We start from the raw sequence: 230686 nt of genomic DNA on the forward strand, positions 1-230686 counted from the left end.
CCCAGTGGTATAACCAGCCGTTTGTGGCCAGATTTAAGTCACACTGCTTTTATCAGCCGACGGCGGAGACGTGTGAAAATGTATATAACACATTTTAGAGACAGGACACCGTTCAAATTGAACGGTGTTTTTCTTTGAAAAGATGCAATGCAAAATATTCCTGTGAGATAATCAAAGAAAAAAGAGCTGACGGAGATGACAGAATGGCAACAATTGACCTGCAAAAGAAAAGTGTAAAGATCGTACTGGAGAAAAAGCAGTTAACGAAGGTGACGGCTCGTGTTGGACTGGTTCTTGATATTACGGGATCGATGAGACCGCTCTACAAAAACGGGACGGTTCAAAATGTGGTGGAGCGGATTTTGGCAGTGGCTGATCAGTTTGATGATAACGGTTTGCTGGATGTATGGGTGTATGATAATGAATTTTCCCGATTAAAGCCAGTTTCAGAAAAGGATTTTTCGGGCTATGTCGATCGTGAAATTTTAAATAATGACCGCTTGCATAAATTCGGCAGAAATGATGAGCCGCCAGTCATGAAGGACGTGCTGCGCAAATATGTTACGGAGGAACCGAGCTCGTATCCTGCTTTCATTGTTTTTATCAATGACGGGGGCTGTAAAAAGTCAATCAAACCGATAATTGAAGCTTCTTCTGATAAACCGGTGTTCTGGCAGTTTGTCGGCATCGGAAACGGAAACTTTGATTTTCTCAATAAACTGGATACGTTAGAAGTTCGTGTCATTGATAACACGAACTTCCTGCATATCGAAGAGATTGACCGCATTTCTGATGATGAGCTTTATGATGCTCTGCTTGCTGAATTTCCATTTTGGCTGAAAGAAGCGAAGGAAAAAGGGATTGTAAGAGAACAAGAGCCTCCTGCTGAAAAGCCGAAAAAGAAGGGCTTTTTCAGCAGATTGTTTTCGAAATAACTGATAAAGAGCGCTGAGTCATTCTGCGAAATGGCTCGGTGTTTTTGTTTTTTTAAGATCATGTGAAGAAAAATAGGCCGAATGGGCGGCTTGCAAACGACAGGATATGCAGAAAACGCGTCATTCAGCCAGCTTTCGGCATGTTTTAGCGGCAGGCTTGTGAGGGAAGACCTGTTTTTGATGTTCAGCGCTTACAATCAGTTCACACTTCTTCACAGTCGTTTAACAATGATTTCCTATAATGGAGACGATCAATGAGGAGAGAGGGGATCTTGAATGGCATACGACAGTCGTTTTGATGAATGGGTACAGAAACTGAAAGAGGAAAGCTTTCAAAACAATACGTTTGACCGCCGTAAATTTATTCAAGGAGCGGGGAAGATTGCAGGACTTTCTCTTGGATTAACGATTGCCCAGTCGGTTGGGGCTTTTGAAGTAAATGCTGCGCCTAAATTCTCAAGCTATCCGTTTACATTAGGGGTAGCGTCAGGTGATCCGCTTTCTGACAGTGTCGTGCTCTGGACGCGCCTGGCACCAGATCCGCTGAACGGCGGAGGAATGCCGAAGCAAGCGGTGCCTGTCAAATGGGAGGTCGCAAAGGATGAGCATTTCCGCAAAATCGTAAGAAAAGGCACTGAAATGGCTAAACCGAGTCTTGCCCATTCCGTTCATGTGGAAGCGGACGGGCTTGAGCCAAACAAAGTGTACTATTATCGTTTCAAAACCGGCCATGAACTAAGCCCTGTCGGAAAAACAAAAACACTGCCTGCCCCTGGCGCCAATGTGCCGCAAATGACCTTTGCATTTGCTTCCTGCCAGCAATATGAGCACGGATATTATACGGCCTACAAGCATATGGCAAAGGAAAAGCTTGATCTTGTCTTCCATCTCGGTGATTACATATATGAATACGGCCCAAATGAATATGTATCAAAAACAGGCAATGTCCGCACGCACAACAGCGCGGAAATCATTACGCTGCAAGACTATCGGAACCGTCACGCTCAATACCGTTCTGACGCCAATCTTAAAGCTGCACATGCGGCATTCCCTTGGGTTGTAACTTGGGATGACCATGAAGTTGAAAACAACTATGCCAATAAAATACCTGAAAAAGGACAGTCGGTTGAAGCATTCGTGCTCCGCCGCGCGGCAGCATACCAGGCATACTATGAACATATGCCGCTCCGCATTTCCTCTTTGCCGAATGGCCCAGATATGCAGCTGTACCGGCACTTTACGTACGGAAACCTGGCGTCCTTCAATGTGCTTGATACCCGCCAGTACAGGGACGACCAAGCCAATAACGACGGCAATAAGCCGCCTTCTGATGAATCGCGCAATCCGAATCGGACCCTGCTTGGAAAAGAACAGGAGCAGTGGCTCTTCAACAATTTGGGCAGCTCGACTGCCCACTGGAATGTGCTGGCGCAGCAGATTTTCTTTGCCAAGTGGAATTTCGGGACAAGCGCAAGCCCGATCTACAGCATGGATTCGTGGGACGGCTATCCGGCTCAGCGCGAACGGGTTATCAATTTCATTAAAAGCAAAAATCTGAATAATGTTGTCGTACTGACAGGTGATGTACATGCAAGCTGGGCATCGAATTTGCATGTCGATTTCGAGAAGACAAGTTCAAAAATATTCGGAGCCGAATTTGTCGGAACCTCGATCACTTCCGGAGGGAACGGAGCGGATAAGCGGGCGGATACGGACCAAATTTTAAAAGAAAACCCGCACATCAAGTTCTTTAACGACTATCGCGGATATGTCCGCTGTACAGTGACGCCTCACCAGTGGAAAGCCGATTATCGGGTGATGCCGTTTGTGACCGAGCCGGGCGCAGCCATTTCCACGAGGGCTTCATTCGTTTACCAGAAAGACCAAACTGGGTTGAGAAAGGTATCATCCACCACAATCCAAGGCGGGGTGAAGCAATCCGATGAGGTCGAAGAGGATCGTTTCTTTGCGCACAACAAAGCCCACGAAAAACAAATGATTAAGAAGCGGGCAAAAATCACGAATTAAGGAGTGGAAATTATGTTTTCAAACATTGGAATACCGGGCTTGATTCTGATCTTCGTCATCGCCCTCATTATTTTTGGCCCTTCCAAGCTGCCGGAAATCGGGCGTGCCGCCGGACGGACACTGCTGGAATTTAAAAGCGCCACAAAATCACTTGTGTCTGGTGATGAAAAAGAAGAGAAATCAGCTGAGCTGACAGCGGTAAAGCAGGACAAAAACGCGGGCTGAATGCTGATGAGGCAGACACCGGGTCTGCCTCTTTTTTTATGAAAGGGAGGGCTTTTTTGAATGGATAAAAAAGAAACCCATCTGATCGGGCATTTAGAAGAGCTTCGCCGCCGGATTATCGTCACCCTTGCGGCATTTTTTCTATTTCTCATCACGGCTTTTTTGTTCGTACAGGACATTTATGACTGGCTGATCAGGGATTTGGATGGAAAGCTGGCTGTGCTTGGGCCGAGTGAAATCCTCTGGGTGTATATGATGCTTTCCGGCATTTGTGCCATTGCGGCTTCTATCCCTGTTGCCGCGTACCAGCTGTGGCGTTTCGTTGCACCGGCGCTGACGAAAACGGAGCGCAAGGTGACGCTCATGTACATACCAGGTTTATTTGCGTTGTTTTTGGCGGGCATCTCCTTCGGATACTTTGTCTTGTTTCCGATCGTGCTCAGCTTTTTGACTCATTTATCCTCCGGCCACTTTGAAACGATGTTTACGGCTGACCGCTACTTTCGGTTTATGGTGAATTTGAGCCTGCCGTTCGGCTTCTTGTTTGAGATGCCCTTGGTGGTGATGTTTTTAACAAGGCTGGGCATCTTAAATCCTTACAGACTGGCCAAAGCGAGAAAGCTGTCCTATTTTCTGCTGATTGTCGTATCTATATTGATTACACCGCCTGATTTTATTTCTGATTTTCTCGTGATGATCCCGCTTCTTGTCCTGTTTGAAGTGAGTGTCACCCTATCGGCGTTTGTCTACAAAAAGAGGCTGAGGGAAGAAACAGCGGCGGCCGCTTAGTGCAGCGTACCGCCCGGTGACTTCACATCCTCATCATATTGTGCGGCCGTAACAGCGGCGATTCTCAATGCCCGGACAATCGTGTCCAGGCTGAGGCTCGGCGCTGTTTTGTCGATTGTTTGCTGCGGAATGTAAGGAATATGAATAAAACCGCCGCGAATGTGCGGGGATGTCCGGCTAATGTGATCCATTAACCCGTAGAACAAATAGTTGCATACAAAGGTCCCCGCTGTGTAGGAAACCGCAGCTGGAATGCCGTGTTCCTTCATCTTAGCAGTCATTCGTTTCACGGGAAGCCTTGTCCAGTAAGCGGCGGGCCCATCTGGAGAAATCTCTTCATCAATCGGCTGATGTCCTTCGTTATCGGGGATTCGCGCATCTGCAAGGTTGATCGCCACCCGTTCCGGTGTAATCTGCATCCGTCCTCCTGCTTGGCCGACACAAATCACGATATCTGGCTGATGTGTTTGAATGGCTTGGCGCAGAGTGCCCAGAGCGGATCTAAAGACGGTTGGAATTTGTTCCGCTGTAATAATGGCTTCTTCCGTCTCGAAGCCATTAAGCCGTTTCGCCGCTTCCCATGATGGATTGACGGTTTCTTTGTCAAAAGGGTCAAAGCCAGTGATCAGCACTTTTTTTCTCATCTTCTCATCTCCTTTTTCTTTTATTCTATTGTTTATTTATGGGTTTTTCATCAAAATAATGTAAAGGAGTGAATCATAATGGAGCATTTACCGCAGCAGTATCGTCATTTATTCCCAACCTTGCAGACGCATACGATGCTTGCCAGCTGTTCTCAGAGCGCATTGGCAGAGCCTGTATCAAGGGCGATCCAGGATTATCATGATAGCCTGCTGTATAAAGGGACGAACTGGAAAGAAGCGATTGAAAAAACAGAGTTTGCGAGAAACGAGTTTGCAAAGCTGATCGGGGCTGAACCGGATGAAGTGGCGATTGTGCCGTCAGTTTCTGATGCACTGGTTTCTGTAGCATCGTCCTTAACTGCATTTGGAAAGAAGCACGTTGTATATACAGATATGGATTTTCCGGCGGTGCCTCATGTTTGGCAGGCACACTCCGATTATACCGTATCCGTCATTCCATCAATAGACGGCGTGCTGCCGCTTGAACAATATGAAACGCATATTTCGGATGAAACAGTACTGACGTGTGTTCCTCACGTTCATTATCGTGACGGCTATGTTCAGGATATAAAAGCGATTGCCGAGATTTCTCAGAGAAAGGGCTCTTTATTGTTTGTAGATGCTTATCAATCAGCCGGGCATATTCCCATTGATGTGAAGGAATGGGGCGTAGATATGCTGGCAGCAGGCACCCGGAAGTATTTGCTCGGCATACCGGGTGTGGCGTTTCTTTATGTGAGAAAGGAGCTGGCTGACGCACTGAAACCGAAAGCATCAGCTTGGTTCGGCAGAGAGAACGGATTTGATGGGGCTTATGCGAAAGGCGCGCGTCGTTTTCAAACGGGCACCCCAGCTTTTATCAGCGTATACGCAGCTGCAGCAGCTTTATCGCTGCTGAATCATATTGGGGTTTCTCATATCAGGGATCATGTGAAAACGATCTGTGCCGATGCAGTTCAATATGCCGCTGAAAAAGGCCTGCAGCTGGCGGCACAAGGTGGGGGTCAGCCGGGCATGGTTGCGATCCGGGATGAGCGGGCATCGGAAACGGTGGCGTTGCTGAAGAAGAAAAAAGTGATTTGCGCGCCGCGGGAAAATGTGATCCGTCTCGCTCCCCATTTTTATAATACGAAGGAGGAAATGCGGCGCGCGATTGATGAAATCGCGGCGAAAATGATCCACAAGTAAACATAAAAAAAGCCCCTGAACATTAGTCAGGGGCTTTTCATATTAATGATCTACCTTCACGCGCTTCATAAAGAAAGCGCCAATTAAACCGATAATGGCAACAATCATTGCAAACACAAATGCGTGCTGTACACCCGCTGTCAAAGCTTGCGGGATGACTGCCGGATCGGCAGGGTTTTTAACTGTACTCATATAATCATGCTGGCCTGCAGCCATAATGCTGACCGCAACCGCTGTTCCGATAGCGCCAGCCATTTGCTGCAGCGTGTTCATAATGGCGGTGCCGTCTGGATAAAATTCGCGCGGCAGTTGGTTTAAACCGTTTGTCTGTGCAGGCATCATGATCATAGAAATCCCGATCATCAAGCAGGTGTGCAGGATGATAATCAGCACAGCTGTTGAAGTGGTCGTGACATTTGAGAAGAACCATAGTACAACGGTGACAATCACAAATCCCGGAATGACAAGCCATTTCGGCCCGTATTTATCGAACAAGCGGCCTGTAACAGGGGACATAAATCCATTTAAAATACCGCCCGGCAAGAGAACAAGACCAGATGCAAATGCAGTCAGGACTAAGCCGCCTTGCAGATACATCGGCAGAAGCAGCATAGATGACAGAATGACCATCATACAAATGAACACCATGATCACACCCAAAATAAACATTGGGTATTTGAACGCACGGAGGTTCATCATCGGCTGCTTCATTGTCAGCTGGCGGATTGAAAATAGGATAAGGCCGACAACGCCGACAATCAGCGACACGATAACAGTCGGGCTGGACCATCCCCCGGAGCCTTCACCCGCGTTGCTGAATCCGAACACAATGCCGCCGAAGCCAATCGTCGACAGGATGATAGACAATACATCGATTTTCGGCTTTGTCGTTTCAGATACATTCTGCATATATGCGATACCGAAAACAAGCGCCAGCACAAGGAACGGAAGAGAGATCCAGAAAATCCAGTGCCAGTTGAGATGCTCCAGAACCAATCCTGAGAAAGTTGGGCCGATGGCGGGCGCGAACATAATGACAAGCCCGATCGTTCCCATTGCGGCACCCCGTTTATGAGGCGGGAAAATCACCAAGATTGTGTTAAACATTAGGGGCAGTAAAAGACCGGTTCCAAGTGCCTGAACGATCCTTGCCGCTAATAAAAACGAGAAGCTCGGCGCAAGCGCCGCAATGAATGTACCTAAAATTGAAAAGATAAGTGACACGGTAAAAAGCTGTCTTGTTGTGAACCACTGCAACAGCAGTCCTGAAACAGGAACAAGGATACCGAGTACAAGCAGGTAGCCCGTCGTTAACCATTGGACGGTTGCCGCTGTAATGTTCAATTCCTTCATAAGGTCGGTTAACGCAATATTCAGCGCTGTTTCACTGAACATGCCGATAAAACCGGCCAACAGCAAGGAAATCATAATCGGCATCACTTTGTATTGCTGAGATGCTTTAGCTGTTGTTTCCAAAATCATTTCCCCTCTCTATCAACTGCATGTAGTATGTCGTTTTTTTATCTCTTCAGCAGGTCAGGAATGCAGCTGGAGATATGAAGGAGCGGCGTACTGTTTTTTGCCGTCAAAGATAAAAGGATGCCGCCTTCAATCATCGCGTTAACCACAGTGCTGGCTTCTTTTGCACGGCTCTCGCTGCAGCCAGTCTGCCGCAGTTTTTCCTCATACACAGAGGCCCATTCTTTGTAGGCTTCATGACAGGCTTCGCGCAACGGTTCGCTTTTCAATGACGTCTCAGCCGCTAGCAAGCCCACAGGCAAGCCTTCAATGTCTTCTGTACATGAAAACTGGCAGGAGAGCTCCTTCAAAAAGGCTTGAATGCCTTCCGCTGGATCGGTGCAGGCTTCCATGCAGTCCGCGATTTTCTGACGGATATACTCCTTCATCTCATTCACGGCTTCGATCGCAAGCTGTTCTTTACCCCCGGGAAAGTGGTAGTAAAGAGAGCCTTTAGGCGCGCCGCTTTCCTTTATAATCTGGTTCAGCCCCGTGCCGTAATACCCTTGCAGCTGAAAAAGCCGGGTAGCTGCCGAAAGGATTTTCTCACGGGAATCTCCATAACTCATAACATTCCCACCTTACTGAATTGCAATCAAAAATATAGTGACTGGTCTATTATCTTGATTCAATCATCAATTGTCAAGAAAAATTCATTGTATGAAAAGACAAAAAAAGAAGGATATGACAACAAAAAATACTGAGAGAAAAGCTGACTGATCTTTTGACTGAATAGATAAAATGTACAATGATTAATCATCATATGGATGTAAGGAGAGAAATAGATGAAAAAACAACGAATGCTCGTACTTTTTACCGCACTATTGTTTGTTTTTACCGGATGTTCACATTCTCCTGAAACAAAAGAATCCCCGAAAGAAAAAACGCAGACACAAAAAGTCTCTTCGGCTTCTGCCTCTGAAAAAAAGGATCTGCCAAACATTAGAATTTTAGCGACAGGAGGCACGATAGCTGGTGCCGATCAATCGAAAACCTCAACAACTGAATATAAAGCAGGTGTTGTCGGCGTTGAATCACTGATCGAGGCAGTTCCAGAAATGAAGGACATTGCAAACGTCAGCGGCGAGCAGATTGTTAACGTCGGCAGCACAAATATTGATAATAAAATATTGCTGAAGCTGGCGAAACGCATCAACCACTTGCTCGCTTCAGATGATGTAGACGGAATCGTCGTGACTCATGGAACAGATACATTGGAGGAAACCGCTTATTTTTTGAATCTCACCGTGAAAAGTGATAAACCGGTTGTTATTGTCGGTTCGATGAGACCTTCCACAGCCATCAGCGCTGATGGGCCTTCTAACCTGTACAATGCAGTGAAAGTGGCAGGTGCCCCTGAGGCAAAAGGGAAAGGGACGCTTGTTGTTCTTAACGACCGGATTGCCTCAGCCCGATATGTCACCAAAACAAACACAACCACAACAGATACATTTAAATCAGATGAAATGGGCTTTGTCGGAACAATTGCCGATGATATCTATTTTAATAATGAGATTACCCGTAAGCATACGAAGGACACGGATTTCTCGGTTTCTAATCTTGATGAGCTGCCTCAGGTTGACATTATCTATGGATACCAAAATGACGGAAGCTACCTGTTTGACGCTGCTGTAAAAGCCGGAGCAAAGGGGATTGTATTTGCCGGTTCTGGGAACGGGTCTTTATCTGACGCAGCCGAAAAAGGGGCGGACAGCGCAGTCAAAAAAGGCGTCACAGTGGTGCGCTCTACCCGCACGGGAAATGGTGTCGTCACACCAAACCAAGACTATGCGGAAAAGGACTTGCTGGCATCGAACTCTTTAAACCCCCAAAAAGCACGGATGTTGCTGATGCTTGCGCTTACCAAAACAAATGATCCTCAAAAAATCCAAGCTTATTTCAATGAGTATTGAAGAAAAGAAGGCGAATAAGCCTTCTTTTTTTGGCTTTTTAGGACCAATAATGACCTATGAATCTTAAAATTTCTTTAAAAATAAGCCAAAATTACCCTTTACTTAATTAATTTGGTAACGTAATATATTTGGAGAATTTGTTACAAAAAAAGGAGGATATTATGAAATTTGTAAAAAGAAGGATCATTGCACTTGTAACAATTTTGATGCTGTCTGTTACATCGCTGTTTGCGTTGCAGCCGTCAGCAAAAGCCGCTGAACACAATCCAGTCGTTATGGTTCACGGTATTGGAGGGGCATCATTCAATTTTGCGGGAATTAAGAGCTATCTTGTATCTCAGGGCTGGTCGCGGGACAAGCTGTATGCAGTTGATTTTTGGGACAAGACAGGCACAAATTATAACAATGGACCGGTATTATCACGATTTGTGCAAAAGGTTTTAGATGAAACGGGTGCGAAAAAAGTGGATATTGTCGCTCACAGTATGGGGGGCGCGAACACACTTTACTACATAAAAAATCTGGACGGCGGAAATAAAGTTGCAAACGTCGTGACGCTTGGCGGCGCGAACCGTTTGACGACAGGCAAGGCGCTTCCGGGAACAGATCCAAATCAAAAGATTTTATACACATCCATTTACAGCAGTGCCGATATGATTGTCATGAATTATTTATCAAGATTAGACGGTGCTAGAAACGTTCAAATCCATGGCGTTGGACACATCGGCCTTCTGTACAGCAGCCAAGTCAACAGCCTGATTAAAGAAGGGCTGAACGGCGGGGGCCAGAATACAAACTAATGAGATAAATAACCTTGAAGAGTCCTATTCTTCAAGGTTATTCTGCTTTCAGCACAATGGTTTTCGCCGCCATATCATGAACGGTTTGTTTTTTCTTCGTAAATGCGGCTGTCAAATAGATCAGGCGGGAGAATACATGCACCCACGCTATGATGTAACGGACAATCGCCTGTAGGAAAGAAATTTTCTCGTGTGTTTCGTCCCTCACGATTTGTAGCCCGATGATTTTTTTGCCCAGTGTGCCCTTCCAATTTGTCAGCGGCATCAGCAAAGGGTACACAATAAGCATCAATATGGCGACAATAATGACACCGGAGGACCCATCGCCAAACGTAAATCCGGCTGCCAAAATCACTGCTGCGGCAATGATTACATCAAGTACAAGAGCGCAGGCGCGCAGCATGAAACCAGCTAGTTCCAATAGAAACACTCCTTAAAATGTTAAATAAATACCTAATGATTGTAAAAAAGAAGGGCCTAAAGTGGGAATAGGTGATAAGCCTTAAATCACAAAAGTTGGTGAAAATGTCATAGGTAAATTGGCATAATCAGCCAGCTTATCACATTACCAAATTCTTTTTTAGCCCGAAACCAAGCCCTCAGAAGTTATTTTTGTTAAAATAGAAAAGTTACAACAGAATTCGGAGGGTTTATTGTGGGAAAAGTGAAACGAAATGCCCCTTGCCCGTGTGGCAGCGGCAAGAAATATAAAAAATGCTGCGGAAGTAAAGTTGTCGACTTCCCGGCGGAACTAGCGGCAAAAGAAGCAAAACAAATTCAGGAAGACTTAGTGGAGTATGCCTTCACAGTACATAGAGAAAGCATTTCAGGCTTTATCAACCAGCATGATTTTCTTTCTGCTATGGACAGACAGACGAAAGACATCAGCGTATTTAACTTAGGAATCTGGGGAATCTTCTTCCACCCGCTTGCTGGTGAGAAGACAATCTTCGAAGAGTACCTTCAGAAAAAAGGTGATTCGATCACTCGTCCGAAAACGCGTGAGATCGTAGAATCATGGCAGAGCATGACGCCTGCTTTATTGCTGCTGAAGGACCTGAAGGAAGGCATCATTCACTTTGAAGATGTGATTACGGCAAAACAATTCGAAGTGGAAATGGACGCCAGCAATCAAGACCTTCCTCCAGTGGGAAGCCTGATTCTTGGATACCCAATCCACGAAGCGGAAAAAGCAGAATTCTTCATGCAGTTCACGATCTTCCCGGTGAAGAGAACAGAAGCGCTGATCAGCAAGGTGAAGAAATATGCGGATGCCGCTGTGAAGGAAGGCAAAACGCCGGAGGACTTCATGAAGCAGGAATTCAACAACGTTCTGTTCGCGTTGTTAGCTGAGAAAGATGAAGAGCAGCAAGCAGAGAAAGCGGAAGTAAGCACTGTTGAGTGGGCAAACGACTTGGAGAAAGAAACCGCTGCGGCTATTGAAGAAGGCATGAGCGGGGAAGAGTATCCGACTGAATTGATCCCAGCTGTTATTGATATCTGGAAAACATTCTGCGAGAAAAAATCACCTGTCATCAGAAAGCCGGAAGCTTTTGCTGCGGCAGTTGAATATTATGTAAACGCGATTTCTCTTAACGGCGCGTCTGTTTCCCAGGCTAAACTGGCGAAAAAATACGGCGTCAGTGCATCAACGATTTCCAGCCGTTACAAAGAAATTGAAAGCACGCTGCAAGATGAAGCAGATCGTTTTGCCCAAGCGTTATCCTCATAATGGAAAAAACCTTGAAAAGCCAGGCTTTTCAAGGTTTTTTTATTTCTGAAACGGAATTTTGATTTCTAACCGGAAGATGGGGTGGCGGTAGGTAAAATCCAGCCTGCCAAAAGCGCCCTTCACCAGTTTTTGAATGATATATGTGCCCATGCCTTCATGAGCGCCGTTTTTCGTTGAGCGGCCAAACGATTGATAAATTGTATCGAGCACTTTTGGGTCCATCCCGGGAGTGCTGTTTTCACAGGTCAGTACATAAAGTCCGCTGCGCAGTGAAGTCTCCAGTTTAATCTCTGCTTTTTCTCGGGTCTCCGCCGCGCTGTCGAGCGCGTTTTCTAATATGTTGCCGACCAAGCTGACCTGATCAGCAGGCGAAAACGGAAGGGAAGAAAGCGGTGTATGCATATGAAGCGAAACACTCACATTCGAGGCGCGGGCTTTTTCTAAAAAATCATAAAGCACCCCTGCAACGTACGCGTTCTCTCCTTTCAAAAAACGGTCATATTGACTGTATTGATCCGCCCATTTTTGAATATATGCTTGTGTATCTGCCTTGGGCTGAGCTGATTTGATTGCAGTGATATGTTTCATTGTGTCATGATTCCGGCTTCTGACATCAATCAGCATTTGATTGGCGTGCTGTTCAGCTTGAGTCAGCTTATCAATTTGATCAGAAAGCCTTGCCTGTAAAGCAGACTGTCCGATACGGAGCCCTTCACACCCTGCAAATATCGCGATTACACATAATGCCTGCATGATGTCTGTGCCGATCAGCACCACTCCCGCCGACATCACTTGAATCACGGCAATCCATGCACAAAGCCCTGAGGAACAGTGTTTCCACACCCGCTTCGTATTCCAAATGTACAATCCTGCAGCAGCTGCGCCTAAAACAGCGGTGAGCCAAGAGACGGCTGTGCTGTGTGAAAAAGCAGCAGCTCCCTGATAACATATGAAACTAAATAAAACCAGATAAAGACATTGAAAAAGGGTAATCACGTTCTGAACTCCTCAAAAGTAGTAGTTTTGAAAATAATCAAGCTGCTGCTTGGTGATCATCGCTTTTTTAGACGTTCCCTCAAAGGAAACTGTGAATGAATGCTTGGTATAAGCGGAAAAATGCTTTATGTAATGAATGTTGATAATAAAGGAACGATGCGAACGGAGAAAATCCTTTTCGGGCAGGTCGCCTTTAATATCATTTAATGTTTGATACGTTTGCACCTCTTCGGCGGTTGTCACAATCGTCGTCGAACGTCCCGTCCGTTCTGCGAAAATAATATCCTTCTTTTGCAGGACGTGCATTTCAGACTTTTGCTTTATCAATATACGCCCATTCAAACTCGTTTCCGTTTTCTTTTTCAAGTAACGGTCGAAGGAAGCGGCCAGACGGTCGGCATAGTACGGCTTCATAATATAATCATGGACATTTAGGTCAAAGGCGTGAACCGCATAACCGCCGTGGCCGGTAACAAAAATCACATCCACATCAAGTGAATGGGATTTGATCAAATCAGCAAGCTCGTAGCCAGACATATGGGGCATCTCGATATCGGCAAGCAGCAGATCAATGTCTCCGTTCTTTACCCGCCTGTAGGCTTCCTTCGCTGAATCGGTGGAAAAGACAATTTCGACGTCCTGCATTCTGGACACGATCGCTTCCAGCTTCTCTAAATCTACTCGATAATCATCTACAAGTCCGACTTTTACCATTATCATTCCCCTAGTTACATAGAATCATCTTTATTCTATCCCATTTCGCGACATAAAAAGAACTCTTCGCGACAACTTTATCCAACTAATCCAGCTTTTCGTATATAGTCATTACTAGAAATAAAGATAAGGGAGATTGTGACATGATTACACTGACCGATTGCAGCCGCAGGTTTCAGGATAAGAAAAAAGTAGTCAAAGCGGTGCGAGATGTAAGCTTAACAATTGAAAAAGGAGAAGTCGTCGGCATTCTCGGAGAAAACGGTGCTGGCAAAACGACGATGCTGAGAATGATTGCTTCCTTGCTTGAACCATCACAGGGTGTAATCACAGTAGACGGCTTTGACACGGTCAAGCAGCCGGCTGAAGTCAAAAAAAGAATCGGTGTCTTATTCGGAGGAGAAACCGGGCTTTACGACAGGATGACCGCTAAAGAAAATCTCCAATACTTCGGCAGGCTGTATGGGCTGAACCGCCACGAGATCAAAGCAAGAATAGAAGATTTATCGAAAAGGTTCGGCATGCGCGATTATATGAACCGGAGAGTGGGAGGGTTTTCGAAAGGCATGAGGCAGAAAGTCGCCATTGCCAGAGCGCTGATTCACGATCCGGACATCATTTTATTTGATGAGCCGACAACTGGGCTTGATATTACGTCAAGCAACATCTTCCGCGAATTTATACAGCAGCTGAAAAGAGAACAAAAAACGATTCTTTTCTCCAGCCACATTATGGAGGAAGTGCAGGCGCTCTGTGACAGTGTCATCATGATTCACAGCGGAGAGGTGATTTACCGAGGGGCGCTTGAATCACTATACGAGAGCGAGCGCAGTGAGGATTTGAATTACATCTTTATGTCTAAGCTTGTCAGGGGGATTTCTTAAATGCTGAGCCATATTTATAAAAAAGAAATGATCGACGCTTTGCGCGACAGAAAAACGATTTTACTTACAATCTTAGTGCCGATGATTATGATGCTTGGACTTGTCTTTTTTTATGAAAGCATGCTGTCCGACAAAGGGGAGCAGTACACGCTGGCTGTCGGCCATTCGCTTCCGCCCGCACTGGAAAGCAAGCTTAATGAGATTGACGAAATCAGCTTAAAAACATTTGCAAAGCCTGAAGAGGCAGTTGATGAAGGAAAAGCAGATGCCTATCTGAACGTCCCGAAAGAGTTCGACTCATATGTCAACAGCATGACACCTTTTAAGGTTGATGTTTACGGCAATTCAATCGATCAAGGGTCTTCAAATGCCATGCAGCTTGTGCAGTCTGCCTTAGATCAGTACAAAAATGAAATTGTGCAGCAACGTTTAACAAATAAGCGCATTGATCAATCGGTCATCCAGCCATTTACGATTCAGCAAAAGGAAGCGGATGAGGAGAAAGGGACTTCCGCTATTATGCTTTCCGCCATTCTGCCCATGCTGATTCTGACTTCCATTGTTTCCGGCGCAATGCCGATCGCTCTTGATATCATGGCCGGTGAAAAGGACCGAAAGTCAATCGAGGCGCTGCTATTAACGCCAGTCAGCAGAAACAAAGTGCTGGTCGGCAAGTGGCTTGCGGTTTCCACTTTTGGCGTGGCTTCAGGTGTATTGGCTTTGGTGTTTTTGATTTTGTCCACCGTGTTATTTACCGAAAATTTAAAAACGGCCTTCCAGCTGGGAGATCATATGTGGAGTGTAATCGGCGCTTCAGCGCTAATCATTGTGCTCTCTGCATTGCTGATCTCTGCGATGGAGCTTTTCATCAGCATCATGTCCAGCTCGGTAAAAGAAGCGCAAAGTTATATGTCTCTCGTCGTCTTTCTGCCTGTGTTCCCGATGTTTTTCATCTTCAGCAAGGCACCGAACCAATTTGACTTATCATACTTTCTCATCCCGTTTCTGAACCTGCATGCGTTATTTAAACAGCTTTTATTCGGGATGGTTGACCCGGCTGCCATTTTATCTACGTCAGGAACCATCGCCGTGCTCATCGCCATCTTCTTTTTACTAGCCAGAGCCTGCTTCCTGAAAGACAAATGGGTTCTTCCAAAATAAACTTGCGAAACGAGAAATACACTTTCTCCTTTTTGTATATCCTGAAAAAAGAAGGAAAATAGAAAAAGGATATCTAATACAAAAAGTGACCCTGCACTATTTTTCATCAAAATTGGTTTCAAAGGAGAAGGAACAATGGATCAAACACGTACACTCGGCAAAACGAAGCTGAAGGTGAAGCGGATCGGATTCGGCGCGAATGCGGTCGGCGGGCATAATCTATTTCCAAATCTAAATGATGAAACAGGGAAGGATTTAGTGCGCACGGCATTGGATGGCGGCGTCAATTTTATCGATACCGCCTTTATATATGGATTGGGGCGGTCTGAAGAATTAATCGGCGAAGTCGTACAGGAACGCGGCGTGCGGAATGAGCTCATCATCTCCACCAAGGGAGCTCATAAAGAAGTGGACGGCAGCATTGAATTAGACAATAGCCGGGAGTTTCTTCGCAGCGAGGTCGAGAAGAGCCTGAAGCTGCTGAAAACAGATTACATTGATTTGTATTATGTTCACTTTCCGGATGGAAAAACACCTCTCGCTGAAGTGGCGGGCACTTTGAAAGAGCTGAAGGATGAGGGGAAAATCAAAGCAATCGGCGCTTCGAACCTCGATTATCAGCAATTGCAGGATTTTAATGCTGATGGCTATTTGGAGGTCTTCCAGGCCGAATATTCTCTCATACAGCGTGATGCCGAGAAAGAGCTTCTTCCATACTGTGAAAAACAAGGCATCTCCTTTATTCCTTACTTTCCGCTTGCGTCCGGACTGCTGACAGGAAAATTCACGCGAGACACAGTCTTTGATGATTTCAGAAAGGATAAACCTCAATTTCAGGGTGAAACGTTTATCCACAATCTTAAAAAAGTAGATAAGCTGAAAGCAGTAGCGGAGGAAAAACAAGCGGATACGGCACATGTCGCCTTGGCGTGGCTGTTAACGAGACCGGCGATTGATGCCATTATTCCAGGAGCTAAACGACCGGAGCAATTACAGGATAACCTGAAAACCTTGAACATTGAACTGACCGAAGATGAAGTGAATTTCATCAGCGACATTTTCAAATAAAAAAGGAAATAGCCTCCGAGGCTATTTCCTTTTGGTGTTTTATTCTTTGATGAATGCTTCGACTAATTCTGCTGCTCTGTAATCATCCATATCAAGCTGCCATTGGTCGATGTCATTTTTCTTCATTTTTACTTCAACTGTTTTTTCAGATGAAGCAGGTCCAAGCTTTTTAAATTCCTCAGGGTAGACTTGAAGCGCGTATTTCACTGCCTCTTCATAGCTGGCACTAGAGTTTTTACTGTAGTAGTCTTTCACTTTGTCTTCGATACGGTCTGAAAGAGAAGATGCATCTACAGGTTTAACTGTGGCTTCAACAATTGCTTCGTCTTTAGAGATTGAAGTCGTTTTTGCCTGAATGGAAGAGTTTTTGCTTAATCCCTCTTTAATGCCGTTCACGATATTATCAAGCGCTTTGCTGTCCGCATATGTGCTGGAAAGGCCGGAAGCTGAGAGATAACCGTCTTTGGCTGATTCATTGAAATCATTTACAATTTCATTTTTGTTAGCGCCGGTGATTTTTTCGAAATCGGCGTTATCTTTGCCGAAAAGAAGGACATCAACATAAGCTGATAACGCTTTTGCAGAATCTTGGAGCTTATCTGCCGTCGCCAGGATTTTTTTGTCTTTTCCGTCAATTTTAAAAGTAACTGATTTTGGCTTTTTATCACCGTAAGATTCCGGCGTATAGTTGAGCTCGTATTGCTTGCCTTTATCTACAACGAAGAAAAGATTTCCTTCAACGGATTTGTCAGCGTTAATCGTGCTGCCTTGAAGCTTTTCGCTATAGTCTTCAGGGTCTGTGTCAGACATTTTGGTATCACCTTGATACAATGTGAAATCCATACTGTCTACATTCAGCGGGTCTTTTCCTGTGTTTTTCACCGCGACATTGACTTTTAACACAAGCTGGTCATCTGAAGTGGACTTATCATATTTAGACGGAAGTGTGTAAGAGACATCCTTGATTTTGACTTGAGCTATATCTGAGCTTTTTTCTGTTTCTGATTCTTTCTTCTCCGCGCTTGTTTTGCTGCCGGAACAAGCAGCTGTAAACATCATCAGCAGAAGAATTAGGAAAACAGCGTACGTTTTTTTCTGAAACATTCATTTTTCCTCCTCAAATGGTTTAGGAAAGGGGAGTCTTTTGTCTTTGAGAAATGGATCTTTTTGAATGGATTAGCATCATATAACCAAAAAAATCGGTTCTTTTCTCACGGTTTTCACCGGATTTTCTGGAAACTCCGCCCTCCTTTGTCATGAATGGACCTATAAAAAGTTACAACGGAATTAATTTTAAGATTATTAGCTTTTATATTGAATAGGTTCATCATCCTATTTTTGGTGAAAAATGTTCTGGTAAAACTGGTAAACTCAGAAAACTGTGTATTTTAGACTATTACTTTTTGATTAGTTGGAGGGAACTTAAGAAGGATGAAAGGGGCTGCCTTTGTGAAGAAAGAGGGACTGAAACAAAAAGCACTGGAAATCGGCCGGGTGCCGACACACTTAAAACTGGAAATTGAAGATTATGGCGGTGATGACAAAAGAGCCTATTTTTGTTGGAGAGATCCTCAGGATGAGAATATCGGCATTATCGTGGAACTTGGACCGGACGGGGAGCTGGAATCCCTTTCCTGTGATATTGAGCCTGAAATCGGAGAAAGGCTGTCTGAGGAGAAACTAGAGGATATCATGCGCCAATTTGTCGAGACTCATCATCCGGGGGCACTCTCTGCCTTTGTTCGTGAAGAAAATGACCGTGCATACGGCGATAAAGTGAGATTTTCATATGTTCAAATGGAGGCTGGGCTTCCTCTCCCCATGAGCGGATTTATGGCTGATGTTTCCTTATCAGGTGAGATCGTTTACTTCCGCTATTACGGCGAAGCGGGCAGCATCATCAAGCCAAAGAGGGTCGCGGATGTTGAAGAGGCACTTGCCTTTATCAAGAAGGACGTGGAGTTCGACCTTTTGTTTGAGGTTCTCCATCGTTCTGTTTACAAAAACGGAGATGATCAGCCGCATTTGGTGTATGAGCCTGAATGTAGGGCGATTACCGTACCTGCGGATTTGGTTCAAGAAGAACAAGGAGGAGTTGATGATGACGATAATTACAGGGAGCCTGAGAGCTTTCCTCTCCCTTTATTCGAGGGCATCCGCGAAAAGGCCGATCCTGACAGCATGATTGGTATTGAAAATGGGTTTGTCAAAGAGCGGGAAGCGGATTTGGGAGATGGGAGAATCGGAATCGTTTGGCGGAATCCGGATGACCCTGTGTATCAGCCGGCGGATAAAAGCATGGACAGCTGGTTTAAGGGACGGACTCATCAAGTGCTGAAAACCATCTATAACAAAGAAACCGGAAAACTCGAAGGCGTCATGTCATTTATGGAGGAAAAAGGGCCGCTGACAGTAACCTTGGCAGAGTGCGAAAAAATCGCGCTTCGCTTTCTGTTTGCTTTATTTCCGAATGCCGATCAATATTTTAGGATCAGATACGATGAAAAGGATGAAGAAGAAAACGCAGTCGCTGTTTTTACATTTGAAACGCATTGTCACGGAGTTCCGCTCCGTTTTGGGCAGATCAAAATTTGTGTCAGCCGCCAGACAAGGTATATCACCGTTTATATGGGACCAGATATTGACCCAAATGAGCTGGCAACCATTGATCCTGTGCCGGCCATTTCAGTTGAACAAGCCAAGGCTATCTTTTGGCAGCATTTTAAAGTTGAGCTTGGCTGGGAAAGAGAGTACGGAGATGATGAAGAACACAGCTACCGGCTCGTCTATAAGCCGGTGTATCCGCGTTTTATCGATGCACATACAGGAGAGCCTGTCTTCAGCTCATGGTAAAACAGCCAAAAGTCACGCAATTGCCTCAGGTATAGAAGAGAGTACGTGATGAAAGTAACAGAAAGAATCTCGAAAAACAATGACAATAATAGAAAAGGACCTTTCTTCACTTTAAAAGAAGAAAGGTCTTTTTATATAATAAACAGGATTCTCTTTGTCGTAGACTCTTTGAAAGGGATGACTTCATTGGTTAATACACAGCTGAAAAAGAAGGCGCAGGAGATCGGAAATGTACCGACGCATTATGAGCTTGAGATAGAAGATTATGGCCAAAAGCAAAAGAAGAACGGGCAGGCATATTTTATCTGGAAGAACCCTAAAGATCCGGAAAAGCACATTACAGTTGAACTTAGAAATGACGGCGCTTTGCTCACCTTTTCAACAACTGTCCGCTCCGAGACAGACAAACAACTTCCAGATGCCGAGCTGAAGCTGACGGCTCTTCAGTTTGCCGCTGCGAATCATCCCGGCACATTTATGAATTTTCATTCTCAAGGCAAGGAAGAACGGGGGCAGCACATCCGGTTTGTCTATACCAAAATGGAGCTGGGGCTTCCGATTCCCAATTCAGGCTTTTTAATTGATATGACACGCAGCGGTCAGATTGTCCACTTTCTATATTACGGGGAAGGGCATAAAGCCGAAGTTCCGACGGAATTTGTAGCAAAAGAGAAGGTTGTGTCCCATTACTTAAACACAATGTCTTTTGAGCTGATGTACGATGTCATTGATGGCGAACAGGAACCAAGTCTTGTTTATGAACCGATTCTCCCGGGATACAGCTATCCCGCAGATGTAGACGAAATTGTGCCCGACCAGCATATCGCAGATGAAAGAATAGAAAACACGGCGCCACTGCCGCCGCTTCAGAACAAGGAAGAAGTTGATATATTTGCCTTGCTGGGTTTTACCTCTGATATGCAGAAAGTCAGTGAAAGAGACTTTGGAGAACAAATTGGAAGCACATGGCGCAGGGGCGCTGCGCCGGAGCGTAAGGATTTAAGCATAGGAAGCTATTTTGAAACGAGAAATAAAAACACAATCAAAATGAAGACGGATAAAAGAACCGGAAAATTAAAAGCAGCGCTTTCTTTTATGGAGCGGCCGAACAACCGCCAATGCTCCACGGAAGAATGCCAAGAGATAGCGCTTCAATTTTTGTATGCCCTCTATCCGAGAGCGGCTGAGTTTTTCAGGGTGAATCCCGTCCGAATTGATGAAAGAGGGAGAGTCCGCAACCATTTTTCTGTCTGGTATAAAGGAGTGCCGCTGCGGTTCGGCGCTGCCCGCATCATTGTCAATCCGGAAACTGGGTTGATTGACGCTTTTATGGCGCCTGATATTGAACCTGAACAATTGGAAGCGATAAATCACAGGCCGGATGTTTCCGCTGAAGAAGCGAGAGAAGCGTTTTTAGCCGCTTTTGATGTGAAGCTGGAGTGGCAGCCTGACTTTACTGCAGGCAGTGACCAGCACTGCAAACTTGTCTATAAGCCGGTTTACCCTTCCTATATTGATGCGCACATAAGGAAAAAGAAAAGGCTGTGAGGGGTGTCTAGTTAGGAATCATCTCCAAGTGGGGAAAGTCCTTGAATCGTTTCCAATCCCCGCCCCATTCAAAACCGAGTGTCTTAGCGATCTCGACAACCTCCAGCCAATCTGACTTTTCGTTTTGATTGCCGTCATATTCCATATCCCATATGATGCTTCCATCCTTTTTTTGAAGGGCGAAATCAATCGCTAAACCATAGTTATGATACGATTCCCCTCCTCTTGCATAGGTGACAATATTCCCTTTTTTTGTACGTCCCTGTTTATATAATTCATCTTGTTCCTTAAAGGACCTGAATCCTTCAGTAATGACGACGGTAATGCCTTTATTCGCTGCAGCGGCTTTGAGTGCATCGGCATTCTGCTTCACAATCGGATGAAGATCCGAGGGGACAGGCATGTCCTGCAAGGCGTTTTGAGAATGCCATTCATGCCGAATATAACTAAAACAAAGATCTAGAAGAAATAGAATACATAAGATAACAAAGATTTTTGCGGGTAACTTCATATCGGTCTCACTTTCTCAAGATGTGCTGAATGTTAACGCTTTTAAGTGATTGACTCTCTCTAAAAGCGAACAGCTATGATAAAATATAACATAAATAGTAGCAGGAGGAAGGAGGCAGACCGATGAGAGCAAAGATTCCATCAGAAGAAGTAGCAGTAAAGCTGAATGAATGGTACAAGCTCATTCGCGCATTTGAAGCAGATCAAGCAGAAGCGTTAAAGCAGGAGATTGAATACGATTTAGAAGATATGGAAGAGAACCAGGACTTGCTTTTATATTTTTCTTTGATGGAATTCCGGCATCGAATCATGCTTGATAAGCTGATGCCGGTGAAAGACAGCGACACCAAGCCTCCGTTCTCTGATATGCTGAACGAAATTGAAAGCAATCAGCAAAAACTCACGGGCTTATTGGAATATTACTTTTATTATTTCAGAGGAATGTACGAATTCAAGCAGAAAAATTTCATATTAGCGATTGACCATTATAAACATGCCGAGGAGAAGCTCGAGTATGTCGAGGATGAGATCGAAAAAGCTGAGTTTCTTTTTAAAGTCGCAGAAGTGTATTATCACATCAAACAAACGTATTTTTCCATGAATTATGCGAGCCAGGCGCTTGATATCTATACGAAATATGAACTGTACGGTCGCCGCCGGGTTCAGTGTGAATTTATCATCGCCGGAAATTTGACTGATGTGTATCATCATGAAAAAGCACTGACCCACTTGTGCAGCGCTTTAGATCATGCCAGGCAGCTTGAAGAAGCATACATGATCGCCGCTGCCTATTATAATGTCGGACACTGTAAGTACAGTCTGGGTGATTACAAAGAAGCGGAGGGCTATTTCAAAACAGCCGCCGCCATTTTTGAGGAGCACAACTTTCAGCAAGCTGTTCAAGCTGTATTTTCACTGACCCATATCTACTGTAAAGAGGGAAAATACGACAAAGCAGTAGAGGCGTATGACCGCGGGATAAAGAGCGCGGCTGAATGGGAGGATGACATGTACTTGACGAAATTCCGCCTCATTCATGAGCTGTATCTTGGAAACGGTGACCTGAACGTGCTTACAGAATGCTTTGACCTGCTGGAATCCAGGCAGCTTCTTGCAGACGTCGAAGATCTGCTGCATGATACAGCGGAACGTTTCAATCAGCTGGAACATTACGAGTCCGCCGCTTTCTTTTACCGCAGGCTGATGAATATTAAAAAGAAGCTTGCCGAGCAGCGTTTTCAATAGGAAATGGCAGAGAACTACAGGTTCTCTGCTTTTTTTTGTGCTGTTTTCAACTCGGAAAAACAGGGTATTTTCCACTGCATAGTGAGAAATCAGAGGAGGATATCAAGTATGTACAAAGATTTAACCGGAAAAACAGCGATTGTGACAGGGTCTTCAAAAGGAATCGGGAAAGCCATTGCGGAACGGTTCGGACAGGAGAAAATGAATGTTGTTGTAAACTACCACAGCGACCCGTCTGGAGCCGATGAAACCCTGGAAATCATTAAGCAGAACGGAGGGAAAGCCGTCGCAGTTGAGGCGGACGTGTCAAAAGAAGAGGGGATTCAGGCGCTCTTGGACACAGCTTTAGAGCATTTCGGCACGCTCGATGTGATGGTAAACAACTCTGGTTTTAACGGCGTTGAGGCGATGCCGCATGAGATGAGTCTTGAAGATTGGCAGAGAGTGATTGATGTCAATGTTACCGGAACCTTTCTGGGAGCGAAAGCAGCACTTAACCACATGATGAAAAACAATATCAAGGGCAATGTGCTGAATATCTCAAGTGTTCATCAGCAGATTCCGCGCCCTGTCAACGTTCAGTATTCCACATCCAAAGGCGGCATCAAGATGATGACGGAAACGCTGGCGCTCAATTATGCGGATAAGGGAATCCGCGTCAATGCGATAGCGCCCGGCACCATTGCCACAGAATCAAATGTTGATACGAAAAAGGAAGAGAGCAGGCAAAAACAATTGAAAAAAATCCCGATGAAAGCCTTCGGAAAGCCTGAAGAAGTGGCGGCAGCAGCAGCTTGGCTCGTATCTGAGGAAGCAAGCTATGTGACCGGCGCAACACTTTTCGTCGACGGCGGAATGAAACTTTATCCATCTCAGCTTGAATAGAAGACAAAACAGGGGGATTGCGGGATGAAAACGGACTGGTGGAAGGATGCAGTGGTGTACCAAATTTACCCGAGAAGCTTTCAGGACAGCAATGGAGACGGAATTGGGGACTTGCGGGGGATTATTTCCCGTCTTGACTACATAAAGGAGCTCGGGGCAGATGTGATTTGGATTTGCCCGATCTATCCTTCTCCGAATGTTGATTACGGGTATGATGTGACAAACCATAAGGCGATTATGGATTCTTACGGAACAATGGACGATTTTCACGAGCTGCTGGACCAGGTGCATCAGCGGGGATTAAAGCTGGTGATGGACTTTGTGTTAAATCACACCTCGGTCGAGCATCCGTGGTTTAAAGAAGCGGAGCTGGACAAAAGCAGCAAATACCGCAGCTATTATTATTGGCGTCCCGGCACAAAGAACGGCCCGCCGACGGACTGGCTCTCAAACTATGGATGCCCGGTCTGGCAATACGAAGAGCACACCGGAGAATACTATCTCCATATGAATGCCGTCAAACAAGCTGATTTAAACTGGGAAAATCCCGAAGTTCGCCGGGCGGTGTATGACATGATGAAATTTTGGCTCGATAAAGGGGTCGACGGTTTGCGAATTGATCAGCTCCATCTCATTTCTAAGAAAGAATATCTTCCTTCGTATGAGGACTATATCAATCAGCAGGCAGAGCCGAAGCCCTTTCAGCCAAATGGCGAACGAATCCATGACTATTTAAAAGAAATGACAGATGAAGTGTTTTCCCAATATGATGTCATGTCTGTCGGAGAGGTCGGCAGTGTCACACCGGAAGAAGGCTTGAAATATACGGGAACAGATAAGCATGAGCTGAATATGATTTTTCACTTTCAGCATATGGAGCTTGATCAGCAGCCCGGAAAAGAACATTGGGATTTGAAGCCCCTTGAGCTTTCTGATTTAAAATCGGTTTTGACAAAATGGCAAAAGAAGCTTGAACATCAAGGCTGGAATACATTGTTTTGGTGCAACCACGACCAGCCCCGGATTGTGTCCAGATTCGGAGACGATGGGGAATACCGCAAAGCATCAGCGAAAATGCTGGCAGCCGTACTTTATTTTATGAAGGGCACGCCGTATATTTATCAGGGAGAAGAAATCGGGATGACAAACGCGCCGTTAACCCGGATTGAAGACTACAAAGATATCCAAACGATCAATATGTATCATAAACGGGTGTTTGAAAAAGGCTATGATCCAAATGATGTGATGAGATCGATCTTAGCCAAAAGCCGGGATCACGCCCGGACCCCGATGCAGTGGAACAGCGGCAAAAATGCCGGATTTACTGACGGCACGCCTTGGCTGAAGGTCAATCCGAACTTCACCGCAATCAATGTGGAGGAAGCGCAGGGAGATCCTGATTCTGTCTTAAACTATTACAAAAAGCTGATCAGCCTGAGAAAGCAGTACACTGACCTCATGAAAGGGAGCTTTGATCTTTTGCTTCCGGACGATCCGCAGTTGTTTGTATACATGAGAGAAGACAGTAAACAGCAGCTTTTGTCGGTCAATAATTTTTCAAAAGAGCAGGCTGTTTTTCAGTGGCCTAAGAACTGCGGCAAAGCTCAGGCCTCACTGCTTCTCAGCAATTATAACAACGATGATCTTGATGACGAAATGGTGTTCCGGCCTTATGAGAGCAGGGTCTATCTTCTGGACAAAACAAACTAATGATTGAAGTAGCCCGGCATTTTTAGCCGGGTTTTTTTAGTACATATATTCGCTCTGAAGGCGGGAAGAATAAATGAAAATGAAATTTATTCTTGCAAAACGTAATGACTTCGGTTTATTATGATATAGGATTACAAAATCGTTATCATTTTGATTTAAAGTTACTGAAAAAGAGGGGATATACGATATGTTTAAAAAATGGAGCGGTTTGTTTGTGATTGCAGCGTGCTTTTTATTGGTTGCAGCATGCGGCAACTCATCAACAAAAGGGTCGGCGGATTCAAAGGGTGATAAACTGCACGTTGTCACAACGTTCTACCCGATGTATGAATTCACAAAACAAATTGTAAAAGACAAAGGCGATGTGGATCTGTTAATCCCATCTTCCGTTGAACCGCATGATTGGGAACCGACGCCGAAAGACATTGCTAACATTCAGGATGCTGATTTGTTCGTTTATAATAGTGAATACATGGAGACATGGGTTCCGTCAGCTGAAAAAAGCATGGGCCAAGGCCATGCCGTTTTCGTTAATGCAAGCAAAGGTATTGATTTAATGGAAGGCTCTGAAGAAGAACACGAAGAGCATGATCATGGGGAGCATGAGCACAGTCATGCAATGGACCCTCACGTATGGCTCAGCCCTGTTCTGGCACAGAAGGAAGTTAAAAATATTACGGCGCAAATCGTGAAGCAGGACCCGGATAACAAAGAATACTATGAGAAAAATAGTAAAGAATATATTGCAAAACTGCAGGATCTTGATAAACTATATCGTACAACCGCAAAAAAAGCGGAGAAAAAAGAATTTATCACGCAGCATACAGCTTTTGGCTATCTGGCAAAAGAATACGGCTTGAAGCAGGTTCCGATTGCAGGGCTTTCACCTGACCAAGAACCGAGCGCAGCCAGCTTGGCAAAGCTGAAAACATATGCCAAAGAACATAATGTAAAAGTCATTTACTTTGAAGAAATTGCATCCTCAAAGGTCGCAGATACGCTCGCCAGTGAAATCGGCGCGAAGACAGAAGTGCTGAATACATTGGAAGGCTTGAGCAAAGAAGAACAGGATAAAGGTTTAGGGTATATCGACATTATGAAACAAAACCTCGATGCCCTGAAAGATTCACTATTGGTTAAATCATAAGATAGTGTGCGCCGGAGGGTGCACACTATTTCTTTGTGAGAAAGGAAGATTAACATGAATCTCGTCTCATTGAAAGATATCGTTTTCGGCTATTCCCATACGCCTGTTTTAGATAAAGTATCACTTGATATTGAAAGCGGTGAGTTCGTCGGCATCACTGGACCAAACGGCGCCTCTAAATCGACGCTCATAAAGGTAATGCTCGGCATGCTGAAACCGTGGGAAGGCACAGTGACGATCAGTAAAAGGAATACAGAAGGGAAACGCCTGACCATAGGGTACGTCCCGCAGCAAATTTCTTCATTTAATGCCGGCTTTCCGAGCACGGTGCTGGAGCTTGTTCAGTCAGGCCGCTATACAAAAGGGAAATGGTTTAAACGTTTAAATGAAGAAGATCATCTTGAAGTAGAAAAAGCACTGAAAATGGTGGAAATGTGGGAGCTCCGTCATCGTAAAATCGGTGATTTATCAGGCGGACAGAAACAGAAAATCTGTATCGCCAGAATGCTCGCCAGCAACCCGGATCTGCTGATGCTGGACGAACCGACGACAGCTGTTGATTACGACAGCAGAAAAGGATTTTACGAATTTATGCATCACCTTGTGAAAAATCACAACCGCACAGTTGTGATGGTTACTCACGAACAAAACGAAGTACAGCAATTTTTAGATAAAGTGATTCGATTAGAGAGAGGAGAAAAAGGCGGATGGAAATGTTTGACTTGGAATTCATGCGACGAGCTTTTCTAGCAGGCGGCATGATCGCCGTCATGGCTCCGATACTAGGAGTGTATCTCGTTCTCAGAAGACAGGCCTTAATGGCTGACACACTTTCACATATCTCATTGTCAGGTGTTGCCATCGGCTTTTTTCTCAGCACCAATATAACCGCAGCAAGCATAGTCGTCGTGACCATCGGCGCGATCGGAATTGAATACATGCGGCGGGCGTATCGGACTTATTCAGAAGTGTCCATTGCCATCTTAATGGCAGCTGGTTTGTCCTTCGCGATGTTTTTAATCAGCCTTTCCAAAGGCACAGCCAATATGAGCATCGATCAATACCTATTTGGATCGCTTGTGACAGTAAACCAGCAGCAGGTCTATATTATCAGTATTATCACACTGCTGATCCTGCTTTATTTTATTGTACTGAGAAGGCCGCTCTACCTGCTGACGTTTGATGAAGCTACAGCCAAAACATCGGGAATCAATACAAACGTTCTCTCGTTGTCATTCAGTATTGTCACAGGCCTTGCGATTTCAGTCATTATTCCGATCATCGGGGTCCTTCTTGTATCGGCCCTGCTCGTATTGCCGGCAGCCTTCGCCATCAGAATTGCAAAAGGCTTTAACATGGTTTTCATTACAGCCATACTCATTTCATTATTCAGCGTATTTACGGGACTGACATCATCCTATCAGCTCGGGACGCCGCCAGGTCCGTCTATTACCCTGCTATTGATCGTTTTGCTATTAATCGGATTTGCAGTTCAGGGAGTTTGGACGTTTATCAAAAAAGAAGCTCAGCGCAAAAAAAGAAGCCGATAACATGAAAAGCAGTTTTCCCTAGGGAAAACTGCTTTTTTTATAGAAACAATTCGGCAAGGCGCTCATAAGATTCTTTTTTCGCCTCAAAATCAAACACATTGCACAGAACCATGATTTCATTTGTTTCGTAGCAGCCTGTGAGGTCTAACAGCTGTTGTTTGACAGTGGTGGGAGAACCGATCACCATCCGCTTTCTGTTTTCTTCTATGAGTTTTTTATCGGACGCTGTATAGGGATGAGCTTTCGCTTCCTCGATGCTTGGCACGCGGCTGTCCAAGCCTTTTCCGACGCGAAGAAGCCACAGATCCTGGCTTAATGCGAGTTCTTCTGCCTCTTCATCTGTTTTTGCGCAAATGACAAAAATCGTAAACAGTGCGGATGGATTCGAAAAATGGGCTGAGGGCCGAAAGCTTTCCCGGTAGATGCGGAATGCATTTTCTCCTCGCTCGGGATTAATGAAATGCCCAAATACATATCCAATCCCCTGGTGCGCCGCGCGTCTTGCGCTGTTTTCACCAAGACCGAGCACCCATAGCTCGGGTGCCGTACCAATAAGGGGCGCCGCTTTGATTCCGGCATACGGATGGTCGGGAGGAAGGGAATCTGTTAGAAAATAAGAGACATCCTGCAGCTGTCTGTTAAATTCGGTTAAGCTTTTTTTCACCCCGTCCGTTAATGCAAGTCTGGTTTTTGTCGTGCCGCCGGGGGAGCGACCGACGCCGAGGTCAATCCGGTTTGGATACAGGGCCTCAAGCTGGCGAAAGGTTTCAGCCACTTTAAATGGGCTGTATTGGGGCAGAAGCACGCCGCCTGATCCGACACGAATGGTGTTTGTCTGTGCTGCGATGCGGGCGATCATGATTTCAGGCGCTGTGCTTGCCAGTCCTTTCGTGCTGTGATGCTCGGCAAACCAATAACGCTTATAGCCCCACTCTTCGCTTAATTGGGCAAGCTCAACCGAATGCTGGAGAGTTGTCACAGGGCTTTCTCCTTTAGAAACAGGTGCCTGATCAAGTATGCTTAAATGAATCAAAAGGCCGCTTCCTTTCTGTCTGTTTTTAGGTGGTGACACCAGAATAGGCAAAATGACTTGCCCGCGTCAAATGGTTTGTTTAAGAAGCGCACTTTATAGCATTTGCAAATCATATATCAAATATGGAAGTTTTTTTTCGAGGTTTTTCGTCAATTATTCTTAACTTTTACGAAACTTTGATATAATAACAAACGTATATATTAGTAATTTACGGCTTATTTTCCTTGTGAGCGTAAAAATAAATGTGACTATCTTCACATTTCGATGAGTAGGAGTGAATCGTGTGGCAATTTCTTTAGAAAAAGGTCAACGAATTGATTTAACAAAAGGAAAAGCCGGTCTGTCAAAATTGATGGTCGGTCTCGGCTGGGACCCAGTGTCCTCAGGCGGAGGATTCTTCAGCAAACTGCTTGGCGGAGGCGGTCCGAATATCGACTGTGACGCTTCAGTGCTGATGCTGGAAAACGGAAAATTCACCGATAAGAAAAACCTGATTTATTTCGGCAACCTGAAAAGCCGCTGCGGCGGTGTACAGCATACAGGCGACAACCTGACGGGTGACGGTGCAGGCGATGACGAGCAAATTATGATAGATTTAGATAAAGTGCCTGCAAACATTGATAAGCTTGTATTTGTAGTGAACATTTACGATTGTGTCAGAAGAAAACAAGATTTTGGCATGATTCAAAATGCGTTTATCCGCGTAGTTGATCAATCTAATCACGAGGAAATGCTCAAGTACAATTTGAGAGACAATTACGCCGGCAGAACAAGCCTGATTACAGCAGAAATCTACCGCAGCGGCAGTGAGTGGAAGTTTGCGGCGATCGGTGAAGGCACAAACGATACGAGATTAGAAGATATTATCAGCCGATACGTATAAAAGAAAAGGAGTGGATGAAACATGACAATTTCATTGGCAAAAGGACAAAAAGTAGATTTAACAAAAACAAATCCGGGTCTTTCAAAGGTTGTTGTCGGTTTAGGCTGGGATACGAACAAGTATGACGGCGGACACGACTTTGATCTTGACTCAAGTGTGTTTCTGTTAGACGCCGCAGGCAAATGCGCGTCACCAAACGACTTTATTTTCTACAACCAGCTTGAAGGCGGCAACGGTTCAGTCGTTCATTCAGGCGACAACCTGACTGGTGCTGGCGAAGGCGACGATGAGAATGTAAAAGTAAATCTCAGCGCTGTACCGGCAAACATTGATAAAATCTCATTTGTTATTACCATTCACGATGCAGAAGCGCGCAGCCAAAACTTTGGACAAGTATCAAACGCGTTTGTCCGCATCGTAAATGAAGAAACAAATGAAGAGCTCATCCGTTACGATCTTGCAGAAGATTTCTCTATTGAAACGGCAATCATTGCAGGGGAGCTTTACAGACATAACGGCGAGTGGAAATTCTCAGCAATCGGCTCAGGCTACCAAGGCGGCCTTGCCCGCATTGCAACAGACTACGGTTTGCAAGTCGGTTAAGACAAATACGAAGAGCAGAAAGGAGAGAGGCAGTATGGCCATTCAATTATCAAAAGGACAGCGCATTGATTTAACAAAAACAAATCCGGGACTGACTAAAGCGGTGATCGGCTTAGGCTGGGATACAAACAAGTACTCCGGCGGACACGATTTTGACCTGGATGCTTCGGCCTTTTTAGTTGATGCGCATGATAACTGCGTAAATGATCTCGATTTCGTCTTCTATAATAACCTTGAACATCCGAGCGGCGGTGTCATCCATACGGGTGACAACCGCACGGGTGAGGGCGACGGAGATGATGAGCAGATTATCGTTGATTTCTCAAAAATCCCTGCTCACATTGAGAAAATCGGCATCACAGTGACCATTCACGACGCTGAAGCACGCAGCCAAAACTTTGGACAAGTTTCCAATGCATTTGTCCGCGTTGTGGATGAAGAGACGCAGAATGAGCTTCTTCGCTTCGATTTGGGAGAAGACTTCTCCATTGAAACAGCTGTTGTCGTTTGTGAGCTTTACAGACACGGCGGCGAGTGGAAATTCAATGCAATCGGCAGCGGATTTTCCGGCGGGCTGGCTGCATTGTGCCGGAATTACGGTTTGCAAGTGTAAGCGAGTGACAAATAGAGAAGTCACCGTTTCAAATTAATAGGAGGAAAAAACTTGGACTTTTTACATCATATTTTGTCTACGTATGCTTCATTTTTCGATTGGAAAATGTGGGGGGAAGTTCTGACTGATCCTGTTTCCTGGGGTTTGATCGGTTCCCTTGTTGTTCTGGAAGGCCTTTTATCGGCCGATAACGCGCTTGTTCTTGCGGTCATGGTTAAACACCTGCCGGAAAAACAGCGGAAAAAAGCGTTAACGTATGGTTTGTTTGGAGCTTATATTTTCAGGTTTATTTTCATCGGGCTCGGTATGCTTCTCATTAAATTCTGGTGGATCAAGGTGCTTGGCGCGCTTTACCTGGCTTGGCTCGTCATTAAGCACTTCTGGATTGGCGAAAAAGAAGAGGAAGCGGACGGCATCAAGAAAAACTCTTGGATGGTCCGCACGTTCGGGATCTTCTGGGCGACTGTCATTTCAGTAGAATTAATGGATCTTGCCTTCTCTGTGGACAGCATCCTGGCCGCGTTTGCAGTATCTGAAAAAGTATGGGTGCTTCTGATTGGCGGTATGCTTGGTATTTTAATGATGCGTACAGTGGCAAAAGTATTCCTTGTGCTGATTGATAAAATTCCTGAGCTGGAAAACACAGCATTCGTCTTAATCGGCATTATCGCGCTGAAAATGGCGGGGAGCGCTTTCCATTACGAAATGCCGCACTCTGTATTCTTCATTATCATTATCGCTGCATTTGCGGTAACATTGATCATTCACTACATCAATAAACAAAAGCAGGTGCGCGAACAAACAGCCGCTTCAAAAGAAGAATAAAACAAAACAAGGAGGGAGGTTCAATGTCCTTCCTTTTTTGTTACCGAAATATCGTTCAATGACAAACCGGAAAGGAGGATATGATGAGACAAGAAGAACTAACCATTCATAAAGCACTTCCGGCTGATGGCGATTGGAAAAGCCTGCTGTTTCAGCCATTGCCGGAGCGGGATCACTATGAAACTGCACAAGGCCTTTCTTTTTCTCGTCTTGCCGGTCAGATATTGGGCACGCCTATTGATGAGACGGATTACTATAACGAGCTGTATGAGCTGTCTGTAAACGACCGCATAACGATTTTGAGTGAAACGCTTGATAAAACAATCGAACCGGAAACATTTCAAAAGCTTCAGCATATTCATTCCATCAATCAGAAAGAAAAAGGGCTGTCAGTCAGCCGCTTTGTTGCCTTTCTGGACGGGGAAAAGCTGATTGCGAAGCACTCAAATCCCCTGATGCACCGCCATTTAAGAAAAGCGCTGATGACGCTTTTACATACCTTTGCGGACAGTCATGAAAAGGGGCTGAATCATCCTGATTTTCGCAGAGTGCTGCTTGATGTCTCGAAGTTTTCCTTAAACCATCTGAACCCTTGGCTGGAAAAAACCGATATAGAGCGGGAGATGCCGAAGGTTGTTTGGTATGGAGATGCGACGAAAAGCCAGCTCTATTTCTTATATTATCTGATGCTGGTCGGCTGTGATGTACTGCTGTTCCATCCGGCGGGAACGGATCAGCTGGCGCTTGTCGACCCGAAGCAGGAGCTCGGTTTTACGGAAAAGCTCCCGGATGTTTCGGAGCTTCAGCCGTTTCCGAAAGAAAAACCAGACCGGAAATCAACAGTGGCTTACCGCTCAACAAAGGAAATTGAACATGTGCTGAATCACGAGGAATCCATGCTGTATAAGCCGTGGCAGTTCAGAGATCACACACCGGTGTCCGTTACGCTGAAAACGACCTATGATGAATTGTTTTTAATCACGAAAGAACGCGCCTTTATTCGGCCGAATTTCAAAGCTGATAAACATTCCATTGAGATTCCGAATGTATTCGCCAAAATTATGGGCGTGTCGAAAGACAATAAGGAATATTGGAACAGGCTTCATACTCTAGCGGATTATCAGGAAACAGAAATGGTCAGAAGCTTTCCATTTACAGAAGAAATAAAGTCGAACTATCAATTTCACTACAGCCACGCACTTGATCAAGAAGGGAACATTGATCCGGACAAGCTGATGGCAAGCAATGTGTGGCAGTACAAACAGCTGCCGGCGGGCGTTCAGACTGCCATTGCCAAAACGATTTCGAGAATGTGCAGGCACCCGCGGCTTAAGGCTTTGCATCAGGAACAAGTCAAGGATGTTCAAATCTATTTGTTTAAACAAACAACAAACCTGCCTGCTAATTTGCTGAAATTGATTCAAATGTTCGACTATGCGCAAACCGTTCCGAAACTTGTTTTATATCATACGGAAATGAGCGGCGGACTCACGCGTTCGGATGCTGCCGCCCTGCTGTTCTTGAATGAAATCGGAATCGATATCATCATTTATAATCCGCCCGGACACCAAGATATTGAGCAGTTTATTGAAGATGACCAGTATGATATCCACTGGCTGGATGACATGGTGTTTCAGCAGGACTACAAAGAGCCTTCGCTTGTGAAAAGGCTCTTCAGAACCATTACCCAAAAATAAGGAGAGAAGAAAAGCATGACAACAGAAAATCAAAATCCGCTTGTTCTCGATAAAAATGAAGAGATTTCCCAGCAAAAAGCTGACGATATCCGTCTTCAGCTCCGTCAGGAACCAGAAGTGAAGCGGCTTGCTCAACAAATTGATGTCAAAAACCAAATGGAGCTGCTTGAGTACGGCAAGGAGCCAGCCATTGAAATATCCAAGTTCTCTGACCGCATCTTAGGGATGATGAAAACAACAAGCGTGACAGACTCCGGCACAATGCTGACTCAGCTTGGGAAAATCATGGACCGCTTCGACAAAAATGATTTTGATGAGCCAAAGGGATTAATGGCGAAGATTTTCAAACGCGGCGGCAGCATGATTGAAAAAATCTTTAAAAAGTATCAGACACTTGGCGGAGAGATTGAAAAAATCCACGTTGAGATTTCAAAATACAAAGATGAGATGACGAAGACGAACTACACGCTCGATGAAATGTATGAAAACAATATCAAATACTATATGGAGCTTGAAAAATACGTCGTTGCCGGGCAGATGAAACTGGAAGAGATGCAGTCGATCCTTCCTTCATATGAGGAAAAAGCGGCAAGCGGGAACCAGCTGGCGCAAATGCAGCTCGATACGTTGCGCAACGGCATTCAGGCGCTTGAGGAACGGGTGTATGATCTGGACATGGCACGGATGGTGGCGCTTCAAACTGCACCTCAAATCCGTCTCCTGCAGCGAGGAAATGCAAAGCTGATCGGGAAAATCAACTCCGCGTTTATCATTACCATTCCGATTTTCAAAAACGGCATTATTCAGGCTGTTACGGTAAAGCGGCAAAAGCTTGTGGCTGATTCCATGAGCGAGCTTGACCGCCGGACAAACGAGATGCTGAAACGAAATGCTGAAAACATCTCGAGCCAAAGTGTTGAAATTGCGAGAATGGCCGGCAGACCGAGCATAGATATTGAAACGATTGAATCGTCTTGGAACACGATTGTCAGCGGCATGCAGGAAACAAAACAAATCGAAGAAGAAAACAAGCGCCTCCGCGAAGACGGCGCGAGACGAATTGCACAGCTTCAGGATAATATTAAAAAAGCAGCATTGCAGCAATAATAAAAACCCCGCTTGTGGAACATAAGCGGGGTTTTTCAATTACATCATTTAGTTAATGACAATGTGTAAAGACAGGTGTAAACTTAAACGGTAATCATTTTGCATATCAGAGGTGTTGGCAATGGGAAAACAACAGCCTATATCCCAGCGTAAACTGCTGGGCGTCGCCGGTTTGGGGTGGCTGTTTGATGCAATGGATGTCGGAATATTATCGTTTATTATCGCCGCGCTCCATGTAGAGTGGAATCTGTCGCCCGAGGAAATGAAATGGATCGGAAGCGTCAATTCCATCGGCATGGCTGCGGGTGCGTTTTTGTTTGGTTTGCTTGCTGATCGAATCGGCCGCAAAAAAGTGTTCATCATCACCCTTTTATGCTTTTCCATCGGAAGCGGCATTTCCGCTTTTGTGACGAGCTTATCGGCATTTCTAATCCTTCGTTTCGTGATTGGTATGGGACTTGGCGGCGAGCTTCCAGTCGCTTCAACACTCGTTTCGGAAGCGGTTGTGCCTGAAAAGCGGGGCAGAGTGATTGTGCTTTTGGAAAGCTTTTGGGCCGTGGGCTGGCTCGCAGCGGCCTTGATTTCTTACTTTGTGATACCAAGCTTCGGCTGGCAGGCTGCCCTTCTGTTAACTGCGCTGACTGCTTTTTATGCGCTGTACCTGCGGACGAGTCTGCCTGATTCGCCGAAATATGAATCGCTTTCTGCCAAAAAGAGGTCGGTGTGGGAGAATGTAAAAAGCGTCTGGGCAAGACAGTATATACGGCCGACGGTGATGCTGTCGATCGTTTGGTTCTGTGTGGTGTTTTCTTATTACGGCATGTTCCTATGGCTCCCGAGTGTCATGCTGCTGAAAGGCTTCAGCATGATTCAAAGCTTTGAATATGTCCTGCTGATGACGCTTGCTCAGCTACCGGGCTATTTCTCTGCCGCATGGCTGATTGAAAAAGCGGGCCGGAAGTGGATACTCGTCATTTACTTGATTGGCACAGCAGGAAGCGCCTATTTCTTCGGAACGGCGGATTCCTTAAGTCTTCTGCTTACGGCTGGAATGCTGTTATCGTTTTTCAATCTCGGTGCATGGGGCGTGCTGTATGCTTATACCCCGGAGCAATACCCGACTGCGATTCGAGCAACAGGTTCAGGAACGACAGCAGCGTTTGGAAGAATCGGCGGCATCTTCGGGCCTTTGCTCGTCGGAACCCTGGCAGCCCGTCATATTTCGTTTTCGGTCATCTTTTCAATCTTTTGCATTGCAATCTTACTCGCGGTTGCTTGTATTTTGATTATGGGGAAAGAAACGAAACAAACTGAGCTAGAATAGGAAAAGCACCTCTTGAAAGAGGTGCTTTCAGCGTGTCGACAAACCCTCGCATTCGTTGTCAGGACTGCGCTTCGGTGCTCAATGCGAAGTGGATCAACGGCTAAATTCTCAGGCGTCCTGCCTAAACGCCGTCGTCATCACATCCTGTGAATGTCCGCTCCTATGCTCGTCCTTCCTAGACTTCAAGGGTTTTCAATCACGCTGAAAAGATGACAAAATCCTAAAATGAAAACCATTTTAGGATTTTGTCAACAATCTGAGGCACCTCTTGAATGAGGTGCTTTTTTTTTTTTACATCTGCGCCCGGGCTGCGGATTGGCGTTTCCCGGTTTTACTGATTGCCTGGTAGAGCGTCATAGAAAGTATGAACAAAATGGCAGTAAATCCTGTGACAGCTCCGAAATGCTGTGTGCTTTGATATAAAAAACCTGCAATACTTGTACCGACAGTGGTCCCGGCATACATAGCGGCATTGGAAAGGGAAGCGATGGTTCCTCGCGCATTTGGTGCAATGGATTGAAAGACACCCATCATTAACGGAAAGATGATGCCAGCTGTAAAGAACGTGAGAAAAAAGCCGGCTTCTACTAAAAACAAGTTTGGAAAGAACGGAAGAGCGAAATAGAGAGCGCCCATTAGCAGCATCCCGCTGATCAGTGTTTTAAACATGCCCAGCTTTTCTGAAACCCGGCTGCCGATAAGGCTCCCGAGCATATTTCCCAGTCCGAGTACAAGCATAGCTGCGCCAATTTGTGACACGGTTAAATGATAATCCGCGGAAAGCCAAGTACCCAGAAAGCTGAACGATGCGAAGTTTCCGGTTTGAAACAGAAAATAGGCAAGCAGAATGACCGATGTTTTCGGCAATGAAAAAAGCTCCCGATAGGGGTTGACAATTGATGGGCGCGCCAATGGTTCAGAAGGCCGGATGCCAGGCATGACCGCCGCCAGGATCAATAGAAGAATAAGCGAGCACGCTGACAAAACGAAAAATGGCGTATGCCATGTAAAGGAAGCGAGAAACCCTCCAATAGGAAGTCCGAGCATTTGTGAAGCGGCCAAACCTGCTGTCGCAATCCCCATGCCTTTTATGATCTGAGAAGGCTGGACAATGACTGGGATGGACGCCCAAATTTGAGGCGTCACAAACGCAGCGCTAACGCCTGCGGCAAAACGGAACAGGCACATGGCGGCAAAAGAGGGAGCGATGCCGCATAAAAATGTGGATACGATAAAGCCTGCAAGTCCCCACAGCATGACTGTTTTCCTGTTCAGCCGGTCTGAGATTGGGCCTGCAATGAAAGCGAAGAGTGCATAACCGAGTGCATAAGCACTGACCATCCAGCCTGACAAATCAGTAGAGACATGAAACTGATCCTGTAAAAGGGGGAGAAGCGGCGAAAGCAAAAAGGTATCCGTGCCAATGACAAACATGACACTGAAGAAAAGCCAAATGCGATTCAAATTTTATCACTCCTATTGTTTTATAACTTTAAAACTATGAAACAGATATGTATAGAGAAAACCCTTTGTTAGAGGGTTTCCAAAAAGCCAGGCAGGTATGTTTGAAATGTGTCTTCACGCAGACTGACGTATTTTGTCCGCGAATCTTTCCGGGTTGCCGTCAATCCCGCTTCACGCAGCGTTTTAAAATGATAAGATGCCGTGGTTTTGACAATATTGCACTTTTCACCTACTTCACCGCAGCTGAGTTCTTTTCCGCTGACATAAAGCGTACGAATAATGGCAAGCCTTGATTCATCAGACAGTGCTTTAAAAATTTGCGCTCTGATTTGATCATCTGATTGTTTCATAGTCATGAAACTATAATACATAATTGATGTTGAAAAAGCAACTTATTTTTCCAGTAAAGGAGAGGGAAGTCATAAGAGGAAGAAGGAATTCAATTCCAATAAAAGCGTTTTCAACTAAAGATAGGCGAAAAATCACCCGTAAAATACAATCATATAGGAGGATTACAGAGCATTTAGAAGCATAAATAAGATCATGTGGTCACATGGATGTTTATAAAGAAATGGTACAGAATAAAAGAGAATATGCTGTTTGTGTGGGAAGTTACATAAATGTTACGGTAATAAAGATTGCTTAATATGGAGGGAAAATATGAGTGTAGATGAGAAACCAATTAAGATAAAAGTCGAGAAAGTCTCTAAGATTTTTGGGAAACAAACAAAGAAGGCAGTTCAAATGCTTGCCAACGGAAAGACAAAAAAAGAGATCCTGAAAGCAACCGGATCAACCGTTGGGGTTAATCAGGCAGATTTTGAAGTATATGATGGTGAGATATTTGTCATCATGGGTCTATCAGGGAGCGGTAAATCAACTTTAGTACGGATGTTAAACCGGCTTATTGAACCGACTGCCGGAAATATTTACATTGATGGTGACATGATAACAAATATGTCTAAAGACCAGCTCCGGGAAGTCCGCCGGAAGAAAATCAGCATGGTCTTCCAAAAGTTCGCTCTGTTCCCGCACAGAACGATACTTGAAAACACAGAATACGGACTGGAGCTTCAAGGTGTAGACAAACAAGAGCGGCAGCAAAAAGCGCTTGAGTCTCTTAAGCTCGTCGGGCTCGAAGGGTTTGAACATCAATATCCTGACCAGCTTTCCGGCGGGATGCAGCAGCGTGTCGGCCTGGCCCGCGCGTTGACAAATGATCCGGACATCCTTCTGATGGACGAAGCGTTCAGTGCGCTCGATCCATTGATTCGTAAAGATATGCAGGATGAACTTCTTGATCTTCACGATAATGTCGGAAAAACGATTATCTTTATTACGCATGACTTGGACGAAGCGTTGCGGATCGGCGACAGAATTGTCCTAATGAAGGACGGCAACATCGTTCAAATCGGCACGCCTGAAGAAATCCTGATGAATCCATCTAACGAATATGTTGAGAAATTCGTCGAAGATGTTGATTTGTCTAAAGTCCTCACAGCAGGCCACATTATGAAACGCGCTGAAACAGTGCGGATTGATAAAGGGCCTCGCGTAGCATTGACACTGATGAAAAACCTTGGAATTTCTTCAATTTATGCAGTGGATAAACAAAAGAAATTATTAGGTGTTATCTATGCGTCTGATGCGAAAAAAGCGGCTGAGTCTGATTTGTCACTTCAAGACATCTTGAATACAGAATTTACGACTGTACCAGAGAATACGTATCTGACTGAGATTTTTGACGTTGTGTCCGATGCGAATATTCCAATTGCGGTTGTGGATGAGAAGCAAAGAATGAAAGGAATTGTCGTAAGAGGCGCGCTGATTGGCGCACTTGCCGGCAATAACGAGTATATCAATGCTGAAGGCACTGGTGAACAAACACAAGATCCTTCTGTACAGGAGGTGAAGTAAGATGGATAGACTGCCTAGAATACCTTTAGCAGATATCATTGACCGTTTTGTTGACTGGATTACGATGACGTTTGGCGGATTCTTCGACGGAATCGCTAACGGTTTGGCTGCTTTTGTAAATGGAATTGTCAGCGGACTCGGATTTATTCCATCTATTTTGTTAACAATTATTTTCGCTGCACTTGCGTGGTGGATCAGTACAAGGGGAATTGCGTTATTTACATTGATTGGATTCCTTCTGATCGATTATTTAGGATATTGGGACCCAATGCTGCAAACATTGGCGCTTGTGTTGACATCTGTGATTATTTCGATTGTGGTCGGGGTACCGATCGGAATTTGGGCGTCTCAGAAGGAAACGGTTCGCCGTATTGTAACGCCAATTCTTGATTTAATGCAGACAATGCCTGCTTTCGTATATCTATTGCCGGCGATTTTCTTCTTTAACATCGGTGTTGTGCCGGGTGTTGTTGCATCTGTTATCTTCGCGATGCCGCCGACAATCCGCATGACTGTTCTCGGTATTAAACAAGTGCCGGCGGATCTGATTGAAGCGACTGAGGCATTCGGTTCTACAACAGCTCAGCGTTTGTTTAAAGTTCAGCTCCCGCTTGCGACAAAAACCATTTTGGCCGGGATCAACCAAAGCATCATGCTTGCGTTATCAATGGTTGTTATTGCCGCAATGGTCGGTGCACCGGGACTTGGTTCTGAAGTATACAGTGCCGTTACACAGCTGAAAACCGGGGTCGGAGTAGAGGCCGGTATCGCCATCGTTATCGTTGCCATTACCCTGGACCGTATTACTCAAAATATTAAAGTGAAGAAGAAAAGCAGGGGGAATGCCTGATGCTTAAAAAAATCATCGGCATCGGCGTTTCCGCCATGCTGGCGCTCTCACTTGCGGCTTGCGGTTCAGAAAACGATGAAAATGCATCCGCAGCAGAACAAGTGAATAAGACCATCATCGGGATTGACCCCGGTTCAGGGATTATGTCCCTGACTGACAAAGCGATGAAGGATTATGACCTGAATGACTGGACATTGATTTCAGCGTCAAGTGCTGCGATGACCGCTACGCTTAAAAAGTCATACGACCGTAAGAAACCGATTATCATTACAGGATGGACACCGCACTGGATGTTCTCCAGATATAAGCTGAAATATCTCGATGATCCGAAACAATCTTATGGCAGCGCAGAGGAAATCCATACGATCACACGCAAAGGCTTCAGCAAAGAGCAGCCGAATGCCGCAAAGCTTCTGAGCCAGTTTAAATGGACGCAAGACGAAATGGGCGAAATCATGATCAAGGTGGAAGAAGGCGAGAAACCAGCCAAAGTTGCTGCTGAGTACGTCAATAAACACAAGGATCAGATTGCCGAATGGACAAAAGGCGTTCAAAAGGTGAAGGGAGACAAAATCAACCTTGCCTATGTGGCGTGGGACAGTGAGATTGCAAGTACAAACGTCATAGGCAAAGTCTTAGAAGACTTGGGCTATGAGGTAACACTTACTCAGGTAGAGGCTGGGCCGATGTGGACTGCAATTGCGACGGGAAGTGCGGATGCATCCCTTTCCGCATGGCTGCCGAATACCCATAAAGCATACGCCGCTAAATATAAAGGCAAATATGACGATATTGGCACCAGTATGACTGGTGTGAAGATGGGGCTTGTTGTTCCTCAATATATGAAAAATGTCAACTCAATTGAAGATTTGAAGAAGTAATCAAAAAAGCAGCCTGTGTCAGGCTGCTTTTTTTGCGTTAAGAAGCGTTAGCGGCAGCAAGTGATTCCGCCTTCTGAAATGTTTTGAGCACGGCGTTCGCCAAAATATGAATGCCGGTAAATATCGCATTTCGGTCAAAGGTCATGTGCGGATGATGGAGCCCCGGCTGGAGCCCGCAGCCTAGTCCGAGCATCGTTGTTTTCAGATTCGGCACCTTCACGGCGTAAAAATGGAAATCCTCTCCGCCGGTAGTGACAAGCGGGTCATCAAGCCGCTCAGCCCCGATGATATCTGTAATGGCTTCTGCCATGATCGCTTCAGCTTCTTTGTTTTGTGTTGCCGCAGGAAGGCTGTGTTCTTTTTGCAGATCGATTTTTGCGCCGAATGCAGCGGCGGCCGCTTCACAGGCTCTTTCTGTCTCGGCGATTAACGCCTCCATGGCTTCATTGGTCTGTGCGCGCAAATCAAGGCTGAACGATGCTTTTCCTGGAATGATGTTAGAGCTTTCACCGCCGGCTTGAAGTTTTGTCATTTTGACGGTATGCGGGATTTGCGGGTCAATATGAATGAGTCCGAGCTTATGTACAAGAAATGCCGCAATTTCAATGCTGTTTTTCCCGAGGTGCGGACGGGCGCCATGAGCCTCTTCCCCGATGATCGTTCCCTCAATGTGCTGGCTTGATCCGTGCAGAATAGACGGAGCGCAGCGGCCGTTTTGTGTTTCCTGGATCGGACGGACGTGAACGCCATACAAATAGTCGATATCATCAAGCACGCCTTCTTCTATCATTTTCAAGGCGCCGCCGCCTTTTTCTTCTGCCGGCTGAAAGATAAAACGGATTGTGCCCTTCGGAAGCTCAGGTTGTTTTTTTAGCAGCATTAACGTGCCCAATGCCATTGTCATATGTGAATCGTGTCCGCAGGAATGGTTGGCGCGAAATGTGCCGTTAACCTCCTGCCACAGCGCGTCAATATCAGCGCGTACCGCTACAACAGGTGAGCCTGAGCCGATTTCGCCGACAACCCCGGTGCAGTCTGAAAACGTGCGCGTCCGGCACCCTAAATCCTCAAGCTTTTGTTTCAAAAATGAAGTTGTCTCATATTCCTTCCAGCTGACTTCAGGGTTCGCGTGCAGATGCTCGAAGATGTCCATAATGGTTTGTTTCATGTCTTCTGAAAGCTTTTGCATGGTAAGAAATACCTCCTTCTATCAGAATGAATTTTTACCTTCTTTACTTTATTTATATTGAAACAGGAAGATAGGCTGTATATAATATAGCACATATTGCTACTTTTCAGAATAATTAATATTTTCAAACAGAGGGGATGGATCGAAATATGAGTATGCCAGCAGCCGAAACACAGCCTAAGAAAAAACGAATGACATTTAAAATGCCTGACGCCTATGTCCTCTTATTTATGATTGCTTTCATTTGCGCAATCGCTTCATATATTGTGCCGGCAGGTGAATTTGACCGCGTGACAAAGGGGGATGTCACGACCGCTGTTCCGGGAAGCTATCATTCAATTGAACAGTCTCCGGTCAGCTTGATCAGCTTTTTTACTTCTCTACAGGATGGAATGGTTGGATCAGCACCCATCATCTTTCTGAATCTATTCACAGGCGGCACCATTGCTATTCTAGAAAAAACGGGTGCCATCAATGGCCTGATTTACAATGTCATCAGCAAATTCCGCACAAAGCAATTATTATTTATTTGTATTGTCGGCGCATTGTTCTCCATTCTCGGAACAACCGGGATTGTCGTGAATTCAGTTATCGGTTTTATCCCCATCGGCCTCATTGTGGCACGATCCTTAAAATGGGACGCAGTCGCGGGAGCCGCTGTTATATACATCGGCTGCTACGCTGGATTTAACTCCACCATATTATCACCGTCACCGCTCGGTTTATCACAATCAATCGCGGAGCTCCCTCTTTTTTCTGGAATCGGCCTGCGAGTTGTGATATACATATGCTTTTTGCTGTCTTCTATTATTTATATCTATTTGTATACGAGAAAATTAAAAAAATCAAAAGATGCCAGTGTGTTAGGAACAGATTGGTTCCCTGCGGCAGGAATGGGCGAAGCCGGTAAAGAAGAAGATCAGTCAGTGCCGTTTACCGTTCGCCATAAGCTGATTTTGGCTGTGGCGGGACTCTCACTTGTCGGATTTTTATACGGCGCTTTGAAGCTTGGCTGGTCAGATTCCCAAATGGCTGCGACATTTATTTTTATTTCTGTCCTTGCCGGTTTAATAGGCGGGCTTGCGGCGAACGATATTGCCAAAACCTTCATTACGGGCTGCCAAAGTCTTGTATACGGGGCGCTGATTGTCGGGATGGCACGAAGCATTTCCGTTATCCTTGAAAATGGAAAGCTTCTCGATACTGTCGTCAATGCTTTGGCTTCACTTTTGGATGGATTCAGCCCGATTGCCGGGGCAATCGGCATGTATATCGCCAGTGCGCTGCTTCATTTTCTCATTTCTTCAGGTTCTGGCGAAGCCGTTGTATTTATTCCAATCCTGGCGCCGCTCGCTGATTTGATGGGAATCACGAGACAGGTTGCGGTGGAGGCAGTTATGCTTGGAGAAGGGGTCGTCAACTGTGTGAACCCGACATCCGGCGTTCTCATGGCGGTGCTTGCCGCCAGCGGTATTCCGTATGTCAAGTGGCTGCGGTTTATGGTGCCGCTTGCTCTGATTTGGTTCTTGATCGGGCTTGTCTTTATCGTGATCGGCGTCATGATCAATTGGGGACCGTTTTAACGATTGCTGCCCGCCGGCTTGTACGGCGGGCTTTTGAGTTATTCATTGCAGAAGCGCAGGCTGTTATTGTAACATGTAAGCCATAAGCCATTCGTAAAAGTGCGGGAGGAAGGTCATGAATAATCTGCGTAATAGACTTTCAGGCGTGAATGGGAAAAATAAGAGAGTAAAAGAAAAAGAACAAAAAATCTGGTCGGAGATTGGGATGATAGCGGGAGCATTTGCGCTGCTTGATGTGATCATCCGCGGCATTATGTTTGAATTTCCGTTTAAAGAATGGGCTGCAAGCCTTGTGTTTTTGTTCATCATTATCTTATATTACTGCATCAGGGCTGCGGCATCCGGAATGCTCATGCCGAGAATAGACACCAAAGAAGAACTGCAAAAACGGGTGAAGCAGCAGCGAATAGAATCAATTGCGGTCGCCTTTGCGGTAGTGGTGCTTACGATGTACGACAGGGGGATTCCCCATACATTCTTCGCTTGGCTGAAAATGATTCTTCTTTTTATCGTCTGCGGCGGCGTTCTGTTTCTGCTTCGGTATGTGATTGTGAAGCTGGCTTACAGAAGAGCGGTAAAAGAAGAAATAAAAAAGAAATCATCTTGAAAAATAGATGGTTTCTTTTTTTGTTTGGAAAGCGAGGGAAGCGTTCACAGTTTCGGGCAGCTTTTTTTATAGGAACATTGATTTGTATTCACTCTGCCAAGTTGTTTTGATAGAGTGATTGTGATAATTTTAAATGTAAGCGTTAACAAAATTCTCCAGTCTTCACATCGGTTTGAAAGGAGGAAGCGGAAGAATGAAGTAAGAGGGATTTTTGACTCCGAAGTAAGTCTTCAAAAAATCAAATAAGGAGTGTCAAGAATGTTTGCAAAACGATTCAAAACCTCTTTACTGCCGTTATTCGCTGGATTTTTATTGCTGTTTCATTTGGTTCTGGCAGGACCGGCGGCTGCGAGTGCTGAAACGGCGAACAAATCGAATGAGCTTACAGCACCGTCGATCAAAAGCGGAACCATTCTTCATGCATGGAATTGGTCGTTCAATACGTTAAAACACAATATGAAGGATATTCATGATGCAGGATATACAGCCATTCAGACATCTCCGATTAACCAAGTAAAGGAAGGGAACCAAGGAAATAAAAGCATGTCGAACTGGTACTGGCTCTATCAGCCGACATCGTACCAAATTGGCAACCGTTACTTAGGTACTGAACAAGAATTTAAAGAAATGTGTGCAGCCGCTGAAGAATATGGCATAAAGGTCATTGTTGACGCGGTCATCAATCATACCACCAGTGACTATGCCGCGATTTCCAATGAAATTAAGAGTATTCCAAACTGGACACATGGAAACACACAAATTAAAAACTGGTCTGATCGATGGGATGTCACGCAGAATTCATTGCTCGGGCTGTATGACTGGAATACACAAAATACACAAGTACAGTCCTATTTGAAACGGTTCTTAGAAAGAGCGTTGAATGACGGGGCAGACGGTTTTCGCTTTGATGCCGCCAAACATATAGAGCTTCCGGATGATGGGAGTTACGGCAGCCAATTTTGGCCGAATATCACAAACACATCTGCAGAGTTTCAATACGGAGAAATCCTGCAGGATAGTGCTTCCAGAGATGCTTCATATGCGAATTATATGAATGTGACAGCGTCTAACTATGGGCATTCCATAAGGTCCGCTTTAAAGAATCGCAATCTGGGCGTGTCGAATATCTCCCACTATGCATCTGATGTGTCTGCGGACAAGCTAGTGACATGGGTGGAGTCGCATGATACGTATGCCAATGATGATGAAGAGTCGACATGGATGAGCGATGATGATATCCGTTTAGGCTGGGCGGTGATAGCTTCTCGTTCAGGCAGTACGCCTCTTTTCTTTTCCAGACCTGAGGGAGGCGGAAATGGTGTGAGGTTCCCGGGGAAAAGCCAAATAGGCGATCGCGGGAGTGCTTTATTTGAAGATCAGGCTATCACTGCGGTCAATAGATTTCACAATGTGATGGCTGGACAGCCTGAGGAACTCTCGAACCCGAATGGAAACAACCAGATATTTATGAATCAGCGCGGCTCACATGGCGTTGTGCTGGCAAATGCAGGTTCATCCTCTGTCTCTATCAATACGGCAACAAAATTGCCTGATGGCAGGTATGACAATAAAGCTGGAGCGGGTTCATTTCAAGTGAACGATGGTAAACTGACAGGCACGATCAATGCCAGGTCTGTAGCTGTGCTTTATCCTGATGATATTGCAAAAGCGCCTCATGTTTTCCTTGAGAATTACAAAACAGGTGTAACACATTCTTTCAATGATCAACTGACGATTACCTTGCGTGCAGATGCGAATACAACAAAAGCCGTTTATCAAATCAATAATGGACCAGAGACGGCGTTTAAGGATGGAGATCAATTCACAATCGGAAAAGGAGATCCATTTGGCAAAACATACACCATCATGTTAAAAGGAACGAACAGTGATGGTGTAACGAGGACCGAGAAATACAGTTTTGTTAAAAGAGATCCAGCGTCGGCCAAAACCATCGGCTATCAAAATCCGAATCATTGGAGCCAGGTAAATGCTTATATCTATAAACATGATGGGAGCCGAGTAATTGAATTGACCGGATCTTGGCCTGGAAAACCAATGACTAAAAATGCAGACGGAATTTACACGCTGACGCTGCCTGCGGACACGGATACAACCAACGCAAAAGTGATTTTTAATAATGGCAGCGCCCAAGTGCCCGGTCAGAATCAGCCTGGCTTTGATTACGTGCTAAATGGTTTATATAATGACTCGGGCTTAAGCGGTTCTCTTCCCCATTGAGGGCAAGGCTAGACGGGACTTACCGAAAGAAACCATCAATGATGGTTTCTTTTTTGTTCATAAATCAGACAAAACTTTTCTCTTGCAAAAGTTTGTGAAGTGTTGCACAATATAAATGTGAAATACTTCACAAACAAAAAGACATCAAAGAGAAACATACCCTGGAAGGATGATTAATGATGAACAAACATGTAAATAAAGTAGCTTTAATCGGAGCGGGTTTTGTTGGAAGCAGTTATGCATTTGCGTTAATTAACCAAGGGATCACAGATGAGCTTGTGGTCATTGATGTAAATAAAGAAAAAGCAATGGGCGATGTGATGGATTTAAACCACGGAAAGGCATTTGCGCCACAACCGGTCAAAACATCTTACGGAACATATGAAGACTGCAAGGATGCTGATATTGTCTGCATTTGCGCCGGAGCAAACCAAAAACCTGGTGAGACACGCCTTGAATTAGTAGAAAAGAACTTGAAGATTTTCAAAGGCATCGTCAGTGAGGTCATGGCGAGCGGATTTGACGGCATTTTCTTAATTGCGACAAATCCGGTTGATATCCTGACTTACGCAACATGGAAATTCAGCGGTCTGCCAAAAGAGCGGGTGATCGGAAGCGGCACAACACTAGATTCTGCGAGATTCCGTTTCATGCTGAGCGAATACTTTGGCGCAGCGCCTCAAAACGTGCACGCGCATATTATCGGAGAGCACGGCGACACAGAGCTTCCTGTTTGGAGCCACGCGAATGTCGGCGGTGTGCCGGTCAGTGAACTCGTTGAGAAAAACGATGCGTACAAACAAGAGGAGCTGGACCAAATTGTAGATGATGTGAAAAACGCAGCTTACCATATCATTGAGAAAAAAGGCGCGACTTATTATGGGGTTGCGATGAGTCTTGCTCGCATTACAAAAGCCATTCTTCATAATGAAAACAGCATATTAACTGTCAGCACATATTTGGACGGGCAATACGGTGCAGATGACGTGTACATCGGTGTGCCGGCTGTCGTGAACCGCGGAGGGATCGCAGGTATCACTGAGCTGAACTTAAATGAGAAAGAAAAAGAACAGTTCCTTCACAGCGCCGGCGTCCTTAAAAACATTTTAAAACCTCATTTTGCAGAACAAAAAGTCAACTAACCGCAACTTTAGAGTAAAGGGCTGATTGTCAATGTGGGAGCAGTTGTATGATCCGTTTGGAAACGAGTATGTGAGCGCACTTGTGGCGCTCACTCCGATTCTCTTTTTTCTTTTGGCTTTAACTGTTTTGAAAATGAAAGGCATTCTTGCGGCATTTCTTACCCTAGCCGTCAGTTTCTTCGTCTCCGTTTTGGCATTTCATATGCCGGTTGAAAAAGCGATTTCTTCTGTTTTGTTAGGAATCGGGAGCGGGCTGTGGCCTATTGGCTACATCGTCCTGATGGCGGTGTGGCTGTATAAAATCGCAGTGAAAACCGGGAAATTTACCATTATTCGGTCCAGCATTGCCGGCATTTCGCCTGACCAACGATTACAGCTATTATTAATTGGTTTTTGTTTTAACGCGTTTTTAGAAGGCGCGGCCGGTTTTGGTGTTCCGATTGCGATTAGTGCGGCGCTGCTCGTCGAACTTGGTTTTAAACCGTTAAAAGCGGCAGCGCTCTGCTTGATTGCAAACGCAGCCTCCGGAGCCTTTGGGGCGATCGGAATTCCTGTCATCACAGGGGCGCAGATTGGTGATTTGTCTGCTCTTGAGCTGTCACGGACATTAATGTGGACACTGCCGATGATCTCATTTTTAATACCATTCCTGCTTGTATTCTTATTAGACCGAATGAAAGGAATCAAACAGACATGGCCCGCTCTTCTGGTTGTGAGCGGTGGGTATACAGCGGTTCAGACACTGACAATGGCGGTGCTCGGGCCGGAATTAGCAAACATTTTGGCGGCCTTATTCAGCATGGGCGGGCTTGCCCTCTTCCTCCGCAAATGGCAGCCGAAAGAGATTTACCGCGAGGAAGGGGCCGGCGATGCTGGTGAGAAAAAGGCATACCGTGCCGCTGATATTGTGAAAGCGTGGTCTCCTTTCTACATTTTAACTGCGGCGATCACCATCTGGAGCCTTCCTGCCTTCAAAGCGCTTTTCCAAGAAGGCGGGCTGTTATATCAATCAACGCTCCTGTTCAAAATGCCTTTTCTGCATCAGCAAATTATGAAAATGCCGCCGATTGCGCCATCTGCCATGCCGTTAGATGCAGTCTTTAAAGTTGATCTGCTGTCAGCGACTGGTACAGCGATTTTAGCGGCGGTCATTGTGACAGGGCTGTTCAGCAATAAGTTCTCCTCTCGGGATGCCTTTGCTTCCCTGAAGGAGACAGGAAAAGAGCTGTGGGTGCCGATTATGACGATCTGCTTCGTGATGGGGTTTGCCAATCTGGCCAACTTCGCAGGGCTCAGCTCTTCAATTGGGCTAGCATTGGCGAAAACAGGAGACCTGTTCCCGTTTGTCAGTCCTGTTCTCGGCTGGATTGGCGTGTTCATCACCGGTTCTGTTGTCAGCAATAATGCTTTGTTCGGCCATTTGCAGGTTGTCACGGGAGCGCAGATCGGTGCGGGTTCAGACTTGCTGTTAGCCGCAAATACGGCGGGCGGTGTCATGGCAAAACTTGTTTCTCCTCAATCTATCGCCATCGCTGCCGCAGCGGTCGGCCAAACAGGCAAGGAATCTAAACTGTTTAAAAGGACAGTGGCGTACAGCCTGATTCTGTTATTGATCATTTGTATATGGACGTTTATTCTTGCAAGATTAGGAGTGTAATAGAAAAAAGCAGTACATGCCCAGCATGTACTGCTTTTTTATGTTAATTTGCTTTCTTTTTCATTTCGGCTGTTGTTTTCACTCTGGCTTTCCCCATAAATAAAATGGTAACCGCCGCGAGGACAATTGGAATCAAAGCGAGCAAAAACACATACGTAATACTTGATGACATCGCGTCAATAATGCGATTCAGGATCGCATCAGGAATCTGGGAACGTGTTCCCGCTTGGAATATCTCCTGCGGGTCGCCAATATTTTGCGCAGCACCTGATCCCGCTGAGCCTTTCATCCCGCTGAAGGCGTCGGTCAGCTTGTTCGTGAATACGTTTGTTTGCACCGTTCCGAAAATGGTGACGCCTAAGGTCATGCCAAATGATCGCAAAAATGAATTTGTAGAGTTTGCCGTTCCCCGAAAGCGAGGTTCAAGATCATTCATCGATGCCGCCGGCAGCAGGGAGAAGTTAAAGCCTACACCAAAGCCTGAAATCATCATGAAGACTGTCAGCCATACCCGTGCTGTGTCAGGCGTCATATTGGAAAGAAGCAGCATGCCGATAAAGAAAGCTATAACAGATATCAGCATCAAATTGCGGAAGCTTGCCTTCGTTTGGAAGATCCCGCCGATCATGCTTCCGATGACTGATCCAATCATCATCGGCGTCAGAATGAAGCCCGCGCTTGTCGCCGAGCTGCCGTAGACCGCCTGAACGAAAATCGGAATAAATACCGCTAAAATAATAAATGTTCCGCCATACAGGAAAGCGAGAATCTGTGCTGTGGCAAACAAGCGGTTCTTAAACATCCAGAAAGAAATAATCGGCTCTTCTGCTTTTCTCTCCACAATAAAAAAGGCAATGAAGAAAACGGCGAATACAATAAACAGCCCAATGATCTGAATGGAGTTCCAATCGTATGTTTTGCCGCCAAGCTCAAGGGCGAACATCAGGCATACAATGGATACGACTAAGGTAATCGCGCCGCCCCAGTCTATTTTCTGCTTTCTGTGCTCCAGAGATTCTTTGTAGTAGCGAATAATGAAAAACAATGACAATGCGCCGATCGGCACATTGATGTAAAACACCCAGTGCCAGCTGATCGAATCTGTAATGATCGCGCCTAAGAGCGGACCAAGAACACTGGATAATCCAAATACAGCACCGAACATGCCGGACATTTTTCCGCGTTTTTCCGGCGGAAACAAATCAAAGATAATGGTAAAGGCAATCGGCAGGAGCGCGCCGCCTCCGATCCCTTGAATGGCCCGGAAGATGATCAGCTGATTCATCGTCTGGGCAATCCCGCATAAAGCAGAACCGATTAAGAAAAAAATAAGTCCAAACAGGAAAAAACGTTTTCGGCCGTACATATCGGAAAGCTTGCCGTAAATCGGCATGCCAGCCATAACCGCCACCATATAGGATGCTGTCACCCAGGCAAATTTATCGAAGCTTCCAAGATCGGCTACGATATTGCCCATCGCGGTGGCAACAATCGTATTGTCCATTGCAGACATCAAGATGCCCAGCAGGAGACCGAGGACCACAAATTTGGTGGAAGCCTGTTTTGCTGTTGTTGTGTCCATTTGTTCTACCTCCTCTTACTTTTCTATGTAAGTTCTGATATCATGATAATAGTTTGATTGTTGAATATCTCGATTATCAAGATAAACTCGATTTTATAGGGAGGACTGTCAGTTGTCAACAAGAAATTCCAGAAGTGAGTTGGAAAAGACTGCTGTTCAGCTTTTTCGAAAACTGGGCACAAGAACGGTTCTGTTTCATCAGGCAGCCGCTCAAGCTCTCGGTCTGTTTCCCACCGATTTGAAATCAGCTGACATTTTAAATGAAGCAGGTCCGATGACGGCCGGAGAACTGGGGAAAAAAACCGGCCTCAGCACGGGGTCAGTCACGGCGCTTGTTGACCGGCTGGAAAAAGCGGGGTATGTGGCTCGTGAAAAGGACCCGAACGATCGCAGGAGAGTCGTAATCGTCCCTTTGACTGCTTCGAAAAAACATATAAAGGATTTGTTCCGTCCTCTGTCTGAGTCGACGATGGATTTGTGCCGCGAATATACGGAAGAGGAGCTGGAACTCATTTTCAGTTTTGTAGGCAAAGCCGCCGCTATTATGGAGGAAGAGCTTGAACGTCTGAAACAGTAAGTGAATTTGTGCATAGCTTGGCCCGTTCCCGAATAAATTGTACAAGTTACATAAGAGAAGGGAGTACGGGCCGGTGAACATTTTTTTGAGCTATATTGTGCTGGGACTGTCCTTGTCTGCGCCTGTGGGGCCAGTGAATGCGGCGCAAATAGACAAAGGAATTAAAAACGGTTTTTGGCATGCATGGATTTTCGGTTTAGGCGCCATGACAGCTGATGGGCTGTACATGCTTTTTATCTATTTCGGGCTGTCACAGTTTTTGACCGCTCCATTTGTGAAAACGTTTTTGTGGCTCTTCGGCTTTTTTGTCCTGACCTATACCGGAATTGAAACGCTGAAAAACGTCAGAGAACCGATGGATGTGCGAAGCTCGCGAGGGAAACCGTCATACAGGAAAACATTCGCATCTGGTTTTCTCATTTCATTGTCAAACCCATTGAGCATCCTTTTTTGGCTTGGAATTTACGGAAGCATTCTTGCGAAAACAGCAGAGGCCTACAATATGAATCAGCTTCTGATCTATAGCTCCGGCATCATGATCGGCATTTTAATCTGGGATTTCTGCATGGCTATCACAGCCAGTACGTTCAGAAACCTGCTTCATGAAAAGCTATTGAGAGGATTGACCGGAATCGCCGGTGTATCCCTCCTTGTGTTTGGCTTTTACTTTGGTTATCAGGGCATCCAACAGTTATTGGGCTGATTCATGAAGGACAGTCACCTGCCGCTTCCAGTTTTAATATAGTATCCAGATGATACTGGAGGTGGATCAATGGTGAATGGGATTTACACCAAAAGTTTTCTGGAACGTATTCAGGAAGAGCTTCCTGAATGGCAAAGAATCGCTTTTGAGCTGCTGGCAGAAACTCTGGGGGACGACGCGGATACGTTTCCGTGCATTCCCGGACGCCAGGCGTTTCTGACTGATCAGCTTCGGATTGCTTTTGCCGGAGATCCGCGGGAAAACTGTACAGCGGAGGAACTGGCTCCGTTGCTTGCGGAGTACGGCAAGATATCGCGGGACACGGGAAAATACGCATCCCTCGTTGTGTTGTTTGATACACCGGAAGATTTGGCGGAGCATTATTCGATTGAAGCGTATGAAGAGCTGTTTTGGCGCTTTTTAAATAGACTGAGTCATCAAGACGAAAAAGAATGGCCGGAAGACATTCCGGCCGATCCCGAGCATTATAAATGGGAGTTTTGTTTTGACGGCGAGCCGTATTTCATTCTGTGCGCTACACCGGGGCACGAGGCAAGAAGAAGCCGGAGCTTTCCTTTTTTTATGGTCACGTTTCAGCCAAGGTGGGTGTTTGATGACCTAAATGGATCAACTGCATTTGGCCGTAACATGAGCAGGCTGATCCGATCTCGTTTAGAGGCCTATGATCAGGCTCCGATTCACCCGCAATTAGGCTGGTACGGAGGAAAGGATAATCGTGAATGGAAGCAGTATTTCCTCCGTGATGACGAAAAACAGGTATCGAAGTGCCCGTTTTCTTATTTAAAGAACATGTTCAACAAAATGAAATAAATCAAGGACTGGCAGGGCGATCTTTATGACCCTGCTTTTTTTGATAGATCATGGTCACGATGGCGATGATCACGAGAAAACCTATGCTGACGAAAAAACCGGGCCGGCTTGATTTTTCAAACAATGTACCGGACACAGCCGCAGCAATCAGAACCATCGCTAAATAAATTTGCGTTTTTCCCATGCCCTCGGGATCAGTCAGCTTTTTGCTGGAGAACAGGATAAACAGCCAAGTGTATAAAAGCATAAGCCCCGCAGCTGTTGTCATATGCTCATAAATGTTTTTAGGCAGCACTAACGACAGAATAATGGAGAGAACAAGCCCCGCAAACGTCAGCCCAAGTGCCGGCCAGCATATTTTTTTGCCTTCCTTTAGAGTAAAGCATTTCGGCGCGTCGCCGTCATCAGCCATCGTACAAAGCAATGTCGTAACCGCAAATAGCGAAGCGACAAGGGTCGAGAACCCGGCGATAATGAAAATCCCGTTAAATATATCAAGGATGATCTCAAGGTTGTATCCTTTTAACGACGTAATGAACGGGCTGTCCTGTTCTGTAAACTTGTGTAACGGAACCAAAAGCAGAGCCAGCCCGATTGAAATGATATAAATAATCGCCAGCGTTGCCAGCATCAGTTTCCCTGATTTAGACGCTTCCTCAGGTTTTTTTAAGTGAACCGCCATCAGCCCCATGACCTCAATCCCGCCAAAAGCGTAAAACGCGTAGATTAAACCTGTCCACAGCCCCATGGCGCCGTATGGGAAAAACTCACTCGTCTTATTTGGAACATGTATGCCATGATTTCCGCCGGACAGGATACCGCATAAAGCCAGGATGGCAATGACAATAAACATAAAAATAGCAGCTGTTTTAATGACTGCCAGCACGTTTTCTGTTTTTTCAAAGACGGACAGGCCGGTGAAAATAATAAGGAGCCCCAGTACTGCATAGATTGAGGCAAACACCCATAGCGGCACTTGAGGAAACCAATGCTTCGTAAATAGCGAAATGGCTGTCAGCTGGCTTCCGGTAATCAGCATTTCTGATGTCCAGTACACCCAGCCGTTGCTGAAGCCTGCCCATTTGCCGAATGCTTTTCGGGCATACGCACAAAACGAGCCTTTTTCCGGCTGCTTCGCCGATAGCTTGGCGAGCTGTTCAAAGACAAAATACGTACCGATCCCTGCGATCAGAAATGAAAGGAGAACGGAAAAACCGCTTTTTACAATTGCGATGCTGGAACCGAGAAAGAAGCCTGTTCCAATCGTGCAGCCGACTCCGATCAGTGACAGCTGCCACCAAGCCAGATTCCCTTTTGGCTGGTCTTTTTTTGTTTGGCTCATTATTTATTCAACCCCTTTTATCTAAGGTTAGATTGTGATCTGTCCAAAGCTTATATACATCGGATTTTTGCCTCTTTTTACATGGAGAAGGAAGCGGACGCTCATACTAATGAAAAAAGGAGCAAACCAATGACACAGCAATATATTGTGGAGCCGAAAAAAGGGCTTGGGCTGAAGCTGAAAAAGGGTCAGATTTTAAAGGTGGTTGATGTAGAAGGGCAGCAGGTGGCTGATTTTGTCGCATACCATGCCAAGGATTTTTATGAACACCTTGATCAGGGAGCGACGATAGACGCCAATCACTCCATTCATGTGAAGGTCAACGACCATCTCTACTCCAACCTGTATAAGCCGATGTTAACCCTGATTGAAGATACGGTCGGCAAGCATGATCTGCTGTTGCCCGCCTGCCGTCCTGATATGAACAGGCTCTTATATGGGAAGCAAAAGGATGAGTTTCAGGATACGTGCTATGACAATATGAACCGTGCGCTTGAGCAGTTTGGCGTACCGAAGCCTCACATGCATTACCCATTTGCGATTTTTATGAATACTGTCCTTGATGAGAAAGGGAATCTGTCTGTGGAAACGCCGCTTTCGAATGCCGGAGATTATGTAAGGCTCAGGGCGGAGATGGATTTAATTGTCGCGTTTTCTTCCTGCCCGATTGAAAAAGGGAAATGCAATGGCGACAGTGTGACATCCATACGGGTTGAAGTCAGCTGATCTCTCTTGTTCACTGTGAATGAAGACCTGTGCTATATTTAATAGGGATACATAACAGTCATGATTCATTTTCATTGATTTAGGGAAATGATCAGTAATAAGGGAAAATGTACAGGAGGAATGATTGGGATGAGCATGCAGGAAAAGATTATGCGTGAGTTACATGTGAAGCCCTCAATTGATCCAAAGCAAGAAATTGAGGACCGAGTCAATTTTTTAAAACAATATGTAAAGAAAACCGGTGCTAAAGGCTTTGTATTGGGAATCAGCGGGGGCCAGGATTCAACACTTGCGGGAAGACTCGCTCAGCTTGCGGTGGAGAGCATTCGCGAGGAGGGCGGAGACGCTCAATTTATCGCGGTCCGTCTTCCGCATGGCACACAGCAGGATGAAGACGATGCCCAGCTTGCTTTGAAGTTTATTAAGCCGGATAAATCATGGAAGTTTGATATTAAATCGACAGTCAGCGCTTTTTCTGATCAGTATCAGCAGGAAACAGGCGATCAGCTGACGGACTTTAATAAAGGAAACGTAAAAGCAAGAACAAGAATGATCGCGCAATACGCGATCGGCGGCCAGGAAGGTCTTCTTGTGTTAGGAACAGACCATGCTGCTGAAGCAGTGACTGGTTTCTTTACGAAGTACGGTGACGGCGGAGCAGACCTCCTGCCGCTGACAGGCTTGACGAAGCGCCAGGGAAGAACCTTGCTGAAAGAGCTGGGTGCACCGGAACGCTTATACTTAAAAGAACCGACTGCCGATCTGCTCGACGAAAAACCGCAGCAGTCGGATGAAACAGAGCTTGGCATTTCCTACGACGAGATTGACGATTATCTCGAAGGAAAAGAAGTATCAGCGAAAGTATCAGAAGCGCTGGAAAAACGCTACAGCATGACTGAACATAAACGCCAGGTTCCGGCGTCTATGTTTGATGACTGGTGGAAATAAGTTGAAGAAAGCCCGCTCTCGGAGCGGGCTTTTGTCGTGTACAGAAGCTTTATTTGATGCGGATATGATTCAGCTTTACCATTAATCTGTCGGCGAACCTTCGGAGGCTGCCTCTTGTATCAGGATCTAATGGGAGTTCGGCTCTCGCGGCAATGTTCTCTGCCACATCCTGAATCGACAGGTTGTCTGTTTGAATGTGGTCCTCAAAAATGGGTGATGATAATCCTTCAACACAGCGGTCAATTTGTTTGGCGGCCCATGAGTTTTTTCCTTCTGCTCTGGTGCGCAGCCTTTTTAACAAGGTTTCCTTTGAAGCCATTAGTGTAAAGTGGTGAACGATCCTGCCTTCCTGTCTGAGCCTGCCGATGATCTCATTGAAGTATTCAGGGTGTACAATCGTCATAGGCACAATAAGGATGCCGCGGTATGTATCTGTCAGAGAAGCTAGCAAACTGTAATTGAACGCCCGCCATAAAGGATAGCTTTGAAAATCGTCCTTTGCGATCTCCTGCGGCACCATGGAGCGCAGCGCAAAACCCATTTTCTCGGGATCATACACGTAAGATGGGTTCAGCCTTCTGTGCAGTTCGAAGGCTGTTTGTGTTTTTCCCGAACCGAATGCCCCGTTTATCCAAATGATCATCGCCATTTCTCCCTTCCTATTTATCATACAGAAAAAGACCCTTCCATCGAAGAGTCAGCTGGAAAAACAATAAAGGCGGAAGGTTTTAACGCTTTTTTGCGTCGAAGTATTAAAATACCTGCAGAAATGTTGTACAATGAATGTCATTCAGGCAAAAATGGCTACAACAAAGCGCACTATAAGCTTGACCGGTAAAGCCGGTATCTATATAAATATTCGCTAAATAAGCATATAATGAATATATAATTTCATTCCTTAGGAGGATTTCGCCGAAGATGAACGCTAAACGAGCCATCCCAGTAAGAGAAAGAAATATCGTCCTGATCGGATTCATGGGTGTAGGAAAAACAACAATCGGCCAATTGGTCGCTAAAAAATTATATAGAGATTTTATTGATATTGACCAGCAGATCGAAAAGGATTTCAATATGTCAATTCCTGAGATATTTGAGAAAAAGGGAGAAGACTTTTTCCGGAAAACGGAGAAGGAATATATTTTAGACATCTGCCATCATAAACGATTCAAAATCGTATCTCTGGGCGGGGGATCTTTTAAACAAGAAGAAATCAGAAATTGCTGTCTGGAAAACTGTCTCGTGCTTCATCTGGACCTGTCATGGGAGAACTGGAAGCAGCGCGCGGATTTATTGATCGAAAGCCGCCCTGTACTGCATAACCGTTCAATGGATGAAATGGAACAGCTGTTTAACGAAAGAAAAGTCATTTATGACAAGCACAATTCAAAAGTGGCAACAGACAACCTTTCCCCGGAAGAGGTTGCCGATTACATTGTTGAGACATTAAAAATTGGCTGGGATCTTTATCAGCCGATGTAAAAAGCCGTGCGCAGCGCACGGCTTTTTTTATCGTTTTATCCCTTGTATCAAAATCGCTTTTAAACAAAAGGAGATGGGCTGTCCGTTTTGGTTCAATGTAATACAGAACGTGTCGCGTGCTTCGTCTGATGCGTGATTCAAGTGGGTAATGATTTGTTTTTCTCGGTCAGCGGGGGTTCCGCCTCGTTTGATCCAGCTATCGTATTGAATCGGCAAGTTCCACTTTTGGATGTCTTGATAGGCCAGTTGATTGGCGCTGAACATCGCCTGCCATTCTGATAATGAGCTTTCACGAACATGGGAAGGGTCTCGAAGCCGGTTCAAATGATTGACAAACTCATCAAGAACGGGATCTTCAGGCGCGTAATGATCAACTAAGAGAAAACGTCCGTCCTGTTTTAGTACGCGTGCAACCTCTCTGACAGCTTTGCGGACATCTGAAAAATGGTGGGCTGCGTATCGGCAGGTGATGATGTCAAATGAATCGTCGGGGAAGGGGAGTGACTCTGCCGTTCCTTGCTGAAAGCGTACGTTTTCAACTCCTTTTTCTTGCGCGAAGGAGGACGCAACCTCAACCATCTCTTTCGTTGCATCAACACCGATGCACTCCTGTACATAAGGAGAAAATGCCAGCGCCGTATGGCCGGCGCCCGCTCCTATATCCAGCACTCGATGCTCTGCCCGGCATTCCGCTGTTTTGATCATCAACCCCAAATCTTCCCCCTCGGCAAATACCTTTTCATCCCGATACATCTCGGCGTTTTTAGAAAACGGTGTTTCATTTGTCATTTGAACCAGCTCCTTCTTTTCGTAAATGATGATATGGATTATGTTAGCAATTTCTGTTATGATTCGTCCAAGATATAAAAATGATGAAAATGATAGGTTCAACCTATGGAGGCTGAAATGGATATTAAAGTGATGGAATATGCAGCGGAAATTGCCCGGCGCCAAAGCTTTACAAAGGCGGCGGAACATCTTCATATCGCACAGCCGTCTCTCAGCCAGCAAATCAAAAAGCTTGAGGCTGAGCTGGGGCTTACCCTTTTTCACAGATCCCATGGCTCTGTTACACTGACACCTCACGGCAGGCGTTTCATTGAAAAAGCCGAGGACATCATTCGTTCCAGAGATGATTTGCTTCGGGAAATGCAGGAGCGATCACAGGGAATCGGTCATAAATTATCCATCGGGATTCCTGCTGTAACAGGGAGATATCTCTTTCCCCCGCTGCTGAAGCAGTTTTTGGCGCGCTATCCTCATGTGGAAGTTCAGCTTGTTGAAAAAGATCCGGTTTCATTAGAGGAGATGACGGCAAAGGGAGAAGTTGACCTTTCTGTTTTATCCTTGCCGATCGAGGATGAACGGCTCTCCATTACACCCTTGCTCACGGAACCGGTTGTTCTCGCGGTGCCGAAGGAAAAACAAAGGTGGATGCCGCCGGAATTGGTCGCGCTGATTGAGAAAGCGCTGGAAGAAGATGAGGGACGCCAGCCGTGTGTGCCGATTGACATGGTAAGGAACGTGCCATTTATTCTGTTAAAAGAAGGCTTCGGCTTTCGCAGGACAGTTCTCGATCTCTGTGCGGAAAGCGGCTTTAAGCCGAATGCCGCCTTTAAGACAAGCCATATTGAAACCGCCCAATCTCTTGTGGCTAACGGATTAGGTGTGACAATGGCGCCGAATATGGTCAGAAGGGATAAAGATCCGGGTGTGATCTATTTATCGATTCAATCCGCGCCATCACGAACCCTCGTCTTCGTCTTTTTAAAGAACCGCTATGTCAGTCTGACCGCCCGGGCCTTTATGGAACTAAGCCGGGAAAGTCTTAAACAAACGTTTGATGAAGGCTGTCTGGGAAACAATGATGAAAATATTTAGAAAACAAAGCCGAAACGTGGTAGTATAGGAATACAAACTATATCTTATAAAACAAAGGGGAATAATCGGAAATGCAACTATTCGATCTGCCGCTCGACCAATTGCAAACATATAAGCCTGAAAAAACAGCACCGAAAGATTTTTCTGAGTTTTGGAAATTGTCTTTGGAGGAACTTGCAAAAGTCCAAGCAGAACCTGATTTACAGCCGGTTGACTATCCTGCTGACGGAGTAAAAGTGTACCGTCTCACATATAAAAGCTTCGGAAACGCCCGCATTACCGGATGGTACGCGGTGCCTGACAAGGAAGGCCCGCATCCGGCGATCGTGAAATATCATGGCTACAATGCAAGCTATGATGGTGAGATTCATGAAATGGTAAACTGGGCACTCCATGGCTACGCCGCATTCGGCATGCTTGTCCGCGGCCAGCAGAGCAGCGAGGATACGAGTATTTCACCGCACGGTCACGCTTTGGGCTGGATGACGAAAGGAATTCTTGATAAAGATACATACTATTACCGCGGTGTTTATTTGGACGCCGTCCGCGCGCTTGAGGTCATCAGCAGCTTTGACGAGGTTGATGAAACAAGGATCGGTGTGACAGGAGGAAGCCAAGGCGGAGGTTTAACCATTGCCGCAGCGGCGCTGTCAGACATTCCAAAAGCCGCGGTTGCTGATTATCCTTATTTAAGCAACTTCGAACGGGCCATTGATGTGGCGCTTGAACAGCCGTACCTTGAAATCAATTCCTTCTTCAGAAGAAATGGCAGCCCGGAAACAGAAGTGCAGGCGATGAAGACACTTGCATATTTCGATATTATGAATCTCGCTGACCGAGTGAAGGTGCCTGTCCTGATGTCAATCGGCCTGATTGACAAGGTCACGCCGCCGTCCACCGTGTTTGCCGCCTACAATCATTTGGAAACAGAGAAAGAGCTGAAGGTGTACCGCTACTTCGGACATGAGTATATCCCTGCTTTTCAAACGGAAAAACTTGCTTTTTTTAAGCAGCATCTTAAAGGCTGATAAATGTGAAAAGCCGCCGCATATCATCAGGCGGTTTTTTTCTGCAAACTGCCGGAATGAGAACAGACTGGAGACGAATAGATATGAAACAAAGAATCATTGATGAATTAAAACGGATCGAGCAGTCATACGGAGTCAAAATCGTGTATGCCGTCGAGTCAGGAAGCCGCGCATGGGGATTTCCCTCGCAGGATAGTGATTACGACGTCCGCTTTATTTATGTGCCGAAAAAGGAGTGGTATTTTTCAATTGAGCAGGAGCGTGATGTCATTGAGGAACCGATTCACGATTTGCTGGATATCAGCGGCTGGGAGCTGAGAAAAACGCTTCGGCTTTTCAAAAAATCAAACCCTCCGCTCCTCGAATGGCTGTCCTCAGACATTGTGTATTATGAAGCATTTACGACCGCAGAGCAGTTAAGAAAACTGCGCACGGAGGCATTTAAGCCTGAAGCAAGCGTGTATCACTATATCAATATGGCGAGAAGGAACGTCAAGGATTATCTACAAGGACAAGAGGTCAAAATTAAAAAGTACTTCTACGTTCTTCGGCCTATTTTGGCTTGCCAATGGATTGAAAAGCACGGAACCATTCCGCCAATGGACTTTACTGTTTTGATGAATGAACTTGTTGCTGAATCCGAGCTGAAGGCTGAAATGGAAACCTTGCTTGAACGGAAAAGAAGAGGGGAAGAGCTTGACCTCGAAGCAAGAATCGATGTTATTCACCAATTCGTTGAAACGGAAATCGAAAGAATCATGGAAGCGGCAAAAGAACTGAAGGCAGAGAAAAAAGATATGACATCTGAATTGAACCGTTTGCTTTTGAATACGGTTGAAGAAGTGTGGAAGGATGGAGGAAGCTGATGTTTTTTGTCGCTTCCTTTTCTCCTTTATTCGACAGAATCCCCCCCGACTTTCTAACTATCTGATTGTGGCAAACCCACAAAAATAATCAGAATCTTTGTATTTTGAGAATATTGTGAACGCTGGTTTTGTCCATTTACAATAAACTCATACAAATACTTCTTAGATTGCGGGGTGTTGAGGTTGGAAGTGATCACAAGAGATTTTTTCTTATTTTTATCCAAAAGCGGCTTTCTCAATAAAATGGCGAGGAACTGGGGAAGCCGGGTAGCAGCGGGTAAAATTATCGGCGGGAATGACTTTAACAGTTCAATCCCGACCATTCGACAGCTTAACAGCCAAGGCTTGTCAGTTACTGTCGATCATTTAGGCGAGTTTGTGAACAGCGCCGAGGTCGCACGGGAGCGTACGGAAGAGTGCATTCAAACCATTGCGACCATCGCGGATCAGGAGCTGAACTCACACGTTTCTTTAAAAATGACGTCTTTAGGTTTGGATATAGATATGGATTTGGTGTATGAAAATATGACAAAAATCCTTCAGACGGCCGAGAAACATAAAATCATGGTCACCATTGACATGGAGGACGAAGTCAGATGCCAGAAAACGCTTGATATTTTCAAAGATTTCAGAAAGAAATACGAGCATGTGAGCACAGTGCTGCAAGCCTATCTGTACCGGACGGAAAAAGACATTGACGATTTGAATTCTTTAAACCCGTTCCTTCGCCTTGTAAAAGGAGCTTATAAAGAATCAGAAAAAGTAGCTTTCCCAGAGAAAAGCGATGTCGATGAAAATTACAAAAAAATCATCCGAAAGCAGCTCTTAAACGGTCACTATACAGCGATTGCCACACATGACGACAAAATGATCGACTTTACAAAGCAGCTTGCCAAGGAACATGGCATTGCCAATGACAAGTTTGAATTTCAGATGCTGTACGGCATGCGGTCGCAAACCCAGCTCAGCCTCGTAAAAGAAGGTTATAACATGAGAGTCTACCTGCCATACGGCGAGGATTGGTACGGCTACTTTATGAGACGCCTTGCAGAACGTCCGTCAAACATTGCATTTGCTTTCAAAGGAATGACAAAGAAGTAAAAAAGGAGAGATTATCATGACAACACCTTACAAACACGAGCCATTCACAAATTTCCAAGATCAAAACAACGTGGAAGCGTTTAAAAAAGCGCTTGCGACAGTAAGCGAATATTTAGGAAAAGACTATCCGCTTGTCATTAACGGCGAGAGAGTGGAAACGGAAGCGAAAATCGTTTCAATCAACCCGGCTGATAAAGAAGAAGTCGTCGGCCGAGTGTCAAAAGCTTCTCAAGAGCACGCTGAGCAAGCGATTCAAGCGGCTGCAAAAGCATTTGAAGAGTGGAGATACACGTCTCCTGAAGAGAGAGCGGCTGTCCTGTTCCGCGCTGCTGCCAAAGTCCGCAGAAGAAAACATGAATTCTCAGCTTTGCTTGTGAAAGAAGCAGGAAAGCCTTGGAACGAGGCGGATGCCGATACGGCTGAAGCGATTGACTTCATGGAGTATTATGCACGACAAATGATCGAACTGGCAAAAGGCAAACCGGTCAACAGCCGTGAAGGCGAGAAAAACCAATATGTATACACGCCGACTGGAGTGACAGTCGTTATCCCGCCTTGGAACTTCTTGTTTGCGATCATGGCAGGCACAACAGTGGCGCCGATCGTTACTGGAAACACAGTGGTTCTGAAACCTGCGAGTGCTACACCTGTTATTGCAGCAAAATTTGTTGAGGTGCTTGAAGAGTCCGGATTGCCAAAAGGCGTAGTCAACTTTGTTCCGGGAAGCGGAGCGGAAGTAGGCGACTATCTTGTTGACCATCCGAAAACAAGCCTTATCACATTTACGGGATCAAGAGAAGTTGGTACGAGAATTTTCGAACGCGCGGCGAAGGTTCAGCCGGGCCAGCAGCATTTAAAGCGTGTCATCGCTGAAATGGGCGGTAAAGATACGGTTGTTGTTGATGAGGATGCGGACATTGAATTAGCGGCTCAATCGATCTTTACTTCAGCATTCGGCTTTGCGGGACAAAAATGCTCTGCAGGTTCACGTGCAGTAGTTCATGAAAAAGTGTATGATCAAGTATTAGAGCGTGTCATTGAAATTACGGAATCAAAAGTAACAGCTAAACCTGACAGTGCAGATGTTTATATGGGACCTGTCATTGACCAAGGTTCTTATGATAAAATTATGAGCTATATTGAGATCGGAAAACAGGAAGGGCGTTTAGTAAGCGGCGGTACTGGTGATGATTCGAAAGGATACTTCATCAAACCGACGATCTTCGCTGACCTTGATCCGAAAGCAAGACTCATGCAGGAAGAAATTTTCGGACCTGTCGTTGCATTTTGTAAAGTGTCAGACTTTGATGAAGCTTTAGAAGTGGCAAACAATACTGAATATGGTTTGACAGGCGCGGTTATCACAAACAACCGCAAGCACATCGAGCGTGCGAAACAGGAATTCCATGTCGGAAACCTATACTTCAACCGCAACTGTACAGGTGCTATCGTCGGCTACCATCCGTTTGGCGGCTTCAAAATGTCGGGAACGGATTCAAAAGCAGGCGGGCCGGATTACTTGGCTCTGCATATGCAAGCAAAAACAATCAGTGAAATGTTCTAAGCGGGACTAAATGGGCATCCTCCCTGCGGGGGTGTCCATTTCATCCATATACTATAAAAAAGAGGAGGAAGTGCCATAGAAAACACACAGCTGATTATTTCGATTTGTATTTATATGGCGGGAATGCTGCTAATCGGCTACTTTGCTTACAAGCGTACGTCGAATCTGACGGATTACATGCTGGGAGGACGCTCTTTGGGTCCGGCAGTAACTGCTCTCAGTGCCGGCGCTGCCGATATGAGCGGCTGGCTGCTAATGGGGCTTCCGGGCGCCATGTTTTCTACTGGTCTGAGCGGCGCTTGGATCGTCATCGGACTTTGCCTTGGAGCGTGGGCGAACTGGCTTTACGTCGCACCGCGGCTGAGAACCTATACTGAAAAAGCGGGGAATTCGATTACAATTCCCGGATTCCTGGAAAATCGCTTCGGAGATCAAACAAAGCTTCTCAGACTGTTTTCAGGAATTGTCATTTTAGTCTTTTTCACGTTTTATGTATCGTCCGGAATGGTGTCCGGCGGCGTCTTATTCAACAGCATCTTGGGGATGGATTATCACACCGGCCTGTGGATTGTGACGGGTGTTGTTGTGGCATATACCCTGTTTGGCGGCTTTTTGGCAGTCAGCTGGACAGATTTTGTTCAGGGGATCATTATGTTTGCCGCACTCATTCTTGTGCCGATCGTTACGTTTTTCCACACGGGAGGAGCAGGTGATACAGTTGCTGACATCCGCTCTGTAGATCCTGATATGTTTAATATTTTCAAAGGAACGAGCGTCCTTGGCATTATTTCTTTGTTTGCCTGGGGGCTGGGATACTTTGGCCAGCCGCATATTATTGTGCGTTTTATGGCGATAACGTCCGTAAAAGAGATCAAAAGAGCGCGCAGAATTGGGATGGGCTGGATGATTTTGTCTGCAGTAGGCGCAGTGCTGACCGGTTTGGGCGGAATCGCTTATTACCATCAGCGCGGCATGACACTGAAGGACCCAGAGACGATTTTTATTCAATTAGGGAATATCTTGTTCCATCCGATTATCACGGGTTTTCTGATTTCAGCGATTTTGGCCGCGATTATGAGTACAATTTCTTCCCAGCTGCTTGTGACATCAAGCTCTCTGGTAGAAGATTTGTATAAGTCGATGTTCAGACGCTCAGCTTCAGATAAAGAACTGGTGTTTTTAGGCCGACTGGCTGTTCTGGCTGTTTCAATTGTCGCGTTGGTTCTGGCTTGGGAGAAAAATAACACCATCCTTGGATTGGTCAGCTACGCGTGGGCGGGCTTCGGTGCATCATTCGGGCCGGTTGTACTGCTCAGTCTGTTTTGGAAACGAATGACTAAATGGGGGGCACTCGCCGGCATGATTGTGGGAGCAGCGACTGTAATCATTTGGGCGAATGCCGGTCTTTCGGACTTTCTGTATGAAATGATACCTGGTTTTGCTGCGAGTCTATTATCTGTCTTTTTTGTCAGCATATTGACGCAGGCTCCGTCACAAGCTGTCACAGACCAGTTCAACGACTACCAAGATACAATGTCACAATAAAGATCGAAAGGAGGAGGAAGGGGCTGTCCCTTTTTCCTCTTTTCTCCTTTTAAGCGGCCATTTTTTTCTTTTGGAAACAAACGTATTTTTTTCTATACAAAAAGACCCCGTATGGATATGATTAAAGTAAAAAAAGTATAGGAGAAAAAGGTATGGAAGAGCTTTTAGAGAGAGTTTTTTCATTTTCAGATGTTGATAAGCTGATTGATTTTATTAGCTATGAACTGCAAAAGCCAGTGATACTGGAAAGCGCGGATTTCTTTTTGTTAGCCTATAATTCTTACTATATTAACCATTTTGATTCTGCCAACCAGCAGACTATTTTTTCGAAAAAGTGTCCGGTCCAGATTTTTGAGAGGTTTCTGAAGGACGGAATTATTGAGAAATTGAAAACAGAGCCTGAGCCTTTTCGCGTCAATAAAATTGAAAGCATTGGGTTAAACCAGAGGGTGGTCGTGAGTGCAAAGCACAAAGGGGAAGTCATGGGCTACATCTGGATTCAGGAGCTGGACCAAAATCTGACGGATGAAGAGCTCGACTTTTTGTACGAGACCTCCTTCCATGTCGGGAAAATCATTTATAAAACGAATAAATTGAAACAGGAAAAGGAAGAAAAAGCAGAGGATCTCATCAAACGGGCGATCTATCAGCAATTTACCTCTGAGAAGGAACTCAGACGGGAAGCTGAAAGGATCAACACCGTGCTGCCTTCCATGTTTTCAGTTGTTATCCTGCACGCCGCAAATGGGGATGGGGAAGCGGTTGAGGATTTAAAGGAAAATATCAGGTCGTACCTGAATTTACGGGATAAGGTCAGTCATGTCTTAACGATCGAATCAAACATTGTCATCGTCGTAGCGAGTTTTTCCCAAAAAAGCTCCGTCTCCTCAGCAGCTTCTGAGTTTATTAACAAGCTGTTAACACATTTTCACTTTCAAAAAATACCTACCCCTATTTATATCGGTATCGGAAACGAATATAATCACCTATTAAAACTTGGCAAGAGCTACACAGAAGCACTTGAAGTCATCAAAGCCGCAGAAATCACCGGCAATCAGGAAAACATTCCATATGAATATGCCAAACTCGGCATTTACCGCTATTTAGAAAGCATCGAACAGAAAAATGAATTTTTAGAATACGAGAATAAAGATTTAGCTTTATTAAAAGCAAAAGACGAAGAAAGCAGCACTGAGCTGCTCAAAACCTTGGAAATCTATCTCCTCAACAACTGCAAAACAAAACCAGCGGCAGAACAGCTGTTTATTCACCAAAATACATTGAATTACCGCATCAAACAGATTACTGAGATGACGTCGATCGATTTAAGCGATTTCAGAACGCGGTGCCAGCTCTATCTCGATTTGATGCTGATGAAAAAGAAATAAAAAAGAAACCAGTACTTGTACTGGTTTCGTCTTCACTTAAAATCCTCTGTAAACATACGGATCATCAGGTTTTTTAATGGTATTCCAGTCAGTTACTTTGACGACAGGGAGAGTTGACTTGAATGGCTGGTAATATTCTGAGGCCAGAGTGCCCTTAATGTGAATCCATTCATCATCCTTGATGTCCATGTCCTTCGGAAATTCCACAAGCATCCCGTACACGCCGGAATCAGCGATACAGTGAATGATGCCAAACCTTAATACGAACAACTGATTTTTGTTAATTGCGTTTCCTTTGTAAGCAAATCCATGGAATTCTATCGTCCGTTCGAGAAATTCACCCGGATAATTATAGATGGTTTCCATTCCTTTTAGGAAATCGTCATCGGTCAGAGAAATCTCTTTTTTGCTGGAATACTTATTAAACAGCTGTTTCATTTGTTTGTCATAGCTGTCTTGCGCGTAATAAAGGCTGGCATCAGGCCGCAAATACTGTGTTTGGGAGTAGTGATCTCCGCTCTCCATCGCCTTAAATGAGAACCCTTTTGTTTTGACTATGGATGAGTCAAGCGTTGCAATCGGGAAGAAGATGCCTGACACCAAAGGAAAAAGAAAAACAACATAAATCAAATAACGCTGATAAAATGGCTTGTTTTGTTCATGGTCATGCTCGTGATCATGGCCGCACCCGCAATCATGGTCATGGTGATGCCCGCTTTTTTCAGGCGACTTGATAAATAGGCACGCTTGGACGGCGGTCAGAATAGCCAGCAGGAAGATCGCAATAAAGGACAGATAGGAATATTTCATATTGATATATTTTGTTAGATTTCCTGAGGCATGCAGATGATAAAAGAAAAACGTAAATCCCATCAGCACCAATAGACGAAACACCCAATCACCCCTTTACCAGTAGTGATCCCGCTAAAACAATCACGACAATGTATGTAATCAGCAGGAAAACAAATCGTTTTTTGAAGGCCGCAAGCATCATCAATAGATTCTTAATATCCACCATTGCGCCAAAGACGAGAAAGGCGATTAACGATCCTAATGAAAATGTGCTGCTGAAGGAAGACGCGATGAACGCATCAACTTCTGAACAAAGCGACAGGACAAACGCCAGTCCCATCATCACGAGGGAAGAGGATACATCATTCTGCCCGATCGCAAGCAGAGTGGATGTTTTGACATACGTCTGCATAGCGGCTGCGATAAAGGCGCCGATGATTAAATATTTCCCCACGGAGAAAAATTCATCAATGGCATGCCGCAAGGTCCCGCCCAGTTTTTGGAGCACGGTGCCGTGATGATGATGGTGGTGCCCGGGTTCATCAGGCTTTAAAAGCTGGTTATCCTTAAATTGATAGGATAAGATGACCCCGATGATCAGCGAAACGGCGAGAGCCAGTCCGCCTCTGTAAAAGACAACGCTCCATCTATTCCCGAACGCAATATAAGTAGAAAATAAAACGATAGGATTAATGATAGGCGCGGTCAGCATGAAAGCAACCCCCGCATGCAGAGGAACTCCCTTTAACAGAAGCCGCCTCGTAATCGGGATGATGCCGCATTCGCAGGCGGGAAATAAAACGCCGGCCAGCGCACCGAATAAAACGGCGAGAAAACGGTTTTTCGGCATGATTCTTGCAATCATTTCTTCAGAAACAAACATTTGAATGATTCCGGAAAGTATGACGCCAATCAGAATAAACGGAATGGCTTCTATTAAAATGCTGATAAAAATAGAATTCAGCTGAAGAAAAGATGATTGTGCTGTCACAATAAAACCTCCGCTCATGTTAAGCTGCCTTTCTTATGATACCAGAAAAAAAGGCACTGCTTGTTTGACGGAGGAGGGGAAAGGATCGTTTCACTTTGGTTAGGATTCCAAAAAGCTGAGTAGGATACTGTCTGTTTCTGCAGCTTCTTTTCCGAGCCAAATCAGGTGTCCCCATGAGTGAAGCAAACAGAGAGCAGCGCCACGAATGTGCTCTTTTGCATGATGTGCATGTGACAAGTCAACCAATCCATCATAAACACTTTGCATAATCAGCACGGGACATATGATGGCTTGCAGGTCTTTTAAAGAGACAGCGGCGGTTTGTGACAAGTCAATCAGAAATCCTTCACCCGAGCGTTGCCGGCTGTTCATTTTCCGAAATGCTTCCATGTCTTTTTCATCCATCAAGGACTTGATTCGCTGAAACGGAAGCGTGCTGAATTGGGGGCTCATAGCTCGAAACATCAAACGCGGGAAAGCGTTATTCAAAGAAGAAATCAGCTTCCATATCCACTTTTCCACCGGCGGGCGGAAGAGAATTCTCCCCAATTTATATTCAGTGTCTTTTGGGGTGAGCCACTCTTTGGTGACTGCGGATTGCAGGGTCAATGTATTTACTCTTTCCGGATAATGTGAGGCAAAGCATATGCCGCTCGGCCCTCCTGCTGAGATGGCGATCACATGGACACTGTTGATTTGTAAATGATCTAATAATTTCACATAGAAACGGCAGGCGTTGGCAAGACTTTTTCCAATTTCTTTTGACGTTCGTCCATAGCCGGGCCTTGAAGGCGTAATGATGGAATACCCTTGCTCAATCAACGCTGTGTATCCGAATTCCTCGTAACAATTTGAATGCCCGCCATGCATGACAAGGATCGGAGTTCCCTTGCCTGTCACAGAATATTCTAGTGTACTGCCATCAAAGGTGATCGTTTCGACTTGTCTTTTCATCTGTTACTCCCATTTGTCCTATTATAGAGTTTTCAGCAATTGATCACAAGGTGAAGAAATGAATAAACACAGGCCCTTGAAATATGATATACTTTGTATTGATATTCATTCTCAATTAAAACTTTGATATAGATGTGAACGGGAGGCAGGACGGATGGCTGAGAATCAAGAGGTATATGACGTTACGATAATAGGGGGCGGGCCGATTGGGCTGTTTACTGCTTTTTACTGCGGGATGCGGGAGCTGAAAACAAAGGTAATCGAATTTTTGCCGAAGCTCGGAGGGAAGGTGTCTTTATTCTTTCCTGAGAAAATCATTCGCGATATCGGCGGCATACCGGGGATTGCGGGAAAGCAGCTGATCGAGCAGCTGAAGGAGCAGGCGGCAACATTTGATCCTGATATCGTATTGAATCAGCGTGTGACCGGGTTTGAACGCCTGAATGACGGCACCATTGTACTGACGGGTTCTGAAGGGGAAAAGCACTATACAAGAACTGTGATTTTGGCTTGCGGCATGGGTACACTTGAGGTCAATGAGTTTGACAGCGAGGATGCGGCCCGATATGCGGGCAAAAATCTTCATTATGGAGTGGAGAAGCTCGATGCGTTTAAAGGGAAACGCGTGGTGATATCAGGCGGCGGAGATACTGCGGTCGATTGGGCTAATGAGCTTGAACCGATTGCGGCGTCTGTGACTGTCGTTCATCGGCGTGAGGAATTCGGCGGAATGGAAAGCAGCGTGACGAAAATGAAGCAATCATCGGTGCGGGTGCTTACGCCTTATCGGCTGGAGCATTTGAACGGAGATGAAGAGGGCATCAAAAGCGTGACCGTTTGTCATACTGAGTCTGGCCAGAGGAAAGACATAGAAATTGATGAGCTGATCATTAATCATGGCTTCAAAATTGATCTAGGGCCGATGATGGAGTGGGGGCTGGAGATTGAAGAAGGCAGGGTGAAAGCTGACAGACATATGCGGACGAATCTTCCGGGCGTGTTTGTAGCGGGTGACGCGGCTTTTTATGAAAGCAAGCTGAGATTGATTGCCGGCGGCTTTACCGAAGGCCCGACAGCGGTCAACAGTGCCAAGGCTTATCTGGACCCTAAGGCCGAGAATATGGCGATGTATTCCACCCATCATAAAAAATTGGTACATAAATAAAACAGCCCTTGGGGGAAAGGGCTGCCAGCCATCAGCTGTGAAGGAGCTTTTTCTGCGTCTGTTGATTCTGAATGAAAGCTAGCAATTCATCCTGTTCTTGTACAGCTGTGAATCCATAAGCTTCGGCAGCTGAGTCATCGCCTATACAGACGATAGGGGGCCGGCTTGCTGACAATTCCGGCGAAATGCCAATTTGTTCGCCACCATTGATCAATTGCTGAACGGACAGCTTGTTCGGGCAAATGACCATGTGCAGCGGGGATTCACTGATGGTACGCTGAATCATGTGGGTGAACCGGTCATCTATGACGTTTTCATGAGTGATATAAAACGAACAGGATTCATGCTTTTGCATGAATTCCACTGCATGGCGGCTCCCGACAACAAGACGTTTCTCTGAATCAGGTTGAATGGCGGTGACAAGAAAGCCCCGTTTCTCAAGCTCTGTCTTTGCTTGCTCAGATGCTGCACTCAGTTTGGCTGTCAGCTGGCGGATGTCGATTTTCTGAGAAGCCAGTGCTCTGAAAAATTCACAAACCGCTCGGCGCGATGTGAAAAAAACGTCTTCAAAGGTGCCAATCTTTCGAAGAATGTCTTCATTGACTGGCATGTTTTCGGTCCGCCATTTCGGCCACTCGATGACATCGGCGCCGGAATCGCGCAGCTTGTCTGCAAGCGGGTCTTCATCTTCGCCATGAGTCACAACCATCAAATGCCGTCCGATGAGCGGTTTGCTTTCAAACCAGCCGTGTGTTTGAAAGTTGACGATGTCTCCGATGACGATAATCGCAGGGTTTGTAATCTGGTGTTCCTGCACTTTTTGCTGAATGTTCTCAAGTGTTCCTTTCACACTCCGCTGGCGGCCCCACGTTCCCCATTGGATGACAATGACAGGGACAGAAGGCGATTTCCCGTATGAAATAAGCTGCTGGCAAATATAAGACAAGTTCTTGACACCCATGTAAAAAACAAGGGTTTGTACGCTTCGTGCAAGCCCTTCCCAGTCAAGGTTCGGCGTGCCTTTTAATGATTTATCATGCGCTGTAATCATGGCAAAAGACGATGCGAAATCCCGATGCGTGACGGGGATGCCCGCATATAGCGGCGCTGCAATTCCAGAGGTGATTCCCGGCACCATTTCATAGCGAATGCCGTGCTCATGAAGAGCATCTGCTTCCTCGCCGACTCTGCCGAATACGCTCGGATCTCCGCCCTTCAAGCGAACGACGGTTAACCCATTTAATGCTTTTTCAACCAGCAGGGCGTTAATTTCTTTTTGTTTCATAAAATGGCGGTTTGGCAGTTTTCCGCAATAAATAAACTGGCAGTCCGGTGATGCAAATTCGAGCAGCTTCGGGTTGGCGAGCCGGTCATATAAAATCACATCTGCTTCCTCGAGCGCCTGTTTTCCTTTGATGGTGAGCAGGCCTGGGTCGCCGGGTCCGGCTCCCACGAAATATACGATTCCGTTCTTCATGATCATGTCATCCTTCCGTCACTGTAAAAAATGAAGGACCACTAGAAAAGTGATCCGGTCTTTTGATCAATATACGAGATAAACATGTTCTCCTTCGATCAGCGTTTCATATGTTTTGACGCATCCGTGGTCAGGTTCTTGGACGATTCCGTCTTCTAAGGAAATTTTCCAGTCGTGCATCGGGCAGAAAACATATTGACCGCTGACGATGCCTTCTGCCAGGACGCCGCCTTTATGCGGACAGCGGTTTTCGATGGCGCGGATGCTTCCGTCTGAAAGCTTGAAAACCGCGAGCTCCTTATCTTCAATATACACTGTTTTGCCTAATTGTTCAGGCAATTCTTCAATTTTTCCGATACATACTTTTGTTACGTCTTTGTTTACCATGCCCATTCCTCCTCAATGATTGTTTTTGTCATTATGATGTGGTCACGACATTTTCAAATAATTCTTTCGAGGTTTGTTTATCCTCTAAAAAGTCTTTCCACGGATCCTTGTGGACAGAGAGTGTTTCATTCATTCGGTCGTTCAGCTCCTGCCGCTTTTCCGGATCGTTTAACACGGATTGGACATGGGATAAACCGACGCGCTCAAGCCATGCGGACGTACGCTCCAGATAGTTTGCGGTTTCCCTGTAATATTGCAGGTAAGCGCCCGCGTATTCTAAGACTTCTTCATTTGTTTTCACCTTCATCAGCAAATCGCCGGCACGCAAATGGGTTCCGCCGTTTCCGCCGACATAAAGCTCCCAGCCTCCGTCGATGCCAACAACGCCAAGGTCCTTAATGCCGGATTCCGCACAGTTTCGCGGGCAGGCAGACACGGCCATTTTGACTTTGTGAGGCGTGTTCAGCCCTTCGAATTTTTTCTCAAGCGCAATGCCCAGTGCCATGGAGTCTTGTGTGCCGAAGCGGCAGAATTGCTCGCCTACACATGTTTTCACTGTGCGGAGCGTTTTTCCGTATGCGTAGCCCGACGGCATATCAAGATCTTCCCATACCTTCGGAAGGTCTTCTTTTTTCACGCCGATAAGATCAATTCGCTGGCCGCCTGTCATTTTCACGAGCGGGATCTCATATTTGTCAACGACATCGGCGATCTTGCGCAAATCTGTGGAGTTGGTCACGCCGCCGTACATCCGAGGAACGACTGAGTATGTTCCGTCTTTTTGAATATTGGCGTGCATTCGTTCATTAACAAAGCGGGATGTCCGGTCATCCTCGTATTTGGTTGGATTGATCATGCCTAAGTAGTAGTTCAGAGCCGGCCGGCATTTGGAACAGCCTTCTGGCGTTTTCCAGCCGAGCACATTCATGACTTCTCTTGTATGTGACAGCCCTTTGGCTTTGATTTCTTCTACGACTTCATCTCTTGACAATGTGGTGCAGCCGCAAATGGCTTCTTTTTGCGCTGACGCATCAAAGTCTGATCCGAGCGTATGCTGGAGGATTTCTTCTACGAGTGGCTTACAGCCTCCGCATGAGCGGGATGCGCCGGTGCATGCTTTGATTTCGTCCGTTGACGAGCAGCCCTTTTCCTGTATGGCTTGAATAATCGCACCTTTTGACACGCCGTTACAGCCGCAGATGATTTCATCGTCGCTCATCGCTGCGGTTATGCTTGTGCCTGCTTCTTGGCTGAGAGGCTGTAAGATTGATATTTTAGAGGTTTCAGAGATATCGGCTTCTTTTTGAATCATAGAAAACAGGCGGTTGCCTTCGTTGCTGTCACCGAATAAAACAGCACCGACAATTTGATTGCCTCTCAGGACTATTTTTTTATAGATGCCGTCCTGCTCATCGAAGACTTTAATCGCTTTTTTCTCCTCTGATTCGTTAAAGTCACCGGCAGAGAAGACCTCGACGCCTGATACCTTTAACTGTGTGGAGAGAACGGAGCCCTCATACGGTTTTGTTTCGATGCCGCAAATATGCTTCGCCAGCACTTTTGCCTGTTCATAGAGCGGTGCCACAAGCCCGTAGGCGATTCCGCGGTGCTCGGCACATTCGCCGACCGCGTAAATGTGCGGGATTTCAGTCTGCATATAATCATTGACGATGATGCCGCGGTTAACCGGAATGCCGCTCTCGGCGCCGAGTGTTGTATTCGGACGGATGCCGACAGCCATGACGACTAAATCGGCTTCAATGCTTGTGCCATCTTTGAAGCGAAGGCCTTCGACACGGTCATCACCGACAATTTCTTCTGTTTGCTTTTCAAGTAAAAAGGTCATACCTTGTTTTTCTAACTCGTTTTGCAGCAGGCGTCCTGCCGTTGCATCAAGCTGGCGCTCCATCAGGAATGGGGCAAGGTGGATGACGGACACGTCCATGCCGAGATTCAGCAGTCCGCGAGCTGCTTCCAAACCAAGTAGTCCTCCGCCGATGACGGCAGCTTTTTTATATTGTTTTGACGCGGCGAGCATTGTGTCTGTATCTTTTATGTCCCGGAAAGCTGTGACGCCTTTTTTGTCTGCGCCCGGAATCGGAAGGATAAAAGGGACCGAGCCTGTCGCCAGGATCAATTCATCGTAAGGCTGGATTCTGTCTGCATCTGTGATGACTGTTTTGTTTTCCGTGTCCACTTTGATGACTGTTTCATTTGTATACAATTGAATGTTGTTTTCTTCGTACCAGTCCCAATCGTTTAACGTAATATCTTTAATATCTGTATCGCCTTGAAGCACTTTTGACAAAAGGATTCGGTTGTAATTGGGATGCGGTTCGGCACCGAAAATTGTGATCTGAAACTCGTCTTTAGCAACACTCAGTATCTCTTCAATGGCCCTTACCCCGGCCATTCCATTACCAACAAGAACTAGCTGTTTTTTTCCCATCAGATGATCCGCTCCTTATCAATGTTTTTTCCAGCGTAGCACAGCGAAAAGGAATATTTAAGATACATGTTATAAAATGTAACAAAATATACGAAAAGTTCTAAAAATTTTATGAAAAATTTAAATGGGTCTGATTCGGACGGTACATACCTTAAAACCGGGCATTTTACAGGCTGGATCTAAGGCTTCCCCGATTAAATCATTCACATTTTGAGCGTCTGCCCAATGGATGGGAACAAAAACAGTATCTTTTCTGATTTGTTCTGATAATTTGCTGCGGACGGTGATGCTTCCCCGCGGCGATTCTATTTTTACCAGCACACGGTCCTCGATATTGTAGGTTGCTGCTGTTTGCGGATGGATTTCGATAAACGATTCAAAATGTCTCGCGGTAAGGGCGGCGCTTTTTCTTGTTTGGACGCCTGTTAAGTAGTGAGACATGACTCTGCCTGTTGTTAAATAAAGCGGATAATCGGCTGTCGGCTTCTCTTTTGGAACAGGTGGCTCGTTTGGAATCACACTTAATGCCGCTTTTTGATCCGGATGAGCAAATGATTCTGTAAACAAGCGTCCAATTCCGGGATGATCAGGTTCCGGACACGGCCAATGAATGCCGCCTTCACGTCTGAGCCTGCCGTATGAGATGCCTGAATAATCGGCAATCCCGCCTCGGCTCGCTTCTCTCAATTCATTGAAAATATCCTCCGCTGACGTATAAGAAAAGTAGCGGCCCTTGCCGAGAGCGGATGCGAGATCACAAATGATCTGCCAATCATGCTTTGCTTCGCCGGGACATGGCCGGCTTGTTTCTCTTAATGTCACGCGTCCTTCTACATTTGTCATGGTGCCTTCATCTTCTAAGTAAGAGGAGGCGGGTAAAATCACATCTGCGTATTTCGCAGTCTCAGAAATAAACAAATCGATTGCAACAAAGAATGTCAGTTTACGTAAAGCCTTTTTCACAAGATTCGCATTTGGGCTGGAGACAGCGGGATTGGAGCACATGAGGAACAATCCTTTGATGTCGCCGTCATTGATTTTTTCCATCATTTCATAGGCTGAGACACCTTTTCGCGGCAGATCATCCTGATGGATTCCCCACACTTTCGCAACATGTGCCCGGTGTTGTTCGTTTTCAATAGATCGATAGCCCGGAAGCTGATCGGCTTTTTGGCCATGCTCTCTTGCACCTTGCCCGTTGCCTTGTCCGGTGATCGCCCCGTAACCTGAGTAAGGTTTGCCGATTTTTCCTGTGATCAGCACCATGTTTAAGAAGCCTTTCACAGCCGCTGTTCCATCGGTTTGCTGTTCAATCCCGCGGGCTGTAAACAGCATGCCGGACGTTTCCTTGGCAAACTTTACAGCCGCTTTTCTTATATCCACCAGGGGGACACTCGTCTGTTCGGCGATGTCATTCAGGTCCAACGAGTCAGTATGCTGCTTCAGCTCTTCGAATCCATTTGTTCGTGATTGAATGAAATCTTCGTTTATAAGCTGTTCGTCAATGATGATTTTGACGAGACCGTTGGCAAGGGCGGCGTCTGTGCCGGGTTTGATTTTCAGATGAAGATCGGCGATTTTCGTTGTCGCTGTTTCACGAGGATCAATGGCAATGAAGTAAGCTCCGTTTTCTTTCGCTTTTTCAAAATACGGCATAATCGTAGGCTGGCATTCCGCAATATTGGTGCCGGCCAGAATGATCACACGGGTGTGGGGAATGTCTGATAAGGGATTCGTTAAGCCTCTGTCCGCGCCGAATGTTTGGTTGGCTGCGGTTGCTGCGGCGGACATACAAAGCCTCCCGTTGTAGTCAATGTATTTTGTCTGTAAGCCCACCCGTGCGAATTTCCCTAACAAATACGCCTCTTCATTTGTAATCGAGGCGCTTCCGTATACCGCCATAGCGTCATGGCCGTGTTCTACTTGTATCATTGTCACTTGGTCTTTAATGTAATTCAGTGCTTCTTCCCAGGAAACAGGCATAAACTCGCCGTTTTTCTTCAGCAGCGGCCGGGTGATGCGGGAGGAGTTCAGGGCATGCTGGTGGGCGTTCATGCCCTTCATGCATAGCCGACCCTGTGTTGTAGGATTATCAATCCCGATCGCAGTGTACTTTTTGCGCGTGACGATGGTTTGTTCCACGAGCTGCATTTTGCACTGCATGCTGCAAAACGGGCATTGAGTGTCATATGTTTTTTCTGATTGGACGTCTTGCTGTTTATCACGGAAATATCTAAGCAGTCGTTCAGTCAAAATGCCTCATCCTTTCTTATATGCACCCGTCTCTACAGTCGGGTTTTGAATCAGTGACAGATCTGTTTGGAGGCTTTCCAGCAGCTGTGCCCTTAGGTCTTCTTCGAATAGCACTTCTCTGATATGAACGATCCCGAGACGGTCTATCCACTGATGAACACCTTCTAAGTAATGAGCCGTTTCCCGATAATACTGGATCAGTCCTTTGATCATGCCGGCAGTGCTGTCTTCGTTCTCAGTCACGCAAAACAAAGCTCCTGAACGGGCATGAGTTCCCCGGACGCCGCCGATGTGAATGTCCCAGCCAGCTTGTCTCCGAATTGCGCCGACATCTTGCAAGGCGGCATCGGTGCAGTCTGTTTCACATGATAAGCTGATAGAAATGGGAGCGGGTAAGGGAAGCATCTCAAGTTGTCTTTCGATTTGGGCTGCCAGCTGCTGAATTGATCGATTTTGCCCGCATGTACATGCTTTGATGGTTTGCAGCGTGTGTCGGTGTTCATTAGTGTAAACGGGCATTTTCAGGTCTTTTTTCATGTTCGGGAGATCCGCAGGCTTGATCCCGGAAAGCTTCAGCCTTTGGCCGTGAGTGATGGATACGTCGGGAATGCTGTATGCCTCAATGATGTTGGCGATGGTTCTTAGCTGCTCCGCGTTTGTCCGCCCGCCGTACATTTGCGGGATCAGGATGCATGTCTCTTCAGTGGCTGGCTCAGGCTGGACAAACCCAGGGTACAGCATTTCCAGATAGTATTGAATCGCAGGAACACAAGTACTGCATCCGTTTTTTGTTTTCCAGTCAAGCTGGTTCATCACTTCTGCCGGATTAGTGAATGGCCTGCGCTGAAGCTCAGCGATGATGTCGTCTTCTGTAAAATCAGTACAGCTGCAAAACGAAGGTGTGCCGGCGGGCTTCGTATATTCGCTGTTGGTCATGTGCCTCAAAAGGTCTTCAACGAGCGGTTTGCATCCTCCGCAGGACCCAGTGGCTTTGGTGCAGTGCTTGACTTCCTCAACAGTTGTTAAGCTATTCGTGTGCACCGCTTCTTCAATCGCGCCTTTCGTCACTGTGTTGCATTGGCAAATCGTTTCACTGGAAGGCATGGATTCAAATAAAGGGCCGCTTGTCTCCGGTTCGATGATCTGCTTTTTGACAATGGAGATGTCTCGTTGTTTAAGGAGGCTGTCGAGAAGCCGCTGCTTGTCACGGGTGTCTCCGAATAAAATAACGCCGGCCAGTTTTTCATCTACAAAAAGCGCTTTTTTATAAACGCCTGCTTGTTCGTCGTAGATTTTGATGCTCGTCGTGCGTTCATCCTCTTGGATCTTTCCTGCTGACCACACATCGATTCCAGCTATTTTTAACGCCGCTGATGGTGCTGAGCCTTGATATTCCTCACATGGAACGCCGCAAATATGACTGGCGAGCGCTTTTCCCTGCTCATAAAGCGGAGCCACCAATCCGTACACCGTTCCGTTATGCTCAGCGCATTCACCAACGGCGTAGATATTCGGTTCGCTTGTCTGCATGAAGTCATTCACGATGATCCCGCGGTTCACTTTGATTCCAGCGGATACAGCCAATTCAATATTCGGTTTGACGCCGGCCGCCATCACAATCAAGTCTGCTTTTAATGAAGAGCCATCTTTAAAATGGATTCGGTCTGCCTTCGTGGCGCCGGAAATGGAGACGGTGTCTTTCTCCAAAAGAAAGGTTAGGCCTTTTTGTTCCAGCTCTGTTTGCAGCAGCCGCGCCGCTGTTTGATCGAGCTGTTTTTGCATAATGCCGGCGGAGTGGTGAATGACGCTGACATCCATACCGAGATGCTGTAAACCGACTGCAGCTTCCAGTCCTAATAAGCCGGCTCCGATTACCGCAGCCTTTTGAAAGTGCTGGGCCATGTTCATCAGCGCTTGGCAGTCTTCTATTGTCCGAAATCCATAGACACCTTTTTTGTCTGCCCCGGGGATAGGGAGAATATGAGGGGAGGAGCCTGTTGCCACTATTAATTTGTCATACGACAGAGTGCGTTTCCGATCTGTGATGACCTGCTGCTGATCTGTATCAATCTGAATAACCGTTTCGCCTGTGTAAAGCGTGATCCCGTGCTTGTCGTACCAATCCTTGCTGTTCAGTGTAATATCATCGAGTGACGCTTCACCCTGCAATACAGAGGATAAGAGAATGCGATTGTAATTGGGATGCGGCTCGCTTCCGAAAATGACAATCTCAAACATGTGGTGATTCAGCTTTAATACTTCTTCAATACAGCGGATTCCGGCCATGCCGTTTCCCGCTAACACTAATCTTTGTTTCTTCATGTATCAGACCTCCTTTGGCGAAGCTCGTAAGTTTTCTCCTATTAAAAATTATGTCACAATGCATTGTTAACGCATTAAACGTGTCACAAAAACTTACACATGTCTTTTCCAGAAAATAATGGTCCTATATCCTTGATTCAGAAAATGTAAAATAATGAGGGTCTAGAAAGGGGAATCTTATGAAGCTGTCGGAACTGAAAACTAGCGGTCATCCACTCACTTTGCTCTGTTCCTTTTTATACTTTGATGTCAGTTTTATGATATGGGTTATGCTTGGGGCGCTGGGTGTTTATATTTCTCAGGATTTTGGCCTGTCTCCTTTTGAGAAAGGGCTTGTCGTAGCTGTGCCGATTTTATCTGGATCTGTGTTTCGTATCATTCTTGGTATTTTAACGGACAGAATCGGACCGAAAAAAACGGCAGTGATCGGGATGCTGGTGACGATGATTCCGCTGCTTTGGGGGACATTCGGCGGCCGTTCCCTGACTGAGCTGTATGCCATCGGGATTCTGCTTGGCGTGGCGGGGGCAAGCTTTGCTGTAGCGCTGCCTATGGCCAGCCGCTGGTATCCGCCTCATTTGCAGGGACTTGCGATGGGGATTGCCGGAGCGGGGAACAGCGGCACGTTGTTTGCAACCCTGTTTGGCCCTCGTCTGGCAGAGCAGTTCGGCTGGCACATTGTCATGGGAATTGCGCTAATTCCATTATTGATCGTCTTTATTCTTTTTGTATCCATGGCAAAGGATTCCCCTGCACAGCCGTCTCCCCAGCCGCTCAAAAGCTATCTGCATGTGTTTGGGCAAAAGGAAACATGGTTTTTCTGCCTGCTGTACAGCGTCACATTTGGCGGATTTGTCGGGCTCTCAAGCTTTTTATCTATTTTCTTTGTTGATCAATACCAGCTGTCAAAAATTCACGCAGGGGACTTCGTTACATTATGTGTGGCGGCGGGGAGCTTTTTCCGGCCTGTCGGGGGCTTGATTTCAGATCGTGTCGGCGGCACGAAAGTTCTTTCTGTATTGTTTGTCATCGTGGCACTGTGTATGGCCGGAGTCAGTAGCCTGCCATCTCTCTCAATGGTTATTGTTCTATTGTTTGTCGGAATGATGGGGCTCGGAATGGGAAACGGCGCAGTATTCCAGCTCGTGCCGCAGCGCTTCCGCAAAGAAATCGGCATGGTGACGGGAATCGTCGGTGCGGCCGGAGGAATCGGAGGGTTTTTCTTGCCGAACATCTTAGGATCTCTCAAACAGATGACAGGCACATATGCTATCGGTTTTATCACGTTTTCCTGTATCGCGCTGCTGGCGTTTGCACTTGTGCTTGCCGCAGGCTATTACTGGCGGAAAAGCTGGAGCGCGGAAAGCAGCCCGGCGGATGTTTAGGATTTTGACGGACACGCGTTTGTGCGTGTCTTTTTTATTTTCTCTTGATTTTCAACAGTGAACCGATCAAAATAAATAGTAATTATTACGATTTGTTAGTGAGAGGAGTTTTCTGAATGAATCAACATACGCTGCTCCCGAAAAAAACGGAGCGTCTTCAATACTTTGGATCGGTCAGTCCGATCAAAGGCGAGAAACCAGTGGAAAAAGAGAAAATGAAGGACCTGCAAAATATCAGGAAGGATTATTTTTTTGACATTCAGCATGTAGGTGTAGCTAATGTGTCCCATCCAGTCACAATCACTTCTGCCATGATGCCTGCCGAGCAAACAACGGCTGCGAACTTTACAATGACTTGTAATTTGCCGAGAAATCAGAAGGGGATTAACATGAGCCGGTTAACAGAGCTGCTGCAAGTCTATCATCAAAATGGCTGGATTCTCTCATTTTCCTCTCTTCAGCAATTTACGAAAGAGCTTGCAGAAAACATGGACACATCATCTGCCACAGTTGAAGTGAGGTTTCCGTGGTTTTTCGAACGGAAAAGCCCGAAGCTTGAGAAAGCGGGTTTGATGCATGCTGATATATTCATGTCTGTCACCTATCGCAAAGATCAGCCGTTTAAACAGCGTGCCGGCATCTCAGCAAAAGTAACGACTCTGTGCCCTTGCTCCAAGGAAATCAGCGAATACAGTGCCCATAATCAGAGGGGAACGGTCAGCATTTGGGCGGATATTCACCCGGCCGCATCGCTGCCAAGTGATGTTAAAGCTGATTTGCTTCACGCCGCAGAATCAAATGCTTCTGCGAGACTGCATCCGGTATTGAAGCGGCCTGATGAAAAAGCCGTGACAGAAACGGCCTATGAAAACCCGAGATTTGTTGAGGATCTCGCCCGGCTGATTGCTGCAGATTTGTTTGAGCTTGAATGGGTGTCAGCCTTTGAGATTGAATGCCGAAATGAAGAATCGATCCATCTTCACGATGCCTATGCGAAGCTGTGTTTTTCGAAGGAAGTGGATAAAATATGAAACTCTCATTATTCATTATTGCAGTTCTTATGCCAGTCATCCTGCTGTCAGCCTGCTCCGATCATGCAGAAGAACACGCAAGTATCAATACAAAGAAAACGGTCGAAAACATAACGGACGTTCGAAAAACAGCAAAAACAAGCATTGATTGGACAAAGCCTTCGGGCGGAGAATACCCGGATATTAAACAGAAGCATGTCTGGATTGATGTGAATGTGAAGGAGCAGAAGGCTTACATCAAGGAAGGAAGCAACACCATCTATACAATGATGATTTCTTCTGGTCTTGATCAAACAAAAGATGATGCTACGCCAAAGGGCACCTTTTATGTAGAGCCTGAACGGGGAGAATGGTTTTTCTCCGAAGGATACCAGGAAGGCGCAGAATACTGGGTATCATGGAAAAATCACGGTGAATTTTTATTTCATAGTGTGCCAATGACTAAGGATCAAAAAGTCATCAAAACGGAAGCAGAAAAACTAGGAACGAAAGCATCTCACGGATGTATCAGGCTGACCATTCCAGATGCGAAATGGGTATATGAAAATATCCCTGAACATACAAAAGTGGTGATCAGCTGAATTGAAAACCGTTGACAAAAAGGAAAAAAGACCATACAATTTAAATCGTAACAATTACGTTTTATGATAAATGGCTTATCATTGTCTGTGCATCTGTGAAAAGCGGAAAGGCATCGATTAAGGATCTTGCTGTCGGCAAAGGCAAGGATTTGCGATGGGGAAAAGGAATTAAACGCGGTTGGAGCCTTTACTGATTTAGAAATCGGGTGGCAGCGAGAAATAAGCGCGAATAGCTGCTCTACACCATTGTACATACGGCGAAGTATTCAATTTAAATCGTAATCATTCTATTTTAATGGAGGCACTATTATGAAAAAAATTCCGGTTACCGTACTGAGCGGTTATCTAGGTGCGGGAAAAACAACATTGCTGAACAGCATTCTGCAAAATCGCGAAGGCTTGAAAATAGCGGTTATCGTAAACGATATGAGCGAGGTGAACATTGACGCGGGCTTGGTCAAGCAGGAAGGGGGCCTTTCCAGAACAGATGAAAAGCTTGTGGAAATGTCAAACGGCTGCATTTGCTGCACGCTTCGCGAAGACTTATTAATTGAAGTTGAGAAGCTGGCAAAAGACGGACGGTTTGATTATATCGTCATCGAATCAACAGGAATCAGCGAACCGATCCCGGTGGCCCAGACTTTCTCTTATATCGATGAAGAGATGGGAATCGATCTTACAAAATTTTGTCAGCTGGATACGATGGTGACAGTGGTTGATGCCAACCGTTTTTGGCATGATTATCAGTCAGGTGAAAGCCTTCTGGACCGCAAAGAAGCATTGGGGGAAGAGGATGAAAGAGAAATCGCCGACCTCTTGATCGATCAAATTGAGTTTTGCGATGTACTGATCTTAAATAAATGTGATTTGGTCAGCGAGCAAGAGCTCGAACAGCTTGAAAAAGTTCTTCGTAAACTGCAGCCAAGAGCCAGGTTCATTCGTTCCGTCAAAGGAAATGTAAAACCGCAGGAGATTTTGCATACAGGGTTATTTAACTTCGAGGAAGCGAGCGGATCGGCCGGCTGGATTCAAGAACTGACGGCAGGCCATGCGGAACACACCCCGGAAACAGAAGAATACGGTATCTCTTCATTTGTATATAAGAGACGTTTGCCGTTTCATTCTACACGATTTTACCGTTGGTTGGATCAAATGCCAAAGAACGTGGTACGTGCCAAAGGAATCGTCTGGTGCGCATCTCATAACAACCTTGCTTTGCTGATGTCGCAAGCAGGTCCGTCGGTTACGATTGAGCCTGTATCTTATTGGGTGGCGGCGCTGCCGAAGCTTGAGCAGGAGCAAGTCAAACAGCAGGAGCCGGAAATCCTGGAGGAGTGGGACCCGGAGTTCGGCGACCGCCTAACGCAGCTAGTTTTTATCGGAACTGACCTGGATGAAGAAACGATCACGAAAGAGCTTGATCAATGCCTGTTGACTGAGTATGAATTTGATTCCGACTGGTCGCTGTTTGAGGACCCGTTTAAATGGAAGCTGAATCAATAGAAAAAAAGCCGTCCCCTGGGGAGCGGCTTTTTTTAATGAAACGTTTGTTTAAACATAATGAGCGTATTTTTTCTCAAGGATATTCTGAAAGACCGCGGCAATGGAGCAGATGGCCCAATAAATGAGAGCGGTCAGAATATACATGGTCATATAATCAAACTCTCTGCCCCCGATGATTTTCGCATGCTGGAGCAATTCCGGCACTGTAATCATCGCAGCGAGAGATGACGCCTTGATTAAGTCGAGCAACACATTGGCAAGCGGAGGCAGCGCAATACGTATCGATTGCGGCAAAATGATGCCCCTCATCGTCTGCCAATAGGAAAGACCCAGCGAGGATGCGGCTTCCCACTGTCCTTTTTCGACGGATGAAATGGCTGATCGGTTAATTTCCGCAATGTAGGCGGCGCTGTTAAGGCTAAAGCCGATTAAAGCAGCCGTGACCGCGGAAAATTGAATGCCGATATAAGGAAACCCGAAATAAAGGATAAACAAAATCACTAAAATCGGAACGCCCCGCATAAATGAGATATAGAGCTTCGCTGGCCATCTTAACAAAGCAAGCTTAGACATTCTGGCGAGTGATATGAACAGGCCGATCACAGTTCCCGCAAACATGCTTACAAAAGAGATGAGCAGTGTATACCCAATGCCTTTTATGACATAAGGGAACGATTCAATAGCCAGCTTCGTGTTGAAAATATATTCCCATTGAATGCTATTGATCATGGCGTCCGATTACAAATCAACGTCCTGAACGTCGGCATCAATTTTTTTTGATACATCTGCTTTATTGAAGAATTGTTTCGACAGTTTAGTCAAAGAGCCATCCTTGCTCATCTCTTTCAATGCTTCGTTCATCTTTTTCTGAAGTGCCGCATTGCTTTTTTTCATGACAAGGGCCTGTTTGTTCGGCATGTACTTGATGTCAGGATGAATTGTAATGTTGAGATCCGGGAATGCCGCGAGCGCAAGTGTCTGCAGGTAATAGTCGTTTAAAATGACGTCAGTGCGTCCGTTGGCAACATCTTTTAAATATTGCTCATTCGTCGCATTATCATAAATCACTTCTTTGGCGCCGTATTTTCTCGCGACATCCATGTAGACGGTCGTAGCCGCGCCAGCCGCTTTCTTCCCTTTTAAATCCTTAAGCGTTTTAATCCCTGATAAATCGTCTTTTCGGACAATTGCCGTACCGTATGAATATTTATATGGAGTAGAAAATGCGAACTTCTTCTCGCGGTCCTTCGTCACATCGATGTCATTTGCGGCTGCGTCAACCTGTCCGCTGTTCACCGCTGTCAGCATCCCGTCAATGCCCATCTCCTTGAACTCAACCTTCAATCCCAGGCGTTTTGCCGCTTCACGAACAACTTCAACCTCGTAGCCCGTCAGCTTATCGGAGCCAGAGTCGGTATCATGATAAGAAGTGGGATAAAGCGTACCTGATGTAGCGACTACGATTTTCCCTTTGTCCTTGATTTGCTCCCAGCCTGTATCCTTGGAATCGGCTTCATTTTTGCCGGAACAGGCTGCCAATATAAGAAAGAAAGCCATTGTGAAACTGAATATAACGGCTTTGGATTGCTTGAATGATTTCACCTATAGTTCCCCCAATCTGTTAATCAACTAAAAAGATAGCATTGAACATAAGGGGTTGCAATATGTTGATCACGTTTTCAAAAAGTTCGAATTGTGTATACAAAAGGCATAGTGGGTGTTTAATAGCGGCTATGAAGGGAATTGGTGATGAACAAAGGAGTTGTCCAAGGATGAATGCCCGACGTACCAAGGAAACGCATGTGAAAGTGAAGGATGCAGCAGACCCGTCACTCATCTATGCCAATACCGGAAGAAATGGTCAAGAGGCATGAATCCGATCTTCAGAATAAATTTAAGTCTTGCTGATGCCCCTAAGGCATATGATATATTCGATGAGAAAGAAAACGGAAACATTTAAACCATAATGGGGGAGTCAAATGAATATTTACAAACCAGCCGGATTTTGGATCAGACTTGGAGCTGCATTGTTAGACTACATTATAGTCTCCGTGCCGCTTTTGCTGATCTATTGGCTGATTACAGGAAAAGACCCAAACGACAGCATGTTCATCAGTTTGGTTGTTCTGCTGTATTCTATTTTGCTGCCAGTGTTTTGGCGCGGTTATCTTATCGGAAAAAGGATCTGCGGAATCAGAATCGTAAAAAAAGACGGATCACAGGTCAGCCTGTTAACAATGTTTTTACGGGTTATTGTAGCCGGCCTGGTTTACTGTATAACCTTCGGACTCGGCTTGATCGCCAGCCTGATTCTGATTGCCGTACGAGAAGACAAACGGACCCTGCATGATTTAATCGCGGGAACATATGTCACTTATGCGACACCAGGTGAAGAAGAACTTAATAATGACGAAGAGATTAGAAAGAGCGAATAATGGTTCGCTCTTTTTATTTTTATGCATAAAAAATACAAGGCAGAAAAACATATGAAAAATAGGATTGGAGGAATAAACTGGATGAAACGAATAACCATCAACATCATCACAATGTTCATTGCAGCGGCTGTCATTTCTCTGACCGGTACAGCTGAGGCCGCTGAAAAACAGCAGCAGCCTCCCGCAAATGTTACACTGACAGATCAGCAAAAGAAAGAGATTGAACAACTGGAAGCAGAGATTCTTAAAAAGCGCAAAGACGTGATCTCAAAGTATGTACAATACGGTATCCTGCCTAAAGAAAGAGGAGAACACATCAAAAATCACTTGGACAAACACTTTGAAATGATGAAACAAAACGGCTTTGTTCCAAAGCACCATCCTCATCCGCATAAATTTGAAAAAAGACATTAAGATTTTAAGCATCCAATGGGAATTGGGTGCTTTTGCGTTATTTACAGGTAGGCAATATTAGCTGAGCTGTTCCGCGACTAACATCGAGTTGATATGAAACGCGTTTCATAGCCTATGATAGGTTTATCAAATAATTCAGGAGTGATAAACACTATGATCCACCGGCATCCAGAATCTTTTCCGAAACATTTTTTGTGGGGCTCTGCTTCTGCAGCGTACCAGATTGAAGGCGCTTGGAATGAAGATGGCAAAGGCCCTTCTGTTTGGGATGTGTTTACGAAAATACCGGGCAAAACGTTTAAAGGAACCAATGGCGACATTGCGGTTGACCATTATCACCGATTTAAAGAAGATGTCGCTCTGATGGCTGAGATGGGGTTAAAAGCGTATCGATTTTCCGTCAGCTGGCCACGGATTTTTCCAAAAGGAAAAGGAGAGATCAATGAAGCAGGTCTAGCGTTTTACGATAGTCTGATTGATGAATTGCTTTGTCATAACATCGAGCCGGTTCTGACTTTATATCACTGGGATTTGCCTCAAGCGCTTATGGACGATTACGGCGGGTTTGAATCCAGAAACATCATAGAGGATTTTAATCACTACTGTATTACTCTTTATAAACGTTTTGGAGACAGGGTGAAATATTGGGTTACGTTAAACGAACAGAACTACAATTTTAATCACGGATTTATTACAGCCATGCATCCGCCTGGAGTGAAAGACAGAAAACGATTTTACGAAGCAAACCATATTGCGTTTCTGGCTAATGCAAAAGCCATCGAATCATTTAGAGAATATGTGCCTGAAGGCAAAATAGGTCCTAGCTTTGCTTATTCTCCGGCTTACCCTTTATCAAGCCATCCAGAGGATATACTGGCATTTGAAAACGCCGAAGAATTTACGAACAATTGGTGGCTTGACATGTATTGCTGGGGAACCTACCCGCAAATTCCATTCCGCTACTTGGAAAAACAGGGATGGGCGCCGACAATTGAAGCAGGAGATATGGACCTGCTCGCCAAAGGGAAGCCTGATTTTGTAGGTGTCAATTATTATCAGACGATCACCTATGAACGAAATCCGCTTGATGGTGTGTCAGAAGGGAAAATGAATACGACAGGCCAAAAGGGAACCAATCAGGAGACGGGGATACCCGGAGTGTTCAAAACGAAAAAAAATCCGCATCTGACAACGAGCAACTGGGATTGGACAATTGACCCAATTGGGCTGCGTATCGGTCTTCGCCGAATTACAAGCCGCTATCAGCTTCCAGTGTTTATAACAGAGAACGGTTTGGGTGAATTTGATAAAGTTGAGGACGGCACTGTACAGGATGATTATCGAATTGATTATTTGCGTTCGCATCTTGAGCAATGCAGACAAGCCATCAGTGACGGTGTCGATTTAATCGGCTATTGCAGCTGGTCGTTTACTGATCTGTTAAGCTGGCTGAACGGCTACCAAAAAAGATACGGATTTGTATATGTCAATCGTGATGAAGAAAGCACATCCGATTTAAAACGCTTGAAGAAAAAAAGCTTTTATTGGTATCAAGATGTCATCAAGACAAACGGAGAAAGTTTATAAAGAGTCCCTGAGAGTTATTCTCTCAGGGGTTTTTCATTACACAGAAACAGCATCAATAATATAAGTGTCGGCGTGCAAATCTGACATTTCAGCCGGCACAGTCCAGCATGTCAATTGATAGTCTCCTTTAGGCAGATCAAAGGACAGTCTTTTAGACATGATGCTTTCAATATGAATTCCGTTTTCTGTGACATGAAAAGGAACAGTCACTTTTTTTTCGTAGGAGCTTACTGTTTCTGAACTGTTCAGGCGCAAAAGAATAAAGGCCTTTGTATTTCGCTGTGCCTCAAAGGAAATGGCTCCGTCTGCCGCAGCATATCCTTTTTCAATCGCTTCGTCAGTCCAATCCATTACAGGAGGTGTAGAATCCTTTTGAAATACAGTAAATTGATGATATGAAATCGAAAGTTCTTGCGGCTTCCATGATTTGATCAATGTGCTGTTCCTCCTCTATGTACTGTTTACTGAATTGTGAATAAAACCTTTGTGCCGTCTGGGTAATCGGTAAGCTGATGCCCGACCCAAGAGCCTGCTCCGCGGTTGTCAGCGGGAGAAATGTATTCTACAGAAGCTCCCTCACCGCCTTCTTTGCACATGGCCATTGGCCATTCATCTCTGTCATACCCCTTTTTGGAAGGTACGTCCTTTAATGATTGCTCGCGGCGTTCCTCAGCTCCGTCTCTGTCAATAGTGCACACCTCTGAGTGTCCCTCATTTATCGCATCCTTAATATGCTTGGCAGTTTCGGGATACCGGTCAGATGGGAAGGCGATTGTTTCATCATATTCTTTCGTTTGAGACGTTTTTTGATCAGTTGAAAAAAAGTCTCCTTTTATCAGACCGACAGCTGCAGCTGCTATGATGACGATGACGAGAAGTATCGTTTTTATGATGTCCGTCGTGATGTTCACCTCCCGCTTTTAAAACTGACACAAGAGTAATCCAGAAAGCATTTGGTGTAAAGGTTTAAATTTTATGTTTTACGCTCAGTTTATTGCAGAAATCGTAATTTTAGCAGATCGAAATATTTGTTTTCAGCAAAATACGATTGCCAATTTACAATAATGATAGTAAGTCATCAGCCGTTTTCGGCTTGATTAATCATTTTAAATTGGCTTATGATACCGGTAAGCTCCTCAGCTAATTGAGAAAGTGTCTGCGGTAATCTCCTCCATTGCAGCAAATTGCTCCTCTGTTAATGCAGCCGCTTGCCGGGTATTTTTAGTAGATTCTTTAATGTCGGCCGTATTGGCTGCAAAGGAATCATTTATATGATGTGCACTGGCTGAAATGTTTGTTACAGATGCTGATAAATCACTAATCTCGGCGCTGATTTCACTTGTTGCAGCTGCAATTTCCTTAAATGCATCTCTGGTGCGCTGGATCATGGTGACTCCTTCTGCAGCTTCTGTTTTCACATACTCAACAGATCTTGCAGACCGGTTCATATCCTTTTGTATTTCTATGATCAGTTTTGAAATCTGCCCCGCAGACTGTTGAGACTCTTCCGCTAATTTCCGTACTTCATCAGCAACAACAGCAAAGCCTTTTCCTTGTTCACCGGCTCTGGCAGCTTCAATCGCTGCATTCAGCGCAAGCAGGTTTGTCTGATCGGCAATTTGGGTGATGACCGATAAAATTTGCTCAATTTGTTTAGAGCGGCCGTCTAACTGGTGTATGATTTCTCCGCTTTTCTGAATTGACTGGTGAATCGCATCCATTTGCGCCTGTACATTTGCAATTTCCTTTTGTCCAATGTCTGCTTTTGATTGAGCGAGCTGCCCTTTGTCAGCGATAGCGGCAGTATTTGCAGAAATATCCCGGATGTCTGCTGAAGCTTGTTTTAATGAGCTTTCACTATTTTCAATTCGGGTGATCTGATCTTGGGCTCCATTTGCAATCTGCTGTACAGCTTCTGTGATTTTTTCTGAAGCTTGATTTGTTTCCTCTGCTCCGGCTGAGAGCTGCTGAGAGGCTGACGCAAGCTGAAGGGCTGATTGTTGTACGGTTTGTATGGTATCGTTCAGCTTCATTCTCATCTTATTATAATAGACGCTTAGTTCTGATAGCTCGTCACCGGTTTTGTCTGACACCTCTATTGTCATATCTCCGTTTCCGGCACTTTCAAAGGCACTTTTTAAAGCGTTCAGCCGCTTGTTGATTTTTCTGGTGAAAACCAAGACAAGGATGACTGATACCATAATGACGATAACAAGAACGATAGCGAATTGAGTGAAAAGTGATTGTGTAAGTGATGCTAAAATACTTTGATTAGCTCCGGTATACAGCATGCCGATGATGTTCCCATTTTGATCTTTTAACGGCATGTATGCAGTCTGATAAGAAGAACCTGCTACATCTGCTTGTCCGTAAAAACGCTTTCCTTTCTTTAAAACAGCGGCAATAACTTCAGAAGAAGCCTGGGTGCCGACAGCTCTTTCGCCATTTTTCATGACATTGGTTGCAACACGAGTATCGCCTTGGAAAATGGTAATGGTATCACCTGTTTTTTCGCCAAGCAGATCAACAATATCTTCATTTCCATTGATTTGTGTTTGCCCTTTATAGAGCTTATTGTTTTTCACCTGCCAGTCGCCTGACATGACATCATCAATATAAGTGCTGCTTAAAGCGAGATCACCTTTCGCTTTTTCAGTTGCCATTTGTTTCATGCTTTCTGTAATTTCCTTAAGCATCACAGTGCCAACTGATGCCGAAAACAAAAGAATCACCACGAAAACGAGGCAAAGAATTTTAGTTCCTAGCTTCATCTTAAATCGTTTTATCAACATAATTCCTCCTTTTATGATTTATAGGTCATATTACTTATCGGGTTTTTGGGTTTAAAGTTTTATTTTTAAAAAAATAAAACCGGCCTGATCTTCAGGCCGGTTGTGTGATGCTATTCAAGGTTTGCGTGGTGAGTGAACATAGTTTCAGAATCGAGTCCTTTTTTCTCCATGAGTTTTAAAATCACTGCATCATAGAATAGCAGCAAAGTTTGTTCAAATAATGATCCCATTGGCTGAATGGTTTTATAGCTTCCGTTTGACGGGTCTTTAGGAGAACCAGGCATTCTGATGATGAGGTCCGCTTGTTTTCCGACGCTTGATTCCGGATTGATGGTTAAAGCGGCAACAATTCCGTGTAAGCTTTTTGCTTTTGCTGCGGTATGAATCAAGCTCTTTGTCTCGCCTGATCCTGAGCCGATAATAACTAGATCTCCTTCGGCGAGCGGCGGAGTGAGAATCTCACCTACTATATGGGCGTTGAAGCCCATGTGCATCAGTCTCATCGCGAAGGATTTTGCCATCAGGCCAGACCGACCCGCACCCGCGGTGAAAATTTGGTGGGATGACAGAATGTGATCGGCAAGCTGGTCAGCCTCTTCATTAGAAATATAAGCTGCTGAATTGTGTAACTCATTGAGAATTTCCGCTACGTATTCAGTCGTTTTCATAGAAGTTATCCTTGGACAATCAGCTGCTTCATTTTTGAAGCTGTTTCCGCCTTATCAGCTGCGCTTGTAATTCCGCCCCCAACAATGACAAGGTCAGGGTTTTGCTTGATCACTTCTGGCAGTGTATCAAGTTTGATGCCACCCGCGATTGCGGTTTTTGCGTTTTTTACGGTATTTTTGATTGTCGTTAATTCTTCGAAAGAGTTTTTGCCCTCTGCTTGAAGATCATAGCCAGTGTGGACGCAGATGTAGTCAACACCGAGTGCGTCAATTTCTTTCGCACGGGATTCGATATCCTTCACGTTAATCATGTCCACTAAGATTTTCTTCTTTTGTTTTTTGGCTTCTTCTACTGCGCCTTTAATCGTTGCATCGTCTGTAGCCCCTAAAACGGTGATGATGTCAGCGCCTGCTTCCGACGCTTTCATAATTTCGTAGCCTCCGGCATCCATGATTTTCAGGTCTGCAAGAACCTTCAATTGAGGAAATGCTTCTTTTATTTCTTTAACGGCTCTTAGGCCTTCATTGATGACGACCGGTGTTCCGATTTCAACTACGTCGATGTATTGTTCTACCTCTTTGACGAGCTCAATGGCTTCCGGGATGTTGACGAGGTCTAATGCAAGCTGTAATTCCATTGTTGATCCACTCCCTTTTTCGAATTATTTTTCATTCTATAGGTTCCTTCTTTTGATGAGAAGTAGGCACTTTGAAGTCAACAAGTTACTTGGAGGATACTGTGAGGAGAGACAATCAGATTTCTTTCGCTTGATTTTATGAGTGAGTATAATGAAAAAAGAGTCTGCAAAAAAGTAAGTGATGATACGTATCTAACATACAAAAAGGTTACTAAGGGGGGGATTCTATTGAGCCGGATGGACGACAAAAGGTTTAATTGTGAGAAGGAATTAACGCTTGCAGTGATTGGCGGTAAATGGAAAATGCTCATTTTATGGCATTTAGGAAAAGAAGGCACAAAACGGTTCAATGAATTAAAAACATTGATTCCTGATATTACGCAGAAGATCCTCGTGAATCAGCTGAGAGAGCTTGAGCAGGATATGATTGTTCACAGGGAAGTGTATCCAGTTGTCCCGCCGAAGGTTGAATATTCTCTGACCCCGCACGGAGAAAGCCTCATGCCTATTCTTGAAGCCATGTATGAGTGGGGGAAAGGTTATATGGAATTGATTGATATCGACAAAAATGTCATGAAAGAATCGTTGTAAGACGCTCTTCGCAAGGGTGTCTTTTTTTTGCCTTTTTTTCGGTTTTTGCGCGGTACACATAGTCATGTAAAGATTGTAAATTGCATTCAGCAATAAAAAAAGATTGAACGCAGCAGTTTGGTTTAAAAATTTTTATTTTTCTGTAAATAATGTTTAGTGGAAATGATTGCGGCATCCCGCAAAAATATCCCTGTAAATAAACTGGAATCTTTCGGCATCCCGCATGAAACTTTTCACCCATTTTTCGGTGATAAAAACATTTTTTTCATTTAAAGTAAACGGTAGAAAGATAAAAAATATTGAAAACAATGAATAAATAGCCAAAATTGGTTTCTTATTAGGGTGGGGTCTTGCGGTCTTTATCCGCTTATGTTAAACGCCGCAATGCTGACTGACGGCAGCCTGCTTTAATAGCGGCCATCTGTTTTTTGATTGGAAGCACTGCTTTTTAAGTGTAGTACTTTGGGCTATTTCGGCTGTTAGTTCATAAGAATTAAAAGCTGATATGGATAAGAAAGAGAAAATGCGTTGCACATGTTCACTGCTTATAAAGATTAGGGGAGGTATGACAATATGGAAATAACTTTTTATCCTTTAACGGATGCACAAAAACGAATTTGGTACACAGAAAAATTTTATCCTCACACGAGCATTTCAAATCTTGCGGGGATTGGTAAGCTGGTTTCAGCTGATGCGATTGATTATGTGCTTGTTGAGCAGGCGATTCAAGAGTTTATTCGCAGAAATGACGCCATGCGCCTTCGGTTGCGGCTAGATGAAAACGGGGAGCCTGTACAATATATTAGCGAGTATCGGCCTGTTGATATAAAACATACTGACACTACTGAAGATCCGAATGCGATAGAGTTTATTTCACAATGGAGCCGGGAGGAAACGAAAAAACCTTTGCCGTTGTACGATTGTGATTTATTCCGTTTTTCCTTGTTCACCATAAAGGAAAATGAAGTATGGTTTTACGCAAATGTTCATCACGTGATTTCTGATGGTATCTCCATGAATATTCTCGGGAATGCGATCATGCACATTTATTTAGAATTAGCCAGCGGCTCAGAGGCAAAAGAAGGAATCTCGCATTCATTTATCGATCATGTTTTATCTGAACAGGACTATGCTCAATCGAAGCGGTTTGAAAAGGACAAGGCGTTTTGGAACAAACAATTTGAATCGGTGCCTGAACTTGTTTCCTTGAAACGGAATGCATCCGCAGGGGGAAGTTTAGATGCTGAGAGGTTCTCTAAAGATGTGCCTGAAGCGCTACATCAGCAGATTCTGTCGTTTTGTGAGGCGAATAAAGTCAGTGTTCTTTCGGTATTTCAATCGTTGCTCGCCGCCTACTTGTACAGGGTCAGCGGCCAGAATGATGTTGTGACGGGAACCTTTATGGGCAACCGGACAAATGCGAAAGAGAAGCAGATGCTTGGCATGTTTGTTTCTACGGTTCCGCTTCGGACAAACATTGACGGCGGGCAGGCGTTTTTAGAATTTGTCAAAGACCGGATGAAGGATCTCATGAAGACACTCCGCCACCAAAAGTACCCGTATAATCTCCTGATCAACGATTTGCGTGAAACAAAGAGCTCTCTGACCAAGCTGTTTACTGTTTCTCTTGAATATCAAGTGATGCAGTGGCAGAAAGAAGAGGATCTTGCCTTTTTGACTGAGCCGATTTTCAGCGGCAGCGGATTAAATGATGTCTCAATTCATGTAAAGGATCGATGGGATACTGGGAAACTCACCATAGATTTTGATTACCGCACTGATTTATTTTCTCGTGAAGAAATCAACATGATTTGTGAGCGCATGATTACCATGCTGGAGAACGCGTTAACGCATCCAGAGCATACCATTGATGAATTAACGATGATTTCTGATGCGGAGAAAGAGAAGCTGCTTGCGAGGGCCGGCGGTAAATCTGTGAGCTACCGTAAGGACATGACGATCCCGGAACTGTTCCAAGAAAAGGCTGAGCAGCTTTCAGATCATCCAGCGGTTGTATTCGAAGATCGTACATTGTCCTATCGAACGTTACATGAACAATCCGCACGCATCGCCAATGTGCTGAAACAGAAAGGGGTTGGCCCGGACAGTCCTGTCGCGGTTTTGATTGAACGTTCTGAACGGATGATTACAGCTATCATGGGAATTTTAAAAGCCGGCGGAGCCTATGTGCCGATTGATCCGGGTTTTCCTGCAGAGCGGATTCAATATATTTTGGAGGACTGCGGGGCGGACTTCATCCTGACTGAATCGAAGGTTGCAGCGCCTGAAGCCGATGCTGAGCTGATTGACTTAGATCAGGCAATTGCGGAAGGTGCAGACGATATGACGGAGGCTGATGTAAACGCGCGGAATCTTGCCTACATTATTTACACATCGGGAACAACCGGACGTCCGAAAGGCGTTATGATCGAGCATCGCCAGGTTCATCATTTGGTTGAATCTCTGCAGCAGACGATTTACCAAAGCGGCAGCCAAACCCTGCGGATGGCATTGCTTGCGCCGTTCCACTTTGATGCGTCAGTGAAGCAGATCTTCGCGTCGCTTCTTTTGGGACAAACCCTTTATATCGTACCGAAGAAAACAGTGACGAACGGGACCGCCCTTACTGCATATTATCGGAGAAACAGCATTGAGGCGACGGATGGAACACCGGCTCATTTGCAAATGCTGGCAGCAGCGGGCGATTTTGAAGGCCTAAAACTGAAGCACATGCTGATCGGAGGAGAAGGCCTGTCATCTGTTGTTGCGGACAAGCTGCTGAAGCTGTTTAAAGAAGCCGGCACAGCGCCGCGTTTGACTAATGTGTACGGGCCGACTGAAACGTGCGTTGACGCGTCTGTTCATCCGGTTATCCCTGAGAATGCAGTTCAATCAGCGTATGTGCCGATCGGGAAAGCGCTGGGGAATAACCGCTTATATATTTTGGATCAAAAAGGCCGGCTGCAGCCTGAAGGCGTGGCGGGTGAGCTTTATATTGCGGGAGACGGTGTGGGCCGAGGCTATTTGCATTTGCCTGAATTAACGGAAGAGAAGTTTTTACAAGATCCATTCGTGCCGGGCGATCGCATGTACCGGACCGGGGACGTGGTGCGCTGGCTTCCAGATGGAACAATCGAATATTTAGGCAGAGAGGATGACCAGGTCAAAGTCCGCGGATACCGGATTGAGCTTGGGGAAATTGAAGCCGTGATTCAGCAGGCGCCAGACGTTGCAAAAGCCGTTGTTTTGGCACGCCCTGACGAACAGGGAAATCTTGAGGTTTGCGCATATGTTGTGCAGAAGCCTGGAAGCGAATTTGCGCCAGCCGGCTTGAGGGAGCATGCGGCCAGACAGCTTCCTGACTATATGGTGCCGGCTTACTTTACAGAAGTGACAGAAATTCCGCTTACGCCAAGCGGCAAAGTCGACCGCCGCAAGCTGTTTGCACTAGAGGTGAAGGCTGTCAGCGGCACTGCCTATACAGCGCCGCGAAATGAGACTGAAAAAGCAATCGCAGCCATTTGGCAGGACGTGCTGAACGTTGAGAAGGCGGGGATTTTTGACAATTTCTTTGAAACGGGCGGGCATTCATTGAAGGCCATGACCCTTTTAACAAAGATTCATAAGGAAACAGGCATCGAGATTCCGCTTCAATTTTTGTTTGAGCATCCGACGATTGCGGCTCTTGCAGAGGAAGCTGATCACAGAGAAAGCAAAGCTTTTGCGGTGATTGAACCTGCTGAAAAACAGGAGCATTACCCGCTTTCCCTGGCACAGCAGCGAACATATATCGTCAGCCAGTTCGAGGATGCGGGAGTCGGCTACAACATGCCGGCAGCAGCAATTCTGGAAGGGCCTTTAGATATTCAAAAACTGGAGCGCGCATTTCAGGGGTTAATCCGACGCCACGAGTCATTGAGAACATCATTTGTTCTTGAAAACAGCACGCCGAGACAGAACATTCACGATAGCGTTGATTTCAACATCGAAATGATTGAAAGAGGCGGCCGCTCAGATGAGGCAATTATGGCTTCATTCGTTCGGACATTTGATTTGGCGAAAGCTCCGCTGTTCAGAATCGGTTTGCTGGGGCTTGAAGAGAACCGTCATATGCTGCTGTTTGACATGCACCATTTGATTTCTGACGGTGTATCCATTGGCATTATGCTGGAGGAGTTAGCACGCATTTATAAAGGCGAACAGCTTCCTGAGCTTCGTCTCCAGTATAAGGACTACGCTGTATGGCAAAGCAGACAGGCTGCTGAAGGGTACAAGAAGGACCAGGCTTATTGGAAGGAAGTCTTTGCAGGCGAGCTCCCGGTGCTTCAGCTTCTGTCCGATTACCCAAGACCGCCTGTTCAAAGCTTTGAAGGGGATCGGGTGTCAATCAAGCTGGATGCGGGGGTAAAGGATCGCCTCAATCGTTTGGCTGAACAAAACGGCGCCACTTTATATATGGTGATGCTGTCCGCTTACTATACGCTTTTGTCAAAGTATACGGGGCAGGATGACATCATTGTCGGGACACCGTCAGCGGGCAGAAATCACTCCGATACAGAGGGCATTATCGGGATGTTTGTCAATACGCTTGCGATTCGCAGTGAGGTGAAGCAAGATGAGACGTTTACCCAATTGATCTCGCGTGTCCGCAAACGGGTGCTGAATGCCTTTTCTCATCAGGACTATCCGTTTGAGTGGCTTGTTGAAGATTTGAACATCCCGCGTGATGTTAGCAGGCATCCGCTGTTTGACACGATGTTCAGCCTTCAAAACGCGACAGAGGGCATTCCGGCTGTCGGCGATCTGTCCTTGTCTGTTCATGAGACCAATTTCAAGATTGCCAAATTTGATTTGACCGTGCAGGCGAGAGAAACCGATGAAGGCATTGAGCTTGATTTGGATTACAGCACAAAGCTGTTTAAACAAAGCACGGCAAACAGGCTGCTTACGCATTTTGCGCGTTTGCTTGAAGATGCTGCGGCTGATCCAGAGAAGCCGATTTCTGAGTATAAGCTTCTTTCTGAAGAGGAGGCCGCTTCGCAAATTCAGCAGTTTAACCCGGGCAGAACACCTTATCCGAAAGATAAAACAATTGTTCAGCTGTTTGAGGAGCAAGCGGCGAATACGCCAGACCACACTGCGCTTCAATATGAAGGCGAATCACTCACTTATCGTGAACTGAATGAACGGGCCAATCGTTTAGCCCGCGGCATTCTTTCTCTTGGAGCTGGCGAAGGCAGAACTGCGGCTGTCTTATGCGAGCGGTCAATTGATATGATTGTGTCGATCTTGGCAGTATTAAAATCAGGTTCGGCTTATGTTCCGATCGATCCGGAACATCCGATTCAGCGGATGCAGCATTTCTTCCGTGACAGCGGAGCAAAGGTGCTTCTCACTCAGAGGAAATTAAAGGCTTTGGCGGAAGAAGCGGAATTTAAGGGCGTTATCGTGCTAGCCGATGAGGAAGAAAGCTATCATGCCGATGCGCGAAATCTCGCACTGCCTCTTGATTCTGCAGCAATGGCCAACCTGACGTATACTTCTGGAACGACTGGAACACCTAAGGGGAATATCGTGACTCATGCCAATATTCTCCGCACGGTGAAGGAAACGAATTATCTCAGCATTACAGAACAGGATACGATTCTCGGTCTTTCCAATTACGTGTTTGACGCGTTTATGTTCGATATGTTCGGCTCTTTGTTAAACGGAGCCAAGCTGGTGCTGATACCGAAGGAAACCGTTTTGGACATGGCTCGCCTGTCCCGCGTCATTGAACGGGAGAACATCAGCATTCTCATGATTACAACCGCTTTGTTCCACTTGCTTGTGGACTTGAATCCGGCATGCTTGTCAACGCTTCGCAAGATTATGTTTGGCGGGGAACGGGCTTCGGTTGAGCATGTCAGAAAAGCTTTGCAAACGGTTGGAAAGGGCAAGCTTCTTCACATGTATGGGCCGTCTGAAAGCACGGTTTTCGCGACGTATCATCCGGTTGATGAATTGGAGGAGCACACTCTGTCTGTTCCGATTGGAAAACCGGTTAGCAATACGGAAGTATACATTCTTGACCGTACGGGACACGTGCAGCCTGCCGGGATTGCCGGAGAGCTTTGCGTCAGCGGCGAAGGTCTCGTGAAAGGCTATTACAACCGTCCAGAACTGACTGAGGAGAAATTTGTTCCCCATCCGTTTACATCCGGCGAACGCATGTATAAAACGGGAGACCTTGCGAGATGGCTGCCGAATGGCGACATCGAATTTATCGGGCGAATCGACCATCAGGTGAAGATTCGCGGACAGCGCATCGAGCTTGGAGAAATCGAACATCAGCTGCAAACCCATGATCGTGTTCAGGAAAGTGTTGTGCTTGCCGTTGATCAAGGAGCGGGAGATAAACTGTTGTGTGCTTACTATGTCGGAGAGGGAGACATCTCATCACAAGAGATGAGAGAGCATGCTGCGAAGGACTTGCCGGCATATATGGTTCCTGCGGTGTTTATCCAAATGGACGAGCTGCCGCTGACAGGGAACGGAAAAATTGACCGGAGAGCGCTGCCGATTCCTGATGCCAACGTTTCAAGAGGTGTTTCATATGTTGCGCCACGCAATGGAACGGAACAAAAAGTCGCGGACATTTGGGCACAGGTACTTCAGGCAGAACAAGTCGGCGCTTATGACCACTTCTTTGACATTGGCGGACATTCATTAGCAGGCATGAAGATGCTTGCCTTGGTTCATCAGGAACTGGGCGTTGAGCTGTCACTCAAGGATCTCTTCCAGTCACCGACGGTTGAGGGCTTGGCACAGGTGATTGCCTCCGCTGAAAAAGGGACAGCCGCAAGTATCAGCCCGGCAGAGAAACAAGATACGTATCCTGTTTCTTCACCGCAAAAACGGATGTACGTGCTTCAGCAGCTTGAGGATGCGCAAACGAGCTATAACATGCCGGCGGTTCTGCGCCTGACAGGTGAGCTTGATGTTGAAAGGCTTAACAGCGTCATGCAGCAGTTAATGCAGCGTCATGAAGCCTTGAGAACCACGTTTGAAATAAAAGATGGAGAAACGGTGCAGCGGATCTGGGAAAAGGCTGAGTGTGAGATAGCCTATTTCGAAGCCCCGGAAGAAGAGATAGAGCGGATCGTTTCTGAGTTTATTAAGCCTTTCAAAATCGACCAACTTCCACTGTTCAGAATAGGGCTTATCAAGCATTCAGACACTGAGCATGTGCTGCTGTTCGATATGCATCATATTATTTCTGATGGTGCATCTGTCGGTGTGCTGATTGAGGAGCTTTCAAAGCTGTACGACGGAGAAACCCTTGAGCCGCTCCGTATTCAATATAAGGATTATGCCGTGTGGCAGCAGCAGTTCATTCAGTCTGAGCTTTACAAGAAGCAAGAAGAGCATTGGCTGAAGGAGCTGGACGGAGAGCTGCCGGTGCTGACGCTTCCGACCGATTACAGTCGGCCTGCCGTTCAAACATTTGAGGGAGACCGCATTGCATTTTCATTAGAAGCAGGCAAAGCTGATGCTCTGCGCAGGCTTGCAAAAGAAACGGATTCCACGCTTTACATGGTGCTTCTGGCTTCATACAGTGCATTTTTATCAAAACTTAGCGGGCAAGACGATATCATCGTCGGTTCACCTGTGGCCGGACGATCTCAAGCGGACGTCAGCCGCGTCATCGGAATGTTCGTCAATACATTAGCGTTGCGCACGTATCCGAAGGGTGAAAAGACGTTTGCTGACTATCTTAACGAAGTGAAAGAAACGGCACTCAGCGCTTTTGATGCGCAGGATTACCCACTTGAGGATTTGATCGGAAATGTTCAGGTTCAGCGTGACACAAGCAGAAATCCGTTATTCGATGCAGTTTTTTCAATGCAAAATGCGAATATAAAGGATTTAACAATGAAAGGGATTCAGCTTGAGCCGCATCCGTTTGAACGGAAAACAGCCAAGTTTGACCTCACGCTGACGGCTGACGAAACCGACGGAGGGCTTACATTCGTACTCGAATACAATACAGCTCTGTTTAAGCAGGAAACGATTGAACGATGGAAGCAATATTGGATGGAGCTTTTAGATGCAGTTACTGGGAACCCGAACCAGCCGCTTTCCAGCCTGTCACTGGTCACTGAGACAGAAAAGCAAGCGCTTCTTGAGGCATGGAAGGGCAAAGCGCTGTCTGTGCCGACAGACAAAACGGTTCATCAGCTATTCGAAGAGACTGTCCAGTGCCACAAAGACCGCCCGGCTGTCACATACAACGGCCAGTCTTGGACGTACGGCGAGCTGAATGCGAAGGCAAACCGTCTCGCGCGGATTCTGATGGACTGCGGCATCAGCCCGGATGACCGCGTCGGCATTCTCACGAAGCCGTCGCTTGAAATGTCCGCCGCGGTGCTCGGCGTCTTGAAAGCCGGAGCGGCGTTTGTGCCGATTGATCCTGACTACCCGGATCAGCGGATTGAGTATATTTTACAGGACAGCGGCGCGAAGCTCCTCTTGAAACAGGAAGGCATTTCAGTGCCGGACAGCTATACGGGAGATGTCATTCTTCTCGACGGAAGCCGCACGATTCTAAGCCTGCCGCTTGATGAAAACGACGAGGGAAATCCAGAGACGGCTGTAACCGCGGAGAACTTGGCGTACATGATTTACACGTCTGGAACGACCGGACAGCCGAAGGGTGTCATGGTCGAGCACCATGCGCTTGTGAACCTGTGCTTCTGGCACCACGACGCGTTCAGCATGACAGTAGAGGACCGCAGTGCGAAGTACGCGGGCTTTGGGTTCGACGCTTCCATTTGGGAGATGTTCCCGACCTGGACGATCGGTGCTGAACTTCACGTCATTGATGAAGCGATCCGCCTCGATATCGTCCGCCTGAACGATTACTTCGAAACGAACGGCGTAACGATCACGTTCCTGCCGACACAGCTTGCGGAACAGTTCATGGAGCTTGAGAACACATCACTTCGCGTATTGCTCACTGGAGGAGACAAGCTGAAGCGGGCAGTGAAAAAGCCGTACACACTCGTCAACAACTACGGGCCGACAGAAAATACGGTCGTTGCCACGAGTACAGAAATCCATCCGGAGGAAGGCTCGCTTTCCATCGGAAGGGCCATTGCCAATACGAGAGTATACATTCTCGGCGAGGGCAATCAGGTGCAGCCGGAAGGCGTAGCCGGAGAGCTTTGCGTGGCGGGGCGCGGACTGGCACGAGGCTATCTGAATCGAGAAGACGAAACCGCGAAGCGGTTTGTCGCTGATCCGTTTGTGCCGGGTGAGCGCATGTACCGCACCGGCGATTTGGTGAAATGGACGGGCGGCGGCATCGAATACATCGGCCGGATCGACCAGCAGGTCAAGGTCCGCGGCTACCGGATCGAGCTTTCAGAAATTGAAGTCCAGCTCGCCCAGCTTTCTGAGGTGCAGGATGCGGCGGTGACAGCTGTCAAGGATAAAGGCGGCAATACAGCGATCGCGGCGTATGTCACCCCGGAAACAGCTGATATAGAAGCACTAAAATCAACACTAAAGGAAACCCTGCCGGATTACATGATCCCGGTGTTCTGGGTGACGCTGAACGAGCTTCCGGTTACGGCAAACGGCAAAGTCGACCGCAAAGCCTTGCCTGAGCCGGACATCGAAGCGGGAAGCGGAGAATACAAAGCGCCGACGACCGACATGGAAGAGCTGCTTGCCGGCATCTGGCAGGACGTGCTTGGAATGTCTGAAGTCGGTGTCACCGACAATTTCTTCTCGCTTGGCGGAGATTCCATCAAAGGAATTCAAATGGCGAGCCGCTTGAATCAGCACGGCTGGAAGCTGGAAATGAAAGATCTCTTCCAGCATCCGACGATCGAAGAGCTTACCCAATATGTAGAGCGTGCCGAAGGCAAACAGGCAGACCAAGGCCCGGTGGAGGGCGAAGTCATCCTGACGCCGATCCAGCGCTGGTTCTTTGAAAAGAACTTCACGAACAAGCACCACTGGAACCAATCGGTGATGCTTTACGCCAAGAAGGGCTTTGATCCTGAACGAGTGGAGAAAACATTGCAGGCGCTGATCGAGCATCATGACGCGCTCCGTATGGTCTATCGTGAGGGACAGGAAGACGTCATTCAATACAACAGAGGTCTTGAAGCTGCTTCCGCTCAATTGGAGGTCATCCAGATTGAGGGCCAAGCTGCAGATTACGAAGACCGTATAGAGAGAGAAGCGGAGCGTTTGCAAAGCAGCATCGACTTGCAGGAAGGCGGCTTGTTAAAAGCAGGATTGTTCCAAGCGGAAGACGGAGACCACTTGCTTCTTGCCATTCACCACTTAGTGGTTGACGGCGTGTCGTGGCGGATTTTACTGGAGGATTTCGCCGCAGTATATACACAGCTTGAGCAAGGCAATGAACCGGTTCTCCCGCAGAAAACACATTCATTTGCAGAGTATGCAGAGAGATTGCAAGACTTCGCGAACTCCAAAGCCTTTTTGAAAGAAAAAGAGTATTGGAGACAGCTTGAAGAACAAGCTGTCGCGGCAAAGCTTCCGAAAGACCGCGAATCTGGTGATCAGCGAATGAAACATACAAAGACAATTGAATTCTCGCTGACTGCTGAAGAGACAGAACAGCTCACCACAAAGGTGCATGAGGCATATCACACAGAAATGAATGATATTTTGCTGACGGCATTCGGATTGGCAATGAAGGAGTGGACGGGTCAGGATCGAGTAAATGTTCATTTAGAGGGGCACGGACGTGAAGAAATCATAGAAGACCTGACCATTTCCCGCACAGTCGGCTGGTTTACAAGTATGTACCCAATGGTGCTCGATATGAAGCATGCGGATGATCTGGGCTACCAGCTGAAGCAAATGAAAGAAGATATCAGACATGTGCCGAATAAGGGAGTCGGATACGGCATTCTGCGCTATCTGACGGCCCCGGAACATAAAGAAGATGTGGCGTTCTCGATTCAGCCGGATGTCAGCTTCAACTATTTAGGTCAGTTTGACGAAATGTCGGATGCAGGTTTGTTTACGAGATCAGAGCTGCCATCAGGACAGTCATTAAGCCCTGAAACAGAAAAACCGAATGCGCTGGATGTTGTCGGATATATCGAAAACGGAAAACTGACGATGTCACTGGCCTATCATTCTCTTGAATTTCATGAAAAAACAGTACAAACATTCAGTGACAGCTTTAAAGCGCATCTTCTCAGAATCATTGAACATTGCCTATCTCAAGACGGTACGGAACTGACCCCGAGTGATCTTGGTGACGACGATTTGACGCTGGATGAGCTGGATAAATTAATGGAAATTTTCTAATAGAGGTGGCATATGAGCAAAAAATCGATTCAAAAGGTGTACGCACTGACACCAATGCAGGAGGGAATGCTGTATCATGCGATGCTTGATCCGCATTCTTCCTCGTACTTCACACAATTAGAGCTTGGGATTCACGGCGCTTTTGATCTTGAAATCTTTGAGAAAAGCGTCAATGAACTGATTCGGTCATACGATATTCTCCGTACGGTATTTGTGCATCAGCAGCTGCAAAAACCGCGTCAGGTCGTGTTAGCGGAACGCAAAACAAAGGTGCATTATGAGGATATCAGTCATGCAGACGAGAACCGCCAGAAAGAGCACATTGAGCGTTACAAACAAGACGTTCAGCGCCAAGGCTTTAACCTGGCAAAAGACATATTGTTCAAGGTAGCGGTTTTCCGCCTTGATGCAGATCAGCTGTATCTTGTCTGGAGCAATCATCATATTATGATGGACGGCTGGAGCATGGGCGTCCTCATGAAAAGCCTGTTCCAAAACTATGAAGCGCTCAGAGCAGGAAGGACACCTGCAAACGGTCAAGGCAAGCCTTACTCCGACTACATCAAATGGCTTGGAAAACAGGACAATGAAGAAGCGGAGAGCTACTGGAGCGAGCGCTTGGCGGGTTTTGAACAGCCAAGCGTGCTCCCGGGCCGCCTGCCTGTAAAAAAAGACGAATACGTCAATAAAGAATATTCCTTTACATGGGACGAAACACTGGTTGCCCGCATTCAGAAAACCGCAAACCTTCATCAAGTGACAGGGCCTAACCTATTTCAGGCCGTTTGGGGCATTGTTCTCAGCAAATACAACTTTACGGATGATGTGATCTTCGGAACGGTCGTCTCGGGACGACCGTCTGAAATCAACGGAATCGAAACGATGGCGGGGCTGTTTATCAACACCATTCCAGTGCGGGTGAAAGTTGAACGAGATGCTGCATTCGCTGATATTTTCACAGCTGTTCAGCAGCATGCAGTAGAGGCAGAGCGTTACGATTACGTGCCGCTCTATGAGATTCAAAAACGCTCAGCCCTTGATGGCAATCTCTTAAACCATCTGGTCGCGTTTGAAAATTATCCGCTTGATCAAGAGCTTGAAAACGGCAGCATGGAAGACCGCCTCGGGTTTTCAATTAAGGTAGAAAGCGCATTTGAACAAACGAGCTTCGATTTCAACCTGATTGTGTATCCAGGCAAAACATGGACCGTCAAAATTAAATATAACGGAGCCGCCTTTGATTCCGCTTTTATCGAACGGACAGCGGAGCACCTTACCCGTATGATGGAAGCAGCTGTCGATCAGCCGGCCGCTTTTGTGCGTGAGTACGGGCTTGTGGGAGACGAAGAGCAGCGTCAAATTGTCGAGGTGTTTAACAGCACGAAAGCCGAACTTCCTGAAGGAATGGCTATTCATCAGGTGTTTGAAGAGCAAGCAAAACGGACGCCGGCGAGCACTGCCGTCGTATATGAAGGAACCGAGCTGACGTACCGCGAGCTGAATGCAGCGGCCAACCGTCTGGCGAGAAAGCTTGTCGAACAAGGTCTTCAAAAAGGGGAAACAGCAGCGATTATGAACGACCGCTCAGTAGAAACTGTTGTCGGCATGCTGGCTGTTTTAAAAGCAGGCGCCGCATATGTGCCGCTTGATCCAGCGCTTCCTGGGGATCGTCTTCGTTTCATGGCAGAGGACAGCTCCGTTCGAATGGTTTTGATCGGAAATTCTTATACAGGGCAGGCACATCAGCTGCAAGTGCCGGTTCTTACACTGGACATAGGCTTTGAAGAGAGCGAAGCGGCTGACAATCTCAACCTGCCATCCGCCCCGTCTGATTTGGCGTACATCATGTACACATCCGGTTCAACGGGCAAACCGAAAGGCGTCATGATCGAACATAAAAGCATTCTGCGCCTCGTCAAAAATGCCGGGTACGTTCCTGTTACTGAAGAGGACCGCATGGCGCAAACGGGAGCTGTCAGCTTTGATGCCGGAACGTTTGAGGTATTCGGCGCACTGCTGAATGGCGCAGCGCTTTATCCGGTCAAAAAAGAGACGCTGCTTGATGCGAAACAATTTGCTGCATTTCTGCGTGAGCAAAGAATCTCGACGATGTGGCTGACATCACCTTTATTCAACCAGCTTGCTGCAAAGGATGCGGGTATGTTCGGCACACTGCGCCATTTAATCATCGGCGGAGATGCCCTTGTCCCGCATATTGTCAGCAAAGTAAAACAGGCATCGCCGTCGCTTTCATTGTGGAACGGATACGGCCCGACAGAAAACACGACGTTTTCAACCAGTTTTCTGATCGACCGTGAGTATGGGGGCTCTATCCCAATCGGGAAGCCTATCGGAAATTCCACTGCCTACATCCTGGATGAGCAGCAATGCCTGCAGCCAATCGGCGCGCCTGGTGAGCTTTGCGTAGGCGGAATCGGTGTAGCGCGTGGGTATGTCAATCTCCCTGAGCTGACAGAGAAGCAATTTCTCGAAGATCCGTTCAGACCGGGTGAGAGAATTTATCGCACTGGTGACTTGGCAAGATGGCTGCCGGACGGCAATATTGAATTTTTAGGCAGAATCGACAACCAAGTGAAGGTGCGCGGCTTCCGAATTGAGCTTGGCGAAATTGAAACAAAACTGAACATGGCTGAGCATGTGACAGAGGCTGCGGTGATCATCCGCAAGAACAAAGCAGATGAAAATGAAATTTGCGCGTACTTCACGGCGGATCGTGAAGTGGCTGTGAGTGAGCTGAGAAAAACACTGTCTCAGTCTTTGCCTGACTATATGGTCCCTGCCCACCTGATTCAAATGGACAGCCTGCCGCTCACGCCAAACGGGAAAATCAATAAAAAAGAACTGCCTGCACCGCAATCAGAAGCCGTGCAGCCGGAATACGCAGCACCAGAAACAGAGAGTGAAAAGAAATTAGCGGAGATCTGGGAAGGAATACTCGGCGTCAGAGCAGGCGTTACCGATAACTTCTTTATGATCGGCGGTCATTCTTTGAAAGCGATGATGATGACGGCGAAAATTCAAGAGCATTTTCATAAGGAAGTTCCGATAAAAGTGCTTTTTGAAAAGCCGACTATTCAAGAACTGGCACTGTATTTGGAAGAGAACGAAAGCAAGGAGGAGCAGACGTTTGAACCGATCAGGCAAGCATCTTATCAGCAGCATTATCCTGTATCCCCGGCCCAGCGGAGAATGTATATCCTCAATCAGCTTGGACAAGCAAACACAAGCTACAACGTCCCCGCTGTACTTCTGCTGGAGGGAGAAGTAGATAAAGACCGGCTTGAAAACGCGATTCAGCAGTTAATCAACCGGCACGAAATCCTCCGTACATCGTTTGACATGATCGACGGAGAGGTTGTGCAAACCGTTCATAAAAACATATCGTTCCAGCTGGAGGCTGCCAAGGGACGGGAAGAAGACGCGGAAGAGATAATCAAAGCATTTGTTCAGCCGTTTGAATTAAACCGCGCGCCGCTCGTCCGTTCGAAGCTTGTCCAGCTGGAAGAAAAACGCCATCTGCTGCTCATTGATATGCATCATATTATTACTGACGGAAGTTCAACAGGCATTCTAATCGGTGATCTTGCCAAAATATATCAAGGCGCAGATCTGGAACTGCCACAAATTCACTATAAAGATTACGCAGTTTGGCACAAAGAACAAACTAATTATCAAAAAGATGAGGAATACTGGCTCGATGTCTTTAAAGGCGAACTGCCAATACTGGATCTTCCCGCGGATTTCGAGCGGCCAGCTGAACGGAGCTTTGCGGGAGAACGCGTGATGTTTGGGCTTGATAAGCAAATCACGGCTCAAATCAAATCGCTCATGGCAGAAACAGATACGACGATATACATGTTTTTGCTGGCGGCGTTCAATGTACTCCTTTCCAAGTACGCGTCACAGGATGATATCATTGTCGGCTCGCCGACAGCTGGCAGAACACATCCTGATCTGCAAGGTGTGCCGGGTATGTTTGTCAACACGGTGGCACTCAGAACGGCACCAGCGGGAGATAAAACCTTCGCGCAATTCCTTGAAGAGGTCAAAACAGCCAGCCTTCAAGCGTTCGAGCACCAGAGCTATCCGCTTGAGGAGCTGATTGAAAAGCTTCCGCTTACAAGGGATACAAGCAGAAGTCCGCTGTTCAGCGTGATGTTCAACATGCAAAATATGGAGATTCCTTCATTAAGATTAGGAGATTTGAAGATTTCCTCGTATTCCATGCTTCATCATGTTGCGAAATTTGATCTTTCCTTGGAAGCGGTCGAGCGTGAAGAGGATATCGGCCTAAGCTTTGACTATGCGACTGCCTTGTTTAAGGACGAGACGATCCGCCGCTGGAGCCGCCACTTTGTCAATATCATCAAAGCGGCCGCGGCTAATCCAAACGTTCGGCTGTCTGATGTAGATCTGCTTTCATCTGCAGAAACAGCTGCTTTGCTAGAAGAAAGACATATGACTCAAATTACCGAAGCAACCTTTGCCGCTCTTTTTGAAAAACAGGCCCAGCAAACACCTGACCATCCTGCGGTGAAGGCTGGCGGAAATCTGCTGACCTATCGCGAGCTTGATGAACAGGCGAACCAGCTGGCGCATCATCTTCGTGCCCAAGGGGCAGGAAATGAAGACATTGTCGCGATTGTTATGGACCGGTCAGCTGAAGTCATGGTATCGATTCTCGGTGTCATGAAGGCGGGGGCAGCTTTCCTTCCGATTGATCCTGATACACCCGAAGAACGAATCCGTTATTCATTAGAGGACAGCGGTGCAAAATTTGCGGTCGTGAATGAAAGAAACATGACGGCTATTGGGCAATATGAAGGGACAATCGTCAGCCTTGATGACGGTAAATGGAGAAATGAAAGCAAGGAGCGCCCATCATCCATTTCCGGGTCTCGCAATCTTGCATACGTCATTTATACGTCCGGTACGACCGGAAAGCCAAAGGGCGTGCAGATTGAGCATCGCAATCTGACAAACTATGTCTCTTGGTTTAGTGAAGAGGCGAGCCTGACGGAAAATGATAAGACTGTATTGCTTTCATCTTACGCATTTGACCTTGGCTATACGAGCATGTTCCCTGTACTTCTGGGCGGGGGCGAGCTCCATATCGTCCAGAAGGAAACCTATACGGCGCCGGATGAAATAGCGCACTATATCAAGGAGCATGGGATCACTTATATCAAACTGACACCGTCTCTGTTCCATACAATAGTGAACACCGCCAGTTTTGCAAAAGATGCAAACTTTGAATCCTTGCGCTTGATCGTCTTGGGAGGAGAAAAAATCATCCCGACTGATGTTCTCGCCTTCCGTAAGATGTATGGACATACCGAATTTATCAATCACTACGGCCCGACAGAAGCAACGATCGGCGCCATCGCCGGGCGGGTTGATCTGTCTGAGCCGGATGCATTTGCGAAACGCCCGACAATCGGACGGCCGATTACGAATGCCGGCGCGCTTGTCTTAAATGAAGCATTGAAGCTTGTGCCGCCGGGAGCGAGCGGACAGCTCTATATCACGGGACAGGGGCTTGCGAGAGGGTATCTCAACAGGCCTCAGCTGACAGCCGAGAGATTTGTAGAAAATCCATATTCGCCGGGAAGCCTCATGTACAAAACCGGAGATGTCGTACGAAGACTTTCTGACGGTACGCTTGCATTTATCGGCCGGGCTGATGATCAGGTGAAAATCCGAGGCTACCGCATTGAGCCGAAAGAAATTGAAACGGTCATGCTCAGCCTCAGCGGAATTCAAGAAGCGGTTGTACTAGCGGTTTCCGAGGGCGGTCTTCAAGAGCTTTGCGCGTATTATACGTCGGATCAAGCTATTGAAAAAGCAGAGCTCCGGAAGCAGCTTTCCCTAACACTGCCGTCTCATATGATTCCTGCTTTCTTTGTGCAGGTTGACGCGATTCCGCTGACGGCAAACGGAAAAACCGACAGAAACGCTTTGCCAAAGCCGAACGCGGCACAATCCGGAGGCAAGGCATTGGCCGCACCGGAGACAGCGCTTGAAGAAAGCTTATGCCGCATTTGGCAGAAAACGCTTGGCATAGAAGCCATCGGCATTGACGACAATTTTTTCGATTTAGGCGGCCATTCATTAAAAGGGATGATGCTGATTGCCAACATTCAGGCGGAATTGGAGAAAAGCGTACCGCTTAAAGCACTGTTCGAGCAGCCGACTGTTCGCCAGCTGGCGGCTTATATGGAGGCGTCTGCTGTTTCAGGCGGCCATCAAGTCCTCAAACCGGCTGACAAGCAGGATATGTATCCAGTGTCATCCGCACAGAAACGGATGTACGTGCTCAATCAGCTTGACCGCCAGACGATAAGCTACAACATGCCATCTGTTCTTCTAATGGAAGGAGAGCTTGATATTTCGTGCCTGCGCGACTCACTCAATCAGCTTGTGAACCGTCACGAATCATTGCGGACGTCATTTATGGAAGCTAATGGTGAGCCTGTTCAGCGCATCATTGAGGAGGCGGAGGTTGATCTTCATCTGTTTGAAGCCAAAGAAGACGAAGCGGACCAAAAGATTAAGGAATTTATCCGGCCATTCGACTTAACCGACGCACCGCTCATTCGCGCAGCTTTGCTTCGAATAGAAGCGAAAAAACATTTGCTGCTTTTAGATATGCATCATATCATCGCAGACGGCGTCTCAAGAGGCATTTTTGTAAAAGAATTGGCGCTGCTTTACAAAGGAGAGCAGCTTCCGGAGCCGGCGCTTCATTATAAAGATTTCGCCGTTTGGCAACATGAAGCTGAGCAAAAAGAACGGATGAAGGAGCATGAGGCGTACTGGATGTCAGTTCTTTCAGGCGAGCTGCCAGAGCTTGATCTCCCGCTCGATTACGCCCGTCCGCCTGTGCAAAGCTTTAAAGGAGATACGATCCGTTTCCGTACGGGAAGTGAGACGGCAAAGGCGGTAGAAAAACTGCTTGCGGAAACCGGAACGACCTTGCACATGGTGCTCCATGCTGTTTTCCACGTCTTTTTAAGCAAAATTTCCGGACAGCGGGATATCGTCATCGGCTCCGTTACTGCCGGCCGGACGAATGCTGATGTTCAGGACATGCCGGGAATGTTCGTCAATACACTTGCCCTGAGAATGGAAGCGAAAGAACAGCAAACATTTGCGGAGCTTTTGGAGCAAGCAAAGCAGACGAACCTGTCAGCGCTTGAGCATCAGGAGTATCCGTTTGAAGATCTGGTTAATCAGCTTGATCTCCCTCGGGATATGAGCCGAAACCCATTGTTTAATGTGATGGTGACGACAGAAAACCCTGATAAAGAACAGCTTACATTGCAAAATCTGAGCATTTCACCTTATGAGGCTCATCAGGGAACCTCTAAGTTTGATCTGACACTGGGCGGATTTACTGATGAAAATGGCATTGGCTTGCAGCTCGAATATGCGACAGATCTGTTCGCAAAAGAAACAGCTGAAAAATGGAGCGAATACGTTCTGCGGCTACTAAAGGCTGTTGCGGATAACCCGAACCAGCCGCTTTCCAGCCTGTCACTGGTCACCGAGACAGAAAAGCAAGCGCTTCTTGAGGCATGGAAGGGTAAAGCGCTGCCTGTGCCGACAGACAAAACGGTTCATCAGCTATTCGAAGAGACTGTCCAGCGCCACAAAGACCGCCCGGCTGTCACATACAACGGCCAGTCTTGGACGTACGGCGAGCTGAATGCGAAGGCGAATCGTCTCGCGCGGATTCTGATGGACTGCGGCATCAGTCCGGATGACCGCGTCGGCATTCTCACGAAGCCGTCGCTTGAAATGTCCGCCGCGGTGCTCGGCGTCTTGAAAGCCGGAGCGGCGTTTGTGCCGATTGATCCTGACTACCCGGATCAGCGGATTGAGTATATTTTACAGGACAGCGGCGCGAAGCTTCTCTTGAAACAGGAAGGCATTTCAGTGCCGGACAGCTTTACGGGAGATGTCATTCTTCTCGACGGAAGCCGCACGATTCTAAGCCTGCCGCTTGATGAAAACGACGAGGGAAATCCAGAAACCGCTGTAACCGCGGAGAACTTGGCGTACATGATTTACACGTCTGGAACGACCGGACAGCCGAAGGGTGTCATGGTCGAGCACCATGCGCTTGTGAACCTGTGCTTCTGGCACCATGACGCGTTCAGCATGACAGCGGAGGACCGCAGTGCGAAGTACGCGGGCTTTGGGTTCGACGCTTCCATTTGGGAGATGTTCCCGACCTGGACGATCGGTGCCGAGCTTCACGTCATTGATGAAGCGATCCGCCTCGATATCGTCCGCCTGAACGATTATTTTGAAACGAACGGCATAACGATCACGTTCCTGCCGACACAGCTTGCGGAACAGTTCATGGAGCTTGAGAACACATCACTTCGCGTATTGCTTACTGGAGGAGACAAGCTGAAGCGGGCAGTGAAAAAGCCGTACACACTCGTCAACAACTACGGGCCGACAGAGAATACGGTCGTTGCCACAAGCGCAGAAATCCATCCGGAGGAAGGCTCGCTTTCCATCGGAAGGGCCATTGCCAATACGAGAGTATACATTCTCGGCGAGGGCAATCAGGTGCAGCCGGAAGGCGTAGCCGGAGAGCTTTGCGTGGCGGGGCGCGGACTGGCACGCGGCTATCTGAATCGAGAAGACGAAACCGCGAAGCGGTTTGTCGCTGATCCGTTTGTGCCGGGTGAGCGCATGTACCGCACCGGCGATTTGGTGAAATGGACGGGCGGCGGCATCGAATACATCGGCCGGATCGACCAGCAGGTCAAGGTCCGCGGCTACCGGATCGAGCTCTCAGAAATTGAAGTCCAGCTCGCACAGCTTTCTGAGGTGCAGGATGCGGCGGTGACAGCTGTCAAAGATAAAGGAGGCAACACAGCGATCGCGGCGTATGTCACACCGGAAACAGCTGACATAGAAGCACTGAAATCAGCACTAAAGGAAACCCTGCCGGATTACATGATCCCGGCGTTCTGGGTGACGCTGGACGAGCTTCCGGTTACGGCAAACGGCAAAGTGGACCGTAAAGCCTTGCCTGAGCCGGACATCGAAGCGGGAAGCGGAGAATACAAAGCGCCTACGACCGACATGGAAGAGCTGCTTGCCGGCATCTGGCAGGACGTGCTTGGAATGTCTGAAGTCGGTGTCACCGACAATTTCTTCTCGCTTGGCGGAGATTCCATCAAAGGAATTCAAATGGCGAGCCGCTTGAACCAGCACGGCTGGAAGCTGGAAATGAAAGATCTCTTCCAGCACCCGACGATCGAAGAGCTCACCCAGTACGTAGAGCGTGCCGAAGGCAAACAGGCAGACCAAGGCCCGGTAGAGGGCGAAGTCATCCTGACGCCGATCCAGCGCTGGTTCTTTGAAAAGAACTTCACGAACAAGCACCACTGGAACCAATCGGTGATGCTTCACGCCGCGAAGGGCTTTGACCCTGAACGGGTGGAGAAAACATTGCAGGCGCTGATCGAGCATCATGACGCGCTCCGCATGGTCTATCGTGAGGAAAACGGGGACATCGTTCAGGCGTATCAACCGATCAGTGAGAGCAAGGTCAGCTTCGAAATCGTGGATCTGTACGGCTCCGATGAAGAGATGCTGAGAAGCCAGATTAAAATTCTCGCGAACAAGCTGCAGAGCAGTCTCGATCTGCAAAACGGGCCGCTTCTAAAGGCGGAGCAATATCGCACAGAAGCCGGGGATCACCTGCTCATTGCTGTACACCATCTGGTGGTCGACGGTGTGTCATGGCGGATTTTGCTTGAAGATTTTGCTTCAGGCTACATGCAGGCTGAGAAAGAAGAGAGCCTTGTCTTCCCGCAAAAAACAAACTCCTTCAAGGACTGGGCGGAAGAACTGGCGGCATTCAGCCAATCAGCGCATCTTTTACAGCAGGCTGAATACTGGTCGCAAATTGCCGCTGAACAGGTTTCTCCTTTACCGAAGGATTGTAAAACAGAGCAGCGGATCGTCAAGGATACATCATCTGTCCTATGTGAATTAACGGAAGAAGACACTAAGCATCTTTTAACAGATGTTCATCAGCCATATGGAACTGAAATCAACGATATTCTTCTCAGCGCGCTCGGTTTGACAATGAAAGAATGGACAAAGGGGGCCAAAATTGGCATTAACCTTGAGGGACACGGCCGGGAGGACATTATCCCGAATGTGAATATCTCCAGAACGGTCGGCTGGTTTACGGCACAATACCCTGTTGTGCTCGACATATCTGACGCAGATGCCTCGGCTGTGATCAAAACAGTCAAAGAAAACCTGCGCCGCATTCCGGACAAAGGTGTTGGCTACGGCATTCTTCGTTATTTCACAGAAACAGCGGAAACAAAGGGCTTCACACCGGAGATCAGCTTCAACTATTTGGGCCAATTCGACAGTGAAGTCAAAACCGATTTCTTTGAACCGTCCGCTTTCGATATGGGGCGCCAAGTAAGCGGAGAATCAGAGGCGCTGTACGCTTTAAGCTTCAGCGGCATGATCAGAAACGGCCGGTTTGTGCTTTCCTGCTCCTACAATGAGAAGGAGTTTGAAAGAGCTACAGTCGAGGAGCAAATGGAACGGTTTAAAGAAAACCTCCTGATGCTAATCCGCCATTGCACGGAAAAAGAAGACAAGGAATTCACACCAAGCGACTTTAGCGCCGAAGACCTTGAAATGGACGAGATGGGAGATATCTTTGACATGCTTGAGGAGAATTTAAAATAAAACGCAAGGGAATTACAGAAGGCGGGAGCGAAACATATGAGTCAATTTAGCAAGGATCAGGTTCAAGATATGTATTACCTATCGCCGATGCAGGAAGGGATGCTTTTTCATGCCATCCTGAATCCCGGCCAAAGCTTTTACCTTGAACAAATCACGATGAAAGTAAAAGGCAGCTTGAATATCAAATGTCTTGAAGAAAGCATGAATGTGATCATGGACCGGTACGATGTATTTCGTACCGTGTTCATTCACGAAAAAGTAAAAAGACCTGTCCAAGTCGTATTGAAAAAACGGCAGTTCCAAATAGAAGAAATCGATCTGACACACTTAACGGGCAGCGAGCAAACAGCCAAAATCAATGAGTACAAAGAACAGGATAAGATCAGGGGTTTTGATTTGACGCGGGATATTCCGATGCGGGCAGCCATTTTCAAGAAAGCTGAAGAAAGCTTTGAATGGGTGTGGAGCTACCACCACATTATTTTGGACGGATGGTGCTTCGGCATCGTCGTACAGGATCTATTTAAGGTATACAATGCTCTGCGCGAACAAAAGCCGTACAGCCTGCCGCCCGTCAAACCGTATAAAGACTACATCAAGTGGCTTGAAAAGCAGGATAAACAAGCATCGCTCCGCTACTGGCGCGAGTACTTGGAGGACTTTGAAGGACAAACGACGTTTGCGGAGCAAAGGAAGAAACAGAAGGACGGCTATGAGCCGAAAGAGCTGCTCTTTTCACTGCCGGAGGCGGAAACAAAGGCTTTTACTGAGCTTGCAAAATCGCAGCATACCACTTTAAGTACGGCGCTGCAGGCAGTCTGGAGCGTATTGATCAGCCGCTATCAGCAGTCTGGCGATTTTGCCTTCGGTACAGTTGTTTCAGGGCGTCCCGCGGAAATCAAAGGCGTTGAACATATGGTCGGGCTGTTTATCAACGTTGTCCCGAGACGTGTGAAGCTGTCTGAGGGTATCACATTTAACGGCTTGCTCAAGCAGCTGCAGGAGCAATCGCTGCAGTCTGAGCCGCACCAATATGTGCCGCTTTATGACATCCAAAGCCAGGCCGATCAGCCGAAACTGATTGACCACATCATTGTTTTTGAGAACTATCCGCTTCAGGATGCGAAAAATGAAGAAAGCAGTGAAAACGGCTTTGATATGGTGGATGTTCATGTTTTTGAGAAGTCGAATTATGATCTCAACCTGATGGCTTCCCCGGGAGATGAGATGCTGATTAAGCTTGCCTATAATGAGAATGTGTTTGATGAGGCGTTTATCCTGCGCTTGAAATCTCAGCTTCTCACAGCAATTCAGCAGCTCATCCAGAATCCGGATCAGCCTGTCAGCACGATCAACCTCGTTGACGACAGGGAGAGAGAATTTTTGCTAACCGGCTTAAACCCGCCGGCTCAAGCTCATGAAACAAAGCCTCTGACGTATTGGTTCAAGGAAGCAGTGAACGCCAATCCGGATGCACCGGCGCTTACGTATTCCGGCCAGACCCTGTCTTATCGCGAATTAGATGAGGAAGCGAACCGCATTGCACGCCGGCTGCAAAAACACGGTGCGGGCAAAGGCTCTGTTGTAGCGCTGTACACGAAGCGCTCACTTGAACTGGTGATCGGCATTCTCGGTGTATTAAAGGCGGGAGCAGCCTATCTGCCGGTTGATCCGAAGCTGCCAGAGGACCGAATCTCGTATATGCTGGCTGACAGTGCGGCAGCCTGTCTTCTGACGCATCAGGAGATGAAAGAACAAGCGGCTGAGCTGCCGTATACAGGCACAACGCTCTTCATTGATGATCAAACACGGTTTGAAGAACAGGCAAGCGATCCTGCAACCGCGATTGATCCTAATGATCCGGCATATATCATGTACACGTCCGGCACAACCGGAAAGCCAAAGGGCAATATGACCACTCATGCCAATATTCAAGGATTGGTCAAGCATGTAGACTACATGGCATTTTCTGATCAGGATACGTTCTTGTCTGTTTCGAATTACGCCTTTGATGCATTTACCTTTGATTTCTATGCTTCTATGCTGAATGCGGCACGGCTCATTATCGCAGATGAACATACGCTGCTTGATACAGAACGGCTCACAGATCTGATCCTGCAAGAGAATGTCAATGTCATGTTTGCGACAACCGCACTATTTAATCTTCTCACAGATGCGGGAGAGGATTGGATGAAGGGGCTTCGCTGTATATTATTCGGCGGAGAGCGCGCGTCAGTGCCTCATGTCAGAAAAGCGCTGCGGATCATGGGGCCGGGCAAGCTGATTAACTGCTACGGGCCGACTGAGGGAACAGTGTTTGCAACAGCTCACGTCGTGCATGATCTGCCGGATTCCATCTCCTCATTGCCGATTGGAAAGCCGATCAGCAATGCCAGTGTTTATATTCTGAACGAGCAAAGCCAGCTCCAGCCATTCGGGGCGATCGGTGAACTGTGCATCAGCGGAATGGGCGTGTCAAAAGGGTATGTAAATCGTGCTGACCTCACGAAGGAAAAGTTTATTAAGAACCCGTTCAAGCCGGGAGAAACGCTTTACCGCACAGGGGATTTAGCGCGCTGGCTGCCGGATGGAACGATTGAATACGCCGGCCGTATTGACGACCAGGTCAAAATACGCGGACACCGGATTGAGCTTGAAGAAATCGAAAAGCAGCTGCAGGAATACCCAGGTGTGAAAGATGCGGTCGTTGTGGCGGACCGCCCTGAGTCTGGCGATGCATCAATCAATGCCTACCTTGTGAACCGAACGCAGCTTTCAGCTGAAGACGTGAAGGCGCACCTGAAAAAACAGCTTCCTGCTTACATGGTGCCGCAAACCTTTACCTTCTTGGATGAGATTCCTTTAACGACGAACGGGAAAGTCAATAAACGGCTGCTCCCAAAACCTGATCAGGATCAGCTGGCGGAAGAATGGATTGGACCGCGGAACGAGATGGAAGAAACAATCGCACAAATATGGTCTGAGGTTCTCGGCAGAAAGCAAATTGGCATTCATGACGATTTCTTTGCGCTCGGAGGGCATTCCTTAAAGGCAATGACCGCCGCTTCCCGCATCAAGAAAGAGCTCGGGATTGATCTTCCAGTAAAGCTTTTGTTTGAAGCGCCGACGATCGCCGGCATTTCAGCGTATGTGAAAAACGGGGGCCCTGATGGCTTGCAGAATGTAACGATAATGAATCAGGATCAGGAGCAGATCATTTTCGCATTCCCGCCGGTCTTGGGCTATGGCCTTATGTACCAAAATCTATCCAGCCGCTTGCCGTCTTACAAGCTGTGCGCCTTTGATTTTATTGAGGAGGAAGACCGGCTTGACCGCTATGCGGATTTGATCCAGAAGCTGCAGCCGGAAGGGCCTTTAACATTGTTTGGATATTCAGCGGGATGCAGCCTGGCGTTTGAAGCTGCGAAAAAGCTTGAGGAACAAGGCCGTATTGTTCAGCGGATCATCATGGTGGATTCCTTTAAAAAACAAGGTGTCAGTGATCTGGACGGACGCACGGTTGAAAGTGATGTCGAAGCGTTGATGAATGTCAATCGGGACAATGAAGCGCTCAACAGCGAAGCCGTCAAACAAGGCCTCAAGCAAAAAACACATGCCTTTTACTCATACTACGTCAACCTGATCAGCACAGGCCAGGTGAAAGCAGATATTGATCTGCTGACTTCCGGCGCTGATTTTGACATGCCGGAATGGCTTGCATCATGGGAAGAAGCTACAACAGGTGCTTACCGTATGAAAAGAGGCTTCGGAACACACGCAGAAATGCTGCAGGGCGAAACGCTAGATAGGAATGCCGGGATTTTGCTCGAATTTCTTAATACACAAACCGTAACGGTTTCATAAATGAAGTGATGAAAGGAGGAGACAGCCAATGAGCCAACTCTTCAAATCATTTGATGCGTCGGAAAAAACACAGCTCATCTGTTTTCCGTTTGCCGGCGGCTATTCGGCGTCGTTTCGCCCTCTCCATGCTTTTTTGCAGGGGGAGTGCGAGATGCTCGCTGCCGAGCCGCCGGGACACGGCACGAATCAAACGTCAGCTATTGAGGATCTTGAAGAGCTGACGGATTTGTACAAGCAAGAACTGAACCTTCGCCCTGATCGGCCGTTTGTGCTGTTCGGACACAGTATGGGCGGAATGATCACCTTCAGGCTGGCGCAAAAGCTTGAGCGTGAAGGCATCTTTCCGCAGGCGGTTATTATTTCTGCAATCCAGCCGCCTCATATTCACCGGAAGAAAGTGTCCCACCTGCCTGATGATCAGTTTCTCGATCATATTATCCAATTAGGCGGAATGCCCGCAGAGCTTGTTGAAAATAAGGAGGTCATGTCCTTTTTCCTGCCTTCTTTCCGATCAGATTACCGGGCTCTTGAACAATTTGAGCTTTACGATCTGGCCCAGATCCAGTCGCCTGTTCATGTCTTTAACGGGCTTGATGATAAAAAGTGCATACGAGATGCGGAAGGGTGGAAGAAGTGGGCAAAAGACATCACATTCCATCAATTTGACGGCGGGCACATGTTCCTGCTGTCACAAACGGAAGAAGTCGCAGAACGGATTTTTGCGATCTTGAATCAGCATCCGATCATTCAACCGTGATCAAAAGCGGACAGCTTCGGCTGTTCCGCTTTTTTTGTGTTGAATGCCAATTTTTGCATGGTATAATAGTCGAAATACTCAAATAAAGGCAGGTTGAAACATGCGCACGTCTCCCAAGATGAAATGGTTTGTATTGCTGTTTACGTTTGTTTTCGCCATCGGAATGAACTCATTCAGAAATTCCTTTCAATTTTTTATGCTGCCAATGGCAGACGCCTTCCATGCCGACAGGTCGCTGATTTCGGTTTCTGTCAGCATTTTTATGATCACAACCGGCATCGTCCAGTTTTTTGTCGGTTTTTTTATCGACCGTTTCAGTGTCAGAAAAATTATGGCGCTTGGAGCTGTCTGCATCAGCGCAAGCTTTTTGGTGCTTCCTTATTCACCGAATGTTCATGTGTTTTCCGCCATTTACGGTGTGCTTGGCGGAATCGGGTATTCCTGCGCGGTCGGCGTGACGACCCAATATTTCATCAGCCGTTGGTTTGACACACATAAAGGTCTGGCGCTTGCTATTTTGACCAATGCCAACTCTGCGGGCCTGCTGCTTCTCTCACCCATTTGGGCTGCAGCTCCGTATCATGCCGGCTGGCAGAGTACCTATACCATTTTGGGAATCGTCATGGCGGCTGTTCTGCTGCCGCTCCTCGTCTTTGGGATGAAGCACCCGCCACATGCGCAAGCGGAGTCTGTGAAAAAATCTTATGATTGGCGGGGGTTTTGGAATGTGATGAAGCAATCCCGCCTCATTCATATCCTGTACTTCGGCGTGTTTACTTGCGGATTTACAATGGGAATTATTGATGCTCACCTCGTCCCGATACTGAAGGATGCGCATGTCTCTCATGTCAACGGAATGATGGCCGCGTTTGGGGCGTTTATCATCATTGGCGGATTATTGGCGGGCTGGCTGTCCGATCTCCTCGGGAGCAGAAGCGTCATGCTATCCATCTTATTTTTCATTCGGCTGCTCAGCCTCATTTGCCTGCTCATTCCCATTCTCGGAATTCATCACAGCGACCTTTGGTACTTCGGGTTTATCCTGTTATTCGGGTTCAGTTACACAGGCGTGATCCCGCTGACCGCGGCGTCAATTTCGGAAAGCTATCAAACAGGATTGATCGGATCGCTGTTAGGCATCAATTTCTTTATCCATCAGGTTGCCGGAGCTCTTAGCGTGTATGCGGGCGGTTTGTTTTTTGACATGACTCATGGTTATTTGCTGATTGTCGCTGTGTGCATCGTGTTTGTGGGTTTATCGGCTGTAATAGAGCTGGTGCCGTTTTTAGATAAACAGAAGGCAAAAGAAACCCACCATTCAATATAAAAGGATCAGCACTGTCAATGCTGATCCTTTTTAAATTTGAGTTTTTTTGTTCCGGTATTTTTAAGCATAATCTTCTTGAATCTGTTCATCTCCACTTCGGAATGAAAAAAACGTTTTGGGATCGCAATATATTGGCCACTTGATGTATTGACCCTGAAGATATTTTTATATTCGAAAACAGCTGTGATTTCATCCCAATTGAAAATGAGGTCATATTTTTTAGAACATATACGAATTCCTTCTTGGTTCAGAGTATATGTTCTTTTCAATTTCATCCGTTCGTTCTTCTTGTATGCTCTGGAAAACTTCACATATAGAAGAAGGAGGAGCAGAAGTGTAAACAGAACGGACATCACGATAATCAACATACTGTTCATAAACAAGTTAAGCGCGTCACTGCCATAAATGATACGGGGCCATCCGTTAATGAAGTTAACTGCAGCAAATATGGCGCAAAACAACAGAAAGTAAAAGCATGATATTTTTGCGATTTGATAAAAAAAGATTTCTCTTACATCCTTAAAAGCGATTTCTCCTGGAAGATTGATACTTTCACTAGTATATTGAATCATACGGTAAACCTACACCTCTAACCATGTTTTTCCTTTCAGTCTAGCATAATTTCTCATTTTTTTGCAGGCATACCAGGGCGCTTTGTTTTTTTCTCCAGATTGATATTGCTCCCCACCACGCCAATCATAATACAAACAGCCCCGGCAAGATGATACCAGGCCAGGCTTTCGTTGAGAATCACAACTCCTGCAATCATCGTCACAATGGTAGATACATGATTAAAAGCGCTCATTTTAAACGCCTCAATTCGCGACAGCGTATAGTTAGACAGAAATGAAGTGACAAGTGAAGACAGCACGCCCAAATACACAATGGCGAGAACGAAGCCGGGCTCCCGGAACGGCAGAAAATAAGTGCCGACTGTTCCCGCCGCTCCGTGACGCACAAGGGCGATGGCGTTGAAGACGACAAAGCCGATGGCTGACATGATGTAGGTGAGCTCTGTCAGCTTGAACCGCTGCGTCATTTTTCTGGCAGCAGTATTGTACATCGCTGAAGACAAAGCGGACAAAAGGATCAGCAAAGACCCTTTTAAGCTGGCTGATTCCACGTCAACGCCTTTCATCACAAAAATAAACATGACGCCGGCAACGGATAAAACTGTGAATCCCTTTTGCGTCCACGTTGGGCGTTCCTTTAAAACATAAGCGGCAAAGACCATCGTGAAAATCGGAATGGCTGCCTGAATAATTCCCGCTTCAGAGGAGGACGAGTACACAAGGCCGAATGCCTGAAAGCTGAAAAATAACGCGGGATACAGCAGGGCGAGCGGCAAAATGGCAATGACGTCCTTTACGCGGATTGATAGCTTTACCCAGCCGAATAAGATCGGTACAGTGGCCGCAGCAAACGCAATGGTGAACCGATGCGCCAAAATATCAAACGGCTCTGCTGTTTGCAGTGCGATTTTTACGAATAGAAAGGATAAACCGATAATGAACGAATATAAAATAGCCGCTATATAAGCGGGGGCTTGCTGATGTTTAACCATAATGGGAATGGCTCCTTTACCTGAATTGCAGCGCCGGTCGCTCCCTTTATTGTATGGCCGCGGTCAGAACGGTACAATGAGAAAAACAATGAACTGTACCGGTACAAAACAGGGGGAGAAGGCATGGAGAAATATATGAGTCTAGTAACGAGGATAGAGGAGATGATGCAAAGCACCGCCTATCAAGAAGGAGACAGGCTTCCATCTATCCGTCAGATGTCCGCCCGCTACCAAGTCAGCAAAAGCACAGTGATCCGCGCGCTGCAGGAGCTGGAAAAGCGCCACCTTATCTATTCTGTTCCGAAAAGCGGCTATTATATTGTGAAAAAGACAGGGAAATCAAAAAGCGGGCAGCCTGGCCCCATCGACTTTGCCACATCTGCGCCGGATCCAGATGTGTTTCCGTATCTTGATTTTCAGCACTGTATCAACAAAGCGATTGATACATACAAAAACGATTTGTTTATTTATGGGACGCCAAAGGGGCTTCCATCACTCATCCGTGTACTCCGAAAGCTCTTGGCCAATCAACAGGTATTTGCGGATGAACGGCATATTTTCATTACATCAGGTGTCCAGCAGGCGTTATCTCTGCTTTGTGCCATGCCGTTCCCAAATGGGAAAGAGAAGATCGCCATTGAACAGCCGGGCTACCATTTGATGGTCGAACAGCTTGAGACGCTTGGGATTCCCGCCATCGGGGTGAAACGAACGGAAGAGGGACTTGATATAGCCGAGGTTGAGCGGTTATTTCAAACAGAATCGATTAAATTTTTTTATACGATGCCGCGCTTCCATAACCCGCTTGGCTACTCATTGTCAGAGCGTGATAAACAGGAGCTTGTGAGACTGGCAGAAGCGTATGATGTCTATCTCGTTGAGGATGATTACCTCGGTGATCTGGAGGAAAATAAAAAGGCAGATCCGCTGTACGCATATGATCTGTCCTCACATGTCATCTATTTGAAAAGCTTCTCGAAAATGATGTTCCCCGGCCTTCGCGTGGGGGCGGCTGTTTTGCCCGAAGCGCTGACTGACACGTTCTATGCGTACAAAAAGCTGAACGACATCGACTGTTCGATGATTTCTCAAGCGGCATTGGAGATTTACCTGAAAAGCGGTATGTACGGCAGGCATAAGGAGAAAATCAGAGATTCTTATAAAGAGCGGTCGCTGAAGCTTCATCAAGCCATTCAAACACACAGGCAGCTGGGAAGCGGCCGCTTTACGTTCTCCAGCGGGCAGGCACCCTGCATGCACACCCACCTGGTGCTTCCTCAGGATCTTCCCGCCTCAAGAGTGATTCATAGGCTGAAAAAACAAGGGGTGATCCTTGAGGCGATAGACCGTCATTATTTATCAGATTATCAGAAAGAAAATCTATTAAAAATCAATAATTCCAATGTGAAAACGGAAGATATTGAGCGCGGTGTCAAGCTGTTGATGAGCCATTTATAAAAGCTCTTCGTACGAGACCATTGTGATATCCTCAGGGAAATCAGGGTGTGCGGCGCATACAGCCATTTTGTAGCCGGGATCGACCTCATACGTTTTGATATAGCATGGGGAATGGCTGTCCGGAAGCTCAATGGATACTTGTCCGTCCTGGTGCAGGCGCACTGAAAAGGAATCAAGCGGAAGCGATAAGCCTTTGCCTTCCTGTTTGATAAAGCTTTCTTTCATTGACCATAGATGATAAAAATAGTCTGTCTGCTCGTCCTTGTCTTTTGCTAAAAGGTCGCTGTACTCTGTTTTTGAAAAGAAGCGCTTGGCGATCTCAAGGCTGATCGGTTTCGTTTTTTCGATATCTATGCCGATCGGCTGTGAATCAAACGCACCAATGACCCAGCGGCCGGAGTGAGAAATGTTGAAATGAGCGTCGGGAAGATCAGGGATGCACGGCTTCCCGTATTCCTGTGTGCTAAAGCGGATATCGGATTTGTCCAACTGATACTGCCTGCTTATGACTGAGCGAACGAGCACATCTCCCAGCAGGGTGCGGTGAGCATCTTCTTTATGATAAAATCTCCGGCATTTCTCCCGTTTTTCAGGTGATATGAAAGACATGAACCGTTCATTTTCTTCCTGTGAAAGCGGGCGGTCCATATAAATTCCGTAAATCTTCATTCTAGATCCTCCGTCTGCAAAAGATTGTCAAAACCATCCTATCATACTTCCACAAGACTCATATAGAGGAGAAAATAAAAAAACAAAGCCAAGGCGGCTTTGTTTTAGTGTACAGGCGGAGATGCTTTCACAGCGGCTGTCCGCCTTGCCACAGCATAATTCAGCAACTGGATTGACTGGGGCAATGAAAAGCGCAAAATAAGTCCGGTGAGGATGGCGGTCAAAATGGTGCCAAAACCGATCGGCCCGCCCATGCCCCATGCCGCAAACAAAATGGTTATTTCCATGCCGTTCCGCACCCATTGCACATTCCAGCCGGTTTTTTCTGTAATCAGCATCATCAGTGAATCACGCGGCCCCGCGCCAAGGCCTGCTGATACATAAACACCGACGCCGTAACCGATCAGCACTACGCCGAGAGAGAAGACGATGATCGAGCCTGTATAGGTCGAGGGGGCAGGCAGAATGAAATTGAAAAAATCTATAAATACACCAATGAGCACCATATTCAGGAGGGCCCCAATTTTCGGCCAAGCCCTCGTAAACAATGACGTGAATCCGACGATGAGCGCTCCAATAATGATGGACCACTGGCCGACGGTAAGCCCGAAGTGCTGAAACAGGCTGTAATGAAATGCATCCCACGGACTAATGCCGAGTGCTTTTCCTTCTATCGTCAGGGATACACCAAAAGCCAAAATGATCAAACCGGCAAAATAAAATGTCCAGCGCAGAACAAGTTCTTGCTTCACGTGAGGTCCCTTCTTTCGTAAAAATCAGTCGATTGTCATTGTAGCACATCTGACAGAAGGGCGGAATAGGCGAAAGGGGCTCAACAAAAAAACAGGGTCGCCGCAGGCGCCCTGTTTCAGCGTGTTGGCAAACCCTTGCATTCGTTGTCAGGCCTGTGCTTCGGTGCTCACGAATTTAACATTCGCTGTGCTCCAATGCTCGCCCTTCCTAGACTTCAAAGGTTTTCAATCACGCTGAAAATCACAAAATCCTAAAACGAAAATCGTTTTAGGATTTTGTCAATAATCTGAAACAGGGCGATGGCGCCCTGTTTTTCTTATTACAGCGGGTTCAAAATCCGGTTCAAGAACCGCTGTGTCCGTTCTTCTTTTGGTGCAGAGAAAATTTGCTCCGGCGGTCCTTGCTCCACGATAACGCCGCCGTCGATGAAGATGACTTCATCCGCAACTTCCTGCGCGAACTTGATTTCGTGGGTCACGACGACCATGGTCCAGCCTTCATTGGCCAAGTCCTTGATAACCTTCAGCACCTCTCCGACAAGCTCGGGATCAAGCGCTGAGGTCGGTTCGTCAAACAGCATGAGCTCAGGCTGAATCGCCAGTGCGCGGGCGATGCCGACGCGCTGCTGCTGGCCGCCGGAAAGCTGGAACGGATATAAATCCATTTTGTCCTTCAATCCGACTTTATCAAGAAGCTGAATCGCTTCTTTTCTGACTTCCTCTTTGTTCCGTTTTTGCACCTGAATAGGGCCCTCCATCACGTTTTCGAGGGCTGTGCGGTGCGGGAACAGGTGATACGCCTGAAACACCATTCCGGATTTTCGGCGAAGCTTTAGGATATCCGCCTGTTTCACCTTTTTGGAGAAATCGATGGAGAAATCATCAAATGCAAGCTCTCCGCGATTCGGGATCTCCAGAGCGTTCAGGCAACGGAGCAGCGTCGTTTTCCCTGAACCTGAAGGCCCAAGTATGGCGATAACTTTTCCTTTTTCAATCTTCATATCTATCTTTTTTAAAATTTCATTTTCACCGAATGATTTGTTTAATCCTTTAACGGTAAGCATACTCGGAACCTCCTTATTTGGCCACGTAGCGGTCAAGACGCCGTTCGATGACATGCTGGACGAGTGAAAGCAGGAAGCAGATAATCCAATAAATAAAGGCTGCTTCAATATAGATCACTAAAATTTGATCAAGATTCCGCGCGCCGATTTCCTGGGCTTTTCTGAACAGCTCAGCGACCAGAATTTGAGAGGCGAGGGATGTATCTTTAATCAGGCTGATAAAGGTATTGGATAATGGCGGGATCGACACACGAAACGCCTGCGGCAAAATGACGCGGAACAGCGTTTTTTGATGTGTCATGCCAATTGTGTAGCCGGCTTCCCATTGCCCTTTCGGCACGGATAAAATAGATGCCCGAATGATTTCAGATGCATAGGCGCCGACGTTTAAAGAAAAGGCGATAACTGCGCTTGGAAATGGATCTAATGTGACGTTAAAGGCCGGGAACAGATAGAAAATGATGAACAATTGAACGAGAAGAGGAGTGCCGCGTATTGCGGATACGTATACGCTGAACACCCATCTCAAAGGTCTCACTTTCGACATTCTGGCAAGCGCCGTAATCAGCGCCAGGATCATTCCGAATATAAAGGAAAGAATCGTAAGGGGAATCGTATAGTAGATTCCCCCTGAAAGTATCGGCCAGAATGACTGCTGCACCAGATCCCACGGGATCGCCGTGCCAAGCGTCAATGCCGGCAGATTATTTAGAAACATCTTCGCCGAACCATTTTTTAGAAATTTTAGAAAGAGTCCCGTCCTCTTTCATTTCTTTTAATGCTTTGTTGACTTGATCAACAACCTCGCCGCTTCCTTTACGGAACGTGAAATATGTTGACTGAGGATCACCTGTTTCAAACGCGATTTTCACGTTTTTATTGCCAGATGTTTTTAAATAGTTCAATACGGCAAGCTTATCGTTGTATGTCATATCGACACGGCCTTGCTGGATCATTTGAAGGGCCTGCGCCATGCCTTCAACGCCTTCTACTTTAGCGCCGGCATTTGTAGCTAATTTGTTGTAGTTGCTTGTCAGTGATTGAGCTGACGTTTTTCCTTTTACGTCTTTTTCAGACTTAATATCGTTGTTGTCTTTTTTCGTTACGACAACAGCTCTTGATGTTGTGTATTTATCTGAGAAATCATATTTGTCTTCACGATCTGTTTTTCCGACTTGGTTGGCAACAACGTCAAACCGTTTGGAATTCAGGCCGGCAAACATACTGTCCCACTGTGTTTCCTTAAAGTCGACTTTAAGCCCGAGGCGTTTTGCGACTTCTGTGATAACTTCGACATCATAGCCAGTCAGTTTATCAGTGTCTTTGTCGTGGTAAGTGAACGGCTCATATGTTCCTTCCGTTCCGACTGTGAGCACACCTTTTTTCTTAATTGAAGCCCAAAGATCGCCATCTTTGGCATTATCTTTTGACTGATTGTCATTTCCTGCTCCGCAAGCTGCAAGAGCTGCAATACTTACGACCATGAATAAAGCCAATAATGCTTTTTTCATCTTATTCCCCACTTTTCTGGTTGATTTTATTGAAATAAAAAAATAGCTTACAAATCTAAAGGATAACTTTTTTTTAGTATGAGTCAAGTAATTGGTTTTCATAAGGCAAATTCTTTTAAAATAAATCCAAAAATTGCTGTGCCGGTTTAGGCAAATAACTGTCCGTTCTCCACATGACAGCCGGTGTCATAATGAAGGGATTATTTTCGATATGGACGGTGTGAACGTGATTTCTCATATGAACGGGAATCATTGTGACGGGCAAAATAGACGCACCGAATCCGGATGACACGAGGCTGAGCAAAGTTGCAGAGTCGTGGCATTCACAAACAATGCGCGGCTCCAGATTCAAACGATGAAATTCATTCATGACCTGATTATAGACGCCTTTTCCGTTGACAGGCCGCAGCAGGATCAGCGGAAATGAAGGAATGTCCTCCATCTTAATGGTGTCTCCGCACGGATATCCGGCTTCATCTGAAAGCACGAGCACACATGGAATGTCATCAAGCTGTTTGAATTGTACCGTGTCACTTTTGATCAGTGTTGTCGTGACCGCCGCATCGATTTGCCGGCTTTCCAGCAGTTCCAACAGTGTCGCGGGTTCATTTTCCCAAATATTAAAGGTGAGATGGGGGTATCTCTCTTTGATCTGTGTTACTTTTTCAAGCATCAAAGCCGCGCAATAAATCGTTGATCCCACGGCAAGTGTGCCGGCTACTTCCTCCTTCAGCTCCTGTACCTCAATGACTGCATCTTCAAACCTATGCAGAATCTCTTTTGCTCTTTTTAGAAAAACAGCTCCTTCATATGTAAGAGTCATTTGTTTTTTCTTGTTACGGTCAAACAGAACAACACCAAGTTCGTCCTCCAGCTGTTTGAGCTGCCTGCTTAAAGGCGGCTGCGCCATGTGAAGCTTTTTGGCTGCGGACGTAATTTTCTGTTCTTGGGCAATGGTAATGAAGTATCGAAGCTGGCGAATATCCAAAAGAAAGCGCCTCCTTATCATACCTTTTAGGTATTAAATATAGATTTAATAGATATTTTTCATATGGATATATCAGGAGTATGATTGAAATGAAAGCAGAATTCAAGCGTAAAGGAGGGGGCAAAGTGAAACTCGTTGTCGGAATGACAGGGGCAACAGGGGCCATTTTCGGGGTCAGGCTGCTGCAGTGGCTGAAGGCCGCCGGAGTGGAAACCCATCTCGTTGTGTCTCCTTGGGCAAACGTCACGATCAAACACGAAACAGGCTATACCTTACAAGAAGTAGAACAACTGGCCACATACACTTACTCACATAAGGATCAGGCGGCAGCCATTTCAAGCGGGTCGTTTGATACCGATGGAATGATTGTTGCGCCGTGCAGCATGAAGTCTCTCGCAAGCATTCGCACCGGAATGGCGGATAATCTGCTGACACGTGCGGCGGATGTCATGCTCAAGGAGAGAAAAAAACTCGTCCTCTTAACGAGAGAGACGCCTTTGAACCAAATTCATCTCGAAAATATGCTAGCGCTTACGAAAATGGGCACCATCATTCTTCCTCCGATGCCGGCATTTTATAATCAGCCGAGCAGCTTAGAGGAAATGGTTGACCATATTGTTTTTAGAACGTTGGACCAATTCGGCATTCGGCTTCCTGAAGCGAAGCGCTGGAATGGGATTGAAAAACAAAAAGGAGGAGCTTGATCATGGCTTATCAAGATTTCAGAGAATTTCTCGCAGCCCTTGAAAAAGAAGGACAGCTGCTTACAGTGAATGAAGAGGTAAAGCCGGAACCGGATTTAGGGGCCGCCGCACGGGCAGCCAGCAATCTTGGCGATAAAAGCCCCGCGCTCTTATTTAACAACATTTACGGCTATCATAACGCGCAAATTGCGATGAATGTCATCGGCTCTTGGCCAAACCATGCAATGATGCTGGGCATGCCGAAAGACACACCGGTAAAAGAACAGTTTTTTGAATTCGCAAAGCGTTATGACCAGTTTCCGATGCCGGTCAAACGTGAGGAAACAGCGCCATTTCATGAAAATGAAATCACAGAAGATATCAATTTGTTCGATATACTGCCTCTTTTCAGAATTAACCAAGGAGACGGCGGTTACTATTTAGACAAAGCATGTGTCATTTCCCGCGATCTTGAAGACCCTGACAACTTCGGCAAACAAAACGTCGGCATTTACAGAATGCAGGTCAAAGGAAAAGACCGTCTCGGCATTCAGCCTGTCCCGCAGCACGATATTGCAATCCATCTGCGCCAAGCTGAAGAACGCGGCATCAATCTTCCGGTCACCATTGCGCTCGGCTGTGAGCCGGTCATTACAACGGCGGCATCGACTCCGCTTCTCTATGATCAATCAGAATACGAAATGGCAGGCGCGATTCAAGGCGAACCATATCGCATCGTCAAATCAAAGCTGTCTGATCTTGATGTTCCGTGGGGCGCTGAAGTGGTGCTTGAAGGTGAGATTATTGCCGGAGAGCGCGAATATGAAGGGCCGTTCGGTGAATTCACAGGCCATTATTCCGGCGGACGCAGCATGCCGATTATCAAAATTAAACGCGTCTATCACAGAAACAATCCGATCTTTGAACATTTATACTTAGGCATGCCTTGGACAGAATGCGATTACATGATCGGCATTAACACATGCGTGCCGCTTTATCAGCAGTTAAAAGAAGCGTACCCGAACGAAATTGTGGCAGTGAACGCCATGTACACACACGGTTTAATCGCGATTGTTTCCACAAAAACCCGCTATGGCGGGTTTGCGAAAGCGGTCGGCATGCGCGCACTCACAACGCCGCACGGACTCGGCTACTGCAAAATGGTCATTGTCGTTGATGAGGATGTCGATCCATTCAACCTTCCGCAGGTCATGTGGGCGCTTTCGACCAAAATGCATCCGAAACATGATGCGGTCATCATTCCGGACTTATCTGTCCTGCCGCTTGATCCGGGATCCAATCCATCAGGAATCACTCACAAAATGATTCTCGACGCCACTACACCGGTTGCGCCGGAAACAAGAGGCCATTATTCACAGCCGCTTGATTCTCCGCTAACAACGAAAGAATGGGAACAAAAACTAATGGACTTAATGAATAAATAAGGAAAGGATGTTCGAAATGCATACATGTCCTCGATGCGACTCAAAAAAGGGAGAAGTCATGAGCAAATCGCCTGTAGAAGGCGCATGGGAAGTTTATCAGTGCCAAACATGCTTTTTTACATGGAGATCCTGTGAACCGGAAAGCATTACAAATCCCGAAAAATACAATCCAGCGTTTAAAATTGATCCAAAGGAAACAGAAACAGCAATTGAAGTTCCGGCGGTGCCGGAACGAAAGGCTTGATCCGCGTGAACTGTATGTCAGACCGTCTCTTTGAGCTGCTTGACGGGAGCTGCCTGAATGAGAAGCAGCATGAGGCCTTCGTTCTGCAAACAGTATCAGAGGATGGCTGGCCGCATGCCGCTATGATCAGTGCAGGTGAAATCATCGCGCTGAGCCGAACTGATATCCGAATCGCTCTGTGGAAAAACACAATGACTTCGGCCAACATCCTTCGCACAGGAAAAGCACAGTTCACGGCGTGGTGGAAGGGAGCGGCCTATTATGTAAAGCTTGAATGCGCGCCTTTACCGCCTTTGAAAGATGCCGAATATGAAAGAGACCGTTTTTCCTGCCGCATCGTTTCAGTGAAAGAGGACGTTGCGAAATACGCTGATTTGACTTCAGGTGTCCGTATACAGCTTCACAGCCCTGAAGAGGTGCTGGGCAGATGGAAAAAGACCCTGGAAGATTTAAAACGGTAATATCGATAGCCTGACACCATGCGTCAGGCTTTTTTTATATAATGAAAACAAAAGGGGGCGTGAGAAATGGAACGTGCGGGGATCTGTCACTCGGACGGCTTTGATTTAGCTTATCGAATTGAGGGCGAGGGCGCACCCATCCTTGTGATCGGGAGTGCGGTTTACTATCCGCGCCTTTTTTCCTCAGATATCAAACAGAAATATCAATGGGTCTTTGTCGACCATAGGGGATTTGCTAAGCCTAAGCGGGAGCTTCGTGCGGAGGATTCGAGGCTTGATGCCGTCTTGGCTGATATCGAAAGGATGAGAACATTTCTTCAGCTTGAGGATGTTACTATCCTGGGACATTCCGGGCACGCTTTTATGGCTTTAGAGTATGCCAGGACATATCCCAAACAAGTTCGGAAGGTGGCGCTCTTTAATACTGCGCCTGATAACAGTGAAGAAAGACAGCGAAAAAGCGAATCATTTTTCATGGAAACAGCCAGTCTTGAGAGAAAGAAACGCTTTGAAAAAGACATCGAGAATTTGCCGCAGGACATCGACAAAGATCCTGAAAGGCGCTTTGTGCACATGTGTATTCGCGCTGAAGCGAAAAGCTTTTATCAAGAGCGGCCGCATGCTGCTGCCTTATGGGACGGTGTATTCACGAATATGCCGATCATTGATGAATTATGGGGCAATACATTTGCCCGGATTGATCTTCTTCAGCGGTTAGCTGATGTTCGTATGCCGGTGTATATCGGATTAGGGAGATATGATTATTTGGTTGCGCCCGTTTCGCTATGGGATGCTGTTGACGGTTTATATCCCCATGTTGATAAGGTTATTTTTGAAAAGAGCGGCCATCAGCCGATGCTGGAAGAACCGGAAGCCTTTGATCAAAGCTTCAGGAAATGGCTTGATCAATAAAAAACAGCCCGCAGATCAACATCCGCGGGCTGTTTCTGATTATAAGACCCCTTTCATCGCGCGTTTGATCACCGGCGAGAGCAGCAGGAGAATGCCGCCAAGAACGATAGAAATCAAACCGATGGTGCCGAAGTACATTGTTTCAGGAATTTTATCAAACAATCCGGCTACTTGGGCATTGATCGCTTGGGCTGCTGCGTTCGTCAGAAACCACATACTCATTGTCTGTGCAGAGAAGGCAGCTGGGGCCAGTTTCGTTGTCACGGATAAACCGACTGGAGACAGGCACAGCTCTCCAAGCACGACAAGCAGGAAGCTGAGAACGAGCCAAAGCGGGCTTACGAGTGCTTCTTTTCCTTGCATAGCAGGGAATACCATAATGATAAATGACAATCCGGCTAAAATAATTCCGATTGAGAATTTAACTGGTGTAGACGGCTGGCGTTTGCCAAGCTTCATCCAGAGCCATGCGAATATTGGCGCAAAAATGACGACAAACAATGGATTTAATGATTGGAACCATGATGACTGAAGTTCGAATCCGCCCAATGAAAGTCTTATGCGTTCATCAGCGTATACCGCAAGAATGGTCGCTCCCTGTTCCTGAATGGCCCAGAACATGACAGCACCGATAAACAAAGGAATGTAAGCGGCAAGACGGGATTTTTCTGTGCTGTCCGCTTTTTTGCTTGTAAACATGATGATGAAATAAATCACAGGAATCAAAATACCGAGAATACTTACAAGGTCGATAAAACGATTGATCGTCAGCACGCCTGTTTGTACAGAGATAATCACTGCGATCGCCACGATGATAACACCGATGCCGGTGCCAATCGCAGATTTTTTAGACAGCGGATTCGGCACATTGGAACCTGCAAGCCCGAGGTTTTTCTTTCTTGTCAAAGCAAAAACGATAAGTCCGAGAAGCATTCCGACCGCGGCAGCTCCGAAGCCGAGATGATAGTTGTACTTCTGTCCGAGTGTTCCGACAATTAACGGCGCAAGTAAACCACCGAGGTTAATCCCCATGTAGAAAATACTGAAACCTGAGTCGCGGCGCGGGTCTTCTTTCGTGTAAAGATCCCCAACCACGCTTGAAACGTTTGGTTTTAATAAGCCTGTTCCCACAATAATAAGCACCATGCTGATATAGAATGCGATCGCGCTGCCCGGATAGGCGAGTGCAATGTGGCCGAACATAATGAATATGCCGCCGTAAAACACGGTGTTTGCGGTACCGAATACCCGGTCAGCGAGCCATCCGCCAATAATGGTGGACATGTATACGAGTGATCCGTAAATCGACATAATGGCAACCGCAGTGCCCTTGTCAAAGCCGAGCCCTCCGTTTACCGTCTCTGTATACAAATAGTAAAGTAAGATTGCTCTCATTCCATAGTAAGAGAAACGCTCCCAAAATTCGGTGAAAAATAGTGTAAATAGTCCTCGCGGGTGACCAAAGAACCCTTTTTGCGGGACGCTTTTAATGATACTTTCGTTATCAATCGAAGCCATGTCAGCCAAACCCTTTCTAAAAAAAGTGTATTATAAAAATCATATTCTTATATAATACTTGTGTCAATATAATTTATACTCATTTCAAATAGTTCCATATTGGAAAAATTATAAATACCTAAAAATAGTGATTTCCTCCTAATTTTTAAACTTTTTATCGTGAGATTTTCTTACACAACTATTCCTTTATATTTTTTTAATAAAATTTTAGAGAAATGTACAAGCAGATCGGGCCTTTGTGAGTAACATGATAGTAATCATAGAGAAGGAGGCTCGCAATTGGCTGAATTCATATTAAATGCAGCGGATTTCGGTGTTCCTGGAGATGGTAAAACGGATTCGACAGAACGGATTAATCAGTGCCTCAGTACAGCTGTATCGAAAGGCTATCATACTGTCTGGTTTCCAAAGGGAACATATTTAATAGACGCAACGCTTGGCGGAGATCTTAATCAGAGGTTTCGAAACGCGGGGATCATTGTTCCCGGCAACCTTGAGATTATGATGGACCCCGAATGTATCATGAAAGTGATCCCGAATAGTTCGTGGGGTTATTCCGCATTTTATGTGGGCAAGCAAGAGAATATAACCATTTCCGGGGGACAAATTATCGGCGAACGGGATGAGCATACGTATGCCTCGGCAGGGATAAGGTCAACCCATGAATGGGGCTTTGGCATATGTATTGAAGGATGCTCGAATGTTGTCATTGATGATGTGAAAATTTCTGATTTTACCGGCGATGGGATCATAGTCAGCCCAAGGGGATTAAAGACCAATCAAGATTATCGAACGTCAGAGCAAATTATCATCCGCCGCTGTGAGGTTCGGCGGTCGAGGAGAAATAACATTTCCATTACCGGATGTGACATGGTCACGGTGGAGGAATGCTTGATTGAAGATGCCGGAACGGGGAATGGAACAGCGCCGAAATTCGGAATTGACATTGAAGGATATGGCGAAGGTGATGTTGATTATGAGGAACCGATTAATGTATCAATTCGCAATAACCACTTTGTTGGAAACGTTTCAAGTTCTGTGACCAATTTTAACGGGTATGGCATTTTAATAGAAGGAAATCACTCTGACAATACAATCAGCTACGGATATGGGACGCAAACAGTGATCAAGGGCAATATTCTGAGACGCCCTGAAGACGCGGCGGCTGCGCCAAGAGTCGGGATAACCGGACTCGGTGTATCACAAGGAAAAGAGACCAGTGATGCAGTGATCGCTGGCAACCTCATTACCGGATTTTCAACTGGAATTGATGTCAGGGGAAAGAGCGTTCTTGTGACGAACAACAAAATCAGCAACTTTGAAAACACAGGGATATTGGTTTATCAGTCTTCCGACGTAAAGGTAGACGGAAACCAAATTCAAAACGGACTGTCTGAAACAAGGCGCAGCATCGGTCTTCGCGCAGTGCTGTCAGATGACATCGCTTTTCTGAATAACTGCCTCATTCAAGTCGTTGACGGTGTGAACGTTTCCGGCGGAAATATGATCATTAAAGATAATCTCCTGAGAAAATTCAGCCGGGGCATTTGGATTGCTCAAGGGAACGCGGTGATTGAAGGGAATACACTGAATCCTGACGCGTTTGAAGCAGTGCCGGAATCATATTCTGTTTCCGTCACAAACAATGCCGGCGCCATCATCAAAAACAATACATTTAAAGAGTTCAAAAATTACCCCATTTATTGCTCCACAAGTGCAAAAACCTCAATTATCGGCAACCACTTAGAGAGATCTCCGCTTTTGGTCACCATCTATATCAGCGCCGGTGTGCATGAGATTTTTGATAATACCATTTCAGTCAACAGAACAGCCGGGAATCCGATTGTGATTTATGTCAATGGCTCGGCAGGCTCTATCATCTCAGGAAACACCATCAATAACCTCTCCGCGGGCACTGCGACAGCTATTCAAACAAACACCTCAACCAATTCCAAAATCATCGGCAACCGCATTTTTAAAGGGACCATCAACAAACACAGCAGTGATGCAATAGACGGCAATATTATCGTCTGAAAAAAGCGCCCCTCTAGGGGTTCTTTTTTTTCGATTTATAGATCACGTACATTTCTCTCACAAGTACTAACACAAAAAATAAAATCACGACCCATTCCGCAAATGTTGTCATCTTAAAGCTGGACATATTGTTATAAACGGCTTTTGTTAAACTGAACCCTTGAAGCATGTCCATCAATACAGAAATAGCTAATAAACAAATTAATATGACTCCGGTCACGCCCAATATCTTCATGCTTCATCATCCTCCGCTTTTAGTGTCTATCGTTGGCGGAGAAGTTATACCGCATCTAACCCTAATGCATAATCTCAATTTTAAAAGGAAGAATATGAGAAAACGACAAGGAAAGGTATTTGTGTATGCCTTTATTTTCTAAGCGAAAGAACAGTACCGATTCAAAAGACAAGCAGAATACAGACGAAAGGAATCAGGAACAGCAGCAAGAAAAAGAAAGGCCGGTTCTCATTTCTCCAAGTTTGGCAAAGAATATAGCGGAAACGAAAAAGGAAGTCGGAAGCAGCTCTGACGTCATCATTCGCGAGATTAAAATCGGGGAGCAGGATCATGTCCACCTAGCTGTTATCTATATTGCTGGGCTGGTCGATAATAACACGATCCATGAGTCGTTAATTGACCCATTGGTACAGGATGAGTCTATCCAGAATACTCATGCGATCCAGCAAATTCTTGAAAAAACGCTCCCGCTGGGCGGGGTGAAAGCGGAAAAGAGCTGGGACAAGCTTTTTTCCGAGTTAATGCTCGGCAATGCGCTCATTTTTGCTGATGGCCATGATGAAGCTTTGATTTGCAGCACTCAAGGGGGAGAGCAGCGCTCCATCCAAGAGCCGAGCACCCAGGCGTCATTCCGCGGTCCGCGCCAAGGGTTTACAGAGTCTCTGCAAACCAATATTTCCATGATCCGGCGATACATTAAAAATCCGAATTTATGGGTTGAAAAAATGAAAAAAGGTTCTGTTACGAATACGGATATCGCTCTCATGTACATTCAAGGAATATGCGATGAAAAGGTGCTGAAGGAAGTGAAGCTGCGCCTGGAAAAAATAGATATTGACAGTATTTTGGAATCTGGATATATTGAGCAGCTGATTGAAGATGAAACCTTTACGACGTTTCCGACTATGTATCATACAGAACGCCCTGATGTAGTAGCGGGTAATCTGTTAGAAGGAAGATTCGCGATTATTGTGGACGGAACACCGTTTGTGCTTATTGCCCCGGCCTTATTTGTCCAGTTTTTTCAGTCTGTTGAGGATTATTATTCGCGTTTTGACATTGCGACAAGTATAAGAATTCTTCGTGTTTTAGTCTTTTTCATTTCGCTTGTGGCTCCGGCTGTATACGTGGCAGCCACGACGTTTCATCAAGAAATGATACCGACTGAGCTGTTAGTGGTCATTGCGGCCCAGCGGGAAAGTGTCCCGTTTCCGGCTGTTGTGGAGGCGCTGACGATGGAGGTTGCTTTTGAGATTCTGAGGGAAGCGGGATTCAGGCTGCCCCGGGTTGTTGGCTCGGCAGTGTCAATCGTAGGCGCGCTCGTAATCGGCCAGGCTGCCGTACAGGCTGGTATCGTCTCTCCGGCAATGGTGATTATCGTGGCACTCACCGCGATTGCGAGCTTCGCAACCCCGGCGTTTGCAATGGCGATTTCAGCCCGGCTTATTCGGTTTATTTTTCTTATTGCCTCAGCTGTTATGGGTTTTTACGGGCTGATTTTAGGGATCATTATGATGTTTGTCCACTTATGCAGTCTTCGTTCATACGGCGTTCCATATATGTCGCCGCTTGCACCCTTTTCTTCACAAGGCGTAAAGGACACGCTTTTCCGGGTTCCGTGGTGGGCCGATGAAAAAAGGCCGGAATCGGTCAGCAAGGAAGATAAGGTGCGGCAGGGGCAAGATCAACGCCCAGAGCCGGCCGCTTCACGAGGAATGGTGAACAAAGATTTGGAAGAAGGGGATAAGAATGGTACGTAAATGTCTATTAGTCGTTCTCATGCTTTTGAGCGCCATTGTGCTGCCCGGCTGCTGGGATAAGAGGGAGCTGACGGATCTTGCGATTATCTCGGCGATTGGCATCGATCGGACAAACGACAGCAACTACGTGCTGCATCTTCAAATTATCAATCCAGGGAATGTTGCCGGCGGCCTTCAGGGAGGAGGTGATGGAGACAGGCCGCCTGTATCTGTCTATTCGATTGAAGGTAACAATTTAACGGAAGCACTCAGAAAAGCCTCCATAAAGGTATCACGGCGGCTTTATTTTGCCCATACCAATCTAGTCGTGATCAATGAAAAGCTGGCAAAAGAAGAAGGTTTGGATTTTGTATTAGATAATCTTGACCGGGACACAGAATTTAGGTCAACAGCAACATTCGTCGTTGCCCATAAAACAAAAGCAGAAAATATTGTGAAAATCTTGACGCCAATTGATAAAATTCCATCAAATAAAGTCAATAAAACCTTGGATTTCACGGAGGCGCAATACGGGCGGGTGGTCAATACCAATATTCAGGACGTTTTGAAAACACTTGCCGCCAACACTATGGCACCGGTCATCCCCGGATTTATGATGATTGGTGACGATAAAAAAGGAGTCAGCATGGAAAACACGCAGGCGACTGACCCGAAAGCCATTCTTCAGGCAGATGGTCTGGCGGTTTTTGATAAGGCAGGATATTTAAAGTATTGGCTGGAAGATGATGAAAGCGTGGGGGCAGTCTGGCTTATGAATAAGATCCAGCATACGTTGATTAATGCTGACTGGGGCAAGACGAAGGATGCGGTCAGCTTGCAGGTTACCCATCAAGATACAAAGCTGGTACCGAAAATGCGGAACGGACGTCCGTACATCCATGTGAAAGTGTCGGTTGAAGGTATTATTGATGCTGTCAAATACCCTTTCCAATTGTCTGATCCCAAGGTGCTGGCCGCTATTGAAAAAGCGCTCAACAAAGAGCTTGAAAAGGAAATTAGCCATACTGTGAAAAAGATTAAGAAGAATAAAATAGATTTTATCGGTTTTGGTGACACGATATATAGAAAGTATCCGGAGCAGTGGGAGAAAATGAAGGACACATGGGACAAAGAATATTTGCCCGAACTGCCCATCGATGTGAAGGCCGAGACGTATATCAGAAGGACGGGATTGCGAAACGATCCGATCAAACACCAGTTTAAAGATGATTAGGTCTGAAGAAAGGGGAAGTGACAGATGGAAAAAGCCAGAATAAGCATAAGGCAGCTGTTTGTCATGATTATCATTTTTGAACTGGGCAGCTCCTTATTGATTACACCGGGATCAATGGCGGGCAGGGATGCTTGGATAGCAGTTTTATTAGGCTGTGCGATCGGACTGTTTCTTTTCTATTTGTATCAAGGCATTTATCAATGTTATCCGAATTCTTCTCCGAAAGAATATATGGATGATATGCTGGGAACCAAGCTGAGCTGGCTGTTTTCATTTCTCTATATATTGTACTTTGCCTATATTGCCGCAAGGGTGCTGCGTGACTTTGGAGAAATGCTGCTGACGTTTGCTTATCATGATACACCTATCATTATTGTAAATGCTTTATTAATGGTAGTAAGCATATATGCCGTAAGAAAAGGAATTGAAGTACTCGCACGCGCTGCCGAACTTCTTTTCGGGGTCATGTATTTACTGGGCGCGATCGGGCTCGTGCTGATTATTGTCTCAGGCACTATAGACCCGCACAATTTAAAGCCGGTTTTGGCAAACGGTATTTCTCCTATCCTTCACTCTGTTTTCACGCAGACCATGTACGTCCCATTTGGTGAAGTCGTTTTATTTGTGATGATTTTCCCTAACCTGAATGACAGAAAAGATGTGAAAAAAATGGGGATGATTGCCATGGCTATTAGCGGATTGGTTGTGGCGCTCACCGTGGCGATTAATATCAGCGTGCTTGATGTTGATCTTACACTCAGATCCCAGTTCCCGCTTTTAAGTTCGATTCAGACAATCAAGGTCGAAGAATTTTTAGACCGGCTCGATGTCTTTTTTATGCTGGCGCTGATCATCGGCGGCTTCTTTAAGGTCAGCCTCTACTTATATGCCACTGTGGTTGGGACATCTACGCTCTTTAAGGAAAAGAATCTCTCTCAATTGGCTTATCCGATGGGATTGGGCATCTTAATCCTTTCTTTAACGATCGCAACTAACTTTTCAGAGCACTTGAACGAAGGCTTGAACGTGGTGCCGCTGTATATTCATTTGCCTTTTCAATTATTGTTTCCGCTCTTTCTGTTTATTGTGGCCGTTTGGAAAAAGAAACGAAGAGAGAAGTCAAAAGGGGAGGAAGCAAAAAAATGATAAAAAGAGCGGGGGGATGCGGCCGCCGCTCTTTTTATGTTCACTTCTATATAAAAGGGGGATATAGGGTGCGCCCCTGTCTGCACTGGCAGAGGCGCGTTTTGTTATACCACTGCGACGTTTTCCTTCACAGTAAAGCTTCCTCTTGAAAGTCTGATATTGATGTCTGACACTTTTGCAATTTGTTCATCGTGCGTCACCATAATGACGCATTTATTTTCCTTGTGCGCCAGATCTTGAAAGAGCCGTACGATCTCTTTTGATGTGTCCTCATCAAGGTTTCCGGTCGGTTCATCGGCTACGATAAGATTCGTGTCACAGCAGAAAGCCCTTGTAATTGATACCCGCTGCTGCTGTCCGCCGCTCAGTGTGAGCACTTTTTGCCGGGCTTGTTTTTCGTTGATGCCAACCTTCTGCAGCATGTCAAGCGCATATGATTCTTTGTTTTTTTCTTTAGAACCTGTGATTTCCATAGCGGTTGTGACGTTCTGCAAAGCCGTCATATACGGGAGCAGGTTGTACGCCTGAAAGACGATTGATACATATTGATTTCTGAAATTGGTTAAGCCGATTTTAGAAACCGCTTTTCCGTCGTAAAGGATGTTTCCTTCTTTTGGTGCGTCAAGTCCGCCTGCCAGAGACAGGAAAGTGGTTTTCCCCGTCCCTGATGTTCCGATGATTGTGTAGAATTTTCCTTTTTGAAAGCTGATGTTAATATCCTGAAACAATGGCTGGCTTTTGTTTTTATACCAGTAGCCGACTTGTTGAAATTCTAATAAGCTCATAGGTTCCGCCTCTTTCTATTCCTGTTTTGTCAATATCGTTTTCGGATGAAGCCGCAGTACTGAAATTGACGGCAGCAATGTTGCAATGATTGCGATTAGGATGCCGATCCCGCCCAGAATAAGCATGTCGTTCATAGAAACCGCGACGTTCAGTGAATCGATAACGTCCACGTTTGATGAACTGTGGCCGAACATTCCGCCGCCCATGCCGCCACCGCCGCCGGGCATTTGTCCGCTTGCGGTTTGCGTTGAATCGGTTGATGAACTGATCTGCTGGGATAAAAGCTGATTTCCAAGCTGATTCGCGACGAGATTCCCCGTCACAGATGCAAGGCCGATAGCGATAACGGCCACAATCAGAATCTCAGTCAAGAACTGTCCAATCAATTTCCATCGTTTTTCACCGATGGCCATTAACACGCCCATTTCGTATTTGCGCTCCCTGATTGACATCATGACAATCAGGCCAAGGATGACGGCGCCTGCTACTGATACAAGATACACGACGTTTTTAGAGAAAGAAGCCACATTTTCAATCGGGCCGACCATTTGCTGGTAAAGCTGATCGTTTGTATTCAGTGTGTACGTATCGAAGTCAATTGATGTTTTCTTCGCTGCTTTTACGAAAGCATCCATATTTTTCGCGTCGTCCATATAGTAAACAGCTGAGTCAATCGTATTTTTATAGTCGTCGCCTTTCAGCGCCGCTGTTGCTGTGTAAGGTGTATAAAGCTTGTTATAAGGATTTAAGAAAGAGAAATTTTGGGCTTGGTCATCACCTGAAGATGTTGTTTTATAAATACCGACGATCTTCAGCTTTACTGTTGTATCCTCATCCGTTGCTGATTCAATTGTGATCGAATCGCCAACGCTTAAATCATTTTCTTCCGCTAATGTTTCGTTGATCACTGTTACTTTTTTGCCGACATCTGATTTTGTAATCGCGCGTCCGTCAGTGATTTTTGAATCTCCGTCAGAGAAGTCATCAACTAATGCTGTGCTGATGACACCTTCAATCGAAAGATCGGCTTGCACCATTTGCGGTCCGCCTTGTCCGCCGCCTTGACTGTTTTTAGCATTTGAGTTTGAACTGCTTGAGCTGGAGTCGCTTGAACTAGAGCTTGAGCTTTCAATCGCATCAAAGTTTCCCGCGTTGGCTGAAGCTGATGTGGTGTAATTGTAGCTCTTCACATGATCAAGCGCTGCAAGCTTATTCGCATCAGACACTTTGATCGGTGTGGATTCGAAGCTGCGTTTTTCACCGCTGTCCTGCTGTTTTTCCATTTGCTTTTGGCGGTCAACCTGTAGTGTCACGCTTCCGCCGAGTTCCTGTCTGGCCAGTTCGCTTGATTTTTGTGCTGCCGACTGGATGGTGAGGCCTGATAGAACAAAGACACATATGACTGTAAACACAAATAATTGCAATAACGTTTTTCCCTTTTTAGCCTTCATATTCCAAAAGGCCCGTTTGATAAAGTTCATTTATGTTCCTCCGTATAGGTATTTTTATTGATAAGACCGCCTCTGGGGCGCGTCCCCTTGCTGATAAATTAATAGTAGTCCAAAGGTATGAAAAAAATATGAACAATCTATTTCTAGTTGATGAAATAAAAACTAACAATTGTGAAACGCAAAACCTTCTGTTTAAAATGGTGCTATTATATAAAAAAGCATCAAAACAACCGGAGGATATAATGAAAATATTAATGATAGAAGATAATGTTAGTGTATGTACGATGACGGAGATGTTCTTTTTTAAAGAAGGTTTTGAAGCCGAATTCGTTCATGACGGGTTAGAAGGGTACCAGCGTTTTACGGAAGAAAATTGGGATCTAATCATTTTGGATATCATGCTTCCATCTATGGACGGCGTGACCATCTGCAGAAAAATAAGAGAGACAAGCACGGTGCCGATTATCATGCTGACTGCCAAAGACACTGAATCAGATCAGGTCATCGGTTTTGAGATGGGGGCGGACGATTATGTCACAAAGCCGTTCAGCCCGCTGACATTGGTTGCCCGCATCAAAGCCGTCATCAGAAGATATAAGGCGACAGGCAAAGCGGTTATTGATGAAGATATGATTGAAACGGAATGCTTTACCATTAATAAGAAGACGAGAGAAGTATTATTAAACGGAGAGCCTGTAGAAAATCTCACGCCGAAGGAATTCGATCTGCTTTATTACCTTGTCCAAAATCCGCGGCAGGTGTTCTCCAGAGAACAGCTGCTTGAGCAGGTATGGGGCTATCAATTTTATGGAGATGAGCGAACGGTTGACGTTCATATCAAACGGCTGCGGAAAAAGCTTGCCAGCGAGGACAAGCCTTTCCTGTATACTGTGTGGGGAGTAGGGTATAAATTTGATGAAGATTAAATATTTATATCAGCTGCTGCTAAGCCATATCAGCATTTTGATTTTAGCGTTTGTCATTATCATTTCTCTGTTTTCCCACTTTGTGAAGGAATTTGCCTATCAGAACAAAGTAGAGGAATTGACGTCATATGCGGTGCAGATTGCAAATGAATTCCAATCCGGCCAGGTGGACATGCGCAGGCTCTATCCTTATCAGGACATGTTAAGCACAAGAAAGACGCAATTTATCATCTTTAATGAAGAGCAGCAGCCTTATTTTCTTCCTGAAGGCTTTCATCACCCACCAAGGGAACAGCTGAAGAAATCAGAATGGAATAAGCTGAAAAAAGGGCAGACTGTCACGATCAGGGCAGATGGCCGTTTTGATGATGAAGTGTCCCTTGTGGCGCAGCCTATATTTGTTCAGAACGAATTTAAAGGCGCCGTTCTGCTGATTTCTCCGATCAGCGGTGTTGAACAGATGGTCAATCAGGTCAACCTCTATATGTTTTACGCTGTGATCAGCACGCTTGTGATTACGATTCTTGTGAGCTGGCTTCTGTCCAAATTCCATGTCAAGCGGATTCAAAAGCTGAGAGAAGCGACAGATAAAGTGGCTTCCGGCGATTATGACATCCATTTGGAAAACAGCTACGGGGACGAAATCGGCGTACTGGCGTCTGACTTTAATATCATGGCGAAAAAACTAAAGCAGTCAAGGGATGAAATCGAGCGCCTTGAGAAGCGGAGAAGGCAGTTTATCGCTGACGTGTCACATGAATTAAAAACACCGCTGACGACGATCAACGGTTTGGTTGAAGGGTTGAACAGCCATACGATTCCTGAGGATAAAAAGGATAAATGCTTCTCGCTGATCAGTGAGGAAACGAAGCGCATGCTGCGGCTCGTAAAAGAAAATCTGGATTATGAAAAAATCAGATCCCAGCAAATTACCTTGAACAAGCTAGACGTTCCTCTGATCGAGGTGTTTGAAATCGTGAAAGAGCACTTGCAGCAGCAGGCGGAAGAAAAACAAAACAAGCTGATGATCCAAGTAGAGGATCACGTCATCGTACATGCCGATTATGACCGGTTCATTCAAATTCTCGTCAACATTACGAAAAACAGCATCCAATTTACGCAAAACGGTGACATTTGGCTGCGCGGAATGGAAGGTTATAAAGAGACGATTATTGAAATTGAAGACACGGGTATCGGCATTCCAAAAGAGGATATTGAGCATATTTGGGAGCGATTCTATAAAGCAGATATTTCAAGAACGAACACAGCATACGGTGAATACGGACTCGGTCTCTCGATCGTCAGGCAGCTCGTTGAAATGCACCAGGGCACAGTAGAAATCAAGAGTGAAGAAGGGAAAGGCACAAAGTTCATCATCCGCCTTCCTTTAACGGCAAAACAGCAATAGCATACAGGGCGGCGCATCAACTGATGCATCCGCCTTTTTTGCACACCGCTTCGGTTTATTGCGTGCTCCCGAAAACAAAGATTGCGTGTTTTTCGGGTTGGGACGGTCTATAAACATGATAAAATATGACATAAACAGTTTTTGATGGGAGAGGGTGAAGGAATGAAGAGCGGGGTAATTCCTTCTTCAGCGGTCGGTCAAAAAATTAACGAGTGGTACAGATATATCCGGACATTCAGCGTGCCGGATGCCGAAGTGTTAAAAGCTGAAATCCAGCAGGAACTGAAACACATGCAGCATGATTCCAACTTGCTGCTTTATTATTCACTAATGGAATTCCGGCACCAGCTTATGCTGGATTATCTTGAGCCGTTAGAGAAATTAAATATCGAAGACCAGCCAAGCCTGTCTGAATTATCAAGAAACATTGACAGCAACCAGGCAGATCTCAAAGGGCTGCTCGACTATTACGTGAATTTTTTTCGCGGGATGTATGAATTTGATAAGCGGGAATTTATTTCTGCCATTACATACTATAAACAGGCGGAGAAAAAGCTCTCCTTTGTCGCAGACCATATTGAACGGGCTGAATTTTATTTTAAAATCGCGGAAGCTTATTATTATATGAAGCAAACGTATTTTTCATTGATTAATATAAAAAACGCCTATGAAATTTACGTGGAGCAGGAAACCTATAATGTGAGAATCATTCAATGCCATTTCGTCTTCGGGGTCAACCTGATGGATGAAAGAAATTTCGAACAAGCCGCACGCCATTTCAAATTAGCGCTCAATATGGCCCAAGCGGAACAAAAAGCCCAGCTGGTCGGAAGAGCATACTACAATCTCGGATTATGCTATTACAATCAAGACCTTCTAGACCCTGCCATTGATTACTTTGAAAAAGCGGTCTCCACGTTTGAAAGCAGCAGGATCGTCAATTCTCTCCCGCAAGCCTATTTTTTAATCACCCTGATTTATTATAAACAGGGAAAACATGATAAAGCTTCGGAATATCACAAGCGGGGCTATGAATATGCTAAAGAAACAGACGATGCAGACTATGCCGTAAAATTCGAGTTTTTGCAATCCCTATATCAGGATCAGCCCAATGAAGAAGGAATCGAACGATGTTTCCAGTACTTAAAAAATAAAAATATGTACGCTGATATAGAGGATTTAGCCCTAGAAGTAGCAAAATATTACTATGAACAGAAATGGTTTAAACTGTCTGCTTCCTACTTTCTACAAGTTGAAGAGGCAAGAAAACAAATACAAAGGAGTGAAGGTTTGTATGAAATTGAAATCTAAGTTGTTTGTTATTTGTTTGGCCGCAGCCGCGATTTTTACAGCGGCTGGCGTTTCTGCTAATGCGGAAGCACTCGACTTTCATGTGACAGAAAGAGGAATGACGTAAGAACAAGCCCCTTCTCATTAGCGAGAAGGGGTTTTTCTTTTCAAAAAAACACCGCAGGACATAGTCTTGCGGTGCCGCCTTCATGGAGATTACGTTTATTTAGTAGCCTCCTACAAATGCAGTTCCCACAATGATCAAGAGGATAAATAACACAACAATCAAAGCGAAAGAAGTTCCGTAACCTGACATTTTGTGCACCTCCTTGCGAGATGGCTTCAGCATATACTGCAAAACTGTGGCGGACAGGGTCCCGCAGAGACGGTCAGCAGCTTAGTAGCCGCCAACAAACGCAGCCCCTACGATAATTAAAAGAATAAACAATACAACGATTAAAGCGAAAGAACTGATGCCGCCGTAACCGCCGCCGTTAGAGTATCCTGACATAAGGTTTCACCTCCCTATGAAGGATACTATAAGATATGCTGAACCGATCCATTTGGCAGGGATAATAGTGGACAAGAGAAAAAATGAAGAATTCGGCTATATGAAGGTGATATAAAAAATAGCGGGCGCTGCCGCCCGCTATTTATGTACGATTAAGAGATCAGCACGCCCGCGAAAAATTCCTGGTATAACGCTTGGACGGCTTTTCTTTCTTCGGCTTCTTTTACGCCAAACATCATGCTCACTTCAGAAGATCCCTGATTGATCATTTCGATATTCACCTGTGCCTCTGATAATGCTTTGGCGGCTCTTGCCGTTGTACCGACATTGTGGCGCATCGCTTCCCCTACAACCATAATCAGGGCGAGATGATGCTCGACGATGACTTCATCGGCATGCAAATCCTCTTCGATCCGTTTGATGACGCTGCGTTCAGTGGCGGCATCCATTTGCCCCTGCCGTAAAATGATTGTCATGTCATCGATTCCCGATGGAACATGCTCATACGTCAAACCATGCTCCTCCAGGATGTGAAGGGCTCTGCGGCCAAAACCGATTTCTCTGTTCATGAGATACTTGCTGATATAAATGCTGCAAAAACCGGTGTCGCTGGCAATGCCGACGACAGGCCCGTTTGTGTTATCCCGCTTGCTGACGACGCGGGTGCCTTCGGCTGAGGGGTTGTTCGTATTTTTGATCTGAACAGGAATCCCCGCTCTGAATGCCGGAATGAGCGCTTCATCATGAAACACTGAAAAACCCGCGTAGGACAGCTCCCGCATCTCTCTATATGTCAGCTCGCTGATTTCCTTTGGATTCTCAACGAAGGACGGATTGACAGAATACACAGCGTCTACGTCTGTAAAGTTTTCGTACAAATCGGCTTGTAGTCCGTTGGCAAGAATCGAACCGGTAATATCAGAACCGCTCCGTGAGAATGTGATCACATCGCCATCCTTGCTGAATCCGAAAAAACCGGGAAAAATGATGAGTCCGTCACGTTCCCGAAGACGATAGAGGTTTTGATAGGATTCAGGAAGAACTTGCGCGTTGCCGGGTTCATTTGTCACAAAGAGGCCGACATCCTTCGGGTTTACATACTCCGCTTTGACGCCTTTATAGCGGAAATAAGCGGCGATCAGCTTGGCATTGTTATCCTCTCCGCTGGCCTTGACTGCGTCAAGGTATTGTTCGGGATTGCTTTTATCTCCTTCTAAAAGCGTAAACAGATCATCTCTGATTTTTTCGATAATGCCTTGCCCCAGCTGAAGCTCAGTGGCGATGAGAGCGTACCGTTCCACAACCGCTTCCGCCAGTTCAGGTGCGCTGCCTGATGCCAAATATTGTTCTGCACATGCGATTAAGAGATCAGTCACTTTTGTATCCTCGGCATAGCGTTTTCCCGGAGCTGAAACGACTACAGCTTTCCGTGCCGGATCTGAGGTAACGATGTGAAACACCTTGTCAAGCTGGGCGCCTGAAGCAAGTGAGCTGCCTCCGAATTTAACGACCTTCATGTTTACATCTCCTAATGTTTAAAATTTTCACACAAATTTAGTATTTATTATCTCTCTTTCAGTACTGTAAATCAAGGGGTAATTTCTTTCTGGAGAGAACATTTGTATTTTTCACGAGGAATAATGTCAGGTTTGCTGACCGTATACCTGCGTTATAAAGATAAATATGGTAAACAGCCTAACGTTTTGGGATGGAAAATGGTTAGAATGATTAGTAAAATTGATAAATGACTAGGTTAATATTTTTAAAGAATATTGACTAACCCTAGAAAAATGGTAATATGTAAATGATAATGATAATCAATTACTATATGGCCATATTGTTTTGAGTCCTTGCGGAGTAGGAGATACGTTCTTTTTGCTGTAAGGATGTAAGGAGGCAGCATGAAGCTACGTTACTTATTTATTCTACTTATCATATTAGCAGTCACATCTGTATTTATCGGTGTAGAAGATCTGTCGCCGCTTGATCTCTTCGATTTAAGCAAACAAGAGGCGTCAACGCTGTTTGCAAGCCGTTTGCCGCGATTGATCAGCATTGTCATTGCGGGATTAAGCATGAGCATCTGCGGTTTGATTATGCAGCAGATCAGCAGAAATAAATTCGTGTCACCGACGACGGCGGGCACGATGGATTGGGCGAGGCTCGGCATTTTAATTTCCTTGCTGCTGTTTACATCCGCCAGTCCTTTAATCAAAATGCTGGTCGCGTTTGTCTTTGCCCTTGCAGGAAATTTTCTGTTTATGAAAATCCTTGAAAGAATCAAGTTTAACGACACCATCTTTATTCCGCTTGTCGGTTTAATGCTCGGGAATATCGTCAGTTCAATCGCGACATTTATCGCATATAAATATGACTTGATCCAGAATGTGTCATCATGGCTGCAGGGAGACTTCTCTTTAGTCGTGAAAGGAAGATACGAGCTTCTTTATCTGAGTATTCCGCTCGTCATCATTGCCTATGTGTATGCGGATAAATTCACATTGGCCGGTATGGGTGAAAGCTTTTCTGTCAACCTCGGCCTCAAGTATAAACGGGTTGTGAACATCGGGCTCATTATCGTGTCCCTGATCACGTCTCTTGTCATTTTGACTGTCGGTATGCTGCCGTTTCTCGGTTTAATCATCCCGAATATTGTATCGATTTACAGAGGAGACAATCTGAAGAGCAGCCTGCCGCATACTGCGCTGTTGGGAGCAGTTTTTGTGCTGTTTTGCGATATACTGGGCAGAATCATTATCTTCCCTTATGAAATCTCGATTGGCCTGATGGTCGGAATCATCGGCAGCGGCATTTTCCTGTTTATGCTGTTAAGGAGAAAAGCCTATGCGTAACCAGATGAAAATAGCTTTGCTCGTTGGTTTAGCCATTGTATGTATTGGCTTGTTTTTGTTTTATGACTTAGGCAATTGGGATTACACCCTGCCGAGACGAATCAAAAAAGTCGCTGCCATTGTGCTGACTGGGGGAGCGATTGCGTTTTCGACCATGATCTTTCAAACGATTACGAACAACCGCATCCTGACGCCGAGCATTTTGGGCCTTGATTCTCTCTACATGCTGATTCAGACTGGCATTATCTTTTTGTTCGGTTCTGCGAATATGGTCATCATGAATAAAAACATCAACTTTATCATCTCTGTTCTGCTGATGATACTGTTTTCTCTTGTTTTGTATCAGATCATGTTCAAGGGTGAGGGGAGAAATATCTTTTTCCTTCTGCTTATCGGAATCGTGTTTGGCACGCTGTTCAGCAGCCTGTCTTCTTTTATGCAGATGCTGATTGATCCGAACGAGTTCCAAGTTGTGCAGGACAAGATGTTTGCCAGCTTTAACAATATCAATACGGATTTGTTATGGCTCGCGTTCATCATCTTCCTGCTGACAGGCGTTTATGTCTGGCGTTTTACAAAACTTTTCGATGTGCTGTCGCTCGGACGCGAGCACGCCGTGAATTTGGGTATTGACTACGACAAAGTGGTGAAGCAGATGCTGATCGTGGTTGCGATTTTGGTTTCTGTTTCAACAGCGCTAGTCGGGCCGATTATGTTTTTAGGCCTTCTGGTCGTCAACCTGGCGAGAGAATTCCTGAAAACATATAAGCATTCATACTTAATCGCAGGCTCCGTTTTCATCAGCATCATTGCGCTGGTCGGAGGGCAGTTTGTGGTTGAGAAAGTGTTTACCTTCTCAACGACGCTGAGCGTCATTATTAATTTTGCCGGCGGGATTTATTTTATCTACTTGCTGTTAAAGGAGAATAAATCATGGTAGAGGTCAGAAATGTAAGCAAACAATATGGCGGGAAAGTTGTTCTTGAAGAGACGTCAGTCACGATTCAAAAGGGCAAAATCACCTCGTTTATCGGTCCTAACGGCGCCGGCAAAAGTACGCTGCTGTCTATCATGAGCCGCCTGATCAAAAAGGATTCCGGCGAGATTTACATAGACGGACAAGAGATTGGAGCATGTGACAGCAAAGAGCTTGCCAAGAAAATGAGCATTTTGAAGCAGGCGAACCAAATCAATATCAGGCTCACGATCAAAGACCTCGTCAGTTTTGGCAGGTTTCCGTACTCACAGGGCCGGCTGACAGAGGAAGACTGGGTTCATATCAACCAGGCGCTTAGCTATATGAAGCTGGAAGACATTCAAGACAAATACTTGGATCAGCTGAGCGGCGGACAGTGCCAAAGGGCATTTATCGCCATGGTGATTGCCCAGGACACCGATTATATCTTTCTGGATGAGCCGTTAAACAACCTGGATATGAAACATTCAGTTGAAATTATGAAACTGCTGAAACGTCTGGTGGATGAGCTGGGAAAAACGATCGTGATCGTCATTCACGATATCAATTTTGCTTCAGTCTATTCTGACTATATCGTCGCTTTGAAAAACGGCCGAATCGTTAAAGAAGGACCGCCTGAAGAAATGATAGAAACATCAGTGCTTGAGGAAATCTACGATATGACCATCCCGATTCAGACGATTGATAATCAAAGAATAGGTGTTTATTTTTCTTAATATATAGAAGAGGTGAGGAGCATGAAAAAGTTCGCGTTACTATTCATCGCTTTGGTCACTGCCGTTGTCATTTCTGCATGCGGAAACCAAAGCACAAGCAGCAAAGGTTCTGATACAAAGAAAGAACAAATCACAGTGAAACACCAGCTCGACAAAAACGGCACAAAAGTACCGAAGAACCCTAAAAAAGTTGTCGTATTTGACTTTGGAAGCTTAGATACATTAGATAAACTAGGACTTGATGATATAGTAGCGGGCCTGCCGAAACAAGTCCTTCCTAAATATCTGTCCAAATTCAAGGATGACAAATACGCTGATGTCGGCAGCTTAAAAGAGCCAGACTTCGAGAAAGTGGCAGATTTAGACCCTGACTTGATCATTATCTCAGGAAGACAATCTGAGTCTTACAAAGAATTCTCTGAAATTGCGCCGACAATTTACCTTGGCGTAGACACAGCGAAGTATATGGAATCATTTAAGTCTGACGCAGAAACAATCGGTAAGATCTTCGATAAAGAAGATGAAGTGAAGGATGAACTCGCAAAAATCGATCATTCAATCGCAGATGTAAAGAAAACGGCTGAAAAGCTTAACAAAAACGGTCTCGTCATCATGGCGAACGACGGGAAGATCAGCGCATTCGGTCCTAAATCAAGATACGGCCTGATCCATGACGTGTTCGGCGTGACACCGGCTGATAAAAACATCAAAGCGTCTACTCACGGACAAAGCGTTTCTTACGAGTACATTTCAAAAACAAACCCGGATTACCTGTTTGTCATTGACCGCGGTACAGCGATCGGTGAAACATCATCTACTAAACAAGTCGTTGAAAATGATTATGTGAAAAATGTAAACGCAGTGAAAAATGGTCATGTCATCTACCTTGATTCTGCTACTTGGTATTTATCAGGAGGCGGACTTGAGTCTATGGCGCAAATGATTAAAGAAGTGAAAGACGGTTTAGAAAAGTAAAACCAAAAAGAGCCTCCGCTAAATAGCGGGGCTCTTTTTTTGTTAATCAGCGTGCCGGCTGCTGTTCGGCAGGGCGCTGAGGTTTCTTTAATGTGAATGAGAGAAGGAAGCCGACAAGTGCAATGACGGCAGCCACTATAAAAGCGGCGTTCATGCCGTGCAGGGCGGCGTGCTTCACATTTGTCGTGCCTGCATGTGCCGCCTGGTTGCTCATCACGGAAACCAATAGTGCGGTTCCGATCGAGCCGCCGACTTGGCGAATCGTGTTGTTCATCGCAGTTCCGTGCGGAATCAAGTGGCGCGGCAGCGCGTTGATTCCGGCTGTTGTCACCGGCATCATGATCATGGCGGTGCCTAAGAGACGAACGGTGTATAAAACGACAATCCAAGCGAGTGACGTATGGTCAGTCAGCTGCATAAACGGCAGAGATGTCAGGAAGATGATGCAGAAACCGGCAATCGCCAGCCCTCTTCCGCCGACACGGTCAAAAATTCTGCCGATAATCGGCGACATAAAGCCCATCACAACGGCTCCCGGCAGGAGCATAAGCCCTGTATCAAAAGCTGTGACGTCTCTGACATTTTGTGTATAAAGCGGCAGGATGGTTTCCGTACCGATCAATAATGCAAAGACGAGGGTTCCCAGCAGTGTTGTTAAGCTGAAAACGCCAAACGTGAAGACGCGGAATTCCAGCATCGGTTTTTTAAGCTTCATTTGTCTTGTGATAAACAAGAGCAGCGCGATGACACCCACCAGCAGTGAAATCAAGACGGTTGAACTGGACCAGCCATAAGAGCCGACGCTTGAGAAGCCGTACAGAAGGCCGCCGAACCCAAATGTTGAAAGGATGACTGATAAAATATCAATCTGTGTTTTTCTTAAAGTCGTCACGTTTTTCATCAGGATGCTGGCAAGAATCAAATCAATCACAGCAAACGGAAGAATAATATAAAACAATGATCTCCAAGAGAAAGCTTCGACAGCCCATCCGGAAAGAGTCGGTCCGATCGCAGGCGCGAATGAGATGACCAATCCGACCATACCCATAGCCTGGCCGCGTTTTTCAATCGGAAAGATTGTCAGGAATACAGTCTGCATGAGCGGCATCATAATGCCGGCTCCGGCCGCTTGAATGATACGCGCTGTCAGCAGAACCGGGAAGTTCGGCGCGAACGCTCCGACGACTGTTCCGGCAGTGAAAATGCTCATTGCTGTGATGAGCAGCGCCCGGCTTGTGAATTTCTCAATTAAAAACGCGGTAATCGGAATTAAAATCCCGTTGGTTAACATAAATGATGTGGTCAGCCATTGTGCTTGGTTGGCATCGACATTGAAATCCCTCATGATATGGGGAAGTGCGGTAATCAACAATGTCTGGTTCAAAATCGCCACAAACGCTCCGGCTAACAAAATGCCGACAATGACAGAACGGTTAAAAGGTTTTTGTTCAATACTTGTGTTCAATACATATCCCTTCTTTTCTCTAAGTAATTAACAGTGTTTTTAACATGGAAACGGGCTGTGTTAAAACACTGGTTTGTTCCAGATAGCCAATCAGTGATTTGAGTAAGAAAGCGCGGGGTTCTTCCTTCTTCGCTTCTTCCTCCAGCATGGCGGCTGCGGATGTCAGTTCATCTACGTCATAGTCCGCGGCGGACAGGGAAGAGATGCCTTTATGTAATTCCTTCAGGCTTTCCGATAATAGGACTGATTTATCCTTTGGCTTGTAGGAGGATGCTGATTGAATATAAAGCTCGATGGCTTCGGGCGGAAGAAGAGACTGGCGGGTTTCCCTGTTTTTGATAATCTGATTGAGGGTGCTGATGATAAACTCTGCGATCGGGTCAAGCTCAAGCGGTTTTTCCTCGATTTTGATCAGCATTAAAAACTCACGCATCATGCCGTGAAGAATGATGACCAAATCCCACACAAACGGGAGAATGGTTTCTCCATACGCCTGGATCAGCGAATCGCGGTGCCAGCAGATAATCGTCGATCTGGTCTGATGGATATGCTGTTTGACCCGGTCATTGTGCAGCTTGGGGTTTCCGTAGGTCAGCATATTGAAAAACTGCTGATTCCGCCTGAAGCCCTCCAGTTCCATTTTGACCTTTTGCGTCAAACGCTCCTCCGGTGTAAGTGCGGTATTTTCCTGAAGTCTTGAGGCCGCGGCCACCATTTGCTTCTGGTTAAATGACAGCAGCTCCAAAAGCAGATCTTCTTTAGATTGGAACAGCTTATATATCGAAGCTTTTGACATCTTACATTCTTCTGCGATCGCCTGCATGGAAACCGACGTAAAATCCTTTTCCGAAAAAAGCTTTCGCGCGGCTAACAAGATATCTGTTTTTTTATCAAGCATCTCATGGCTTCCTTCTTTCTTGAACATTAGAAAACCCATTGGTTCACAGAAAACCAATGAGTAACTATGAAAAAATTTTACCAAATAAACAAAATAGAAGTCAATGGATTTTAACCGGGTAAATGAAAGGCCTGCCGGAAAATCCGACAGGCCGAATAAGAGCTTATTTTTCAACTTTAAATCCTTGTTTTTCAAGCATTTCACGGATGTGCGGATAGTACAGGCGCTCATAGTAGGAAGCGATGCTCTGTGACCAATTTCTTGTTTCTTTTCCGTTTGTCCGTTTATTCATGTATTCAGACATCTGTTCGTCGTATGCCTGAATGTGAGACGTCAGCTCATCCTGATTCAAATAAGTTTCCTGATGATTGACAGCTTCCTGCGGCAAGCGCGGTTTTTTCGCTGAACGGTCGGCAGGATGCCCAATGACAAGGCCGGATAAAGGGAACACGTATTTCGGAAGCTCAAGCAGTTCGATCAGCTCTTGAGGGTTTCCGCGAACTGCACCGATCGGAACTGTGCCAAGTCCGAGTGACTCAGCCGCTGCTGTTGCTGTGCCGAGGGCAATACCAGCGTCTACTGCGCCGACAAGAACAGATTCCAATCCATTTGTGATTTCCATTTTGAAATCATGCAGATCTTCAAGCGCAATTTTGGCCCGGTTGAAATCTGCGCAGAACAGCAGGAAAACAGGAGCTTGATCGATCCATGGCTGGCCGCCTGCCAGCTCGGAGATTTTCTTTTTGCGCTCTTTATCCTGGACTGTGATCACAGTCACTTGCTGTCCGTTGATAGAAGAAGGGGCTGATTGCACCGCTTCAATGATTTGGTCCAATTGCTCCTGAGCTACAGGCTCATCTGTGTAGCTGCGAATCGAGCGGTGGTCTGTTAAAGATTTAATCACTTCATTCATATGGGACACCCTTTCTTTACTCGCTAAGCTCTGTGCGGACAACATCAAGAGGGGCGCTCAGCAGTTCTTTTCCTTTTGCGACAAACCCTTGGAAATGCGCAGTTTCGTTATGGAATTTCATTGCCGCTTCATCTTTCCATTTTTCAAGCATGACAAATGTATTTTCTTCGCCTACTTTTTCGAACAGGTCGTATTGCGCGTTGCCTTCCTCAGCTCTTGAATGCTGAACAAGTGATTGAGCCTCGCTCAAAAATTCCTCGCGTTTTTCTGGTTTTACTTTGATGTAAGCTTGTAATACGATCATTTAAATCTCCTCCGTTGTTATGCGAATTTATTGTTCGAATTTCATCGAACTAAATGTAACATGTATTCTAAATGAGGTAAAGGAAAAACCCTTAAATAGTAAAATTGTCATTCTAATTGTTGTGTGATACATTTGTGTCATGAACATTCCAAACCATCCAGAAACAGAAACATTGCAGCTGACAAAGGTTCTTCATGCACTTAGTGATCCGCTTCGTTTAGAGCTCGTCAAGCAATTAGCTGAAGCAAAAGAAAAAACGTGCAGCACCTGTGCAGATGTGCAGGTTGCCAAATCGACTTTGTCGCATCATTTTAAAGTTTTGAGAGAATCAGGCATCGCTCAAGTTCGGATAGAAGGAAAGCGCCGGTATTATTCGCTTCGCGCTGAAGACCTTGAAAAGGCATTTCCGGGCCTGCTTGAAGCCGTGCTGAATGTAGACCAGGACCGCTGGTGAATCAATCCCCTGTAACGGGGATTTTTTTATGTCCGTTAACCGCTTTGAAAAGCCGCTGCACACCCTCCTGAATATCTTCTTCCTTCAGCCGTGCAAAACCAATAATGAGAGCTGGCCTGCCCGTTTGCCGCTTGTCTTCCTTCAAGTTAAATCGGCTCATTCCGAATATTTCAAGCTGCAGCCCGGCAGCATGTGACAGGATGTCTTGTTCGGTGCGCCTGGTATCAAATTCGGTAACAAAATGCAGCCCCGCATTTGCCCCTTTTACGGTAACCTCTCCGCTGAACTCTGCTTCTAAAGCGGTGATCAGGCGTTCTCTCTTTTCTTTATAATGCTGCTTCATTTTTTTTATATGCTTCTGATATTCACCAGACTCGATAAATTCCTGCAGGGTGAGCTGTGTGAGTGATGAGCAAGTCTGCAGATCATAGCCCCGCTGTTTGTATGCCCTCAACAGCTCAGGCGGCAACACCATATAGCTGATCCGCAAGCCGGGGAGAAGGGACTTTGAAAAGGTTCCCATATAGATGACATTTTGAAAACGGTCGAGGCTTTGCAGCGCCGGAATACTGTCTACATCATATGTGAATTCACTATCATAATCGTCCTCAATGATATATCGGCGCGGCTCCTCGGCTGCCCAGTTCAGCAGCTGAATTCTTCTGGATACAGGCATAATCGTTCCGGACGGAAACTGATGCGACGGGGTGGTCACCAGCACATCTGGCTGCTGTCTGGTGATTTCAGCAATCGACATGCCTTTTTCATCCAGCATGATCGTCTTTACTTGTTTTCCGGCATTCTTCAAAAGCTGATACATGCGCCTGTAGCCAGGCTCCTCCATCGCATACACGGCTTCCTTGGGTAAAAGCTCAGTCAACAGCTGCATGAGCACCTGTGTGCCTGCCCCTATGATCATTTGTTCCGGCCTGCATTTTACACCCCTCGTCAGGGAAATGAGCCTCGTAATGGCCGCTCTCACTTCATATATCCCTTGCGGATGTGACATATCGCCGAGCGTGCGGTATGAGCGGGAGGCCGCTTTTTGCTCGCAGCGGAACCAGCTTTTGATCGGAAAATGGTCTGTATCGGAACTCATGTGTGAAAACGATATCCAATCGCTCTGGTCGATGTGAATCTCTTTTAGGTCATCCGGCAGTGCAAATGGAGGGTGCTCCTCGGCGGAAAACATGTCTAGTTCCTCCACGAAGAAACCCTTTCGTTCAATGGCGTACAAATACCCCTCAGCCAGCAGCTGCTGATAGGCTGAATTCACTGAATTTACGCTGACCTTGAGATTTTCAGCCAGCTCCCGCTTGGAGGGAACCTTCGAGTGCGGCAGCAGATTGCGGCTGAGGATTTCTTTTTTCAGCTTTTGATAAATTTGCTGATAGATATAATCGGCTTGTTCTGAACGATCGAGTGTAATCGTGATATCCATTTGTATTTTCTCCTTCTGATACCATCAAAAAGTTATAATTGGTACTTTTCATCATACCAAAGAGAAGTCAGAATGATAAGAAAATACCGACAGGGGGATATTCACATGAGTCAAACAACAGCAAGCATCACAACTGCACAATGGCAGCAAAAACGGGATCAATTTGTGTCAAAAGGTGTGAGCAACGGCAACCGCAGTCTGGCGGTCAAAGGAGAAGGGGCCGAGCTGTACGATCTGGACGGCCGGAGATTTATTGATTTTGCAGGCGCCATCGGCACGTTAAATGTCGGACACTCGCATCCGAAGGTGGTTGAGGCTGTGAAGCGGCAGGCGGAGGAGCTGATTCATCCTGGCTTTAATGTCATGATGTACCCGACTTATATCGAGTTAGCCGAAAAACTGTGTGGCATTGCACCGGGCAGCCATGAGAAAAAAGCGATTTTTCTTAACTCAGGGGCAGAAGCGGTCGAAAACGCTGTGAAAATCGCCAGAAAGTATACAAAGCGCCAAGGCGTTGTCTCGTTTACACGCGGGTTTCACGGGCGCACGAATATGACGATGAGCATGACAAGCAAGGTAAAACCTTATAAATTCGGTTTCGGGCCTTTTGCGCCAGAGGTTTATCAAGCGCCGTTCCCTTATTATTATCAGAAGCCGGCCGGCATGAGTGATGAAAGCTATGACGATATGGTCATTCAAGCATTCAATGATTTCTTTATCGCTTCAGTGGCGCCTGAAACGGTGGCGTGTGTCGTGATGGAGCCAGTGCAGGGAGAAGGCGGGTTTATTATTCCTTCGAAACGGTTCGTACAGCACGTCGCTTCATTCTGCAAAGAACACGGCATTGTTTTTGTTGCTGATGAAATCCAAACCGGCTTTGCCAGAACTGGCACTTATTTCGCAATTGAGCACTTTGATGTAGTGCCCGATCTGATCACGGTTTCTAAATCGCTTGCGGCAGGCCTGCCATTAAGCGGCGTGATCGGGCGTTCGGAAATGCTTGATGCGGCAGCGCAAGGGGAGCTGGGCGGCACGTATGCCGGCAGCCCGCTCGGCTGCGCGGCGGCTTTGGCAGTCTTGGATATTATCGAAGAAGAAGGACTGAATGAGCGATCTGAAGAAATTGGCAAAATCATTGAAGATAGGGCGTATGAGTGGAAAAAAGAATTCCCGTTCATCGGTGACATCCGCAGACTCGGGGCGATGGCCGCAATCGAAATCGTCAAGGATCCAGACACGCGTGAGCCTGATAAAGCAAAAGCAGCAGCGATCGCGGCCTATGCGAATCAAAACGGATTACTTTTGCTGACAGCGGGAATTAACGGTAATATCATCCGCTTTTTGACACCGCTCGTCATCTCAGACAGCCTTTTAAATGAAGGGCTCAGCATCTTGGAGGCGGGCCTGCGAGCTTAATCATTGGAAAGAAAACGGCTGGGTCTGCTATCATTTTAAGTAATCATGAAAAGAAAGGAATGTTCAATATGCCAGATCAATTAACGGTCTACAACCCGGCTACGGGCGAGGAGATCAAAACGATTCCTCAGCAATCAGCCACAGAGGTAGAAGAAGCCATTGAACGTTCACATCAAGCGTTTAAAACGTGGTCTAAAACATCAGCGAACGAAAGAGCGTCTCTTTTGAAAAAATGGTATGAGCTGATTGTTGAACATAAAGAAGAGCTTGCAGATTTAATTACAAAGGAAAACGGAAAACCATACCAGGAAGCAGTCGGCGAGGTACTTTACGGCGCAGGCTATATCGAATGGTTCGCAGAGGAAGCGAAGCGTGTGTACGGAAGAACGGTCCCGGCCCCGACAACGGGTAAACGAATTGTTGTCACACGCCAGCCGGTCGGCCCCGTTGCTGCTATCACGCCCTGGAATTTCCCGAATGCGATGATTACACGCAAAGCGGCGCCTGCTCTTGCCGCTGGCTGTACATTTATCATCAAGCCGGCGCCGGACACACCGCTGTCTGCTTATGAACTGGCGCGCCTCGCATATGAAGCGGGCATTCCGAAGGATGTTCTTCAGGTTGTAATCGGCGATGGAGAAGAAATCGGAAATGTGTTCACAAGCAGTCCGAAAATCCGCAAAATCACCTTCACAGGCTCAACACCTGTAGGGAAAATCCTTATGAAAAACAGCGCGGACACCGTGAAGCACGTCTCAATGGAACTCGGCGGACACGCCCCGCTGATCGTAGATGAAGATGCAGACATTGACCTTGCCGTTGAACAGGCGATGGCGTCCAAATACCGAAACGCAGGCCAAACCTGCGTATGTGCCAACCGCCTGATCGTTCATGAATCCATCAAGGATGAATTTGCTGCGAAACTGAGCGAGCAAGTGTCTAAGCTGAAAGTCGGAAATGGACTTGAGGAAGGCGTCAATGTCGGCCCGATCATCAACAAACGAGGCTTCGAAAAAATCGTCAGCCAAATTGATGATGCGGTTGAAAAAGGCGCGAAGGTTATTGCTGGGGGCACATATGACCGAAACGATGACAAAGGGTGCTACTTTGTGAATCCGACAGTGCTCACCGATGTCGATACGTCCATGAACATCATGCATGAGGAAACATTCGGTCCGGTCGCCCCGATCGTCACGTTTTCTGATATTGATGAAGCGATTCAGCTTGCCAACGATACACCGTATGGCTTGGCTGCTTACTTCTTCACAGAAAACTACCGCCGCGGCATCTATATTTCCGAGAATCTAGAGTATGGCATTATCGGCTGGAATGACGGCGGACCGTCAGCGGTTCAAGCGCCATTCGGCGGAATGAAAGAAAGCGGCATTGGCCGTGAAGGCGGTTCAGAAGGTATCGAGCCGTACCTTGAAACAAAATATTTGTCCATCGGTTTATAAAAGAATGCACGCTCATGAGAGCTGCCGGATTTTCCGGCAGCTCTTTTTGTGTTCCGGCGAATAATCACAACAATTCCAGCCAAAATAACAGCAAATACATTTTGAAAGAAGGTTCCCCAACAATGGATTTATTATTGGCTCTTCTCCCGGCTTTGTTTTGGGGGAGCATTGTTCTCTTCAATGTGAAATTAGGCGGCGGGCCGTACAGCCAGACACTGGGAACGACGATCGGGGCACTCATTGTTTCTATCGTTATTTACTTTTTTGTTCAGCCCGTTCTGTCCCTTCGCATTTTTATTGTTGGAATCGTATCCGGCTTATTTTGGTCACTTGGACAGGCCAACCAGCTGAAAAGCATTCAATTGATGGGCGTGTCGAAAACAATGCCAATTTCCACAGGAATGCAGCTCGTTTCCACCTCGCTGTTCGGTGTGATCGTGTTCCGCGAATGGTCAACACCGATTGCGATTACGCTTGGCGTTCTCGCTTTGATCTTTATCATTGTGGGAATCATTCTCACGTCCTTGGAAGATAAGAATGATAAAAAAGAGGGCGAGCCAAGCAATTTGAAAAAGGGCATTTTGATTCTCCTTGTTTCGACTCTTGGTTATTTGGTTTATGTAGTCGTGGCTAGATTATTCAATGTGTCCGGCTGGTCCGCGCTGCTGCCACAGGCAATTGGCATGGTGGTCGGGGGGGTAGTTTTAACCTATAGACACAAACCCTTTAACAAGTATGCGATCAGAAATATTCTCCCAGGGTTAATCTGGGCAGGCGGAAATATGTTTTTGTTTATTTCTCAGCCGCGAGTCGGCGTTGCAACGAGCTTTTCCCTTTCACAAATGGGAATTGTCATTTCTACGCTCGGCGGTATTTTCATCCTGCGTGAAAAGAAAACGAAACGCCAGCTAATAGCAATTGCGATCGGGATTATCCTGATAATTGCCGCCGCCGTATTCTTAGGAATCGCCAAAACAAATTCATAACAAATGGAGGAGGATGTATATGTATCCGGATTTAAAAGGAAAAGTCGTCGCTATTACAGGAGCTGCTTCAGGGCTCGGAAAGGCAATGGCCATTCGCTTCGGCAAGGAGCAGGCAAAAGTGGTTATCAACTATTATAGTAATAAACAAGATCCGAACGAGGTAAAAGAAGAGGTCATCAAGGCGGGCGGTGAAGCTGTTGTCGTCCAAGGAGATGTCACGAAAGAGGAAGATGTAAAAAATATCGTGCAAACGGCAATTAAAGAGTTCGGCACACTCGATATTATGATTAATAATGCCGGTCTTGAAAATCCTGTACCATCTCACGAAATGCCGCTCAAGGATTGGGATAAAGTCATCGGCACGAACTTAACGGGTGCCTTTTTAGGAAGCCGTGAAGCGATTAAATATTTCGTAGAAAACGATATCAAGGGAAATGTCATTAACATGTCCAGTGTGCACGAAGTGATTCCTTGGCCGTTATTTGTCCACTATGCGGCAAGTAAAGGCGGGATAAAGCTGATGACAGAAACATTAGCGTTGGAATACGCGCCGAAGGGCATTCGCGTCAATAATATTGGGCCAGGTGCGATCAACACGCCAATCAATGCTGAAAAATTCGCTGACCCTAAACAGAAAGCTGATGTAGAAAGCATGATTCCAATGGGATATATCGGCGAACCGGAGGAGATCGCCGCAGTAGCAGCCTGGCTTGCTTCGAAGGAAGCCAGCTACGTCACAGGCATCACGTTATTCGCGGACGGCGGTATGACACAATATCCTTCATTCCAGGCAGGCCGCGGTTAAACATAAAAAGCGACCCAGACATGACATCTGGATCGCTTTCTTTATTAGGCACGCTTTTTCTTTACAAGTGCTGCTACAGATAAAATAATGGCAGCCGCAGACAGCACCATCGCTGTAATGTCTAGAGCTGAAGAACCTGAGTTTTCGGAATCGTCTTCTGTTTTCGTGGCGCCGTGCTCATCTGTCACTTGCTTTGCAGACGTGATGTTTGTAATGGAATGAGGTGTATCGGCATCCTCGTCACCTGTCCACTCAACAATGCTGCCGTCTTTGTAATATTGGTATGCGTCCCAAGCAGCTTCCTCCGCTTTGTCAGGGTTTTTGGCAACAAAGGTAAACTGCTGGAACTGGCCTTCCTGAATGCCTCCGTCAGTCGCCTCCCATGTCACGGATACTGATTTGTCATCATGTTTTTGAGTGGAAACCTTCCAGCCCGGAATTGGCTCATATTGCTGGAATTCAACATCCTTCGGCATTTTGAGGACTACCTTCGTTGTCGGCAGATTTTTCTCTGAAGGAACCTTCATTGTATACGTTTCCCAAGAGCCAGCAGCAGACTGAGCCGGTTTTACAGAAACATGCGCGCTGGCAGGGGCCGTAAAGAATAAGAGGGAGCCGACAATAGCCGGACATAGTGTCAATGCGATTTTTTTCAACAACGTAAACACTCCTTAATTGGATTTTGTAAACATGATATTGATTTCGTTAAAGTCGCCGGTCAGGCCGTGGACTTTGATCTTCCAGTTTCCTTTTTCATTAATCGACAGGTTTTGATCTTGGAAGACGCCTTTTGTTTTTTCTTTTAATGTAAAGGTGCTTTTGTTTTCGCTGCCTGACAGGCCTGTTTTATAAACGGTTAACGTGATTTGCTGGATGTTTTTCACGGGATCACCGTTATGGTCGGTGACCCGCAGCTCAAAAACATTTTTTCCAGGCTGGTTTGGGCTGATGCTGAGAGAAACGCTTTGTCCGTTCTCTATCGCTTTGGTTTGGTAGAACGGTTCCGGCGCTGGCTCAGGCGGGCTTGGCAGGCTTGTAAACACGGCCGCTGTGATCAATACAGCGATGCCGATTGCCCACTCCGCTTTCAACGTTCGGCTGATTCCTGTGCGGCGCTGCTTTCTGGTAAGCAGAAAATGAATTGCGCCTAAGACCAGCATGAAAACAAACAGCCCGCTTTTCACTAAAAGAGCTTGTCCGTACGCTGTATGGAACAGTGAATCCATTGAACGAATGATGAAAAATCCATTGAGCAAGCCTGAAAACAAAATGACGCCGACTGCAGTGAGCGCCCATGGGGAGAACCGTCTGACCGTCTCCCACGCGAGCGTTTTGTCAGGCTGCCTCCATTCTTTTGAGAGCAGCAAAACGAGTGCCGCTATTCCGCCGACCCAGATGGAAGCGGAAGTTAAATGAAGGAAATCCATCAAAATGCCGACCGTTTTTTCTTCAACGACAGCAGCATGCCCGGTAAACGCCTTGGCAAGCAGGAGACCGAAAAAGAAAATGAGCGGCGCTGTCCAATAGCCAAAGGATGAAAAGCGGTTTTTCCGTATCGCAGGGATGACAGACAGTGCGAGCAGCACGAACAGCGCAGCCTGTATGATCCAAATGGAGCCGCCTGCTGTCTCAAACAGTGTTTCTCTGATGTAGCCCGGCTGGAATGCGCTGCCCCAGCCGCCGCCTGCGTTCGCTTTTGTCTGAATCGGAAGCTGAAGCAAAAGCGCCAGCCCCAATGCTGCGATCGAGCCGGTCAGGATACGTCTCGTCCGTTTGACGAGCTGTTCTGATTTCCCTTTATACCAGAAAAGATGGAAGAAAACCGTTCCGATAAACAGAGATAAGGCTGTATACAGAATCGCGCGATCTGCTGCTGTTCCCGGATTCAGCGCTGAATCGGCTGCTTTTTGGCTGCTGAATCCGCCATCCGCTTTCCCGATACTGAACGGAATGACGCCGGAAACAGGATGTCCATCCGCGGATACGGCATTCCATTCCGCTCTGTACACATCTTTAGGCAGATTCTTCTTCAGCTTCACTGTCATGATGTGATGATTATCTTTTTTGATTTCAGTCTTGTCCGTATCCACACGGTCGCCGTTTGAATTATAGACTTTAATGTAATGAAACCCTTCTTCAACCGGTTCATTAAATTCGATTTCCACCTGCGCAGGGGCGCTTTTTAATTCGCTGTTTTCCCCAGGTGAAGATTTGACAATATAGGCGTGAGCAAAGCTTGTTTTCGGCAGGAAAACAAGAAAAAGCAGAAGGATGATCCACCATCTGTTTCGCTTCATCACTCAGACACCACCTTCCGCTGTATGTGTTGTGTTATTTCTTGGTGCAGGTGCAGCGTTTCTTTCGGTCTTGAAGCATGTCTTCCAGCGCTTGGTCGAAAGTGCAGACGGCTCCGCCGAATCCTTTTTGAAATCGTTCGGCATGGTCAAGTGTCGCAAACGGAATGGCCTGCGGCTGGCAGCAGTGCAGGTTTAATTCAGCATTTACGACGAAATAAGCCGAACCGGCACTGACGGTTGTCTGTAACAGAAAATCTCTGCAAATCAAGTGTGAAACCTCTTCCGTTTTATCCGCGTAACGCAAAAACGCGCAATGTGCGCAGCATAGCTGTTCAATGTCTTGGTTTACCGTAATCAGCTGAACCGAATGAGCTTGATTGACGGGCTTCAAGCAATAGCTGCACATATGATCTGTTTGAGGTGTTCGGACGGGGAGCGTGATGCCGCCGGCCGTTTTAATGACCTGATTTGACTGAACCAGCTGATTGACATCTCTATATACCGTCATTTCCGAAACGCCGAACCTTGCGCTGATGTCAGAAATTCTAAGCGAGCCTTCTTCTTTCAGCCACTTCAGTATGTGTTGCTGTCTATTAATCGGAAGCATTCATACACCCTCTTCATTAAGATCTATTTAAGCGTAGAGGATTTTAGAGACGGAGACAAGTAAGTGGATGATAAAAAATGTGAAAATGTGTTGAACAGCAACAAAACGAAACAGAAGGGACTCTGGTATAATAGACAGATGGAATAGAAAGTGAGGAATACCCTATGAAAGAAACACCATGCCCGAACTGCGGCAAACCTTTGACAGGCGATATGGTCAGATCATCAAATGTGCCTTGTCAATTTCGCTGCGGCCACTGCCGGGAACGGCTTTATGAATATAAAGTTTCAGCTCCGATTATGCTGGTATCATTAGCGGCCATCGTGCTGCTTATTTATCTTTTGATGCTCCTCCGCAATGCGGCAGGCTCAGTGCTGCCAGCTGTACAGCACGTGCCGATGGCTGTATTTGCGCTTGTGTGCGCGTATCCCGTTTTTATTGTGAGTGAGCGGATGATTGCAAAGTACGTGATTCAAAATGGCAACATCATTTATAGAGGAAAGAGAAAAGGCTCCTGAAACCAGGAGCCTTTTTATTTTTAAAAAATTGTCACAGTCATGTGCCAAAGTCCTCTTTACTTTCAATTGTATAGGGACTGTAAGCGTTTTAACATAGAGTCAAAGGGAAGCATCATTCTCTGAACATATTTTTGTATCTTACAGCGACAAACAAAACAGGGAGGGTTTATATATGCAGCAGCAAGAACAGCAGCAAGGCGGCATGAAAGTGAAAGTGCAACGCTTTGGGAGTTATTTGAGCGGAATGATCATGCCGAATATCGGCGCGTTTATCGCGTGGGGTATCATTACCGCGCTGTTTATTCCGGCAGGATGGTTTCCGAATGAACAGCTGAACACGCTGGTCAGCCCGATGATTACGTATTTATTGCCGCTTTTGATAGCGTATACAGGCGGAAAAATGATCTACGACCACCGCGGCGGAGTTGTCGGAGCGACAGCGGCAATTGGGGTGATTGTCGGATCGGATATTCCAATGTTTTTAGGCGCAATGATTATGGGTCCGCTTGGCGGATACCTCATTAAACAGACTGATAAATTATTCAAGGATAAAGTCAAACAAGGCTTTGAAATGCTGATCAACAACTTTACGGCAGGGATTGTCGGCGCGGCTTTAACGATTCTCGCGTTTTACGCCATCGGCCCGGTTGTCCTGACGCTAAATAAATTGCTGGCGGCTGGTGTGGAAGTCATTGTACACGCTAATTTACTGCCGGTAGCCAGTGTTTTTGTAGAACCGGCGAAAGTGTTGTTCCTCAACAACGCCATTAACCACGGAATCTTAAGCCCGATCGGAATCGAGCAAGCATCTCAAACAGGAAAATCAATTCTGTTTTTAGTAGAAGCAAACCCTGGACCGGGGCTCGGCATTTTGCTGGCGTACATGTTCTTTGGCAAAGGATCTTCAAAATCAACGGCTCCCGGTGCGGCGATCATCCATTTCTTCGGCGGGATTCACGAGATTTACTTCCCGTACATTCTGATGAAACCGGCCCTGATTCTCGCAGCCATTGCCGGCGGAGCAAGCGGACTCTTAACGTTTACGATCTTTAATGCCGGACTTGTCGCGGCAGCGTCACCGGGAAGCATTATCGCATTGATGGCAATGACGCCAAGAGGAGGCTATTTCGGGGTATTGGCGGGCGTATTGGTCGCTGCAGCTGTATCGTTCATCGTTTCAGCAGTGATCCTGAAATCCTCAAAAGCTAGTGAAGAAGACCTGGCTGCCGCAACAGAAAAAATGCAGTCCATGAAGGGGAAGAAAAGCCAAGCAGCAGCTGCTTTAGAGGCGGAACAAGCCAAAGCAGAAGAAGCGTCTGAGCTGTCTCCTGAAAGCGTGAACAAAATTATCTTTGCGTGTGATGCGGGAATGGGATCAAGTGCCATGGGGGCATCCATCTTAAGAAACAAAGTGAAAAAAGCGGAGCTTGACATCAGTGTGACCAACACGGCCATTAACAATCTGCCAAGCGATGCGGATATTGTCATCACCCACAAAGATTTAACAGACCGCGCGAAAGCAAAGCTGCCGAACGCGACGCACATATCAGTGGATAACTTCTTAAACAGCCCGAAATACGACGAGCTGATTGAAAAGCTGAAAAAGTAATCTTATAGAAAGAGAGTGATTGTCATGCAAGTACTCGCAAAGGAAAACATTAAACTCAATCAAACGGTATCATCAAAAGAAGAGGCTATCAAATTGGCAGGCCAGACGCTGATTGACAACGGCTACGTGACAGAGGATTACATTAGCAAAATGTTTGAACGTGAAGAAACGTCTTCTACGTTTATGGGGAATTTCATTGCCATTCCACACGGCACAGAAGAAGCGAAAAGCGAGGTGCTTCACTCTGGAATTTCAATCATACAGATTCCAGAGGGCGTTGAGTACGGAGAAGGCAACACGGCAAAAGTGGTATTCGGCATTGCGGGTAAAAATAATGAGCATTTAGACATTTTGTCTAACATCGCCATTATCTGTTCAGAAGAAGAAAACATTGAACGCCTGATCTCCGCTAAAAACGAAGAAGATTTGATTGCCATTTTCAACGAGGTGAACTGACATGATCGCCTTACATTTCGGTGCGGGGAATATTGGGAGAGGGTTTATCGGCGCGCTTCTTCACCACTCCGGCTATGATGTGGTGTTTGCGGATGTAAACGACACGATGGTCAGCCTCCTCAACGAAAAAAAAGAATACACAGTAGAACTGGCAGAAGAGGGACGTTCATCAGAGGTCATTGGCCCGGTCAGCGCGATTAACAGCGGCAGTCAGCCCGAAGAGCTGTACCGGCTGATGAATGAGGCGGCGCTCATCACAACAGCTGTCGGCCCGAATGTGCTGAAGCTGATTGCTCCATCTATCGCAGAAGGTTTAAGACGGAGAAACACTGCAAACACACTGAATATCATTGCCTGCGAAAATATGATTGGCGGAAGCTGCTTCTTAAAGAAAGAGATATACAGCCATTTAACGGAAGCAGAGCAGAAATCCGTCAGTGAAACGGTAGGTTTTCCGAATTCTGCCGTTGACCGGATCGTCCCGATTCAGCATCATGAAGACCCGCTGAAAGTATCGGTTGAACCATTTTTCGAATGGGTCATTGATGAATCAGGCTTTAAAGGGAAAACACCAGTCATAAACGGCGCACTGTTTGTTGATGATTTAACGCCGTACATCGAACGGAAGCTGTTTACGGTCAATACCGGACACGCGGTGACAGCGTATGTCGGCTATCAGCGCGGACTCAAGACGGTCAAAGAAGCAATCGATCATCCGGAAATCCGCCGTGTTGTTCATTCGGCGCTGCTTGAAACTGGTGACTATCTCGTCAAATTGTATGGCTTTAAGCAAACTGAACACGAGCAATATATCAAAAAAATCATCGGTCGCTTTGAAAATCCTTTCATTTCGGACGATGTGACCCGCGTAGCGAGGTCACCTCTCAGAAAACTGGGAGAAAATGATAGACTTGTAGGCCCGGCAAAGAAAATAAAAGAACCGAATGCACTGGCGGAAGGAATTGCCGCAGCACTGCGCTTCGATTTCACCGGTGACCCTGAAGCGGTTGAACTGCAAGCGCTGATCGAAGAAAAAGGATACAGCGGCGTACTTCAAGAGGTGTGCGGCATTCAGTCCCATGAACCGTTGCACGCCATCATTTTAAAGAAACTTAATCAATAACCGATCACCCGTGACACAATGTCACGGGCTTTTTTTACTATCTCGCAATCTAGTATAATAGAAAGCGCTTACGAAAACAGGGGGAGGAGAATGACGATGAAACAATTCGAGATTGCGGCAATACCGGGAGACGGAGTAGGAAAAGAGGTTGTAGCGGCTGCTGAGAAAGTGCTTCATACAGCGGCTGAGGTACACGGAGGTTTGTCATTCTCATTCACAGCTTTTCCATGGAGCTGTGATTATTACTTGGAGCACGGCAAAATGATGCCCGAAGATGGAATACATACGCTTACTCAATTTGAAGCAGTTTTTTTGGGAGCTGTCGGAAATCCGAAGCTGGTTCCCGATCATATATCGTTATGGGGGCTGCTGCTGAAAATCCGGAGGGAGCTTGAGCTTTCCATTAATATGAGACCCGCCAAACAAATGGCAGGCATTACGTCGCCGCTTCTGCATCCAAATGATTTTGACTTCGTGGTGATTCGCGAGAACAGTGAAGGTGAATACAGTGAAGTTGGCGGGCGCATTCACAGAGGCGATGATGAAATCGCCATCCAGAATGCCGTGTTTACGAGAAAAGCGACAGAACGTGTCATGCGCTTTGCCTTCGAATTGGCGAAAAAACGGCGCAGCCATGTGACAAGCGCCACAAAGTCTAACGGCATTTATCACGCGATGCCGTTTTGGGATGAAGTCTTTCAGCAGACAGCCGCTGATTATAGCGGAATCGAAACATCATCTCAGCATATTGATGCGCTGGCCGCTTTTTTTGTGACGCGTCCGGAAACGTTTGATGTCATTGTGGCGAGCAACTTGTTCGGTGATATTTTAACCGACATCAGCTCAAGCCTGATGGGAAGCATCGGCATTGCGCCTTCTGCGAACATCAATCCATCCGGCAAATATCCGTCCATGTTTGAACCGGTTCACGGCTCAGCTCCTGACATTGCCGGACAGGGCCTTGCCAATCCGATCGGCCAGATTTGGACAGCGAAGCTGATGCTCGACCACTTCGGAGAGGAAGAATTGGGGGCGAAAATTCTGGATGTAATGGAGCAAGTGACTGCCGACGGCATCAAAACACGCGACATTGGGGGACAAAGCACAACGGCTGAGGTCACTGATGAAATCTGTTCGCGCTTAAGAAAGCTCTGATGAATCAGGCCGGGGCAGATGGCTGCCCCGGCCTGTCCATTTCCTTACGAAAATTTCCACGAAAGTCTAACCAAGCAGATCCAAATGCTGTATAATAATTTGGAATTCTTAGGAAAGCATCGGGTGAAGGAAGTTGAATGCAAAAACAATCACGTTAAAGAAAAAAAGAAAAATCAAAACGATCGTTATACTCAGTATCATTATGATCGCAGCTCTCATTTTTACGATCAGATTGGTGTTTTACAAGCCTTTTCTTATTGAAGGATCATCAATGGCCCCAACGCTTAAAGACTCAGAAAGAATACTGGTTGATAAAGCAGTCAAATGGACTGGCGGGTTTCACAGAGGCGACATCATAGTCATTCATGACAAAAAGAGCGGCCGCTCATTTGTCAAACGTTTAATCGGTTTGCCTGGTGACAGCATTAAAATGAAAAATGATCAGCTATACATAAATGATAAAAAGGTGGAAGAACCATACTTAAAGGAATATAAACAGGAGGTCAAAGAGTCGGGTGTAACCTTAACGGGTGACTTCGAAGTTGAGGTTCCTTCCGGTAAATATTTTGTGATGGGAGATAACCGTCTCAATTCACTGGATAGCAGAAACGGATTGGGCATGCCTTCTGAAGACGATATCATCGGTACTGAATCTCTCGTCTTTTATCCATTCGGTGAGATGAGACAGGCAAAATAAAATGCAATGCAAAAAGAACATGGAACATGACGGCACCGATAATAAAGCGCCGTGCACGTTTAAAAAAATGATGATGAAACGGTGCGGAGCCGGCTTTCCGCCCCGTTTTTTATGATAGAAAGCGTTTTGAAGAAAAGGGCCCTGTTGAAATAAACAGAATCAGGATTGGCGAAGCCGTGAAGCGCATCGAATTGGTAAATCTCAAGATGGGTATGCTGTTTTTCCCGCAGTTTTTTGATAAGAAGCGCTACGTCAAACGACGGCTCATAATTAGGGAAAAACAATAGGACCGGGCAGGCTGGCACGTGATGAAGAGAGTCGCGTATCCGGGAACCGTAATAACAAACCGATCCGCTCACCTCAGGCATACTGCTGCATTTCCATGCGATAGTAGCCCCCACGCTGAATCCAATCACAAAGATGTGCCGTCCGGCGTTTTGCCTGATCACATTCTGGATGATGGTTTCTCCCGTTTTCAGCCGTTCGTGTTTTGTAAATTGTTCGTATGCCGTTTTTTCTTCTTGCAGTGTGTAGACTTCATTCTCGCCGAGCAGGTTGGGCGTCAACACATCATATCCAGCCATTTTGATCAGCCGGCCCATCTTTTTCATATGGCTGTTTACACCGTATATTTCGTGTACGAGAATGACAAGCGGTTTTGGGGACATAACGGCCTCCTTTTGTGTTTTTTCCATTATATCCTATCGTTTCACTTTAGGCTGAGATATAATGGTCAAAAAAAGGAGATATAAAATGAACTCATTATCTTTGCCTCACCGCTATCCATTTTTGTTTATTGATGGCGTGACGGATAGCGAGCCCGGCAAACATGCGGCAGCTTATAAGCTGATTAGTGTGAACGACTGGTTTATCACTGATACGCAAACAGAAATGCCGTTTTCACTTGTAATTGAAGCGCTTGCGCAAACCGCGGCTTTTACAGGAATTACAGATGAGAACAGCTTGGGATTATTGTCTTCGGTGAAGAAAGCGGAAAAGCTGGGAGAAGCTGTGCCTGGTGACCGGCTTGATCTTACGTTTGAAGTCACGCGCAATCGGCGCGGGTTTGTGTTCGGACATGCCAAGGCATCAGTTGGAGAGCAGCCTGTTGCTGAAGCTGAAATCGGCATCTATATTGAAAAATGAAAAAAACCCTTCACAACATTTTGTGAGGGGTTCTATTTTGTGTCGTAATCCCGTTCGCTTTGAGAGTTATCTCTTTGCTGGCGTTTGTGTTTTTCATCATTCATATTTTCCTTCAGCTCTTCATTAGGAATCGGATCGGTTAAGTCGTTGTGCTCGGGGTTTTCATTTGGTTTGTTTTGCTGTTTTCTTTCTGTCATGTTTGATCACCTCACCGTTTGTTTTCCTCTTATCCGTTCTCCTCAAACATAGGAAATCGCTTTTTTGTCCCGCTGGGTATAATGTATTAGAATAGAGAGAAGCACAACAAAAAGATAAAGAGAGGTACATATATGTCTGTTCAAAGAGAAGATGTAGATATCAAGCTGATCGCAATTGATATGGATGGTACACTGCTGAACGACGAGCAGCTGATCTCGGATGAAAACCGCAAAGCCATTCGTGAAGCGGAGGATAAAGGTGTGTATGTGGTGATCAGCACGGGCCGGACGCTGATGACGTGCAGGGAGCTGGCGGAATCGCTAAAGCTGTCATCCTTTCTAATCACGGCAAACGGCAGTGAAATTTGGGATTCGAATTTTAATTTGGTGGAACGGAAGCTGCTTCATACGGACCATATTCAAATGATGTGGGATTTGCGGAATAAGCACAACACTAATTTCTGGGCTTCTACGGTGAATAAAGTATGGAGAGGCGAGTTTCCGGAAAACATAACGGATCATGAATGGCTCAAATTCGGCTTTGACATCGAGGATGACGATATCCGAAACGAAGTGCTTGAGGAGCTGAGAAAAAACAAAGAGCTCGAAATCACAAATTCAAGTCCGACAAACATTGAAGTCAACGCGCTTGGCATCAACAAAGCTGCAGCCCTTGCCAAGGTTACGGAAAAACTCGGCTTTACAATGGAGAATGTGATGGCGATGGGCGACAGCCTTAATGACATTGCGATGATCAAAGAAGCGGGTCTTGGCGTCGCAATGGGCAATGCGCAAGACATCGTAAAAGAAACGGCTGATTATATCACGGATACAAATATTGAGGATGGTGTCGCTAAAGCGATTCGCCATTGGGTACTATAAAAAAAGAGAGTCCTAAGATGGACTCTCTTTTTTAGTTTGGCAGGTTTTATTCTGGGACCATGGTAGGTTTTCTGACAAAAGTATTTCACAAACTGATATGATTCACTTATAATGAAATAAAGTTCAAAAATTCGGAATAGTCGTTCCGAATTTCGGGACAATAAATGACATAAAGCATATCGTTTGCTTTGGCAGGAGGGATTCTGTGTTTCAGATTGATTTAAACTGTGATTTAGGAGAAAGCTTCGGAGCCTACAAGATAGGCCTTGACCAAGATATTTTAGAGTATGTGACATCAGCGAATATCGCATGCGGATTTCATGCAGGAGATCCTAGTGTTATGCGAAAAACCGTCGCGCTTGCAGCAGAAAGAGGCGTGAAAATGGGTGCGCATCCGGGCTTGCCGGATTTACTCGGTTTTGGGCGCCGCAATATGGCGATTTCTCCTGAGGAAGCGTATGATCTTGTCGTTTATCAAATTGGCGCGCTCTCTGGCTTTCTAAAAGCAGAGGGACTTCACATGCAGCACGTCAAGCCGCATGGCGCTTTATACAATATGGCGGCAGTCGATCAAAAACTGTCGGATGCCATCGCGAAAGCTGTCTATAAGGTTGATCCCGGCCTGATTCTTTTCGGTCTTGCTGAGAGCGAGCTCGTAAAAGCGGGAGAACGGATCGGACTACAGACCGCAAATGAAGTGTTCGCCGACAGAACATACCAATCGGACGGCACGCTGACACCGCGCTCCCAGCCGGACGCACTCATTGAATGTGATGATGCCGCCGTCACCCAGGTCATCAAAATGGTGAAAGAAGGGGCGGTCAAATCTCAGCAAGGACATGATGTGTCATTAAAAGCAGATACAGTCTGCATTCATGGAGATGGAGCCCATGCGCTGACATTTGCGCAAAAAATCAGAAAACAGCTCAAAGCGGCTGGAATTGAAGTGACAGCTATTTCAGAACAGAGGTCAACATAAAGGAGGAACAATAGATGGAGCAGCAGAAAAAGACAGCAGGAAAAAAAGCGGGCAGCTGGTCATTGCTGATGGGCGCCGCCTTTTTAATGGCGACATCAGCAATCGGACCGGGTTTCCTCACCCAAACCGCAACATTCACAAACACACTCGCAGCAAGCTTCGGTTTTGTCATCTTAATTTCTATTGTTTTAGATATTTTCGCCCAAACCAATGTGTGGCGCATCATCGCAGTTTCTGGAAAACGAGATCAGGAAATTGCGAATATGGTGCTTCCCGGACTGGGGTATTTCATCGCCATTCTTGTCGTGCTTGGCGGACTAGCTTTTAATATTGGGAATATCGGAGGGGCCGGGCTGGGACTTCAGGTGCTGTTCGGCATTACACCTGAAACAGGCGCTTTAATCAGTGCCGTTATCGCCATTTTGATTTTTGTCATCAAGGAAGCTGGAAAAGCGATGGACCGTTTTACGCAAATCGCGGGGTTCGTGATGATTATTTTAACGGTCTACGTTGCGGCGACGACAGCTCCTCCGGTCGGACAGGCAGTCGCAAATACATTCGTCCCGGAACACATCAGCATATTTGCCATTGTCACCCTAGTGGGCGGAACCGTCGGCGGTTATATCACATTTGCCGGGGGACACCGTTTGCTTGATGCCGGAATTAAAGGGAAGGAATCCATTCCGCAGGTGACAAAAAGCTCGGTTGTCGGCATTTTAATTACATCTGTCATGCGTATCGCTCTTTTTCTTGCGGTTCTAGGCGTTGTATCGAAAGGCCTGCACATCGATGAAAGCAACCCGGCGGCTTCTGTCTTCAAGCTGGCTGCTGGAAATGTCGGTTATAAAATTTTCGGATTGATCATGTGGTCTGCGGCGATTACGTCTGTTATTGGAGCAGCCTATACATCTGTTTCATTTTTCAAGACCTTTTCTCCAAAAATTGAAAAGAATTCACGCGGTATTATTATCGGATTTATTGTGGTTTCTACGTTAGCTTTTGTCACAATCGGCCAGCCTGCGAAGATCCTCGTCCTTGTCGGTTCACTGAACGGCTTAATTCTGCCGATTGCGCTCGGAACGCTGCTTGTTGCCGCCTACAAGAAAAACATTGTCGGTGATTATAAGCATCCGCTTTGGCTGACAAGCACAGGCGCGCTTGTAGTGATTGTAATGGCAGTTATGGGAATCTACACGTTAATTACACAACTTCCTCAATTGTGGAGCTGATATAAGTGGAGCAATTAAACAAAATGGCGCCAAAGGATGTACGTGCCCTGATACGAGAGGGGAAAATAAACGGGCCGACCGCAGGCATGTCCGGCGGCTACGCCCAAGCGAATCTTGTGGTTTTGAAAAAGGACCTTGCGTTTGATTTTCTGCTGTTTTGCCAGCGAAATCAAAAGCCCTGCCCCGTGCTGGATGTGACTGAAGCAGGTTCGCCTGTGCCGTCTCTGGCTGCGCCGGATGCTGATATCAGAACGGACTTTCCGAAATACCGTATTTACAGGCACGGTATCCTAACGGAAGAAGTATCTGATATTACGCCATACTGGGAGGACGATTTTGTCGGCTTTCTGATCGGATGCAGTTTCTCCTTTGAACAGGCACTAATCAATAATGGGATAGCTGTCCGGCATATTGATGAGGGGACAAACGTCTCGATGTATAAAACGAATATCGATTGTGTTCCGGCGGGGGCGTTTCACGGACAGATGGTTGTCAGCATGAGGCCGGTTCCTGAACGGCTGGCTGTACGTGCCGCACAAGTGACCTCGCGTTTTCCGGCTGTGCACGGAGGGCCGATCCATATCGGTAATCCGGGAGCAATCGGGATTCGCGATCTCGGGAAACCGGATTTCGGAGATGCCGTTTCCATTCGTGACGGCGAGGTTCCTGTTTTTTGGGCATGCGGGGTGACCCCGCAAGCCGTGGCTATGAATGTAAAGCCTGAAATGGTCATCACACATGCGCCGGGGCATATGCTCATCACAGATATTCGAGACGAGTCGCTTGCGGTGCTGTAACCTCTCGTCATCCTGATGAACCAGAAATAAAAGAGGTGAGAAAGATGACTGTACGATATCAAATCGAACAGCTCGGTGATTCTGCAATGATGATCCGATTCGGAGAAGAAATCAATGAACAGGTTAACGGCATTGTCCATGCCGCGGCCGCTTATATAGAAGAACAGCCATTTCCGGGATTCATTGAATGTATCCCGGCTTTTACAAGTCTAACCGTATTTTATGATATGTATGAAGTGTATAAGCATTTGCCTCAAGGCATAAGCTCACCTTTTGAGAAGGTCAAGCGCGATGTCGAAGAGCGGCTGGTAGAAATAGCCGAAGACTATGAGGTCAACCGCCGCATTGTAGAAATTCCCGTCTGCTATGGCGGTGAATTCGGTCCGGATTTAGAAGAGGTGGCGAAGGTCAATCAGCTGTCACCGGAGGAAGTAATCGACATTCATACAAACGGTGAATATGTGGTATATATGCTTGGCTTCGCGCCCGGTTTTCCTTTTCTAGGCGGGATGTCAAAACGCATTGCAGCTCCGAGAAAATCATCACCAAGACCGTCGATTCCCGCAGGTTCGGTCGGTATTGCGGGATTGCAGACAGGCGTTTATCCGATTTCAACGCCGGGCGGCTGGCAGCTGATCGGCAAAACGCCGCTGGCTCTTTTCCGGCCGCAGGAAAACCCGCCGACATTGCTGCGGGCGGGAGATATTGTGAAATTCGTTCGCATCTCAGAAAAAGACTATCACGCCTATAAGGAGGAGTTCAATTGAGCATGAAAGTATTAAAGCCCGGACTGCTCACAACGGTTCAGGATATAGGCAGAACGGGTTACCAAAAATACGGCGTTCTGGCCAGCGGCGCTATGGACACGGTTTCACTGCGCATTGCCAATCTGTTGATAGGAAACGGCGAAAATGAAGCAGGTCTCGAAATAACGATGATGGGGCCCGGTCCGTCGTTTCATTTTTCAAAACAGACACTGATTGCTGTGACAGGGGCGGACTTCACGCTGCGTATTAATGACGAGGAAGCGCCTTTATGGAAGCCTGTGCTCATCAAGGAAAACAGCACGGTCAGCTTTGGCCCCTGCAAACTCGGCAGCCGTGCTTATTTGGCGGCAGCTGGCGGCATTGAGGTGCCTGCCGTCATGGAAAGTAAAAGCACATACGTCAGAGGAAGCATTGGCGGACTTCATGGCAGAGCGCTTCAAAAAGAAGATGAACTGAACATTGGAGAGATGTCAGCTCTTTCGCAAACCATCCTTTCCCGCTTAAGTTCGCAGCTTGGAAAACAGGGATTTGCAGCACCGAAGTGGTCAGTCAGCCGCGGCAGATTTCTGCCATTGAAGAAGAATCCCGTCATTCGGGTGCTGGAAGGAAAGCAATTTGCCTTTTTCACAGAAGAATCAAAAACGCGTTTTTATGAAGAAGCATTTCGTGTCACGCCGCAGTCCGACCGTATGGGCTACAGGCTCAAAGGAGAACCGCTCGAACTGAAGGCCCCGCTTGAGATGGTGTCGGAAGCGGTTTCATTCGGAACAGTTCAGGTGCCGCCTGACGGCAACCCGATTATCCTGCTTGCAGACCGGCAGACGACTGGCGGCTATCCGAGGATCGCGCACATCATATCCGCTGATCTTCCGATTGTTTCCCAAATCATGCCGGGCGAGCACGTTCAGTTTGAGCCTGTGTCCCTCCAGGAGGCAGAAGCGCTTGCGGTAGAACGGGAACAGCATATAAAAGAACTGAAAACGAGAATGAAGATGGAATGGCTGACATAGCAAAGGGGATGAATGATGCAGAATAAAAATAAAACCGTAGTCAAATCTATGGCGCTGCTTAATTTGTTTTTGCATAAACCAAGCCTAACCTTAAGTGAACTGGTGTCGCTGACGGGAATGCCGAAGACCTCTGTTCACCGGATGGTCAGCTCCTTGGAGGAAATGGGGTTCCTCAGTCGGGATGCGTCCGGCGCTTATTCGCTGGGATTGGTGTTTTTGGAATTCGGACAGCTTGTCGCTGACAGGCTGGATATCAGAAAAATAGCGAAACCGGTGATGGAAGAGCTGTGCCGGGAAGTGGATGAGGCCGTGCAGTTGATCATGAGGGACGGCAATGAAGCGATATACGTTGAGAAAATAGAAGGGACACAGACTGTGCGGCTGTATACGGCGATCGGCAGGCGTTCCCCCCTATACGCGGGAGCGTGCGCCAGAAGCATTCTGTCCTTTCTTCCCCGTGAAGAAATCGAAGCATACATCAAACAAACCGAGCTCATTTCGATTGGCTCCGGAACGATTACCGATCCCGAAAAACTGCTTCAGGAGATTGATGCCTCTGTGCAAAATGGCTATACTGTCAGCTATTCAGAGCTCGAAAACTATACGGCTGCGATCGGCGCCCCGATCTTTAACCATAAGCGCCAGGTGGCAGCCGGCATTAGCATTGCAGGCTTTGAAGCGAGATTTACAGAAGACAGGCTGCCCTATTTAACAGAAAAGGTGAAGGACGCCGCTTTACAGATTTCAAGAAAAATAGGATATACATAAGTAGCCAATCTTTTCTCTGCTGCGTACATTAACGTATCGACGTTCAAGAGTGGAGGAAAGAACATGGTGCTTCGATATACAGCTCTGGGCGATTCCTTGACGACAGGGAGAGGCTCCGGGCTGTTTTCACCCGGCTTCGTCCAGCGTTTTGGGGACATGATGGAAGCTGACTTGAAAACAAGAACGGCAATAAACATATTTGCCAGATCAGGCCTGAATACAGAAGAGATTTTGGGACTCCTGTCATATCCCTATGTGCAAAAATGCATTCGAGATGCTGATATGATAACGATCACAGGGTGCGGAAACGATCTCATCGATTCGGTCTTAGCCTACCAAACCTCTAAGGATGAAACGATTTTCAGCCGTGTATCCGCCCATTGCCATGAGAATTTTGAAAAGATGATTGCCAAAATCGCCGAGATTAAAGGAGAAAATCCTTCCCCGTACGCCATTCGTGTGTTCAACTTATACAATCCGTTTCCCGAAATTGATATCGCCGGCAAATGGATCACTTCGTTTAATTCACATTTAGAAACACTTGCATCAGCACCCCATGTCAAAATCGCGGATGCCTATAGCATCTTCAAAGGCAAAGAACAGGAATATCTGTCCTTTGACGGTGTCCATCCGAACAGCAAAGGCTATCAAGCGATGGCTGAAGCCGTTCACAAGCTAGGCTATAAAGAATTATCAGTTTCATAGAAAACGCGCCTCATGACAGGCGCGTTTTTTATGTGTGATCGAAATATTAAAAGAAACTTAAAATTCTCTGTCTTCTGTTCTACAGACAAACAAAGTGCGCTAGAATAATGGAGGGCGTAGGCAAATATAGCCATAACGTTCAATATTTCGTATATAAGGAAGGATGGTCCTTTTGTTTCGGATTTTTAAAATGTCTTTTGCGGTTATCATTATTATACTGGCGCTTATTGCTTTTAACTATACGGAACACACCTCTGTTATCCAATCGGTCATGCTCGTCTTTCTTGGTGCGGTCATGTTTATGCAGGGGCTTGAAGAACGCAAAAAAGAAAATGACGGCTCAGGCGCTTTTAATATTTATACCGCCGTTTTTGTATGGTCTGTCTCCCTTATCGGTTTTACACTTCATATTATATAAATCTATTACACATCCTGAAAATGCTCGACCGTCGGGAACGGGGTATAGAACCGATGAAGCAAGGCTTTCCACTCTTGATACTCTGAAGAACCGCGAAAGCCTTCCGTATGGTCCTCAAGTGTTTCCCACTCCACAAGAAGCAGATATTTATGCGTTTCCTCTATGCATTTTGCTAACGAGTGAGTGATATAGCCCTTCATGCCGGAAATAATCGGCGCCGCTTGCCGGAATGCATCCTCAAACTCTTGTTCAAGGCCTTCTTTAATGTGAAGCATTGCTGCCTCTCTGACCATGCGATCCCTTCTTTCTGTCTTTTCAAATAGTCTACAGCAAACGATAGGAGATTTCTGCAAAATCGGTGAACTTTTCCTTCATTTTCAAAAAAATCTTGCACGCACCAATTCAATTAAGAGAAAATAACAAGTGGAAGGCAGGGGAAAGTCATGTTAAAAAAGTGTATTCTACTAGTATTTCTATGCGTCGGATTGATTGGGTTAATCGGATGCTCCAAAACAGATTCACCACAGGATCGCATGGAAGCATTCGTGAAACAGTGGAACGATCAGCAATTCGATGACATGTATCAAAGCCTGACTAAAGATGTCAAAAAAGAAATCTCCAAAAAAGATTTCGTCAACAGGTATAAAGCCATCTATGAGCAGGCCGGCGTAAAAAATTTGAAAGTCACTGCGGGAGAAGTAGATAAGGACGATCAAGACAACAAGACAATGAAACATATCCCGTATAAAGTCAGCATGAACACAAATGCCGGCAAAGTCAGCTTCAAGAATACTGCTGTGCTGAAATTAGAAAAAACAGATGACGAGGAGTCATGGAATATAGATTGGGACCCATCGTTTATTTTCAAGCAGCTGGCTGACGACAAAACCGTGCAAATTATGAGCATTGAACCGAAACGAGGCCAAATTTATGATAAAAATGGAAAAGGTTTAGCTGTCAATACAGATGTTCCGGAAATTGGAATTGTTCCCGGGGAGCTTGGCGATAAAAAAGAGAAAGTTATAAAAGAGCTCGCCAAAAAACTTGATTTGACTAAAGACGACATCAAGAAAAAGCTGGATCAAGGCTGGGTAAAAGACGATTCGTTTGTGCCGCTCAAAAAGGTCAAGCCTGACCAGGAGAAATTAGTTTCTGAAGCGACGTCATTACAAGGCGTAACAAGAACGAATGTCAGCTCCCGCTACTATCCGTATGGCGAAAAGACAGCCCATTTGACAGGCTATGTCCGCGCCATTACAGCGGAAGAACTGAAGAAAAAGAAAGAAGGAACGTACAGCGATACGTCTAACATCGGTATCGCCGGACTTGAAAATGTGTATGAAGACAAGCTAAGAGGCACAACTGGCTGGAAAATCTACGTGCCGCAAACCGGGGAAGTCATCGCTGAAAAGAAAGCAAAGGACGGCGAGGATCTTCACCTCACAATTGATATCAAAACGCAAACGAAGCTGTATGATGAACTGAAGGATGACAGCGGGGCGGCAGTCGCGCTGCAGCCGAAGACAGGCGAAACACTCGCCCTTGTCAGCGCGCCTTCCTACGATCCAAACGGATTTATTTTCGGCTGGAGCGATAAGGAATGGAAAAAGCTAAACAAAGATAAAAACAATCCGTTTTCAGCGAAATTCAATAAGACATACGCGCCAGGTTCTACCATTAAACCGATTGCGGCTGCTATTGGAATCAAAAACGGCACCCTTAAAGCCGATGAGAAGAAAACAATCAAAGGCAAGGAGTGGCAAAAAGATTCGAGCTGGGGCGGCTATTCAGTGACACGTGTGTCTGAGAGACTTCAACAAGTCGATTTGGAAAACGCCCTTATTACGTCAGACAATATTTATTTTGCCCAGAATGCGCTTGATATGGGAGCGGACACCTTCACAAAAGGCTTAAAAACATTCGGTTTTTCAGAGGACGTTCCGTATGAATTCCCGATCCAGAAATCGTCTATTGCAAATGACAAGCTTGATTCAGACATTTTGCTTGCGGATACAGGCTATGGACAAGGGCAAATGCAAATGTCTCCGCTTCACTTGGCAACTGCTTACACGCCATTTGTTGACAATGGAGACCTTGTCAAACCGACGCTGATCAAAAAAGATTCACAAACAGCTGATGTTTGGCACAAGCAAGTGGTCACGAAGGAAGGAGCGGCAGACATTACAAAAGGTCTGAAAGGCGTTGTGGAAGATGAGCGCGGATCAGCGTATCAGCCTGTCGTGAAAGGAATCACAGTGGCTGGAAAAACAGGAACAGCCGAGCTGAAAACATCAAAAGATGATAAAGACGGCACGGAAAATGGCTGGTTTGTCGGCTACGATTACAAAAACAAAGACCTGCTTGTCGCCATGATGATCCAAAATGTGCAGGACCGCGGCGGCAGCCACTATGTCGTTGAGAAAGCGAAAAAGCAATTTCAATCGAATTAAAATGTCTTTTTAAAAGGAGCGAAAGGAAAAAGAGGATCTGAGGCCGAATGAACTAGTAAGGGGCAAAACCCGGTTTATACAAAGAAAAGAGGGATTTTGCATGCAGCGTATTCAATTGGCGGAGGATCTTCAATTTTCAAGAGTCATACACGGGCTTTGGCGGCTGAATGAATGGAACTATTCAGATGCTGAACTTCTAAGCCTCATTGAATGGTGTATCGATCACGGCATCACGACCTTTGATCATGCGGATATTTATGGAGGCTATACGTGCGAAAAGCTGTTTGGAAACGCCCTTGCCCTTTCGCCTGGATTAAGAGAAAACATAGAGTTGGTCACAAAATGCGGTATCGTTCTTGAATCGCCTGAACGGCCCGCTCACAGATCGCATCATTATAACACAAGCAAATCGCATATTTTGGCATCCGTTGAGCAATCGCTTATGAACCTTAGGACGGATTATATCGATATGCTTTTGATTCACAGACCGGACCCGCTCATGGATCCGGAGGGGGTAGCAGAGGCGTTTCAGGCCTTGAAATGCTCTGGCAAGGTCAGGTACTTTGGCGTTTCAAATTTTAAAGATCACCAGTATCGGATGCTGGAATCATATTTGCCTGAGAAGCTCGTAACCAACCAGATTGAGCTTTCCGCATACGAATTAGAAAATATGCTCGACGGCACTTTGAACCTGTGCCAGGAAAAACGGATTCCGCCGATGGCTTGGTCGCCTCTGGCAGGCGGCAAAGTTTTCACTGGTGACACGGAAAAAGACCGGCGTGTCCGCACGGCGCTTGAATCCGTTCAAGCAGAGATTGGCGCCGCTTCATTGGACGAGGTGATGTACGCATGGCTGTATACGCATCCGGCCGACATCATGCCGATTGTCGGAAGCGGAAAGCGCGAGCGGATTTCCGCCGCGATAAATGCGTTGTCATACAAGCTTGACCAGGATCAATGGTTCCGCATTTTTACAGCCGTACAGGGTTACGATATTCCATAAAAAGCATCAGCTTACCAGCTGATGCTTTTTCAATATTGTCACACCGCTTAGTGCCAAATTACCATTTATAAGTGATTGATTCTTTCTTGAAAGCGTTTTATATTAAAAGGAAACCTCTCTATATCCTCTACTGCATCTCCTTGCGACTTCATCCGCACATCAAGATTGGCTAGGAGGTCTTTTTTATGTATATGACTGCCAGAGAACAAAAGCTGTTAAAGCACTTATTATTACAAAACAGATATATAACCGTAACTGAGCTTGCTGAGCTGATGCAAGTCAGCACGAGAACCATTCACAGGGAACTCAAATCAATTAAACCGCTGATGGAAACCGTGGGGCTTACGTTAGATAAACAGCCCGGTAAAGGGTTGAAAGCAGTGGGAAGTCCCGAGGATAAACAAAAGCTGCTTACTGATTTATCATATGAACAGCATGAATACAGCGCCGACGAACGGAAACTGCTCATTCTTTGTTCGTTATTAGAGTCTCAGGAGCCCGTCAAACTGTACACGCTTGCTCATGATCTCCAGGTGACGAATGCCACGGTCAGCTATGACTTAGATGAGCTCGAGAAGTGGATTTCTCCCTTCGGACTGACACTGATCCGCAAAAGAGGTTTTGGCATCCAGCTCATAGGGCCGGAGAATGCGAAACGGAAAATTGTCGGCAACTTGATTGTGAACCGTCTCGACATCCAAATGTTTTTGGAAGCGGTTGAATTAAACATCAAAGGAAAAACCGATTCTTCAGAGAAAATGTTCGGGGTTGTCAGCAAAGGTGAGCTGCTAAAAATGGAGCGCATCTTATTTCAGCTCAAAGAAAAAATCGCTTTTTCATTGTCCGACAGCTCCTATATAGCGCTCGTCGTCCATCTGACGTATGCGATCGAACGAATTAAGCTTGGGGAAACCATCACCATGGAGCAAAATGAGCTTGAGGAACTGAAGAATGCGAAGGAATACAGCTCGGCTCTTGAAATCGCGGGCGAGCTTGAACGTGCCTTCGGCGTGACGATTCCAGAGGCGGAGGTCGGCTATATTACAATCCATCTTCGAAGCGCCAATCGAAAATACAAAACAGAATACAAAGCGCAGGAAATTGAGCTGGAAACAGCCCTGCAAACAAAGCGGCTCATTGCTTTTATTTCAGACAAAATCAGAATGGATCTGACGAAAAACTACTCTTTATATGAAGGCTTGATTGCACATTTGGAGCCGGCCGTCAGCCGCATAAAAGAAAATATTGAGATATACAATCCGATGAAGGAACAGATCAAGCGCGATTATTTTCTGCTTTATATGGCGATCGAAGAAGGCGTCGAAAAGTATTTTCCGGGCATGTCCTTTTCTGATGATGAAATCGCTTTTATCGTTCTTCACTTTGGCTCGGCTCTTGAAATCAAAAAAGAAGAAGCAAAAGTGAAAGCGCTTGTCGTCTGCTCAAGCGGGATCGGCTCCTCGAAAATGCTTGCCTCCAGACTGAAAAAAGAGCTGCCGGAAATTGAATCGTTTGATATGTCATCCCTGATCGAGCTAAAGGGGAAGGATGTTCAAGCCTATGATATGATTGTGTCCACTGTACCGATTCCTTATGAAAACATTGATTACATCATGGTCAGCCCGCTATTAAATGAGGAAGACGCAAACCAGGTCAAGCAGTATATCAAGCGGAAGATTCCCCTTATTCTTAACAAAAAAAGAAGCCCGAAGGAAGAGGCGCAGCAAGCTGATGTACCTGACATGCTAGAGGCGGCGGAAAGCATAGGGCGGTATATGGAGGTTATCCAAGATGTTCTGCGCCATTTTACGCTAGCTCAACTCAAAACAAACCCGGACCATAGCATGCTTCTGCTAGAGCTTTTTCAACAGCTGAAGAAGGATGGCCTGATCCGTGATCCGGAAAAAGCCGCGGTTTGCCTGGCTGAGCGGGAGAAACAAGGGGGATTGGGAATCCCCGGAACAAACATGGCGCTTTATCATCTCAAAAATGATGAAATCGTCCTGCCTTTTTTCAAAATGTTTGATCTCAGCACCCCCTATGAAGTGGATGGCATGGACGGAAATACCCTCAGGATGACACGCATCCTCGTCATGATGGCGCCTAGCTCATTATCCGCTGAAGGCTCGGAGATTTTAAGCGCGATCAGCTCGGCAATTATCGAGAGCGGAGAAAGCATGGCGGGGTTTCAAGAAGAAGGAGAACAAGAATTGTATCAGCGGTTAAACCGCATATTTTTCACATGGATGAAAGAAAAAAACATACTGTAAACCTGCATGGCACACGTCAAAAATTTGGCGTGTGTTTTTCTGTGGAGGGGGAACAAAATAAGAAAATGTGGGACTATTTTATCATTCAGTATTGGAATAATTCCAAAATGAAATAGTTTTACAAGTTATCTTTTTTGGGTTAAAATGGGTGAGGTAAGGAAGAAAATCTAACAAATTATTGAAGATTCAAGAGAATATAGGAGATGACGATATGGAAACATTACAGCATCTGATTCTGCATGACATGCCGAATAGCGAAGATATAGAGGCTGTAAAAAGCGGAGACCATACACTGACATATAAAGGTTACCGTAAACGGATTAATCAGCTGGCGAATGCCATGCTTCAAAAAGGAATTCAAAAGGGCGACCGTGTTGCATTGCTTTGCAAAAACGGCCATCCCGCCTCAACTGTTATGTTCGCCGCACTTGAAATAGGTGCTGTTGTCGTACCTGTCAGCTGGCAGCTGAAACCATATGAAATGACAGGCATTTTAAAAGCAAGTGAACCGAAAGCAATGTTTTACGGAGCGGAGTTTAAAGAGACACTGGATGAAATTCTTCCTGAATTGTCCTCACTGTGTGTAACAATGGAAACAGGAACAGCTTACGAAACATCTGCTGAATTTGAAGCGCTGTTTGCAGGTCCTGATCATTTGCCAGAGACGGAAATGGTTTCACCTGATGATACAGCACTTCTGATGTTTACATCTGGAACAACGGGAAACCCGAAAAGATGCATGATTACACATGGCGGCATATACAGATACGTTAAAAAATCCAACAGCTCAATAGCACGCATGAAGGGCCTTCGTTTTCTCGCGTGCCATCCGATTTATCATACGAGTGCGCTCATTTGCATCATGCTTGGAACATTTGCAGAAACAACCTTTGTGTTTACAGAGGATCAAGATCCTGTTCACATGCTGAAGGTCATTGAAGAAGAGAAAATTCAGACCGTGATGGCTCTTCCTGTGTTTTACACGTATTTGCTTGAGGCGTGGGAAACGCACCAAACTGACTTATCTTCGCTTGTGATTTTAATGACAGGCGGAACAAAAGTGCCGAGCAGCCTAATCCGCCGCTATCTTGATATTGGCATTCCGCTTGCGCATGGCTATGGAAGTACTGAGGCTTGGGGCATCAGCACATGGACGCCTGATATGGGAATGGATAAAGCGGCATCTGCAGGAAAACCTGTGGCAGGTGTTAAAGTCAAAGTGGAAGATCCTCTGACCGGAGAAGAACTTCCTCAAGGAGAAATCGGCGAAATCGTTGTTCATACTCCATTCTTATTTAAAGGCTATGAAGACAATCCTGAAGCAACAGCGAAAGTGCTGCAAAATGGATGGTTTAAAACCGGAGATTCAGGATATGTAGATGAAGATGGCTTTATTTTCATCACGGGACGCTACAAGGATGTCATTATTTACGGAGGCGATAACGTCTATCCTGATCAGGTTGAAGAAGTTATCCAGCAGATCCCGGGAATCCTTGAAACGGCTGTGGTCGGTATTCCTGATCCGCTTTACGGTGAAAAACCGAAAGCTTTTATCGTGAAAAATGGCGGCCAGCGCATCACGGAAGAGGATGTCATTGCATTTTGTAAAGAACGCCTGTCCGCTTACAAAATACCTGAAGTTGAATTTGTTAACGAACTGCCGAAAAACAACCTTGGCAAGGTGAAAAAAGACGTCCTGCGCAATCAGGCTGTACATTCATAAAAGAAGAAGCCCGTCCACTTTATGTGGCGGGCTTCTTTGCAGTTGCACAGACGGAAAGCTCAGGCTTAATGTTCTTAAATTCTATATCAATGTCTTCGAAGCCGGCTGCTTTAAAGTCAGCAATCATCTGTCTTCCAAATGATTTGGTTTTCTCAGGACTGGCATCCGCTTCCCGCGGCTGCATCGTAATGGCTGCTTTGCCGCCTGGCTTTAATGCCCGATAAATCTGTTTCATGCCTTTTGTTTGGTTATTCCAAATGGTGTAGTTGTTAACGGAAATCACTTTATCATAAAACGAGGCGGGGAGAGGAAATGTCTCGATGCTTCCTTGTATCAGGCGCACACCCTTGGATTTCACTCTGCGGGCGGCCAGCTTCAGCATGGCCTCTGACACATCAATCCCATGAAGCTGAACATCCTTCTCGCGTTTCAGCACCTGCTCTATGCAGTATCCCGGGCCAAACCCGACTTCTAAAATGCTGTCCCCGCGCGTGATACCCAGCTGATTGATTGTCCACTGATTCAGTGTTTGATTTTCAGCAGCCATGATGTACCCGGCAATCATGCCGATGACGCCCTTTGGCCTGCTGAATCTTCTAGAAAGCATGTTAATCATTCAGCAACCAACCCCCTTTTTGAGTTATTTCCTCCAAGCGTTCCATGTGAAACATTTTTCTGATAAAGCAATGCGAAGGTGCCAAGCCATGTTTATCCAAAGAGTGTGTGAGGTACACAACAAATAGACATGAAAACAAAGGAGGAGAATCATCATGGCAAATTATCCAAAAGAACTGCCGGCACAAACTCAAAGTCGCCAGCCGGGAATTGAAAGCGAAATGAATCCGAGTCCGGTGTATGAGTACGAGGATTATAAAGGAGCAGACAAATTAAAAGGAAAAGTAGCTCTTATTACAGGCGGCGACAGCGGGATCGGACGCGCGGTTTCCGTCGCTTATGCAAAGGAAGGCGCAGACATCGCCATTGTGTATAAGGATGAGCATGAAGACGCTGAGGAGACGAAGAAACGTGTTGAACAAGAAGGCGTAAAATGCCTGCTGATTACTGGTGACGTAGGTGAAGAGGAATTCTGCAATGAAGCGGTTGAAAAAACGGTCAAGGAACTAGGCGGCCTTGACATCCTTGTCAACAATGCAGGTGAACAGCATCCGAAGGAAAGCATCAAAGAGATTACGAGCGAACAGCTTCACCGCACATTCAAAACAAACTTTTATTCTCAATTTTATTTGACTAAAAAAGCAATTGATTACCTGAAACCGGGCAGCGCCATCATCAATACGACATCCATCAACCCGTACGTAGGGAACCCGACACTGATTGATTATACAGCGACAAAAGGGGCGATCAACGCCTTTACAAGAACAATGGCGCAGGCGCTTGTTAAAGACGGCATCCGTGTAAATGCAGTCGCGCCGGGTCCAATCTGGACGCCACTAATCCCAGCTACGTTCCCTGAAGAAACAGTTGCTCAATTTGGGCAAGATACGCCGATGGGCCGTCCTGGACAGCCTGTTGAGCACGTCGGCTGTTATGTGCTTCTGGCATCAGATGAGTCCTCTTACATGACAGGACAGACCCTGCATGTCAACGGCGGAAACTTTGTGACGACATAAGAGGGAGTGAGACATATGGGCATCACGAAAGAAGAAGTGAACAGCTACTATCAAAAAGCAGGGATTGTATTAACGGACGAGGAAGTAGACCAAATCCAGCTGATGGATTACGGCTTAGGAAAAGAAAGAAAAGTCGGGCTCCAGCTCTTCGTCTACGTCAATACAGACCGTTATTGTTCAAAGGAATTGGTGCTGTTTCCGGGACAGACTTGCCCGGAACACCGCCATCCGCCGGTCGACGGCCAGGAAGGCAAGCAGGAGACCTTCCGCTGCCGCTACGGAAAAGTGTATCTTTACGTAGAAGGAGAAAAAACGCCGCTTCCAAAAGTTCTCCCTCCTCAGGAAGACAGAGAACACTATACGGTCTGGCACGAAATTGAGCTAGAACCGGGCGGGCAATATACAATCCCCCCGAATACAAAGCATTGGTTCCAGGCCGGGGAAGAAGGTGCCGTCGTGACGGAAATGTCATCGACGAGCACGGATAAACATGATATCTTTACCGATCCAAGAATATAAGGATGAGGCTTAGCAGCCCATCCTTTTTTGTATTGAAAAAAACAGAATCATCGATATAATGGGTAAAAAAGGAAAGAGGGCGAAGCGATGTTCACTTGCAAGGTAAATGAGCACATCACCATCCGATTATTGGAGCCGAAGGATGCGGAGCGGCTGGCCGAACTCATTATCCAAAATCAGCAGCGGCTTGGCAAGTGGCTGTTTTTTGCGGAAAATCCAAGCAGCGCTGACACGTACCGAGAAACAATCATTCCAGATTGGCGGCGCCAGTATGCCGACCTGAACGGCATTGAGGCGGGTCTCCTTTATGACGGCAGCCTATGCGGCATGATCAGCCTGCATAACCTTGATCAAGTGAATCGTAAGGCGGAAATCGGATATTGGATTGCCAAAGAATTTGAAGGGAAAGGCATTATTACAGCTGCCTGCCGAAAACTCATTACGTATGCTTTTGAAGAGCTTGAGCTGAATCGTGTGGCGATCTGTGCGGCTGTCGGAAACGAAAAAAGCAGAGCGGTTCCGGAGCGGATCGGGTTTCTAGAGGAAGGAAGGGCACGGGATGGCTTATACGTAAACGGCATGCATCACGACCTCGTCTACTACAGTCTGTTAAAGCGTGAATGGGAAGGCGAAAAATAAAGAGCACACTTTCTTGTTTAAATCTTCCCCGGATGTGGAAAAGTAACAGCGGAGACGTTAAAAAGGAGTGATTCGAGATGAATCAGCAAGACATTAAACAAAAAGTGCTTGATGTTCTAGATCACCATAAAGTAGATTCGCTCGCAACAGTTCAAAAGGGCAAACCGCATTCCCGCTACATGACTTTTTTCCATGACGGGCTGACGATTTACACACCGACAAGCAAGGAAACTCATAAAGCAGAAGAAATTGAGAACAACCCCAATGTCCACATTTTATTAGGCTATGATTGTGAAGGTTTTGGCGACGCATATGTCGAAGTTGCCGGAAAAGCCAAAATCAACAATTCGGCAGAACTCAAGGACAAAATATGGAGTTCCAAATTAGAGCGCTGGTTTGACGGCAAGGATGATCCGAATCTGGTGATTCTTGAAATTGAACCGGAGGATATCAGATTAATGAATGCCGGGGAGAAAACACCGGTCTCACTCGAACTATAAAAAATTTGTGTTTTCAGGGGCGATATGTTATTATGAATAGCTAGTAAGAAAAATAAGCAAATAAAAAAGAAAGTAAACTTCTTTTTTCTGTTTTGAGAGAGAAGCTTACCGCTTCCCAAGCAGCATAACCAGCTGCCCTTATTCTTTTCCTTCATAACAAATCGCCCCTAACGATGAGATGGAAAAAAGACTTTTTTGTTTTACAATTCACACCGGCGCGGCTTCGGAGCCGCAGTGACGATTGAGAGGTAGGGCTTTCGTTGTCTTGTGTTCAAGAAATTTCCATGGTGTTTACTTTCCAGAATGATTCTTCGGAACAATGCTTTATGAATCTAACCCGCCTGACTTGGCGGATGATATAATCTTTATTTGCGTATAGAAAAGAATAAGACAAACCGCCCGGCGTACGCCGGACGGTTTTTTTATTGCAAAAAACACATCGTACTGAAACCTCCTTGTCTTCTTTCCAGTCTTATCTCTAGGATGATATTGGAGGAAGAATAACGTGCATGTCATTACAACACAAGTACTTTTTATTTTTTGTTTTTTATTGCTGATTCACTCGATAGAAACCTTAGCCTATGCTACAAGGCTTTCCGGGGCCCGCGTTGGATTTATTGCGTCCGCGCTTTCCCTGTTTAATGTCATGGTCATCGTGTCCAGAATGTCGAACATGGTGCAGCAGCCCTTTACCGGGCATTTAATTGATGATGCTGGAAAAAACGCACTGGCGATTGTAGGGGACCAGTTCCGCTTTTTAATTTTCGGATCGACAGTCGGCACCATTTTGGGCATTATCCTGCTCCCGTCTTTTGTCGCTCTTTTTTCACGGGCGATTATTCACTTGGCGGGCGGCGGCGGCTCCGTTTTTCAAGTTTTCCGAAAGGGGTTCTCGAAACAAGGATTCAAAAATGCCCTTTCCTATTTGCGTCTGCCGTCTATTTCATATGTAAAAGGATTTCATATGCGCTTGATTCCGAAGCGTTTGTTTGTCATCAACATGCTGATCACATCGATTTATACGATTGGCGTGCTTTCGGCTTTATACGCAGGCCTTCTGGCTCCGGAGCGCAGTACGACAGCCGTCATGGCTTCGGGTTTAATCAACGGAATTGCGACGATGCTACTGGCCATTTTTGTTGATCCTAAGGTATCCGTTCTAGCTGATGATGTGGCAAAAGGAAAACGAAGCTATATCTATTTAAAATGGACCTCTGTCACAATGGTCACATCAAGGGTGGCGGGCACACTCCTCGCCCAGCTCATGTTTATTCCGGGGGCCTACTATATCGCGTGGCTGACAAAGTGGTTTTAATAAAAAAGGCTGGATCATAAAAATCCAGCCTTTTTTGCGTTCCCTTATTTATATTTCCTTAATCCGCGGTCGTACAAAAAATTTCCGAATGGGACGAAAGCGGCGACGAAGCCGGCAGCTGACCATTTCAGCGGCCATTTGACAGAGAAGGTTGCATAAGCCAAGACAAGTAAATACAAAATGAACAACCCGCCGTGAACCGAACCGACAATTGTCACCGCAAGCGGAAGGCCTGCCCAATATTTAAGCGGCATAGCGATGAACAACAGGATTAAGAGTGACATTCCTTCAATAAAACCCATCGTGCGAAGTCTTCCGATCGGCGTTTGCAGCATAAATCGCCCTCCTTGTGGACACGTTTTCATTTTATACTATAAACAATCTGGGGGGGCATATGACAGCTTTCAAAAAATGTTCGGAAAACATTCATTTTTACATGCCTTTTCTAGGGAACTGTACTTGTCATTTACAAAAATACCCGAGATAATGTGTACAAAATCAAAAAAGAAGGATGTTGAAATGAAACTTGACCAGATTGATCTGAATATCATTGAGGAGCTGAAGAAGGACAGCCGTTTGTCGATGAGGGAATTAGGCAGAAAAATTAAGCTGTCGCCTCCATCTGTGACAGAACGGGTAAGACAGCTTGAATCGTTTGGCATCATTAAGCAATACACGCTGGAGGTCGACCAGAAAAAACTGGGGCTTCCCGTTTCCTGCATTGTGGAAGCAACCGTTAAAAACGCGGATTACGAGCGGTTCAAAAGCTATATTCAAACATTGCCGAATATTGAATTTTGCTACCGGATTGCGGGTGCAGCCTGCTATATGCTGAAAATCAATGCCGAAAGCCTCGAAGCGGTAGAAGATTTCATTAACAAAACATCGCCCTACGCGCAAACCGTCACTCACGTCATTTTCTCAGAAATTGACACGAAAAACGGGCGCGGTTAGAGAGTGCCGCGTGAAGTCTGTTATAATAACAGGATGAGCGCGAAAGAAAGAGAAGTGATCAAGCATGTCAAAAACAGTTGTATTAGCTGAAAAACCTTCAGTCGGCCGGGATTTAGCCCGGGTGCTGAAGTGCCATAAAAAAGGAAACGGTTATCTCGAAGGCGATCAATATATTGTGACCTGGGCTTTAGGCCATTTGGTGACGCTTGCTGATCCAGAAGGCTACGGAAAAGAATTTCAATCATGGCGCCTAGAGGATCTGCCGATTATCCCAGAACCCTTAAAGCTTGTGGTAATAAAAAAAACCGGAAAGCAGTTCAATGCAGTCAAATCCCAGCTTACCCGTAAAGACGTCAATCAGATTGTCATCGCGACTGACGCAGGCCGGGAAGGTGAGCTTGTTGCGCGCTGGATCATTGAGAAAGCGAATGTCCGAAAACCAATCAAGCGGCTGTGGATTTCATCTGTGACGGATAAAGCGATCAAGGAAGGTTTTCAGAAGCTGCGCAGCGGCAAAGAATATGAAAACCTGTACCATTCTGCCGTCGCCAGAGCGGAAGCGGATTGGATTGTGGGGATCAACGCCACCCGTGCACTTACCACAAAATTCAATGCCCAGCTCTCATGCGGTCGTGTGCAGACTCCGACGCTAGCCATGATTGCAAAGCGCGAGGCAGACATTCAGGCGTTTACGCCCGTTCCGTATTACGGCATACGTGCTGCAGTCGACGGCATGACGCTGACGTGGCAGGATAAGAAATCAAAGCAGACGAGAACGTTCAATCAAGATGTAACAAGCCGTTTGCTAAAAAACCTCGAAGGAAAGCAAGCGGTCGTAGCTGAGCTGAAAAAAACAGCGAAAAAAAGCTTTGCGCCTGCGCTTTATGATTTAACGGAGCTGCAGCGTGACGCCCACAAGCGCTTCGGTTTTTCTGCCAAAGAAACGCTTTCTGTCCTGCAGAAGCTATATGAGCAGCATAAGCTCGTCACATATCCGCGGACGGACTCTAGATTTTTATCCAGTGACATCGTCCCGACGTTAAAAGACCGTCTGGAAGGCATGGAAGTAAAACCGTATGCCCAATATGTCAGCCAAATTAAAAAACGCGGCATTAAATCTCATAAAGGATATGTCAATGACGCGAAGGTGTCAGACCACCACGCGATTATCCCGACCGAAGAGCCGCTCGTTCTCAGCAGTCTGAGTGATAAAGAACGAAAGCTGTATGACCTGATTGCGAAACGTTTCCTGGCTGTATTAATGCCTGCATTCGAATATGAGGAAACAAAGGTCATCGCAGAAATCGGCGGAGAAACCTTTACGGCAAAAGGCAAAACCGTACAGTCGCAAGGGTGGAAAGCCGTTTATGATATGGCGGAAGAGGATGATGAGCAGGAGGATGACAGAGACCAGACACTTCCTGCGCTTCAAAAAGGCGACACACTTGCCGTCCGCACGTTAACGGAAACAAGCGGCCAAACGAAGCCGCCTGCCCGATTTAATGAAGGGACCTTGCTGTCAGCGATGGAAAACCCAAGCGCATTTATGCAAGGAGAAGAAAAAGGCCTCGTCAAAACGCTTGGAGAAACAGGCGGCCTCGGCACGGTGGCAACACGTGCCGACATTATTGAAAAACTGTTCAACAGCTTTTTAATCGAGAAAAAAGGCCAAGATATTTTTATCACATCTAAAGGAAAACAGCTCCTGCAGCTTGTTCCGGAGGATCTGAAATCACCGGCCTTAACAGCAGAATGGGAGCAAAAGCTGTCTGCGATCGCGGCCGGCAAATTGAAATCGGCTGTTTTTATTAAAGATATGAAGGCTTACGCTCACCAAACGGTAAAAGAAATCAAAAACAGCAGCCAAACCTTCCGACATGACAACATTACGGGAACGGCATGTCCGGAATGCGGCAAAATGATGCTGAAAGTAAACGGCAAACGCGGGACGATGCTCGTGTGCCAAGATCGTGAATGCGGAAGCAGAAAAACGATTGCCCGAAAAACAAACGCACGCTGCCCGAACTGCCATAAAAGAATGGAGCTTCGCGGCCAAGGCGAGGGCCAAACCTTTGCGTGTGTGTGCGGTCACCGTGAAAAGCTCTCTGTATTTGAAAAACGAAAAAACAAAGACAAAGCGCGTGCTACCAAACGGGACGTATCCTCTTATATGAAAAAACAAAATAAAGATGAGCCGATTAACAACGCGCTGGCAGAACAGCTGAAAAAACTCGGTTTGGATAAATAATAAAAAAACCTGTGCCTATCGCACAGGTTTTTTATTGGACTTAGGTCCTGTTTTCTTAATGTTCAAAAAGGGAAAAAAAAGCTAGCAATCTGCATTTTTTTCTTTTATAGTAAATGTACTTTGTAACATGGCAGTCATATTTTCGTCTATAACTATTTGTGAGCGTCTGATTTGCTTCAGGCGACAAAGGGGGATTTGCCTGTGAGGCATGTACTAATTGCTGTCATCTTATTCTTCTTATCTATCGGACTTTCCGCAGGGTGTGCTGAAGCTGGAAACAAGACCCAAAATCAGTCAGCGACAGAAGTGAATGCCAGCCCGATCCAGCCGGCGGAATATTTCATCTATCACAATTTAATGAATGACCAAGGGCTGATTAAAACCGATTTTTCAGACCAGCCTTCTTACTTGTCGGAATCTCTCGGCCTGTGGATGGAGTTTCTGCTCAGCAAAAATGACGCACCGCATTTCCAGGATCAATATCAGCATCTGACTGATTCATTTCTGATGAGCAATCACTTGGTGACGTGGAAGATTCAAAATGGCCAAGCGAGCGGGACGAATGCGCTGATAGATGATATGAGAATTATGTTGTCTCTTGACCAAGCCGCCGCAAAATGGGGCCGCAGCGACTACGCGCAAACGGCTAAGGATATCGGCACGTCTTTGAAGACATACAATATGAACAATGGGTTATTTACAGACTATTACGACTCACAGGCCGCTTCAAAGGATGTGACGCTTTCATACGTCATGCCTGACGCCTTAGCTGTCTTAAAGAAGAATGGAATCATAGACGAAGACACAGAACAGCGGAATGCCAATGTTCTCTATTCAGCTCCTTTAAAAAATGGCTTTCTGCCGAAGACATACAGCTCGGAGACGAAGGAATACACATATGATAGTGAAATCAACCTGATTGATCAGCTTTACGCTGCTTGGCATTTGCCGGAAGGGGATGAAAAAGCATCTGTTTTAGCGGACTGGATCAAGCAGGAATTTCAGAAAAACGGAAAGCTGTACGGGCGGTATTCGGCAGATACGAAGGAGCCTGCCGTCCAATATGAGTCTCCATCCGTATATGCATTAGCCGTATTGTTTTTGACAAAACAGCATGAAAACAGTTCTGTCATCAAAGCCATATATGACAGAATGAATGACTTTGAAATTCATGATCCGGTGAAATCGTATTATGGAGGCTATATGAGCGGCACTCAGACGCATTCATTTGACAATCTGCTGCCGCTGTTAGCCGAAAGGAAGCTTTTTAATGAAAATATCATTCAGTGAATCACAAAAATTATTTGCTTATTTTTCAGGGCTCATCGCGGCCCTGTCTTTGTTTATTTATTATGTGTCAGCCCAGCAATCAGAAGGTGCTCTGATCCTTTGCATCACATTTGGCGTCATCGCCGTAGGCATCTGGTTCGGCCCGATTTACGCGCTGGCAGTGACCTTAATCGTACTCTTTGTTCTCGGCACCTTAATGATGTTTTTCCAGACTGGACAGACATCGCTCTTTCCGGCTGAGGAAGGGCTGCGAATGCTTGTCGTGTGGGGAATCGCGCTTTTGCTGTTTTCTTTTATTTCTGGAAGAATCCACGATATTACAGCAGAGCTTCGGCGCTCAATAACACGGCTTCAATCCGAAATCAAAAGCTATGTTGCTGTTGACAGAGTGACTGGTTTTGATAACAAGCAAAGGATGAAGCTGGAGCTTTCAGAAGAAATCAAGCGGGCGGAGCGCTACGGCAATTCTTTCGTTTTTTTGCTGCTGCATATGCATTATTTCAAAGAGTTTAAGTCTTTGTACGGTGAAAAAGAAACGGACCGCCTCTTCCAATATGTCGGTCAGCAAATCAGGACAAGCGTTCGGGAAACGGATAAGAAATTCCGTCCCTCTGACGAGCGTATCGGGATCGTGCTGACGCACACGCCTGCTGAACATATGCCAGCCGTCCTGACAAAGCTGAAAAAACAATTAGACACGTATCAGCTGGAAAATGGAAAGTATGTGTCGCTTACGTTCCACGTCTGTTACTTGCCCTACCGCAACGATATCAAAACAGCTGATCAATTTTTAGAAGAACTGGAAAACGAGATGATGATGAATGAACTATAAAGGAATCACATTGCTATGCGTCATGATGCTTCTAGTTTCGGCTATTACGTCTTTTCCCGTTTCTGCGCAAGCGAAAGATCAGGACGCCGGTATTCTCATCATCTACTCAACCTTGGACGGCAAAGAGTCGTCACAAGTCAAAATGCTCGATTTGCTTGCGGGCCACTTTACATCCCATGTGACAGTCAAAAAAGATTCAGACGTTGAAGCGTCGGATTTCAAAGGGAAAGACCATGTGATTTATTACGGCCAAACGAAAAGAAAGCTCAGCAAAAAACTGCTGTCTCTTATCAGCGGCGTAAAAAAACCGGTTGTCGCCATTGGCTATAACGCAGGTCAAATCAGCCAATTTTCTGGGCTTTCATTAGCCCGCAAAGAAAATGTGTTTCAGGTTCACAGCAGGTCGGAAAAGGCCGATGTGTCTCTGGAAAGCGGGCTTAACGTGCTGAGTGTATCAGGCCTGAAAGGAACGGCGCTTTACACCTTCAAAGCCGATGACGGCACAATACATTCTTTTATATGGAAAACAAAAAAAGGGAATGTGTACATTGGATTAACAAATTTGTTAAATGACAATTTGATCGTGGCGAAACAGCTCAGAGAAGCTTTCGGAGAGAAGGCGGGGACGACGTTATTGTATTTGCGTCTCGAGGATATCAGCCCGATGTCTGATGAAAAATTGCTGCTTCAAGCCGGTACATACCTGCATAAGCGGCATATTCCTTTTATCCTGGCGGTCATTCCGGTTTATTTGAATCCGGAAACAGGCGACAAAGTGTATTTGTCTGATCAACCGAAGATGGTCAAGGTGCTGAAGAAGCTGCAAAGCATGGGCGGCAGTATCATTGTTCACGGCTATACTCACGCTTATCGCTACAGTGAAACAGGAGAGGGCTTTGAATTTTGGGATGCAAAGGCGGATCAGCCGATTACATCCGGAAATGCCGAAGACCCCCCGTCCATTTTGGAGAAAGAACAGGACTTCCCGAACGAACAAGCCTATCACAGCTATCTCGAACCATTTCGGGAAAAGGAAGAAACGTATACAAAACAAAAACTGACGCGTGCCATTGAGGATTTGACATCATCGGGTCTTTACCCGCTGGCGTTTGAAGCGCCGCATTACACGATGTCCGATTATGGCTATCAAATCGCCTCGCAGTATTTTACAAGCATTTTCGGCCAGGTCCAGCTCAGCAGCACAACATGGAAAACATCCGGTGCACCTCCGTTTGTGACTGCTCCTTCGATGTTGCACGGAATGACGCTTTATCCGGAAACGATCGGCTTTGTCGACACATCGAAGCAAAACCCGTTCGGTGAGATGGAGGAGCACATCTCCCAGATGATTGATTTTGAAGGCGGAGTAGCCGGAGGATTTTATCACCCGTACCTCGGGATGAAATATCTGCCGGAGCTGGTTGATCAGATGGAACGCATTCCAGACAGTGAATGGCTTGATTTAAAGAAAACGAAACAAACCGTCAAAACAGACAAAGTGGAAATTCATACAAGCGGTGACGGAACGATTCAGGTGAAAAACGGCGTAAGCGCGATTGACGAGTTTTTCGATCATCACCGGCAAACCCCTCTTGAAAAGGCGTTATGGATTCTCTCCGCTGTTGTGCTCTTATTTGTCATCATGTTTGTCAGTTATACGTTTTACTTGAGAGCCACATTGAAAAAACGAATTTTTAAGGAGAGAAGAAGCCTTGGGTAATACGCTGTTCTTTATCTCGCTAAGTTTAATATGGGTTATGCTTCTCTACCACATGTTTCTCATGCAGGGCGGGTTTCGCCACTATATGACCTTCGAACGGAATATCCCGAAGTGGAGAGAAAACATGAAGGAACTGCCGAAGGTCAGCGTTCTCATCCCGGCGCATAACGAAGAGGTTGTGATTCGGCAGACGCTGAAGGCGATGGTCAACCTTTATTATCCGAAGGACCGGCTGGAGATTATCGTCGTTAATGATAATTCATCAGACCGGACGGGTGATATCGTCAATGAATTTTCCGAGAAATACGATTTCATCAAAATGGTGATTACGAAGCCGCCAAATGCAGGAAAAGGAAAATCCTCTGCACTTAACTCGGGTTTTGCCGAATCGAATGGCGATGTGATCTGTGTGTATGACGCTGACAACACGCCTGAGAAAATGGCCGTGTATTACCTCGTGCTCGGCCTGATGAATGACGAAAAGGCAGGCGCCGTGGTAGGGAAATTCCGCGTCATCAATGCGGCAAAGACGCTGCTGACGAGGTTTATTAATATCGAAACGATCTGTTTTCAGTGGATGGCCCAGGGAGGCAGATGGAAGTGGTTCAAAATCGCCACGATCCCAGGCACCAACTTCGCGATCCGCAGAAGCATTATCGAAAAGCTCGGAGGCTGGGATGACAAAGCGCTCGCTGAGGATACTGAGCTGACCATCCGGGTATATAATCTCGGCTATCATATCCGCTTTTTCCCTGCCGCCATCACGTGGGAGCAGGAACCGGAAACATGGAAGGTATGGTGGCGCCAGCGCACCCGATGGGCGCGCGGCAATCAATATGTCGTGCTCAAATTTTTGGCGCAGTTTTTTAAGCTGAAACGAAAACGGATTATCTTTGATTTGTTTTATTTTTTCTTTACGTACTTCCTGTTTTTCTTTGGCGTGATCATGTCAAATGCGATTTTTGTAGTGAATTTGTTTTATGATTTGCATTTGTCGGTTGGATTTTTAGCAATGATTCTCTGGATTTTGGCGTTTTTCTTATTTATGACAGAGGTCATGATTACGTTGAGCATTGAAAAAACAGAAATGAACAAGCAAAACTTTTTTATCGTATTTCTCATGTACTTCACATACTCGCAGGCATGGATTGTGCTTGTTATCTACTCTTTATTCGTGGAAATCAAGCACCGTTTATTCAAGCAAGAGGTCAAATGGTACAAGACAGAACGATACAATCAACATAAAAGCGGGTGACCTTTTTGAAACAAATAATGATTTTTCTCACAAGCTTCATGCTGCTGGCGATGACTGGACAAACGGCTCTTGCCAAAGACGTACAGGTCAGCGGTTCGCTCCTCGGGAAAAGCAGCCAAGAACAAGCCAAACAGCAGATGCTGACAAGCGAGCTGATTACACTGTATGGATCAAAAGACAGCGCAGAGCTGACGTATCAGATCCCGGCAGGCGCCTCTTCGGGCAATCAGCAATTGGTAATCGAATACGAGGCATCAAATCTTTTAATTTCTCCATCATCGTTAACGGCTGTCATTGATGATGAACCGGTCAAGACGTTAAAGCTTGATGGTGATTCCAAACGGAAAACAGTGAAGCTGAATCTGAATAAAAGCCAGTCTGCGCAAGGCTATCACAACGTATCGCTGAAATTCTACGGCGTAATGAAAGAGGGCGTGTGCGTCAGACAGGATACATCAGGCAACTGGATCAAAATTTATCCGGACAGCCGGCTGACACTTGCTGACAGCAGTGGAGCGAAGGGAACGTCGCTGGACCATTATCCGTATCCTTTCGCCCAATCTGGAAATACAGCGGAAGAAACAGCCATCGTCATTCCGGATAACCCAAGTTCAGCAGAAATAGAAGCTGCTGTTAAAACAGAAGGCTATTTGAAAACGGTGGACAGCAGTGTCAGTATTGCGTATGTCACGGAATCTGAACTGAAAAAAATCGATAAGCCGACAATTGTTATCGGCGTGGACAAGCATTGGAACGGCAAAGTGAAAAAACTGTTGAAACAAGCTGGGCTACAGGCAAAAGGAGAAAACCTTCTGCTTGCGGAGCGGGTGCTGAAAGCAGAGGGCAAACAGCAGCCGGTTCTGTTTGCGCAAGCGGCGTCCGAGGACGCGCTCACTAAAAAAATCAGCGTGATGACAGATCAGACATATACAGGCCAGCTCAGCGGCGATACACTTTCAATCAGCAAGCTTCAGCAGACTGAAAAAAAAGAAAGCGATAAGCTGACCCTTGAGAATTTTGGAGCGGGCGATATCACAATTGGAGCTGACAAAACATCTTCAGCACATTATTTTTATCCGGCTTCGGCTGTTTTAGATGAAAACCAATCGGCGAAGCTGTCGCTGAAACTGAAAAAGTCTGAAACGATTCAAGCCTCAGCGGCTGAAAACGAGTCTGCCTCTCAGGCCGCAGAACTGAAAGTGATGATCAACGGCTAGCCGCACTCGGTCCGACTTGATGAATTAGGAAAAGAAGATAAAAACGGATTCTATCATGTCACAGTGAAAGTGGACCCTAAACTGCTGCAAAAAAACCGCTACATTGATATTCAGTTCGTCACGACCGGTTTAAAGGAAAACAACCCTTGCAACACCACTGATGAAGAAAAGTGGGTTTTTATCGATAAAAACAGTACATTATCATACGCCATCAAAGGCATGTCTCCGTCAGCGGATTTTCAAGAGTGGCCGCTTCCTTACGCCGGAAACCAGGATCAAACAACATTAATCGTGCTTCCTGACACCGTAAGCCAATCGAAGCTTGAGGAGCTTTCTCTCGTAACGGAATCCTTTGGCAGCGAAGCACAGCATTCATATACGGTAAAGAAATCATCTGACGTTACAGCAAAGGATGCGAAAGGACGAAACCTCATTTTCATAGGGGGGATCAATCAATTTTCTCTTCTGAAGGAGAAATCATCAGATCTGCTTGTGCCGCAGGAAAAGAACGGCTCGTTTGATGTATCTGGTTTCGAGATGCTGAATGAGACAACAAAACAAGTGGTATTTACCCAAGCATCGGTTTGGGATTCACGCTATACAATGGCAGTCTTTGCACCGTCAAAAGGAGATGGCACGGCTGTCACAAAAGAGATCATCAGTTATCTGAACAGCAACGATGAGTCGGCAACCGTCCTTAATGAAACAAACAGCCAGCAGGTGTTTACAAACCACCAGCAGCTCAAATCGGAAACAAACAGTTCCGATGCAGAACAACCAACACAGGATCATAGCCAGAAATGGATGTATATTGGTGTGCTGGCACTCATTATGGTGGTTGCGGCAGTGTTCATTTGGATTGCAGTAAGACGCAGAAAAAGAAAGACAGATACAGAATAAAACAGAGGCGATTTTAGCCTCTGTTTTTTTATTTTTGGTAAGTAAATTCCATTTGTGGAACCTGTCATTTTATTTTTTTCTCTCAGCCAATAAGCCTCTTTACAACGTGCGGGAACGGGAGTATGATCTCTTTTAGAAAACAAATCGCTTAATCTGAAATCAGAGCGGGGGACCCAATAGAACGGCTTTTTGCCGTTGGGGTGAATCCTTTTTAGGTAGGGCTAACTCTCATATGCCCGAATCCGTCAGCTAACCTCGTAAGCGTTCGTGAGAGGAGATGAATGAAACCTGTGTTCGATGTTATGGCACAGGGGCATCCGTTTGCCTCTGTGTTTTTTGTTGTTCATTTTTGAATGCAAATCGCATACAGAGACATCATAGCAGAAAGGACTATCATCAACATGTGAGAGCAAGACACTGATGTTTTATTGTTTTAATTGAAAAATGAGAAATTAAAAGGGGAAGACATCGATGTATCATTCAATCAAACGTTTTTTGATTGGGAAACCACTAAAATCCCAAGCAGCTGGAGAGCAAAAACTGACGAAATTAAAAGCCTTGGCTATGCTTTCCTCAGATGCGCTGTCATCTGTCGCATATGGGACAGAACAAATTCTAATCATTTTGGCAACAATCAGTGCTGCCGCATTTTGGTACTCCATTCCGATTGCGGTTGGCGTTCTCATCTTGCTGCTCGCACTGATTCTTTCATACAGGCAAATTATTTACGCTTATCCGCAGGGCGGCGGGGCGTATGTCGTTTCTAAAGAAAATCTCGGTGAAAAACCGGGATTGATTGCGGGCGGTTCATTGCTTGTTGATTATATTTTAACAGTAGCGGTAAGTATTTCCGCAGGCACGGACGCCATCACGTCAGCCTTTCCTGCATTGCATGATTATCATGTGCCGATCGCTATTTTTCTCGTGTTAGTGATTATGATTTTGAACCTGCGCGGGCTTTCGGAATCGGCATCCATTCTTGCCTACCCGGTTTATCTGTTTGTGGTGGCGCTTTTGGTTCTCATTGCAGTCGGGTTGTTTAAACTTATGACAGGACAAATAGACCAGCCAGCCCATCATACACCGCTCGGCACACCTGTAGCCGGCATTACGCTGTTTTTGCTGCTTAAGGCTTTTTCCTCCGGGTGCTCAGCGTTGACCGGGGTAGAGGCCATTTCTAATGCGATTCCTGCATTCAAAAACCCGCCTGCGCGAAACGCGGCGAGAACGCTTGCGATGATGGGGATTTTGCTGGCGATTCTGTTTTCCGGCATCACGGTTCTCGCGTACGGGTATGGTACGGCGCCGAAACCTGATGAAACAGTGGTTTCACAAATTGCGTCCGAAACCTTCGGGCGGAATGTGTTCTACTATGTCATCCAAGGTGTCACATCGCTTATTTTGGTTCTTGCGGCAAATACGGGATTTTCAGCCTTCCCGCAGCTTGCCTTCAACCTGGCGAGAGACCAGTATATGCCGCGAATGTTTACAGTCAGGGGCGACCGCTTAGGCTTCTCAAATGGGATTATCTTTTTAGGCTTTGCCTCCATTGTGCTCATTATCTTATTCGGAGGACAGACGGAGCACTTAATCCCGTTATATGCTGTGGGCGTATTTATTCCATTTACGCTTTCACAAACCGGCATGTGCGTTAAATGGATCAAGCAAAAACCAAAAGGCTGGATCGGAAAAATGCTGATCAACTCCTGCGGTGCTCTGATATCATTTATGGTTCTATCCATTCTGTTTGTGACGAAGTTTAATGTCGTATGGCCTGTGTTAATCTTTATGCCTATCGTCGTTTTGCTGTTTTTTGCGATTAAAAATCACTATACAGCGGTTGGTGAACAGCTTCGCATCGTAGACAAAGAGCCGGAAGAAATCAAAGGCACCGTTGTGATTGTGCCTGTGGCCGGTGTCACCACCGTCGTGCAAAAATCGATTCACTATGCGAAATCACTGTCTGATCAGGTGATCGCCGTTCACGTGTCATTTGACAGAGAACAGGAAAAGAAATTCGAAAAACGCTGGGAAGAGCTTAATAACGGCGTGCGTCTCGTTACGCTTCACTCCTCGTACAGAAGCCTTGTCCATCCGTTTGATAAGTTTTTGGAAACAGTTGAGGCAAAAGCGAAGAAGGAGCAGTTTTCCGTTATGGTGCTGTTTCCGCAATTTATAACGAAAAAACGCTGGCACACCATCCTTCACAACCAATCGGCCTTCCTCCTCAGAGTCCGGCTGTTCTGGAAAAAGGACATAATGGTTGCCACACTGCCGTATCATTTTAAAAAGTAAAGCTCTAGGACCAAGGGAATCACCTTGGTCCTTTTTTGCGGGAAAAGGAGGTATGGCGGTGTATACACAAGGTGCTTTTGTGATCGTATTGAACGAAAGTCAGCAAATTCTGCTGGTGAAACGAAAAGATGTCCCTCTATGGGATTTGCCGGGCGGCAGGGTTGATCCCAGGGAATCGGCTGAGGAAGCGGCAGTGCGGGAGATATTGGAAGAAACGGGATACAATGCAGCGCTTTCTGCGAAAATAGGTGTTTACCAAAGGCCAAAGTTTCAAGATGAACAGCATCTGTTTTTCGGAAGCATAACAGGCGGACAAGCAGTGGCTGACGGCACAGAGACAGCGGGATTAAAGTGGGTTTCCCCGGAGCGTTTGCCGCTTTTTATGGTGCCGAACCGAAAAAGGCAGATCAATGATTTCAAGAATGGCGCTCAAGATGTAAATGTCACCGTCAAGGATAGAGGGTTGCTCGCGGCGATCGACCTGTTGAAAAGAAGACTTGGCAAGTGATTCAGGTCTCCGGGTTTTAAAGCCTTTCTCCTGTGGTATTGAAAAAAGGAAAAAGGAGGATACGTTATGGCACATAAAACTGCAGGACAAGTAATGACAGAGCTGCTTGAGCAATGGGGAGTTGATCATGTATACGGCATCCCCGGAGACAGTATAAATGAGTTTATTGAAGAATTAAGACACGAAAGAAATCAACTGAAGTTCATTCAAACCCGCCACGAAGAGGTAGCGGCACTGGCAGCCGCAGCTGAAGCAAAACTCACCGGCAAGATCGGAGTCTGTCTGTCAATCGCAGGGCCGGGAGCGGTGCACTTATTAAATGGTTTATATGATGCAAAAGCGGACGGCGCCCCTGTGCTGGCGATTGCAGGACAGGTTTCTTCTGGCGAAGTCGGACGGGACTATTTCCAGGAGATTAAGCTGGAGCAAATGTTTGAGGACGTGGCTGTGTTCAACAGAGAGGTACATAGCGCAGAATCACTTCCGGATCTCTTAAATCAGGCGATCAGGACCGCCTACAGCAAAAAAGGCGTTGCGGTATTGAGCGTGTCAGATGATTTGTTTGCGGAGAAAATCAAACGGGAGCCCGTGTATACTTCACCAGTGTATATTGAAGGGAACCTTGAACCGAAAAAAGAACAGCTCGTCACCTGCGCCCAATATATTAATAACGCTAAGAAGCCGATTATCCTGGCAGGGCAGGGAATGAAAAAGGCGAAACGGGAGCTCTTAGAATTTGCGGACAAAGCCGCCGCTCCGATCGTCGTTACACTCCCGGCAAAGGGTGTCGTTCCCGATAAGCACCCGCATTTTCTCGGCAACCTCGGGCAGATCGGAACAAAGCCGGCTTACGAGGCAATGGAGGAATGTGATTTATTAATCATGCTCGGAACGTCATTCCCGTACCGTGATTATTTACCAGATGACACGCCGGCGATACAGCTCGATTCAGACCCGGCGAAAATCGGAAAACGGTATCCGGTGACAGCGGGCCTTGTCTGCGATTTGGCTCTCGGTCTGCGCGAATTGACAGAGTATATTGAACGCAAGGAAGACAGAAGATTCCTAAATGCCTGCACAGAACATATGCAGCATTGGTGGAACGAAATTGAAAAAGATGAGACAGAGGCAACAACACCGCTTAAACCTCAGCAGGTCGTGGCCCGTCTTCAGGAAGCGGCAGCCGATGATGCGGTGCTCTCTGTCGATGTCGGCACTGTGACAGTCTGGATGGCGCGTCATTTCAAAATGAACGCGAATCAGGATTTCATCGTTTCCAGCTGGCTTGCGACAATGGGCTGCGGCCTGCCGGGAGCGATTGCAGCAAGCTTGTCCGAACCGGAACGCCAGGCGATCGCCGTTTGCGGTGACGGGGGATTTTCCATGGTCATGCAGGACCTCCCGACCGCCGTCAAATATAAGCTCCCGATCACAGTCGTCATTTTAAACAACGAAAATCTCGGCATGATTGAATACGAGCAGCAGGTCAAAGGCAATATCGACTATGTCACAAAACTTCAAAATGTCGACTATGCCGCATTTGCAGAAAGCTGCGGAGCAAAGGGCATCAAAGTGACCAAAGCGGAAGAGCTTGCGCCGGCTTTCCATGAGGCGCTGCAATCTGACCAACCGGTCGTAGTGGATGTCATGATTGGAAACGAACCGCCGCTTCCTGGCAAAATCACCTACGGGCAGGCGAAAGGTTTTAGCAAGTACATGCTGAAAAACTTCTTCGAAAACCAAAAATTTGAAATGCCGTCACTGAAGAAAAGTTTGAAACGGTTATTCTAAAAAAACGTATTTTCAGCTATAACATGTTTGAATTCATAAAATGATCGGTGTATGTATTAGGAACTGATTTCGCCATTCTCGAAACAGACAAAAGGACAAATGCATCTTGTTTCAAAGCAATGAGTTGCATTTGTCCTTGTATGTTTATTCTTATCAAATCTTACAAAACTCTTCTCATAATAGGGTTATTTCTCTTTTTTCTTCAGCCCGAAGAAGAAAGGAAAAGCAGAACCGACCAAGAAGGTGCCGAATAAAAACATGCCGCCGATAAACACGTGGAAATTTGTGTGTCCGGCCGTAAACGCCGTGATTAAGGAAATGATACTGAGCACGATCATGGCAATGCCGGGCGCGACTCTCATTTTTCCCTTGGATCTATGGGCAGTAACAGAACATAAAATGCCGATAACAATAGGAACAATCCACAAATAAAACAGAATAAATACTGACATCATCAAAACTCCGATTTTTCTTCTATCATAACAAATTTCTGTCAAAAAGGGTATCAATGAGCTTTGCGAAAAAATAAAAACCGGCTTTAGAAGCCGGTTTTTTTATCGAAACGTATCTACAATTAAAAACACATTCAAAGCAACGATCAATACAGCAATCAGCCAAGACACCACTGTGATCCATTTGGCGTTGATCAGAGATCCCATGATCCGTTTATTGCTTGTAAACATAATAAGCGGAATGAGGGCAAAGGCGATCCCGAAGGACAGCACGACCTGGCTCAGTACGAGAGCGGTCGTCGGATTAACACCTGACGCGATGATCAAGATCGGCGGAATGATCGTGATAAAACGCCGTACATACAGCGGAATGCGGTAGTTGATAAATCCTTGCATAATCACGTCGCCTGAAAGTGTGCCGACAGACGAACTGGATAGACCGGCAACGAGCAGCCCGATCCCGAATAAAGCCGCAGACATAGGGCTGACAAGATGTCCGAATTGCTGAAATGCGACGTCGAGATCCTCAACAAACAGGCCGTTTTTGAAGAATAATGCGGCAGCCACGATCAGCATACTTGCATTAATAGCCCCTGCAATCAGCATCGCTATTAAAATATCAATAAATTCAAACCTAAAGATTTTTTTCCGTTCTGCATCAGTTTTGCCAACCACCCGCCGCTGTGTAAGGGCAGAGTGTAAATAAATGGCGTGCGGCATAACAGTTGCGCCAAGAATACCCGCTGCAAGAAGCACACTGTCGGTGCCATGAAACGCCGGGACAAAAAGGCCCTTCATCACTGACACGGCATCAGGCTTTGCGAAAAAGGTCTGCAGCGCAAAGGCGATCACGACCACAAACAGCATACCGGCAATACCGGCTTCAAGTGAGCGATAACCGCGGCGCTGAAGCTCCAATATCGCGAAAGAACCGATCGCCGCAATAATAGACGCTTCAAGCATCGGAATGCCGAACAGCAAATACAGTCCCAGAGCCGCTCCGATAAATTCCGCCAGGTCAGTTGCGATAATGACAAGCTCGCCCTGAATCCATAATCCGATCGAGACAGGCTTCGGGAATTCTTCACGGGCAACCTCAGGCAGATTTTTGCCTGTCGCAATACCGAGTTTGGCGGATAGGGATTGAATTAAAAGGGCCATGATATTAGAAAATAAGATCACCCATAAGAGCATATATCCGTATTTAGAACCCGCCGAAATATTCGTTGCGAAGTTGCCGGGATCAATATAGGCAATGGCTGCTATAAATGCAGGGCCGAGAAAAGGGAGCAGCCCTCTGAATCCTCTGATTTTCCCGTCAAGCGCATCTTGGACGGCTTTGGAACGGGGAGATTGTGCTGTGATGTCCTTGTTCATCATGTCTCACCTGAATTCTGTTTGTTTTTGCCGTACAACAAAGAGTTTCCTTAAGGCAAATTATTTTATCTACATCATATGACCATCCCGGTTTCTTGTCAACCGAAAATGTTCAAAATACACTTCTGAATTTTTCCCTGTTATGTAACATGATATGTAGGGATTCGGGATAAGGTCCCATATAAAAAGACATCGTTTCATTTCGAAACGATGCCTCCTGTATCTAATGAGTCGAGTCTAGGCTTCCTTCCGCAGCCCGCGGAATATAAGGCCCAGCAAGAACACGAAGATGGCTGCCCCGATGATGGCCGGGAAAATAGCAAAGCCGGCGAGGCTCGGTCCCCATGTGCCAAGAAGTCCGTGCCCGATCCAAGCGCCGATCAGCCCGGCAATCATAGAGCCGAAAATTCCTCCCGGCAGCCGGTTTCCTACAATGGCGCTCCCAATTAATCCGATAACAATTGCAACAACTAATGAAACCAAAAAGCTAAGCATCATGATCACCTCTCATAAATGATTTACCAATCAATAACCGCTCCTGATCATTTCGAAACACTTAAAAGCATATTCCTTTATGATCCTGTTTTAATCTTTCTCTGCACACTGCCGTCAGCTAAATGAACAATGACCTCAGTGCCTTTATGCGCCGCGATTTCCTTTGCCCGTTCAATCGCTTCTTTCTTTGTATCTTTGATTTCAGACACACGTTTGGCGCCCTCGGCTTTGACTGCCCAGCCTTTTTTATGCTTAATAACATGCTCTGCTTTATTCATGAGCTCGGGGCCGCTGCCGCTGCTTGGATCAGCATCGCGTTCTGTCTCATCATCATGCGTCAGGAAATCATCAATTTCATCTGTAGAGGCGTTTTCCGCCCATTCCTTCGCTTTGCTTGTCGCAATTGGAATCGCGCGCCCTTCCTCATAGCCTTCATCAATCATCGCATTCGCAATGTCTATCGCCTTTTTTCTCACCGGCTTCTCAAGATTTTTTAATGAAGCAGGATAATCCTTCATCGACCAAGGCATGTCCATCACTCCTTTTCCTTTTATAAAAATGGTACCCGCAGGTGAAAAATAAAAACGCATCCGAAAAAATGAAGGTATACTATATAGTAGAAAAAACGGAAGGGAAGTGCGGATTGGGTGCTAACAGAACGAAAAGAAGACTTACATCAGCAATTAAAAGAGATAGAGAAATGGGAAAAAGATCAGCAAAAAGTCTGGTTTTGGGAAAAGCTCAGCCGTCTCCCGTTTCAACTCCTGGACAAGCTGACACCGGAATTCATCCAGAAAAAGATCGGCAAGCTCTTGGATGAGGTCGGCAGCTTTGTTCAAACAGGCGGACAGTACCTGACATCTGAAAAACAGATTATCAGGATATTTCAAAAGAAACTGCCGGAGGAGATCTTTGAATCGCTGGAGGACATCCGGAAAGCGCCTCTTTCTGTCATGGATGAAATTGCGGAAGGAATGGGCAAAAACAGAACAAACGCAGCAACCGTTCAAGGCGCGACAACCGGTGTGGGCGGCGTGTTTACGCTGGCGGCAGACATTCCGGCAGTGCTTGGCTTATCACTAAAAACATTACAGGATATCGCAGTCGCATACGGCTATGACCCAAAGGAGAAAAAAGAACGAGTCTTCATTGTGAAATGCCTGCAGCTTACGTCGGCTGATGTTGTCGGCAAAAGATCGATTTTGCAGGAATTAAAACACTACGATCAAGACCGTACATATAAGAATGTCGCTTCTCAAATCCAAGGCTGGCGAGAAGTCGTTTTGGGCTATCGAGACACGTTTGGCTGGAAAAAACTTTTCCAGATGGTGCCGGTTGCCGGAATGGTTTTTGGCGCCGCTGCCAATCGCTCAACATTAAACGACATTACCGAGACAGGCATGATGCTGTACAAAAAGAGGCGCATTCTTGAACGACTGAAAGAAACAGAACGAGAGATGGAATAGCAGAAAGCAGACGGACACCGCGATCCGCCTGCTTTTTTTAGTGGAAACATACCCAATGTGTTTTGTTTGTTTAAAAGAATTGTGAGCGGGAATACAACAACCAACACCAATTAAAGGAGGAATTCAAAATGGCAGACAATAACAAAATGAGCAGAGAAGAAGCAGGTAGAAAAGGCGGAGAAACAACAAGCAAGAACCATGACAAAGAATTCTATCAAGAGATTGGTCAAAAAGGCGGAGAAGCCACTAGCAAAAACCATGACAAAGAATTCTATCAGGAAATCGGCGAAAAAGGCGGAGAAGCCACTAGCAAGAACCATGACAAAGAGTTCTATCAAGAAATCGGTGAAAAAGGCGGAGAAGCCACTAGCGAAAATCATGACAAAGAATTCTATCAAGAAATCGGCCGAAAAGGCGGAGAGGCAACAAGCAAAAATCATGATAAAGAATTCTACCAAGAAATTGGCTCAAAAGGCGGAAACGCCCGCAACAACGACTAATCAAAAGCATAAAGGCAGACAACCTGTAAATAAAAAAGCGATCCGGCACATCAGCTGGATCGCTTTTTTTTGGAATCTTCTCAATTTATGCCGCTATTGCGATACAATAAGTGAAAAAGGGGTTTTCGCTAATGTCCAAGATGCAAAACTTGCTCGTCATCGCAAATGAAGTCAAAGAAAAGCACGCCAATTTTTCAATCTCAGAGGTCAACGACCACTGCGTGCGCCTTGCGGTGTTTACGGGAGAATATGACTGGCACCATCACCCTGACTCAGACGAATTGTTTATTGTTCTTGAAGGGGAGCTGCTGATCGATTTTAAGGACAAAGAAACCGCGGTGCTCAAAGCAAATGACAGCCTGCTGATCCCTAAAGGCACGGTTCACCGCACACGCTCTTACGTCAGAACGGTAAATCTCTGTGTGGAGCATAAACAAGCCGAAACCGTCATCATAGAGGAGCAGCCATGCTAATCAAAAAGATGATATGTGAAGTAGACGCTGCAAACGCTGAAGCATTTGCAAAAGCGCAGTCACAGTGGGAAGCATTATCGCATATAAGCGGCTTTATCAAACAGGCCGGCGGCTGGCGAAAAACGATAGACGAGCCGCTCACCGCAGAAATCATCAGTGTATGGGAAAACAGAGAAGCCTATGATCATTTTATGGAGAACGAACATGACAGCATATACGAGGAAAACGATCAGAAGGCTGTAATTCTTTCGATAGAGGTGACGGTGTCCGAAGAGGATAAACCGTTCGTTCACGATCTGTTACATAACCCTGATATCCGGTACGAACCAGACTGGACGGTTCTTAAGGCATAATCAAAGCCCAAAACATCATGTTTTGGGCTTGTCTCTTTACTCGCGTCCCGGAAGTGTATTATGAACACAAGGCGGTGCTGGTTTTAACTCCGGTTTTTCTCCAAACGTTTTTGCTTCTTTCACATATTCAAAGGCTTCTCCGTCCGGCGCTTTTTCATTCAGCCAGTTTTGCTTGGCGCTTTCTTCGCCTTCAGAGAAATTGATAAGCTGATGTGAGAACTCTTGTTTTTCGAGCGCTTTCGGGAATGTACCCGGCACAACCGGACCTTCCTGTGCTTCTAATTCTTTAATGGCGGCAAGCCATTGGTTCTGGTGCATTGTGTCACGCGCCAGCAGGAAGCTGAGCATATCTTTGACGCCTTTGTCATCCGTCATTTCAAACAGGCGTGCGACCTGCAGACGGCCCTGAGATTCCGCATTCAGGTTGGCGCGGAAGTCTGCCAGCAGGTTTCCGCTTGCTACGATATAACCGCCGCTCCAAGGTACGCCTGTACTGCTTTCCGGCATGGCGCCAAGTCCTGATACAATCGCATGGTGAGGGTTCATGCCGCCCAGGATGGAGCCGATGACCGGATCTTCAGCAGCTTTTTCCTGCTGATCAAGAGGGGCATCCTCAAGAAGTCTGGCAATCATCGTTGCGATCATTTCAACATGCCCGAGCTCCTCAGTTGCCGTATCCATCAGCAAGTCCTTGTATTTTTCATTTCCTCTTGTGTTCCAGCCTTGAAATAAGTACTGCATGGCAACTGAAATTTCTCCGAATTGCCCGCCTAAAATTTCTTGCATTTTTTTAGCGAATAATGGATCTGGACGATCTGGTTTAGCAGGATGCTGCAGCATTTTTGTGTGCTTAAACATGTACCCATCTCCTTTTTCGATTATCTCTTTTTATATTTCCGATCGATAGAAAGATAAACGAAAAACAGCGTATCGAGATGGGAACTATGAATCTTTTCGCAGCTCCAACAGTTCCCGGATCAGCTTCCGGCCGAAGATGGGCTCATACTGCCGGTAAACAGGGTCAAGACGCTTCATCCATTCTTGTTTCTCTTTATCTGACAGCTCATAAATATGTATAGCAGAATTCTTTTTGATTTCTTCCAGCTGCTCCTTGTTCATTTGTTCGGCATACGTTTCATTCCACTCCGTCGTCTCCTTCATCGCTTCAGTCAAAATGCGCCTTGTTTCTGGTGTTTGCGCCTTCCAGAAGTGTTCATCGGTCATGACAGCGTAGCCGAGGTAACCGTGGCTGCTTATTGTCAAATAGTCCTGAACATTATAAAATTTTTTAGAATAGATGTTTGAAATTGTATTTTCTTCGCCATCGACTACATTGTTTTCTAACAGCTGAAAGGTAGAATTGAAGGATTCCTGATGAGGTGTTGCGCCAAGCAGCTTGAACTGATCCTCAATCACATCGCTTTGCATAATGCGCAGATCCTGCCCTTTTAAATCATCCGGTGTTTTGACCGGCCCTTGATTTGTTGTGATTTGCTTAAAGCCGTTCGTCCAATAGGCCAGTCCTTTTAATTGGTTTTTCTTTAGAGAATCAAACAGCTGTGTGCCGATGCTTCCGTTCAGCCCTTTTTTGACGGCGTTGTAATCTGTAAAAGCATACGGCAGATCAAGCACTCCCCATTCAGGCGAGAGCATGCCGAGCTTCGATGTGGAGGGGGCGATAAATTGAACATCGCCGTTTTGCAATGCTTCAATTTCTTCAATGTCCGAGTACAGGCTTCCATTCGGAAATACTTCTATTTTTATTTTCCCGCCTGATTTTTCGTTCACCAGATCAGCGAATTTATTGGCGGCCAGCCCTTTTGGCGTATTTTCAGCAACCACGTGGCTGAATTTAAACACGATTTGATCCTGCAGGCCTTCCTGGTCGTCATCATAAACAATCTTTTTATTGCCGGTATGATCATGGAATCCGATAAATAAAGCGGTTGCAATTCCAGCGATCATCAGTGCGAGACATGCAAGCAAACTCTTCATGAAAAGCCCTCCCCTATGTTAAGGATAATGGGGGCAATGACATTCGTAAAGACCTGAAAGGAGAAGCTGATGAACAAAAAGAAGCTCTCAATCCGTTGGAAAATCACGATCTTATCCTATATACTCGTCATTTTCTCCTTTTTGATCGGCGGCATTGTGCTCATCGGCAACATTCAGCATACAGAGGAGCGGGAGTTGAAAAAGCGGCTGATGAATACGGCCCGGACTGTGTCAGAGATGACAGAAGTGAAAGAAGCCTTGGCGCGAAAAAAACAAACAGAAGCTGTTCGCCATGCGGTTGAAGAAATCAGGATGATTAATGAAGCAGACTATATTGTCGTCATGGATATGAATCACATCCGATATACGCATCCTGTCAGCACAAGCATCGGCAAGAAATCAGAAGGTGCAGACGAGGAGGCAGCGTTTGCGGAGCACATTTATTTCTCTGAAGCAAAGGGCGAGCTCGGCACGGCGGTTCGCGCTTTTTATCCGGTTAAGGATCAAGACCTGAACCAAATAGGCGTGGTGCTTGTCGGAAAAACGCTGCCGGGGATCGCTGACATCCTGCTTCATTTAAAGCGTGATATCGCCTTCATCGTTGTGCTGACACTCGGCTTCGGCCTTGCTGGTTCCTTTTTGCTGGCCCGCCATATCAAAAAACAAATGTTTCAGCTTGAACCCCATGAGATTGTCCGAATGTATGAAGAACGGACAGCGACGTTTCACTCGATGAATGAAGGGGTAATCGCCATTGACAATCGTCTCATCATTACGATTTTCAATGAAAAAGCGAAACAGATCTTTGAAGTGCAGGGGGATCTGATCGGCAAGGTGATTTGGGAGGTTCTCAAGGATTCGCGCCTGCCCGAAATCGTGGAGCGGAACAAAGCGGTTTATAATGAAGAAATTCGTGTCAGCGGAAAAGTCATCATGAGCAGCAGAATTCCGATCGTCATGAAGAAAAAAGTGATCGGCGCCGTCGCGATTTTTCAGGACAGAACGGAAGCGGCCAAGATGGCAGAGGAATTGACTGGTGTCAGAAACTTTGTGGAGGCGCTCCGTGTCCAAAACCATGAGCATATGAATAAGCTGCACACGATCGCCGGCCTCATCCAGCTGGGGAAATCTGAAAAAGCCTTGCAGCTTGCATTCCAGGCGTCAACTGAGCAGGAAAATGTGACTGAATTTCTGCACCGCTCGATTCAAAATGACGCTGCGGCAGGCCTTCTATTAAGTAAAATCAGAAGGGGAAGAGAGCTCGGTATTGCTGTTCATATAGATGAAAACAGCAGTCTTCAGCAATTTCCCGAGCATGTTGATCAGCATGATATTGTCGTGCTTTTGGGGAATCTGATTGAAAATGCCTTCGGCTCATTTGAAACCGTTCAATCTGAAGACAAACGAATTGACATTAGTATCGAACAAACGGATGATATCCTTGCTATTTTAATAGAAGATAACGGCTGCGGAATTGATCCGGCACATATGCCTCGCCTTTACGACAAAGGTTTTACGGTCAATAAAACTGGCGGCACAGGCTATGGCCTGTATCTAGTGAAACAAATCATAGACAAAGGATCGGGCACGATAGAAGTTGATTCACATGCGGGGCAGGGGACATCTTTTTCTATCGTTTTTCCAATGAAGGGGGAGGAAGTACAGCATGGCTCGTAAAGAATGGAAGGTTCTGCTCATTGAAGACGATCCGATGGTTCAAGAGGTCAATAAGGATTTCATTACAACTGTTAAAGGCGTTACTGTCTGTGCAACGGCAGGAAACGGAGAGGAAGGCATGAAGCTGATTAAAGAAGAACAGCCAGATCTCGTCATTCTCGATGTGTACATGCCGAAAAAAGACGGCATCAAGACCTTGCAGGAGATCAGAAAGCAAAAGCTTGAAGTGGATGTCATTGTCGTCTCCGCTGCAAAAGACAAGGAAACGATCTCACTCATGCTGCAAAACGGGGCGGTTGACTATATCTTAAAGCCGTTTAAGCTTGAGCGAATGAGACAGGCACTCGAAAAGTACAAGCAATATAAACAAAAAATCGAAGCGAATGATACGCTGTCCCAGGAACAGCTCGATGCGATCCTGAATATTCCGCAGCAGGCCGTACAGGATCTGCCGAAAGGGTTGAATCACTTCACGATGAATGAAGTCACTGCTTTTTTGAAACAGCAAACCGCATCCCTTTCTGCTGAAGAGGTCGCCAAGGCGCTTGGCATCGCCAGAGTGACAGCCAGACGATATCTTGATTACTTAGAAAAAACCGGGATCATCAAATTGGACGTTCAATACGGCGGAGTCGGCCGGCCGGTCAACCGCTACGTGTTAAAAGGATAAACCTGAGACCAAAAAGACCAAAATGTCCGTTATGATCATAAACTTCCCCAGACATTATGAAAACGCTATCATTATAGTAAGAAAGACACAAAAGGCGAATAGGACAGGGGGATGAAGGATATGAAACTGTTTAAAAATTTAACAGTTCAGGTCATAACCGCGGTCATCATCGGGGTCATTGTCGGGCTGGTCTGGCCGGATGTCGGCAAAGAAATGAAACCGCTTGGCGATACATTTATCAACGCTGTTAAAATGGTGATTGCACCAATTATTTTCTTCACAATCGTTCTCGGGATTGCAAAAATGGGCGATATGAAGAAGGTTGGAAAAGTAGGGGGAAAAGCGTTTATCTATTTCGAGGTTGTCACCACCCTCGCACTCATTATCGGTTTATTTGTCGTCAATATTATGAAGCCGGGTGCGGGTCTTGATTACAGCAAGCTTGAAAAGGGTGATGTATCACAATACACGCAAAATGGCGGTCAGGGAATCGACTGGATTGAATTTGTTACACACATTGTTCCATCCAACATGGTTGATGCCTTCGCAAAAGGGGACATTTTGCAGGTCTTATTCTTTTCTATTCTTTTCGGAGTGGGTCTTGCGGCATTAGGCGAAAAAGGAAAAAGCGTCATTGATTTCTTCGACAAGGTTTCTCACGTTTTTTTCAAAATTATCGGCTACATTATGCGTGCCGCGCCAATCGGGGCATTCGGGGCGATGGCGTATACAATCGGACACTTCGGGCTCGATTCCATCAAACCGCTGGCAAGCTTAATGATGTCTGTTTATATTACGATGTTCCTGTTCGTATTTGTTGCTTTAAATATCATCTGCAAGCTTTACGGATTCAGCCTGTGGAATTACCTTCGCTTCATTAAGGATGAGCTTCTGATCGTGCTTGGCACAAGCTCTTCCGAATCGGTGCTTCCGCGTATGATGGATAAAATGGAGCGCTACGGCTGTTCCAAATCAGTTGTTGGACTTGTTATTCCGACGGGCTATTCGTTTAACCTCGACGGCACATCCATTTATTTATCTATGGCGACTGTCTTTTTGGCACAGGTGTTTGGAGTAGACCTCAGCATCGGCCAGCAAATTACGATTATCCTCGTTCTGATGCTGACATCGAAGGGAGCGGCAGGTGTGACGGGAAGCGGATTTATCGTCCTTGCCTCAACGCTGTCAGCGCTGCAGGTCATTCCGCTGGAGGGTCTTGCACTCCTGCTAGGGGTTGACCGTTTCATGAGTGAAGGAAGAGCCATTGTGAACCTGATCGGAAACGGAATCGCCACGATCATTGTTGCAAAAAGCGAAAATGAATTTGATGAAGCAAAAAGCGTAGAGGCTGTTGAAGGCATGAAAAAAATGAAAACAGCAGTCTGAAAAAAGAACGGCCCATCCATGGGCCGTTTTTTTAATTGTTTAAGAATTATTAAGGTAAGGACAGAGACCTCAGCATTTTTTTGTTATATAATTTACAAATGGATACTATATTGAATGAAGGACGTTTGTCCTAACAGGAGTGTATAAATGGCCGCTTTAGTTAAATTTTTTCAGCACCCGGGAGTAAGGCGTTTCTCCATCTTTGTCGTGTTAACTGGTGTGTTATATCTATTTAAGAGCATGATCAACTTAATATTGCTTACCTTCATTTTCACATTTCTTATGGATCGTTTGGAGCTTGTCGTGCGGCAGTTTGTAAGCCAGTTCTTCCGCGTGAGCCAGCGGGTTGTCATTACGTTTCTTTACATGTTGCTGGCTGTGCTGCTTACAGTCGGGGGCTTTGTGTTTTATCCGGTCGTCGCGGCACAGATCCAGCAGCTGGTAAAGCAGATTAAACATATTGCGTATCATCCTGACAGCATCCCTTTCTTTGATGAGATCACCAGTGTCTTCGGAGATATTAACATCAGTTCATATGTCAAAGAGGGCTTCAATGTAGTGTATACGTATCTGGCCGATATCAGCACATTCGGCTTGCAGGTCGTGATGGCGCTCATTCTCAGCATGTTTTTCTTATTTGAGAAAAAACGGCTTTCTGAATTCATGGCGAAATTTAAAACGAGCAAACTGAGGGTCTTTTATGAGGAGATTGCTTTTTTCGGAAGCAAATTTGCAAGAACGTTCGGCAAGGTGCTCGAGGCTCAATTTATCATTGCGCTCGTCAACTGTATTCTGACGTTTATCGCGCTTTGGATTATGCATTTTCCGCAGCTGTTTGGGCTTTCGATTATGGTGTTCTTCCTTGGATTGATCCCTGTAGCAGGCGTCGTCATTTCCCTGATTCCGCTCAGCATTATCGCCTACAGCACTGGCGGTGGAATGTATGTGCTCTACATTGTCCTTGTCATATTCGCCATTCATGCGATCGAAACCTATTTCTTAAATCCGAAGCTGATGTCGGCGAAAACAGAGCTGCCAATTTTTTTCACCTTCACAGTACTCATTTTCTCTGAACACTTCTTCGGCATTTGGGGTTTAATTATCGGGATTCCGATCTTTGTGTTTCTCCTTGATATTCTGGATGTCACCAACAAGGAAGATAGGTCTAAAGGACCCCGAGAGAATAGCGATAAAATGTAGTTTAAAATCGAATAATGAGTGTGCCTCGATCTGCCGGCCTGCCTGTTCAAGGCATGGAATTAAGACTCGGAATCGGAGCTTGGCATTGCTTCGCACAGTGGTGAACACAACAGGTGACAATGCCTGTCATCATTACAGAAACTGAAAAGAACAAACAGTCGGAGTAAACGCTCATCATCGGTTTAACCAAACATTTGGAAGCAACAAATGCTATAATATAAACAGTGCCTAATGTTAGGCACTGTTTATTTTTTGTCGAAAAAGGAGGAAGGCTTTATGGCTGAGCCGATTTTACATATTGAAGGCCTCGATAAAAAGATTGGGTCTAAACAGATTTTAAAACAGATCAGCATGGACGTCATGGAGGGTGAAATCATCGGCCTTCTCGGTCCAAATGGTTCCGGAAAAACAACACTCATCCGTATCATCGTCGGGCTGCTGAAACAAAACAGCGGAAGCGTGACAATCAGCGGATTCCAGCATGATACAGAGTTTGAAAAAGCGATGGAAGCGGTTGGAGCGATTGTTGAGAACCCTGAGTTCTATCCGTACCTGACAGGCTGGGAAAACCTCAAGCACTTTGCGAATATGCACAAAAAAATAGCGGATGAACGGCTTGATGAAGTGGTGGAACGTGTCGGGCTGACGTCAGCGATTCATGATAAGGTGAAAACCTATTCCCTTGGGATGCGCCAGCGTCTGGGAATCGCCCAGGCAATTCTTCACCGGCCGAAGCTTCTCATTCTAGATGAACCAACAAACGGACTCGATCCTGCGGGGATGAAGGATTTTCGCGATCATATTAAAGAGCTCGCAGAAATGGAAGGAACAGCTGTCCTGTTCGCCACTCATTTATTGCGCGAGGTTGAAGACTTGTGCGACCGTGTCATCATCATTCAAAAAGGTGAGATCAAAGCGGAAGTCAGCTTACAAGGAACTGATCAAACCACAGAAAAAGCGATTATAGAAGTGCAGCCGCAAGAAAAAGCGCTCAATTGGCTGACAGGCAATCAATATCAAGCTGAGAGCCAAGACGGGACAATTGTAGTTGAGGTGGCAAAAGAAAACATACCGGAGCTGAACCGATCACTTGTCGGACAAGATCTGAATGTGTTTTCCATTACGCCTTACACGCAGTCACTGGAAGACGAATTTATAAAAGCGACAACAGCTCATCAAGAGGAGGGAGAAGAGCTTGTCTAAATTAATTTGGAATGAACATATGAAACTTTTTAATCGGAAGGTCACTTTGATTTCTCTTATCCTGATGGCTGTCTTTCAATTCTTCATGGCATTGATCATTAAACGGATTGTCATCAGTGCCGGAACAGATGAAAACTTCATCGGCTATTTATCGTATACACCGAGCCTGAACATTTTGCTGCAGGCTTTAACGATCGTAATTGCAGCAACAATTGTTTCGATGGAATTTGATAAAAAGACGATCAAATTTTTGCTCATTCGTCCGGTTAAACGCCAAAAGGTCTTTTGGTCAAAATTAATCACAGTCGTGATGGTAAGCTTCTATTTGTATCTGGCATACTACATTCTGGCATTATTATTCGGTCTCGTGTTTTTTGGCACATCGGTGACTGCGGAATCAAAGACATTGCTGGTCAACACCTTGGCGCTGATCGGGTCAAACTGGCTTGAAGCTGTAATGATGGGATTATTCGGGCTGCTTTGTTCTTCGCTGTTCCGCAACAGCGCGGTAGCAGTTGTTGTTTCTTTTGTCGTTTTATACGGAGCGAGTACACTTGTTCAGCTCATGAAGTTGTTTGAAAACAAGTGGGGCAGCTTTTTGCTTTTTGCGAACACTGACTTTACGCAATACAGAAGCGGAGAGACAGCGTTGTTTTCAGGCATGACGCCATTGTTTTCAATTGGAATTCTCATCATACATGCCATATTCTTCATCGTTGTTGGCTGGTGGTGCTTCTGTAAACGGGATGTTCGGGTCTAAAGGCAAGGAATGACATTTTTGTGAAAAAGCTCACGTAAATCAATATCATTTGATATTTTGGTTTATACTAAAGGTACTGACGGAGGTGTCTGGATTGAGGAACTTTATTACCGCTTTACCGATCGTATTGCTGCTTGGATTCTCATTTGTGTCATTCATGTTTCAGTTTGAACATCTTGTTTATTTCAGGCTCGCGCTTGGGTTGTTTTCTCTCGTGGGACTGTACATGATATATAAAATGAAGACGGGCATCCGCTATTTTATCATCTATCTGTATGCCAGCTGGATTGTGTTGGCCGCAGTGACCGCTTTTGAAGAGCCGATTTTCTCAAGCTTTTTCTTTGGCGGCCTGGTGATGACGATGGGTTACCTGACATATATGCTGATTTATCTCGGCATGAAACAAGACCGGGATGCAAATCCTGTGTAATCGCGCTGTTCCCTTGGGGAACGGCGTGTTTTTTTATACTGGACAAAAAGATTAACAGTTGCGGAAAAATGGCAGGAAATCTATAATACATATTAAATTTATCGGAATTAAAACTTGGGGGGCTGCCGGATGTCATTATTTATACAAAACGATCAACAGCGGCAATGGATGGAGAAAATCGGACGGATTGCGGATGAATTTCAGCAAACAGCTGCTGAAGATGACGATCAGGGACGTTTTCCTGCAGAGAAAATACAAAAACTGCGTGATGCTGGGTATACAGCATTAACATTGCCGGCATCTCATGGCGGAGGGGGCATTTCTGTTTACGATATGCTCCTGTTTCAAGAACGGCTTGCACGGGGAGATGCTCCGACGGCTCTTAGCATCGGCTGGCATTTGAGCGTGATCGGGGAGCTTGGAGAAGGCAACAGCTGGGATGAAGACGTATTTGCATTTGTTGCCAAGGAAGTCCAAAACGGAGCTGTCATTAACAGGGCGGCGACTGAAGCGAAAACCGGAAGCCCGACAAGAGGAGGGCGTCCCGGTACACACGCCGTCAAAAAGGATGGCAAATGGGCAGTGAACGGGAGAAAAACCTTTACGACGATGTCTCAAGCACTGGATTATTTTTTAGTAACCGCATGGATTGAAGACAAACAAACAACAGGCGTGTTTCTCATTCATAAAGATGATCCCGGCTTGTCGATTGAAGAAACGTGGGATATGATGGCGATGCGGGCGACTGGGAGCCATGACCTTGTACTGAACGAAGTCATGCTTGATGAGAATAAGCTGGTGGAACTGCTTCAAGGGCCTCGCGGAGCTAAGCCGAATGGCTGGCTGCTTCACATTCCGGCGATCTATCTTGGTGTTGCTCAAGCTGCTCGTGACTATGCAGTGCAATTTGCATCTGAGTATTCTCCAAACAGCTTGAATGGACCGATCAAGAATGTCCCGGCCGTACAGCAAAGAACAGGCGAAATGGAGCTTGAACTGCTCAATGCCAGACACTTTCTTTTCCATATCGCTCAATTGTATGACGATCCGGTGCGGCGTCCACACTTGACCAGCGAGCTCGGTGCGGCGAAACATATCGTCACAAACGCTGCGCTGTCTGTTGTTGATAAAGCGATGAGAATTGTCGGGGCCAAAAGCCTGGAACGAACCAACCCGCTTCAGCGCTATTACCGTGATGTGCGCGCCGGTCTTCACAACCCGCCGATGGATGACGCCGTGATACACAAGCTGGCAGCTGAAGCGTTTGAGTCATAAAAAAAGAGCCTAGCCGGCTCTTTTTATGTATTGTTTTGCTCTTGCAGATTTTTTTGATGCTTGCGGTCAATTCTGTCATAAATAACGTTCATCAGCTTTGGATTGCCCATAATCGCCTCTTTGTTTTCCTGGATCAGCTGTTGGTAAGTTTTCACTTTACGCTTCGGCATGCTCCGGCGCCCTCCTGACATGTTTGTATTCACTTTCTAACTCCGTCAGCGACAATTCATACAGATGACGCTTTGACTTTTTGTATATACCATTCTGTATTAACAGATGAATGAGCTGTTTTTTTCTGATTTCTGCAGACTGAGGTGTCATTGTGTCACCAACCTCCAATCAAACGATATTGATAATCATTATCAATTAACTTCAGTATACAATGTCCGCGTTAGCCTGTAAAGGTGAAAACAGTCCTATTCTTTCGCCAATTTACAAACATTCAACAAATCGACAAAAAGTTTCCCGGGCAATAATTTGCTGTCGAAATATTCCGCTTCATTGAACGCACCCTGCTATTTTTCATGTTTTGAACCATACTATGTAATAGAATGGAGGCTGGTATTCAATGGAGCGGACAGAAAATCTGAAAAAGGGAGAAAAAGGGGCGCTCTTCAATATTTTTGCATATGTCATTCTTGCTGTTGTAAAGCTAGTCATCGGGATTCTATATCATTCTGAAGCGCTGAGAGCAGACGGGTTAAATAATGGAACAGATATTGTTGCGTCAGTAGCAGTGCTGATAGGATTGCGGATTTCTCAAAGACCGGCTGACAGCGATCATCCATACGGCCATTATCGGGCTGAAACAATTTCGTCTCTTGTTGCGTCTTTTATTATGATGGCAGTCGGCATTGAAGTGTTAATCGGCGGAGGAAAAGCGATTGCGGGCGGCACAACGGAAACGCCAAATCTTATCGCGGCATGGACGGCGTTAGGCAGTGCTGTGTTTATGTATGGCATCTATTTATATAACAAAAGGCTGGCAGCATCCATTAAAAGCTCTGCCCTGATGGCAGCGGCAAAGGACAGCAGGTCAGACGCTTTTGTAAGCGCAGGCGCGTTTATCGGTGTTTTTTCGTCCCAGCTGAAGCTGCCGTGGATTGATCCGGTAACGGCTTTTATCATCGGCATCATCATTTGCAAAACAGCGTGGGATATCTTTAAAGACGCTTCACATTCCTTAACAGACGGCTTCCATTTAAAAGATCTTGAGCCTTACAAACAGACCGTCGGCAGGATCGAAAATGTGCATCGCCTAAAGGATGTGAAAGCGAGGTATTTAGGCAGTACAGTTCATATCGAGATGGTCATTACGGTTGATCCGAAGCTTACAGTAGAAGAAGGCCATGGAGTGGCGGATGAAGTAGAAGACAAAATAAAACATGAACACGATGTCACTCATGTTCATGTTCATGTAGAGCCTGACGACATAAAATAAGGCTGTTTAACGAATTAGCTTATATGTTCAGATAAAAATTCAGTCACTTCTTCAGGCGTTTTGGCATTGGCGCTGTGAAGGTGAGCTGTTTTTTCACCGTTCTTGAAAATAAGCAGGCTGGGAATGCCCATTACTTGGTATTTTTCAGCCAGGTCAGGAAGCTCGTCCTTATTCAGCTCATACCAATCGTTTTGGTTGTATTCTTCCAAAATATCGCCGATGAACATATTCATGCGTGTGCAGTCTGGGCACCAATCAGCATAAAACTTTACAATGATTTCTTTATCAGATTGAATCAGTTCATTAAATTGTTCGTTTGTTGTGATTTTTTTCATATGTCACATCTCCTTTTCAATGCCATTTTAATATAAAATAAAAAGGAATTACATACAAATGCATTCAACATCAGCATGCCCAAAAATAATTAGATCATTTTCCGGTGAAAATGATAAGATAGTAAAGATGAATTGTAGTGGGGGGAGTATCCATTGAAAACAAGTCTAGGATTAGTGTACGGAGGAAAGTCGGCAGAACATAATGTTTCCCTGCAGACGGCTCTGGCTGTAATCAAAGCGCTAAATACTGAGAAGTTTGATATACATCCGATTTATATAACAGAAAAAGGCGAATGGGTAAGAGGCGCCCGTTTAACTGAGCCTGTTTCAAATGTGAAAATGCTTCAATTTGAGCAAGGAGGCAGTGCTTTTTCTCCAGCTGCCCTGAACCAGGAGATGTTTCCGCAGGAAGCGTCACAGCAAAATGAAGCCATCGACGTCGTATTCCCGCTCCTCCACGGACCGAATGGAGAAGACGGTACGATCCAGGGAATGCTCGAGCTGTTGAACATTCCTTATGTCGGCAACGGAGTGCTTGCTTCCTCAGCCGGCATGGATAAAGTTGTCATGAAACATTTATTTGCGCAGGCCGGCCTTGCTCAGGCTAAATACGCAGCTTTCCTTAAGAAAGACTGGACTCGTTCTCCGAAAGAAAGCTGTGAGCAGGTTGAACAGGAATTAGGCTACCCTTGCTTCGTAAAACCGGCGAACCTCGGCTCAAGTGTCGGAATCAGCAAATGCCGAAACCGTGAAGAACTGCAAAAAGCGTTTGAGATTGCTTTCCAATATGACCGCAAAGTTGTCGTTGAAGAAGGAATTAACGGCCGCGAGATTGAGATCGGCGTACTTGGAAATGATGATCCTAAATGCTCTGTTGTGGGAGAAATCGCACCGAAGACAGATTTCTATGATTACAAAGCGAAATATGAGGATGGAGATACTGATCTGATGATTCCGGCGATTGTGACTGATGAGGAATACGCAAAAATCAGTGATATGGCGATCAAAGCGTTTAAAGCGATCGACGGTTCAGGACTCGTCAGAGCGGACTTTTTCCTGACAGCTGACGGCGAAGTTCTGATCAATGAAGTCAACACAATGCCTGGCTTTACACCTTTCAGCATGTTCCCGCTGCTCTGGAAAGAAGCCGGAGTGGAATATGCTGACCTGATTGAACAGCTTGTGGAGCTTGCAAAAGAACGCCACGCTGAAAAACAATTGATTAAGCATACATTCTAATGAAGAAGGACACTGCCGGTAAAAGGGCAGTGTTTTTTCCCGTATATACAAAAGAAAGAGAGGGACCTTACTTGATTAAGCGAACAGTAAAAAACATTGCCGAAATGGTTAATGGCACACTAACAAATCCGCAATATGAACAAACAGTCATTCATGGAGTGGCAACCGATACAAGAAAACTGGAACAACATCAGCTCTTCATTCCGCTGAAAGGGGAACGTTTTGACGGCCACACTTTTGTGGAGCAGGCTTTTGAAGCTGGTGTAGCGGCTGTTCTTTGGGATCGGTCAGAACCAAATCCGCCCGAGAATCACGCCGTCATTTTAGTGGACGATACCCTTACCGCACTTCAGCAGCTTGCAAAAGCCTATTTGCAGGAGCTTGGCACGCGTGTCATCGGAGTAACCGGAAGCAATGGCAAAACGACAACAAAAGATATGATTCACGCCGTACTGGGGACCAAGTACCGTGTTCACAAAACAGGAGGAAACTTCAATAATCATATCGGTTTGCCGCTGACGGTTTTAGCGATGCCTGAAAATACGGAGATCGCCGTATTGGAGATGGGAATGAGCGCCAAAGGAGAAATTGACCTCTTGAGCCGACTGGCAAACCCGGATGCGGCAGTGATTACGAATATCGGCGAATCGCATATGCAAGACCTTGGCTCTAGAGAGGGCATCGCGGAGGCGAAGCTTGAAATCATTAACGGGCTTAAAGAAGACGGAGTGCTGATTTATATCGGGGACGAACCGCTTCTTCAAAATGCATACAGCTGCCAGACGAAAACGTACGGTACGGGAGCGCATAATGATTATCAGCTTCAGGATGTCAGCCAGAGTGAGGAAGGAACCCATTTTACAATCAAAGGGATAATAAACACGTTTTTTATTCCAATACTCGGCAAGCACAATGTGATGAACGCCATGGCAGCGATTGCTGCAGGAGCTTATTTTGGCATCACGCCTGAGGGTGCGGCAAAAGGACTGAGCGGCCTAAAGGTAACCGGGATGAGACTTGAACTCATCAAAACAGACAGCGGCCTTTCGATAATCAATGACGCTTATAATGCGAGCCCGACTTCCATGAAAGCTGCAATTCAATTGACAGAAAGCCTCGAAGGCTACGGCAAAAAAATGCTCGTGCTCGGTGATATGCTTGAGCTCGGCGATCTTGAAGAAACGTTCCATAAAGAGTGCGGCGCTGTGATCAGCCCTGATAAAATTGACCGCGTCTTTACGTACGGAAAACTGGGAGCTTTTATCGCGGAAGGCGCCCTGAAACACTTTGAGAAAGACCGCGTCAGCCATTACACTGAGAAAAAAGATCTCCTCCAAGCTGTGAAGGAAAACGCATCAAAAGGCGATTTGATTTTATTCAAAGCGTCCAGAGGTATGAAGCTTGAAGAAATCGTTAAAGATTTAATAGAGAGCCCGCTTTCATAAGAAAATATTTTGCGAAAAAACGCATATTGCATCATAAAATAACATGATATGCAAACACTAATGTATGCCGGCCGAAAATTATGTATATCTGGCCGGCTGCGGCTATGATACAATATATATAGGTTATTTCGCGATACGAACATATTCGTCCGGACTTTTCATCGTGACCCGAAGTTCTCCGCTGGATTCTTGGGAGCGGATGGAGCAGCAGCCGGCATATTCGAGATGCCGATCTGCTTCTCATCTTATTGAAAAACAAATAGTGTAATGGTAAGATAAAACTTAAAGTAATTCGGGCTTTGTATACGGATGGATCCTGTCCTTCTTGTCTAAAGGGCAGTTTTATAAGTGGTAAATCACGACATTACTGAAACAGCAATTAGAAGGAGTTTGAATAATTTGACTATAACGTTTCAAGATTTTAATTTAAGTTCTGATCTCATGAAAGCAATTAATCGTATGGGATTTGAAGAAGCAACACCGATTCAGGCACAAACGATACCGCTCGGACTTTCAAATAAAGACGTCATTGGACAAGCGCAAACAGGTACAGGTAAAACAGCTGCGTTTGGTATACCCCTTGTTGAAAAAATTAACCCCGAGTCTCCTAATATTCAAGCAATCGTAATCGCGCCAACCCGTGAATTAGCCATTCAAGTATCTGAAGAATTGTATAAAATCGGACAAGATAAACGTGCGAAGGTTCTTCCTATTTACGGCGGACAGGATATTGGACGGCAAATCCGGGCGTTAAAGAAGAATCCGAATATTATTGTCGGAACACCTGGACGTCTTCTTGACCACATCAATCGCCGCACCATTCGTTTAAACAATGTTAATACTGTTGTAATGGATGAAGCGGATGAAATGCTGAACATGGGATTCATTGATGATATTGAATCTATCCTTTCAAACGTGCCAAGCGAGCATCAGACACTTCTGTTCTCTGCCACAATGCCTGCGCCGATCAAACGCATTGCAGAGCGCTTTATGACTGAGCCGGAACACGTAAAAGTAAAAGCGAAAGAAATGACGGTTTCTAACATTCAGCAGTTCTATTTGGAAGTGCAAGAACGCAAAAAATTCGATACACTGACTCGCCTTCTTGACATTCAGTCTCCTGAGCTTGCGATCGTATTCGGACGTACAAAACGCCGTGTCGATGAGCTGGCTGAAGCCCTGAACCTTCGCGGATATGCAGCTGAAGGTATTCACGGTGACTTAACGCAGGCGAAACGTATGGTTGCGCTTCGTAAATTTAAAGAAGGCGCAATCGAAGTTCTAGTCGCAACTGATGTTGCCGCTCGCGGACTTGATATCTCAGGTGTTACACACGTATACAACTTCGACGTGCCTCAAGATCCTGAAAGCTACGTTCACCGTATCGGAAGAACGGGCCGTGCAGGAAAAACAGGTATGGCGATGACGTTTATTACACCGCGTGAGAAAAGCATGCTTCGCGCAATTGAACAAACAACAAAACGCAAAATGGACCGCATGAAGGAGCCTACACTTGATGAAGCGTTAGAAGGCCAGCAGCAGGTTACTGTTGAACGTCTTCGCACGACAATCAGTGAAAACAACCTGAACTTCTACATGACAGCGGCAGCTGAGCTGCTTGAAGATCATGATGCAGTAACAGTGGTTGCGGCGGCTATCAAAATGGCTACAAAAGAGCCAGACGACACACCGGTTCGCTTAACAGACGAAGCGCCGATGGTCAGCAAACGCTACAAGAACCAGCGCTCTTCTAAACGCAGAGACGGTCAAGGCGGCGGCTACCGCGGCGGAAAAGGGAAAAGCAACAACCGTTCTTCCTATGACAAAAAGCGTTCAAACGATCGCCGTTCTTCAGGTGACAGACGCCAGAAAAAATCTTACTAATTTGATCGATTCAGAGCCCAAAACATGATGTTTTGGGCTTTTTTATGTTCGCGATTTGTTATTCAGCAAATTTTCAGCTGACGGAAGCCATTTTTCTCTGTATGCTTAAGAATGAAACCTTTCTGTAAAAGAGACGTATAAATAACGACGAAAAAAAGGGAGGTAGGTATTTTTGAGAGAGCAGCCAAAAAACCAAATCAGTCCAGACGGATTAAAGGTTTGGCGACTTCAAGAGATCATCATATCCGCTGTTTGCTTACTTATTGTCATTGCAGTTGCAGTGTTAAGCTATTATTTTCATTGGCCGTACTGGATCAGCGGCGTGCTCGGCGCGGTTTGGCTGTTGGGATCGATTGTGACGGTCTTTATCATTCCGAAGGTCCGTCATAAGGTGTGGCGATATGAAGTCCATGAACATGAAATAGATATTCAGTCAGGTATTTTTGTGGTAACACGTGTGATTGTTCCGATGGTCAGAGTTCAGCACGTCGATACGTCACAAGGGCCATTATTAAAAAAATACAACCTGGCAACGGTGAAAATTTCCACGGCCGCGACCGTTCATTCGATCCCCGCTTTAGAGATGGAGGAAGCGGATCGGCTGAGAGACTCCATTTCCCGTCTGGCGAGGGTGACTGATGATGATGTCTGAACCGAAACGCCTGCACCCGGCAGCAGTCATTTTGAATTTATGCCATACCATTATTCAAACGATAAAAAATATCATTCTGCCATTCTTTTTTGTGTATATTGTCAATTCAAACCATACTGTCCGTTTTTACGGAGCCATTGCGCTCGGTGTGCTATTCATCTGGCTTGTAGCGGCAAGCATTATCAAATGG

At 46.1% G+C, this 230686-nt stretch carries 207 protein-coding genes, 6 pseudogenes and 1 riboswitch (2 of these 214 only partly in view); of the genes and pseudogenes, 143 read left to right on the top strand and 70 right to left on the bottom strand.

What is annotated here, in order from left to right:
• From cwlJ to tatC, 6 genes are all read left to right on the top strand, one after another.
• A protein-coding gene (gene cwlJ, locus MKY10_RS01540) for a cell wall hydrolase CwlJ (protein WP_003246500.1) crosses the window boundary here: on the top strand, positions 1 to 98 show its 3' portion. The gene continues 331 nt to the left of window position 1, outside the view; the window shows 98 of its 429 coding nt (coding positions 332–429); its start codon lies off the left edge, out of view; the stop codon is at positions 96 to 98.
• Positions 99 to 203: 105 nt separating this feature from the next.
• Positions 204 to 935: a VWA domain-containing protein gene (locus MKY10_RS01545; protein WP_029726969.1), complete on the top strand. Its 732-nt coding sequence runs from the start codon at positions 204 to 206 to the stop codon at positions 933 to 935.
• A gap of 81 nt (positions 936 to 1016) precedes the next feature.
• Positions 1017 to 1193: a hypothetical protein gene (locus tag MKY10_RS01550; RefSeq protein WP_019712346.1), complete on the top strand. Its 177-nt coding sequence runs from the start codon at positions 1017 to 1019 to the stop codon at positions 1191 to 1193.
• Positions 1194 to 1211: 18 nt separating this feature from the next.
• On the top strand, positions 1212 to 2963 hold the full coding sequence (phoD, locus tag MKY10_RS01555) for an alkaline phosphatase PhoD (RefSeq protein ID WP_014475691.1): 1752 nt from the start codon (positions 1212 to 1214) through the stop codon (positions 2961 to 2963).
• Positions 2964 to 2975: 12 nt separating this feature from the next.
• The gene (tatAD, locus tag MKY10_RS01560; RefSeq protein WP_003223835.1) at positions 2976 to 3188 is read left to right on the top strand and encodes a sec-independent protein translocase protein TatAD; all 213 of its coding nucleotides are present in this window, start codon (positions 2976 to 2978) and stop codon (positions 3186 to 3188) included.
• Positions 3189 to 3248: 60 nt separating this feature from the next.
• Entirely contained in the window at positions 3249 to 3977 is a 729-nt protein-coding gene (tatC, locus tag MKY10_RS01565; protein ID WP_014475692.1) for a twin-arginine translocase subunit TatC, read from the top strand.
• Here tatC and pcp read toward each other — a convergent pair.
• Positions 3974 to 4621, bottom strand: coding sequence for a pyroglutamyl-peptidase I (pcp, locus tag MKY10_RS01570; RefSeq protein WP_015252900.1), 648 nt, complete (start codon positions 4619 to 4621; stop codon positions 3974 to 3976). The genes tatC and pcp overlap by 4 nt on opposite strands.
• A 78-nt stretch (positions 4622 to 4699) precedes the next feature.
• On the opposite strand from pcp, the gene MKY10_RS01575 reads away from it, so the two are divergent.
• The gene (locus tag MKY10_RS01575; RefSeq protein ID WP_015252899.1) at positions 4700 to 5809 is read left to right on the top strand and encodes an aminotransferase class V-fold PLP-dependent enzyme; all 1110 of its coding nucleotides are present in this window, start codon (positions 4700 to 4702) and stop codon (positions 5807 to 5809) included.
• A gap of 42 nt (positions 5810 to 5851) precedes the next feature.
• Here MKY10_RS01575 and lmr(B) read toward each other — a convergent pair whose 3' ends face one another.
• A complete protein-coding gene (lmr(B), locus tag MKY10_RS01580) occupies positions 5852 to 7291 on the bottom strand; it encodes a lincomycin efflux MFS transporter Lmr(B) (RefSeq protein ID WP_010886396.1) in 1440 nt (479 codons plus the stop codon).
• 38 nt (positions 7292 to 7329) lie between these two features.
• Positions 7330 to 7896, bottom strand: coding sequence for a transcriptional regulator LmrA (gene lmrA / locus MKY10_RS01585; protein ID WP_003246449.1), 567 nt, complete (start codon positions 7894 to 7896; stop codon positions 7330 to 7332).
• A 216-nt stretch (positions 7897 to 8112) separates the two neighbouring features.
• Between lmrA and ansZ the strand changes: the two genes are divergently transcribed.
• Together ansZ and lipA are read left to right on the top strand one after the other, a co-directional pair.
• Positions 8113 to 9240 carry an asparaginase AnsZ gene (gene ansZ, locus MKY10_RS01590; protein ID WP_015252898.1) on the top strand — a complete coding sequence of 376 codons (1128 nt, stop codon included), beginning with the start codon at positions 8113 to 8115 and terminating at the stop codon, positions 9238 to 9240.
• A 161-nt stretch (positions 9241 to 9401) separates the two neighbouring features.
• Positions 9402 to 10040 carry a lipase LipA gene (gene lipA, locus MKY10_RS01595; RefSeq protein WP_003246250.1) on the top strand — a complete coding sequence of 213 codons (639 nt, stop codon included), beginning with the start codon at positions 9402 to 9404 and terminating at the stop codon, positions 10038 to 10040.
• 37 nt (positions 10041 to 10077) lie between these two features.
• On the opposite strand, the gene MKY10_RS01600 is transcribed toward lipA, so the two are convergent.
• Positions 10078 to 10461, bottom strand: a complete 384-nt coding sequence (locus MKY10_RS01600) for an RDD family protein (protein WP_015252897.1) — start codon at positions 10459 to 10461, stop codon at positions 10078 to 10080.
• 234 nt (positions 10462 to 10695) lie between these two features.
• Here MKY10_RS01600 and MKY10_RS01605 point away from each other — a divergent pair, with 234 nt between their 5' ends.
• The gene (locus MKY10_RS01605) at positions 10696 to 11772 is read left to right on the top strand and encodes a helix-turn-helix domain-containing protein (protein ID WP_015252896.1); all 1077 of its coding nucleotides are present in this window, start codon (positions 10696 to 10698) and stop codon (positions 11770 to 11772) included.
• Between the two features lie 39 nt (positions 11773 to 11811).
• On the opposite strand, the gene natK is transcribed toward MKY10_RS01605, so the two are convergent.
• Together natK and natR are read right to left on the bottom strand one after the other, a co-directional pair.
• On the bottom strand, positions 11812 to 12768 hold the full coding sequence (gene natK, locus MKY10_RS01610) for a two-component system sensor histidine kinase NatK (protein ID WP_015252895.1): 957 nt from the start codon (positions 12766 to 12768) through the stop codon (positions 11812 to 11814).
• Positions 12769 to 12780: 12 nt separating this feature from the next.
• Positions 12781 to 13482 carry a two-component system response regulator NatR gene (natR, locus tag MKY10_RS01615; protein WP_003234759.1) on the bottom strand — a complete coding sequence of 234 codons (702 nt, stop codon included), beginning with the start codon at positions 13480 to 13482 and terminating at the stop codon, positions 12781 to 12783.
• 143 nt (positions 13483 to 13625) lie between these two features.
• On the opposite strand from natR, the gene natA reads away from it, so the two are divergent.
• The 3 genes from natA to MKY10_RS01630 all read left to right on the top strand — a co-directional run bounded on the left by natA (position 13626) and on the right by MKY10_RS01630 (position 16595).
• Positions 13626 to 14366 carry a sodium ABC transporter ATP-binding protein NatA gene (natA, locus tag MKY10_RS01620; protein WP_015252894.1) on the top strand — a complete coding sequence of 247 codons (741 nt, stop codon included), beginning with the start codon at positions 13626 to 13628 and terminating at the stop codon, positions 14364 to 14366.
• Positions 14367 to 15527, top strand: a complete 1161-nt coding sequence (natB, locus tag MKY10_RS01625; protein WP_015252893.1) for a sodium ABC transporter permease NatB — start codon at positions 14367 to 14369, stop codon at positions 15525 to 15527.
• Between the two features lie 135 nt (positions 15528 to 15662).
• Complete coding sequence (locus tag MKY10_RS01630; protein WP_015252892.1) at positions 15663 to 16595, top strand: aldo/keto reductase; 933 nt, start codon at positions 15663 to 15665, stop codon at positions 16593 to 16595.
• A 39-nt stretch (positions 16596 to 16634) separates the two neighbouring features.
• On the opposite strand, the gene MKY10_RS01635 is transcribed toward MKY10_RS01630, so the two are convergent.
• Positions 16635 to 17699 (bottom strand): DUF4352 domain-containing protein, encoded by a 1065-nt coding sequence (locus tag MKY10_RS01635; RefSeq protein ID WP_003234750.1) that lies wholly within the window; start codon positions 17697 to 17699, stop codon positions 16635 to 16637.
• A gap of 22 nt (positions 17700 to 17721) precedes the next feature.
• Positions 17722 to 17853 (bottom strand): hypothetical protein, encoded by a 132-nt coding sequence (locus MKY10_RS01640; protein WP_003246334.1) that lies wholly within the window; start codon positions 17851 to 17853, stop codon positions 17722 to 17724.
• 173 nt (positions 17854 to 18026) lie between these two features.
• Between MKY10_RS01640 and MKY10_RS01645 the strand changes: the two genes are divergently transcribed.
• Complete coding sequence (locus tag MKY10_RS01645; RefSeq protein WP_015252890.1) at positions 18027 to 19448, top strand: YcdB/YcdC domain-containing protein; 1422 nt, start codon at positions 18027 to 18029, stop codon at positions 19446 to 19448.
• Positions 19449 to 19634: 186 nt separating this feature from the next.
• Positions 19635 to 20996, top strand: coding sequence for a YcdB/YcdC domain-containing protein (locus MKY10_RS01650; RefSeq protein WP_048654770.1), 1362 nt, complete (start codon positions 19635 to 19637; stop codon positions 20994 to 20996).
• A gap of 7 nt (positions 20997 to 21003) precedes the next feature.
• On the opposite strand, the gene cwlK is transcribed toward MKY10_RS01650, so the two are convergent.
• Positions 21004 to 21507 carry a peptidoglycan L-alanyl-D-glutamate endopeptidase CwlK gene (cwlK, locus tag MKY10_RS01655; protein ID WP_048654737.1) on the bottom strand — a complete coding sequence of 168 codons (504 nt, stop codon included), beginning with the start codon at positions 21505 to 21507 and terminating at the stop codon, positions 21004 to 21006.
• A 122-nt stretch (positions 21508 to 21629) separates the two neighbouring features.
• Between cwlK and rapJ the strand changes: the two genes are divergently transcribed.
• From rapJ to znuB, 6 genes are all read left to right on the top strand, one after another.
• Positions 21630 to 22751 (top strand): response regulator aspartate phosphatase RapJ, encoded by a 1122-nt coding sequence (rapJ, locus tag MKY10_RS01660; RefSeq protein WP_048654738.1) that lies wholly within the window; start codon positions 21630 to 21632, stop codon positions 22749 to 22751.
• A 108-nt stretch (positions 22752 to 22859) separates the two neighbouring features.
• Positions 22860 to 23636 (top strand): SDR family oxidoreductase, encoded by a 777-nt coding sequence (locus MKY10_RS01665; protein WP_048654739.1) that lies wholly within the window; start codon positions 22860 to 22862, stop codon positions 23634 to 23636.
• A gap of 24 nt (positions 23637 to 23660) precedes the next feature.
• A complete protein-coding gene (locus MKY10_RS01670; RefSeq protein WP_048654740.1) occupies positions 23661 to 25346 on the top strand; it encodes an alpha-glucosidase in 1686 nt (561 codons plus the stop codon).
• A gap of 187 nt (positions 25347 to 25533) precedes the next feature.
• Positions 25534 to 26493 carry a metal ABC transporter substrate-binding protein gene (locus MKY10_RS01675; RefSeq protein ID WP_003234733.1) on the top strand — a complete coding sequence of 320 codons (960 nt, stop codon included), beginning with the start codon at positions 25534 to 25536 and terminating at the stop codon, positions 26491 to 26493.
• A gap of 54 nt (positions 26494 to 26547) precedes the next feature.
• A complete protein-coding gene (znuC, locus tag MKY10_RS01680; protein ID WP_014475714.1) occupies positions 26548 to 27243 on the top strand; it encodes a zinc ABC transporter ATP-binding protein ZnuC in 696 nt (231 codons plus the stop codon).
• On the top strand, positions 27201 to 28043 hold the full coding sequence (gene znuB, locus MKY10_RS01685) for a zinc ABC transporter permease ZnuB (protein ID WP_003246340.1): 843 nt from the start codon (positions 27201 to 27203) through the stop codon (positions 28041 to 28043). Before znuC ends, znuB begins: the two co-directional genes overlap by 43 nt.
• 37 nt (positions 28044 to 28080) lie before the next feature.
• On the opposite strand, the gene MKY10_RS01690 is transcribed toward znuB, so the two are convergent.
• Complete coding sequence (locus MKY10_RS01690) at positions 28081 to 29076, bottom strand: LLM class flavin-dependent oxidoreductase (RefSeq protein WP_048654741.1); 996 nt, start codon at positions 29074 to 29076, stop codon at positions 28081 to 28083.
• 283 nt (positions 29077 to 29359) lie between these two features.
• Here MKY10_RS01690 and MKY10_RS01695 point away from each other — a divergent pair, with 283 nt between their 5' ends.
• The 7 genes from MKY10_RS01695 to niaP all read left to right on the top strand — a co-directional run bounded on the left by MKY10_RS01695 (position 29360) and on the right by niaP (position 36128).
• Positions 29360 to 29959, top strand: a complete 600-nt coding sequence (locus MKY10_RS01695) for a TerD family protein (RefSeq protein WP_042977278.1) — start codon at positions 29360 to 29362, stop codon at positions 29957 to 29959.
• Between the two features lie 21 nt (positions 29960 to 29980).
• Positions 29981 to 30562 (top strand): TerD family protein, encoded by a 582-nt coding sequence (locus MKY10_RS01700; RefSeq protein WP_003234723.1) that lies wholly within the window; start codon positions 29981 to 29983, stop codon positions 30560 to 30562.
• Positions 30563 to 30596: 34 nt separating this feature from the next.
• Positions 30597 to 31175, top strand: a complete 579-nt coding sequence (locus tag MKY10_RS01705) for a TerD family protein (RefSeq protein ID WP_003241242.1) — start codon at positions 30597 to 30599, stop codon at positions 31173 to 31175.
• Positions 31176 to 31226: 51 nt separating this feature from the next.
• Positions 31227 to 32000, top strand: coding sequence for a TerC family protein (locus MKY10_RS01710; RefSeq protein ID WP_003234719.1), 774 nt, complete (start codon positions 31227 to 31229; stop codon positions 31998 to 32000).
• A gap of 83 nt (positions 32001 to 32083) precedes the next feature.
• Positions 32084 to 33697 (top strand): YceG family protein, encoded by a 1614-nt coding sequence (locus tag MKY10_RS01715; RefSeq protein WP_032677553.1) that lies wholly within the window; start codon positions 32084 to 32086, stop codon positions 33695 to 33697.
• A 15-nt stretch (positions 33698 to 33712) separates the two neighbouring features.
• Complete coding sequence (locus MKY10_RS01720) at positions 33713 to 34804, top strand: toxic anion resistance protein (RefSeq protein ID WP_046160026.1); 1092 nt, start codon at positions 33713 to 33715, stop codon at positions 34802 to 34804.
• 121 nt (positions 34805 to 34925) lie between these two features.
• On the top strand, positions 34926 to 36128 hold the full coding sequence (gene niaP / locus MKY10_RS01725; RefSeq protein WP_015252880.1) for a niacin permease NiaP: 1203 nt from the start codon (positions 34926 to 34928) through the stop codon (positions 36126 to 36128).
• Between the two features lie 291 nt (positions 36129 to 36419).
• On the opposite strand, the gene MKY10_RS01730 is transcribed toward niaP, so the two are convergent.
• Together MKY10_RS01730 and MKY10_RS01735 are read right to left on the bottom strand one after the other, a co-directional pair.
• Complete coding sequence (locus MKY10_RS01730) at positions 36420 to 37592, bottom strand: MFS transporter (RefSeq protein WP_061891263.1); 1173 nt, start codon at positions 37590 to 37592, stop codon at positions 36420 to 36422.
• 68 nt (positions 37593 to 37660) lie between these two features.
• Entirely contained in the window at positions 37661 to 37963 is a 303-nt protein-coding gene (locus MKY10_RS01735) for a metalloregulator ArsR/SmtB family transcription factor (RefSeq protein ID WP_010886398.1), read from the bottom strand.
• Between the two features lie 289 nt (positions 37964 to 38252).
• Between MKY10_RS01735 and opuAA the strand changes: the two genes are divergently transcribed.
• Genes opuAA through opuAC form a run of 3 tightly spaced genes read left to right on the top strand, consistent with a single transcriptional unit; the run spans position 38253 to position 41240 of the window.
• A complete protein-coding gene (opuAA, locus tag MKY10_RS01740; protein WP_024571578.1) occupies positions 38253 to 39509 on the top strand; it encodes a glycine/proline betaine ABC transporter ATP-binding protein OpuAA in 1257 nt (418 codons plus the stop codon).
• A 1-nt stretch (position 39510) separates the two neighbouring features.
• Positions 39511 to 40359: a glycine/proline betaine ABC transporter permease subunit OpuAB gene (gene opuAB / locus MKY10_RS01745; protein ID WP_003241221.1), complete on the top strand. Its 849-nt coding sequence runs from the start codon at positions 39511 to 39513 to the stop codon at positions 40357 to 40359.
• A complete protein-coding gene (gene opuAC / locus MKY10_RS01750) occupies positions 40359 to 41240 on the top strand; it encodes a glycine/proline betaine ABC transporter substrate-binding protein OpuAC (RefSeq protein ID WP_003246462.1) in 882 nt (293 codons plus the stop codon). The genes opuAB and opuAC overlap by 1 nt, the downstream gene beginning before the upstream one ends.
• A gap of 37 nt (positions 41241 to 41277) precedes the next feature.
• Here the strand turns inward: opuAC and MKY10_RS01755 are convergent, their stop codons facing one another.
• Positions 41278 to 42429, bottom strand: a complete 1152-nt coding sequence (locus MKY10_RS01755; protein WP_015252877.1) for a M20 peptidase aminoacylase family protein — start codon at positions 42427 to 42429, stop codon at positions 41278 to 41280.
• A gap of 149 nt (positions 42430 to 42578) precedes the next feature.
• Between MKY10_RS01755 and MKY10_RS01760 the strand changes: the two genes are divergently transcribed.
• The 5 genes and pseudogenes from MKY10_RS01760 to MKY10_RS01780 all read left to right on the top strand — a co-directional run bounded on the left by MKY10_RS01760 (position 42579) and on the right by MKY10_RS01780 (position 49656).
• On the top strand, positions 42579 to 44012 hold the full coding sequence (locus MKY10_RS01760; RefSeq protein ID WP_339226081.1) for a YfcC family protein: 1434 nt from the start codon (positions 42579 to 42581) through the stop codon (positions 44010 to 44012).
• 115 nt (positions 44013 to 44127) lie between these two features.
• Positions 44128 to 44729 (top strand): annotated as a pseudogene (locus MKY10_RS01765) (DUF6773 family protein).
• 148 nt (positions 44730 to 44877) lie between these two features.
• The gene (amyE, locus tag MKY10_RS01770) at positions 44878 to 46857 is read left to right on the top strand and encodes an alpha-amylase (protein ID WP_015252874.1); all 1980 of its coding nucleotides are present in this window, start codon (positions 44878 to 44880) and stop codon (positions 46855 to 46857) included.
• A gap of 176 nt (positions 46858 to 47033) precedes the next feature.
• Complete coding sequence (locus MKY10_RS01775; protein ID WP_014478761.1) at positions 47034 to 47999, top strand: L-lactate dehydrogenase; 966 nt, start codon at positions 47034 to 47036, stop codon at positions 47997 to 47999.
• Between the two features lie 31 nt (positions 48000 to 48030).
• Positions 48031 to 49656 (top strand): L-lactate permease, encoded by a 1626-nt coding sequence (locus MKY10_RS01780; protein WP_061891262.1) that lies wholly within the window; start codon positions 48031 to 48033, stop codon positions 49654 to 49656.
• Between the two features lie 43 nt (positions 49657 to 49699).
• On the opposite strand, the gene bmr3 is transcribed toward MKY10_RS01780, so the two are convergent.
• Positions 49700 to 51238, bottom strand: coding sequence for a multidrug efflux MFS transporter Bmr3 (gene bmr3 / locus MKY10_RS01785; protein WP_015252872.1), 1539 nt, complete (start codon positions 51236 to 51238; stop codon positions 49700 to 49702).
• A gap of 112 nt (positions 51239 to 51350) precedes the next feature.
• Here bmr3 and MKY10_RS01790 point away from each other — a divergent pair, with 112 nt between their 5' ends.
• From MKY10_RS01790 to MKY10_RS01800, 3 genes are all read left to right on the top strand, one after another.
• Positions 51351 to 51815 carry a MarR family transcriptional regulator gene (locus MKY10_RS01790; RefSeq protein ID WP_015252871.1) on the top strand — a complete coding sequence of 155 codons (465 nt, stop codon included), beginning with the start codon at positions 51351 to 51353 and terminating at the stop codon, positions 51813 to 51815.
• Between the two features lie 73 nt (positions 51816 to 51888).
• Complete coding sequence (locus tag MKY10_RS01795) at positions 51889 to 52518, top strand: LysE family translocator (RefSeq protein ID WP_015252870.1); 630 nt, start codon at positions 51889 to 51891, stop codon at positions 52516 to 52518.
• A 69-nt stretch (positions 52519 to 52587) separates the two neighbouring features.
• A complete protein-coding gene (locus tag MKY10_RS01800; protein WP_044052645.1) occupies positions 52588 to 53349 on the top strand; it encodes a YqcI/YcgG family protein in 762 nt (253 codons plus the stop codon).
• 1 nt (position 53350) lies between these two features.
• Here the strand turns inward: MKY10_RS01800 and MKY10_RS01805 are convergent, their stop codons facing one another.
• Positions 53351 to 54691: an amino acid permease gene (locus tag MKY10_RS01805; protein WP_029727057.1), complete on the bottom strand. Its 1341-nt coding sequence runs from the start codon at positions 54689 to 54691 to the stop codon at positions 53351 to 53353.
• 129 nt (positions 54692 to 54820) lie between these two features.
• Between MKY10_RS01805 and MKY10_RS01810 the strand changes: the two genes are divergently transcribed.
• Entirely contained in the window at positions 54821 to 55417 is a 597-nt protein-coding gene (locus MKY10_RS01810) for a DUF1989 domain-containing protein (protein ID WP_003246345.1), read from the top strand.
• A 129-nt stretch (positions 55418 to 55546) separates the two neighbouring features.
• Complete coding sequence (gene nadE / locus MKY10_RS01815; protein ID WP_003246440.1) at positions 55547 to 56365, top strand: ammonia-dependent NAD(+) synthetase; 819 nt, start codon at positions 55547 to 55549, stop codon at positions 56363 to 56365.
• A 49-nt stretch (positions 56366 to 56414) separates the two neighbouring features.
• Here nadE and tmrB read toward each other — a convergent pair whose 3' ends face one another.
• Complete coding sequence (tmrB, locus tag MKY10_RS01820) at positions 56415 to 57008, bottom strand: tunicamycin resistance ATP-binding TmrB (RefSeq protein ID WP_003246258.1); 594 nt, start codon at positions 57006 to 57008, stop codon at positions 56415 to 56417.
• Positions 57009 to 57283: 275 nt separating this feature from the next.
• Here tmrB and MKY10_RS01825 point away from each other — a divergent pair, with 275 nt between their 5' ends.
• Positions 57284 to 57844, top strand: coding sequence for a shikimate kinase (locus MKY10_RS01825; RefSeq protein WP_003246473.1), 561 nt, complete (start codon positions 57284 to 57286; stop codon positions 57842 to 57844).
• A gap of 27 nt (positions 57845 to 57871) precedes the next feature.
• Here MKY10_RS01825 and MKY10_RS01830 read toward each other — a convergent pair whose 3' ends face one another.
• Entirely contained in the window at positions 57872 to 58828 is a 957-nt protein-coding gene (locus MKY10_RS01830; protein ID WP_306148843.1) for a methyltransferase domain-containing protein, read from the bottom strand.
• Here MKY10_RS01830 and MKY10_RS01835 point away from each other — a divergent pair.
• The 7 genes from MKY10_RS01835 to putR all read left to right on the top strand — a co-directional run bounded on the left by MKY10_RS01835 (position 58751) and on the right by putR (position 67217).
• Positions 58751 to 59725, top strand: a complete 975-nt coding sequence (locus tag MKY10_RS01835; protein ID WP_048654744.1) for a LysR family transcriptional regulator — start codon at positions 58751 to 58753, stop codon at positions 59723 to 59725. The two genes, MKY10_RS01830 and MKY10_RS01835, sit on opposite strands and share 78 nt — an antisense overlap.
• Before the next feature lie 71 nt (positions 59726 to 59796).
• Entirely contained in the window at positions 59797 to 60753 is a 957-nt protein-coding gene (gene cah, locus MKY10_RS01840; RefSeq protein ID WP_029727060.1) for a cephalosporin C deacetylase, read from the top strand.
• A gap of 83 nt (positions 60754 to 60836) precedes the next feature.
• Entirely contained in the window at positions 60837 to 61619 is a 783-nt protein-coding gene (locus MKY10_RS01845; RefSeq protein WP_029727061.1) for a nucleotidyltransferase domain-containing protein, read from the top strand.
• Between the two features lie 189 nt (positions 61620 to 61808).
• Positions 61809 to 62720 (top strand): proline dehydrogenase PutB, encoded by a 912-nt coding sequence (gene putB / locus MKY10_RS01850; protein WP_072173922.1) that lies wholly within the window; start codon positions 61809 to 61811, stop codon positions 62718 to 62720.
• Between the two features lie 16 nt (positions 62721 to 62736).
• A complete protein-coding gene (gene pruA, locus MKY10_RS01855) occupies positions 62737 to 64284 on the top strand; it encodes an L-glutamate gamma-semialdehyde dehydrogenase (RefSeq protein ID WP_003234655.1) in 1548 nt (515 codons plus the stop codon).
• A gap of 123 nt (positions 64285 to 64407) precedes the next feature.
• Positions 64408 to 65829, top strand: coding sequence for a sodium/proline symporter PutP (gene putP / locus MKY10_RS01860; protein WP_231940256.1), 1422 nt, complete (start codon positions 64408 to 64410; stop codon positions 65827 to 65829).
• A 152-nt stretch (positions 65830 to 65981) separates the two neighbouring features.
• Positions 65982 to 67217, top strand: a complete 1236-nt coding sequence (gene putR, locus MKY10_RS01865; protein ID WP_003234651.1) for a proline utilization transcriptional regulator PutR — start codon at positions 65982 to 65984, stop codon at positions 67215 to 67217.
• A gap of 36 nt (positions 67218 to 67253) precedes the next feature.
• Here the strand turns inward: putR and MKY10_RS01870 are convergent, their stop codons facing one another.
• The 3 genes from MKY10_RS01870 to MKY10_RS01880 all read right to left on the bottom strand — a co-directional run bounded on the left by MKY10_RS01870 (position 67254) and on the right by MKY10_RS01880 (position 69954).
• On the bottom strand, positions 67254 to 68111 hold the full coding sequence (locus tag MKY10_RS01870; RefSeq protein ID WP_029727064.1) for a TIGR03943 family protein: 858 nt from the start codon (positions 68109 to 68111) through the stop codon (positions 67254 to 67256).
• A gap of 4 nt (positions 68112 to 68115) precedes the next feature.
• Entirely contained in the window at positions 68116 to 69000 is an 885-nt protein-coding gene (locus MKY10_RS01875) for a permease (RefSeq protein WP_072692963.1), read from the bottom strand.
• A gap of 99 nt (positions 69001 to 69099) precedes the next feature.
• Complete coding sequence (locus MKY10_RS01880) at positions 69100 to 69954, bottom strand: alpha/beta hydrolase (RefSeq protein ID WP_019712511.1); 855 nt, start codon at positions 69952 to 69954, stop codon at positions 69100 to 69102.
• Positions 69955 to 70108: 154 nt separating this feature from the next.
• Here MKY10_RS01880 and ffoR point away from each other — a divergent pair, with 154 nt between their 5' ends.
• A complete protein-coding gene (gene ffoR / locus MKY10_RS01885) occupies positions 70109 to 71119 on the top strand; it encodes a ferredoxin--NADP(+) reductase (RefSeq protein WP_029727065.1) in 1011 nt (336 codons plus the stop codon).
• A 31-nt stretch (positions 71120 to 71150) separates the two neighbouring features.
• On the opposite strand, the gene cobA is transcribed toward ffoR, so the two are convergent.
• From cobA to nasB, 5 genes are all read right to left on the bottom strand, one after another.
• Positions 71151 to 72602, bottom strand: coding sequence for a uroporphyrinogen-III C-methyltransferase (cobA, locus tag MKY10_RS01890; protein WP_080348067.1), 1452 nt, complete (start codon positions 72600 to 72602; stop codon positions 71151 to 71153).
• Between the two features lie 60 nt (positions 72603 to 72662).
• Positions 72663 to 72983 (bottom strand): nitrite reductase small subunit NirD, encoded by a 321-nt coding sequence (nirD, locus tag MKY10_RS01895; protein WP_003246252.1) that lies wholly within the window; start codon positions 72981 to 72983, stop codon positions 72663 to 72665.
• A 31-nt stretch (positions 72984 to 73014) separates the two neighbouring features.
• A complete protein-coding gene (gene nasD / locus MKY10_RS01900; RefSeq protein ID WP_029727067.1) occupies positions 73015 to 75432 on the bottom strand; it encodes an NADPH-nitrite reductase in 2418 nt (805 codons plus the stop codon).
• A 120-nt stretch (positions 75433 to 75552) separates the two neighbouring features.
• Positions 75553 to 77685, bottom strand: coding sequence for an assimilatory nitrate reductase catalytic subunit (nasC, locus tag MKY10_RS01905; RefSeq protein ID WP_114523690.1), 2133 nt, complete (start codon positions 77683 to 77685; stop codon positions 75553 to 75555).
• 6 nt (positions 77686 to 77691) lie between these two features.
• The gene (gene nasB / locus MKY10_RS01910; RefSeq protein ID WP_048654747.1) at positions 77692 to 80007 is read right to left on the bottom strand and encodes an assimilatory nitrate reductase electron transfer subunit NasB; all 2316 of its coding nucleotides are present in this window, start codon (positions 80005 to 80007) and stop codon (positions 77692 to 77694) included.
• 179 nt (positions 80008 to 80186) lie between these two features.
• Here nasB and MKY10_RS01915 point away from each other — a divergent pair, with 179 nt between their 5' ends.
• The 5 genes and pseudogenes from MKY10_RS01915 to zinU all read left to right on the top strand — a co-directional run bounded on the left by MKY10_RS01915 (position 80187) and on the right by zinU (position 84507).
• A complete protein-coding gene (locus tag MKY10_RS01915) occupies positions 80187 to 81392 on the top strand; it encodes a nitrate/nitrite transporter (protein ID WP_003246358.1) in 1206 nt (401 codons plus the stop codon).
• A 116-nt stretch (positions 81393 to 81508) separates the two neighbouring features.
• Positions 81509 to 82423 (top strand): GTP cyclohydrolase FolE2, encoded by a 915-nt coding sequence (folE2, locus tag MKY10_RS01920; RefSeq protein WP_003246378.1) that lies wholly within the window; start codon positions 81509 to 81511, stop codon positions 82421 to 82423.
• Positions 82420 to 83004, top strand: a complete 585-nt coding sequence (locus tag MKY10_RS01925; RefSeq protein ID WP_003246380.1) for a L,D-transpeptidase — start codon at positions 82420 to 82422, stop codon at positions 83002 to 83004. Before folE2 ends, MKY10_RS01925 begins: the two co-directional genes overlap by 4 nt.
• Before the next feature lie 95 nt (positions 83005 to 83099).
• Positions 83100 to 83286: pseudogene (locus MKY10_RS01930) on the top strand (hypothetical protein).
• Positions 83287 to 83313: 27 nt separating this feature from the next.
• On the top strand, positions 83314 to 84507 hold the full coding sequence (zinU, locus tag MKY10_RS01935; RefSeq protein ID WP_046380776.1) for a zinc metallochaperone ZinU: 1194 nt from the start codon (positions 83314 to 83316) through the stop codon (positions 84505 to 84507).
• 48 nt (positions 84508 to 84555) lie between these two features.
• Here the strand turns inward: zinU and MKY10_RS01940 are convergent, their stop codons facing one another.
• Positions 84556 to 85236 carry an amino acid ABC transporter permease gene (locus MKY10_RS01940; RefSeq protein ID WP_024572176.1) on the bottom strand — a complete coding sequence of 227 codons (681 nt, stop codon included), beginning with the start codon at positions 85234 to 85236 and terminating at the stop codon, positions 84556 to 84558.
• 9 nt (positions 85237 to 85245) lie between these two features.
• On the bottom strand, positions 85246 to 86109 hold the full coding sequence (locus MKY10_RS01945) for a transporter substrate-binding domain-containing protein (protein ID WP_029317191.1): 864 nt from the start codon (positions 86107 to 86109) through the stop codon (positions 85246 to 85248).
• A gap of 160 nt (positions 86110 to 86269) precedes the next feature.
• Here MKY10_RS01945 and MKY10_RS01950 point away from each other — a divergent pair, with 160 nt between their 5' ends.
• The 4 genes from MKY10_RS01950 (at position 86270) to bglC (ending at position 88943) form a co-directional block, all read left to right on the top strand.
• Positions 86270 to 86467, top strand: coding sequence for a hypothetical protein (locus MKY10_RS01950; protein WP_128992271.1), 198 nt, complete (start codon positions 86270 to 86272; stop codon positions 86465 to 86467).
• A gap of 19 nt (positions 86468 to 86486) precedes the next feature.
• Entirely contained in the window at positions 86487 to 86942 is a 456-nt protein-coding gene (locus MKY10_RS01955; protein WP_048654748.1) for an RDD family protein, read from the top strand.
• A gap of 81 nt (positions 86943 to 87023) precedes the next feature.
• Entirely contained in the window at positions 87024 to 87356 is a 333-nt protein-coding gene (locus MKY10_RS01960) for a YckD family protein (protein WP_015252849.1), read from the top strand.
• A gap of 153 nt (positions 87357 to 87509) precedes the next feature.
• Positions 87510 to 88943, top strand: a complete 1434-nt coding sequence (bglC, locus tag MKY10_RS01965; protein ID WP_048654749.1) for a 6-phospho-beta-glucosidase — start codon at positions 87510 to 87512, stop codon at positions 88941 to 88943.
• Positions 88944 to 88979: 36 nt separating this feature from the next.
• On the opposite strand, the gene nin is transcribed toward bglC, so the two are convergent.
• The 5 genes and pseudogenes from nin to hxlA form a co-directional block, all read right to left on the bottom strand.
• Positions 88980 to 89378, bottom strand: coding sequence for a DNA-entry nuclease inhibitor (nin, locus tag MKY10_RS01970; protein WP_015715226.1), 399 nt, complete (start codon positions 89376 to 89378; stop codon positions 88980 to 88982).
• Positions 89379 to 89404: 26 nt separating this feature from the next.
• Positions 89405 to 89854, bottom strand: coding sequence for a DNA-entry nuclease (nucA, locus tag MKY10_RS01975; protein ID WP_003234608.1), 450 nt, complete (start codon positions 89852 to 89854; stop codon positions 89405 to 89407).
• 167 nt (positions 89855 to 90021) lie between these two features.
• A pseudogene (tlpC, locus tag MKY10_RS01980) lies at positions 90022 to 91735 on the bottom strand (methyl-accepting chemotaxis protein TlpC).
• A 110-nt stretch (positions 91736 to 91845) separates the two neighbouring features.
• Positions 91846 to 92403: a 6-phospho-3-hexuloisomerase gene (gene hxlB, locus MKY10_RS01985; RefSeq protein WP_014478803.1), complete on the bottom strand. Its 558-nt coding sequence runs from the start codon at positions 92401 to 92403 to the stop codon at positions 91846 to 91848.
• Positions 92404 to 92408: 5 nt separating this feature from the next.
• Positions 92409 to 93041 (bottom strand): 3-hexulose-6-phosphate synthase, encoded by a 633-nt coding sequence (gene hxlA / locus MKY10_RS01990; RefSeq protein ID WP_003234604.1) that lies wholly within the window; start codon positions 93039 to 93041, stop codon positions 92409 to 92411.
• Positions 93042 to 93269: 228 nt separating this feature from the next.
• Here hxlA and hxlR point away from each other — a divergent pair, with 228 nt between their 5' ends.
• The 8 genes and pseudogenes from hxlR to MKY10_RS02030 all read left to right on the top strand — a co-directional run bounded on the left by hxlR (position 93270) and on the right by MKY10_RS02030 (position 121681).
• Positions 93270 to 93632: a transcriptional activator HxlR gene (gene hxlR, locus MKY10_RS01995; protein WP_003246265.1), complete on the top strand. Its 363-nt coding sequence runs from the start codon at positions 93270 to 93272 to the stop codon at positions 93630 to 93632.
• A 573-nt stretch (positions 93633 to 94205) separates the two neighbouring features.
• Positions 94206 to 104969 carry a surfactin non-ribosomal peptide synthetase SrfAA gene (gene srfAA, locus MKY10_RS02000; RefSeq protein ID WP_048654751.1) on the top strand — a complete coding sequence of 3588 codons (10764 nt, stop codon included), beginning with the start codon at positions 94206 to 94208 and terminating at the stop codon, positions 104967 to 104969.
• 12 nt (positions 104970 to 104981) lie between these two features.
• Positions 104982 to 108074 (top strand): annotated as a pseudogene (srfAB, locus tag MKY10_RS02005) (surfactin non-ribosomal peptide synthetase SrfAB); the annotation flags it as partial.
• A 43-nt stretch (positions 108075 to 108117) separates the two neighbouring features.
• A complete protein-coding gene (comS, locus tag MKY10_RS02010; protein WP_010886404.1) occupies positions 108118 to 108258 on the top strand; it encodes a competence protein ComS in 141 nt (46 codons plus the stop codon).
• A pseudogene (gene srfAB / locus MKY10_RS02015) lies at positions 108204 to 115733 on the top strand (surfactin non-ribosomal peptide synthetase SrfAB); the annotation flags it as partial. The gene comS and the pseudogene srfAB (MKY10_RS02015), both read left to right, overlap by 55 nt.
• A 36-nt stretch (positions 115734 to 115769) precedes the next feature.
• Positions 115770 to 119597, top strand: coding sequence for a surfactin non-ribosomal peptide synthetase SrfAC (gene srfAC / locus MKY10_RS02020; protein ID WP_339226097.1), 3828 nt, complete (start codon positions 115770 to 115772; stop codon positions 119595 to 119597).
• Between the two features lie 28 nt (positions 119598 to 119625).
• Positions 119626 to 120354: a surfactin biosynthesis thioesterase SrfAD gene (gene srfAD / locus MKY10_RS02025; RefSeq protein WP_017696135.1), complete on the top strand. Its 729-nt coding sequence runs from the start codon at positions 119626 to 119628 to the stop codon at positions 120352 to 120354.
• A 100-nt stretch (positions 120355 to 120454) separates the two neighbouring features.
• Positions 120455 to 121681 carry an MFS transporter gene (locus MKY10_RS02030; protein WP_128737502.1) on the top strand — a complete coding sequence of 409 codons (1227 nt, stop codon included), beginning with the start codon at positions 120455 to 120457 and terminating at the stop codon, positions 121679 to 121681.
• Positions 121682 to 121695: 14 nt separating this feature from the next.
• Here the strand turns inward: MKY10_RS02030 and MKY10_RS02035 are convergent, their stop codons facing one another.
• Positions 121696 to 122253 carry a YcxB family protein gene (locus MKY10_RS02035; protein WP_041336875.1) on the bottom strand — a complete coding sequence of 186 codons (558 nt, stop codon included), beginning with the start codon at positions 122251 to 122253 and terminating at the stop codon, positions 121696 to 121698.
• 53 nt (positions 122254 to 122306) lie between these two features.
• Positions 122307 to 123245 (bottom strand): DMT family transporter, encoded by a 939-nt coding sequence (locus MKY10_RS02040; RefSeq protein WP_041336873.1) that lies wholly within the window; start codon positions 123243 to 123245, stop codon positions 122307 to 122309.
• Positions 123246 to 123368: 123 nt separating this feature from the next.
• Here MKY10_RS02040 and MKY10_RS02045 point away from each other — a divergent pair, with 123 nt between their 5' ends.
• Positions 123369 to 124703: a PLP-dependent aminotransferase family protein gene (locus MKY10_RS02045; RefSeq protein ID WP_339226102.1), complete on the top strand. Its 1335-nt coding sequence runs from the start codon at positions 123369 to 123371 to the stop codon at positions 124701 to 124703.
• Here the strand turns inward: MKY10_RS02045 and MKY10_RS02050 are convergent.
• The 6 genes from MKY10_RS02050 to bsdA all read right to left on the bottom strand — a co-directional run bounded on the left by MKY10_RS02050 (position 124698) and on the right by bsdA (position 129687).
• Positions 124698 to 125372 (bottom strand): 4'-phosphopantetheinyl transferase, encoded by a 675-nt coding sequence (locus MKY10_RS02050; RefSeq protein WP_032726545.1) that lies wholly within the window; start codon positions 125370 to 125372, stop codon positions 124698 to 124700. The two genes, MKY10_RS02045 and MKY10_RS02050, sit on opposite strands and share 6 nt — an antisense overlap.
• A 104-nt stretch (positions 125373 to 125476) precedes the next feature.
• Positions 125477 to 126124 carry a YitT family protein gene (locus tag MKY10_RS02055; protein ID WP_014475783.1) on the bottom strand — a complete coding sequence of 216 codons (648 nt, stop codon included), beginning with the start codon at positions 126122 to 126124 and terminating at the stop codon, positions 125477 to 125479.
• Between the two features lie 320 nt (positions 126125 to 126444).
• Positions 126445 to 127188 carry a cystine ABC transporter ATP-binding protein TcyC gene (tcyC, locus tag MKY10_RS02060; protein ID WP_003234543.1) on the bottom strand — a complete coding sequence of 248 codons (744 nt, stop codon included), beginning with the start codon at positions 127186 to 127188 and terminating at the stop codon, positions 126445 to 126447.
• Positions 127189 to 127201: 13 nt separating this feature from the next.
• Positions 127202 to 127906: a cystine ABC transporter permease TcyB gene (gene tcyB, locus MKY10_RS02065; RefSeq protein WP_003234541.1), complete on the bottom strand. Its 705-nt coding sequence runs from the start codon at positions 127904 to 127906 to the stop codon at positions 127202 to 127204.
• Entirely contained in the window at positions 127893 to 128699 is an 807-nt protein-coding gene (gene tcyA / locus MKY10_RS02070) for a cystine ABC transporter substrate-binding lipoprotein TcyA (protein ID WP_032726543.1), read from the bottom strand. Before tcyA ends, tcyB begins: the two co-directional genes overlap by 14 nt.
• A 115-nt stretch (positions 128700 to 128814) precedes the next feature.
• A complete protein-coding gene (gene bsdA / locus MKY10_RS02075; protein WP_003234533.1) occupies positions 128815 to 129687 on the bottom strand; it encodes a transcriptional regulator BsdA in 873 nt (290 codons plus the stop codon).
• An 89-nt stretch (positions 129688 to 129776) separates the two neighbouring features.
• On the opposite strand from bsdA, the gene MKY10_RS02080 reads away from it, so the two are divergent.
• From MKY10_RS02080 to MKY10_RS02100, 5 genes are all read left to right on the top strand, one after another.
• Complete coding sequence (locus MKY10_RS02080; RefSeq protein ID WP_014478815.1) at positions 129777 to 130391, top strand: non-oxidative hydroxyarylic acid decarboxylases subunit B; 615 nt, start codon at positions 129777 to 129779, stop codon at positions 130389 to 130391.
• Between the two features lie 2 nt (positions 130392 to 130393).
• Positions 130394 to 131815, top strand: coding sequence for a phenolic acid decarboxylase BsdC (bsdC, locus tag MKY10_RS02085; RefSeq protein WP_003240157.1), 1422 nt, complete (start codon positions 130394 to 130396; stop codon positions 131813 to 131815).
• Between the two features lie 16 nt (positions 131816 to 131831).
• Positions 131832 to 132059 (top strand): phenolic acid decarboxylase subunit BsdD, encoded by a 228-nt coding sequence (bsdD, locus tag MKY10_RS02090; RefSeq protein WP_010886405.1) that lies wholly within the window; start codon positions 131832 to 131834, stop codon positions 132057 to 132059.
• Complete coding sequence (locus MKY10_RS02095) at positions 132056 to 132520, top strand: pyridoxamine 5'-phosphate oxidase family protein (RefSeq protein ID WP_113713028.1); 465 nt, start codon at positions 132056 to 132058, stop codon at positions 132518 to 132520. Before bsdD ends, MKY10_RS02095 begins: the two co-directional genes overlap by 4 nt.
• A 66-nt stretch (positions 132521 to 132586) precedes the next feature.
• A complete protein-coding gene (locus MKY10_RS02100; protein ID WP_003246662.1) occupies positions 132587 to 133432 on the top strand; it encodes an alpha/beta hydrolase in 846 nt (281 codons plus the stop codon).
• A 39-nt stretch (positions 133433 to 133471) separates the two neighbouring features.
• Here MKY10_RS02100 and MKY10_RS02105 read toward each other — a convergent pair whose 3' ends face one another.
• Positions 133472 to 134950, bottom strand: coding sequence for a peptide MFS transporter (locus MKY10_RS02105; protein ID WP_113713029.1), 1479 nt, complete (start codon positions 134948 to 134950; stop codon positions 133472 to 133474).
• A gap of 279 nt (positions 134951 to 135229) precedes the next feature.
• On the opposite strand from MKY10_RS02105, the gene MKY10_RS02110 reads away from it, so the two are divergent.
• Positions 135230 to 136984, top strand: a complete 1755-nt coding sequence (locus tag MKY10_RS02110; protein ID WP_113713030.1) for a right-handed parallel beta-helix repeat-containing protein — start codon at positions 135230 to 135232, stop codon at positions 136982 to 136984.
• Positions 136985 to 136997: 13 nt separating this feature from the next.
• Here the strand turns inward: MKY10_RS02110 and MKY10_RS02115 are convergent, their stop codons facing one another.
• Positions 136998 to 137219, bottom strand: a complete 222-nt coding sequence (locus tag MKY10_RS02115; RefSeq protein WP_015252828.1) for a hypothetical protein — start codon at positions 137217 to 137219, stop codon at positions 136998 to 137000.
• 125 nt (positions 137220 to 137344) lie between these two features.
• Between MKY10_RS02115 and gerKA the strand changes: the two genes are divergently transcribed.
• From gerKA to gerKB, 3 genes are read left to right on the top strand one after another with little or no spacing between them, the layout of a single operon-like run.
• Positions 137345 to 138979: a spore germination protein GerKA gene (gene gerKA, locus MKY10_RS02120; protein ID WP_339226108.1), complete on the top strand. Its 1635-nt coding sequence runs from the start codon at positions 137345 to 137347 to the stop codon at positions 138977 to 138979.
• Positions 138969 to 140192, top strand: a complete 1224-nt coding sequence (gene gerKC / locus MKY10_RS02125; RefSeq protein WP_041336863.1) for a spore germination protein GerKC — start codon at positions 138969 to 138971, stop codon at positions 140190 to 140192. Before gerKA ends, gerKC begins: the two co-directional genes overlap by 11 nt.
• A gap of 24 nt (positions 140193 to 140216) precedes the next feature.
• Positions 140217 to 141338 carry a spore germination protein GerKB gene (gene gerKB, locus MKY10_RS02130; protein ID WP_041336861.1) on the top strand — a complete coding sequence of 374 codons (1122 nt, stop codon included), beginning with the start codon at positions 140217 to 140219 and terminating at the stop codon, positions 141336 to 141338.
• A 104-nt stretch (positions 141339 to 141442) separates the two neighbouring features.
• Here the strand turns inward: gerKB and MKY10_RS02135 are convergent, their stop codons facing one another.
• Together MKY10_RS02135 and MKY10_RS02140 are read right to left on the bottom strand one after the other, a co-directional pair.
• Positions 141443 to 142123 carry an ABC transporter ATP-binding protein gene (locus tag MKY10_RS02135; RefSeq protein WP_339226111.1) on the bottom strand — a complete coding sequence of 227 codons (681 nt, stop codon included), beginning with the start codon at positions 142121 to 142123 and terminating at the stop codon, positions 141443 to 141445.
• A gap of 15 nt (positions 142124 to 142138) precedes the next feature.
• Positions 142139 to 143605 carry an ABC transporter permease gene (locus MKY10_RS02140; RefSeq protein WP_042977174.1) on the bottom strand — a complete coding sequence of 489 codons (1467 nt, stop codon included), beginning with the start codon at positions 143603 to 143605 and terminating at the stop codon, positions 142139 to 142141.
• Between the two features lie 212 nt (positions 143606 to 143817).
• On the opposite strand from MKY10_RS02140, the gene yclJ reads away from it, so the two are divergent.
• The 4 genes from yclJ to phrC all read left to right on the top strand — a co-directional run bounded on the left by yclJ (position 143818) and on the right by phrC (position 147326).
• Complete coding sequence (gene yclJ / locus MKY10_RS02145) at positions 143818 to 144501, top strand: two-component system response regulator YclJ (RefSeq protein ID WP_003246532.1); 684 nt, start codon at positions 143818 to 143820, stop codon at positions 144499 to 144501.
• Positions 144488 to 145909 carry a two-component system sensor histidine kinase YclK gene (yclK, locus tag MKY10_RS02150; RefSeq protein WP_080348068.1) on the top strand — a complete coding sequence of 474 codons (1422 nt, stop codon included), beginning with the start codon at positions 144488 to 144490 and terminating at the stop codon, positions 145907 to 145909. Before yclJ ends, yclK begins: the two co-directional genes overlap by 14 nt.
• 162 nt (positions 145910 to 146071) lie before the next feature.
• Entirely contained in the window at positions 146072 to 147220 is a 1149-nt protein-coding gene (rapC, locus tag MKY10_RS02155) for a response regulator aspartate phosphatase RapC (RefSeq protein WP_014475800.1), read from the top strand.
• Complete coding sequence (phrC, locus tag MKY10_RS02160; RefSeq protein ID WP_003224994.1) at positions 147204 to 147326, top strand: phosphatase RapC inhibitor PhrC; 123 nt, start codon at positions 147204 to 147206, stop codon at positions 147324 to 147326. Before rapC ends, phrC begins: the two co-directional genes overlap by 17 nt.
• A 99-nt stretch (positions 147327 to 147425) precedes the next feature.
• Here phrC and MKY10_RS02165 read toward each other — a convergent pair whose 3' ends face one another.
• The 3 genes from MKY10_RS02165 to MKY10_RS02175 form a co-directional block, all read right to left on the bottom strand.
• Positions 147426 to 147515, bottom strand: a complete 90-nt coding sequence (locus MKY10_RS02165; protein ID WP_015482794.1) for a YjcZ family sporulation protein — start codon at positions 147513 to 147515, stop codon at positions 147426 to 147428.
• An 81-nt stretch (positions 147516 to 147596) separates the two neighbouring features.
• A complete protein-coding gene (locus MKY10_RS02170) occupies positions 147597 to 147710 on the bottom strand; it encodes a YjcZ family sporulation protein (RefSeq protein WP_032678937.1) in 114 nt (37 codons plus the stop codon).
• A 152-nt stretch (positions 147711 to 147862) separates the two neighbouring features.
• On the bottom strand, positions 147863 to 149227 hold the full coding sequence (locus MKY10_RS02175; protein ID WP_029726569.1) for an aspartate kinase: 1365 nt from the start codon (positions 149225 to 149227) through the stop codon (positions 147863 to 147865).
• 384 nt (positions 149228 to 149611) lie between these two features.
• On the opposite strand from MKY10_RS02175, the gene yclN reads away from it, so the two are divergent.
• The 4 genes from yclN to yclQ are packed head-to-tail and all read left to right on the top strand — an operon-like array spanning position 149612 to position 153229.
• Positions 149612 to 150562: a petrobactin ABC transporter permease YclN gene (gene yclN / locus MKY10_RS02180; protein ID WP_014475804.1), complete on the top strand. Its 951-nt coding sequence runs from the start codon at positions 149612 to 149614 to the stop codon at positions 150560 to 150562.
• On the top strand, positions 150555 to 151502 hold the full coding sequence (gene yclO, locus MKY10_RS02185) for a petrobactin ABC transporter permease YclO (protein WP_015252820.1): 948 nt from the start codon (positions 150555 to 150557) through the stop codon (positions 151500 to 151502). The genes yclN and yclO overlap by 8 nt, the downstream gene beginning before the upstream one ends.
• Entirely contained in the window at positions 151496 to 152254 is a 759-nt protein-coding gene (gene yclP, locus MKY10_RS02190; protein ID WP_015252819.1) for a petrobactin ABC transporter ATP-binding protein YclP, read from the top strand. The genes yclO and yclP overlap by 7 nt, the downstream gene beginning before the upstream one ends.
• A gap of 21 nt (positions 152255 to 152275) precedes the next feature.
• Positions 152276 to 153229, top strand: a complete 954-nt coding sequence (yclQ, locus tag MKY10_RS02195; RefSeq protein WP_015252818.1) for a petrobactin ABC transporter substrate-binding protein YclQ — start codon at positions 152276 to 152278, stop codon at positions 153227 to 153229.
• Between the two features lie 46 nt (positions 153230 to 153275).
• On the opposite strand, the gene MKY10_RS02200 is transcribed toward yclQ, so the two are convergent.
• The 4 genes from MKY10_RS02200 to MKY10_RS02215 form a co-directional block, all read right to left on the bottom strand.
• Positions 153276 to 154694 (bottom strand): MDR family MFS transporter, encoded by a 1419-nt coding sequence (locus MKY10_RS02200; protein ID WP_003246604.1) that lies wholly within the window; start codon positions 154692 to 154694, stop codon positions 153276 to 153278.
• A 19-nt stretch (positions 154695 to 154713) separates the two neighbouring features.
• A complete protein-coding gene (locus MKY10_RS02205) occupies positions 154714 to 155592 on the bottom strand; it encodes a TetR/AcrR family transcriptional regulator (protein ID WP_041336907.1) in 879 nt (292 codons plus the stop codon).
• A gap of 163 nt (positions 155593 to 155755) precedes the next feature.
• On the bottom strand, positions 155756 to 156505 hold the full coding sequence (gene nfsA, locus MKY10_RS02210; RefSeq protein WP_003234479.1) for an oxygen-insensitive NADPH nitroreductase: 750 nt from the start codon (positions 156503 to 156505) through the stop codon (positions 155756 to 155758).
• A gap of 16 nt (positions 156506 to 156521) precedes the next feature.
• Positions 156522 to 156809 (bottom strand): putative quinol monooxygenase, encoded by a 288-nt coding sequence (locus MKY10_RS02215; protein ID WP_003234477.1) that lies wholly within the window; start codon positions 156807 to 156809, stop codon positions 156522 to 156524.
• A 139-nt stretch (positions 156810 to 156948) separates the two neighbouring features.
• On the opposite strand from MKY10_RS02215, the gene MKY10_RS02220 reads away from it, so the two are divergent.
• Positions 156949 to 157263, top strand: coding sequence for a metalloregulator ArsR/SmtB family transcription factor (locus MKY10_RS02220; RefSeq protein ID WP_003234476.1), 315 nt, complete (start codon positions 156949 to 156951; stop codon positions 157261 to 157263).
• Between the two features lies 1 nt (position 157264).
• On the opposite strand, the gene gabR is transcribed toward MKY10_RS02220, so the two are convergent.
• Complete coding sequence (gabR, locus tag MKY10_RS02225; protein ID WP_019712391.1) at positions 157265 to 158704, bottom strand: transcriptional regulator GabR; 1440 nt, start codon at positions 158702 to 158704, stop codon at positions 157265 to 157267.
• A gap of 105 nt (positions 158705 to 158809) precedes the next feature.
• Here gabR and gabT point away from each other — a divergent pair, with 105 nt between their 5' ends.
• From gabT to gdh, 4 genes are all read left to right on the top strand, one after another.
• On the top strand, positions 158810 to 160120 hold the full coding sequence (gene gabT, locus MKY10_RS02230; protein WP_019712392.1) for a 4-aminobutyrate--2-oxoglutarate transaminase: 1311 nt from the start codon (positions 158810 to 158812) through the stop codon (positions 160118 to 160120).
• A 68-nt stretch (positions 160121 to 160188) separates the two neighbouring features.
• Positions 160189 to 161577: a succinate-semialdehyde dehydrogenase gene (gene gabD, locus MKY10_RS02235; protein WP_015382777.1), complete on the top strand. Its 1389-nt coding sequence runs from the start codon at positions 160189 to 160191 to the stop codon at positions 161575 to 161577.
• 122 nt (positions 161578 to 161699) lie between these two features.
• The gene (glcU, locus tag MKY10_RS02240; protein ID WP_026009827.1) at positions 161700 to 162563 is read left to right on the top strand and encodes a glucose uptake protein GlcU; all 864 of its coding nucleotides are present in this window, start codon (positions 161700 to 161702) and stop codon (positions 162561 to 162563) included.
• Positions 162564 to 162582: 19 nt separating this feature from the next.
• Complete coding sequence (gdh, locus tag MKY10_RS02245) at positions 162583 to 163368, top strand: glucose 1-dehydrogenase (protein WP_003246720.1); 786 nt, start codon at positions 162583 to 162585, stop codon at positions 163366 to 163368.
• A 44-nt stretch (positions 163369 to 163412) separates the two neighbouring features.
• Here the strand turns inward: gdh and MKY10_RS02250 are convergent, their stop codons facing one another.
• From MKY10_RS02250 to ycnK, 3 genes are read right to left on the bottom strand one after another with little or no spacing between them, the layout of a single operon-like run.
• On the bottom strand, positions 163413 to 164027 hold the full coding sequence (locus tag MKY10_RS02250) for a DUF1775 domain-containing protein (RefSeq protein ID WP_019712394.1): 615 nt from the start codon (positions 164025 to 164027) through the stop codon (positions 163413 to 163415).
• A gap of 12 nt (positions 164028 to 164039) precedes the next feature.
• Positions 164040 to 165665 carry a copper transporter YcnJ gene (gene ycnJ / locus MKY10_RS02255; protein WP_019712395.1) on the bottom strand — a complete coding sequence of 542 codons (1626 nt, stop codon included), beginning with the start codon at positions 165663 to 165665 and terminating at the stop codon, positions 164040 to 164042.
• A gap of 34 nt (positions 165666 to 165699) precedes the next feature.
• Positions 165700 to 166272: a copper uptake transcriptional regulator YcnK gene (ycnK, locus tag MKY10_RS02260; RefSeq protein WP_003246724.1), complete on the bottom strand. Its 573-nt coding sequence runs from the start codon at positions 166270 to 166272 to the stop codon at positions 165700 to 165702.
• Between the two features lie 164 nt (positions 166273 to 166436).
• Between ycnK and MKY10_RS02265 the strand changes: the two genes are divergently transcribed.
• The 6 genes from MKY10_RS02265 to lepB all read left to right on the top strand — a co-directional run bounded on the left by MKY10_RS02265 (position 166437) and on the right by lepB (position 171830).
• Positions 166437 to 166790: a hypothetical protein gene (locus MKY10_RS02265; RefSeq protein WP_003246726.1), complete on the top strand. Its 354-nt coding sequence runs from the start codon at positions 166437 to 166439 to the stop codon at positions 166788 to 166790.
• Between the two features lie 172 nt (positions 166791 to 166962).
• Positions 166963 to 168399 carry a PTS mannitol transporter subunit IICB gene (locus MKY10_RS02270; RefSeq protein ID WP_010886406.1) on the top strand — a complete coding sequence of 479 codons (1437 nt, stop codon included), beginning with the start codon at positions 166963 to 166965 and terminating at the stop codon, positions 168397 to 168399.
• Positions 168400 to 168423: 24 nt separating this feature from the next.
• Entirely contained in the window at positions 168424 to 168855 is a 432-nt protein-coding gene (locus MKY10_RS02275) for a PTS sugar transporter subunit IIA (protein ID WP_024573245.1), read from the top strand.
• Between the two features lies 1 nt (position 168856).
• Positions 168857 to 169978 carry a mannitol-1-phosphate 5-dehydrogenase gene (locus MKY10_RS02280; protein ID WP_048654761.1) on the top strand — a complete coding sequence of 374 codons (1122 nt, stop codon included), beginning with the start codon at positions 168857 to 168859 and terminating at the stop codon, positions 169976 to 169978.
• Between the two features lie 90 nt (positions 169979 to 170068).
• Positions 170069 to 171133: a tartrate dehydrogenase gene (locus tag MKY10_RS02285; protein ID WP_003234436.1), complete on the top strand. Its 1065-nt coding sequence runs from the start codon at positions 170069 to 170071 to the stop codon at positions 171131 to 171133.
• 133 nt (positions 171134 to 171266) lie between these two features.
• Positions 171267 to 171830 (top strand): signal peptidase I, encoded by a 564-nt coding sequence (gene lepB, locus MKY10_RS02290; protein ID WP_029726566.1) that lies wholly within the window; start codon positions 171267 to 171269, stop codon positions 171828 to 171830.
• A 59-nt stretch (positions 171831 to 171889) separates the two neighbouring features.
• Here lepB and MKY10_RS02295 read toward each other — a convergent pair whose 3' ends face one another.
• On the bottom strand, positions 171890 to 172498 hold the full coding sequence (locus tag MKY10_RS02295; protein ID WP_029726564.1) for a dienelactone hydrolase family protein: 609 nt from the start codon (positions 172496 to 172498) through the stop codon (positions 171890 to 171892).
• Between the two features lie 85 nt (positions 172499 to 172583).
• On the opposite strand from MKY10_RS02295, the gene MKY10_RS02300 reads away from it, so the two are divergent.
• Positions 172584 to 172976 (top strand): 3-hydroxyacyl-ACP dehydratase FabZ family protein, encoded by a 393-nt coding sequence (locus MKY10_RS02300; protein ID WP_017696166.1) that lies wholly within the window; start codon positions 172584 to 172586, stop codon positions 172974 to 172976.
• A 32-nt stretch (positions 172977 to 173008) separates the two neighbouring features.
• Here MKY10_RS02300 and MKY10_RS02305 read toward each other — a convergent pair whose 3' ends face one another.
• Positions 173009 to 173173: a hypothetical protein gene (locus MKY10_RS02305; RefSeq protein ID WP_032678934.1), complete on the bottom strand. Its 165-nt coding sequence runs from the start codon at positions 173171 to 173173 to the stop codon at positions 173009 to 173011.
• Between the two features lie 132 nt (positions 173174 to 173305).
• On the opposite strand from MKY10_RS02305, the gene MKY10_RS02310 reads away from it, so the two are divergent.
• The 9 genes from MKY10_RS02310 (at position 173306) to MKY10_RS02350 (ending at position 180728) form a co-directional block, all read left to right on the top strand.
• Entirely contained in the window at positions 173306 to 174055 is a 750-nt protein-coding gene (locus MKY10_RS02310; protein WP_003234424.1) for a phosphoglycolate phosphatase, read from the top strand.
• Positions 174056 to 174260: 205 nt separating this feature from the next.
• Positions 174261 to 175034, top strand: coding sequence for a 5-oxoprolinase subunit PpxA (gene pxpA / locus MKY10_RS02315; RefSeq protein WP_038427376.1), 774 nt, complete (start codon positions 174261 to 174263; stop codon positions 175032 to 175034).
• A 14-nt stretch (positions 175035 to 175048) separates the two neighbouring features.
• Complete coding sequence (locus MKY10_RS02320; RefSeq protein WP_339226118.1) at positions 175049 to 176263, top strand: NRAMP family divalent metal transporter; 1215 nt, start codon at positions 175049 to 175051, stop codon at positions 176261 to 176263.
• Between the two features lie 23 nt (positions 176264 to 176286).
• Positions 176287 to 177060, top strand: coding sequence for a putative hydro-lyase (locus tag MKY10_RS02325; protein ID WP_010886407.1), 774 nt, complete (start codon positions 176287 to 176289; stop codon positions 177058 to 177060).
• Positions 177061 to 177104: 44 nt separating this feature from the next.
• Positions 177105 to 177827, top strand: coding sequence for a 5-oxoprolinase subunit B (gene pxpB / locus MKY10_RS02330; protein ID WP_048654762.1), 723 nt, complete (start codon positions 177105 to 177107; stop codon positions 177825 to 177827).
• A 2-nt stretch (positions 177828 to 177829) separates the two neighbouring features.
• Positions 177830 to 178837, top strand: coding sequence for a 5-oxoprolinase subunit PxpC (gene pxpC, locus MKY10_RS02335; RefSeq protein WP_003234419.1), 1008 nt, complete (start codon positions 177830 to 177832; stop codon positions 178835 to 178837).
• A 15-nt stretch (positions 178838 to 178852) separates the two neighbouring features.
• A complete protein-coding gene (locus MKY10_RS02340) occupies positions 178853 to 179605 on the top strand; it encodes an IclR family transcriptional regulator (RefSeq protein WP_014478857.1) in 753 nt (250 codons plus the stop codon).
• A 63-nt stretch (positions 179606 to 179668) separates the two neighbouring features.
• Positions 179669 to 180310, top strand: coding sequence for a spore germination lipase LipC (gene lipC / locus MKY10_RS02345; RefSeq protein WP_029317305.1), 642 nt, complete (start codon positions 179669 to 179671; stop codon positions 180308 to 180310).
• A gap of 172 nt (positions 180311 to 180482) precedes the next feature.
• Positions 180483 to 180728, top strand: a complete 246-nt coding sequence (locus tag MKY10_RS02350; RefSeq protein WP_003240256.1) for a YczI family protein — start codon at positions 180483 to 180485, stop codon at positions 180726 to 180728.
• Positions 180729 to 180733: 5 nt separating this feature from the next.
• Here the strand turns inward: MKY10_RS02350 and MKY10_RS02355 are convergent, their stop codons facing one another.
• Positions 180734 to 181021, bottom strand: a complete 288-nt coding sequence (locus tag MKY10_RS02355) for an antibiotic biosynthesis monooxygenase (RefSeq protein WP_029726562.1) — start codon at positions 181019 to 181021, stop codon at positions 180734 to 180736.
• 150 nt (positions 181022 to 181171) lie between these two features.
• Between MKY10_RS02355 and pbpC the strand changes: the two genes are divergently transcribed.
• From pbpC to MKY10_RS02375, 4 genes are all read left to right on the top strand, one after another.
• A complete protein-coding gene (gene pbpC / locus MKY10_RS02360) occupies positions 181172 to 183178 on the top strand; it encodes a penicillin-binding protein 3 (protein WP_032678932.1) in 2007 nt (668 codons plus the stop codon).
• 100 nt (positions 183179 to 183278) lie between these two features.
• Positions 183279 to 184181, top strand: a complete 903-nt coding sequence (locus tag MKY10_RS02365; RefSeq protein WP_003234411.1) for an aldo/keto reductase family oxidoreductase — start codon at positions 183279 to 183281, stop codon at positions 184179 to 184181.
• A gap of 185 nt (positions 184182 to 184366) precedes the next feature.
• Entirely contained in the window at positions 184367 to 186451 is a 2085-nt protein-coding gene (mtlR, locus tag MKY10_RS02370) for a mannitol operon transcriptional activator MtlR (RefSeq protein WP_061891251.1), read from the top strand.
• A gap of 211 nt (positions 186452 to 186662) precedes the next feature.
• Complete coding sequence (locus tag MKY10_RS02375) at positions 186663 to 188174, top strand: class I adenylate-forming enzyme family protein (protein ID WP_061891250.1); 1512 nt, start codon at positions 186663 to 186665, stop codon at positions 188172 to 188174.
• 19 nt (positions 188175 to 188193) lie between these two features.
• Here MKY10_RS02375 and MKY10_RS02380 read toward each other — a convergent pair whose 3' ends face one another.
• A complete protein-coding gene (locus MKY10_RS02380) occupies positions 188194 to 188790 on the bottom strand; it encodes a class I SAM-dependent methyltransferase (protein ID WP_061891249.1) in 597 nt (198 codons plus the stop codon).
• Positions 188791 to 188944: 154 nt separating this feature from the next.
• Between MKY10_RS02380 and MKY10_RS02385 the strand changes: the two genes are divergently transcribed.
• From MKY10_RS02385 to amj, 5 genes are all read left to right on the top strand, one after another.
• Positions 188945 to 189805, top strand: coding sequence for an SDR family oxidoreductase (locus tag MKY10_RS02385; RefSeq protein ID WP_033883707.1), 861 nt, complete (start codon positions 188945 to 188947; stop codon positions 189803 to 189805).
• 15 nt (positions 189806 to 189820) lie between these two features.
• The gene (gene lyxE, locus MKY10_RS02390; protein ID WP_003234400.1) at positions 189821 to 190324 is read left to right on the top strand and encodes a D-lyxose ketol-isomerase; all 504 of its coding nucleotides are present in this window, start codon (positions 189821 to 189823) and stop codon (positions 190322 to 190324) included.
• A gap of 87 nt (positions 190325 to 190411) precedes the next feature.
• Entirely contained in the window at positions 190412 to 190963 is a 552-nt protein-coding gene (locus MKY10_RS02395; protein ID WP_061891248.1) for a GNAT family protein, read from the top strand.
• A gap of 77 nt (positions 190964 to 191040) precedes the next feature.
• Positions 191041 to 191463, top strand: a complete 423-nt coding sequence (locus tag MKY10_RS02400) for a pyridoxamine 5'-phosphate oxidase family protein (protein WP_339226124.1) — start codon at positions 191041 to 191043, stop codon at positions 191461 to 191463.
• A gap of 505 nt (positions 191464 to 191968) precedes the next feature.
• Entirely contained in the window at positions 191969 to 192778 is an 810-nt protein-coding gene (amj, locus tag MKY10_RS02405; protein WP_014478868.1) for a lipid II flippase Amj, read from the top strand.
• A gap of 44 nt (positions 192779 to 192822) precedes the next feature.
• Here the strand turns inward: amj and MKY10_RS02410 are convergent, their stop codons facing one another.
• Positions 192823 to 193113: a DUF3817 domain-containing protein gene (locus tag MKY10_RS02410; protein WP_014478869.1), complete on the bottom strand. Its 291-nt coding sequence runs from the start codon at positions 193111 to 193113 to the stop codon at positions 192823 to 192825.
• A gap of 184 nt (positions 193114 to 193297) precedes the next feature.
• On the opposite strand from MKY10_RS02410, the gene lrpC reads away from it, so the two are divergent.
• The 10 genes and pseudogenes from lrpC to MKY10_RS02460 all read left to right on the top strand — a co-directional run bounded on the left by lrpC (position 193298) and on the right by MKY10_RS02460 (position 207788).
• Positions 193298 to 193732: a transcriptional regulator LrpC gene (gene lrpC / locus MKY10_RS02415; protein WP_003246585.1), complete on the top strand. Its 435-nt coding sequence runs from the start codon at positions 193298 to 193300 to the stop codon at positions 193730 to 193732.
• Positions 193733 to 193796: 64 nt separating this feature from the next.
• A complete protein-coding gene (locus tag MKY10_RS02420; RefSeq protein ID WP_015252793.1) occupies positions 193797 to 195980 on the top strand; it encodes a DNA topoisomerase III in 2184 nt (727 codons plus the stop codon).
• Positions 195981 to 196181: 201 nt separating this feature from the next.
• Positions 196182 to 197270: a lipoprotein YdaJ gene (locus tag MKY10_RS02425; RefSeq protein WP_129110445.1), complete on the top strand. Its 1089-nt coding sequence runs from the start codon at positions 196182 to 196184 to the stop codon at positions 197268 to 197270.
• Entirely contained in the window at positions 197251 to 198102 is an 852-nt protein-coding gene (epsK, locus tag MKY10_RS02430) for a cyclic-di-GMP receptor EpsK (RefSeq protein ID WP_129110446.1), read from the top strand. Before MKY10_RS02425 ends, epsK begins: the two co-directional genes overlap by 20 nt.
• A gap of 10 nt (positions 198103 to 198112) precedes the next feature.
• The gene (locus tag MKY10_RS02435) at positions 198113 to 199822 is read left to right on the top strand and encodes a DUF2334 domain-containing protein (RefSeq protein WP_082090353.1); all 1710 of its coding nucleotides are present in this window, start codon (positions 198113 to 198115) and stop codon (positions 199820 to 199822) included.
• Positions 199815 to 201077: a glycosyltransferase family 2 protein gene (locus MKY10_RS02440; protein WP_003246697.1), complete on the top strand. Its 1263-nt coding sequence runs from the start codon at positions 199815 to 199817 to the stop codon at positions 201075 to 201077. The genes MKY10_RS02435 and MKY10_RS02440 overlap by 8 nt, the downstream gene beginning before the upstream one ends.
• Positions 201078 to 201082: 5 nt before the next feature.
• A pseudogene (locus tag MKY10_RS02445) lies at positions 201083 to 203194 on the top strand (cellulose biosynthesis cyclic di-GMP-binding regulatory protein BcsB).
• Between the two features lie 135 nt (positions 203195 to 203329).
• A riboswitch (cyclic di-AMP (ydaO/yuaA leader) is annotated at positions 203330 to 203473 on the top strand.
• A 192-nt stretch (positions 203474 to 203665) separates the two neighbouring features.
• A complete protein-coding gene (kimA, locus tag MKY10_RS02450; protein ID WP_129110447.1) occupies positions 203666 to 205489 on the top strand; it encodes a potassium transporter KimA in 1824 nt (607 codons plus the stop codon).
• Positions 205490 to 205547: 58 nt separating this feature from the next.
• Positions 205548 to 205997: an 8-oxo-dGTP diphosphatase MutT gene (gene mutT, locus MKY10_RS02455; RefSeq protein WP_129110448.1), complete on the top strand. Its 450-nt coding sequence runs from the start codon at positions 205548 to 205550 to the stop codon at positions 205995 to 205997.
• A 66-nt stretch (positions 205998 to 206063) separates the two neighbouring features.
• Positions 206064 to 207788, top strand: a complete 1725-nt coding sequence (locus tag MKY10_RS02460; protein WP_339226129.1) for a pyruvate oxidase — start codon at positions 206064 to 206066, stop codon at positions 207786 to 207788.
• A gap of 16 nt (positions 207789 to 207804) precedes the next feature.
• Here the strand turns inward: MKY10_RS02460 and MKY10_RS02465 are convergent, their stop codons facing one another.
• The 5 genes from MKY10_RS02465 to MKY10_RS02485 form a co-directional block, all read right to left on the bottom strand.
• The gene (locus MKY10_RS02465) at positions 207805 to 207945 is read right to left on the bottom strand and encodes a hypothetical protein (protein WP_044052699.1); all 141 of its coding nucleotides are present in this window, start codon (positions 207943 to 207945) and stop codon (positions 207805 to 207807) included.
• Between the two features lie 28 nt (positions 207946 to 207973).
• Entirely contained in the window at positions 207974 to 208240 is a 267-nt protein-coding gene (locus tag MKY10_RS02470; protein WP_017697017.1) for a hypothetical protein, read from the bottom strand.
• 102 nt (positions 208241 to 208342) lie between these two features.
• On the bottom strand, positions 208343 to 209620 hold the full coding sequence (locus tag MKY10_RS02475) for an Nramp family divalent metal transporter (RefSeq protein ID WP_003234364.1): 1278 nt from the start codon (positions 209618 to 209620) through the stop codon (positions 208343 to 208345).
• A gap of 234 nt (positions 209621 to 209854) precedes the next feature.
• Positions 209855 to 210112 carry a GlsB/YeaQ/YmgE family stress response membrane protein gene (locus tag MKY10_RS02480; RefSeq protein WP_003246519.1) on the bottom strand — a complete coding sequence of 86 codons (258 nt, stop codon included), beginning with the start codon at positions 210110 to 210112 and terminating at the stop codon, positions 209855 to 209857.
• Between the two features lie 77 nt (positions 210113 to 210189).
• A complete protein-coding gene (locus tag MKY10_RS02485; RefSeq protein WP_003246574.1) occupies positions 210190 to 210642 on the bottom strand; it encodes a DUF2188 domain-containing protein in 453 nt (150 codons plus the stop codon).
• 117 nt (positions 210643 to 210759) lie between these two features.
• Here MKY10_RS02485 and MKY10_RS02490 point away from each other — a divergent pair, with 117 nt between their 5' ends.
• The 4 genes from MKY10_RS02490 to MKY10_RS02505 all read left to right on the top strand — a co-directional run bounded on the left by MKY10_RS02490 (position 210760) and on the right by MKY10_RS02505 (position 212904).
• Positions 210760 to 211578: an EcsC family protein gene (locus MKY10_RS02490; RefSeq protein ID WP_043858099.1), complete on the top strand. Its 819-nt coding sequence runs from the start codon at positions 210760 to 210762 to the stop codon at positions 211576 to 211578.
• Positions 211579 to 211706: 128 nt separating this feature from the next.
• Positions 211707 to 212078, top strand: a complete 372-nt coding sequence (gene gsiB / locus MKY10_RS02495; protein WP_003246542.1) for a glucose starvation-inducible protein GsiB — start codon at positions 211707 to 211709, stop codon at positions 212076 to 212078.
• 131 nt (positions 212079 to 212209) lie between these two features.
• Positions 212210 to 212551: a cupin domain-containing protein gene (locus MKY10_RS02500; protein ID WP_015252783.1), complete on the top strand. Its 342-nt coding sequence runs from the start codon at positions 212210 to 212212 to the stop codon at positions 212549 to 212551.
• Positions 212545 to 212904 (top strand): YdbC family protein, encoded by a 360-nt coding sequence (locus tag MKY10_RS02505; RefSeq protein WP_015252782.1) that lies wholly within the window; start codon positions 212545 to 212547, stop codon positions 212902 to 212904. The genes MKY10_RS02500 and MKY10_RS02505 overlap by 7 nt, the downstream gene beginning before the upstream one ends.
• 36 nt (positions 212905 to 212940) lie before the next feature.
• Here MKY10_RS02505 and MKY10_RS02510 read toward each other — a convergent pair whose 3' ends face one another.
• Together MKY10_RS02510 and dctB are read right to left on the bottom strand one after the other, a co-directional pair.
• Positions 212941 to 213762, bottom strand: a complete 822-nt coding sequence (locus MKY10_RS02510) for a manganese catalase family protein (protein ID WP_015252781.1) — start codon at positions 213760 to 213762, stop codon at positions 212941 to 212943.
• A gap of 84 nt (positions 213763 to 213846) precedes the next feature.
• Positions 213847 to 214899 carry a C4-dicarboxylate TRAP transporter substrate-binding protein DctB gene (gene dctB / locus MKY10_RS02515; protein WP_015252780.1) on the bottom strand — a complete coding sequence of 351 codons (1053 nt, stop codon included), beginning with the start codon at positions 214897 to 214899 and terminating at the stop codon, positions 213847 to 213849.
• Positions 214900 to 214968: 69 nt separating this feature from the next.
• On the opposite strand from dctB, the gene dctS reads away from it, so the two are divergent.
• The 8 genes from dctS (at position 214969) to MKY10_RS02555 (ending at position 223500) form a co-directional block, all read left to right on the top strand.
• Positions 214969 to 216576, top strand: coding sequence for a two-component system sensor histidine kinase DctS (gene dctS, locus MKY10_RS02520; RefSeq protein WP_015252779.1), 1608 nt, complete (start codon positions 214969 to 214971; stop codon positions 216574 to 216576).
• Positions 216566 to 217246, top strand: a complete 681-nt coding sequence (gene dctR, locus MKY10_RS02525; protein ID WP_003234347.1) for a two-component system response regulator DctR — start codon at positions 216566 to 216568, stop codon at positions 217244 to 217246. Before dctS ends, dctR begins: the two co-directional genes overlap by 11 nt.
• Positions 217247 to 217366: 120 nt before the next feature.
• The gene (gene dctP / locus MKY10_RS02530; RefSeq protein WP_014475862.1) at positions 217367 to 218632 is read left to right on the top strand and encodes a C4-dicarboxylate transporter DctP; all 1266 of its coding nucleotides are present in this window, start codon (positions 217367 to 217369) and stop codon (positions 218630 to 218632) included.
• Between the two features lie 147 nt (positions 218633 to 218779).
• Positions 218780 to 219832, top strand: a complete 1053-nt coding sequence (locus tag MKY10_RS02535) for an AI-2E family transporter (protein ID WP_015252777.1) — start codon at positions 218780 to 218782, stop codon at positions 219830 to 219832.
• A gap of 276 nt (positions 219833 to 220108) precedes the next feature.
• Positions 220109 to 221035 (top strand): ABC transporter ATP-binding protein, encoded by a 927-nt coding sequence (locus MKY10_RS02540; protein ID WP_003246573.1) that lies wholly within the window; start codon positions 220109 to 220111, stop codon positions 221033 to 221035.
• Positions 221028 to 221795: an ABC transporter permease gene (locus MKY10_RS02545; RefSeq protein ID WP_044052632.1), complete on the top strand. Its 768-nt coding sequence runs from the start codon at positions 221028 to 221030 to the stop codon at positions 221793 to 221795. Before MKY10_RS02540 ends, MKY10_RS02545 begins: the two co-directional genes overlap by 8 nt.
• Before the next feature lie 94 nt (positions 221796 to 221889).
• The gene (locus MKY10_RS02550) at positions 221890 to 222225 is read left to right on the top strand and encodes a hypothetical protein (RefSeq protein ID WP_003225151.1); all 336 of its coding nucleotides are present in this window, start codon (positions 221890 to 221892) and stop codon (positions 222223 to 222225) included.
• Positions 222226 to 222354: 129 nt separating this feature from the next.
• Positions 222355 to 223500 (top strand): acyl-CoA dehydrogenase family protein, encoded by a 1146-nt coding sequence (locus tag MKY10_RS02555; RefSeq protein ID WP_029726543.1) that lies wholly within the window; start codon positions 222355 to 222357, stop codon positions 223498 to 223500.
• A 23-nt stretch (positions 223501 to 223523) separates the two neighbouring features.
• Here MKY10_RS02555 and fbpB read toward each other — a convergent pair whose 3' ends face one another.
• A complete protein-coding gene (gene fbpB, locus MKY10_RS02560) occupies positions 223524 to 223703 on the bottom strand; it encodes a Fur-regulated basic protein FbpB (RefSeq protein WP_010886410.1) in 180 nt (59 codons plus the stop codon).
• Positions 223657 to 223821, bottom strand: coding sequence for a Fur-regulated basic protein FbpA (locus MKY10_RS02565; protein WP_003225157.1), 165 nt, complete (start codon positions 223819 to 223821; stop codon positions 223657 to 223659). Before MKY10_RS02565 ends, fbpB begins: the two co-directional genes overlap by 47 nt.
• Positions 223822 to 224068: 247 nt before the next feature.
• On the opposite strand from MKY10_RS02565, the gene MKY10_RS02570 reads away from it, so the two are divergent.
• Positions 224069 to 224941 (top strand): cation diffusion facilitator family transporter, encoded by an 873-nt coding sequence (locus tag MKY10_RS02570; protein WP_029726541.1) that lies wholly within the window; start codon positions 224069 to 224071, stop codon positions 224939 to 224941.
• 14 nt (positions 224942 to 224955) lie between these two features.
• Here MKY10_RS02570 and MKY10_RS02575 read toward each other — a convergent pair whose 3' ends face one another.
• Positions 224956 to 225276, bottom strand: a complete 321-nt coding sequence (locus MKY10_RS02575) for a thioredoxin family protein (RefSeq protein WP_003234326.1) — start codon at positions 225274 to 225276, stop codon at positions 224956 to 224958.
• A gap of 153 nt (positions 225277 to 225429) precedes the next feature.
• Between MKY10_RS02575 and MKY10_RS02580 the strand changes: the two genes are divergently transcribed.
• From MKY10_RS02580 to MKY10_RS02600, 5 genes are all read left to right on the top strand, one after another.
• Positions 225430 to 226515 carry a D-alanine--D-alanine ligase gene (locus MKY10_RS02580; RefSeq protein ID WP_044052631.1) on the top strand — a complete coding sequence of 362 codons (1086 nt, stop codon included), beginning with the start codon at positions 225430 to 225432 and terminating at the stop codon, positions 226513 to 226515.
• Positions 226516 to 226586: 71 nt separating this feature from the next.
• A complete protein-coding gene (gene murF, locus MKY10_RS02585; RefSeq protein ID WP_015252772.1) occupies positions 226587 to 227960 on the top strand; it encodes a UDP-N-acetylmuramoyl-tripeptide--D-alanyl-D-alanine ligase in 1374 nt (457 codons plus the stop codon).
• Positions 227961 to 228359: 399 nt separating this feature from the next.
• Positions 228360 to 229844, top strand: a complete 1485-nt coding sequence (gene cshA / locus MKY10_RS02590) for an ATP-dependent RNA helicase CshA (RefSeq protein ID WP_003246685.1) — start codon at positions 228360 to 228362, stop codon at positions 229842 to 229844.
• Positions 229845 to 230016: 172 nt separating this feature from the next.
• Positions 230017 to 230496: a PH domain-containing protein gene (locus MKY10_RS02595; RefSeq protein ID WP_003234318.1), complete on the top strand. Its 480-nt coding sequence runs from the start codon at positions 230017 to 230019 to the stop codon at positions 230494 to 230496.
• Positions 230486 to 230686 carry the beginning of a PH domain-containing protein gene (locus MKY10_RS02600; RefSeq protein WP_038428384.1) on the top strand. 1281 nt of this gene lie beyond the right edge of the window, so 201 of the gene's 1482 nt are visible here — the first part of the coding sequence; the start codon lies at positions 230486 to 230488; its stop codon lies off the right edge, out of view. The genes MKY10_RS02595 and MKY10_RS02600 overlap by 11 nt, the downstream gene beginning before the upstream one ends.

The sequence above is a fragment of the Bacillus sp. FSL P4-0290 genome (assembly GCF_037975435.1).
Lineage (GTDB): Bacteria > Bacillota > Bacilli > Bacillales > Bacillaceae > Bacillus > Bacillus subtilis.

Bases quoted from the DNA above. Each gene is read 5' to 3' on its own strand.
- MKY10_RS01545 (WP_029726969.1), top strand. From the start codon at position 204: ATGGCAACAATTGACCTGCAAAAGAAAAGTGTAAAGATCGTACTGGAG.
- MKY10_RS01550 (WP_019712346.1), top strand. From the start codon at position 1,017: ATGGGCGGCTTGCAAACGACAGGATATGCAGAAAACGCGTCATTCAGC.
- phoD (WP_014475691.1), top strand. From the start codon at position 1,212: ATGGCATACGACAGTCGTTTTGATGAATGGGTACAGAAACTGAAAGAG.
- tatAD (WP_003223835.1), top strand. From the start codon at position 2,976: ATGTTTTCAAACATTGGAATACCGGGCTTGATTCTGATCTTCGTCATC.
- tatC (WP_014475692.1), top strand. From the start codon at position 3,249: ATGGATAAAAAAGAAACCCATCTGATCGGGCATTTAGAAGAGCTTCGC.
- pcp (WP_015252900.1), bottom strand. From the start codon at position 4,621: ATGAGAAAAAAAGTGCTGATCACTGGCTTTGACCCTTTTGACAAAGAA.
- MKY10_RS01575 (WP_015252899.1), top strand. From the start codon at position 4,700: ATGGAGCATTTACCGCAGCAGTATCGTCATTTATTCCCAACCTTGCAG.
- lmrA (WP_003246449.1), bottom strand. From the start codon at position 7,896: ATGAGTTATGGAGATTCCCGTGAGAAAATCCTTTCGGCAGCTACCCGG.
- ansZ (WP_015252898.1), top strand. From the start codon at position 8,113: ATGAAAAAACAACGAATGCTCGTACTTTTTACCGCACTATTGTTTGTT.
- lipA (WP_003246250.1), top strand. From the start codon at position 9,402: ATGAAATTTGTAAAAAGAAGGATCATTGCACTTGTAACAATTTTGATG.
- natR (WP_003234759.1), bottom strand. From the start codon at position 13,482: ATGGTAAAAGTCGGACTTGTAGATGATTATCGAGTAGATTTAGAGAAG.
- natA (WP_015252894.1), top strand. From the start codon at position 13,626: ATGATTACACTGACCGATTGCAGCCGCAGGTTTCAGGATAAGAAAAAA.
- natB (WP_015252893.1), top strand. From the start codon at position 14,367: ATGCTGAGCCATATTTATAAAAAAGAAATGATCGACGCTTTGCGCGAC.
- MKY10_RS01630 (WP_015252892.1), top strand. From the start codon at position 15,663: ATGGATCAAACACGTACACTCGGCAAAACGAAGCTGAAGGTGAAGCGG.
- MKY10_RS01635 (WP_003234750.1), bottom strand. From the start codon at position 17,699: ATGTTTCAGAAAAAAACGTACGCTGTTTTCCTAATTCTTCTGCTGATG.
- MKY10_RS01640 (WP_003246334.1), bottom strand. From the start codon at position 17,853: ATGACAAAGGAGGGCGGAGTTTCCAGAAAATCCGGTGAAAACCGTGAG.
- MKY10_RS01645 (WP_015252890.1), top strand. From the start codon at position 18,027: ATGAAAGGGGCTGCCTTTGTGAAGAAAGAGGGACTGAAACAAAAAGCA.
- cwlK (WP_048654737.1), bottom strand. From the start codon at position 21,507: ATGAAGTTACCCGCAAAAATCTTTGTTATCTTATGTATTCTATTTCTT.
- rapJ (WP_048654738.1), top strand. From the start codon at position 21,630: ATGAGAGCAAAGATTCCATCAGAAGAAGTAGCAGTAAAGCTGAATGAA.
- MKY10_RS01665 (WP_048654739.1), top strand. From the start codon at position 22,860: ATGTACAAAGATTTAACCGGAAAAACAGCGATTGTGACAGGGTCTTCA.
- MKY10_RS01670 (WP_048654740.1), top strand. From the start codon at position 23,661: ATGAAAACGGACTGGTGGAAGGATGCAGTGGTGTACCAAATTTACCCG.
- MKY10_RS01675 (WP_003234733.1), top strand. From the start codon at position 25,534: ATGTTTAAAAAATGGAGCGGTTTGTTTGTGATTGCAGCGTGCTTTTTA.
- znuC (WP_014475714.1), top strand. From the start codon at position 26,548: ATGAATCTCGTCTCATTGAAAGATATCGTTTTCGGCTATTCCCATACG.
- znuB (WP_003246340.1), top strand. From the start codon at position 27,201: ATGGAAATGTTTGACTTGGAATTCATGCGACGAGCTTTTCTAGCAGGC.
- MKY10_RS01700 (WP_003234723.1), top strand. From the start codon at position 29,981: ATGACAATTTCATTGGCAAAAGGACAAAAAGTAGATTTAACAAAAACA.
- MKY10_RS01705 (WP_003241242.1), top strand. From the start codon at position 30,597: ATGGCCATTCAATTATCAAAAGGACAGCGCATTGATTTAACAAAAACA.
- MKY10_RS01715 (WP_032677553.1), top strand. From the start codon at position 32,084: ATGAGACAAGAAGAACTAACCATTCATAAAGCACTTCCGGCTGATGGC.
- MKY10_RS01720 (WP_046160026.1), top strand. From the start codon at position 33,713: ATGACAACAGAAAATCAAAATCCGCTTGTTCTCGATAAAAATGAAGAG.
- niaP (WP_015252880.1), top strand. From the start codon at position 34,926: ATGGGAAAACAACAGCCTATATCCCAGCGTAAACTGCTGGGCGTCGCC.
- MKY10_RS01735 (WP_010886398.1), bottom strand. From the start codon at position 37,963: ATGTATTATAGTTTCATGACTATGAAACAATCAGATGATCAAATCAGA.
- opuAA (WP_024571578.1), top strand. From the start codon at position 38,253: ATGAGTGTAGATGAGAAACCAATTAAGATAAAAGTCGAGAAAGTCTCT.
- opuAB (WP_003241221.1), top strand. From the start codon at position 39,511: ATGGATAGACTGCCTAGAATACCTTTAGCAGATATCATTGACCGTTTT.
- opuAC (WP_003246462.1), top strand. From the start codon at position 40,359: ATGCTTAAAAAAATCATCGGCATCGGCGTTTCCGCCATGCTGGCGCTC.
- MKY10_RS01755 (WP_015252877.1), bottom strand. From the start codon at position 42,429: ATGCAAAAGCTTTCAGAAGACATGAAACAAACCATTATGGACATCTTC.
- MKY10_RS01760 (WP_339226081.1), top strand. From the start codon at position 42,579: ATGAGTATGCCAGCAGCCGAAACACAGCCTAAGAAAAAACGAATGACA.
- amyE (WP_015252874.1), top strand. From the start codon at position 44,878: ATGTTTGCAAAACGATTCAAAACCTCTTTACTGCCGTTATTCGCTGGA.
- MKY10_RS01775 (WP_014478761.1), top strand. From the start codon at position 47,034: ATGATGAACAAACATGTAAATAAAGTAGCTTTAATCGGAGCGGGTTTT.
- MKY10_RS01780 (WP_061891262.1), top strand. From the start codon at position 48,031: ATGTGGGAGCAGTTGTATGATCCGTTTGGAAACGAGTATGTGAGCGCA.
- bmr3 (WP_015252872.1), bottom strand. From the start codon at position 51,238: ATGGACACAACAACAGCAAAACAGGCTTCCACCAAATTTGTGGTCCTC.
- MKY10_RS01800 (WP_044052645.1), top strand. From the start codon at position 52,588: ATGGTGAATGGGATTTACACCAAAAGTTTTCTGGAACGTATTCAGGAA.
- MKY10_RS01805 (WP_029727057.1), bottom strand. From the start codon at position 54,691: ATGAGCCAAACAAAAAAAGACCAGCCAAAAGGGAATCTGGCTTGGTGG.
- MKY10_RS01810 (WP_003246345.1), top strand. From the start codon at position 54,821: ATGACACAGCAATATATTGTGGAGCCGAAAAAAGGGCTTGGGCTGAAG.
- nadE (WP_003246440.1), top strand. From the start codon at position 55,547: ATGAGCATGCAGGAAAAGATTATGCGTGAGTTACATGTGAAGCCCTCA.
- tmrB (WP_003246258.1), bottom strand. From the start codon at position 57,008: ATGATCATTTGGATAAACGGGGCATTCGGTTCGGGAAAAACACAAACA.
- MKY10_RS01825 (WP_003246473.1), top strand. From the start codon at position 57,284: ATGAACGCTAAACGAGCCATCCCAGTAAGAGAAAGAAATATCGTCCTG.
- MKY10_RS01835 (WP_048654744.1), top strand. From the start codon at position 58,751: ATGGATATTAAAGTGATGGAATATGCAGCGGAAATTGCCCGGCGCCAA.
- MKY10_RS01830 (WP_306148843.1), bottom strand. From the start codon at position 58,828: ATGAAGATGTTCCGCCGCCTTTGTAAAGCTTTGGCGCCGGGCAATTTC.
- cah (WP_029727060.1), top strand. From the start codon at position 59,797: ATGCAACTATTCGATCTGCCGCTCGACCAATTGCAAACATATAAGCCT.
- MKY10_RS01845 (WP_029727061.1), top strand. From the start codon at position 60,837: ATGAAACAAAGAATCATTGATGAATTAAAACGGATCGAGCAGTCATAC.
- pruA (WP_003234655.1), top strand. From the start codon at position 62,737: ATGACAACACCTTACAAACACGAGCCATTCACAAATTTCCAAGATCAA.
- putP (WP_231940256.1), top strand. From the start codon at position 64,408: ATGCTGCTAATCGGCTACTTTGCTTACAAGCGTACGTCGAATCTGACG.
- putR (WP_003234651.1), top strand. From the start codon at position 65,982: ATGGAAGAGCTTTTAGAGAGAGTTTTTTCATTTTCAGATGTTGATAAG.
- MKY10_RS01880 (WP_019712511.1), bottom strand. From the start codon at position 69,954: ATGAAAAGACAAGTCGAAACGATCACCTTTGATGGCAGTACACTAGAA.
- ffoR (WP_029727065.1), top strand. From the start codon at position 70,109: ATGGCTGAGAATCAAGAGGTATATGACGTTACGATAATAGGGGGCGGG.
- cobA (WP_080348067.1), bottom strand. From the start codon at position 72,602: ATGATCATGAAGAACGGAATCGTATATTTCGTGGGAGCCGGACCCGGC.
- nirD (WP_003246252.1), bottom strand. From the start codon at position 72,983: ATGGTAAACAAAGACGTAACAAAAGTATGTATCGGAAAAATTGAAGAA.
- nasD (WP_029727067.1), bottom strand. From the start codon at position 75,432: ATGGGAAAAAAACAGCTAGTTCTTGTTGGTAATGGAATGGCCGGGGTA.
- nasB (WP_048654747.1), bottom strand. From the start codon at position 80,007: ATGAAGAAACAAAGATTAGTGTTAGCGGGAAACGGCATGGCCGGAATC.
- MKY10_RS01915 (WP_003246358.1), top strand. From the start codon at position 80,187: ATGAAGCTGTCGGAACTGAAAACTAGCGGTCATCCACTCACTTTGCTC.
- folE2 (WP_003246378.1), top strand. From the start codon at position 81,509: ATGAATCAACATACGCTGCTCCCGAAAAAAACGGAGCGTCTTCAATAC.
- MKY10_RS01925 (WP_003246380.1), top strand. From the start codon at position 82,420: ATGAAACTCTCATTATTCATTATTGCAGTTCTTATGCCAGTCATCCTG.
- zinU (WP_046380776.1), top strand. From the start codon at position 83,314: ATGAAAAAAATTCCGGTTACCGTACTGAGCGGTTATCTAGGTGCGGGA.
- MKY10_RS01940 (WP_024572176.1), bottom strand. From the start codon at position 85,236: ATGATCAATAGCATTCAATGGGAATATATTTTCAACACGAAGCTGGCT.
- MKY10_RS01955 (WP_048654748.1), top strand. From the start codon at position 86,487: ATGAATATTTACAAACCAGCCGGATTTTGGATCAGACTTGGAGCTGCA.
- MKY10_RS01960 (WP_015252849.1), top strand. From the start codon at position 87,024: ATGAAACGAATAACCATCAACATCATCACAATGTTCATTGCAGCGGCT.
- bglC (WP_048654749.1), top strand. From the start codon at position 87,510: ATGATCCACCGGCATCCAGAATCTTTTCCGAAACATTTTTTGTGGGGC.
- hxlB (WP_014478803.1), bottom strand. From the start codon at position 92,403: ATGAAAACGACTGAATACGTAGCGGAAATTCTCAATGAGTTACACAAT.
- hxlA (WP_003234604.1), bottom strand. From the start codon at position 93,041: ATGGAATTACAGCTTGCATTAGACCTCGTCAACATCCCGGAAGCCATT.
- srfAA (WP_048654751.1), top strand. From the start codon at position 94,206: ATGGAAATAACTTTTTATCCTTTAACGGATGCACAAAAACGAATTTGG.
- srfAC (WP_339226097.1), top strand. From the start codon at position 115,770: ATGAGTCAATTTAGCAAGGATCAGGTTCAAGATATGTATTACCTATCG.
- srfAD (WP_017696135.1), top strand. From the start codon at position 119,626: ATGAGCCAACTCTTCAAATCATTTGATGCGTCGGAAAAAACACAGCTC.
- MKY10_RS02030 (WP_128737502.1), top strand. From the start codon at position 120,455: ATGCGCACGTCTCCCAAGATGAAATGGTTTGTATTGCTGTTTACGTTT.
- MKY10_RS02035 (WP_041336875.1), bottom strand. From the start codon at position 122,253: ATGATTCAATATACTAGTGAAAGTATCAATCTTCCAGGAGAAATCGCT.
- MKY10_RS02040 (WP_041336873.1), bottom strand. From the start codon at position 123,245: ATGGTTAAACATCAGCAAGCCCCCGCTTATATAGCGGCTATTTTATAT.
- MKY10_RS02045 (WP_339226102.1), top strand. From the start codon at position 123,369: ATGGAGAAATATATGAGTCTAGTAACGAGGATAGAGGAGATGATGCAA.
- MKY10_RS02050 (WP_032726545.1), bottom strand. From the start codon at position 125,372: ATGAAGATTTACGGAATTTATATGGACCGCCCGCTTTCACAGGAAGAA.
- tcyC (WP_003234543.1), bottom strand. From the start codon at position 127,188: ATGCTTACCGTTAAAGGATTAAACAAATCATTCGGTGAAAATGAAATT.
- tcyB (WP_003234541.1), bottom strand. From the start codon at position 127,906: ATGTTTCTAAATAATCTGCCGGCATTGACGCTTGGCACGGCGATCCCG.
- tcyA (WP_032726543.1), bottom strand. From the start codon at position 128,699: ATGAAAAAAGCATTATTGGCTTTATTCATGGTCGTAAGTATTGCAGCT.
- MKY10_RS02080 (WP_014478815.1), top strand. From the start codon at position 129,777: ATGAAAGCAGAATTCAAGCGTAAAGGAGGGGGCAAAGTGAAACTCGTT.
- bsdC (WP_003240157.1), top strand. From the start codon at position 130,394: ATGGCTTATCAAGATTTCAGAGAATTTCTCGCAGCCCTTGAAAAAGAA.
- bsdD (WP_010886405.1), top strand. From the start codon at position 131,832: ATGCATACATGTCCTCGATGCGACTCAAAAAAGGGAGAAGTCATGAGC.
- MKY10_RS02100 (WP_003246662.1), top strand. From the start codon at position 132,587: ATGGAACGTGCGGGGATCTGTCACTCGGACGGCTTTGATTTAGCTTAT.
- MKY10_RS02105 (WP_113713029.1), bottom strand. From the start codon at position 134,950: ATGGCTTCGATTGATAACGAAAGTATCATTAAAAGCGTCCCGCAAAAA.
- MKY10_RS02115 (WP_015252828.1), bottom strand. From the start codon at position 137,219: ATGAAGATATTGGGCGTGACCGGAGTCATATTAATTTGTTTATTAGCT.
- gerKA (WP_339226108.1), top strand. From the start codon at position 137,345: ATGCCTTTATTTTCTAAGCGAAAGAACAGTACCGATTCAAAAGACAAG.
- gerKC (WP_041336863.1), top strand. From the start codon at position 138,969: ATGGTACGTAAATGTCTATTAGTCGTTCTCATGCTTTTGAGCGCCATT.
- gerKB (WP_041336861.1), top strand. From the start codon at position 140,217: ATGGAAAAAGCCAGAATAAGCATAAGGCAGCTGTTTGTCATGATTATC.
- MKY10_RS02135 (WP_339226111.1), bottom strand. From the start codon at position 142,123: ATGAGCTTATTAGAATTTCAACAAGTCGGCTACTGGTATAAAAACAAA.
- MKY10_RS02140 (WP_042977174.1), bottom strand. From the start codon at position 143,605: ATGAACTTTATCAAACGGGCCTTTTGGAATATGAAGGCTAAAAAGGGA.
- yclJ (WP_003246532.1), top strand. From the start codon at position 143,818: ATGAAAATATTAATGATAGAAGATAATGTTAGTGTATGTACGATGACG.
- rapC (WP_014475800.1), top strand. From the start codon at position 146,072: ATGAAGAGCGGGGTAATTCCTTCTTCAGCGGTCGGTCAAAAAATTAAC.
- phrC (WP_003224994.1), top strand. From the start codon at position 147,204: ATGAAATTGAAATCTAAGTTGTTTGTTATTTGTTTGGCCGCAGCCGCG.
- MKY10_RS02165 (WP_015482794.1), bottom strand. From the start codon at position 147,515: ATGTCAGGTTACGGAACTTCTTTCGCTTTGATTGTTGTGTTATTTATC.
- MKY10_RS02170 (WP_032678937.1), bottom strand. From the start codon at position 147,710: ATGTCAGGATACTCTAACGGCGGCGGTTACGGCGGCATCAGTTCTTTC.
- MKY10_RS02175 (WP_029726569.1), bottom strand. From the start codon at position 149,227: ATGAAGGTCGTTAAATTCGGAGGCAGCTCACTTGCTTCAGGCGCCCAG.
- yclN (WP_014475804.1), top strand. From the start codon at position 149,612: ATGAAGCTACGTTACTTATTTATTCTACTTATCATATTAGCAGTCACA.
- yclO (WP_015252820.1), top strand. From the start codon at position 150,555: ATGCGTAACCAGATGAAAATAGCTTTGCTCGTTGGTTTAGCCATTGTA.
- yclP (WP_015252819.1), top strand. From the start codon at position 151,496: ATGGTAGAGGTCAGAAATGTAAGCAAACAATATGGCGGGAAAGTTGTT.
- yclQ (WP_015252818.1), top strand. From the start codon at position 152,276: ATGAAAAAGTTCGCGTTACTATTCATCGCTTTGGTCACTGCCGTTGTC.
- MKY10_RS02205 (WP_041336907.1), bottom strand. From the start codon at position 155,592: ATGCTTGATAAAAAAACAGATATCTTGTTAGCCGCGCGAAAGCTTTTT.
- nfsA (WP_003234479.1), bottom strand. From the start codon at position 156,505: ATGAATGAAGTGATTAAATCTTTAACAGACCACCGCTCGATTCGCAGC.
- MKY10_RS02215 (WP_003234477.1), bottom strand. From the start codon at position 156,809: ATGATCGTATTACAAGCTTACATCAAAGTAAAACCAGAAAAACGCGAG.
- MKY10_RS02220 (WP_003234476.1), top strand. From the start codon at position 156,949: ATGAACATTCCAAACCATCCAGAAACAGAAACATTGCAGCTGACAAAG.
- gabR (WP_019712391.1), bottom strand. From the start codon at position 158,704: ATGGATATCACGATTACACTCGATCGTTCAGAACAAGCCGATTATATC.
- gabT (WP_019712392.1), top strand. From the start codon at position 158,810: ATGAGTCAAACAACAGCAAGCATCACAACTGCACAATGGCAGCAAAAA.
- gabD (WP_015382777.1), top strand. From the start codon at position 160,189: ATGCCAGATCAATTAACGGTCTACAACCCGGCTACGGGCGAGGAGATC.
- glcU (WP_026009827.1), top strand. From the start codon at position 161,700: ATGGATTTATTATTGGCTCTTCTCCCGGCTTTGTTTTGGGGGAGCATT.
- gdh (WP_003246720.1), top strand. From the start codon at position 162,583: ATGTATCCGGATTTAAAAGGAAAAGTCGTCGCTATTACAGGAGCTGCT.
- ycnJ (WP_019712395.1), bottom strand. From the start codon at position 165,665: ATGAAGCGAAACAGATGGTGGATCATCCTTCTGCTTTTTCTTGTTTTC.
- ycnK (WP_003246724.1), bottom strand. From the start codon at position 166,272: ATGCTTCCGATTAATAGACAGCAACACATACTGAAGTGGCTGAAAGAA.
- MKY10_RS02265 (WP_003246726.1), top strand. From the start codon at position 166,437: ATGAAAGAAACACCATGCCCGAACTGCGGCAAACCTTTGACAGGCGAT.
- MKY10_RS02270 (WP_010886406.1), top strand. From the start codon at position 166,963: ATGCAGCAGCAAGAACAGCAGCAAGGCGGCATGAAAGTGAAAGTGCAA.
- MKY10_RS02275 (WP_024573245.1), top strand. From the start codon at position 168,424: ATGCAAGTACTCGCAAAGGAAAACATTAAACTCAATCAAACGGTATCA.
- MKY10_RS02280 (WP_048654761.1), top strand. From the start codon at position 168,857: ATGATCGCCTTACATTTCGGTGCGGGGAATATTGGGAGAGGGTTTATC.
- MKY10_RS02285 (WP_003234436.1), top strand. From the start codon at position 170,069: ATGACGATGAAACAATTCGAGATTGCGGCAATACCGGGAGACGGAGTA.
- MKY10_RS02295 (WP_029726564.1), bottom strand. From the start codon at position 172,498: ATGTCCCCAAAACCGCTTGTCATTCTCGTACACGAAATATACGGTGTA.
- MKY10_RS02300 (WP_017696166.1), top strand. From the start codon at position 172,584: ATGAACTCATTATCTTTGCCTCACCGCTATCCATTTTTGTTTATTGAT.
- MKY10_RS02305 (WP_032678934.1), bottom strand. From the start codon at position 173,173: ATGACAGAAAGAAAACAGCAAAACAAACCAAATGAAAACCCCGAGCAC.
- MKY10_RS02310 (WP_003234424.1), top strand. From the start codon at position 173,306: ATGTCTGTTCAAAGAGAAGATGTAGATATCAAGCTGATCGCAATTGAT.
- MKY10_RS02320 (WP_339226118.1), top strand. From the start codon at position 175,049: ATGGAGCAGCAGAAAAAGACAGCAGGAAAAAAAGCGGGCAGCTGGTCA.
- MKY10_RS02325 (WP_010886407.1), top strand. From the start codon at position 176,287: ATGGCGCCAAAGGATGTACGTGCCCTGATACGAGAGGGGAAAATAAAC.
- pxpB (WP_048654762.1), top strand. From the start codon at position 177,105: ATGACTGTACGATATCAAATCGAACAGCTCGGTGATTCTGCAATGATG.
- pxpC (WP_003234419.1), top strand. From the start codon at position 177,830: ATGAAAGTATTAAAGCCCGGACTGCTCACAACGGTTCAGGATATAGGC.
- MKY10_RS02340 (WP_014478857.1), top strand. From the start codon at position 178,853: ATGCAGAATAAAAATAAAACCGTAGTCAAATCTATGGCGCTGCTTAAT.
- lipC (WP_029317305.1), top strand. From the start codon at position 179,669: ATGGTGCTTCGATATACAGCTCTGGGCGATTCCTTGACGACAGGGAGA.
- MKY10_RS02355 (WP_029726562.1), bottom strand. From the start codon at position 181,021: ATGGTCAGAGAGGCAGCAATGCTTCACATTAAAGAAGGCCTTGAACAA.
- pbpC (WP_032678932.1), top strand. From the start codon at position 181,172: ATGTTAAAAAAGTGTATTCTACTAGTATTTCTATGCGTCGGATTGATT.
- MKY10_RS02365 (WP_003234411.1), top strand. From the start codon at position 183,279: ATGCAGCGTATTCAATTGGCGGAGGATCTTCAATTTTCAAGAGTCATA.
- mtlR (WP_061891251.1), top strand. From the start codon at position 184,367: ATGTATATGACTGCCAGAGAACAAAAGCTGTTAAAGCACTTATTATTA.
- MKY10_RS02375 (WP_061891250.1), top strand. From the start codon at position 186,663: ATGGAAACATTACAGCATCTGATTCTGCATGACATGCCGAATAGCGAA.
- MKY10_RS02380 (WP_061891249.1), bottom strand. From the start codon at position 188,790: ATGATTAACATGCTTTCTAGAAGATTCAGCAGGCCAAAGGGCGTCATC.
- MKY10_RS02385 (WP_033883707.1), top strand. From the start codon at position 188,945: ATGGCAAATTATCCAAAAGAACTGCCGGCACAAACTCAAAGTCGCCAG.
- lyxE (WP_003234400.1), top strand. From the start codon at position 189,821: ATGGGCATCACGAAAGAAGAAGTGAACAGCTACTATCAAAAAGCAGGG.
- MKY10_RS02395 (WP_061891248.1), top strand. From the start codon at position 190,412: ATGTTCACTTGCAAGGTAAATGAGCACATCACCATCCGATTATTGGAG.
- MKY10_RS02400 (WP_339226124.1), top strand. From the start codon at position 191,041: ATGAATCAGCAAGACATTAAACAAAAAGTGCTTGATGTTCTAGATCAC.
- MKY10_RS02410 (WP_014478869.1), bottom strand. From the start codon at position 193,113: ATGCTGCAAACGCCGATCGGAAGACTTCGCACGATGGGTTTTATTGAA.
- lrpC (WP_003246585.1), top strand. From the start codon at position 193,298: ATGAAACTTGACCAGATTGATCTGAATATCATTGAGGAGCTGAAGAAG.
- MKY10_RS02420 (WP_015252793.1), top strand. From the start codon at position 193,797: ATGTCAAAAACAGTTGTATTAGCTGAAAAACCTTCAGTCGGCCGGGAT.
- epsK (WP_129110446.1), top strand. From the start codon at position 197,251: ATGAAAATATCATTCAGTGAATCACAAAAATTATTTGCTTATTTTTCA.
- kimA (WP_129110447.1), top strand. From the start codon at position 203,666: ATGTATCATTCAATCAAACGTTTTTTGATTGGGAAACCACTAAAATCC.
- MKY10_RS02460 (WP_339226129.1), top strand. From the start codon at position 206,064: ATGGCACATAAAACTGCAGGACAAGTAATGACAGAGCTGCTTGAGCAA.
- MKY10_RS02470 (WP_017697017.1), bottom strand. From the start codon at position 208,240: ATGTCAGTATTTATTCTGTTTTATTTGTGGATTGTTCCTATTGTTATC.
- MKY10_RS02475 (WP_003234364.1), bottom strand. From the start codon at position 209,620: ATGATGAACAAGGACATCACAGCACAATCTCCCCGTTCCAAAGCCGTC.
- MKY10_RS02480 (WP_003246519.1), bottom strand. From the start codon at position 210,112: ATGCTTAGCTTTTTGGTTTCATTAGTTGTTGCAATTGTTATCGGATTA.
- MKY10_RS02485 (WP_003246574.1), bottom strand. From the start codon at position 210,642: ATGCCTTGGTCGATGAAGGATTATCCTGCTTCATTAAAAAATCTTGAG.
- gsiB (WP_003246542.1), top strand. From the start codon at position 211,707: ATGGCAGACAATAACAAAATGAGCAGAGAAGAAGCAGGTAGAAAAGGC.
- MKY10_RS02500 (WP_015252783.1), top strand. From the start codon at position 212,210: ATGTCCAAGATGCAAAACTTGCTCGTCATCGCAAATGAAGTCAAAGAA.
- MKY10_RS02505 (WP_015252782.1), top strand. From the start codon at position 212,545: ATGCTAATCAAAAAGATGATATGTGAAGTAGACGCTGCAAACGCTGAA.
- MKY10_RS02510 (WP_015252781.1), bottom strand. From the start codon at position 213,762: ATGTTTAAGCACACAAAAATGCTGCAGCATCCTGCTAAACCAGATCGT.
- dctB (WP_015252780.1), bottom strand. From the start codon at position 214,899: ATGAAGAGTTTGCTTGCATGTCTCGCACTGATGATCGCTGGAATTGCA.
- dctS (WP_015252779.1), top strand. From the start codon at position 214,969: ATGAACAAAAAGAAGCTCTCAATCCGTTGGAAAATCACGATCTTATCC.
- dctR (WP_003234347.1), top strand. From the start codon at position 216,566: ATGGCTCGTAAAGAATGGAAGGTTCTGCTCATTGAAGACGATCCGATG.
- dctP (WP_014475862.1), top strand. From the start codon at position 217,367: ATGAAACTGTTTAAAAATTTAACAGTTCAGGTCATAACCGCGGTCATC.
- MKY10_RS02535 (WP_015252777.1), top strand. From the start codon at position 218,780: ATGGCCGCTTTAGTTAAATTTTTTCAGCACCCGGGAGTAAGGCGTTTC.
- MKY10_RS02540 (WP_003246573.1), top strand. From the start codon at position 220,109: ATGGCTGAGCCGATTTTACATATTGAAGGCCTCGATAAAAAGATTGGG.
- MKY10_RS02555 (WP_029726543.1), top strand. From the start codon at position 222,355: ATGTCATTATTTATACAAAACGATCAACAGCGGCAATGGATGGAGAAA.
- MKY10_RS02565 (WP_003225157.1), bottom strand. From the start codon at position 223,821: ATGACACCTCAGTCTGCAGAAATCAGAAAAAAACAGCTCATTCATCTG.
- MKY10_RS02570 (WP_029726541.1), top strand. From the start codon at position 224,069: ATGGAGCGGACAGAAAATCTGAAAAAGGGAGAAAAAGGGGCGCTCTTC.
- MKY10_RS02575 (WP_003234326.1), bottom strand. From the start codon at position 225,276: ATGAAAAAAATCACAACAAACGAACAATTTAATGAACTGATTCAATCT.